A 227803-nucleotide genomic window follows, 5' to 3' on the forward strand; every position below is an offset into this window, starting at 1 on the left:
ATGTATGCAGAGTTGATGCTTGATCATCAGCTTGCCAAACACATTATCGAAAAAAAAGTTATAAAGCCCTGTCAAAAACGAGAGCTGGCAGGAATCTATGATAAGAACAATCCATTAGTGTTGGCAGGGCTTGCAGAGTAATTCATTTGCAACGCTCTCTTTGGTATTATCGAAGTGGTAAGGATGATAGGCGCCATTATCGATAAGCTTAGTTCTTTGGCGGATCGTTTTCCAACACGAGGTTTTGATAAGTACTATGCGATCATCCGCATTGAAGGGAAACAAATGGGCCAGAAGCCGTGCTACGTGTATCGTGAGATGAACCTGTGCAGGCGCAGAAGGCATAAGAAAAGGCTTCCTCACGAATCAAAGAACCGCTTCAAAAGCAATTACTGCCCAACCAAAGTTACAGTATGGACTTCATGTCTGATAGCCTGGTGAGCGGTAGAAAATTGCGCATATTTAAGGTGGTGGATGACTGTACGAGAGAGTCACTTGCAGTATGGTACGATTATTCTATCACCGGTCAGAAGTAACTGAGGATACTGGAGCAGATCACTGCAGAAGAGAAAGCCTCTTCAAGTAAGAGTAGACAATGGGCCAGAGTTCACCGGAAAAGCTTTTTAGTGAATGGTGCAGTGATCGATCAATAATTATTAAATACATACAACCCGGCAAGCCGATGCAAAATACTATATAGAAAGATTAAACAGAACATACAGAAGATGTGCTAGATGCGTATTTGTTTGAATCATTAGAGGAACTCAGAATACTCAACGATGAGTGGCAGCATGGCTAACCACCTAATGCCGCATCAATCGTTAAACAATCAAACGCCGGCAAAGGCCCATCAGTCGGCCCTGCCGGCACTTCATTTAAAACATATGACTGAACGGCAACAGCAGAACCCTGATCAACCATTTGCTCCAACAATCATATATTTTAAATGAACAATCACCAATTTGTCTAACTTAGACCTGTCTAAAAATGATAAGGCTTCAAGGGCACCTGGCCGTTATGTAGGGAAGTAAGTCTGCACTGCGGATCGCTGCATCATATACTAACAAAATTAGCATTTAAATTTGATGTGCCTCATTGATTCAAAAAGCGGGTACCAGGGGCAGCGGCGAGGAGGCGGCAGTACTTTTATTTTTATTTTTTCTTTGAGGGCGTACCCCCGGTATGGGCCGATGGGGCAAAAGTGCAGCAAGGTACACCTTATAGCCTTCGCGAATGTAATAAAGCGCTGCTCCCAAACCCCATACCGGGGCCGGGCTATCCGCTTGTAGTCCTCGCCCCGGCTAAGGGCCATGGCTATGGGCTACGCGCTGCTATCCCTCACGCGGGAAACATTATCACACACACAAGTTTAGCAGAAAAAAACATACTAAAAGTTACTTTTGTAGAATTAACTTGTGAACCAGGATGGCAGACGTACATGATAAAGCAACGCGAAGTTATAATATGAGCCAGGTTAAGGGCAAAGATACCAAACCTGAAATGTTGGTTCGCAAATTCCTTTTCGCACAAGGCTTCCGTTATAGATTACATGATAAAAAATTGCCCGGAAAGCCGGATATTGTTTTGCCTAAATATAAAACTGTAATCTTCGTTCACGGTTGTTTTTGGCATGGACATGAAGATTGTAAATATGCTGCGCTTCCTCAGACTAAAACAGAATGGTGGTTTAATAAAATTAACGGCAATATTAGCAACGATTGTAAAGCGATAAATACCCTTGAAGCAAGAGGGTGGAAAGTGTTAGTTATTTGGGGTTGTAGCCTTAAAAAGGCAAAATTGCAAGAGACGCTTCAGGACATTGTATTTCAGCTTAGAAGTTAAAAATTTTGTAATAGTTAGTACTTGATCGTACAGTCAGGGGGCTAATTTTTAAATTTTCAAAAGGGATACAGATTAAATTAATTAGGCTGCTGGACTCACTTGATCCAGCAGTTTTTGTTTGGCTAAGGTAAGCGATTCTTTAAAAGTTTGCAGTGGAGTTTTACCAAAGCAAAATCTGCCACTGTGAGGTCGCTCATTGTTGTAATGGTCCAGCCACTCGTCCAGATCATTTTGTAAAGTTTGAAGATCCTGGTAGAGCTTTCTTCGGAAGGCGATTGCATAGAACTCATCCTGCATGGTACGGTGTAAGCGTTCGCAAATTCCATTACTTTGGGGATGGCGCACTTTCGTTTTGCTGTGATCTATACCTTCAATCTGTAGATATAATTCATACTCATGATTTTCGGGTCTTCCGTTAAACTCAGTTCCTCTATCAGTAAGTATTCTGAGCATTGGTATTTCATGTTCGTCAAAGAATGGAAGAACTTTATCATTGAGAATATCTGCCGATGTAATAGCATGTTTGCTTGTATAAAAAGCTTAGCAAAAGCTACCCGGCTATAGGTGTCAATGAAGGTTTGTTGATAAATCCTACCTACACCTTTAATTGTGCCAACATAATAGGTGTCCTGGGAACCTAGATAACCAGGATGCTCCGTTTCAATTTCCCCATGGGCTTCTTGCTTTTCTTTTTTCCGTTCCATCGCTATAACCTGGGCTTCCGTAAGGATCAAACCGTCCTGAGCTACGCGAGCCTCCAGAGCCTTGAGACGTTTTTCAAAAATCTCCAGATCATGCCGTTGCCACACACAACGAACGCCAGCTGCTGAAATAAAAATACCCTGCTTGCGAAGTTCATTGGAAGCTCTGGATTGGCCATAGGCTGGAAAATCGAATGCCATTTTAACAACAGCATTCTCAACTGCTGGGTCTACACGATTTTTGGGAATGGGTTTACGGCGACTTATTTCTCTGAGAGCCTCTTCTCCTCCAGTCTCATAGAGTTGTTTAAGACGGTAAAAACTGTCACGGCTAGTACCCATTAATTTACAGGCACGAGTCACATTGTTCAATTGTTCGGCTAAATTGAGTAAGCCAACTCTGGATTTGATTAACTTAGTTGCAGAATTCATAATCTGACTTTTGGGGGTTATTAATTTAGTTTGTCGTTACTCTAAATTAACCCCAACTGTCAGATTAAGTCTTAACTTCTACAAGTTATTCTTCTTTCCTCTACAATTCCCTTCAATTCCTCAATACTAAATATGGGTTTTCTTTTGTGGATTATGGAATGACAATTAGGACAGACTGGAATTAAATCTTGCTCGGGATTAAATACATATTCCTTTCCAATAGAAGATATAGGAATTATATGATGTACATGAATATATCCTTTCCCAATATCGCCATATATTAAATAGAAGTCGAATTGGCAAACCTTACACAATGCACCATGATATGCTATACACATTCTTCTTGCCAGCGGATTACGCTCATACTTATTTACTGAAATTTTCGAAGTGGTACCTTCTCGCAAATGTGTATTTTTGGACAGCCCAGAGTAAGTAGGTTCTTCTAATAAATTATATGGATAATTTTCAAATTTCCAAACAACTTTAACCGGCGTTGTATTTTGGTATTCTTTTGCAACTACATTTCCTTCAAATACAAAGGGTGCCTTATCTTCTGTACGTGTAAACAAGAATATTTTCTGCTCTTCGGCAGGATGAAGCATTGCATCTATTTGGGGTTGTTTTAAATGGGATGTTGTAGCACCTTCCCATACAAACAAGTCTCCATCCCAATAGTTATTGTAGTCATGGCCCGTTCTACCAGGAATGCCTACATTGGAGAAAATGAAATAATTTCCTTCATATTCTCTGTACCCTTTATCCCAGGCACCTCTTTGTCTTTCTGGAGGTACATCAAGAATCTTGTAGATATCCCGTTTGGTATATTTATTACCTATTTCAAACATGACTAAATCTTCACAAAATCAACGCCTACTCTTGAAGGGTGACCGAATGCATGGTTCGCTATCCTTTGAGCATAATCATTGCGTAATGTAGTTATATACTTAACATCAAAATAATTAAGATTTTGATCAATTTGTTCTTTAGTAAACTTATTAGTTATATCCCAAATTCTGATTTTGTTATCTATAAGCTTGTTTCTTTCGACGTTGTAAACTTTAGGTTTAATATAAAAGGGTTTATAAAGAAAAGACTTGTAAGCTCTTAATTCTGCCTCTAGCTTTCTATTATAAAATTGCTCATCTGTTTCTCCGTCCTGTTTTTTAATTTTCCCCTTCTTTACAATCTCTGCATCCCCCATTGTACTACTTTATTGTTAGGCAGAAAACTCAGAAATGCAGTGTCGCCTAATCGCAATGCAGTTTCCACATCCGGAAACTCTTTACCTTTTGCAAAGTAAAAATTTGATTCAATTTTGTTTGGGTAATAACAATCACACAAAGCTGTTATGCATAGATAATAGTCTTCTCCTGAGCCTTGAAAAACATCTCCGAAATTTAAATTTGGTATATCTTCCGAATTTAAACTTTTTACAGAAACAGCATTGTAAAAGACGTTCAACTGAAATAAGTCTTCAACTGTCGGTGCTTTTTTTCTAATTCTACACTTTTAAAGTTTAAAAAGTCTTCTTTCAATAATTCTAGTTTTGCCGTTCTTAATTTTAGAGTTGCTTGCTCTAACAAAAGTTTCTTGACAATAATTCCAAATGTTTTATCATCCTTAATATGATTTCTGAATTGAAAAAGTGCTTCTGTGGAAGATTTTAAAATTGTTTCATCAATAAAGCGTTCATTTTTGTTAAATACGGATTGCATTTCCAGTCCTAGCAATTGAAAAAAACTGCTTTTATTCTTTATTACCTGATCTGATATCCTTCTAATTAAATGACTATAGTCGGAATCGCCTTCTTCCTTTTTTATAGCCAGAACAAAAGTATTATTTATAATAAAAGAATCTTCTCCTGAATAAATTACTTCGTGGTTAATATAATTTTCTTTTTGAAAAAGTACTTTTCGTAGTCAAGAGAAATGTTAATTAGATCAAGTACTATGTTTTTCGACTTATCTCTAAACCTTTCAATAGGAAATTCATCTAAGACTATCTGATTATCTTCAAAAAATGAATCAATACTATTGCTAGGGTTTCTCTGAAATTCTGCAATTTCTTCTATTGTTACATGAGCATAGGTATTCTTTATATTTTCAATTTCGTCTTTTTGCAAACCAGAAAAGTATGCTGTTAAATAGAGAGGTATCTTATCAAAATTTGCCGCCCTTGAGTAAATGCAGCAAAAATTAATGTATGGCGCTTCTATGGATTTCGCAAGTAGTTCTAATGAATATTGTTGTCCATCATTGTCATTCAGCTCCCAATCTAATAGTATCAAATCTTTTCCTGTAAACAAATAATTTATCAAAGAATTATCTGTTATCTGCTCTTTTTGAAACTTATGAACTAGCAGGCTTTTTCCATTCTCTTTGAATGTTTTAAACAATGCCCCCGATAATTTTTCTTCTACTACACCTGTGTCAATCGGGGTTCCGGAATAAAAATCTTTAGCTTTATCATCAATAAAAACAGCAGAATTTATAGATGAATTTAATATGGCAAATGCTTTATCACTATACATTTCCTTCAATAGTTTGGTTTATCACGAAGCATGCTCCGTTTAAAGAGTTATAGGTTTTATCATTAGTTGCATAAATATCCAGGCCGGCTTCGTTTAAACTTTGTTTCGATAAATAAAGTCCGATACCTCTGCCGTTAGGACGCTGAGAATAGAAAAGGTCACATATTTTATCAAGTCTATAATCGGGTATCTTTTCTCCCGAATTAGCAATAACGATTTCCTTACTATCAGGCAAATAATCAAGCTTAATGATGCGTTGTTCTTTATTGCGCATCCAATAAATTGCGTTATTGATAATGTTTATAAATACGGTGTGAATTACAGGTTCTTTAATACTGATAGAATGGTTTTTGAAATCGTCAGATACTTCAAATTGTATATCGTATTCTTTTATTTGATTTTCAAAAAATCAAGTAAGTAATTATAAATAGTGTTTCCCGCAATATCTTTTACCAATGCGCCGGATATCCGATATAAAGGTGATAATAGTGCATATTTATCTTCTAATTGTTTAAAATTTCTTTCTAAAAAATTAAACTCTGAAATCGAATTGACCTCATTATTTTCACGTAACACGCCTAATTGATTATTTATTTTTGCGTACAGCTGGTTAAACTCATGGTCAATAATTTCAACAGCAATACCCAATTGAGCTGTATCTCTTGTTTGTTCCCATTGATATTTCATTTGCTCATACTGTGCTTTATAAGCACCTTGAACTTGCTCTTCATCAATATCAAAGGATAATCGCTTAATATGTTCTACCAGCGGAAACAATGTTTTTTCCGCTTCTGCTAGTAGTGTGCTGTACAGGTTTTCTACCTCATTGGTGAATTGGCCCACCTGCTCTTTAGAGACTATAGTATTAAGCGTTTTTTCTTTATTTTCAGAAAGTGAGTTACTTAGACGTTTTGCCCGTTCTCTGTAATCCTTCATTAAAGAATCAGATTTTTCATCTAGCTGTTGCCGGTATTCATTAAGTGATTTTTCCAGGGCTGAAATATACCCGTTATATTTTTTGGTAAAATCGATCTTTAAATCCCTGATCTCCAGTTTGTCCTGCGCCTTTTTATTTAATGCTTCTCTTCGGGGGTTACCAATTCAATATAATTATTAAGGCGGCTTTCAAATTTATACAATCGTTCTTTTTGGGTCTCCGTAGGTTTATATCGCTTAGGAACTTTCGGGACCAAACCTTTAAACTCTAAATCTAGTTTTTGAATTTCGTCCAAAATATCTTCAACCTCCGAGTAGGTGATATTAATGTTATTCAGTTTTTCATCCAGTGTAGTCAGCAGGTGTTCATATTTTGTTTGATGTTCTTCTAACCTTTGCGGATAACTGGTCAATGATTTGGTAAATGCAATTTTTTCCGCCTTTTCTCTGGCTTTATCGGCTTGTAAAGCCTCATTTTGAGCGTTAATTTGTTTCTTCTTATCCAGAAAAAGTGATTCTTTGGCTTCAGTAGCAAAATAGTCTTGCGCTAGTGTTACAAAAAAACCAATAACATCATTTACGAAAGATTGATACTGGGTATTGGCAATTAAACCTTCGCGACTTGATTTATCTATTAGCTTTGGATTTTTATCTCTTTCGAGTCCAAGGTAGCCAAACATTCTTCTGTAGGAAAAATAATAAGTTCCCGCCCTTTTGGATCGCCTCTCTTCAAAATTTAGAAAATCTGCATTGTACCTCCCATAAGGCAGCACTCTAAATTCATCTCTATAAATATATAATCCACCATATAAAGTGGCTTTTGCTTTTAACCCTGCGAACTGTTGCTCTGTAAGAAGTGATGATTTTTCTTCACCTTGAGAGTAGCCTAATTCAATAGGAATTTCACCGTAGAAGGACGATGATTTTCTTTGCCTCGGGTTCAAATAATCGTAATCTATGATTTGGTCATAAATTCTTATTTGTCCTTTAAACCCTCCCTTGCCATCAAATTTCCCATTTATAAAAACATCTGCTAAGTCAAAATCGCTTCTCGTGAAAAAATTGCCAGATGAAGTAAGTAAATCATATTGTTCAGATTCAGTGTGAATATTTATAATAGTAGAAATGTGTATTGTTTTCTCTTTAAACGGATTTGTAAAGCCTGATAAACTGGTGAGCACAAACATTTTTTCATCTCTATTATCATCATCTTTTTCTGAAAGCTCTATGATTTGATTAATAGGGTCAAAAATCAAGAACATAGTTCCGTGTGCGTCATCTGAGTGAAAAAAGAAGATATATGGTTTAAAACAGGTTCTTCTAATATTGTATTTTTCGTCTCTGAAATAATAACCGATTTTAAATCTATTTGTTTGTCTTCCCAAATCGGGTTACCATCTGCGTCAGACTCTTTATCAAAGTTTGACAAAAACATCCGCTTCAATTTAGAAAATGCTGTTTCTAATAACTCGATATTTTCGACAGATTGAATAGGAATAACAATGTCGTCCAGAAATAAATTATAATTTTCTAACAACCTCCAATCAAAATATACTGCTTGCAAAGGATAGCCCATTTTCTTAGTCAGCATCAGCATAGGGTTGCCTAAATAGGCTACAGACAAGCGTCCTATACCTTTTTCGCCTGCTTTAATACGGGGCTTTTTCCACAGCGTATCTTCAGACTCCTGCTCCAGTTCCGCCCTGGACTTTGAGTCTGTTCCCAGCACCAGCCATTTATCTAAGATATCCGTGTCGGACATTCCTTTACCGTCATCAGAAATGGCGAAGTAAGTTTTTGAAAGTCCTTTGTAACCTTCTTTGTATAAATCAGCTCTCAGGCTATCGGCATAAGCATCATAACCGTTTTTCCATAATTCTGTAATGGCAGTAGGTAAATCGGCAATTTGTCCTTTTCCCAATAAATCAACAGCCCGGGCTTTCGTTCTAAATTGCATTTGCATGTTTTTTTATAGCCATACCTATATGTCTGGCATATTCGGGTGGAACGGCATTACCAATAAGGCGTGCTATAGAAGCAATGCTGGGACCATAAAATTTATATGTTTTAGGAAAGGATTGCAAAGTGGCACCTTCTCTCAATGATAACGGTCTGTCTTCTTCCGGGTGTATAAATCTGCCATTGGAAATACTGAAAAACTTGGTTGTAATCGTAGGTGATGGTCTGTTCCACCAAAGTCTGCCGTAAGTATCTTTAAAAGAATCGTCTCTGCCTATAAAACACTTTAATTGCAAGTGCTCTATATTGGCGAAGCCAAATCTGGTACCCCGTCTTTTTTATATATTGTAATCTTTCAGCATTAATACTACTTATCTTTTGTACCGTATGTATAAAAGGAGTAGTATCTTTATGACCGTGCGAAATCTTCGGAAAACCATTTTGCTCACCGAGTACATCAGACACCGTTATCGGTTTCGAATTTAGTTTAGCAGGAAAAATAGCTTCGTCGATAACCCGGTTGGCAACCAGTGTAAATCTTTTTCTGCTTTGAGGTACACCGTAATCGCAAACATTGTGAACATCAAAATGCACTTTTATAGCCTTCTGTTTCGAGCCAATGTATAAATCCTGCCAGTCCGCTTTCTTCTTTTTGCCGCAATACACCAGGTACATTTTCTACCACAACAAAGCCTGGTCTGAAATATTCTACAAACCTTCTGAATTCGATCAATAAGTTTTTAGATTCACTTGATTTTTTCTTGTCAGTGTTTATGATACTCCAAAACTGGCAGGGGCTACAACCGATGAGTATCAACTCATCGTCGTTTCTTTTAGTCCTAGTTTTTTTGAAGTTGCTGCTCTTTCAACTCAAAAACATTGGCCAGAATAAACTGAGCACCATCTATATTTGATTCATATGTTTCTCTACACTGTTCTTCGTAATCTATACCGGCCAGAACATTAATTCCGGCCATCTTCATACCATAACTCATGCCGCCACCGCCGCAGAAAAAATCTACTGCTTTAAGCCCGCTGAGCGGAAGATTATTGCCGTTTTTAGTCGTTTTTTCATTCGGTCCAAATGTATTACTAAATTTAACTATTTTATACACAATAGTTTGCAAATTTCAGTAATTTTATTATTCTTTTACTACAGTATTTTTCTTAACAATACAAAAATACTTTTCATTTTTCGTTAAAAACCGGGGTTTTCCCCGTTTTTTGTTACTGTTTTTTACTTATGAGCTGTTGTAGTAACAGCTTTTGATCCTGAGCCACAAAGCTAATTCAACCTCACAAACAAATCAATACTGGAAAACCCTACTTTTTAATAGAGCAATCTGCAATAGTTATTATTGACAAGAAGCATTCTTCTATTTCTGATTGCAAAATATACTTAGATGATACCGAATTTAGCGGCATTTACAATATGTAATTAAAACCAGCTTTCATAAAGTTCAGATGTTACGATGCTTCTTGCCCCTTTACTTGTATTACAACTGTCACAAAGTAATTGAATATTTGCTACATCATTTAAGCCGCCCTGCGCAAGGGGCATAATATGATCGTAATGGTTTTTATTATTCATAGAGACGATCCCTGATAGGTCTTTGTGACATAAGCAGCACCTGCCGCGATCCCTGAAATAAACAGCTTTCTTGCACCATTCCGGTATATGCACCCGTTTAAGGATACCTGCTTTTGTAAAATACTTTGCAGCTTGTTCATATTCTTCTTCGTCAAAATCTACTAAGTTTATACGATCCATGCGCTGTGCTATCATATCATTAAATAATAACAATATTTTGCGGTTATTAAACATCAGGTAGAAAATTTCGTCTGCAATTTTTTCGTATAAATCCCATAATATGCCAGTCAAATAAAGTTCTTCATGATACTTTTCAACATCATCATAGGTCTTGAACTCTTCTCCATCCAGGTAGTTTTCCATATTATAATCGTCTAACGCATGTACCGCGTAGGGAGTGAACTTATCACGGGCGTGTAATTGACAATACTTAAAATCACGTTCATCGTGCTCGTGCATATCATTGTCAAAAAATTCACCTACAATATGCTGAATGAATACATGAAATGCACTTTTTTTTTGAAACGGTTCTGCCAGTTTATATAATATGCCTTCATCGGCGAAAAAGTTACTTATGAAGCCCAGGAGCTCAGCGTCGCCGGACAAAACATTATTGACAATATTGGCATAATAATAAGTATTAAAATATGTATGCCTGAAAAAGCCCTTTGTTTTCATTATTGTTAACTTAAGATATTGGATTACTATTGGAGAATATTACATCCGCGTGAGGGATACGGCGGGCGGCGACTGCAAGGAGCCGGTGCAAAGCACGGAAGCGCAGCGCACCCCACAGTAGCCCGACCCTGCCCACTAAAATATCAACAACAAATAGGGCAGGGGCACGCCCAAAATAAAAACTACCTGTTATTTATCAACTGCTCATATCTGGCAATCATTTCATCTTGTGCTTTTATCATTCTTTCATAAAGAGCCATTTTCTCCTCATGTAGCTTCATTAGTTCATCAATGGGATTGTTATTGATTGTAGCAACTACTGATGTTCCAATCATAGCCTCTTTATTAAAAGTATTCGCGATTACATTCACCGCCTGCTCTTCATCAAAATTCTGGATCGCCTCTACAGGTATTTTCAATAGGGCAGATATTTTTGAAGTAGGGGAGTATCAATCGTTTCCTTCTGCTCAAGCAGGGATACGGCCTGCTGGCTCATGTTGAGGTCAAAAGCCAGGGCATCTTGTTTTATACCCAGCATCTCGCGGAAACGTTTAATGTTGCGGCCTTCGTGTACTTTATGGTTCGGCATAGCAGTATGTGTTGTCATAGGAGCAAATTTAGTTTTTTCAAATTAGATTATGCAAGCCTAAAGGTACATAAAATACAGGCTTTTTGGTGTAAAACACAGCGGATTTATGTAGGAAACAATTGCCCCGGAAAGCAGCGCAGGTTCATAAAACCCTGCTCCAGTTCTTTAAGGAGTTAAGAAAACTTGGCGCTGAGTTTGGCTATAGAAGCGCTACAGAAATGTTGCATTTATTGTATCAACTCGGCACCATTAATAGCGCGCTCACTTTAAATGAGCAATTAGACATAGCTATTATGCAAAAACTACTGCCCAAGCTACACGGCTCGCGCCGCAAGCTTTGTCCTGTGCTGATTGCTTTAGGTAAGCTGTGCGTTGAAAATTCTAAAAATGTCGATAAAATTAGCCATATCGAAAAGGATATATTTGAGTTGGAAGACTACAATTATAACCAGAAGCAGGTGTTATATCCTTTATCGCTCGAAAAAATAGTACGTATGTATAAAGGAGCTATAGATAACGGATTTGCCAGTTTTGCAGAAGCTTAAATATGAAAAGTGTATCCTCCATAGCCATTTCATTCGATCATATAGAAGCTGAGCTGCAGCTATATGTGGATGCGCGCCAGCCCAACACATTGTTTGATGCTGAGGGCAGCGCTGTGGCGTATAATGAAGCACGTTTTCAATTAGTAGAAGGCTGCTTTTATGATTTTACCTGGAGCCATCCGGCCTATCGCTTAGGCGATATTGGAGCAAACATCATCACGCCACATAAGCGAAACCTAATATGGGAACTATTGCCCCCAATATTTTTGTAGGCACTTTAAATATCCCTATTTACCATCAACAGCAGACAGCTGCTGTTAGCCAGGTAGCCTTAGAGGTACAATCTATAAAATCTAGCTACCGTGATGATTATCGCGATATGCTGGCATTTATTACCGAAAAATGTACTGATTTATTGCTGCAATCCAATGCACCGGCGGTCCATTATTTTGAGGTAGATTATAGTAAAGACAGCCAAACGCTATACCAGAAATTTGCCTTTATACAGTCGGTTATTGATACAGATGAATTTGCAGCAGCTATTAATAAAATCGTTACCGAACCCGTTACGCGCTGGGTAGACGCTTTAGCCACAAAAGACGTAAGACAAATACGGCGGCTCTCTCATGCACAGGTAAAAGAGCTGTTGAAGGGAAGTAACCGCGTACCACTTGCTGATGAGTATACGTTCAAAAGTGCCGGACTGCATACCATACCCCAACAGATTAAAGCTGTACGCAAAATAGATTCAGTGGACACTCCAGAGAATCGTTTTGTAAAACATGTATTAGAAACATTACTTCAATTTTGCACCGATATTCATTATGCGGCGGCTCATCAAACCAAGCTGTATCAGGAATCTTTGTTGCTGATGCGCAAGCTAGAATCCTTTTTGCATCACGGTTTTTTTACCAATATTTCCAAACCTCATACCTTAAAACTCAATAGCCCCATTTTACAACGCAAAGAGGGTTATAGAGAAGTATTGCGCACTTGGTTGATGTTTAACCTTGCTGCCAAACTAGTATGGCAGGGTGGGGAAGATGTGTACCAAGGTGGCAAAAAGATGTAGCCACACTTTATGAATACTGGCTATTCTTTAAGCTGCTTACCCTGTTTCAAGAAGCGTTTCAGCTAAGCCCCACTGATGTAGGACAATTGATAGAGCCAACCGATGAAGGCCTTAACCTGCGCCTAAAACAAGGCAAACACTATCCCATAAAAGGCATCTATAATGCCGGTGGCAGAAAACTGGCGATCCGTTTTAGTTACAATCGATCATTTAGGGGTCACAAAGATTATCCCGACGCGGGTAGCTGGACTATGACTATGCGGCCCGATTATACCCTTTCCTTTTGGCCGGCAGGCATTACAGAGCAGGAAGCAGAAGCGCAAGAACTGATTGTGCATATTCACTTCGATGCTAAGTATAAAGTAGATAGCTTCAATGGATATGCGGCAACCTTAGATGAAGCGGTATTAATGCAAGAGAAGAACGAGCAGCGCAAAGGCCTCTATAAAAATGCAGATTTATTAAAAATGCATGCCTATAAAGATGCCATCCGGCGCACAGGAGGTGCTTATATATTATATCCAGGTAGCGAAGCGTTGACCAGGCAGGGCTTTCATGAAATCATACCCGGTTTAGGAGCTTTCCCGGTGCGCCCCTCTAAAACCAACGACGGTACCGGTGCGCTCAAAGCCTTCATTTTAGCGGTGATCGATCATTTTATCAATCGTACATCGCAACGCGAAAAACTGGCTTATCATACCTTTGATATTTTTAAAGAAAAGCCAAAGGCAAAGCATGTTTTAAAAGATGCATTGCCCGAAGCCTATGGTGCCAACCGCGATTTATTGCACGACGATAGCTTTGTATTGATTGGGTATTACAAGTCTGCAGCACAACTAGCTTGGATAGAGCAAAACCATTTGTACAACTTTAGAACCGGCAATGGCCCTGGCGCCTTAGTGTTGAGCAAAGAAACCGTAAGCGCCAGATACCTATTGTTACACACCAAAGGGCAACAACACTCTGGCCAGCTTTGGAAAATTGTGGGTAAAGGTCCCCGGCTTTTTTCAAAGCAAGATCTATTAGCCAAAAATTATCCTGATCCTAGCCAGGATCATTATCTGGTGTTGCAACTGGCTCCTGTACAAGATCCAGAATTTATCCATCTGCAATGAAACTTTAAACAGTTGCGCCATTATGTGCGAGGCCGGGCAGCTGCCTTTCCTTTTACTGCAAGCCTGGCAGAATTGATGCGAGTGGTAAAGACAGATTTGTAACTGGTAAAGTCTATGAAATATGTGCAGCCGATTGACGAAAGGGCAAGGTGGTGGGTGAGCGTTGTGTTAGCGGTGAAGCCATCCATAGATAGTCTTTTTACTTTGTATAGCTAGAAATTGACAGCAATTATTCCTTCAGTCTGCTTTTCAAATCCATTCTTGAATGAAGAATTCTCACTATTTCAACTTCTTCGGGTTTAATTATCCTGTAAAAAATGATGTGCTTACCTACTTTAAACCCCAATATCTTTTTCGATATCTTTTCATAGCTTTTGCCCAAATCTGGGTTTTCTGCTATTTCCTCAAATGTCGAAATGATCAGCTCATAATACTTATCTGCCTGGTTTTCCGACCACACTTCATAAGTATAATCCCAAATCCGGGTAAGGTCTTCAACTGCCTTATTCGTTAAAACATATTTAGCCATTCTTTCTCTTCGCAGATTTTAAGTGGGCCAAATGTTTTTTTGCATCAAAATTTTTAGCAACGCCGCTATTAATGCCTTCTTCAATGGCTTTTTTAAGCGCCTGTACCTTGTTTTCTTCTTCTTCCAGCAATCGCAGCCCCGCCCTTATAACTTCACTGGCATTGCTATACCTGCCTGCTGCTATACTGTGTTCAACAAAATCTTCAAAGTAATCACCCAATGATACTGATGTGTTACGTCCCATAACGTTTTCTTTTTTATGTAAAGTTACCAAATTTTGGTAACTTTTTCAAGTTCGCCATAATGTTGAATTTACGGCGTATTACAGTAGACCGATTTTAATTTTTGAGTGTTAACTAAATGCGTGAGGCCCGCCAATACACAATAAACAAGTGGAGCAAGGGGCACACCCAGGGTATAGTACAGACCCATAATAGCGCTAATACGGTCTTGCATCATCCATCTTTATGCAACAGATCCGGCTTAAACGCTACTGCTTTTACCGGTACTTTTCTTTTTCCATCCAACGCTGCAAAAGAGAAAGACGCTTAATGGAATTATTGGCCAGGTATTGCAAGAAATCTTTTTCTTTCAGAAGGTACGCAACCCGGTCGAGGCTTATTGTACGTGTCCGTTCACCCACCTCCAGGTTATTCTTTAAAATGGTATACCCGATATGTACAGCCTGGTTGTAGTCCAGCAATATAGTATTTGCCTGCACCAGTCACCCGTCTTTTAATTCTACAATATCGTTCTGCTGTATTAGTAAATTGTTTAAAAAGACTGCTTGCTGCTGGTGTAGTATTTCGTTTTTTTGATCTATTAAAAAATGATCATACAGGTAAGCTATTAACCTGCGGATCACCGCTTCATCAAGGTATCGGTAACCTGTGGTCGCCAACTCCTGCTTTAGGGCTTCAGCAAGTTTAGCGGTATGTACATGCACTTCATCAATTGTATGCAAACCATTAATGTGTATGGGTACATCATACTTTAGTAACAGGGAGTGTATATCCGTTAAGGTTATGGCCGACAACTGTTGTAGCAGAGTGTCCGTTAGCTTAAAGCGGGTTCTTTCGGCTATATATATTTTTCGCGTCTGCCGGGCCAGCCGGTGCAGCCTGGCCCATTGCCATGTATCGGTTTCAAAACGATCCAACTTAAAGCCATTGCCCCTGTCCTGTAAAGCAGCACGTATATCTTTAGCCGCATAATTTGCGTGTGGCCATTTACTAATGTCCTGTACTTTTATGGCTGTACCAGGGTCCAATGCATCTTCCAATTGTAGTATGGCATTGGCTGTAAGACTTTCATAAATACTCCGAAACTCCAGCAGCAATAATAATTTTGATCCTCTTTTATATTCGTACCTGCTGGTGTTGGTAGATAAAGTGAAGGTATAATTGGGGCTGCCTTCAAACATAAACTCCCGCTCATTTAAAGAGGGTATTGCCCAATAAGCATCATTTACTTTTACATCGTAAGTAACGCTTATGTATTCATTCCCATAATTTTCCTCATAACTATATCCTATACTAACGCATTTGATATATTGCTTTTGTGCTATAGTTTGCTTTATGCGTACATATAGAAAATGTGCCAGGGATAACGAATCGTTCATTTAGCTTATTGATTGCCATATAAATATATAAATTTGTTTTTTCTGATACAAACAGTCTGTAGAATTTTTAACTAAATTTACATTTATTCAATTGATTATCAATATTTTATTGTCTTTACAATAATTAATTGACCTGGAATTACATCGGACTATATACCTAAAGATTAAAATTTAAAACGATAAAGTATTGATTAACAGACTTAAATGATAGAATGTGCGGTAGGTTAGGTTCGAGTCCTGTTTTATTGGAAAAATGCTTATTTTTTAGAAATTGTACCAGTAAATCATAAACAGAACTGGAGAGGAGGCTAAGCAGGAACCCTGCAATTAATTCTATAGCATTTTCCATAGCTGCAAAGATAATGATAAATAAAAAACGCATACGTACCTTATTACGAAAGACAGCAGATAAATTTATTTCGGTGCGCAGCATAATGCCGCTGCTAAAATGGAAGCAAAAAGAAACCGCCCAACTGCTGGATTATCTCGAAGCCCAGGGCTATATAGAGCCATCGGCTATAGGGCAAGGTTACTGGCAGATCTCGATGCGGGGCAGGGTATTAGCTCATAGCGTATTGGTTAGGGAATTTAAAGCTGATACCATAAACCGGCACCTGGATGCATTGCTTGCCCGTGCCCGGGAGGTAAACGAATCTACCCGGTTTCCCGATCGTATTACCTGCATCAAGGTTATAAGTCCATATCCTGTAGCGCAGCGCAGTACCGGTATAAAGATCGCATATTGCTTAAGCCGTAAAGATATTACAGAAGAAGCTTACGAGTCGGCTGCCCATGAGCTTAGGGCCGCCTATAAAGGCAATTTTGGCAATATACTCAGTTATTATACTTATCCCGCAAAGGCTATTGCACGCTTTTTACAATCGGGCAGTAAAGTGCTGAAGCTGCATGAATATAATGCCCAAGACCTCATACAACTGCAGGGTCATATTGTATTGGATACTTTAACACTTCGGCAGTAATTCGTTATAAACCAGTCTTTCATATATACCTTAAAGTGTAATATTTACAATCAATCTAGTTATGTGTGGAAGGTTTTGAGAAAACCACATTGGTAATCCGGTCGGCAACTGGAATTGAGGAAAAAGGCATTTCGTTTCTTAATTCAACAAGACCAATATGTTCTATGCCCGATGTATCTACAATAGTGACGGAATCAAACATAAGGTAATACTTATCCAGCTTTTTCTAAATTGCCATAAAAATTATTTGAAATAAAAGCCTGGAAAGTCATCTATACGCAGCGCATCACACTAATAGGCTCCATATATGCTGGCTCCGCCGCCCCAGTAGCGCGTTTTAAGGTGTTCATATACCAGGTTTGTTTTCAGGTCGATATCGTCGGTTTGGTAAGTGGGATAGGGTAGGGCCTCAAACAGGGTTTTGTTTACGGTATTAAATACTGCGGCGGCCGTCACCGATTTTTCGGCCCACTGCTCTATTTTCAGCTTTTCTTGTTTAAGATCTTCCAAAAGATCTATGGCTATTTTCTTAATCGCCTTCTTATCTTTTTCTTCCAATTGTTTACCGTGGCGCAGGATGTCGAATATAGCCTTCTGCTCATCAGTAAGCCCTTCTCGCTTGGTTTCGGCCTCTTCATGTGTATAAGCATTTACCAGCTCTACCAGTTTGCGAAAGGTTTCCCTGATCACGGCTTCGTCTTTACCGAGGTTATATGCGTCTATAATTTGCTGGTAGCGCTGGTAGTAATCAATCGTAAGCGGATTACGGTCGATCATTTGTTTCAGCCGATGCTCTACTTTGTCTTTTAACGATTGAACCGCCATATTTTTATGTTGTAGTTTGTTGAAATATTGTTCCAGCAACTCAAAGTTCAACCCGCTGAGGTCTATTATTTTTCCTTCATCTTCATCCGGCTCCGATACAATGTTCTCAATCGATTCATCTACCACTGCCTGTATCTTTTTCATAATTTCAGCTACATCGGCGCTCTCCACATTATCGTCAATGGCGGTGTAGATCACGTTGATGGCATCCCTGCGGGGACGAAATGCATTCAGTAACTTATGCGGCTGCAGGGCTTTGTACTTGCGAAAAACTTCGCGGGCCAGTACCTGGAACTTGCGCTTGGTTTCATCGTTGGTATATACTGCATTTAATGCCCGCTCTATGGCGACAAGTTTCAATAAACCGTCGGTAGTGTTGATCAGCTCATACAAGTCGTAATTTACTTCATCAAGCAGAAAGGCTTCGGTGACAGACAGAGCTTCTTCCAACAGCAGCAGCAACTCACTATTAGGCTCCAGTGGTGGTCTTTCTTTTTCTTCATTGCCCTTACCCGATGCCTGATCGCCAGTACCATATATAGCCAGGGCATCCAGCAGGGCAGTATAGGTTTCGATATAATCTACAATAAGGCCGTTGTTCTTACCCTCGTTGATGCGGTTGGCACGGGCAATGGCCTGCATCAGGGTATGCGATTTGAGGGGCTTATCAAGATAAAGAGTGGACAGGCTGGGCACGTCAAAGCCGGTAATCCACATGGCGCACACAATCACCAGGCGAAAGGGATCATTTTCTTCCTTGAACCGGGTTTCCAGGTCCTGGGTATTCATCTTTTCGCGGTGTGGTTCTATATCAAGATCCCATTGCCGGAATTTCTGAATTTCGTTCTGCTCCGGGCTTACTACTACGCATATTTCGGTTTCTTTGATCCATTGCAGCTCCCGGCTTTTTTCCAGCAGCTCCTGGTCGCCGTATTTGCCTTTGGCTATATCTTTTCCAGTGTGGCTATATACTGGTTCCAGTGTGCTGTAATAAGGTCGTGCATTTTTACCGCCGTCAGTTTATCCAGCGCTATAAACATACCTTTGCCTTTGTAGCCCCGGTTGCAAAAATGCCATACCACATCTTTGGCAATCGCATCCAGCCGCTTATGTGCGGTGAGTATGGGATACTCCCGGGCAAATAGCTGCTCTACGCGGCTACGCTGGTCGCTGTCCAGGTCTTCGCTTTCGGCATCTATTATGGCCCGTATCTGTTCGTTAATAACGGGATTTTTCAGGCCCAGGTATTCACCCCGGTTTTCATAATACAAGGGTACGGTGGCGCCATCGTCCACACTGCGTTTAAAATCGTAGCGCGATACATAGTCGCCGAAAATGCGACGGGTAATCTCATCGTCTTTAAACAAAGGAGTACCGGTAAAGCCTATGAATGAGGCATTGGGTAAGGCATTGCGCAGGTTAAGTGCCAGGTTGCCGCCCTGACTGCGGTGTGCCTCGTCGGATAGCACAATAATATTATCCCGCTGGGTGATTTCCTCTCGGAAATTGAATTTGTGGATGAGTGTAAACAGGTAGCGATGCTCTGAGCGGAGCAGTTGCTGCAAGTGATGGCCGCTATTGGCTTTGAGGCTGTCTTTAGCGCCCGCTTTTATCTGTGGTACGGCTCCTACACCGCTAAAAGTGCCATATATTTGAGTGTCGAGCTCATTGCGGTCGGTAACAATAAGAAAGGTATAGCTACCGGTGAACTTATGGTGTATTTTCTGGGCAAAAATACCATGGAATAGGATTTGCCGCTGCCCTGGGTATGCCAGAACACGCCCAGCTTTTGCTTTTCTTCCAGGCTGATGAGTCCCTGCTTATACTGCTCGTTTTTATGCAGAATGTTGGCTATTGCCTTGTTGACACCAATAAACTGGTGGTTACGGGCAATGAGCTTTACCATTTTGCCCATGGAGTTATCGAAGAGAATAAAGTTTTCAAACAGATCGAGAAAACGTTGTTTTTCGCATACGCCTATGATAATTCGGTCAAGCGCCACAATACCATCTTCTTCTTCGGTAATGCGCTTCCATTCATGAAAGTGCTGGTAGCGGCCGGTTATGCTGCCTATGCGGCTTTCAATACCGTTGCTCAATATTACAAAGGCATTGTAGTAAAACAAGCCGGGTATTACATCTTTATAATCAGTAAAGTTATCATTGTATGCATTTTCCAGCTTGCGGTGTGCCGCCTTCAACTCAATAAACAGCAAGGGTATGCCATTTACAAAACCGATGATATCAGGGCGGCGTTCACGGCCGCTTTTGCCTTGCAGCCACAGCTGCCGCACGGCCAGGAAGTTGTTTTCGTCCGGTGCTTCAAAGTCGATCACCTTCAGTGTTTTGTTTTTTACCGGCTCCCCCTTTTCGTCGATATAATCTACCTGTATGCCATTACGGATCAGCTGATGTTTTTCAAAATTGATCTCGTGCAGCGATTTGGTGCTGCTTTCTTCGGTAAGCTTTTCCCAGGCGTGTGCATATGCTTGCTCGGGCAGGTTGGGGTTAAAGGTTTTCAATTTTTCCAGGAAGATGCGCTTCAGCACTACCTCTTTACGGTTGAGGCGGCCCAGAGTGCTGCCTTCGCCATAGGTTTCTTTATTATAGGCTACCTGTGTATCCCAGTGCAGCTGATTAAAAAACAGGTCGATGGCGGTTTGCTCTATCAATTTATCTTCAGAATATTCGTGGGCCATAGTTTATACTTGGTTTATGGTCTCATCCAGCCAGGCGGTCAATTGCTGCTGAATCTGTTGTTGCCAGTGATGAATACTGCTCTTTTTTATATCGGATTCTCCCGGTATAGCAATGATGAGGATGCTGCATTCCTTATTCATTGCCGGGTAAGCGGCTGTGGGATGAAACAGGCCGCTATTGTGCTGTGTCACAGCCCCCGGATACACCAAAGCTACTTTTTTAGCGCCAAAAAATTCATGATAGGCATACATCTGCCGCAGATCCTCCGGCGAGGGGCGACGGCCACCCAGGTTTTTCCATTTAGTGTCCAGTACTATGCAGCCGGTTTCATGCCCCTTATTAATCACAATGTCCGGACGCATCTTCTGGGAGTGTCCTCCGTGCGGTTTCCAGAAGGAGGCAGACACTTGCTCGGCTACGGTAATGCCTTCCGGTTTATACCTGCGGAGGCTGCTGTACACAAATTTCTCCCAGAGTGTGTTCATGTCAAACATCAGGGCCAGCACATGATTACGACCCCGGCTTACATCGGGGTGGTATTGCAGCAGTATATGTTTGGCAATGTTGATAACTTTCTGGTATGATTGGTTTTTACGGTTAAAAACCAGCTTTTCAAACATAGCCGGGTTCACTTTTATATCAGGCATTTCGGGAAAATGCAGCAGCAAAGCGCCAATGCGGCTATGCAGCCCGGCATGGGTATTGATCTGTTGCAGCAAGCATATAGCCTTATACAAGATACAGTGCATCAGGTGCTGCACATCGTAGGTACTGTGCCGTACATAAAAGCGCTCCTGGTGGGTAAGGTTGTGCTGTATGTGCCTGCCAAACAAAAGGCTGCCCTTAAGCGCTATTACATTCCCTTCTTTGCGGCGATATTGCTTAATAAGACCCTGGTGCAGCAGGTATTCCAGCTCGTTGATGAACAGCTCGAAATACAGATCGAGTATAGTGTTGGGCTTTATTTTTAAGTTGCTGTTGCTGGTAGACTGTATATCGAATGCGTCTACAGCTTTGAGCATGCCTATGAGCAGGTTCCGCCATTTAGTTTTTGAATCATCGGCTCTATTGGCCTTAGGCAATACTTCTATAAGCGTATTGCCTACCTGTATTACGCCTACCTGCTCATTAAAGCGTACGCCATTATGCAGGAGTGTAAAATAGGGTACGCCTTGCTCCCCATAATAGCGTTGCAGGGCTTTGAGCATGGACGCGTCAAAGCTCACCCCGTTTACCTGCTGGCCGAGACGTAAGGTGTCGTGCTCAAATACGGTGATATGTGTGCCGCGCTTAGCCAATATCCTGTTTCATTAAACGCCTGATAGCTTTTGCAAAAGTCATATCAATATCCTGCTTGTTTAGGTTCAACCGATGACCATGACCGGCTTTACGGTAGTCGATAATCTCATATACAGGCCGGTCTTCAAAGTCTGCAGCGCTTTCGCTGTCAAAGTCGGCAAAGATACCTGATTCCACACTTTTCAACCTTACAAAGCTATCTCCCAGTACCAGGCCTATTTTATCGTAGCTGCCAAAGAAGTACTCCTGCAGCAAGGGAATGATCTTATTGTAAAAGCGGTTTGCAGCTTATCCATACTATCTACCGACATAAAATAGCTATGGCCTACCTGGTGGTCTTTGTCCAGCAGCTTTTCTATACGTTGATTAATGGTGGTAAGCAGCGAGGGCAGTTTGATGCCTTCTATTTCAACCGGCTCATTATCTCTAATAATAGCATGCGGCTGCGGCGGCATTTCTTCAAAGCTGAAGCGGCGGCGCAAGGCGGCATCCAGGGCTTCTACACTACGGTCGGCCGTGTTCATAGTGCCGATGATATACAGATTAGGCGGTACGCCAAATTTTTCTTTACTGTAAGGTAGGGTAAGCTCCAAGGCTTCGGGTTGGCCCAGGCGTTTATCATCTTCTATCAGGGTAATGAGCTCGCCGAAGATCTGCGACACATTGCCCCGGTTGATTTCGTCGATGATAAGCACATAGTTTTTCTCTTCTTTTATAACTGTTGTTGAAGATTGATAAGATTCTAACTTTTCTAAAATAGCGGGATAATAGATTCCAACTCCTGTTTGTCTTACTTCACGGCGCTTATAGAAATAGTCGCTAAGGGTAGCAATACTTAATGTATGACCTGTACCGCCGCTGGCTTTTTCAAATTTTATAGAGGTTTTGGTAAAACCAAGAATCTTATAATCGTAGCCTGGTGTTTTTAATGGAAATTTCATTTCAGGGTCTATGTCCCATTCTTCCTTAAGCCTGGTAAAGGCGTCTTCAAAGGATAGTTGCTCTTTTGTGCCCTTAGTGGCATCAAGCCAATTGTCACGGGCTATTGATGCCATTCGTTTAAATATGCCCGGTTCTATATCGTAAATCACTTCGTCATTCTCGTTCACATCCGGTTTAATACCTTCAATAAAATCTTCGTAACTCATACTTTGATGAAAAGTGATAAAGCCTATTTGCCCATTGGGATTATCCCAATCGTCAATTAATAATTCATCAAAGCGTTTTTTTATTTCTTTACGCGTCTTTCCTTCAATATTTTCTCCTACTATTTCCAGCGCTTTATTAATGGTATTATATGTTTTACCAGTACCAGGCGGGCCATAGAGTATTTGGTTGAGTGCTTGTGGAGAAGACATAGCTTGTTGGCTGTTTTTATTGTGATTTACATGGATAACGCCTTTCCTATTAAGGTACTCGTCCAGGTAGTTTAATGCTGTTTTTACTTCTGGAGTTATTTTTGAAATAAGATCATCCCAATTGCCCGGAAATGACTGATCGAAGGGAATAGACCAGGTGGTTTCGTCTATGAGCTCATCCCTGTCATCAGTATACGGATTATTGGAGTCTTTGAAATTTACATCGATTTCGATAGAAAAAGTTGCTGTGCTATTTGTGAAGTTGGCAAGGGTAAGCTTAATAAAAATATCTCTACCCAGCAGTTGCTGGTACTTTAAAGGAATAAAGCCTGCAAGTATATATTCCTTTAACACAAAGCCCATTCCCTGCCCGGCCTGCTTATTGGGCCTTTCATTATAATTCACAAAAACTGGTTCTTGCAAAACTTCATTTAACCGGGTAACGATGTGCTGCAATTTGCTACGCGTATCAAAATACCATTGTGTTGCCGGACTATCGGAATCGTATGTGGCACCGATATCATTGGCATAGACAGATATATTAGTAAGGTCGAAATATTCCATTGGCTAAAAGCAGTATTTGGTGCTATATGGTTTTTGCATTTGCTATTTTATTTTGTACGGAATCAAGATTTTTGATCCAGTTAATGAGCTCTGGATCTATCCACGTTAAAATATCAATTATAGCCTGATAAACATCTTCAACGTAAGTAAAGTCTATAACATTGACATTAAAACAAAGAGGTTCGTTATGATTAACCCTATTGCGAAATTGACGAATGGTGTTAAGCCTGTCGCACACTTCTCTTCGGCCATGTCCAGATGGGAGATTACCGAATACCTGTATGGGGCGGCCTAATAGCAATCGATAATGGTGAACTTCAAATAGGTCGGTCCAAAATCCTAATACCTGATCGGCTATTATTTTACCAGTGGTGATGGGGATGCGCAAACGCCTGAACCTCCTTTCTGATTTTTCTACTGAAGATTTCAAAAAATCATTAACAATTCTTCGTCCTGTTCTCCGGTCAATATGCGTCAATGAAGCATCAACCATAAACCCGGTTTTTTGATTAATAATCCAGTCGGGATCGGTAAAGTGTGCAGATAATATAGTATTTAAGCGATTCCTTAAAGTGACTTCTAAAACTCCTAATAACGGATGAAAAGCCTGCGCAATTTTTAAATTAGCTTTGTACAACCGGACTGCTTTTGTCTGTTTGTTCCCGGTTGCAATAAGGTATCTATCAATTCGTGGTGCCGATAAGTATAACCTGACTTGTTGAAACTTCATTTATCCCATTTTTTGCAAAATTGATTATTTAGTCTTATCTTTGTACTATGATGCTTGGTAAAGCCTCTTGCTATAAAGCAACGTAACTAAGTTTAAGAGTTTAAAGGGTCGCAATACGGCCCTTTATTTTTTACACCAATGCCAGTTCAACTTTCTTCATTTTAGGGTTATCCAATTGTTTCAACACTATTTTAATTCGGGCGCTGTCTTTGTTTGATAAAAAACAGGAACCAATTTATTTATATCAATGTCAAACAGGAGGCTTATAGTAACCAGGTCCTTATGAGTAAATGGCTTTATGCCATTTATGAGTTCCGACATGTGCGTTTTGCTTGTATGCCCCAGTAGCAAAGCCAGATTTTGTTGCGTTAAGTTTCGTTGTTTCAGGCTTTTTTTATTACAGCTTTTCTTTTTCTATAAATACGCGTTCTTTTTCTGCTATTTTTTCAGCACGGTCGCTTTCATTTAGCTTGCGGGTGGTAATAGTATTAGCATCGCTCCATTCCTTACTTTCGTAGTCTTTTATCAAACTTCTTAATCTGCTGCGCAAAGTTTTAAAATGCTCATTATCTTTTGCCAGCAACCGCAATTTGCGATCGGCTACCATTGCACGTTCGTAATCCAGTTCGTTGGTAATAGCTCCGGCTTCAATAAATTGTTCTATATCAAAATGCGTTTTCATTATTCAATGTATCCTTTACTTCTCAGCCATTTTTCAATGGTTGATTTGTTGTTTTTAAAGGTTCTTTCATACTCATCGTGCGATCCTGCCCATATAATAGTAGCCTCGCCATCCTCATCAAGATCTACGAGAATAAATACACGATGCACGGCTATATCAAAGAAATAGAAACCATCGCTGTGCGCACAATCGGCATCCTTACGCACATCTGCAAGGGACGTTTGTAGCGGATCGAACGCTTCCAGATCGTACAGCAATTTGTCGATGGCTTTGCCCAACTTTTGATTGTCCCCGTTTTTTGCTTTTAGCTTGGTGAGTATTTTCTTACCAGTTATTTCCACTATAAAGGTAATAAAAAAGTTCGGTTTTTTTCCGAACAATTAGTTAATATTCTCTTACACTCTTTATGCCGCCTACTTCATCTTATCCAGCACCTCTTTCATAAGCGCTACTTTTTCCCGCTCGCTGGTGAGCAGGCGTTCATAAAGGTTTTTATTTTCTTCCAGCACTTCCATTAATTTATCCAGGGGATTAAAAGTACAATGAAAGTTTGCTTGAGCGCCTTCTGTAAAAGTATTTGCCACAGCACTATCATGAAATGTATTAGCAATAATGTTTATAGCATTTTCCTCATCAAAATTCTGGATCGCCTCCACCGGTATTTTCAATAAGGCAGAAATCTGCTGGAGTAGGGGAGTATCAATCGTTTCTTTCTGCTCCAGCAAGGATACGGCTTGCTGGCTCATGTTGAGGTCAAAAGCCAGGGCATCTTGTTTTATACCCAGCATTTCTCTAAAGCGTTTTATGTTGCGGCCTTCGTGTATTTTTTTAGTTTCCATAGTTTTAGTATATGTTATGTGCTCAAATTTAATTCTTTTCTTTGGGTAATGCAATATTAGACGTTTATTTCACCATTCATCAGCCGGGGCAGTAATAGGTCGCGGACCTGACGGAGGCGGGTGTTTTGTTTTTGGAGATTCCAGATTAAGTCAAAAATTGGGGCTGAGGTTCTTTCAAAGTCAAGCATTTCTGTTTCTGAAATAATTGGGATTTTGATTTCGTCTCCTAATTTTTTCGCTGATAATTCCGTCTGGTTTGTAGAACCTTCACCCATTGCCTCAATGATACGCTCTTGAGAAAAGAGGGCCTGACTAAGAAAGATTGGTGTAACGTTCTCATTTGCCCTAACAATAGTGACATGAGAGTCTACAGTACTTGGAAAATCATCCTGAATGTTTATAGCCAATCTACCCAAAGTGCCAGTACCAGTTGAATTAATGAGCGTATCAAACTTTCGAAGCATTCTTTCTTCAGACGGTCTTTTTCAGAATCAGTAAGACGTGCTACTTCAAAGCTTACAATGTGGTTCCTAATACATTTTTGATTTAGTACTATTATTCCATCTTCCGCAACATATTTAGGAGAAATGCCTCTTTTTAAAGTTTGAGTGACCTCATTTAATTTTATTTTTCTTAAAACCTTACTGGATGAGATTATTTCCTGATAAGTCAAAAATGCCTTCTCTTGTAACAACTTTATCCGTTTCCCGTTATTTTCAATTAGGTCATCGTAAGCCGATAAGATCGAAGCGATTTTGCGTTGAGTAGCTATAGGAGGTACCAGGACTTCTATATCCTTTATCTTATACAAGCCTAGTTTCCCTTGTGCTGAACCAGCTGCTACTTGTTCTAACTGTTTTTTCTTCCCTGGCAAGAGAAAAAGTAAAGTAAGTACTTGAAATAACAATTTTCTCTGAATGAAGTTAATTTAACTGCATTTTCTGTTAGGTTTGCGCCATCTAATTCTTGTGGGATCAATCCGACATCACCTATGTTTGCTCCAACTATTGTGAGCACAATGTCATTGCTATTGACAATATATCTTGAGATAAGATTGTGAGTGCTTTCTTGCAGATACATTGGTCTACTAAAATCAATAACACCCATACCTATATCTCTAGCTCGTATGTAAGGATGATTTGTTTGTTGCTCAATTAATTCATGATTTTTGGGCAGCCTTTTTCCACCTTTTATTTCACATAAATTACCTATTGTTATCTTCTCCCACTTCATATCGCCAGCTCCTTGTAATTATCCATAATGGTTTGTGCCAGGGCAATGGCCTCTTCGTTAAGGCCGGCCAGCTCCCGGTGTATCTGGGCCAGGCGCTCTTCGTAGTCTTCCTCTTCATCGGTAGCCGTATCTACACCCACATAGCGGCCGGGGCTCAGGCTCCAGTCTTTGGCGGTTATCTCGGCCCGGCTTACTATTTTGCAAAGGCCTTCTACATCGGCATACACGCCTTTAGGGAAGCGGCTTTGCAGCCAGTGGGCCTGCTTCCAGTAGTACTCGGTATCGTGCAGCAGGCCGGGCTCTTCCTCTGCCGGGTCGCCACTGAGCAATAGCTGCAGCCGCTTTAGCTCGTCCAGCTCGCTTTTTATATCAAGGGCTTTCCAGTCTTTGTTTTTGGTGAGCTGGTATTCTTTTGTGCGGCGGCAATAGCATCGGCCAGCTGCTTTACCAGCTTATCCTGCGGCTTGCGCAGGGCCTTGCACTGCTGGGCTATGGCTTCCAGCTTGTTTAAGTCGGGCTTTGCTTTGGCTGCGGCAGCTACCAGTTGGTTTTGCAATTGGTATACTTCGGCAGCTTCGTCCAGTTGCAGGGCTTCTGTAAAGGTTTTTGCTGCTTTATTTTCCTTTGCGTACTGCCGGGCAAAGTCGCTCACGGTTTTGTGCAGGCTCAGCAATTGGGTGTGCAGCAGGGTAGTGGTAGCGGCGGTCTCGCGGGCCTGGTCGGCTGCGGTTTGCAAATAGTCGTTGATAGTTTCCTGCAGTCGCCCGGTATTGCCCCGGTACAGGTTTACAATGCATACCAGGTTGCGCAATTGCTCGGCGCTAAAGTCGTTTACCTTACTGGTCACCTTGCGAAAGATCTTGCGGGCATCGAGCATGAGCACAGTATCGGCCGAGCGCAGGCTGCCCTTTGCGCCGGTATGGCTTCCTTGGCCCGGTCGTAAAACCAAAGGGTGCAGGGCAGGGAGCGGGTATAGAAAAAGTTGTTGCCTATGGCCATCATTACATCTACCGCGCCGGTCTGCACCAGCTTCTGCCGTATCTCCTTCTCGCTGTGCCCTGCATCGCTGGCCGATGAGGCCATTACAAAACCGCACGGCCCGTGGGCTTCAGGTAATTATAAAAGTATTGTATCCAAAGGTAGTTGGCATTGTCGTTTTTGGGTAATTGCACTTTACCCTCCAGCATCAGGCGGCGGTCTTTCTTTACCACTTCTTTGCCTTTGTCCACCCCGTCTACATTAAAAGGCGGGTTGGCCATTACAAAGTCGGCGCCGCTAAGCAGGTTGTGCTTGTCTTCGTAAAAAGTATTACCCTCCTGTATATTGCCTTCAAGGCCATGCACAGCCATATTCATTTTGGCCAGCTTGGTATTGAGCTCTGCTTTTTCCTGCCCGCGAAAGGTTACTTTTTCGGCAGGCTTCAGCCCTTCGTTTTCGATAAAATGCCCCGTTTGCACAAACATACCGGCGCTACCGCAGGCGGGGTCGAACACGATGCCGAAATCGGGCTCTATAATGTTCACAATAGTTTGCACCAGGCTCATGGGCGTAAAGAACTCGCCGCCTTCCTGCGCGCCCGTCATGGCAAACTTGTTAAGGAAGTATTCGTAGATCTTGCCAAAGAGGTCGCCCTCGGCTTTTTGCAGCACTTCTTTATTAAAAATGCGCAGCAGCTCGCGCAGCAGGTCTTTGCTGAAGATGGAGAAATTTTTAGGCAGCACGCCTTTAAGGCTGTCGTACTCATCTTCAATCAACTTCATGGCATTGTCTATCGCCTCACCGATGTCTTTATTTTCGGGCAGGTTTACCAGGTATTCAAACTGCGCCGTTTCGGGCAGGTAAAGGGCATTCTTTTCTTCAAAATCTTTACGGTTGAGCACCCGCCGCCCCGCTGGGGGTGTACGGGCAGGTTTTTTCTACGGCAGCCTTTACCTTTTGAAAACGGTTGTAGGCATGGCGCAGAAAGATGAGGCCCAATACGGGCATAGAGTACTCAGATGCGGTTAGCTTGCTATTGGCTCTGAGCTGGTCTGCAGCCCGCCATAGTTCGGCTTCCAGTTTACGGAGTTGTTTTCCTTGCATTAAATCAACTATAAAAAATGTGGGGGTAAAAGTATTAAAAATATGATTAGCGTAGCTTATCAAAAAACATGGTTAGTGTTACTTGTCAAGCTGTTTTTGAGCGGTTTCTTCAATTTTTTTGCCATGTCTCTGGGCGTATACACCTGCAATGCCAGCAATGCGATAATAAGAACAGCTATTCCGGTCAAGATTGTGAGCACTACATTCTTGTAATTATAATGTAGAACAATAATAATGGAAAGTCCGGAAAAGAAAGTAGACAAGATGGCGACTTTTGTCCATACATCGTTTAAAATACCAGTGAAAACGAAACAACCTGCAATGAAAAACAGTATTAATAAAATCAGGATATATATTCCTGCAACTTTCCCACGCTGTGGCTCTGCTCCGATATAGCTTGGCAGGTCGCAGCCTCCCTGTTTAAATAGGGCATACACATCGGCGGCTTGGCCTTCTATGTCTTTTATCTTAAGCTTTGCCATGATGCCGTCATTGAATAGGGTTTGCTAATAATGTTTTCATTTTTTCCTGTACTACGGCCAGTTTTTGCTCTAATTGCAGGCATTGGTCGTATAACACGGATGAAGGCTCGCGGGAGATATGCCAATGGCTGTCCCCGCTGTGCAACATTCGGTACAGGTTGTATTCATGGGCCTCTATATCGGCCGGTTTTGCAGCAGTAATCTCTTTAATCTCCTCGCTATTCCCGGCTTTTATCTGCCCGAGCCATTGCAGCAGGGTTTGCAGGTTAAGCCTGGATTGCCGGCCTTGCTTTTGCGCCTGGGCCGTAGCATCTAACAGCCATACGGGCTGATCTGCATTTCTCGTTTTACTGAGACAAAGCAGCACCGGGGCAATACCGGTGTGGGTAAACAAACCGTGTGGCAGCTCTACTACCATATCCAGCACATTTTGCGCCAACAGTTCGGCAATGACTGCTTTGCCCAGGCTATTGCCCGATATAAAAATAGCTGGCAGCAGCACGGCAGCCTGCCCTTGTGCAGATAGTGAATCTAGTATATGCCCCAAAAACAATACATCCAGGCGCCGGGTTCTTTGTGCCAGGGTATCCAATGATTCAGCGTGCATTTTGTGCAGTGCATCGTCGCTTGCCTTGGCCCCAAAAGGTGGGTTGGAAAGAATGAGGTCAAATTGGCGCGGAGCCTGATCCGGAATATCCAGGTCGCCGGAGAGCACAATCTCAGTATCGGCACCAGCGTTACAAAGCAGGCGCAAAGTGGCCAGCTTCAGCTCCAGGCCCGATGTATAGCTACCCTGTACCTGCTTTAAGGTATACCATTTTTGAAGGGCCCCTGCCAGCAAATCACCGTTGCGGGCAAAAGGGTCGTATACACTAACCGGATTTTTACCGCCACGAGATACTGAGGCCGCCATCATTTCAACAAGCTCCCGGGGAGTACTGATCATACCCGGGCAATGCTCTCCTGCTCTTCTATAACTTCCAGGAGCGAAATGAAAGAATCAGGAGCCTGTTTAGAAGTATCTCCAAAATAATCGGCCCACATGCTTAAGAGGTCGCTTAGCAGCGGGTGGGGTATATTGAGGATAGTATGGGGATCGAGGCTCAGCAAGCCGGGCGTAGCAGTTATACGCTCTTGCTGCTGCAATACTCCGTCCCAATAGAGTAATGCTTTTTCCAGGAGGCTGGTATCTTTTGTTTGTATAATACGCTGTATAACGATGTGCAAAGAATAGGCTGCATCTTTCCCGGCTATTGTATTGTCTTGCTCCAATATTTGCCAGGCTATAATGGACAGTGTAAAATCATAAAAGTTGCTACGGCTGGGATCTTTACCGGAGGAGCGGTATATCGACCAGGTTTCTGTTATTATATCTTTCGGTTTCCAGCTCATTTTACGTGTTTATTAATTTGTTCCCATAAAAAGCTATCGGTAAATGCCTGCTTTTGTAGCAGTAGCTGGTTGGTAAGGGCTTGCTCTTCCTGTGCAGCTTTGGCTACCCGGACTATATATTCCTGCACCGATAAGGGAACAACCGGTACGGGCAATTGCTCTAATACGGCTTTGGAGATACCCGATATGGTAGTGCCGCGGGCATTTAAAGCAAAATAGTTTTTGGCTTCCTGTTGACCGAGATACCAGTTTAGAAAACCCGGAAGGAGGTTATGGTTGGTTGTAATAATGTAAAAAGCAGTGGTTGCTACTGCCTGCCCGGGATTACCCCGGTACAGGAAATGGTTGAGGCGGATACCTTTGTTTACCATCATGATATCTCCTTCTTTCAGCAGGTGCTTGTCCAGTGCGGGTATTTCATCCGCACTGATTTTAATCATATGTGCTGTATCCAGCTGTTCATCTGCAATATCGCGGGGCAGGAATACAGCAATATCACCAGGAGGGTATTGATCCCAGGCCCGTTTAAACGTTTGCCCTGTCCTGATGCTGCTCAAAGCTCCTAAAGGGGTATAAGTTTCTCCATTTTTCATATAGAATACAAAATTAAAATCTTTTCTTTAATTTTCCAAAATCTATATTTCACATGGAGAATTTTTCCTAAATATGCAATTTGCGAGTTGGCTTTACAGGTATTATGCAAGATTTTCCTGAAAGCCGGTTTAGATAAGGGTTTAAACAAGTTCGGGCAGGGATAGCAGCGGCATCCTTTTGGGGCTGGGTTTGGATGTATTTACAGAAAATAATTTTGTTCTTTCTATCTGTTTTTTTAAATGATGCGCTAACCAGCACCAAAAGATACAGCATAACCGAGTAGCGAAGCAACTAAATGTTGCTTTGACATAAAGGTTACCAGCGCAGCTGCCGACCCCTGCCCGCTAAAATATCTAACAACAAACAGGGCAGGGGGCACTCCCTCATTAACAACAATATGACTGAAATTGCGTTTTGTATTTTGGTAATTTTATATATTAAATTTTAGTTCAATTTTTCAATTCCTACAACTTTCCATTTGCCACCTGCATAAATAGCTCTTGCATTTACTTTACAATTAGTAACTATGTTGTGTTTTTCTAAAAGGTATTTTGGCACATAATAATCGCCAATAAATGCAAAGTCGGGAATATCTTCGTCATAATTGTGATCTTTGTACTTTACTTCCAATAATCCTGTAATGTCTTTTCGTAAATTGGCATTTGTTTCTTCTGTAGATTCAATATTCACAACTATCACTCTCAGCTTTTTGTCCTTATCTATTTTTGTAACATATGAAAGTTGGATAAAATCACCCTCAGCTGGTCTAAGGCTTGTTTCTGAATACTTAATAATTCCTTGCAATTTTTGATTGAGAACGAAATGGAATAATTGCTTTTGTGCATTCACTCCGTCAACAAGAGCAATTTGAGTTTGAAATTTTGAGATAACAGAATCTTTGTCAATTTTCCGAATGTCTTTCAATTCGGTTCTGCTTTCCTCTTTTACTTTTTTAGTGTAGCTTTTTGCCGTTATAAAATCCCCAATTTGCAATGCACTCATAATTTGCGGGAAAAAAACTTCTTTATTGTCTGTTGTAATTGCGTGAATAATATTTTTCTCTTTGTTAAAGTAGTCAACAACGGCAAATGCATCATCCAGAATCGCCCAATTTCTCTTTGCTGACGCTTCTGCGACTAAAGGAATGTACTTGTATGCTGTAACAATCTTTTTACCCATCCGGGAGTGCGTGTGTTCAACTTCCTTCTTAATTACCTGTTTATGGAGTTTAAATTTAACAATCTGGCCTAATTCAGATTGTTTACAAACTTCAAAGCGGTTTTTTCCTATTACAAACTCTACCGATTTTCCATTAGTAAAAGCCAGTCGCTCTTTTCCAATGTCGTCTTTCCATCTATCCACTAATACTACTTCTGTCCAATCAAAATCAGCATAAGCAAAGTTTTCTGCAAAAGGAATATATTGCTTGTATAACTCCCTGTTGTCCTTTAAACGCTGTTTAACCACACTCACTTTTTGAGATAGCTCTTCAAAAGTTGAAGATAGTTTCCATCCTTTGTTTTCTCTGTGTTTTTATACGCCTCAAGTTCTACAAGTGCATTTTCCAACAAGTTTTCGCTGATCAGCACTTTTGCCAGGTCTAAATGAATGTCGCCTAAAAAATCTTCGTTTCTTTCTAAACTCAAAGCCTTTGACAACATCCCGATTTTTAATGAACTGTCGGAAATAATACAGCTTGAAAACTCTTGCCATATGTAATATTTGTTCGCAAGTTCCAAAGCAAGCTGCTTGTAAATATCAATTGCCCATTCGAGCTCATTGTTTTTGAGATGTAGCAATGCTTTTTCTCTCAATAACCATTCATCATCGGGAAATAATTTAATTGCTGTATCATAGGGCTGAATAAGCCAAAACAAATCTTGTTCATATGTTTGGCTTTTCAGAACTTCAAATGCTTTCTTAATTGCTTTTGTTGCTAATGGCTTATACGTATTTTCATCTTTCTTTGTTTCTTTCCAATCGTCATTTCTTAAATGCTCCGGATTCCAGTTTTTAAAAAAGTTAAGAAAACGCCATTCATCATTTTCTTCCATAAACCTTTCGGCAAGATTTAAAATTTCGGAATGCCATTTTGATGAACCGTGTTTGGAATAATTTTTACTATACTGCTCAAATAAATGCCATAAATCGGCAAACCGGCTTTCTTTGTGGGCATTGAAAATGTTCCAAAAAACAGCTTCTCTGAAAAAGTCTACAACAGTTGCCTCGCTAAGGTCTATTTTGCTTAAAAATTCCTCAATATTAAATTCTGTATTTGTGTTTACAAATTCTCTGCAAATTCTCGAAATGAGTGAAGGAATTTTGTCTCCGTTTTGATTTGTTCCATCGTGTAAATCCTCATAACGCAAGTTTACCGGATTCCACAAAAGAAAAAATTTGTAAAACCTAAAGTCGCGGTGTGTTTTTGAATAGTTTAAAGCAAAATTTAAAATCATAGAATGAAGCATTGACGGTCTTTCATTCTTTAAGTTCATATAATCTCTAAAAAACGTTCTTACATCAACCGATGAAAGATTGCTCTCTTCTGCTTTTATGTATCGGTAAATTACCCAGCCGTAATTTTCGTGATGTAGTTCTGTAAGTCTGTTTTGAGCAATCAGATTTTTAAAAATGGCTAATGCTTCTTCATTATTTCCGTTTTTGCTTAGTTCTTCTGCTTTTTGGATTTCGGAATAATTTGCATCAATTTTGGGGTGAAGAATTTTCTTTTGATTTTCTATTATTTGATCTTCATAACCTTGAAAATTTATTGCATTCAATTTTTTAAAACAAACTCCTGCCTGGTTTAAGTTTTTGTCTGTAATATAGTATTTACACAAATCAATAAGCGCCCAGGCAAATGCCTTTGATTCCATCCATCATACGGCTCTTCCGAATACAAGTTGCTTGCAATCCCTAACGCCTCGTTCAGCTTATTCAGTCTGGCAATTCCTGATAAATTTTTAGCTTCATTACGTAATTCAAAAACGGTTTTAGCGTCCATAAACCAAATCCTTTACTTTTTCTAAAATTGTTTCCGAAGATTTTTCCAAAACTTCAATTTTTGAGAAAAATCCTTTTGTGCGGCTCTGTTCGCCGGCACCATACCAAGCTCTAAAAGTTAAACTGTCTTGCTCACAAGTGGCACGAAAGATATCCTGGTTATTATGGCTTTGTATGATTTTTAGCGCAATATTTTTATGCTCACAGCTTTCAATCCAGGCAGCATAAATCTCTTGTCTAAAGTCTGACGATAATTCTGGTTTATCACCTGCTATTGAACCGGTACTTTTCTTTTGAGTTAAACAATCTTCAATATAATTCCTTACAATGTTTTCATCCGCCCCATTAAGCTTATCAACACGAATATTACTAACGGAAAAATTATCTTTCGGACCTTTGTTGTCAATAATCAGAATCAATTGCCGGTTTTCGCTTTGAGGAATAGAATAAAACGCTTTTGTCAAGTAGTCAGAAAACTTTTTTGTGCTTTCGAGCAAGTATCCATTTTGTTGTAATAGATTTGAGATTTCACAAATTGTACCAACTACATTTTTATTTTCAAGTGATTTTACTTTGCCTATCAATTTTGCTTCAACTTCGTAGTTTTCAAAAATGAGGGACTCTTTTGATTTTGTGGAAACGCCTCTTGATGAATTGTCTTCAAAAACACAATTCATCAAAGGATGTATTGTTTCTGGTGAAGTGATATGAACGGTTTTTCCAGCTGTAACACCACTATACAGCCAACGAAAATAGCTATCGTTTGTAATGCCGTCATTTTCTTTACGATGTCCTTTTAAGATAACTTCGTTGTAGTTTGAGCCGATCGCTTTATGAACAGTAATTGCCCAGCCGTATTTTACAAATACTGCATTTACAAATGGATTGGTATCTTTTACTTGAAAAAACAAATTCTTTGAATATTTCTGGTAGTAAGTTGAAAGTAAATTTCTTGCATTTCTGCTTGTTTCAACTTTTTCTTTCTTCTCTTTTGGTAAAGCGTAGTTCCTGACAAGGGTTTTTATCGCTTCTTTTTCTTCATTTGAAAGGTCTTTATATTGCTTGTCTTGTACTAATTGCTGATGTTCCTGACTGTCTTCAAATTTTTGTTTCCTCTTTTCATCATTAATTTTTCCATTTACAAAAGCTCGGAAAGCAATTTGCTCATCTTTCGTCAAATCCTCTTCGCTATTAAAATAATTGTCCAAAATCCAGATATCAGTTTCAGGTGAACCTGATAAGCTCAAACATTTGACATAGATTTTTGTAAATGATAATACTATTGGATTTTGTGATTGATGAATTTTTATTGATTCTTGTATGGTTTCTTTAACGGTTAGCACAGTAAAAAACATTCCATTTACAATTCGTCTTGAAACTGAAAACCGCTTTCATCGGGGATAGAAACATTGTTATTTACAATGAGCAAATCATCTGTTGCCAAATTGTCTCCATTTTTCAGGCATTGTTTTTTAATCCACTTGTTTGTTTTCAAACAATCTTTTTTGAGTAGAATAAAACCGCATTATCAGGTTCATTTGAAAATGGTTTGGCAAACCAGGAATGTAGATTTTGGCTTCTTTGGTTATCGTCTTTTAAATCAATTAAAGCAGTTTGGTCAAAACTATAATTCAAATTATTAAAAAGCGAACTTTCAATACTGTTTGCTAGATCAGTTCTCAATTTCTCTTTTCCATCGGAGTAATCATTATCTATCGGTTTGCGATAGTGCCTTATTTTTTCTTTACCGTATAATTCAGATAGGGTTTCCTGGTTCAATGCAGTATCTTCATCTTTTCCAAAGGTTAAAGAATATGGGTCGCCAATAAATACAATCTTGCGCTTGCTTTCAGGATTAAGAAATTTGACAATATCTTCTAATAACCGACCAGAACCAAAACGCAATAATTCTGATTGACTTAAACTACGACTTACTAAATGAGCTTCGGCAATAATAACCAATGCTTTTTCATCAATATCCTTACTTGATTTCAAAGGAATAACTTCTTGCAATTCTTCTTCTTGTTCCTCTTTTTCTGCATCTTCATTTTGTCCTTCAATATCAGAGCCTCCATAGATAACACTATAAATTCCTTCTGTTTCTATGTTGCTCCTTTTTTGGATTTTTTTACTGATCCGTGCAGAGTGCGACCATTTTTCGATCTGTGGAATATTATGATTTACGGCTTCGTTAGCTATAAATCGTAACCAGGCATCTCTGTCCTCTACATTCATAGATTCTAAAACAAGAATGCTACCTCCTTCTTCTTCCTTAAGAAATTCAACAATGCTTTTCTCTACATCATTGTCAATTTCTGTAATCTGTTTTTCAATGATTGGCTCAGGTATAGAAATCTCTATGTTTTTAATCCATTTCCCAGCAGGAAAAATGCTTTTCAAAACTTTTGCAATATCTTCTTTATAGGTATTTTCACTCGCAAAATCATAAAGAAAATTAGTTAAATCAGATTCCTCTATAAGTTTGTAATAGGGTAGATTCCCGGGATTTCATTATGAATTTTAATCGGTCCCGAAAAAATATTTGCAATACAAACTCTTGCCGGATTTATTCCATTCAGGTATTTGTTATTCTCAACCAACTCTCTAAAGGCATTGCGATACGCAACTAATTGCCTAAATGGGTTAATAAAATTTGCGCCTGCTTTTATTTCCAGCCTGCTTCTATCTCGCAGGATTTCATTATACCACTTTGTTGAATAAAAATCATTTTCATTTTGAGGCAATTCGATTATTCCTTTGTAGTTTTTGAAATCAATAATTATAAGGCCATTATTGTAATATAAAATAGCATCGGCACGCAAACGGGAATATAACTCATTGAAAGGATTTCCAATGAGCAAGCCGCTATACCCTAATTTGTCAAAAGTGGCTTCAATGATATCAACAACTCTACGAAACTGTTCATTTTCGTGGGTATGTTCTGTCCTGTTATTTAATATTTCTAAACTCATTTATTCCAGGGGATTTCATAGTTCCTAATCTTATTGCTATCCCAAAGATAAAAAATTAAATGCTATAATCATGATTATGAATAAGTTAGAAGATGAATATGCAGATTAGCCACGCGATTTATCATTTATAACAAATTATTTCATGCTTTAGGTAGTTGTACTTTTACAGCAGGACCCGGGCCAGCTGTGAGCTTACGTACCACATCTACCTGGTGATAGTCATGGCCCGTTCTACCCTGAATACCCACGTTTGAGAAAATGAAATAATTGCCTTCATATTCTCGGTATCCTTATCCCAAGCACCTCTTTGTCTTTCGGAGGATATAGAGGTACATCAAGAATTTTATAGATATCTCATTTAGTGTATTTATTACCTATTTCAAACATCATTAAATCTTCACAAAATCAACGCCAACTCTAACCGGATGACCGAAAGCATGATTTGCTATTCGCTGTGTATAATCACTTCTCAACGTTGTCACATAGACAACATCAAAGAAATTCAAATTTTGATCAAATTCTTCATTTGTTGTTTTATTTGTTATATCCCAAATTCTAATTTTATTGTGTTCAATATATAGGCTCCAGTACAACAGCAGAATAACCACCTCATTCCCGGCATTGCGGCTGGCCGGAAAATGGCTCCAAAATAGCGGTTTTAAGCCCGGCCATGTGGTAGATATCGCCTGCGAAAAAGGCCGGCTCACCATCACCATTGCAAAAGAGCAAAAATATGAAGCCTTGCAAGAGCGGTTTCAAAGGGAAAAGATAGAGATTGTGTAAGGTTTACATTATGTTAAGTAGATAATCCAGAGCCATTACAAACTGGGTGCCGTTATTGAGCTGTAAAGGCGTATTCGGGACCGGCCTTGAAAAAATGGCGTGAAGAAAATGGTGCAGGAAGCCGTCCGTGCCTTGGCACGGAAAAGCCGCCGCTGTTTGAGCCTGCAGTATTTGTTTAATTAGGACGCAACCTTGCGGCGAGTTTCGGCGGGTTTAGGCTTCCAGCGCCATTTTTAGCCGATTTTTTCACAGCCTTGATTTTTTGGTTCTTTTGCATCAAGGCAAAAGAACGATAAACAAAACCGCGAGCGCCCGACTGGAAAAATGTAATTCAGACCTACAGGCATATTGCATTTTTACAGGCCAGCGAGCGACCATAAAAAAGAGAAAAAGAAGCGTTGGCAAAAAGGCAAAAATTTTAAAGACGCTACAAACACGGCGTGAACATGGGTGCAGTAAAAACTTCCTGTGTAAGTTTTCAGTTCGACACAGGAATTTTTACCAGCCCATGGAGCGCCTGCCATTACGGCTATTTACCCGCAAGGGCAAGGGCTGCGACAAAGCGCTTATTCAAAACGAAATTTTCAATGTTGTGTGAGCTAGTCTGCGGGCTGCAAACCTGATTTGCAGCCCGCAGACATAACGACTAATTATAGGACAAACCGCAAGAGCCTGTACCAATCGAAAACCTGTAATGCCAATACGGAGCCGAAATGTTGATTGAATACTTAACATAATATTGTTATAGGACAAACGGCACGGGTGCAATATTTGTCCTATAATTTCGCGTTATGTTACAATAGCCGATCCTCTAAAATTTTGCCTTCTGTGCGTGGGTTAAATGCGTGATGGGATAGAAGCGACATCCTTTTGGGGCTGGCTTTTTAGCCGCTAAAAGGGGAAATTATTCTTTGTTTTCCTTCTCTTATTTTTTAGAAAGATGCTCGTTATCCAGCACCAAAAGATACAGCATAACCGAGTAACGAAGCAACTAAATGTTGCTTTGATGCGAAGGTTACCAGCGCAGCTGCCCGACCCTTGCCCGCTAAAACTTCAATAACAAATAGGGCAGGTGTAGCCTTCCGTGTTTTTGAAGCCTTATCATTTTTAGGACAGGTCTAAGTTAGACAAATTGGTGATTGTTCATTTAAAATATATGATTGTTGGTTAAATGGTTGATCAGGGTTCTGCTGTTGCCGTTCAGTCATATGTTTTAAATGAAGTGCCCCCGGCAGGCCGACTGATGGGCCTTTGCCGGCGTTTGATTGTTTAACGATTGATGCGGCATTAGGTGGTTGTAGCCATGCTGCCACTCATCGCTGAGTATTCTGAGTTCCTCTAATGATTCAAACAAATACGCATCTAGCACATCTTCTCTGTATGTTCTGTTTAATCTTTCTATATAGGCATTTTGCATCGGCTTGCCGGGTTGTATGTATTTAATAATTATTGATCGATCACTGCACCATTCACTAAAAGCTTTTCCGGTGAACTCTGGCCCATTGTCTACTCTTACTTGAAGAGGCTTTCCTCTTTCTGCAGTGATCTGCTCCAGTATCTCAGTTACTTTCTGACCGGTGATAGAATAATCGCACCATACTGCAAGTGACTCTCTCGTACAGTCATCCACCACCTTAAATATGCGCAATTTTCTACCGCTCACCAGGCTATCAGACATGAAGTCCATACTGTAACTTTGGTTGGGCAGTAATTGCTTTTGAAGCGGTTCTTTGATTCGTGAGGGAAGCCTTTTCTTATGCCTTCTGCGCCTGCACAGGTTCATCTCACGATACACACGTAGCACACGGCTTCTGGCCCATTTGTTTCCTTCAATGCGGATGATCGCATAGTACTTATCAAAACCTCGTGTTGGAAAACGATCCGCCAAAGAACTAAGCTTATCGATAATGGCGCTATCATCCTTACCACTTCGATAATACCAAAGAGAGCGTTGCAAATGAATTACTCTGCAAGCCCTGCCAACACTAATGGATTGTTCTTTAATTACAGATTCCGCCAGCTCTCGTTTTTGACAGGGCTTTATAACTTTTTTCGATAATGTGTTTGGCAAGCTGATGATCAAGCATCAACTCTGCATACATTTGTTTAAGGCGGCGGTTCTCGTCCTGAAGAGCCTTGAGCTCTCTGATATGGCTGGAATCCATGCCGGCATACTTCTTACGCCAGTTATACAATGTTGCTTTGCTTATGCCATGCTCCCGACACAGCTCCAGGGCCTCGCGGCCACCTTCGTACTGCTTTAAAATCGACGCTATTTGCGTCTCGCTAAATCTTTGCTTTTTCATATCTGACAGTTTAAAATTAACTTATTCAAGTCTAATCTTCAACTGTCCTAAAAACACGGAAGGCTACAAAAATGATAAGGCTTCAAGGATATAGACTGAAATAATCCTTGACGTAAGATTCCGGCATTAGAAATTCAACAGGGCAGCCCTCACTTAATGTTTGATAAAAACCATCTACTTTTGAATTCTCATTCGTATTTGAAAAGTTTTCAAATGGTGAGATAAATAAGAGCAAATCAATATTTTTACGAGTTGAAACAATATGAGGGATTTTTTCTAAGGCTTGGGTATAATTAAGATTCGTCTTATAATCCTTACACTCAGAGTAGATTATATAATTTCTAAACTTATCATCAACAATCTCAACGAGATTATCAAACCCATCTTGTGTTCCAGAATCCTGAGTTCTTTCACGGACAACGGTATAGCCTAATTCGTCAAATATTTTTACTAAGAATTCATTTGCTACTTTTTCAAAAGCACCACCTTTTTTGGACATAGATCTATTTTATCTTAAATTTTGGTGTATCAAATTTTGGTGTGGTTGTAGGTAAATCTACTTTGACAGAAATGGGCATAGGGAAATCAACTCCCATAATAATAGCTTCTCCTGAACCTAAAGAAGGCAAAAATGAAAGTGTCTCCTTATTAGCAGTTGAGCAAGCACTTGCTACTGCTTCTTTATCTTGATAATTTATAAGCCTATGTGTAATAAAGGTTCCCATTTGACTGAGTGTACCAACTGGAATATCTCTTGGCATCTGTGTAGATAAACAAAGGAACAAACCATACTTTCGACTTTCTTTAGCAATATTATCAAAAGCATTTAATTCAGTACTTTCAAAATATTCGTCTTTTACTTTTTTGTTTAAAAATTGATGTGCTTCATCAACAAAGAGAATTAGTGGATTTTCTCTAAAAGCATTAGTTCGAGCTTTGTTTAGTAAATATCTACCTAAGGAATTTGCTAAAATTTCTCTTACCTGAAAATTGTAAGGTACATTTTCAAAACCAACTCTTAAAATGTTTAAGTCGGGATTATTTAAAAAGTCATTTACTTTAGTTATTAGGTTACTTGTAGTTGGGGAATTGAAGCCAAACATACCTGAATAATCATTGTCTGATATTACATTATTAACACGCATTATCAAACTGGTAGAATTACCATAATTTCTTTCATCTCTACTGTTTGCCCAACGGTCATTGAATATTTGATAACATTCATTTGCTATTTGCTTATGCAATATGGAAATGTCAAAATGATTATGGGAAAAATCTTCTATAATAGATTTATATATAAAGTAAGCATTGTTATATGGTGCAGTAAAGTTATTTTGTTTTATAATAAGCCCATTTTGCACGACAACTTGTTGAGTGCGAAACGTAAAAATATCTTGTGTTCCGTTATTGCTATGTCCATTTGCAGGTATATTGCCCATTAAGCAATTAGCAACTTTTAAAGATTTTATAGCTTCTAAAAGAACAGGTTGCTGTACCTGCCCTGAAGGTCGAAATAAAACGAATAAATCATTAATGGTTAAATTCTGATAAGGAAAATAACTATCTGTAATAACAGTAGAATGGTCTACTTTTGAATGCGTATCGAATGTTGAGTATTCTCCGGTAGGGTCTAAGATGATAGCTTTCGCTCCGGCTTCTATAACTCCCTCAATAAATTTACTAATTGTGTAGCTCTTTCCTCCCCTGTCGTACCTACTACCGCACAATGGCGGCTAAATATTGCCTGCAATGAAATATCTACCGGAACATTTTTATCATATATTAAATTTCCCATTCTAAATGTAGGGGAATGTTCGATATTTTCAGGTTTTATTCCAAAAGTTTTAAAATGAGTTGATAAAAACTCAGCTGAACAGATAAATACTTTTGAGCCTATAAGCGGTAAGCTGTTTATTCCCTTTTCTATTTTACTGGGATCAAATAAATCAAATGACAAAAGAATCTCAATTCTTCCCACAGGATGAAAAGCTTTTGTAGAAAAAGTTCTTTCACTTAATTCTAACCGCTCTTTCTCAGGCAAAGATATTTCCAGCATTTTACCAAGAAATCCTTTCTCTTCTCCTTCAATAACAATATAATTACCAACAAGCCCCCTCGCAAGACCTCAGCATGATGTACAAATGTCTTCATCAATACTGACGAAGGAAAATGCACTTTCACAAACGCAGGAGAAACAAAGTTGACATACCCCAGAAAATGACTGTGATTAAAGGGACTATTGCTCATACTAAGAGTTTGGTATATTAATTACAATTTGACGGGTGTCGTCCTGATTATAAGATTTTAGATCAGGATAGCTTTTCGCAAAATCTTCAAAGGTTTCTGACACAATAGATATATTGGAATACTTTTTTGCAGCGTCTATAAATGGTTTTAAATTTTCATTGGTTTCATCAATACCTCTATTAATTATCATCAGTTGAAAGCTAGGATTTTGCTCTAAAGCTTCTATAATGGCTGTTACAATATGTTTGTCTCCAAAACTAAATCCAACAGTTATCAGAAAAACGTTTTCCTTTCGCAGATTTGTTTGAAATCTTGACATCATCTCAAAATAAGGCTGTTCATAGGAACTTTCATATTTTGATTGATGTGGGTAGATCATTAATGGATTTATGGGGTTTCCTTTTTGGATGATTTTATCATCTATCTTTTCCCAATTGACAGAGCCATGTAATTTATATAAATGAAAAACTTTCTGGATAAAGTTGTCTTCTTCCTTTACTCTACTTTGATTTCTTGAAACGATATCATAATCGTAATTACGACCACTAAAAGTTCGAGGATGAGAAAAAGAAAATCCATCAACAATCACAAAATTGCTTTCACAAGCTGCTTGCTCGAACATTAAATCATAATTCAAAGTAAATAGCTTAAATCGAGGGAGCGTAACTTTCCTTTTTGTGATTTTATTCAACAACAAAACGTGTGGCGAATTAGAAGGTAAATCTAATTGACACGCATTTTTTATGAAGTCTTTTATCTTGTTTACACAATCTTCAATATCAATTTCCGCTTTGGTAACATAAGGTATTGCTGGTGTTGCCATTGATAATACCTTTTCCAAATTTTTTATTATAGTGCCATCATTCCATGTTTCCTCATATTTGATGGCAGAAAGTAATTTATCAAATACAACTTTTGTCAAAAGAGTTTCAGTATCATCCCATAAATCAGCCATTGATTTTCCAACTTTCCCTGCAGTTCCCCATCCAATAGAGGAACCTGCTCCAGTTAATAGAATTAAGTTTTCGAATTGATTATTTAGTGTTTGAGCATATTTATTTCGTTTCGTTGCTGTAGCATAATCTATGCGATTGTCTTTACTTTCTTTAAAGTCGTGTAGTTTGCCATCAATAAAAACTTTGATATCATCCACGTCACTATCATCATAGGCAACAGAACTATTATTGTTGAATAGTAAATGCTTCATATTATATACGAATAAGTTGTATTTAAATATATTTTAACCTTCAATCTTTTTCGATTTCAACTTTAATTAATACCTCATTTAAGTAAACATCGTCTATCAATTTGTCATTTAGTTTTAATAAATTTCGTTCTTCATTATATTCAAAATTTTCAATACCAATTTTACACTCTATGAATTGATATGCTAAAAACTCTCAATATTTGTTCTTTGCCCATCGATTTCAGTTTGGGCATAATATTCCTGTTCCGAACAAGTAAAAATAAAATTCCCCTTGCAAGCTACTTTATCCATCTTCTCTTTTTGCGACGCTAGACCAGAGCTATTTCCTTCTTTCTTTGCTTGAAATAATAAAGACTTAATAGTTCTTTTATTATTTATTTTATCAACAATTTCAAAAGTTATAATTGCGTCAGCTCCTATTTTGGATTCGTAAGCATTTCTACCTCTTCCCCTCATTTTATGATAGAGAATTTCCCATTCATAATCAATACCAAGGCTATTGAATAATTGCCTATCAGTTCTTAAGTTCCCTAAAAAATCGCCTAATAAAGCGTCTTCATCATTTTTTGAAAATCTCCATCCTTTTTCTCTCCCAATTTGGATTTTTTCAAGACCTCCTCTTGTATATTTTCTTTCAGTTGTTTTGGGATTTTTATCATGCGAAGTATTTTGGCAAAGATTACAGCGAATTTATAAACACATGTCGAGTTATATATAAACACCAGTTTGTTTGTATAAATATTTACAGAACAAATTTAATTTACTACAGTAAGCAAAGCAATACTGGAAAACCCTACTTTTTAAGGGGACAAAGTACAAAAATGGTTAAATAAAAAAACGGGTTTTCCCCGTTTTTAATTGCTGAATATTTTGTATGTCGCTGGAAACTGTTGTGAAGCCGATATGCGTGAGGCCAGCCTGAACAGTGCATTTGCGTAAGAGATAAGAGCGAATACCTCGCTGAATCCTTGTGCGGCAGGTCCCGATAGCTATCGGGATGGCGGAGTAGCAGCGGATAGCCTGACCCTGACCTTGCCATGAAGTATAGCCAATGTGCAAAGGCGGCAGGGCAGGGGCATGCCCTAAATAAAAAATTATCTACTATTAATCAATTGCTCCAACCGCGCCATCATCTCATCCTTTTCCTTCAACATCCTTTCATACAAGGCTATCTTTTCTTCGTGAAGTTGGATTAGTTTGTCTACAGGATTATTTACAAACGTTGGACTATAATTTATCAAGCCTTGTGTATCGTGAAAAGTGTTTGATATAATGTTGATTGCTTGCTGCTCATCAAAATTTTGGATCGCCTCCACCGGTATTTTCAATAAGGCAGAAATCTGCTGGAGTAGGGGAGTATCAATCTTTTCTTTTTGTTCAAGCAGAGATACGGCCTGCTGGCTCATGTTAAGGTCAAAAGCCAAGGCATCTTGTTTTATACCTAGCATCTCGCGAAAACGTTTAATGTTGCGGCCTTCATGTACTTTGTGGTTCGGCATAGCAGTATGTGTCATAGGAGCAAATTTAGTTTTTTCAAATTAGATTATGCAAGCCTAAAGATACATAAAATACAAGCTTTTCTGTTGTAACATACAATCAATTTTTGTAGGAAACAAAACCCGTCGACCGTTGCTTTGTACCAACAAAAAAGCTACGCTATGCAAACAGTAAAAACACACCGTATTACAAAACCCATCCGGCGCATGACGGTATGCCGCTATGCGTTCAGGGGTATCAACAGCAGAACAACCACATCATTCCCGGCATTGCGGCTGGCCGGTAAATGGCTCCAAGATAGTGGTTTTAAACCCGGCCATGTGGTAGATATCGCCTGTGAAAAAGGGCGGCTCACCATTACCATTGCTAAAGAGCAAAAATATGAAGCCTTACAAGAACGGTTCCAAAAAGAAAAGATTGAGATTGTGTAGGTGGCTTACATTATGTTAAGTAGAGCATCTGCGTCCGCCAGGCAATTATATTCCACAGTTGATTTGCCAAGCACACCGCTCAATAGATATTCCCTCCGGAAATCGCCCCGGCAACCGATTTCCGGGGTCTTTTGCTCCACTTTTTGGACAAGCAAAAAGTGGAAAATAAACAACTCCGCGAGCGCCAGACTGGAAAAATGTAATTCAGACCTACAGGAATATTGCATTTTTACAGGCCAGCGAGCGACCATAAAAAAGAAGCGTTGGCAAAAAAAGGCAAAAATTTTAAAGACGCTACAAACGCGGCGTGAACATGGGTGCAGTAAAAACTTCCTGTGTAAGTTTTCAGTTCGACACAGGAATTTTTACCAGCCCATGGAGCGCCTGCCTTTACGGCTATTTACCCAACGGGCAAGGGGTGCGCTAGAGCATTTATTAAAAACTAAATTCCAAATGTTGTGTGAGTTCGTCTGCGGGCTGCAAACCTGATTTGCAGCCCGCAGACATAACGACTAATTATAGGACAAACCAAAAGAGCCGAACTGATCGAAAACCTGTAATGCCAATACGGAGCCGGAATGTTGATATATTATTTAACATAATATTGTTATAGGACAAACGGCACGGGTGCAAGATTTGTCCTATAATTTATATTATGTTAAGTAAATATTTTGACTACTTTCTATCCTTAACATTATTGGAATAGTTCTTGTCTATAACGTATAGAACCTTTTTGTAAACCCTTAAATCCTACGATTATGCTTAGATGGTCTATTATCTTTTTAATTGTGGCAATCGTTGCTGCTGTGTTTGGTTTTGGAGGCATTGCTTCCACTGCAGCCGGTATTGCTAAAGTTTTATTCTTTGTGTTTTTGGTGCTGTTTGTACTGTCTTTAATTTTCGGTAGACGCGGCGCCTGATTCCGAAATCGGCATTTATATTTGGGTGCATACACCCGTTGATGTAATCAGTAAATGAGGCTGCGTTTTGTTGCCTCATTTTATTTTTTCTAAGCTAAGCCTTTTAAACAAATTGGTCATCTGAACAAATTTCACTGGCGTGGGCGTTCAATTTTTAAAGTTTAAAATTCGCGATTAGATCAACAATTTTCCTTTGGCCTTGTCTTATATTAGTTGTGCGATATTTCCGGGTATTCAATCAATCAACGTATTTATAAATTAAATGATGAAAAATTATCCTGCGCGTTTATTAGCATTGCTGTTGTCTATATTGTTAATTTCCTGCGGTGGCAATGCCGATAAAGCCGATACAACTGGTAACGCAATTTTATTAGAACATGTACGGCTGATTGATGGTAATGGCGGCGCTCCTGTTGAAGATACACGGTTGCTGATCAAAGATGGTAAAATAGCGGCCATTGGTTTAGATATTACTGACCAGGATGCCACAGTGATCAACCTGGAAGGTAAAACGATTATGCCGGCCTTGATCTCCGCGCATTCACATATGGGTACATTGAAAGGCACCAGCACCAAACCTGAAAACTACACCGAAGAAAATATACTGGCCCAGTTAAAAAGATATGAAAGCTACGGCGTGCTGCATATTATGGCGATGGGTACGGATCGCCCCTTGCTATTTGAAACGGGTTTGCGCGATCGTTCTCTCAGTGGAGAAATTCCCGGCGCCCGGATTCATTCTGCCGGTTATGGCTTTGGTACACCTAATGGTGCGCCGCCGCTGGATTTTGCTATGGATAAAGTTTTTCGTCCGGTAACAGCCGCACAGGTTGCTACTGAAATGGATAGCCTGGCGAAGCTAAAACCGGATATGGTAAAGATTTGGGTGGATGATTTTAACGGGCAATACCCGGCTAAAATGCAGCCGGAAATTTATAAAGCGATTATACGGGAAGCACACAAAGAGAGCTGCGTGTGGCCGCCCATGTTTATTATTTGAGCGACCTGAAACAGCTGGTGGCTGACAGTGTAGATATTATTGCCCATAGTGTGCGCAGCGATACGATTGACGAAGCTACAATAGCCCGTATGAAAGCACAGCAGGTGATTTATATCCCTACTTTGTCGCTCGACGAGTACGCGTATATCTACGGACAAAAACCTGACTGGATCAACAATGAATTTTTTAGGAAATCTTTGGAGCCGGGCGTTTATGAAATGATCACATTGGAGAAATACCAAAATGATCTGAAAAATGCGCCGAACTATACTTTAAATAAAATAGCTTTTGAAACGGCTAAACAGAATATGCTTCGCTTATTTAAAGCAGGTGTTTTAATAGCTATGGGTACGGACAGCGGCGCTACACCTATTCGTGCACAGGGTTTCTCCGAACACCTGGAGCTACAGTTGATGACCGAGGCTGGTTTAACAGCTTTAGAAGCCATTACCGTAGCGACAAAAAATGCGGCCACGGCTTTAAGGATTCAACAATATTACGGCACGCTGGAGCCGGGTAAGGTTGCTGACTTGATAATACTAAATGAAGACCCAACGAAGGATATAAAAAATACCCGGGAGATTTTTGCGATATATAAAGATGGAAAAGAAGTGAGTAAAGGACCACTCCCCTAAGCCAATGGTTTTTTAATGCCCCTAATTCAATACCGATATGAATTATTTCAAAACTACTTTTTTCTTTCTGCGTTTGCCGGTGGCTATTTCATTATTGGGGCATGGACTGGTGCGCCTGCCTAAGCTGACTGGCTTTAGTAATTGGATGGTTAGCACTATGGAGAAATCGGTAATTCCTCCTGCCCTGATTGCACCGTTCAGTTATTTTCTTCCCATTGCGGAAGCCTTGCTGGGACTGGCTTTGCTGGTGGGGTTTAAAGTTCGCTATACCTTATTTGCCTCTATAACGTTGATGAGCTTATTAATATTGGGTAGCTGCTCTATTGAAAACTGGAGCGCTATTGAAGCACAGCTGTTACACGCTTTTTATTTAATGGCCCTGTATTGGTACTGGGAAAGGCACCAGTCTGGAAGTTCAACGTAAAGCCACTATGGTGCGGCTATTATTTTATAAAAGCTCCTCTCCTGGCTGAATTATATTTCTTCCTAACCTTCTCGATGTTCTTACAATAAACTTAAAGAACTCTATCCATAACTATATTGGCATTGGATTAAAGAGACATACTATTTTTATGAGGTAACCACTATTGTTTCCATATTCAGCAAAATGCCCAGCTTTATAATTTTTGATTTTATATGTCCTATACCTACTGCACAGTGATGTGCCGGCCCATGCCTGTTCCACTCGCTTACAAACTGACGGGCACCTATATTAAACTTGTAGCGGCTATTGGTATTACCGATCTCTAAAACAGGACCGGCTACAGATTCGCCTTCGGCAACCAGAAAAGCCAACTGGTTGTCAGGCTGTTCTATCACCGACAATAAGGTTACAGGTCCGTTTTTAACACTCATTTCTACCGAAAGCCCGGCACCTACTTTTCCGTGATACACCTGGAGGGGTTTCACCTTGGTCTTGCCTTCCGCTATAGCAATATGCCCCGGACCATCATGCCCCATCAATACTACATCGTCATTATAATCCATGGCATAGTATTCGGTAAACGATCCACCGGCGCCAAAGCCGTCCATTATCTTCATGGCCTGAGCATTCTTTATTTCATATTCTCCGGCTACAGGAACACCTCTTGCCGTTAGCATAGAGGTACCCAGAATAATAGAAGCAATAGCCGTTTCATTTTCCGTATTTCCCGTTCCTTTATAATAGTAAGCCATAGACCCCAGCTGGTGAAGGGCTACTAACTTGTCCAAAGCCACAGCTGTTATCGCTGCCTTTTTTATTTCTACCGGATCACAATCAGGCTGCATATCGAATACTTCCTGAAAACGCGCGATACGATCATTGACTTCCGCTTCAGAAACCTGCTTTCGCAATACTGCTAATTCTTCCACTTCAAGCAACTCTATATGACCGCCAAAATATTTGTATTGCAGGGTGAGGTCTGTATAAATGTCCAGCATGCCACTATAATAATGTCCCATACATCCCAAGCGGTTATAAGACATGGTGTGTGCTACTTTCGCTGCTTCTATCCACTCCTTTATCTCGGTCCAGCATTCATCGTTTTCATTCAAAAGGCCGGTTACCTGTTGAAATCGTATGCCTGCGCGCTGAAAAACATTGACAATTTCAGGAACGGGGCAGGCAGAACAATAAGCGAGCCACTCCCCTGTCATAGCAACCCGGTCTTGGAGTGCATTGAATCGTTGATAGTCGATAGCCGCACCGGGCGATAGGTTAAGAATGATAACCGGTACTTTTGCTTTCTGTACTACAGGCAGGACTGTTGCTGATAAAGCGTAAGTGGTTACATACAAAAAGATAAGATCTACTTCCTCTCTTCTGAAAAAGCTGCCTGCTTCAAATGCCTTATCAATATTATCTACTAATCCGGCGCTAACAACAGATGTGTTGTGCTGCGACAACCTGTTATAAACTGTATTGAGATGGTCATTTAACCTGGCTTCGAGTCCTTCAAACTGGGGCCAGTAAGTATCGAGCCCGATACCGAAAAGACCAATCTTTAATTTTGGAGGCATATCAATGGATTTGAATAAATGAAATTTATCAGAAGGTAGAAATGGTTACCGGTCCTATTAAACCTGATGGCATTAATTCAGCATCCTTTTTAAAGGCAATATTAGTATTGGTAATGCGCTGTTGCTCGGGCAAAGCTGCATCGCCAATCAGCCGGTTGGGCCAAAGGTTAATCACTTCAATTTGCAGGATATTCTTACCAGTTTTCAGCCTGCCTGTCAAGTTTACCTCCCAGGGTGCCGTCCAAATAATACCTAAATCCTTCCCATTCAAACTCACTCTGCAAATGCTTTTCACCTCTCCCAAATCTAATACAACTATTGGTTTATTGCTAACTGAAGATTTTATATCCAATACTTTTTCATATACAGCTTTACCTGAATAGAATTTGATACGCGGATCATCGTGCTGCGTCCAGTCTGCCAGTTTTTCAAATACTGTTTTACCGGGACCGCCCCTATCGGTATCAAAAATAACAGTCCAGCTGCCCTCCAATACCTGTTGATCTTTAGACCTGAGAGCCGATTGAAAATTATTAAAACCAGTGCGGGCGATGCTGGTTGCTGATTTCGGAAATACTACAAAAACAGACTGAAATACATCAAAGCTTAAATGGATGGTTGTTCGGTTGCCGTTGGTATGGTATTGGGGAAGCAGTATGCTGCCATTCACCGCATCCCATAGTTCAGGTACTTTTCCCGATACCCGGAACTTGCAGTTGGTGGTAACTTTACTATTTTTCCGGTTGGTTAAAAAATAGATTTCTGCTTCGTTGGTGCTTCGATGGATGTAATCGATCCATGCTTCGGAGTTGTCATATTCAAAATCAGGCTCCACGCCTTTTGATTGCAATACCTGTCTGATCTCAGATGTGTTGAGCACTTTACCAGGTGTGGCCACCCCAGGCTTTTCCCATAATGTGTTTTTAATCGATTTTATTTCGTTATCGCATTGCGGGTAGTTTTTAAGACCTGAATCTGTTTCGGGAGGGCTGCCTATAACCGTTGCCCCATCCGCTACGAGCTCCCGGATCTTTTTAAGGGAAGCCAGTGACATTCGACGCGATGCGGGTAATACCAGCAAACGGTAGCTCATACCATCGGGTAAAATCAAACGTCCATCTTTTACCAAAAGCCTGTTAAGCAATACCTCTTCATTACAAACATCATAATCATATCCCTTTCCAATTCTCGGATCGATATGTTTCTGAGCAACCAGGTTGGGCGCTGTATCTCCATTATAAAATAATACATCTGCTACAAACATGCCTGCTCTTAACAAGTGTTGACAGCGGGCGATATAAGTGAGAAAACCTGAGGACAATTCCCACCAGGTTATGTTAGGATTAAAGTGGGTTCCCGCACCGTATTCATATCCGGGTAAACCGTCTTCCGGCCGTGTTGAAGTTGTAGAGTGTATTACGATCCGGTTTACACCCTCACAAAAGGCCCTGTCCAGTGACTGTTTTAAAGAAGCAGGACTATCCTGCCAATGACGCATGGTGGTGAATGCCTCTGCTGATACGGTTTTGCGGCCATAGATATGGGCTGCCGAAGCTACCATTTTGGTTACTTTATTTTGTCCGAAATCCAGCCTCGAAACGCCATAAGATTTATCATCTGTAAGCATTTCGGGATTTTCATGGTTGGGACCCAGCCAAAACTCCCCTGCCGGCATATCGCTTCTGCCAAGGTTTTTAGTCCGTCGAGGCAAATAGTTCCGGAGCGACTTGGCCCGGCGGCTTCGTTTTGTACCGATATGCCCTGCTCATGGCATAGTTCGGCAAAACGACTGTAATGCTCATCAGCCATACAGTCGGCTATCGTTTTGCGGTAATCGTTCAAAAAGCGATCAGAGATATCGGCGCTGCCTATAATAAATCCGCTTAAAACCGGTAGATAGGGTGTTGCATCATAACCGCGATAATGCTTAAATTTCTCCAGGATCCTGCCCGTCCAGTTGGGGAAACCGTCCTCAAAACTATCGTCGCAGAAATAAGCAGGCTTGGTGCCTACTTTGGCCGCTTCCTCCAGCAACACTTTACCAAAATGTTCAAACTGCAATTCTACTCCCCGCTTGTCAAACCAATCAATTGATAAACCATCGGCTTCGGGTTGCGCAATCATCAGCCTCGAGCCTGTCATACGATGCCCGGTGCGTACAATGATCCAGTTTCCTTCTGGTACCTCCCAGTTCAGTACGCCTTCCTTTAGCAGGGGTGTCAGGTCAATTATTTTGTCTACCGGTATGGGTGTATCATTATTTTCATTGATCCAGGGCTTTACTACAGGATCCATAATTTCAAAAGACTTGGCAAAATTACTGGCATCGCGGCGATTGGTTTTAGCATCCAGGTTTCCCAGCCGCTCTCCGGCAATCCTGAAGTTGCCATTGGTTTGAATAGGAATAGCCACCACGGAAGTATCCCTGTAATCCAGTTTTTCTAATGGTAGCCCGATGTAATCTTTGTAACCAGGTGGGTTAAACACCTTATCGTACCCTGCCCTGCCGTTGGGTAAAGGTAGTGGCGCATTAAATTGCAAAGGACCTTTTAGTTCTAACGTGCTCTGTAAATACCATCTACCCGAGTCCTGGGGTTGTATCCACGGACCTCCCATGCACCAGCCCGAACTCATGTTTATACCTACTTCAATTCCCAACCGTTTAGCCTCCTTCATTGCAAAACGATATAACTCCTTCCACTCTTCCGAGAACAGCTTTACGCCCTGCGGTATCCTGGCACCGCCCAAACCATCAGCGCTGTTGACCAGCAAAACACCACCAATTCCTTTACTTTTAAACTCGGTTAAATCGCGTAAAATTCCTTTTTTGTTGACAAGACCGTTAAACCACCACCAGTAACAGGCGGCGCGTGTATGCTCTGGCGGATTCATAAATTTCCGCGCTAATTCGCCTCCAACGTTCTCTTCGGCCAGCGACAGCGATTCTCCCGGTTTCAAGAAGGTAGTACTTAGGCCAGTAAGCCCACTGATCTTGATAAAATTTCTGCGGTTGAGGCTCATTTGTTTTGTTTATAAATTCAATGAGAATAAAATGACCGACAAGTCTTTCATAATAAAAATAAACAAAACGAAATATATTAAAACAAGATTTGAAATATTATTTAACATTATTAACGGAAAAATAATGTGGAGGGGCAGGTGGAAATACGGCAGGGTTCCGTTTCACTTCGGTTTGAAAATCGGCAATTAGGCTACATGTGGAGTTGGCTCTGAGCTGCTTTTTCAGGGTACGAAAATATAGCTGATCATTTTCATAGGAGGAAAAATGCTGATACACTGGTTGATTTCAATAGAAAATCAACCAGAGAGGAAAACAGATCGCGAACCGAAAACAGGTTTACATTACCGCTATTTCTTCCTTATTTTTTATTTTATGCTGAAGCTCTTTAATGGTCATATTATACATTACACTGTGACGATTATTGACCCTTTGAACCAGGTGAATATGGGCAATATAATCCTGCACAATCTGTATCTTATCGCTCGGTGTTACCACCAGTAATTGCAGGTGTAATTGTTTGCACAGTTCCATCAGGTAAGTAGCCTTATCCTCGTCCTGGTTACTGAAGCTTTCATCTACTGCAATAAAACGCAGGCTGCGGCTGTTCTTTCCCTCGCGGGTAATACCAAACTGGTAGGCGATAGCGCTACAGAGAATGGTATACGTTAATTGTGCCTTCTCACCTCCTGATAGCTGCCCCATCTGGCGATAGGTTTTCTTAAGCTCGTTGGTATTGCGATATTTCTCGTCTGCCCAAAACTCAAACCAGTTTCGTACATCCATAACGCGCGCGATAGCTCTCACTTTCATCCAGGCTATCGATCAGCGGCTGTACTTTCTGGCGAAAATGCAAGGCCTTATCTTCAAACTTACTTTGCTGCCAGTTGGCCGCCTGAGGTAAAGCATCCAGCAAGGCATTTCTAAATGCTTTGATGGTGGCATCCGGCACCGGGCGTTTACCTAGTTGTATATAAGTGTCCGGAAGGCGGTTAAAATTGATAACACCTAAGGACTGGTTGAGTTTATTAACGCTATTATTGATCTCCCGCTCCCATTTCTCCATCTCTTCGTTCAACCCGCCAATTTTGTAGGTGATGGTATCGTTGATGAAGTTTTCAAAATCGCGCCTGTATTTGGGAAGGTTTTCTGTTTCCAGCTTGTCCAGCCATTCTTTAAACTCCTCTGCATACGCTGCCTCATCCGGCAAAAACTGTACATCGCTGTACCAGTCCGGAAAGCGCTGTAGCAGGTTGGGTGAAGGATTTTTGATCTGGCTGATACTACGGTTTAAATGCGTTTCTGCTTTATGCAGCTGTTGCTGTATATTGGTTGCTTCCGCATCCAGTTTTTCCTTAAAAAGCCGGTAAGTTTCTTCAATAGTATCCAACACTACACCACCCAGTTCAATCGCATGCTGCTGCTGAAACTGTATTAGTTCATCTTTGTTCTCCGTAGTAATATGCTGCAATAATAGCTGTAAAGAAGCTCTTAGCTGCCTTCTCCCGTTCATACGGTTTTGTAGTGTGGCAACTTCGCCATTGGCGGACAGCCATTTTTTTCGGCCTCCGTACGCTGTGCTATTATTTCGTCCAGCTGCGACGTTAAAGCCTGTAACTGATTGTTACTTTTACTCAACTCGCTGATCTGCTCTTCGGTTTTATGCAACAGGCGCTGAAAGCCCGCAACGTCTACCAACGCAAACCCTCCATGCTCCTGTACACGGCTCAGGGCATAAAACTGCTTCTGCAGGCGTCCTGCCCTGTTTCTGCAACGTTCTATAATTTCAGCCGTATTGGCCAGTTCATCTGTTAGTTTATTCCTGTGCGTAATGAGCGCCTCTTTTTACGCTCATTGTTCCAACCCATTACATAGCGGCCGGCATCATTGCCTCCCTGCCGGTCGTCTTTTTCATGGCGATTGCGGTTTTTAACCAGCCCGTTGATGGTGATGGCTTTATCATATCGTTCCAGCGTTTTTTCATCGTTAAGGCATACATAGGAAAACTGTTGTATTACCTGTTGCTGCACCCACCCGGATAAAGGATGATCGGGGTGAAAGTCCAGCTTATAAAAACCGTATGGTCTTCTGGGAGAATTTGAATAGCGTCCTTTACATGATAGTAAACCAGCCGCGCTCCAATATTGGTTTGGTTAATATAGCGGGTAACTTTTTTATAATGCTTATCAGGTACCAGCAAACGCAGCGAAAAGCCATGTAATAATTTTTCCAGAGCTGGTTGCCAATGTAAATCCTCTGATTTTACCTGTACCAGCTCGCCTGCAAAAGGCAGGTCAGAAGTTTCCAGCCTTAATGCATTGCACAATTCTTTTCGCACGTTTACCAGGTGGGCGGGTATATTGCTTTTGCTGTGGAGCAAAATATTCAGCTCTCTTTCCAGCTGCTCCCTTTCGTCGTTAGCCTTGCGGTGCTGATTTTTAGCATCAAAATCGTCATCTTCATTCAGCCGGTTTTCCCGGTCTAACCTTAACGCAGCCTTGGAGACTTCTTTCTGTATCCGCTTATAGCTTTCTTCGTCAGAGGCGGTTTTATCTTCCAGGTGCAGCGTGGTACACCATTCGGTAAAAGGGTCAGGTTGGCTTCGGCCTCTTTTTCTTTACCTGCTGATCTTTCAGGTCCTGCTCCAGCTGCTTTAAACGCTGGCCGGCTTTATTCTGTTCGATCTGGTTACGGGTGGTTCGTTCTTCCTCGTGCAAGCGGTCTATGGCTTCTTTCAGATCTGTTGCCTGCTGCTCCAGGTTTTTGATGCCTGAAGCATCTTCTTCCAAAGCCTCCTGCAGCAAAACATCCTGGGTATAGCTTTTCCAGATACTGGCTGTTTGAACCGACTGCTGTATGGATTTTTGCTGATCCTGCAGATTTCTAAAACCGGTATAATGTTCGTGCACCGGCTGCAGTAAACGTATCTGCTCTTCCGCCTTTTCAATATTACGCTGCGCATCCAGCAAGGTGGCCAGGTGCTTTTTCAGCTCCTGGAAGGAAGATTCCATATCCCTTGGCTCCAGCATGTGGATGCGTATAAAATCATCCAGGTTGCCGAGCACTTTAATACCCACTGTTTGGTTGAATAAAGTAAGCGCCTGAATACTTTGCATACCCAGTACATCTACCATACGGTTGGCATATTTGCTGGCCGCATCGAACCACTCTACCTGTTTGCGGCTGCCTTTATTATACTGCTGATCAATTCTGCGCTTCCAGGCATTGCCCAGGTCGAAGGGCTTAAAATCAGTTTCAATACGCAGGCTTTTATGGGCAATACCAAAGCGCTTCTGCATATCGCCGTTATTAAAATAACGTACCTGGAACAAGGTTACTTCCTGCTCCGCCTCATTTGTAAAATTTGCCAGTAGTATGCTGTAAGCTTCGTCGCGGTTCTCACGCAGATAAAGCGTTTTGGTAACACCTGTATCGGAGTTAATGGTACCATACCCACCCATCACGTAAGTATCTTCCGTTCTGTCACCCTTCTTTTCACTACCACTACTCTGGTTGTAAAAGCGATATCTTTTTCAGGAACAATCAGGGTAAGCAGTGCATCCACAAAAGTGGTTTTACCACTACCGTTGGCGCCAGTCAACAGGCTGGTTTCGCCGTTGGGCGTTATCGTATGTATCTGCTCATCAAAAGTTCCCCAGTTAAATACCTCCATGTATTGTAACCGGAAACCACTCTTTTCATTATCCGTGCTGAATACGCTTAGCTGCATGTGCTGTCAGTTGCTGTTTAAAGTCTTCTAATATTTCACCGTCTACCCGGGCCTTAATGATCTTTTTAATACGGAATTTCTGCTCATCTGCCACATCATGATTTTCCGATCGTTCCAAAAACCCATTTTCCTCTGCCCGGTCTATCAGCCGGTCAATGTCTTTCAACATTTTTACCCGGCTGGCATTTTCTTTAAAAAACAGCTCTGCATACTCTTTTATTTCCCGTCTTTTTTGATCAGCTCGCGGTGGGTGGCCTCTCCTACCTCAAACTCCGCCATCATATCGCGCAGCAATACCAACATCACGCTTTCATCGTAGGTAAGGCTGCGGCGTTGTGCCCAGCTTACGCCGGTGGTATCTTCTTCGGTAATACTATGTTTAATATAAGCATACCCATCCTGTTCATCCAGTACCAGGGTTAAGCCCAGTTGTTGTAAAAATCCGGTCAGCTCCGCCCGGTATTGCACCAGTTTTTCCCAGGTGCTTTTCTCCAGGTATTCTACCGGACCTTTCAGTAATTTTATAAAAACGGGGTAAATGCGTGTATTTTATCCGCCATCTGTTCTTCTTATTTGCTAAATAATAAATAGGGTACTTCTACAAACTTGGTAGCCTCCTTATTCAACGGTATCAACTCCACAGCGGTCCCAATAATCTGCACCCTTTTTGATTTCTCTTTTAAAAAGCTATAGTAACCGATCACTTCTGCCAGGCCATTGTCTAGTGAAGTCGCTTCTACAATCTCCTTTAAAGTAGCGGTTTGCTTTTCCTTTAAAACCTGCTCTACCTTACTCCATAATATCTTTTTATCAATAAAAGTAGTGTTCAATAACCGGTTAAACCGCTCTATATCGGCGATCTTTTCTACAGCCGCCACGGGCTGTTTTAAGGTAGCGGCAGACTTCTTTTCTTCCAGGGCCAGTTTACGGTCCATCACTATCTTTATCTCGGCGGGTTCTTCAACCTGCAGGCCGGCATCAATTTGCTCCTCCTCCATCAGGTCAAAAACCAACTCCTTAATACTGCTGATCTGCTGCCTCAACCGGCGATGACGGGCAATTTCCTTTTCGGTAATAATACGGCTCAGCTTTTCCGCCATTTTATCGTTGGCATCATATACCGACTTGCCCTGCTCTAACAGGAAGGATTTGATATTTTGCAGGAAACCCGTATCCGCTTCCAGCTCCCGGTCTTCCAGCAATAGCAGCAGCTGCTCTGTAAGATTGCGCCATTCTTCCTGTCCATTGCGGGAGATCAGGAAATCCCAAAAAGCATAAAAGCTTTTACCCTGGTTGCTACTGCGTAAAGCATCGTAAGACTCAAAAGCAAACCCAACAATAGTGCCTTTATGCTGCTCAGCCTTGGTGTGCTGCTCTACAATATTGCGGTGTATTTGCTTAAAATTGTCTTCTACTTCCCGAAAATCGCCGATCAGCTCATAGCATAGTTTGATGAAAAGGTCGAGGCGCTCTTGCACCTGGGCATTATTGTACCGTTGCGGGGCCACACCCAGTTCCAGTGCTTTTATCTCTTTATCAATTTCGGCCCTGCGATCTTTGAGTATCTGTAATTTCTTCTCTTTGTCATCCTCTGTATTTTCTACCATATCGCGTAAAGAGCCAAACAGCATTTTAAAACGGCTTTCTGTTCCCACATGGTTTTGTCCCAGCTGCAGGTTCTGCATCCATTGAAACACTTTTTCAGTGTAAGCGCTCAGTTGGTAATTGGTATTGCCCCCGGTATCCGGGTAATCCTGTAATATGCGTTTTTGCACCCAGTTTACCAGGTATTTGCGACTTCGGCTTTCCTCATCTTCCCCAAACTCAATTCTCGCTTCCTCCAGGTCTTCGGTACCATCATCATGTTGACCAAGGGTTTCGGCCAGCAGGGGCACCAGCTGCTCTTCCTTTACCACCATCCGGCGGTTTTCTTTGAATACGGTGTATAGAAAAGGCAATACCCAGCCCGCATTGCGCAATCGCAGCATCTGCAAAGCCGGTGAAGATTGTATTAAAAAATGTATGTTTTCGCTTGTCATGCCCTTTTGCTCACTTTATAGGGGCGCGCAAAATAAGCTATTATCAGTATTATAAGCAGATAAGCTATTCACATATTAACCACGACTGAGGGAAGTATTAGTTGACAGTTTACAGATAATAGTAACATTTGACAATAACTATTTTATTAACAAAATGCATTCATTTTATATTTATATAAAGATATCAAAACATTGATTAATAAATATTTACTCACTATACTTAACATTAAATATCATATTATATTAGATCAACTAAGTAAAAAAGATCGATGTTCTTTGCATTTGGTATCTTTAACGTAACAACTATGTGTATTAAACTAAAACTGCTTTTTTGCTGCCTGTTAATATCTATAACCGGAAAATGTCATGTCGATATTATATGGAAAAATAAAATAGATAATGTAACTGCGCAGATTACCATTAGGATGGCTAGCGAAGAAAAAAGTAAAACCTTTATGTTAGGCTCTTATGCTGCCAGGCTGGCGCGAAGACTAAATTATAGACGCTCCATTTTTATTGATTATCGCTGCGCTTATACGCGAACTATACCACCTGCCTATTTTTTGTCATTTGGCAAGGGGTCTTACACCGCGAAAGGCGGTTTGGCTACCGATAACCAGGGCAAAACCGATACAGCCAGATTATCGGGAAATTTAATGGCTGATAATGGGTTAGTAGTTATCGTTTACGCCTCAACGCTCGACTTTAAAGATGTGCTTAAGCTGTTAGAATATGGCATTCGAAACGAACAATCGATCAGATCTTCTCAAAAAACACTAGATACAAGGTACAACTTCACGTATTGGCAGCACAGTTTTGAGTCTATAGCAACGAACAAAATAACCGAAGTCATCTCTCAATCGTCAAAAAATGTCACCAGCATTTTGTCGGAGCCCTGTTTCAGATTTGAACAGGATCCTAAAGAATATCGGTTCGTGGAAATGAAAGCCAACCGTCGCTCGTTTTCGTATTATTACAAAGACGACCGATTTTTTAGTATCCTACCCTCCCATTCAAAAACAGATACCATTGTATTGCAAACTTCCGATATTGCGCATTGGTATTCGCCTGACCTGGAAACAGCTTTGGTATTTGATAGTGATACCAGCTTCTACTATCTGTCGGTGAAAGGAAATAAGTCAGTAATATCTCGCAGGCAAACCGTTCTTAATCGTAATGCCCGGTATTACACGCCCCGCGTATTTGGTGTAACCAACGATAAAGTATTCATCAGTTTTACAGACTGGTATGAAAGGCAGGTCAAATCGAAAAATTACGATCTCGTGCAAAAGTTTACAAAAGAGAGAGTATTGCTATTTTATCCCGAAGACAGTCAGCTCATACAGGATATAGACCTGGCATTACCTCCCAGGAAATAACTGGCTTTCTAATCATTCCAGCCATAGCTTCTCCAGTTTTGTAAATGGGATTCATATTTCTCGGTTACCGTAAATCCCCGTGAATAGGAAACTGTGAAATCCTGGGTATGCGCCAATTTTGTATACTTTATACCAAAAGAAGTTGCCAGGTTTTCCGGCACTTTACCAGTTTCAGTTTTCAACGTCTGTACTTGGCCGATAATGAATTCACTTCGCTTTTTCTGAATGATGTTAACGACAAAAGCAGACAAGAATTGCGAGACAATAAATAATGGAAACAGTGAAAAGGAGAAAAAGATTGATCGCTTATCGCCCTTCTTACTTATTAAAGCCGTTAGCGCAATCACTAAGGATGTAATAAATGCAATAAGAAAGGAATGAGCAAGTAAAATGCCAGAATCACTACCCAATAGCTTATAAAAGGTGCAATTACCCCTAATACTATTACAGCGGTCGGCAATATTTTTTGGCACAGCTTCAAATCAATTAATAAGCTATTAGTCATTGCAATCATCTGGACAGCCAATTTATACCTTCTGAAACGCCCCTGTATACTCGATCCCCAAACCAGGCAATCCATTATACAACACTTTCCCATTATCGTAAGCAACACCCGTTGCCACATCTTCTGCCAATAATAAGGGGCCGTCCATATCCAGGTAATCAACCAGCGGGGCTAAATGTGCCATTGCCGCCGAGCCTACCGTGCTTTCGTTCATACAACCCAGCATTACATTTAAATTTCGTTTACGGGCATCAGGTATCATTCTCAGCGCGGGGTAATGCCGCTGCATTTGGTTAGTTTAATATTCACCCCGTGAAAATGCCCCTCACATTTGGCCACATCTGCCTCACTAACACAGCTTTCATCGGCCATTAAGGGCAAAGAAGATTGTTCGTACAGTATTTTCATGCCCTCCCAGTTATCTTTTGCCAGCGGTTGCTCTACCAGCTCCACGCCCAGTTCTTTTAGCTGGGGTATCAGCTGCAGGGCTGTATCCAGGTCCCAGCCGGCATTGGCATCTACCCTTAGTACGGCATCGGTTTGCGCACGCAATGCTTTTACAATAGCCATATCGTCAGCCGTACCCACTTTTATTTTATAAATGGGCCAGGGTTTTTCTTTTAACTTCTCCGTCATTTTTTCAATGCTGTCGATACCAATGGTATAATCGGTCAACGGTGTTTTGGTGGTATCGCCCCTCCACATTTTGTACAGGGGTTTGCCGGTCATTTTACCAAACAGGTCCCAGGCCGCCATGTCCAGCGCACAAACCAAAAACGGGTTTTTGGGCAACAAGTGATGCAGGTAATGCCAATAGCGGTCGGTTTCGGTAAAGGCAAACTTCTCGATCATGGCCCGCTTGGCTTCCAGGTCGGCAACCATTTGTTCTACCGTAATATTATAATAAGCTATGGCAGGCGCTTCCCCATAGCCGTAATACCAAAATGCTCCAATGCAACAATCAGCGTGGGCTGATGGGTTTTGGTTCCCTTAGATATGGTAAACGGATGCCTGAACTTTAAATGATGGGTATAGTACTCCAGCTTCACTTTATAATATTTGCTGCAAAAAAACAACTCCTTTCGCAAAAAACGAAAAGGATTTCTAATATAGGAGCTTGTAAGTACGAGAATAGCCTCTATAAAATCTAAATCTGAACTGGCCAATGGCGCAAAAAAGTTGCCCCAATACGTATGGGGGAATCTAAAGTTTTGATTTTATGTTGATATGACGGCACATTATTTGAGCCATTATTTACAGTCGGCCACTTGTTAAATAAAAATGCTTCCCAACTATGAGGCCTTTCCCTGGTTCTTCATTGAAAGCAAAACCAATGAGGGCTGCTAAAAGCACTATAAATTCAATGTATGCATACCGAAAATAAATTCAATGAGTCTACTCCGCAACGGCCGGAGGGAGAAAGGGTATTAAACGCACCCCTGGTTGAAATGAACCTGAACCGATTTATTGAACAGGTAAAAAACGAGTCAACATGGCTGGAGAGCGATCATAACTCCATTACAATTTTTAAATCCAACAGCCTTAGAATTGTATTGATGGGGTTGCATGAAAATGCGGAGTTGAAACCTCATAAAGCCAATGGCGTCATCAGCGTGCAGGTGTTGGAGGGGAAATTGCGTTTTAGTACAGAACAGGAAACCCATATAATGGAGAAAGGCCAAATGGTCGCCCTCCGGGAAAATATCACCCATAGTGTTAAGGCGTTGGCTGAAAGTTTTTTCCTGCTCACATTATCTATGAACCATCATTAACTCAATGCACAACGCCGGTATTAAGAGTATAAGCTACATTCTCCGGCTACTGTTTTAATTGGTAATAAGTACATCAAAATCTACCATTTCTATTCACACTGCACTCAACCTTCTCATGGATCAAGCCCAATAACGTGAGTATCCTATTCATTGTACATTAATATTTACTATAGGGGATTATAATTAGTTTGCTTTTTTGTAACGGACATCATTCTTAAAATTCAATTATATGCATAAAACTATAGTAGCAAACCTGGTAATTGAAATAGGCCCGCCCTGGAAAGAGCGGCCTTTGCTAACCTATGAAAAACACTAATAGTTAAACCTTCAACTATCAAGATACTTGTGGTATCTCTATCAATGCCTTACACCGCGCATCCGAAACTCTGAAAGCTGGTTCCCAAATCAACCGGATAATAATTGTGATCCAGAATCGTATTGATAATCACTGCGTTTCTATAGGCTCCCAATCCAAGATCCGGGGCATTAAACCCATGTGTATGCAGCTCTGCGTTCTGTATAAAAATACGATTGGCATTGTCCAGCGAGTAGTTACGCAGAATGTGCAGGGAGCCATCGGCATTTCGCTGGAACATGTGCTCCAATGAGCCCAGGAAATCCGGAACACGGCTGGTATAACCCGTCGCCAGTATAATACAATCGGCATCGGTTGTAAATTTCTTATGCAGGGCATTGTGATAAAATTCCAGCTCGTAGCAATCATCCGCTCCCCTGCTCACAGCACTTAATTCAGCATGTGCCTGTATCTTAATATGCTTGTCATGGCCTTCGGTAAACAAGCTATATAACCTGTCATAAATGGCATTAATCAGCTGATGATTGATACCTTTATACAATGTTGCCTGACTTTTTAATAACCGACTCTTTTCATCTTTTTCAAGTCCGTAAAAGAAATCAATATAATCGGGCGAGGTCATTTCATAATTCAGCTTGCTATGTTCCATTGCATAGAAGCGATCAGACCTGGTATACCAGTGTAAAGGCGTTTCAATAGTATCCAGCTGATACAATAGGTCATGAAATATTTCTGCAGCACTTTGACCTGAACCAATTAAAACTACTTTTTTGATTGGATTATTTCTCCACGCCGATACATATAGTCTGCGGCGTGTAATACTTTTTCATTTAGAAATTGCCGGGTGTTACAAGGCAGGCAGGGCTGTGAACCTATACCCACCACCAGCTTCCGTGTTCTAATAATTTGTCTTGAATCGGTACTTTTATCGTAGCATGATACTATAAAAATCTCCAGCTCCCGATTGTAATCGACACTTTCCACTGTAAAACCGAATAGCAGGTTAGTTAGCTGTCCACACACCCACCGGCAGTAGCGGTTATACTCGCTCCTGGTTATGTAGCCTTGCTCATGTACACCAAATTGAATGAGCCGGTTATGCGAACGGAGAAAATTGAGATAAGAAAACTTACTGGAAGGATCAGCGAGGGTTACCAGGTCTGCGAGGTAAGAAACCTGCAATGTGCTTCCGGGATCAGCATCCCTTCATGCCAGTTAAACTCCGATTTTTGCTCGATAAAAATGGTATTTAAATTATTTACAGGTGCTGTAAGTGCGGCGAGGCCAAGATTGAAGGGACCAATACCGATTCCGGCAATATCATAGATTTTTGTCTCGGGTTTCATAACTGTGTTTTTTAATGAAGGTTTTTTTGTCAGCAACCGGGCAATACTGAAACTTAATGTGCTGGTTACAAAAACGGCAAAAAGAGAAGGTAATATGGGAAGTTGATTATAGCCGAAGATCAGGAACATCCACATGATAATGACCCATTGCACTACGTAAATAATAGTAATGTGTTTACTAACGAACTCCAGCAGCTTGAAAAATAGGTTGGAGGTTTTCAGGTGGGCAAATCCTATAAATAAAGAGGTCCATAAAAGCGCAATACCACTATGCAATAAAGTACCGCCCCTTCCCTGCCTGTAAAAATTATCATTCCACTCAACAGGTTCGTACAACATCAAAAACTTACCCAAAATGATAACTAATACACCGGCTGATATCATTGTACTTAAAAATGTGCGGGAAGTATTTAATTGTAACAAGCGTCCAAACACAAGGCCCAACATGGGAAAAAATATCCACGGGAATACCGGGAAAAATGCTTTAGGGGGAGGCCCGTGAGCAATTGGACAAATTCCGCATTTGAGGATTTGTTTATGTTCCAGGTATAAGGCGATATCCACCATACTATAATCGCAACTATGAGAATTATAATAATGGCCGGACAATACTTGTGAAGCAAGGCGCAAAAAAGATAAGCCAGTGCAGCAAATTGTAGTATATCTCCAATCATCAATAACTGCCATCCAACAGGCGCATCCGGACCTATTGCAAGTGTCACAAGATAATCTTCCGGTAAAAGATGTAAATAATAAGGAATTACAAGGCGTAGCAGATTGAGCAGATAACCCAGCCCTCCTATCTGTAAGCTTCTAACTACAATTTGCCGGTTAGTTTTAGTACGCCCCAGCACAATAAATATGCCCATGAGGAGCATGAAGAGCTGTGCACCCGGACCTTCAGCTAAAAATCCTAATACAATACCCAGCCACCCTTGTTTCACTTCATCCGAACTATATAACATCACACTGTGTACTGCGGGCATAATAAAGACAATAAATCCCCTGGCAAGGGAAAATCCCCTGCTTTGCGTTGGTGTAAGCATGCTACTTATTTTAAATTATGGTTCTTACTTTGATTACATCACCATCTTTTTAAGAATTCAGTTTTTTCTAAAAAATAAAGGTTAGCAGTTTTGTAGGAGAGTGTAATGGGTTTTACAAACTGGAATCCAACTCGTTTAACCAATTCATTTGCATTGATGTTACTGGCATCTGGCTCTCCTATAATTCTTTTGGCCCCTGATATGAACAGATACGATATACCACATAGCATTACATGGGTTGTAAGCCCTTGCACAGGATTTATGGGTGGCCCCATTAAAAGATGCACGCCGATATCATCTTCCTGCACCTCATACTTATCTCCTACTTCGTCCAGTTTTGGATTATAAAAATCCATTTGTGCAACAGGCATGGGATTTCCCTGGTAAAAGAACATCAAAGAGTCTCCAAGGCCGCTTGCCAAAAATTGTTCATAATGATGATAGAGCTTTTTGTAAGATCCATCCATTTGCCAGAATGTTTTAGCGTACTCCATATTTACCCATTTATGCAGAACAGGAATATCTCTTGTTAAACTAAGCGGACGGACTTCAAGTGTATAATTTGGAAACTGCTGCACATGCAGAACAATTTTTCGTTTTAACTCATCCATTGGTGCAATTGGTCGCATAATCAAAAGATTTAATATTTTATTATAATTTTGCCTAACAATCAGATTACTATCGTTAATCGAACAGTCTGACTTTAAAAGCTATAAAACACCAACAAAACAGGTCCATTTTTATGAGTGACATGTTTAAAATAATAACAAGTATCAATGAGGCCGTCGAGCTCTTTCCTATCATTGATAACCCTTTTGCCCCTTCACCTTTTATAGAGCAATTTGGCAACATGGGTAACTACGGTAGTATGCGTTTCAAGAAAATATCCTTAACCGACATTACCCTTTGGATCAGTGAGTATAACATGACTTATGAAACCGTATTTCACGCAGCAGTTGATCAACCCATTCTGGAAGCCCATATCACGCTCAATAACCGCATGGTTCAGTCTCTCGGTAAAAGGAAGAGTTCTATTTTTGACGACCGGGAATTCAATGTTACCTATGCACCATATATGGAAAACAAAGTTTTATTCCCCGCAGGCGGCGCTTATACAACCTTTGACATCCATCCCTCTGAAAAATTGCTGGAAAGATTTTCTGTAGACTTTCCTTTTCTCAACCAGTTTCTGAATAAAAAGATTCAACAAAAAGAAAACGTACTTCAATTAATGGGTCATCGTAGTTTTTTAAACTTCGAAATGGAGAACATGGTTAGAAAGTTGCTCGACTACATATCTGATCCGTTCCCGAGTAAAACATTAATCACGATCTGGGCTATGGAACTCCTTACTTCGTTTCTTTTAAGATCTCAGAATAATATCTATCCACAGTACAGGCATCATAATCGTCATATAGAGGCACTTCTGCACGCTAAAGAAATTGTAGAATGGGAAGCCAGAACGTTTGAAGATGATAACCTTTTCTCTTCAGAGATTGGCCTTGCCGAAAAAGTGGGGTTAAGCATCTTTCAACTACGTACCGGTTTTCAAAGAACATTTGGACTACCTATTAACCAGTTAAGGCTCGAAATACGCCTTCAAAAAGCCAGGCTACTACTGTCCGACGGTAAATTCTCGGTGCTTGAAGTAGCCTTAAGAACGGGTTACCAGTCAAGAGAAGGCTTTGCCAAAGCTTTTAAAAGATATTATGGCATCACTCCCGGGTCTGTGAAATAGCCACTTCCCTATTTTCAAAAGAATCCTTATTCTACATTTCTGGTCACACAGGCCGGCTTCTCCAGCAACCATCTTTGTATCAACAAAGGCTGGTGGTCTTTACTGGGATAATGAAGTATTCAGAACTTATTATCCGCTGCGAGCTTCACCAGTTGTCACTCAAACAATGAAGCCACATGTGGGATATAACACTACATAAACATTATGGGCCGCGGCTCTCCTTGAAAGACCCCTTCCACACCGGGCTATCAGGATTTATACCGCGAATGGGTATGCCGGTGCAGTGAAGCAATTGGTATACCCTTGCAGCCAACAAAAGCTTACCAGCTTTTATATCATAAAAAATATACATAACAATAAAAAACAATAGTATCATGAGAATTAATAATTTAAAATGGGCATTCCCCATCGCTTTTGTAGCAATTTGTGTGGCCTTCCTGGCATTTAAACCAGCACCTGCCAAACTCGCTGAAACCACTTTGTACTTTAAGTACCAACCCACTTCAGATTTCACTTCAACCTCGGTAACTTCCAACAGCAACTGGGAACTGGTGAGTCCTTCGGAAACCTGTGAGCATGAAGAGAATGATGTGGCCTGCTCTTTCAGTATTACAGTTTCAGAGGCTGACGAGGCAAGCTATCTGACCGGTTCGAATCCATCTTCCAGGGTGCAAATTCAGGCCAACGGAACTGGTCCTAATTATCATGTAGATGATGTGCTGGATATTACTAGCCCTAGCAACAATCTTCAACCTGATATAGCAAATATTGAAAGACCTTAATTATCCCAAGAAAGGTGATCCACCGTCGGATCGCCTTTCTTTTATCAATTTTGCGGTATGCCCGTAACCTCAATAATATCAATAGGAATGGGCAACGCGTAATAGGAAGCATTAGCCTCCAGCGTGTAAAGATTACCATCCAGGAAACGCCTCATTACAATATTCTTTCCTTCCTTGTTTAAGCGTTTAACTTCCATCCATCGAAGCCCCCTAAATAACAATTCCTTTCTTCGCTCCAGCAAAATCCTGTCAAGCGCCGCTTCCCTTGTATTTGCTGTCACGGGTATAAAGTCTGCAGTTCTGTATCGTTTAGACAGCAGATTGTTTAAGTCTTCTAACGCTTTCTGTAAATTACCTGAGCCATTAGTCGTACTCCTCACCAAACACTCCGCCCTGATTAGCAAGAGTTCCGCGGTGCTGATTCCGGTAAAATTTCTACTGGTTTGTGTGTAGCTGCCTTTAAACTGGTAATAGTTGCCAGACTTTGTGAAATAGGCGGTTCTCCTTAAATCATTCGTTTCATAGTTGTTCATCAACATTGAATCGATGCGGGCTCGCGATGCTAATATTAAAGAAGACGTACCTGTAGTATTCATTTCGGAATAGAACAAGGTTTCCTTGTTAAATCTTTTAAAAGGGTAATTGATAGTCAGTGTGCCTAAGTCCGGGTCGCCGTTATAGTTGATCAGGTCGCTTTTGATAGCTATCGCCTGGTCAGCATAATAGTAAGCGCTATCATACATACGCATGGAGAGATAGGCACGTGCCAGCAGACCGAAAGCTGCTGCTTTGGAAGGCCTGTAGCTATGCATAGGTAGATTGGGCAATAAACTCGCTGAGCGCTGCGCATCCTGTATAATCTGTTTGTAAGTTTCGGCAACGCTGCTTCTTACAGATGGATCATTATAGTTAGACGTTAATCTTAAAACTATCCCTTTGTCTGAAGAAGCAGTTGCCTCATCATATGCAAGCGCATAGGTCCATGCTAATTGAAGGAAATAGTAGGCTCTGAAAAAATATGCGGAACCATTTACATGATCCCATTCAGATGCATTGCCAGAAGTTCGTTCTATATCTTTCGACATATCCAGACAGAAATTGGAAATGTATATCGGGTAGTAACAAATGGCCCAGTCGTTAGGATACCTGTAGTCGTACGGTTTCCAGATATAAGCCTGCTTGGGCCAGTCATCGAGGGCCGCATAGCGTTCCGGCAGGCAAAAATAATCATCTGACGAGGTTTCCACTAAGGACGGCGTACGGTTCTCATTCATAGTGGCCGCATCATCCATTAGTCCCTGCAGGTCGCTGAGATAAGTAGGTATGCGTACGTTATTGGTAAAGGGATAGTCGAGGTATTTTTTGCAACCGCTGAGGCATAAAATGATACAGCCACCGGTTAGCCATAATATCAGGAAATATGCCCATTTATTAATAGTATTCATTTTTAAATATTGATGTGTTTAATAAAGTTGTGAGGTTAAAAACTGCATCTGAACCCGATAGTTGCCTGCCTGGGAGGTGCATAAGTATTGGGATAGTCAGGGTCGAGATGCTCCTTATTCGAACGCCAGATAATGCCCAGGTTGGCCAGGTTGCCATATACCTGTCCGCTTTGTAAAAAGCGCTTGGTTTTTCTGGACGCTAAATCGAAGGCAATATTCAGATAATGAAATCGTATATGATCGCCTTTTAGAGCATGCACAGACGCATATCGGTAAAACCCATCCCTGCCGGTGTATTGCGGGTAATCAGCATATACATAAGCTGGTATGTTGGTGCTAAATTCATCTCCCGGCTGTTGCCAACGCTTGTAATAGTCGGGATGACCGATCCCTGAACCATTTAATTCACTCAGTGTAAAAGCAGTCTTTCTGAAGTAATATCCAAGTTTATACATCAGGTTAAAGGAAAATGACAACCGTTTCCACCTCAGCTCATTAATGATTGAACCAAAATGTGCAGGTACCGAAGTGCCTATGAAAACGAGGCTGCCGCCATCAATACCATCTACAGTTATAGAATTACCTATTGCATTATAGTCTGTGCTTAACTGTCCATTTACATATCCTTGTGGATCTCCCTGATTGTTAAGGCCACCCCATCTGTACGACGTTATGCTGTATAAGGGCTCTCCCACTATCGGTGTAATAATGCTCCCATCCAGCAACATATTAAATTCTTTGGCATCGTCCGACAGGTAACGGGTGGTTTTGCTGGTATTATAGTTATAAATAAAGTTTGTTTGCCAGTTAAACTCACCGCGACTTATATTGATACTCCTCAGGTTTATATCAATACCCTGGCCCTTCATGTTGGAAGTATTGGTTACTACAGTCCCCTTATTTCCCCAGGTTGTATAGTCGTACAATGTATTTCCGTAGAGATCGGTGCCTTTTTTCTCATAGTATTCAATGCTGCCGCTGATATGTTTTCCCTTACTGGAAAAATCCATACCGATATTCAACTGTCTTGATTTTTCCCAGCGCAGATCGGGATTGTTTAAGTCATTAATACGCTGCATGGGAAAATTAGTAATACTATTGGTGAACGATGTACTGGTAGCTAATGGAGTTTTCCGCAAATCGATATTACCACTGTAGCCTAAACTAACCTAAGCTTTAGAAAAGAAACTGCCTGCCACCTGTAAAATTTTTCTTTTGAAATATCCCATCCACCTCCCACAGACCAAAGCGGATTCCACTTATCATTGGTATTAGCTCCAAAAACATTTGAAGCATCCCTCCGCCAGCTACCACTGATATGATACCGGCTTTTATAACTATACTGCGCATTTGAAAGCAGGCTAACAAACCGTCTGGTTAAGCGGTTACCAATACCAGGTGTGCCAGGTATTCTTGCTACAGTGCCTCCTATTAGCGTGCGGTAATTGGTTGCGTGGTTTACCGAAGCCATTGACAATGGCTCTTCAATGTAACCATACACCGTGAAATTACCCGCGTTAATTGTTTCAACCTCCCGCATTTCTGCGCCGGTTATTACGGATACATAATGATTACCGAAAGTCTTTTTATAATCCAACTGACCCCGCAGATTATATGAAATAAGATTAGAAATACTTTGAGTACGGATGGCACCTTTGGGTATATTATATACATCAGGTGTAGTGCCTGTGCCCAGTGTGGTAAAACGGTTGATGAGGTCACGGGTATTATAGCTTTCCTCGCTTGCCCATCGCTCGCTACTTGTCCACTGTTTTTGATACTGGTACATAGCTGTTGCGTTTAAGCCATCAAAAGGCGACCAGTTGATGTTGGCTCTTCCAATAAGCTCCTGTAAATGCTGTTTGGTATAATCCTGCTTAAAATCGTCAGCCGGGTAGTATAACCAGTCTAACAATCTGCCACTTCCTATGGTATCGAGAAATTCTTTCCGGTACCGGGGAATACCAATAGGGCTGCCATCCTGGTTGGTAAATAATTGGTAAGGAACATACCTGCTAGCCTGCATCGTAAGCGAAGTATATTCAGGCGCACCGGTTTTCGAGGTGCTATTGGTATAAAATCCTGCTAAACTTAAGCTGAGGTTTTTAAGGATTTTCAACGTGTTTTCAAAACGTGCATTGCTTCTGGCGGATGTGGAGAGATCGGTGTTGGTTGCCTGGTTATGATTGCCGGATATTAACCAGCTCATGTAGCTGCTTCCACCCGTAAGGCTGAGTGCGTATTGCTGGGTTACGCCTGTTTGCCGGAACAGATCATTAAATTGTTGAATACCGTTTTGTGTTTTCAATTGTTCTATTTGCCTGTTACCTTCCGCTTCTGAAAGCTTCCCCGTTTTAACTTGCTGCAGTATGGAAATCACAGGTGTTAAGGCCGGCATACTGGTGATATTATCTATAGTCGTATTAAAAAGCCCTTACTGAAGAGCAATCTTTCTATTTCGATATAGTCAGAAGTTGACATCTGGGTGCGGAGTAAAGAATGGGGATCTTGCTTCTCCGTTACGAGTACGTTGCTATTAAAACTAACTTTTAAAGGTTGGTTTAGCTTTCCCTTCTTCGTGGTAATTACAATTACGCCATTACCTGCGCGGGCGCCCCAGATACTGGCCGCCGCCGCATCTTTAAGAATACTGATGCTTTCTACTTCATCGGGGTTGATATTGTTTATATCTCCTTCATAAGGAAAGTCATCCAAAATAATAAGTGGGTTTACCGGACCATCAATAGTACTGAGCCCCCTGATGGAAATATCGTTGGGAAGAGCGCCACCGCACTGCTGCCTCTTTTACCAATATTAAAAATCAAACCGTTGGTAACGCCATTTAATCGCTGCAGGATATTCGTCCCGGTTTGTTGGTTGAGCATTTTATTATCTATCACCGTAACGGATCCGTTGATTTCATTAGGCTTTATTTTTTGGTATCCCGTATTTACCAACACTTCCTCCAGCTCACTTTCGCGCTGCGCCAACTCAAAATTGTAATAGGTCTGACTGCCATTAACCTGTGTTTTATAGCTCATAAAGCCAACATGAGTTATATAAAGTGTATCCGGAAATTTTGAAATATTGATGGCGAACTGACCTTCTTTATTCGTTTGCACGGTTACACCAGAGGCAGATCGTAAACTTACTCCGCTAATGGGTCGTTTTGTTGCCCCGTCTGTCACCACCCCGCTGATAGTGGTCTGTGCCATTAGGGCGCCGCTGAGCAACAGGTATGCGATGCCTGTAAAAATGTATTTTATCATATGGTTAGCATTTAGCGTTGAGTTGAATTGTTTCGTTTTAGATAACCTCTGCGTTCAACCTCGTACTCCATTTTTTCGAGGAAAGCGCTTAGGATTTCGGGGGTCACAAATGAGGAAGAAGTTTGCGCTATCAGCACATTATCAGGTGCGATCCAGGCGTAATGCGGATTATATTGTTTGTGTATGTACTGCTGCAAAATGGTATCGCCGGTGATAATAGGAATCTTTAGTTTTTGATTATTTGCTTTTTCCCAGCGTTCGATCGTAAGCTTTACGGTATTGCTATCTTCAGGGGTTATCAATAATATCTGTAGTTGGTCTTTAAAAACCGCCTGTATTGAATCCAGCTTTTTAAATGCTTTGATGCAGGGTATACAGGCGGTGTGCCAAAAGTCAAGCAATATCATTTTTTGATTATCCTGTTGAAAAAGGACAGGCTCGCTTTATTGTCAGTATGATTGAGCACCTCTGTGAATAATATATCGGGGAGGCGGTCTCCCGTATAAAGCGGTTTAATAGATTTTGACTGGGCTGTTGAGTATAGGCAAAGGAGTGCCATTACAGCGCATAGCGTTGTTTTTTTCATATTGAATTAAGTAGTTAAAGAATAGAAATCAGGTTAGACTTTCATCATTTTTTTGGTTTTGATGTTGGCATTAAACATTGAAACAGGTTTTTTATTTCTTGTTCAGTTAGAGGTAATAAAGAAACAGATAGGCACGATTTTCTTTACGACTACTAAACTGTTCATTAGTTTGAATGTGTATTGATGGTGTTATATTCTTGCCTAAAAATAAAATGGCCGGGTTAGGCATACCGCACCATGAGAAAGTTGCGGTCGCCGCCCGGCCATTTTACTTTCTATACCGGCATTTTAGGTTTGCAGGCATACAATAGCTTAAATGCAATAGCATGGGAGAAAATGTTTTGATATGGTGCTTTAATACTCATCTCTTAGGTTTTGATGAGTCGTTGGTAAGTGAGTTCACAAGCAGGCATAAGAAAGGCGTGGAACTCAACTTACCGCATTAGAGGTACTGGTATACCCACACACAGATAAGAGAGCCCACGCCGTAACGTGGGCATTCTACCTATCATCTCGTGTGTTTAAAAATTACCAGTTTTCTAATGCGAGACTCAAAGCAAATGCTTAAAATTCTTTCATAACAAAGTTAATGTTTCTATAGACATTTTATTGTTTATGCTCGAATTAAAGATAAAGAGAATATTTAAATACGGTTATATATAACCGTGAATATTTTTCAAATAATGAACACCTTGTTTGGCCAAAAATTACAAGGTGAAATGGATAAAGAAGAAATTAAAAAACTAAATCAGGCTTTTGGTGAAAATCTTCGAAAAATTCGGGATTCTAAAAAATTTCGCTGCTCCAATTGTCTTACAATTGCTCCATTGATGAAAGCAAGATTTCCAAGATAGAGCACGGCCGGTTTAACATCAAGCTATCCTCTTTGTTCGAGCTAGCCAAAGGTTTAAATGTAAGTCCGGAGACGCTACTGAACTTTCAGTTTGAGCAGGAAGAATGATATAGTGTATTGAGGTCCTCCCATATTTAGTAGCAGCCTAAACTAGAAAATTGGCGCTATTTTCCTGAGATATTGTGCCTGCGTGCGGAATGATGTGTGGTTGCTTTTTTACTTTTTTTCTTAACTCAATCCACACATCATTCCGAACGTAGGAGCCGCCGGCAGGCATAAGAAAAGTCTTTTTTATTGCTGTTGTTGAACCCATTTAATAAATTCTGCCGGGGTCATATCATTTAAAGAACTATGCGGCCTAAATTCGTTATACTCAATTCGCCAAGCTTCAATCTTTTCACTTGCGTCTTGTAAAGATAAGAACCAGTGGGCATTTAAGCACTCATCCCTTAAACTGCCATTGAAAGATTCTATGAACGGGTTGTCTGTTGGTTTACCTGGCCTGGAATAGTCCAGAGTTACTTTATTTTCATAAGCCCAACGATCAACTTCTTTTGAGATAAACTCACTTCCATTATCTGTTTGTATCCGTTTCGGAACCAAGCCTCTCTTAGATTTAATCTGTTGCAACGCTGTGACCACATCGCTGCCTTTTAATGACTGCCCCGCTATAATGGCCAAACATTCCCGACTAAAATTATCCACTATAGTTAATGCCCTGAATTTTCTGCCGTCAAAGAGCGCATCGCTCACAAAATCCATCGACCAAAACTGGTGCAATTCAGTATTCACCAGTCTTTCAAGCCTTTGTGCCGCAGCCCTGCATCGCCGCGGCTTTTTGCTTCTTAAGTTTAATCCTTCTTCTTTATACACCCGGTACACTCGTTTATGATTATCCCTCCAGCCTTCCCGCCTCAGCAGTATATATATCCGCCAAAGGCCATATCGCACACGTGTAACAGCAATCTCACGGATCCTGCTTCGTAGGGGTGCATCTTGCCTTCGATGGTGTTTGTAATAGTATACCGAATGATAAACCATCATTAACCTGCACGATCTTCGTGTTGATACCTGGTATTGCTGCCTCAGATATATCGCTAATTCCTTTTTCTGTGCAGGCTTCAGAGCTTTTTTTTTATTACATCCTGTAGCATTTGCCTGTCAAGACTCAAATCGGCTACAATCTGTTTTAAACGGGCGTTTTCCTCTTTTAGCATTCTTAATTCCCGAAGTTCGGATACGCCCAATCCTCCATATTTTTTCTTCCAGTTGTAAAAAGTAGCTTCCGAAATCCCCAGCTTCCGGCAGATCTCTTCCACCTTTACTCCCTGTTCTGATTGACGAATCGAAAACACAATCTGTGCCTCCGTAAACTTTGACTTCTTCATACGCAATATTTAATTTTTAAGTTATCGATATTGCGCCAATTTTCTACTTTTAATCGCTACGTTTTTTAGGGAGGAGGTCAGTATCATGCTTCTTAAACGAGTGCAATACTAGTCTGTGAAGCCTTATTAGGATGTTAGAGCGATATAGATTTCAATGGGAGGCGTTACACAGTACTGGATTATATCATACATGTAAGTAACAATGTGGACAGACAGCCTGCTGGCGAATGCGATACCTATTTACTAATGATCGATCGAATAATCATCAAGGCAATAATTCAAAAAAAGCCAGGGTAGACACCTAGCCGTTGCTAACCTATGAAAAACAGTATGAAGATACAATCTTCTGAATAACTTTTGAAATTTTTTTTAACTTTTTTTATTTTCTACTCAGGTTATCGTTCCTTGGGTCCAAACCTTTTAATATATCTTCTATGTGATACAATCTTGATGCTCTGGCTACAAATTTGTTGCAGGAATGTTATTAGCACGCTCCCCGGAGTTAAGACTTAGAAATACTGCAAAAAAGCATTGTCGATTGGGGAATTGAAAGGGTAATCTTTTCAGGTTCCCCGAGAAAATACATTCATGGCAATGATAAGTGGCATGAGAAACTTACGTATATTAAAGGCTCAAAAGGTGTAAAAGCTTTTTATTTACATGATTGCTGTCATATTTTTCTTTAGCTATTTTGTTACTTTCTACGCCCATAGTAATAATATAATCTGGATTTTCAATAAAAATCGTCATAGCCTCAACTAATTTTTCTATATCCCACTTAGGTATTAAAAATCCGTTTTTCCCACTAAGTACAGTTTCTCGGCACCCCGGAACATTAGTAGTTATAATGGGCCTCCCTAACGCCATTGCTTCCTGAGTGCTCCTGGGGAAGCCTTCTCTATACGATGGCAACACAAAGACGCCGGCATTTTTGACCCATTTAGTAACATCTTTAACATGCCCTGGGTATTCAATAATATTATTTGTTATATAGTAATTTAATTCGTTTCCAGTAAGGCTTCCCGGGTTTTCTGCATCCAAGCCACCAATTACATAAAAAACAACTTTAGAATGCTTTTGCTTTATAATCTCAACCGCTTTTAAATAATCATGAATTCCTTTTTCCTTCAACAGGCGCCCCACAAAAATAAAACTTACAGGATCTGGTTTAGGTTCAGTATAACTAAATTCTTTTAGGGATAATCCTATGGGCCCTAAAATATCGTAACTTTTTACTTTGATCTTGTGCGCTAGTAAAAGATCCCTATGATCATCGTTGTTCAAAAAAATAACTTTATCTGCTAATGGCAAGGACAAACGGTAAAGTGAAACCTGAATACTTTTGATGATCTTAGTTTTAAACGCAGGGCCTTGGGGTTGATCTGTGAAAAAATATCCTAATCCTTCAAGCATGGCCACGGTCTTCTTAACTCCAGCTAACCTTGCGGCTATTGTGCCAAAAATAACAGGCTTTGCAAATGTTGAAAGCACAACATCTGGATTTATTTTTTTATGATTCTAACAAGGCTAAAAACGTTTGCCAGGTCGGATAGTGGATTTAGGCCACCACGGGAAAGCTGGTAACCAACAGGTATTGCTCCAAGTAACTTTAAATTTTCCTCGCTATTCTGATCAAAATCAGTTGCTAGCGCATAAACTACTATGTCCAGCTCCTGAAAATATAAAATAAGTTCTTTTCTGAAATTTAGAAGTGCGTTTGCAGTATTACTTATAATTGCAATGGTCATAATATGGACATTTTAAGACTAACCATTAATGACCAGCCTTATCAAACTTTTAAAAATTCATTTAGCGATTCCTTGATTTATTTTAAAAACCGATTTATATACATCATGCATTTGGTCAACCATAAAAGAGATATCAAAATTATTAGCCCTCTTCTTTCCTAATTGAACCAGCTTATCTTTCTGTTCTTTGTTTTCAAAAAGATATTTGATTTTTTCACCAAATCCTTTTCATTTCCTTTCTCAAAAGTCAGTCCTCCGTCGGCTACCACTTGAGACAAGCCAGAAACATTAGAGGCAATCAATGGAACTCCACAAGCCATCGCCTCAACAGCGGATAAGCCGAACCCTTCCCAATGAGAACTCAGTATTGCTAGATCGCACATCTTTATCAACTGATATACATCTCCACGTTGACCCAAAAAATAACACGGTCTTTTAATTTCATTTCTTTGGCAAGCTTTTCAATCTTTTGGCGCCCCAACCCATCACCTACCAAAATAAGCTTGAATTTTTCGGGCAAATAAGCTAAAGCCCGCACCACGCTTTCATGATCCTTTTCTTTCCTAAATGCAGCAACCATTATCAGCAGATTATCCGAAGTGTACAACCCCAAAGCTGATCTATCATAGGCTTCAGCTTGTTCTATAGTTGCTATATTTACACCATTATGAACAACAGCCAATTTCTTTTTGAAATCCCATAAACTCTATTCAATTCAAATGCGACCTCTTTTGTTATACAAATAATTTTCTTATAATAACTGTAAAATATCTTATCGAGGAACCGAAAAAACATTATTTCTCTTCTACGATTATGAGTGCTATGCTCTGAAAAAATTAAGGCAGTTTTTGATGCACTAAACAACTTTGCAATTACGACTAAATATTGAGCTGGAAATAGATGTACATGAATAATATCATATTGGCAAATCAGCTTCATCAGTTTAGAAATAACAAAAGGTGAAAAGTATGATCCTTTTCCTAAAGGGATTATTGTTACATTGTTTATTTTACTTAGCAAAATTTGAAATGGAGATTCTACTTGATTTATAACTGCAATGTTAACTATAGGATATTGTTCTTTTTGTATTGGAACAATGTCAACAAGCAATTTTTCAGCGCCTCCCATTTCGAGACTATTTATAACATGTAAGATTTTCATTTTTTCAAGTTGTCTTTTAAACATGCTACAAATATTATCGGTAGAAGCAAAATAGATAACATGATGTTAACCCTTCTAGCTTTGTAAAGCAAAGTATCACTCAAAAAGCGGGCAAATCTCCAATAATTGATAATTGCTTTGCATTTTATTTCAAAAGGAATTAAAGATTTTGAAAGTTCTTCATAAAACAAGGCCGAGCCTTGAGGAGCTTTTTTCCTCACCTCGTATATTCTTGCGCTAAGTCCACCCTCTAAATATTCCGCGTTGTAATAAATATCTGATGTCCAAAGCATTTCAAAATTGCGCGCAATACGATTAAAAACCAAAGCCTCGGGGCAAAACTTTTCGTCTTGAAATTTAGGAAAAGGAAATTTTTTAAATATATCGGTTTTAAAAACTTCAGCCATATCACCTTTTAATTTAAAGCGGTAACGAAAGTCAAAAGAGTTTGCAACGAAATCTTTGTAATAAAAATCAGACCCAATTAATTGGCTGTTAAAATGCGCCTTTCTACCAACAATACCAGCTATTTTATCATTGAACCTTACTTGGGGATATTTTGATAAAATAAGTTGAATACAATTTGGCGGCAATTTATCGTCACTATCAACTATGAAGAAAAGTTCATATGTAGCTATGCTTAAACCGGTGTTGATAGCTATATGCTTCCCCTGATTTTTCTGCTGATAGAAGTGAATATGGAAATCTGTCTCTTTGGAAACCATTTCTGACACAACCCGGACAGTATCATCACTAGAGCCATCATCTACTATAACCCATTCCAATCGCTTGTCTGTTTGAGCTTTTAAACTATACCATAATTGTTTTAATAAGTGGGCTCTATTGTAGGACGGTGTAAAAACTGTAATCACTTTTTAGCGCTATTTTATGAATTTATTCAATGTCCGATCAATTGTATCTCCATTTACATTTAACGATTTTTCAACAGCAAATACGTTATTCTTTATTACGCTTTTTGATATTTTTTTACTAGAACTACCTGTTGCCTTGTCTTTAAATAGAAAAGCTCCAAATTTACTTACAAATTTATTGTTTTGGACTGTGAGAGCTTCAGCGTCTGAAGTAATAAACTCTAGGCATTGCAATTGGTTACCTGAAAATTCAATATTGGTAACAATTTCATTACTACTTTTTCCTTGACCAATAAAGGCTCTTAACGATTGAGAACTGTCTACAAAAATGTTGTTCAGTAGCTTTACATTACTGCTTGTGATTGACAAAAGTTGTTTAGGCATGTAGCTATTACGTTCGATTTTAGTTACGGTAATAATGTTATTTTCAATAATACTCCCATTATTTGAATTGTATCCAATCAAAAGGATCGGAGCACTAGTGTATAAAATAGGATTAACCTTCGAAGTAAGGTTTTTATTTGAGATCTTGTTACTTCTGATTATTTGTGGCTGGCCATAATTATTCCATAAAACTATTCCTGACACACATCCCTCAATTATATTACTCAATACCTGAGATGTGCCAGTAATTAGTTCTACGTGTACACCCCTATCATACCCGCTGATAGTGTTTTTTCAACAGTACCATTCTTAGATTTTTCGTACTCAATACAGATACCAATACGTCCCAATCTTCTTGTAGTCACATCGTTTAGTACACTATTTCCTTTAATAAGGTATTTACTTGTCCAACCAATATAAATGCCATCTCCGTGATTGTCCATCAGATCTCCTGAATTGCCAGTTACGTTTTTTAATTTGCAGTTAATTACAGATACAAAATCATTGTGATAAGATGCAACGCCAGCAGAAGCAAAAAGATTTTCAATTTCAAGATTTTGTACACTCATACTCTTCAAATACTCTCCCACAAACGCCCATTTTTCCGGATTTCCCTTTCCCTTGCTTTTAATATCCCGTCCCAAAACCTTTCCTCCGTTAATAATAAGAGAAAGTTTGGTAATGGTCTTAGCATTGGGATCTGTTAATGATCGAAATCTAAAGCCCTGGAAATTATTTTCAAATAATAGTATAGCGTCCTTTTCCATGCGCCATTCCAAGCTATTAAGCATTAAAAAAATATACCCATTTCCGTTTACACCACTACGTCGCCTTGTCAGGCCATTTAATCTATAATTTCCATTTGGAACAAATAATACTCCTCCTCGTTCACATACCATCTCAACTGACCTGTCAAAAGCCCTTGTGTCATCGGTAACGCCATCGCCCTTCGCACCCTGATCTTTTACATTCACTGTGATTGCATATGCGTATGCGATATTAAAAATAACTAACAGTATAGTAAATAACATTTTCATCAAAACACAATTTAACTGAAAAGAAAACTGCTATAAGGTAAATACCCTGAGCCATCGTCGAATGTCAATAACTCCCTGAGATAAACAGCCAAAATGTAAATCACAATTCCTAAAAATAATCCTAATCCTATTTTTTTATTTTGAGGTATATCTACCAGCCCCGCCAATACACCTATATAGCCTAACAGATAATACCCCTTTAGACGTGAGACTATGGAGAAATCTGCAAATGAAATAGTAAGAACAAAATAAACAATGTAAAAATTAAATAATAAATGAAAGTTGGGGATTGTTTGCGATAACTTGTCTTTATATATCAGTATAACGATAGTTAGAGGAACCAATTCGAAAAAATTCAATATGTTGACTCCAGTTTCTCCTTCGAGATACATATTTAATTTTTCTGAACCAAATGGAAGTAGTGAAGCAATAGCTGTACCTGTATAGCGCCCTAAATGCAATAATCCAGCTATAGCCGCTAGTAAAAAGCATATGATAGTTACTTTTTTATTTAAATTCAATTTATAAATCCAGTAAGCAGGAAGAAAAATAATTGCACTTGTATGAAAAAAACTAGCAATTATTATCATTATTAAAAAAAACAAGAACTTTCGTCTTAGGATAAAACCAATCGCTAAAAAGCAAATCACCATTGCAATTATCTGTCGTTGTGCTGTAAAAAATAATACAGATATCCCTTACCCATAAAGATCACGATAGATAAATAGAGATATTTTTCATATTTTAAAAAGGACGCAAGTAATAAAAAACTACACACAACGCCGAGAAACAGGAAAAAAGCATTAAAATCTAAACCAAGGGACTTGAAAACAGTCATTATATATATATAGCCTGGTTCACAACTGATTGTCAAAAACGGCTCTACATCGCCTGATAGGTACTGCCCTGGGTTTTCAGGTGCCATACCAAAAAATACTCATACATGCGATAGTCAAAGCCTCCAATATCTTGTCTTGTTCCTGAAAAGATGCCAATAATAAGCGCAGAAAATGATAAAGAAAGCCAACGAATATCTTTAGTTATTATAACGCTATTACTTTTGCTAACAAACTGAATAATTGCTAAGGCAAAAAAAGTATATATATAACGAGATAGAGTGTCAAATCTTACTATTTAATTCCGGATAACCGAATCGAGTACATTCAAAAATTTGGAGAATACAATACTAGATTGATAATGGGTCAAAAATATATGCCTTGAGTAAGCATTAAAACGAGGCTTAAAATTTAGTGTTGCATTATTTATGTATTGAATATATTCTTTGTCACTATTTAATCTGGCGCGGCTTCTGTTATGTCAACTTCATCATATCCCTCCAATGCTTCGTCAGAGGCCAAGAGATTTTTCCCATACATTAAAGCCTCTGCTGTTTTAGTTTTCATACCACTACCAGAAAAAATGGGGGATATTACGAAATCAGCATCTTCATAATAAGGTGTTAAGTCGTCCACTTTTCCAATTATATTTACCGCAGAATGCCTGATCTTTGGAACATAGTTTTCAAAACCTTTACCAATAACGTTAAATGAAAAAGGAATTTTTAAATAGGGTATTACCCGCTCAATAAAAAAATTAACAGCCTGCTCGTTAGGATAAAACCTTGATCCTACAAACACCAAATTCAACCTATTTGTGTCGGATAGTTTCCCTGTTTCTCGATCTAATTGCGGAGTGTATGTATCAGGGAGAGAAGTTGGTAAAACTTCATTCGCATGCCGTCCATAAATATCTTTCAAACGGTATGAATCTCTTCTATTTAACGTGATTATCACATCACTGTGCATTACAGCCGAATGTTCAATTCTTTTTACTACTCCCAAGGTTACCCGGTGACGTAATTTCTTTTCAATTTTAATAAGTTGCTGAAAATAATCATATTCGACATTATGAAAGAATGTAATAATCTTTAAACTGGGAATGCGAGACCGAAGCATCTCTGCCAAATTTCCCAACAGTGATAAATCAATGTATATCAAATCTATTTCTTTCGTCGTTATAAATTCTGAAAGTTCTTTTAGCTTATGAGAGGATACATTGTAAAAACCTCCCTAATCAGATTTATGAAAAAAGATAATCCCGTCTGAGTTTCAAAATTATTATAAACAAAAGTATTGGTATCACCAAAATACATTTTACAAAAGCTCAGATTTCGATCCATTATCATTTTGCCTCCAGCCATCTCCCGTCTGGTAGTTATAAATAAACATTTTCTAATTTTAACGGTATCCATTAACGATTATGTGGAATTAGCGGTTAACGAAATTAACTTTTACTACATAAATTGACCAACTATAATCTCACCAAATGCGGCGTTGAGTCTTCTAGTATATGCTTGTAAACCATATTTTGTTCCGTAATAACTGTGCAGAAATTCTCTCTGATTATTATTTTGTTCATGTAACCTCTTTATTTGAGCCAGAAAATCCTCATTTATAAGTTCCACACCGGGGTCGTTGTTTTTAACGAATTCTCCAACAGCGCCTACTTGTCTACCCAATACAGGAATACCAGCACAGAGGGCTTCTAAAGTAACCATTTCAAATCCCTCGTACATGGAAGGAAAAAACATTACGTTTCCCGAATTATAAAATTTGTTTAGAGCTTCGGATCCTTCCAGGCCGATGGAAACTGATGTTCGGGTAAAATGGCTAAATAGATGAGTATTGTGGGCATTGTTACATGCAATTTTGAAATAAAATTCATTTGACCCCTCGATTGCATCCGCCAGCTCTAAAAGCTTATCAACCCCTTTGCCATAGTCCAGCCTACCACAATATAACACGGTGATATATTTCTCTACGTCATTTTTTTTTTTAGGAAAAAAGCTGTGGGATCAACACCGTTATTAACAACAGTGAAGTTCAGATCCCTTTTTGTATAAAACTTTTTTATTTCCTCTATAGCATTTTGTGACACCGACAAAATTTTCTGAGCATTAATACATGCTTTCTTTTCAAGCCAGAATAAAATCTTGGCGGACCGCCCTACAACAGAACCTACCGCAGTTGCATAACCTTTCATCGTACCATGTACAAAAAGATAATCCGTCCGGAAAAAAGGTGCATTAAAGCCATGTGCTATTTTAATATCGCCGTTTTTCCTTTTGTTAGCAACAAATAAAGAAGCAAGGAAAGAAAAGGATACAATGTGTAATTTTTTGAAGATTTGAAGATATACCTGTCCTAAAAACGAGCGCTCAATTAAACCCTTATCTACTATCACCACTTCAAATCCTTTTTGTATCATAATTTGCTGAAGATAATAACACACTTTTTCTACTCCACCTGCATTCTTCACTCCGTTATAGGAAACCAGATAACATTTTAATTTTTCAGCCATCTTCGTGTAAGGTTTTTAAATCCGGACAAAAGTAGATTTTTTAAAAATATGGCTTCCACAATAATTCTGCTCTTGGCTTCACCATTAATAGCTCTGATCTTCGCCCAGTTTTTGGTCAGGAAATAATGATTATTGACGAAGCTGTAATAATACCATTTGTACTTTCTAGCAGAATGAGAGCCTCCGGTAGCAATTCCACGGGGAAGATTTACCTGCACAGCCTTGGAATCATAAAAAACTACTGCTCCCTTAATCGAACATCTTACGAAAAAATCTGTTTCCTCCCTGTAGCAATTTCCTACAAATCTTTCATCAAATCGCACCTCCTTGGCTATAGTAGTTTTGACTAGTGCCGAAGCATGGGTAAAAAGTACAGGTCGGGGATCTGTTACATCGTAATGAAAATATGTCTTTAATTCATTAATGTCCACCAAAGGTGCTCGCGGAGGAAGCAACAACGTATTATTTTTTACAAAGGAGGTTATATCTTCATCATGAGTCATGTACATGGCTTTTGCCCCACATATATCAGCCTTGTATTGTTCGCAGGTTGCCAGCAGCGCTGGGATCGATCCAGGTAAAAGCACGCTATCATCGTCTCCGAAATAGATCCACTCGGTACGTGTGTGATCAATGCCTGTATTCTTAGCTACTGTTTGCTTGGAATTCTTAGCAAGTTTAATGTATTCAATTTCCTTAATTTCTTTGGCCAGGGATTGAACGACCTGCTCTGTATTGTCGGTAGATGCGTCATCCACAATAATTATCTTGCTGACACCTTGCTGCAAATAAGTAGGCACAGTACGTCTCAATAAGTGCGCTCTATTGAAGGATGGTATTATTACGGTTACCATAAAATATGCTGCTTTAACCTTTTTGTTTTAAGAATACTTTACTTAAAAACGCTTGTGCTTTGATGACTAGGGGTGGACTTTGAAGCTTGATTAAGTTGGCGAGCAATTTATTTCGAAAGTCATAATTTTGATACCATGTACCCAGCTCTTGCCGGCACTCCGGATTAGATATATAAGCGCCCCTGACACGCGGGTCTATATAGCGCCTGCAATCTAAACGACTCGAACAGTATTTTTTCAATATTTCTAATTCGGCTTCGATGGAACGAAAATTCCGCCTTTTGCTGATATTTTCACCATGGGTACGATAGTATGCTAAAACTTCTGGAATGTAGAGAACATCATATTTTGTAGCGGTTCTCAGCCAATACTCCCAATCTTCTATCCATATATTTTCATCAAAAAAGCCTAGTTCATCAAATACCTGTTTTTTTAATATTACCGATAACGCAGGTATAAAATTTTGCTGTAAAAGATCTGAAAAGATATTTCCTTCAGGAACTTTATTCGGATTGGGATGAAGTAACCCTCCAATAGCGGTACCCGTTTCGTCAATATAACCCGCGTTAGTGAAAGCCCACTTGTAATCTTTCTCATTCATTGTATGGATACAGGATGACAAGTAGCGGCTATCCAATATATCATCAGCAGCAATTAGTTTGATAAAATTACCCTTACAAAAACGTAGACAGGCATTTAATACAAATACCAGCCCCTTATTTTTTTCATTATAAACTTTGGCAACAGGTTCAATATTATTTTTTCCAACCATTTATCAAATGTCTCCCTGGAGTTGTCAGGTGAAGCATCATCCGCAACGATCAGTTCCCAATTTGAATAAGTTTGAGATAGTATGCTATCCAAGCATTGTGGTATATATTGAGAATGATTGTAGCTAACAACAATTATCGAAACAGGCATATTTGGGTTTGAAATCATCATTAAATATTGTAATATCTGAACGAAGCTATTATACTTTTTGATTTTTTATTTTCATGTATTAGGACATCAGATACTCATTAAGAAAATCTTTGCCTTGCCATTTTAATAATTGGTACTCTTTTATTAAGCTCACGTCCACAATATACAACGGTGATTATTGCTATTAAAGCAAGTATAAAATATCGCAGTAAAATTAAATTACAAAAAACGGACACTATTAAGCCCAGAAGTCCTAATATTAAAACTCTAAAAATATCATAATTGAGGTATTTTGGAAAACGAAACCATACCTTTTTTTTGCAACTATAGTAATTATAATAAAATATAGCGTATAAATTAAAATAAATGAATAACCTAAACCTTGCAATCCGAAAAGATTGTAAAAAAGTATGTTAATCAACAATTGAAGACCATTTCCTAAAACACCTTCTAACCAGAAAAACAATCTTTTATCTCCTTTAGCAAAAGAAATGTAGCCCAGTGGGTAAGAAGCAGCCTTCAGTAAAACTCCAAAAGCCATTGCTATGACAATCGGAACAACCGCTATGAAGGTCTTACTTAGAAGAAGTTGAACAACAAATGGTGCTAAAGCTATCATACAAGATGCTATAGGAGCAACAATTAAAATTACAATTTCAAACTGGCTGTTAATAAAAGAATTTCTGGTTGGAACATCATTAACAACTGCAGACAATTTTGGAAAATAGTCTGCAGCCATGGCTGTAAACACTAGGCCTAAGTATTGATTAGTAATACTATTGGCCCCTTGAAAAAAAGCCGACATCATCTAACCCTCCGTTTTTGGTGATGTAAATATTTAAAACATAAGAAACAAGGTTACCTAATATCGTTGCTATCATCAGGATTGCGCCAAGTGCCATCATACGTTTGCTATTGGCTAGGAACTTTGAATTTTTTAACTCTGTATAATTGTAATTTAAATTATCCCTACTAAGCCAAAGATTTATGGATAATGTTGCAGCTGCAACCAAAATCATTGCCGGAACTATACCTTGTAACCCCCAAAAGTAATACAAAGGAACGCCGATAAGAAGACTTAATATAGAACCTGAGATACCACTGATTGCTATTTTTTTAACTGACCTGTACCTTGAAGAATTGACTGTTCTCCATTTAATAATGTTGTAAAAAGGATAAATATTGAAAGTAAAATGAAATCTGATGTATGTGTAGTATCGCTAAACGTAAAAATACTAAATTGCCGAGAAAAGGTTAAACAAGCTAGCGCCCCTATTGAACCTAAAAAAAGATAAGGAATCGTACGTTTAATATAGTTTTTCTCAAATTTTCAGAATTCCTACTTGCTTCAGCCTGAGCTATATCTTTAACAGCCGTTAGATTGACCCCACTAGAACTAAATTGCTGGATGATATTGGTGGTATTTGCTAACAATGATGCTAAGCCCATGCCGGCAGGCCCCAGTAATATCGCTATTACTTTTGCCCTAACTAAGCTTATTAAAATAGAAACAACCTGTGATCCTCCGAATATAGCAGATCCTTTAAGAATTGATTTATATATACTACCTTTTTCTGTAGACATGAAAATTATATAATGTTATTATACCTTTCACTACAAGTCCAATATATAAAATATTGACTTTTTTAAAGTTTTCTTAAAATGTCTTTAAGATATAATAGCTCTTTTGTAAGATCAATCTGGTGGTTCCCTACAAAAAAGCCATTTTTATCAAGATATTCTGCGTTACTTACTTTTCCATGAATTTCATAATCGAAGTATTTAAGCACTTCATTTTTAGTAAAATCCCCGGTTACAATGGGCCGGCAATCAATTCTTGCTTCCTGAAGCAGGGTAATTATATCCTTACGCAATAAAGTCGAATCCGGATGTACGATAAGACTGAAACCGAACCAGCTGCTTTCGGAAAGTTCCCTTTGGATAATAAACCTGCTGTCATTTTGAAATAACTGCCGGAAAAGAACTGCATTCTTTTTTCTTTGCTCAATAAAGCCTGGAAGTTTTTAAGTTGTTCAATGCCGATGGCGCCACTCATTTCTACAGGTCTCACATTGTAACCCGGCAATAAAAACTTGAATGATTCTTCGAAGGGATCATCACTTTTGGTGGCAATACTATTATCTTTTGGTAACTGGCGGGTCCATCCATGTGCCCGCAAACAAACCAATATATGATAAAGCTCCTGATCATCTGTAACAATTAAACCACCCTCCATCGTGGCCATATGATGCGAAAAAAAGTGGAATAAGTTCCCATAAGCCCAAAAGTGCCCGTCTGCTGCCCCTTATAGGTAGCGCCTAAAGATTCACAATTATCTTCGAGAAGTAAAATGTCGCGGCTTCCGATAATGTCCTTTATTTTATCGAAGTCGTTTGGATTTCCCAGCAGATTTACCGCAAAAATCATTTTGGTTGAAGGTGTTATCGCCGCAGCCAGTTGTTCAAGATCGAAATTTAACGTATGAAGATCTACATCTACAAACTTCAATTTTAAACCATATTGATATAATGGGTAATAGGTAGTGGCCCAGGATACAGCTGGAACGATTACTTCATCCCCTCTTTTCAACCTTGGAATTTTGGTGTAAAACAAGGCGGCAATTGCAAGCAAGTTTGCCGACGATCCTGAATTAACCATTACCGCATGTTTTGCACCTACATACTCAGCAAAGCGTTCTTCGAATTCTTTAACCTTAGGTCCCATAGTATACTGGTCTCTCTCAATTACAGAGTGTATGGCCGTTAACTCTTTATCATCCCAGGTAGATGATGCTAGCGGAAATTTAATCATTGAACGTAGCTTTTATAATATGAATATGTTTTTTCAAGTCCTTCTTTAAGACTGTATCTATGCTTCCAGCCAAACTCACTGAGCAATGTATCATCGATAAGCTTCTGCTTCATACCAACCGGTTTAGATAGATCGCGTTCAAAAAATCCTTTATAACCACAAACCTCACCAACCATTTCATAATATTCATTAATGGTATAATCTTCGCCTAGCCCAACGTTTAAAACGCCTGGCATGCGCCCAAAGTTATTTAAAGCATATATGATGAAATCTGCAAGATCGCCGGCATACATAAATTCTCTTCTGGCAGTACCGTCTCCCCATATTTCAACCTTTTCCTGGTTTCTTTTTACCGCATCATCGATTTTTTTATAACTGCCGGTATCATATGAGAATGCCTGGGATCAAATTTATCATATGGCCCATATAAATTGCAGGGAATAGCCGTTTTATATAAAAAATCGGGATGCTGCTGGTTTATATACTGGCAAAACTTTGCAACAACTATTTTAGCAATCGCATAACCTTCATTAGTAGGTTCAAGACTTCCTTTTAATATGTACTCTTCTTTAAGAGGATTGGTTGCATCCGCGGGTACATGCAGGAACTGCCTAAATTAAGTAAGTTCTTAATTCCAGCTTCTTTTGATGCCATCACTATATTCCGTCCTATATCCAGGTTACTGGAAAGAAAACCCAGTGGGTCGCGCATATTTGCCTGTATACCCCCTACCAAACCAGCAGCATGAATAATAAAATCTGGCTTATTTTCCTTTATGAATGCAAGCACTTTCTCGTAATTTCTAAGGTCCAGCTCATTGCTCGAGGGGGTTAAAAATATATAAGAAGAGGCTGAGGGGTGCTTTGTCAGATTTTTTCCAACCATTCCACCACCTCCTGTGAGAAATATTTTCATGACTAATAATTGCTATTAAAATTCTTTACATGTTTAAGATCACTTTCCATCATAATTTTAACCAACTGTTCAAAAGATGTTTTCAATGGATCCCACTTCAACAGCGCTTTTGCTTTTGCAGGATCCCCAAGAAGTGTCTCTACCTCAGCCGGTCTGAAGTACTTAGGGTCCACTTCTACGAGAACTTTGCCTGTCTGCTCGCAAATACCTTTCTCCTTAACTCCCTTGCCCTGCCAGATAATATTAATGCCGGCTTCTTTGAACGCCAGCGTACAAAATTCTCTAACCGAACGTTGTTGCCCGGTAGCGATTACAAAATCCTCCGGCTGATCATGCTGAAGCATTAACCACATACATTCAACATAGTCCTTAGCATAGCCCCAGTCCCGCAAAGAATCTAAGTTCCCCAGATATAATTTATCCTGTTTGTCAAGCGCAATTCTAGCAACAGCCAATGTAATTTTTCGGGTAACGAACGTTTCTCCCCGACGCTCACTTTCGTGGTTAAATAAAATACCATTTACGGCAAACATTCCGTAAGATTCACGGTAATTTTTGGTAATCCAGAAGGCATACAGTTTGGCAACACCGTAAGGACTTCTTGGGTAAAAGGGAGTGGTCTCTTTTTGCGGTATTTCCTGAACCAAACCATAGAGCTCAGAGGTTGAAGCTTGGTAAACTTTTGTTTTCTTTTCCATGCCCAAAATTCTGATAGCCTCCAGCAATCTTAACGTACCTACGGCATCGCTTTCTGCTGTATATTCCGGTACATCAAAACTTACTTTTACATGGCTCTGTGCTGCTAGATTATATATTTCGTCAGGTTGAGTTAACTGTATAATTCTGATCAGTGAACTGGAGTCGGTCATATCTCCATAATGCAATTCCAGCTTTCTTTTATTGTGCATATCCCTAACTAACTCGTCAAAGTATAGGTGTTCAATTCTGCCGGTGTTAAATGTAGAAGATCTCCTGATAATGCCATGTACTTCATACCCTTTTTCAACTAAGAATTCTGCTAAAAATGATCCATCCTGACCTGTAACACCTGTTATTAATGCTATTTTCTTCATAAAATATAATAATTATAGTTTTACACTCCCACGCATATTGTATCTGAATATAAAATCCTCAACCTAGTATTAGATAACTATTGGTTCGCCCTTTAATTAATATTATCTAAAGATTATCCATTGGAGCGGGTTATAAACTCATAATCTGCTAATTGAGAAGTCGTCATTGGCAGATTATAAAATTTACGAAAATCGATCTGTAAGCCCTGTTTCCATTTTTTTAAAAGCTCTTCAATGCTAAAATTACCGAGAGCTGGGTTAATGTATTCTGTTTGAGTTAAATTAGCATGCACACATACCGCAATGGCATTCTGGGTGCAAAGTCCTTGTCTTTTTTCGAAAAGAGGTAAATATACCTGTAATGCAGATTCCAAAGAGTTAGGGGCTTTAAAGTTTACGACTTTAAGGATGGATAACAGCTCAACTCTTGAGAACAGGTAAGCTGTAACGCCTAATGGGTAGTTCCAGTCTGAAACTTCCTTGATCTCACTCCAATCGAAACCATACAAACCTTGTTCGGTTTGCGCAAAACTAGGCAGTCTTAGCTTCTTTAATAATACTGCACTATAGGTCAAGTCTAAACCTCTAGATAAACTAAAAACTGTGCTAAATGGATTAATATTCTTGAACGTATGATAGTCAAATGTGTGCGTTATAATTATATCATCAACATAGGTTATTAAAAGCCCTGAATTATCTTTTTCAATAATATCAATCAGTTGTTTTCTAAAATTTGTTTCCTCAATAAATACGATTTTTTTGAAGAAAAAATATGCTGAAGATCAATGTAAGATTGTTGATGGTCAACTGTACTGGCCTTGTACAATACAACCAGTTTCCCGAAATTGCGGACTTGCTCAAGGTAACTCATAATAAAAGCATGCAACTGCATGGCACGATCCTTCGAAAACACAATTGATAATACTTCATCATTTGAAGGAGAGAGAGAGAGTCTTAGCTCGTTATAAAACTTCGCATCCTCATTATTATTATTAGCCAAATAGTTTTTGCTTACAATCCTATATCAAAAAAATTAATAACTTTTTGAACTATTCTTTTTATCATTTTCACTGATTATTTATAATATCGATTATTTTATCTACCTCACGATCTGTAAGCACGGGACTTATGGGCAAGCTCAATACCTCTTTATGAATTTTTTCTGTAATAGGATATGAGTAATTATTCAAGTCTTTGTAACATTCCTGTTTGTGTGGCGGAATGGGATAATGAATCAAGGTTTGGATACCCTGATCAGAAAGGTGGCCCTGCAATTGCTCCCTGTTTGAAGTTCTTATAACAAAAAGATGCCAGGAATGCTCATCCTCATTTTCAGGATTGCCAGGTAATATCAGGTTGGAGTTTGTAATTTCAGCAATGTATCGTTTAGCTATATGCCTGCGGAGTAAGTTATCGGCATCTAAGTAGTTTAGTTTCACATCCAGCACAGCGGCCTGAATTTCATCTAAACGGGAATTTAATCCCTGGTAAATATTTTTATATTTTTGATGAGACCCATAATTTGCCAAAGCCCTGATTACGTCGGCTAACTGTCTATCACTTGTGGTTACAGCGCCACCATCTCCTAAAGCGCCCAGGTTTTTTCCAGGATAAAAACTAAAACCCGCTGCATCGCCAAGGTTACCCGTTTTTATACCTTTGTAGGACGCCCCAATAGCCTGCGCATTATCTTCAATGATTTTAAGATTGTATTTTTTGCGAGTTCTTCTAATTCAGAAGACCAAACAGCACGACCATATAGATGAACAATCATAATTGCCTTGGTCTTACTGGTAATTGCACTTTCAATCCGAGTAATATCGATATTATAGGTTGCTATATAGGGTTCAACTAAAACTGGTTTCAAATTACAATCGGTAACTGCCAGTATTGACGCAATATACGTATGGGCAGGTACGATCACTTCATCGCCGTGATCGATAACTCCTAAAGTTATATATCCTTTCAATATCAAGCGTAAGGCGTCCAACCCGTTTGCCACTCCGATTGCATTTGGAGTGCCAAGGTACCGGGCTAAATGCTCCTCAAAATTTCTTACTTCATTCCCCAAAAGATACCAACCACTGCGAAAAGTACTCAATATCTTTTCTTCTATTTCCTGTTGATAAGCCAGGTTTATTTTTTGAAGATCTAAAAATTTAATCATAAACTTCTTTGTTTTTTGCAGGATTTCCAAGCCAGACTTCGTTTGGTGGAACATCTTTAGTCACTACACTTCCTGCTCCGATAAGCGCATTTTCCCCAATGACAATACCCGGTAAAATAGTAGCGTTGGCACCGATTGAAGCTCCCTTTTTCACTAACGTTCGATTTAGCCTGAACTCGCTATTTTTTGAACGCGGCATTAAATCGTTGGTAAATGTTACATTGGGGCCAATAAAAACATTGTCCTCCAAGCTAACTCCATCCCAAATTTGCACGCCAGGCTTTATGGTTACATTATCCCCGATTAGAACATCATTCTCAATAAAAACCTGGCAGTTGATATTGCAGTTTTTGCCTATCACTGCTCCTTTTAAAATAACACAAAATTGCCAGACCATTGAGCCTTCTCCAATTTTGGATGATTGTACGTCCGCGAGAGGATGTATTTTAAGCATTTCTAAAATTTAAAAAATGTTCATACTCCCTGATATAATCCTTTTCATCATATTCATGCGATGCCAATACCAGACACACACTCCCACTTGAAAAGCCGTTCATCTCCCGCCAGATACCTGGTTTTATATGCAAAGCTTTATTAGGATGGTTCAGAAAAATGGTTCTCTTGTTCATTCCGTCATCCAATATAAAATTAAAAGACCCACTGGCAGCAATAACGTATTGCTGTAACTCATAATGGGCATGGCCTCCTCTTTCAGCATCCATCGGTACATCATATAGATAGTAGATCCTTTTAATTCCAAAAGGTATATTAACATTGTTTTCTAAAACAGAAATACTACCTGAATCATTATGAACTACGTCAATGTTCACTATTTTACAATCATCCACCTTATATTTCATTTCGAGTGGTTTTAAACTGATTAAAATCCCTGATATAATCATCCGCATTATACTTCTTATCCGATACAATCAAAGCAAGGGAATTAGTCGAAAAATTCTCCATATGTCTCCAATACATATTGGGTACATACAGGCCGTAGTATGACCTGTTCAAAGAATATATTGTTGGCGTTATTCCATTGTGAAGCACAACGTCAAAGCTACCTGAAAGTGCAACTATAAACTCATTTTGCTCTTTGAACGCATGCCCTCCCTAATTTCTCCGCCAGGTACATCGTATATCCAATAAGTTCGTTCGATAGTAAAAGGTAACTGTTGCGGTGATTGGAAAAAGGATAAATTGCCCCGCTTGTCTAGTATTTTTGGCAATTGAATTATTTCAGGCTTTTTCAAACTTTTAAAGGGTTTATAAGTATGATATAGAAAACTAATCAGCTTCTTAACGCATCTTTTATTATCTTTCTTAAAATCAGTACCAAAACGATTAAAATACCGCCAATAAATGTCCCTATTATAATGCCTTTCAGCTTTCCAAACCTGGTTGTATCCAAAGGTAATATAGGTTCATCCACAATCTGTATTAACGGAGTTTCCTTTAACAAGGATATCTTGCTCAATTCCAGATTTTGTAAAAGTGATGCGAAAACTCCCTGACTTACTTCTGCGCTTACTTTTGCGTTTTCAATGGGCGCAATTCTTTGTGCCATCCGCGTAGGGTTTTGATTGGGTGTAGCGTCTGCTATAACGGCAGCCCGGTTAATTGAGCCTCGCATTAAGTCCCTCACCGAATCGGTTTTAGCTTGCAAAATTGCTACATTTTCTAAAGATTTTTGCGTTTTTGTATCCAGATAAAATTTGTTTACTGTAGACACAATAACTTCATTGAAGGCTTTTGCAAATAGTTCATCATTATTTTTTACAGTAATTGCCATCAAACTCATTTTCTTATCCTGTTTCCTAACTTCAAGGTTTTGCGCGGTTAACTGCTTAACAATCTGCCCTAAAATGCTGTCGTGAATTATCTGCTGTTTAGCATTGATATATTTATTGTCTGTATTAAATTTAATATTATGTAAATCGGGACGTTTAGCCCAGCCTTCTCTTGTTTTACTTGTCTCCAGATATCGGTCAATTAATAGCTGTGAAACGCCGTTAAAACTGTATGGTGTTAGTAATGCTTTAGTGATCATAGCACGTGATTTGTACAATTCAAGTATATTTTCGCCCTGGAAAAGCCCACCACCACCTCCAATATCTATGCCTATCATAGACGCAACACCAGCATACTGCCCCAAACCTCCTTTGGCACCACCGTTCTCCAAAACAAAAGTGGTTGTAGCCGTAAAAATAGGTAACTTGCTTGACGCATAAAACAGACCCAACACTGCACCAACCAGTGCAAAGGCGATTATCAGGTACCATTTTTTCAGCAAATACCTAAGCCATCGTCCTACTCCTAAAATAATTTCTTTTAATGAAATCTGGTCCACGGAAGACGGATTATCTGTTGAATTCACTTGTCCCTGCATACTATGTTGTTATACTATAATAAAGAATTATGGTCTTAATATTGCAAAAATAAGTGCCGCCAATGAAGCAACCCCCGTTCCTATACCTATCCAAGCCTGAGCAGACATCCGATCCTTTATCGGTTTTTGCGGTACCAATATTTCCGCACCGGGCTTTATCCCCGGGTATTTATTAAAGAACACTGCTTTACGGGTGCCCTCTACCGAACCGTTGGCATGACTGATGAAAGCGCCTCTTTTTAAAGCCTGGCTGGTAAACCCGCCGGCGCTATTAACATAGTATTTAAATGGACGGCCGGGCACATATACTACATTAATAGGGCGTAAAACCTCACCAGAGACCTTTACCGTTTGCAACATCGTTGGTATTTTTATTACATCACCTTCTTCCAAAATAAGATCAAAACGTGACTGTGGATTACTCAGGATCTGCTCGAGCTTTATACCTACCAGGTCGGAACTAAGACTAACGCCGGCAGCTGCATCAGCGCTGGTATTGCGATTTAACCTTTTTAGATTCAGGCTTTGCAAACTATCTTCAATGGGTTCATCGTTTACATTCAAAGTATTGCTGGTGGATGGGCGTTTTAATGAGGCTCCTTCAGTATACGCAAAAGCAGTCAATCCGCCTGCACGTTTAATAACATCAGATATACGCTCATTCTTTGATTGTATGGTATAAATACCCGGACGTAAAACCTCACCTAGTATTTGCACTTGTTTAGGTGTAGAATAACCTTCGGCCGCTCTCACTGAAACCATATCATAAGGCTGTAAGGCAAAAGAAGCTTCCTGTAAAGAAAGGCTATCGCTAACCTGCACTGTGAATACCTGGGCTACCTGGGCTGTTTTCTGAGTAAGATCGGTAGTTTTCACACGGCGCGATACTTCGATATTGACGGGACTACCACCTTCCTTAAAACCGCCTGCCATTTGAATGATCGTCTCTACCGTTAAATTATCAGCATAGCTAAAAGTCCCGGGATTCCTTACCTCACCCGCGATGCTTACCGTTTGCTCATCCCTCAGGTCAAAAATGGAAGAAATCTGTATCACATCGTCTTTCTTTAAAACAATATCCGATCCGCCCCCTCTCATGGCCTGCGCCACATCAAAAGAAACCACGGAAGTGGTGTTATCGGCGTTCATGCGAATAATGTAGCCACGGTTCATAAAAACGTCTGGCGTTAAGCCATCCGCCTGCTGTATTAACTGTGTAAGCGTAAGACCTGGTTTATATTCGTACATGCCGGCACGGCCTACTGCTCCTACAATCTGGATGCTGTTTTCAAAACGCTCAAAAATAGGATCCACAAATACCTTATCACCATTTTTAGGTGAATAGTTGGGGAACTCTGTTAAAGGCTGCACAATGATCTTTTGGGCATTGGCTGTGTTCTGGATAATCTTTACCCTCGCTTTATAAGCTTTGTCTGAAAAACCTCCCGCATATTTCAATACGTCCACCAGCGACTCATCGGGACGTATTTCATAAATAGCCGACCGCTTTACTTCTCCCAATACATCTACCCTTACCTGGTAAACGGGTACACGTATCACATCCTGGTCCTGCAGCCTTACATTTCCATTTTGAACACCGTTGATTAAAAAGTCGTATAAATCTATATTGGCTACCACCCTGTTACCCCTGATCAGCTCAATATTACGGAATGAACCATTTTGGCTGGGCCCACCCGAGGCATATAAAGCGTTAAATACACTGGCAACTGAAGGCAATGTATAAGTGCCCGGCTTGGTTACCTCACCGGTAATAATTACTTTAATACTGCGAATATTGCCTAGGTTTAAAGCTAGTTGGGTACGTCCTGAGTTTAAACCAGGATAAGTGCCCGACATTTGGCTTCTTAATTTGCTTTTGGCCTGCTCAATAGTTAAACCACCTACTGATATTCGCCCCACGTATTCCAACGAAATAGATCCTTCGGGGGAAACAGGCAATTTATAACTGGCTTCATTGTCGCCTGTAAGGTCGAGCAATAATACATCATCGGGGCCGATTACATAGTTAGCGGGCGTGGCAATACGTAAATTAGGCTCAAAAGACGTAAAACCTGAGCTAAATAGCTCTGAACCAAATATTCTCGATCTTCTTGCGACATTATTTACGGGTTGCGTAGTATCATTTTCGGCTACCTGGCGTGTTCTGTCTTGAGATTCCTTATTATTATTGCTACCACTTAATTTAGACATCCGGTCTTTCAGTTTCTGAATTTCCATGGCGTCCATTCCCCTGGCTGTAGCAGCCTGCTCTAGCTGAGCTTCCGACAAACCAGATCCACCTATACGTTGCATCATTTGCTGTACCTGGGCATCAGACATATTATCTACTTTAATATTGCCTAAGTCGCCGGGTACCTGCGAGGAAGTCTTCGTATCTTTTGAAGTTGACGTCGTGGGAGTTTGTCCTTTGGGATCAGACTGGGCATTTGCACAGAAGCCGCTCATTAATCCACTCAAAACCAGTAGTAGTGTAAAAATCCACTAATGTTCATCCTAAAGCTTCGTTTTTGAAAACTAAAGCCCCAAAAAGATTTGTTATAATGTTTCCCTTCGGGGAGAAAAGATTCTTCTCTACATTTCATATTTGTCATAAGATTATGGACGGCTGTGTTATACACAAATTGCGTGCAAATTTAGTGTTCTGGCCTCTTATTGCCCTGGTTTTTTTACACATAAAAAAATCTGCCAGCCCGGGGCTAGCAGATTTCGTATTATTAAATATACACTTTTTATTTATTCATTGCAAAATTCTTGGCTTCCACAATCATATCGTCCATTACCTGGCCGGCCTGGTTTAAATAAATATCTTCGCTTAAGATCTTGATCCACTGTTTTAAGCGATCCTGCTTGTTCTTATCTTCTTTATATTTATCCAGTTCCAAAGGCAATAATGAAACGCTTAAGTTCTTTTTGAGCTTTTGGGCAGCGATGATCTGATCTGCTTTGGCCTTCACCTGTTTCTTCTCCGCTTTGTACTGGTCGATGTTTAAAGAATAGCTTCTTTCGTTTTCATCAGCTAGCCAAGCTGCATTTCTCTTAATGATCTGGAAGGAACTATCATTCTGTAAACGACTGTTGCTTAATTGTTTAAGCGTATTCATGTCATATTCAGAGGCCCATGGCGTAAAATTAGACTGGTTGATCTCATCGTACTTTAAAGCAAACTCATTGTCTTTTTCTCTCAGCTTTAAGGTTTCGATCTGGCTGGGTAGTACAATGTCAGACTCTACACCTTTTAATTGTGTTGATCCGCCGCTTATACGGTAAAACTTCCGTAATGTCAACTTCACCGCACCCAGGTCTCCGCCACCATCTCTTTTAAACCCTGAATGATCGAGGCCGATATTTTGCTGAACAGTACCCTTTCCATAAGTTGAAGTGCTACCGATAATCACGCCTCTTTTATAATCCTGGATGGCCGCTGCAAAAATTTCAGACGCAGAAGCGCTAAACTCATCCACCATTACCGCTAACGGACCAGTATATAAAACCGATTTATCCTCATCCTTCAGTACCTGTGCACCATTGCCCCTGTCTTTTACCTGTACTATCGGACCATCTTTGATAAATAAGCCTACCATCTGTACCACATCATATAAGGATCCGCCGCCATTTCTACGCAGGTCCATAATAATACCATCCACTTTTTCATCCTTCAATTTCTGCACTTCGCGGGCAACATCGGTAAAGCTTCTTCTGCCGTTAGGATCGTTGAATGGTACATAGAATTCGGGTAAATAGATAATACCTACTTTGGTATTCTTCACACTATCTCTTAAAATTGCACTACGTGCGTAGGTATCTATATCATTTTCAATCTTTTCTCTTACCAGCGACACTTCCTTTACTGTTCCATCGGGCTTTTTGATCGTCAATCTCACGGTGGTGCCTTCTTTACCCCTGATGAGTTTAACCGCATCCGATACATCATAACCCAGCATATCTACCGGCTGGCCATCCTTTCCCTGGGCCACTTTGGTGATCAGATCTCCCTGGGCTAATTGACCTGATTTAGCTGCCGGGCTGCCTACATTAATGCTGATGATCTTTATCAACCCATCCGAATACTGCAAACCAGCCCCAATACCAAAGAAGCTACCGCTTAATTCTTCATCGAAATAGCTTTTATCTGCCGGCGGGAAGAACTCCGTATGCGGATCCATGGCCGTAGTAATATTATCTACAAACAGGTTGAATTTATCTTCTTCGGTAAATTTCACTTTATAGCGATCGAACATGCGCGTCATCATCGTATCGATCTTTTCGCGTGATTCTTTCTCTAATTGGGTATCAGACTTGGCTGATTTGGAAGAGGTTTTGCCCTCCTGCAGATCAACAAAACGCTCCAAAGCATAATATTTCAGCATTTTTCTCCAGCGATCTTTACGTTCTTCCACGCTACCGGGGTATTGGAGTTTTTTGCCATTCAACTCGGCATTTTCATCCAATTTAAAATCAAATGGCTGAGATAGTAATTGGTTTTTCCACTGGGCAGACTCTGCAATTCTCTGGTCAAATACTTTCGAAATGCCAATAAAACTCTCTACCGGCGCGCCGTTCATTTCATCATCGATCCTGTCAGCATACAAGGCTGCCAAAGAATCTATATCCCGTTTCAGAAATATGTTTTTCTTAGGGTCCAGGTCTTCCAGGTATTTATTGAATACCTTTTTAGAAAAATCGTCATTAATAGCTTTCGGATCATAATGTCCCTGAGAAAGTAATTTGGACACCATGGTCATGATCAACTCATATTTACCAACATCATCCTTGTTCGGAATTATTTTGTTTTTGAAAGCGAAAAAGATCCTGCCACTATCACCAACAATATCAAAAACGGAAGCCTCTTCATATTAAATATGTATTTAAAAAATTTTACCACACTCAAAATTAACGTTTAAAACTCATCTTATTTATCTATTTAAGAAAAGATTTGGAAATAACTGGGGGCAACAAAAGCCGGTTATTTAATGGTCACCCCACCATCATTTGTCGACAACAATGCCGTTAATATGGACGATACACTCCCATACTTTCCACAAGCTGTTAAAAATTCGTGCCAATAAAGTTGTGGAGTCCATCTTGCTCTTTCACTGGTAGTAGCATCGTCTATTTAGAAATAGAGGAATTCGTGTAATCTGTCCGGGAAAAATACCAAACAGGGCGCAGCTTTTTTCAGGATAGAATAATCTGTGCCATTTTTTTGTCACAAAACCAATTGCCTGAAAAATAGGACGCACCCGTAAGGCAAGCAGTTCAGCCAGGTTTTATGGAAGCCTGATAGCATTAATATGATAATTTCTCTTGTCTTACTATGGATCGGGTGTATTTCAAATTTTCACTAAAGTCATGACGTCCGAAGTGGAGCGTCTGGGAAATAGTAGAGATTTTCTCGGGCGGATGCATGAATCATTAATATGTCGCTGCGATGCAGCTCTACCCCTTTGTGATTATTGTTTTATTAGTATATCGCAGCTATGCTGCTTTTATTGTTTTGATCATTGCCGCACAGCGGCATCGTATTAATAGCTGCCATAATAATTCGTCAGTTATCTGAGCTGCGTAGCAGTGATATATTCTGTTTCAAACAAGAGGAATTGATGCGATCGCCCTGAAGATTTCCCGACAGGCTCAAAGGGATTTACAAAAGGAACTATAGCATAAGCGAAAATTTGAATTGCACCCCTATGCATCCATGGTGTATAAGTAAAAGGATAAATGCAGACTTTTTAATAAGCCTATCCTAAACTGGAAGAAGTCAGTAAAATCGAAGTGCTATTTTGCATTAATATTAACAATTACTGTTGTCTAGCCAGGATTTGACGGTCTGACGATTCTGGTCAAAACATCAGATGAGCGCACTGAAGATCGTCGAAGCAATGAAGTAAAAAGAAAATCTTTTAAAAAGACAGCAAAAAATTTCACCGCAATTGATTTTTTACCTACATTTGCTGCCCTTAAACGGTGGTTGTAGCTCAGTTGGTTAGAGCATCTGATTGTGGTTCAGAAGGTCGCCGGTTCGAGACCGGTCATCCACCCCAAACCCTGAATATTTTGTTCAGGGTTTTTTATAACTTTTCTCTATGAATCCCTGGCTTTATTCGATCCCCCTGGTTTCTGCACTCATTGGTTGGATTTTCAACAGTATCATCTACAACAAATTTATTAGCAGCTACCTGCCTGGCAGGAAAAAGGCGATTGCAACTTTAATTGCAGAAAAAGCGGAGCAATTGCTGCCTTTTTCTAAAATAGAGGAAAAGATTGGAGATCCGGCATTAGTGGAAAAAGCTATGCCTATGATTGAGTCGCATATTGACGAATTTCTTACTGTAAAACTGCCCCAGGAAATACCCATGCTGGCCATGTTTGTGGGTAATAAAACCACGGATAAGATCAAAGAAGTATTTATAACCCAGCTGAGAGCTTTGTTTCCCAAGGTAATGGGTACTATCGTAAATGATTTTAAAGGATCGCTGAATCTAAAACAGGCAGTAGCAACGGAGATTGACAAAATAGATATTGCGGCTTTATTGAAAGAAAAACTATCCGGACCAGCTAAAAAATTTGCCCTGGCCGGAATGCTGCTGGGCCTTTTAACGGGCATACTCAACCTGTTGCTATTCTATATACTCGCTTAACTATCTCATAGCGTGTTTTTTCCATTCATACACGAATGGGCACGCTTATAATTAAAAACTATGATCCGTACAAGTTACAGGGGTTTTTCGCGTCAAACCCTAAATTTTTTGACAATGCGTTATTTTTTGATGGCCCTGGGCCTGCTTTTTACTGTTAATATTATAGCACAGGGAGGCGGACAAATGCCCGGAGGCTCTATTTATGGTAAAGTAGTAGACTCCCTAACTGGTAAGGGTATGGAAGCAGCATCTATACAGATATACCAGACTAAAGTTCCCGCCCCTTCCGGTTCGCCCGCCCGTGCCGGTACGGTCGGGGGCGGGGACTCAGCGACCAAAACACCTAAAGATATATTGGTAACCGGTATGCTTACGGCCTCCAATGGCGATTTTCGGCTGGAGAATATCCCGGCCATGGGCCAGTACAAACTGGTAGTTTCGGGCGTTGGGCATAAAACACATACCCGTAATTTTTCCTTTATTGATCCTAAAATGATGGCAGGCGGTAAGCCGGATATGCAGGCGATTATGAGTGGGCTGGATAAGGACTGGGCAATATTAAATTGGCTACCGATGTGGAAGTACTGTCGGGCGTAACGGTGACGGCTTCCAAACCAGCTGTACAGCTGGGTATCGACAGGAAGATCTATAATGTGGAAAACAACCTGACCTCTGCAGGAGGTACGGCCACCGATGTATTAAAAAATGTACCTTCTGTAAACGTGGATATTGATGGTAATATCAGCGTGCGCAATGCCAGTCCGCAGATATTTGTAGATGGCCGGCCTACTACCCTTACTTTAGACCAGATACCTGCCGACCAGATAGCCAGTGTGGAAGTGATCACCAACCCTTCTGCCAAATATGATGCATCTGGCGGTACGGCGGGCATTTTAAATATTGTATTGAAAAAAACACGTACGGTTGGGTACAATGGATCGCTGCGTGCAGGTATCGATCAGCGCGGACGTTACAATTTCGGAGGGAACCTGAATGTACGCCAGGAAAATTTAATGTGTTTGCCAATATTGGATACAACCAGCGCAAAACCATTTCTGATGGGATAACGGAAAGAAACACATTTTCAAACGACACCACCACCCGCCTTTACCAAACAGACCGTGCTATTGGAGATGGCCGCTTTTTGTTTGCAAGGGCTGGTTTTGACTATTTTCTTGATAACAGAAATACTATCACCTTATCAGGTATGACAGTTGATGGAAAATTTGACAATACAACCAACAGCGATATCGTTACTACTACAACTGCCCCCGGTAGCAATGCCGAGTCGCGTATTTTAAGGACTTCGGACGCCAATTTTGGTTTTAATATGAAAGGTGGCGCTTTAGGTTTTGTGCATAATTTTCCCAAAAGCGGGCACCAATTAACCGTTGACGGCCAGTATAATAAAAGTAAAAACAACAGTAAGAACCTGCTGAATAACAACATATTCGATGTTAACGGTGGACCGCAGACAGGAAATTTCAGGCAAATGCAGAGTGGTGCCGGTAATAACGAACGCATCAATGCCCAGATGGATTACACCAATCCTCTTAGCGATAAATCGAAACTCGAAGCGGGCGTTCGCTTTAATCAAACCCAAACATTTAGCGAAAATGTATTATCACGTTATCAAAACGGTGATTTCGTAAGAAGCGATGACGCATCAGCTAAATTTAATTTCACTGACCGTGTTTATGCAGCGTATGGCAATTTTTCGAGCAAAATCGGTGAAAAATTTGGCTACCAGTTGGGCTTGAGGTTAGAAAGCTCTGAGTACAACGGGCAGTTTTTCTCAGGAGCAGGTTATAGCAAAATGGATCAATTTAAGATAGCTTACCCTGCCAGTCTTTTCCCCAGCGTGTTCCTTTCTTACCAATTGTCCCAGTCGCAACAGCTGCAACTTAATTACAGCCGCCGTATTAACAGGCCGGGCTTCTTCCAGCTGTTCCCTTTCATTACCGACTATTCGGATACGCTTAACCTGAGCCTGGGTAATGCCAACCTTCGACCAGAATTTACCAGCTCATTTGAATTATCTTACTCTAAAACCTTCGATAAATCGAATAATCTTATCGTATCTACTTATTATAAACATACTGATGACCTGATCACCCGCTATCAAACTAACGGCATACACCCTCTTACCGGGGATAATGTGATACTGAATACGTTTTTGAACGCCAATTCGAGCTTTGTAGGCGGACTTGAAATAGTATCGAAGAATGCGCCAACCAAATGGTGGGATGTTACCAGCAACGCGAATATTTATACATCGAAAATTAATGTAAACGACCCGCTGGTACCTACTGCCGACCAGATCTATAGCTGGTTTGCCAAGATCAATAATACGTTTAAACTTCCTAAAAACTTCACGGTGCAGGTTTCCGGAGATTATAACTCCAAAACCGTTCTGGCCCGGGCGGGTCGGGTAACAGCGGCGGCGGCGGAGGTCGTGGCGGATTTGGCGGAACAGTAAGCGGGAATGCGCAGGGTTATAGTATGCCTACCTATGGTGTGGATGTTGCCTTAAAATATGAGTTCCTGAAGGGCAAGGCTGCTTCTGTTACATTAAGTGGCAGCGATATCTTCAAAACACGTGTAAGTGATATTTATACCAATGCGGGCTTCTTTAACCAGCACCAGTACCGTGTACGTGATCAGCAGTTCTTTAGTATCAACTTCGCCTATCGATTTGGTAAATTTGACGCTTCGCTGCTAAAACGTAAAAACCTGAAAGCAGAGCAGGAAGGTATGCAGGGTGGTATGCAGGGAATGCCCCAATAAAATTATCTTATTTTCTTTTGTAAAATGTGGTAGATTCTCTGGATCTGCCACATTTTTTTGCGTGTTGGAGCTATTAGCGGTTTTGAGTTTGTCTGAAAAGTAGTCCCGTTTTTTGTAAAATCCGGTAAAAATCAACAGCAGACACCATAGCCATTAACTAAAGCCACTGATGTTCAGGTGCAAATAATATTTGGATCGGGCACTAAATAATAGTATATTTATATATCTACAACCTTGAAAATAAACAGCTATGAATACGAACAACATCAACCAGCTTTCCGATATAGGCATGTGCGATGATTTTATGAAAAAGCTTCAGTCTGCAATTCTAAAATTGAAATGCAAGCATGCTACACTAGAGAAAAGAATTGACGTTCATTTGAGTATCGTGAAAAATTCACAGGAGGAGTTACTTTCCAGACAAGTGGAACTTCAAGTGCTCAAAAATTACCATGCTACAGCGGTTGAAGAACGAAAAATTATGATGTATGATTATAACATATCAAAAGTTGAATGTCGTATTAAATTGATGAAATTGAAGCTATGCGATTACAATAGTGTTCAACTTGAGTGGAAAAAGTTTCGGCTTCAACAGATTGAAACAGCACTAACAGACGCAGAATTGTTACTACAAAAAGTAACTGAGCGCCGAAGCGACCTCGCTAAAGCAAGCATACCAGAAGTAGCTGTTGCAACCATTCAACCTGTGCTTCGACCCGAACAGCCACTTACGATAGCAAAAACGCCCGGATTAAGACAGCTGCGCATTATTCAGCAACGATACCGTTGTATGAAAAATCAATTATTCATCTGCCATTCGTCAAATCGGCCGTCCCACTGCCATATATATATACTTAGTGCGACTGAAGAATTACGTTCAAATGTATTTAGCGCACTATTGTATTCACTGTTAAAATACCTTTTATCTGAATTGACAAATACTATCTGTCAGCGTTTATTACAGTATATTTATAGTTTTTGACCTAATAACCGCAAACAGGTGAACAATTTTATGCCGAAGCTTGTTTAATAACAGCAATTGAAAACGTGTTCTTAGTCGGTAATTGTTTTAGTATATTTTTAGATTTGGATAAATATTTACATATTGTATGCCTGGATGTGCCCTGCCCCGCTAATTGCGGCGGGTCCATTGACATGATGAATCGCATTAAATCGTTCCACAAAAAGGGCATTAAAATACACTTGCACTATTTTCGCTTTGATGAAAAATGTCATAATGCCGAGCTGGGCAGGTATTGCGAAACAGTGCAGTCTTACGCTAAAAAGGATGCTTTTGATTGTATCTCTTTGAGCACACCGGCATTTGTAAATGCCCGTTGTAACCAATCGTTGATAGAAAATCTTAATAAAGATAGGTATCCTGTATTACTGGAGGGTTTGCACACAACTGGTATCATTAACGAGATAAAAAAGAAGGAAGAAAAATCTGCGTGCGCATGCACAATGAAGAATCGGTGCATTACAGGGAGCTGGCGCGCAGCACCATCAACCCTGCTAAAAAAACCTTCTACCTGGCCGAGAGCCTGCTTACCAAAAAGTATACTTCTACCCTGCCGGCCGACTGTATGTATGCCTGCGTGTGTAAAGAGGATCAAAATAGTTTTGAAGAACAGGGATTTGGAGATGTACAATTGGTTCCGGCATTTCCCAGCTGGCAAGAGGTCAATTGTCCTACCGGTATGGGCAGTCTCTGCCTTTTTCATGGAAATCTATCTGTACCTGAAAACGAAAAAGCGGCCTTGTGGTTGCTGAGTAATGTTTTTAATAAAGTGCGGATTCCTTTTATCATAGCGGGTAAAAATCCGCCTAAAACGGTGCAAAAGGCTGCGGGACTTTGCCAGAATACCTGCCTCGTGAGCAACCCCAGCGAATCGGAGATGGAAGACCTGGTGCAGAAAGCGCATATCAATATACTACCCGGTTTTCACAAAAATATCACGGGTAGCCGTTTGAAGCTGGTTCACGCTTTATATAGAGGAAGGCACTGCATTACCACCCCGGCGGTTGTAGAAGGTACCGGACTGGAAGAAGCCTGTCACATAGGAACTACAGCCAGTGCAATGGCGTCTATCATATCCCAGCTCTATTACCTGCCTTTTGAAGAAGAAGAAATATTGTTAAGAAAAAGATTGCTGGCGAACCGTTACGATAACAACAAAAACATCCAGCGCTTTATAGATTATCTATGGTAGCATTGTCTATCACCCGTCCCCCTTCTGTTTTTATTAATCTTGTAGGATATTTTTTACCACAGCATAGTCATGCGTGGCCATTACAATAGCGGCATTGCTTTCTTTAGCAATAGATAATAGCAGGGTCATGATTTCATCAGTAGTTACCGGGTCCAGGTTACCTGTTGGCTCATCAGCCAGTATTAGTTTCGGACTATTTAATAAAGCCCGCGCAATATCCACCCTTTGTTGTTCGCCACCACTCATCTCATAGGGCATTTTATTAGCTTTATGTTGCAAACCAACCTGCTCTAAAACTTCATTTACTTTATCATCTATCAGCTTCTTTTCCGTCCAGCCGGTTGCCTTTAAAACAAAGCGCAGGTTATTAGCCACATTCCGGTCGGTAAGCAGTCTGAAATCCTGGAAAACCACACCCAGCTTTCGTCTCAGGTAAGGCACTTGTTTCCAGTGCATATTTTTAAGCTGATAATCGGCTACCACAGCATCGCCTTCAGTAAGCAGCAGATCTCCATAAAGGGTTTTTAAAAGGCTCGATTTCCCCGTACCGGTTCTACCCACCAGGTATACGAACTCACCTTCTCTAATGGTGAGATTCACCTCTTTTAATACCAAATTATCTCCCTGGTAAATATTAGCGTTCTTTATTTCTATGATCGGCTGCTGCATAATATCCTTAAAAATTGATAGTGTGCAAAATAAGCTAAAATGCCCAATACAGGGGAAGATTATATAGCCGGCTATCAAAAAGGTCGCCCTGATCCTCAACGCCTTTAAGTCAAAAACAAACGGTTTACTTCAACTGAATCATTTTTTGTTTATTACCACGGCTTTACTCGCGCTCCGACTGCCATCTTTATCTATTTGCACAACGCGTACGTATATAGTCTCTTTGTTATTGGGCGTCACAGCGTCTTGTTTAGAGCAACCCATCCAAAAAATGGCGGCTGCAAAAATCGAAAAGCCGAGCAATAGACTGCGCCTTTTTTACCAGCTGCCGCAATTCCCAACAATGATAAAATACCCCAACCAGCTAATGTAATCCCACCGCCAATGTCGATAGACAGGTTATAGTTAATTAAAGTATCAGAATTGCCATTGGCAGCTTTGGACGCTACAGAAGCTACTGTTTTAAAAGACTCGCCATTTGTTGAGGCCTGTATCTCAAAATGATCATTGTTGGTTTCTGAAAGGGTTTGCCAGGAAACCTGGTAATTGTTGCCTGCAGCAACAGCATTTATGGCTCCGAAGGTGACAGGCAAAGCGCCCTGCGCCCAGTTAAAATTATCAATAGCAAAATAATCGAAGTTGGAGCTAAGCTCAATTTCGAGCTGGTCTATCGAAACGTTAGCATTATTGGCGTTACCCTCTGTGGCAAAATTGATCAATGCAAACCCTTTTTGGGGAGCTGCATCTGATGTAGCAAAACCACTGCTTTTAATAACAGTAAATTGTGTAACACCTCCCAGTTTGCCTCTGAATATTACGGAACCCGGGCCTGTATTGGGGTTAGGAGCGCCAGGAGATTGCGTTGCGTTGCCGGTTACATAAAACCAGAAGCTATTGATCTTAAAAGTGCCGGTCGCCACTGAAATAGAAGAGACAGAGCCATAAGAATCATTCAGGTGAATAAAATAGTTGGAAGGGCCATAGCCCAATCCGGTAAAATTGGCGATAAAAAAGAAGGGGCATTAGTGCTGAGGTTAAAGGTTCTTCCATTATTTGTAAATGAGGTAGCCCCTGCCGTAAGGCCCTCAAAAGTTTCCGTTCCCTGCGCAAAAGTCGGACGGTACGAGGTAATTACTAAAAGAAGACTACATAGCAATTGAAAGGTTCGTTTCATTATATTTTGGTTTAGAGGTAACCAAAGAAAACACTTTTGCCACTGCTTGCCAAATGAAATTATCAGCAACATTTCTATAACTAAAAAATAGTTGTTAAACTAAAAAATTAGTTTTAATTTGCTGTCAGATTAAATATCCATCATGAAACAACTTACAAAAGCCGAAGAACAGATCATGCATATTTTATGGGACAACGGGCCCCAGTTTCTCAGGGAGCTGCTGGATAATATACCCGTTCCCAAACCCCATCAGAATACCGTGGCTACTATTTTAAAAATACTAACAGAGAAAGAGTTTGTAACGGTAAATGTTTTTGGCAGGCAACATCAATATACAGCAGCCATAACAAAGGAAGATTATTCTAAAAAAACCATGAAGCAAATGGTGAAAGGATATTTCGAAGGCTCTTTTAGTAATGTGGTATCCTTTATGGTAAAGGAGAATAATTTAAGCATCGAAGAGCTGGAAGCCTTACTGCAGCAAATTAAAAACCAACAAAAAAAATAGCCGTATGCTTACCTATATCATTCAAATGATTACCTGCTCAGGAATATTGTACGGCTATTATCACTTTTTCCTGCGCAATGAAAAATTTCACCAATACAACCGGTTTTATCTGTTACTGGCTATGCTCTTAAGCCTGGTATTGCCATTGATTAAAATCTCCGTGTATCTGACGCCTGATAATAGCGCCTCTTCCCTCATCTATGCATTTGCTGGTACCGAAGAAAATGTAACCGTTGCCGGCACCGGAAGCAACGCTTACCTGGATTGGGTTTGGTTGGTTTATCTCATCCCCCTGCTCCTGCTATTGGCCCGGTTTGCATTAAGCATCCGGCATATTGCTTTGATCCGTAAAGCATCCGTTGTTGAACCATTTGACACCGTAAAGTTGGTTAACACGGATCATACTGATGCGCCGTTTTCTTTTTTAACTGGCTGTTCTGGAACAGCAGCACCGATAGGCAATCGGTTGAAGGCAGGCATATCCTGCAACATGAGCTATACCATATTCGCAGCAAACATAGCTGGGACCTGGTTTTTCTTGAACTGGTATTGGCTATGTGCTGGTTTAATCCATTCTTCTACCTGTACCGCAAAGAAATCAAAACATTGCAGGAGTTCCTGGCCGACCGGTATGCTACCGCTAACAGCAATACGCTGGTTTATGCTGAATTGTTATTACTACGAGCCATGGGCGTAAAGCACCAGCGCCTGGTTAATCCGTTTTTTCATCACCAAATTAAAAGAAGAATTTTTATGCTTACCTCATCTAAAAAAACAGCCCACCAATGGCTGCGTAAATTGGTTCCCCTTCCGCTACTTTTTGTAACTGCCACCACTGTAATCATCAGTTGTAATGTTTCCGAGGAAAAAAGGATCCGGTTTCATCAATGGACAGCGCTACCATCAACGGGAAAAATGATCCGGTTACCGGGGTAACTATTAATCCTGTACCTGGGTCAAAAGATATCAGTTCGCCTGCTCCGGAAACAACAACAGCAACTGTTGATGATCAGCCTCAAAACAGGAACGAGAATATTCCGGAAGTATTTACCAATGTAGAAGTCGATGCCAAGTATCCGGGTAACTGGCGCAGCTTCCTCGAGAAGAAACTCAACGGACAGGTTGCTGTTGATAACGGTGCTTCACCTGGTAATCACACCACCGTTATTCAATTTATTGTTGATACAAAAGGCAATGTTTCAGATGTAAAAGCATTGACGAATGTTGGATATGGTTTAGAGGAAGAAGCCATCAGGGTTATTAAACAATCCGGCAAATGGAAGCCTGCTATCATGCACGGCAAGCCGGTAAAAGCTTACCGCAAACAACCGATCACCTTCCAGGTTACTGAGGTTTAATTATTAAATCAGTTATATGATTACTTACCTGATACAAATGACTGCCTGCTCTGCTGTACTGTATGCCTATTATTATTGCTTCCTGCGCAATGAAAAATTTCACCAGTACAACCGGTTCTATCTGTTATTTGCCATGGCGCTAAGCCTTTTGTTGCCGTTGCTTAAAATACCTGTGATTGTAAATGACACGAATAGCAACCCTATTTACAAGTTTGTTAGTACAGGAGAAATGGTTGTTGTTACGGCGGCCTCCAAAGAGTTTGACTATACCGCGCTCCTGTATATTTTTTATGGATGCGTAGTGCTTTGGATGTTTTTCAGGTTGCTGAAAGCGATCTCCCATATTATCCATATCAAAAGGGCCGCAACCAGTGAAATCATTGAAGACATCCGGTTTATAAAAACCTCTTACCCGGATGCACCTTTCTCCTTTTTCAAATGGTTATTCTGGCATCAGGATACCCGGCTGGAATCAAAAGAAGGTATGCACATGTTTAAACATGAAATGTACCATATACGCAGCAAACATAGCATGGACCTGCTTTTCATGGAAATTGTCTTAAGTATTTGCTGGTTCAACCCCTTCTTTTATTTGTACCGTAAAGAAGTAAAAACCATCCAGGAGTTTTTGGCTGATCAGTATGCAGCAGGCAACAGCAATGCTGCTTCCTATGCAGAGTTACTGCTGGTAAGAGCCATAGGCGCCAGGCAGCAACAGTTAATCAATCCATTTTTTCATAATCAATTAAAAAGAAGAATTACTATGCTAACATCATCTAAAAAGCCACAGTACCAGTGGCTGAGAAAACTATTGGTATTGCCCGTAGCTGCAACTGCCATTGCATTATTTGCTTTTAGCTATGAAAAAGAGATCAAGCGTATGGTGCCCGAAGTATTGAGTATGGACACCGATAATCCGGTAGCCGTCACCGATCCCATTGCAGTGATCAATGAGCGCCCTTTTGTAATAAGCAAAGACACGGTACCTGCAAAAACTCAAAAGGCAATAACAGAAAGAAACCCAAGGGAGGTTAGTGCCGAATATGTTACAGGTAACGGGAGGTATCGTAAATTAAATACTATTTGGGTTACGGGGTCGCTGGAAAAGATATTCCCAAAGAGTTTTAAAAGATGGTGAAATAAAAGTGGATGTAGACGCTGCATTTAAAGGTAGCTGGAACAATTTTATAGAAAGAAATCTGGACGGCCAGGTGCCAACCGATAAAGGTGCTCCAGCTGGGAATTATGAAGTCTTAATTAAGTTTATTGTTAACGAAAACGGAACCGTTTCAAACATTGAACCCATTACTAATGAGGGCTATGGCATGGAGGAGGAAGTGGTACGAATTTTAAAAAAGTCCCTGAGTGGAACCCTGCTATCAATAACAACAACAAAGAAGGGATAAGTAAGCCAGTTAAGTCCTTTAGGATACAACCAGTCAATTTCCTGGTAGTACGAGACGCAAAAAAAAGGGCTGAAAATAGCCAGCAAAACATAGGTCTAGCAACCCCTACTGTCTCTTCAGCCAGCTCGCAGAAAGAGCCAGAAATTTTTACAAAAGTTGAAATAGACGCAACCTACCCTGGTAACTGGAATGCTTTTATCAAAAGGAATTTGGACGGACAGGTTGGTGTGAAGAACAATGCGCCCACAGGCTCCTACAATACAACTGTACAATTTATTATTGATAAAGAGGGTAACGTAACCGATGTGAAAACAATTGGTAAGAAAGCAGGCTATGGCATGGACGAGGAAGCGGTTCGTGTGATAAAGAAATCAGGAAAATGGAAACCAGCCATTCAAAATGGCAGAGAAGTGGTGGCTTATCTCAGAGTGCGGTTGCGTTCAGTGTAGCAGATCACGACTCTAAATCCAGTCCGCAATCGCCGGAATAGCTAGGGAACTGACATACCCCAAGCAGGTTACCCCGACAACGGTATGGTTCTCAAAGACTCGCAAACAACCTCAGAAAGAAAAGGGCTGGCATTACCACCATTTTTTATAATATCACGAACAATTGTAGAAGCTACCGAAGTGTATTTAGGTTCACCGGTGAGAAACACGGTTTCGATCTCTTTATCTAGCGCACGGTTAGCATCTGCAATTGTTTTTTCATATTCGAAATCGCTTACATAACGGATACCTCTTAATATAAACTTCGCGCCTATTTTTTTACAAAAGTTAACAGTCAGGCCTTCGTAGACGGCCCCCTGTACCCTGTCTGCATTCCCGTAAATATCCCTGATCCACTGTAGTCGCTGAGAAGTAGAGAACATGGGCTTTTTAGAAGTATTGTAACCTATGCCAACAATTATTTTATCGAATAAAGGCAGGGCGCGATTAATTATATCTTCATGACCCAATGTAATGGGATCAAAGGTTCCGGGAAATAAACAGATTCTTTCGGACATTATGCAGACATTAGATGTTAGAGACTAGATGGTTGATATTGGATATTGGATGCTCGACGTTTGATACTTTTTATATTGGATTCTGGATTCCGGATAACAGAGACCATATTAGATATTTTTTCAACTTAAATCAATTCACTGTCATCCATCCCCCATTCGCTACTCACTACTTCCTATTCACTACTCACCACTCACTATTAATTATTCTTATTCGAGAGCAAATACAAAACAGCCATTCTAACCGCTACCCCATTTTCTACCTGCTGCAAAATAATCGACTGCCCACTGTCCGCTACATCGCTATCCAGCTCCACCCCACGGTTAATAGGCCCCGGGTGCATAATCACCACATCTTTCTTTAAGCCTTCCAGCAATTTACGACTGATACCATAACTCAGGTTGTATTCTCTCAAAGAAGAAAACAATACCTGGTTTTGTCTCTCCAGCTGTATATGCAATACATTCGCCACATCGCACCAGTTCAGGGTCTCCTCCAGGTTATAGCTCACATTTACCCCAAAAGCCTCCCGCGCATATTTGGGAATTAAGGTAGGAGGACCGCATAAAGTTACCTCGGCACCCATTTTCTTTAACAGGTACATATTGCTCATGGCCACACGACTATGGGTGATGTCGCCAATAATAGCCACTTTGGTGCCCGCCAGTTTGCCTACTTTCTCCCTTATAGAAAAAGCATCCAGCAAACCCTGCGTAGGATGCTCATTCACCCCATCGCCGGCATTTACAATAGCTGCAGGAATATGTTGTGATAAAAAGTGGGGCGCACCGCTGGCGCTATGCCGCATTACCACCATATCCACTTTCATCGATAAAATATTGTTTACCGTGTCGAGCAAGGTTTCGCCTTTGGAAACCGAAGAGCCCGAGGCGGTAAAATTGATGGTATCTGCCGATAATCTTTTCTCTGCCAGCTCAAAAGAAATACGGGTACGCGTAGAGTTTTCGTAAAACAGGTTTACAATAGTAACATCCCTTAAGGAAGGCACTTTTTTAACGGGCCTTTGTAAAACTTCTTTAAACTGGGTGGCTGTATCTAAAAAAGAGTAATATCCTCCTTCGTGAGGTCTTTAATGCCGAGCAAGTGTTGCGTTGAAAGCTTCATTAAAAATCAAAGATAAAGGATGAAAACTAAATGGCATACAAGAAAATGATTTTATGTTATACTACAGAAGTTTATGCTTGGTATGGCGCCTGATTTCATAATTAAATTGAAGCACTTTCCGGTTCCAGAGCGTTAAGGTTTGCTCCGCAGAAATGAGTTTTTCGCGGGAGCCGATAACCAACCGGTCGCGGAACGAACGGATGAATTGAGCATGGTATTTCCCTCTGGCATCTTTTAATAAAAAATAGAATCCGGCGTCGCCAAATTTGTTCCCGGAAGAATCTAAAATCAATTCCCCGTTTTCGCCCACAGCCGGGTTCATAATAACCGTAGCATTACCATTGGGCAAAGGAAATACCGCTTTCACGCAGGTTTTACCCGATGGTAGCTGGCAAATACCATAAACACCCGAATAAATAACCTGTCCGGTTGACTCAAGGGCTCTGAACCAAAAAGTATGCTTTATTTGATTGGTTTGAGGATCTACCAGATTGATGATCTCGCTCTTGATCGACTCAGCATCGGGGATGCTTTCGGTGGGGATATTTAGCTGGTTGAGCCTTTTGCTGAATAAGCGGTTCAGCAGCAATCCGAAAAACTTAAAAAAGGAATTCCATTGTACCGAGAAATCAAGATCGTAGCTATTTGTGCTTTCATAAAACCCGATAACTTCCCGGGAGAGACGGGACATTTCTTCATCTGGCAGGTTTAGGCTGGCCATGGAAGGAATAATACCTTTTACCGGCGCATCTTTTTCAATCACCAGGTTTTCTTTTTCCGCAAAGCGATGGATAAAGTCGCCGCCGACGGCATCGAGGTTTCCAAACGGGCCTATCAGCCAGGGATAGTGCGCTGGTTCAATTTTTCTGCCCCTGAAAATTACCCATTGTTGGGTAATCCAGTCCTGTAGTTTTTGCATCGGATAAGCAAAGCCCATATTACGAATCCTTTTTAAAGCCCGGAATAATATGGCTGCTGCCATTCCATTCTCCGAACTCCGCGACTGGCTTAAACCGTAGCGTGGTGAATTCAAAATGAAAATCTTTTCTATCTCTTTCTTTCATGGCTTTAATATGTCTTTCCGGCCGTGGAACAGCACTATGTCCCTGTACCATATCGGTCATTTCTTTTGGGTTTTCCATATAGAGAAAGTAGACACTGTATTAGGAAGCCGGATAGAAGCTAATGACAAAGTGGTTCCCGGATGATCACGCACGAGCTTTTCTACAGGCCGGCCCCATTGAATGAATCGGGGAATTTCCGGAAATTTCATCCGGGCTATGGTTACTGCAACAACCGGGGCCTCGGGTGTATCGGCGTCAATTGTCGGAGCCGGTATTCTAAACCCTTTTATACTGCCCCATTGTCGCATAAAAACCAGGCGGGTATGCCAACCACCTGCCAATACCCTACCCCATTTGTTCTCTTCTAAAAAATGATCTATAGCTGCTTCATTTTCCCATTGAGCAAATACCGCCAACTGCCTGATCAATATGCGTGAAGGATCAAAAACCGGCGCGCCTAAGGTCATCGCGTTCATCCACTCCGCATAAATTAATCCTGGAACCTGCTTTGACCCGGGTGACAGTAACATAGCTTGAAGAGCAGATGTATAGGATGTTTTTACTAGATGATAGGAGAATACACTCATGCGCTGCTATAAATGATGGTTTTCTTTTACAGTTGTCAAAAGTACATACAAGCACTGAATAGTCATTAAGCCCTGTTGTTTTTCTACACTGCACCCTAAGCCACTGCAAAAACAGGCGCGTGCTTTAAGTATTGTCAAAATGTTCCGCTGGCTATGATAAACATCTGTTCATTTCCTTAATTTTATAATAATCAACAAGATTGTCTATGAAATTTTTACAAGAGCTGGGCTTGTCAGCTGTCAATAATGGAACCAGCACAGGAAGCCTTTGGCTATCATCCGGTGATAATGAGATTACATCCCTCTCTCCTGTTGATACCGTCCTTATAGGATCGGTACAGGCAACCAGCCGTGCTGATTATGAACAGGTAATCGGGACGGCTCAGCAGGCTTTTAAAGAATGGAGGCTGTGGCGGCTCCGAAACGTGGTGAGATCGTTCGGCTGATTGGTGAGGAGCTGCGCAAAAACAAAGAAAACCTGGGGAAGCTGGTTTCTTATGAAATGGGTAAAAGCCTGCAGGAGGGCCTCGGCGAAGTTCAGGAGATGATCGACATCTGTGATTTCGCGGTAGGCTTGAGTCGCCAGCTGCACGGCTTAACCATGCATAGCGAAAGACCGGGGCATAGAATGTACGAGCAGTACCACCCCCTGGGTTTGGTGGGCATCATCTCTGCTTTCAATTTCCCGGTGGCAGTATGGAGCTGGAACGCTATGCTAGCCTGGGTTTGCGGTGATGTTTGCATCTGGAAACCTTCAGAAAAGACACCACTCTGTGCCATAGCCTGCCAAAATATAATAGCAAAGGTTTTCGAGGAGCACCAGGTGCCGGAAGGCGTTTCCTGCCTGATTAATGGTACTGCTGAAGCGGGTGAATGGCTGGCCGGAGACGACCGCATTCAGTTGATCTCAGCTACCGGGTCTACTCGTATGGGCAAGGCCGTATCCACTAAGGTAGCCCAGCGTTTAGGTCGCTCTTTATTGGAGCTGGGTGGTAATAATGCGATCATTATTTCGAAAGATGCTGACCTCAATATTGCTATTCCGGCTGCTGTTTTTGGTGCTGTAGGTACGGCAGGACAAAGATGTACCACTACCCGGCGCTTAATTATTCATGAAGATATTTATGAGGCATTTAAAGAGAAGTTGGTAAAAGCTTATCAGCAATTAAAGATCGGCAACCCGCTTGATACAGCCAATCATGTTGGTCCGCTGATCGATAAAGCAGCCGTAAGCGCCTATAATAATGCAATTGCAGATTGTGTGGAGCAGGGAGGTCATTTTTTGATTAAAGGAGGCATATTGAACGGCGAAAACTTTGAGAGTGGTTGTTATGTACAACCTTGCATTGCCGAAGTGACCCATGATCTGCCCATCGTACATACCGAAACTTTTGCCCCGATTCTTTACCTTATCCGGTATAAAGAACTGGAAGAAGCGATTGTTATTCAAAATAGTGTACCTCAAGGACTATCTTCTGCTATAATGACGAATAATCTTCGGGAAGCCGAACACTTCCTGGCCCATAATGGGAGCGATTGCGGTATTGCCAACGTAAATATCGGCACATCCGGAGCAGAAATAGGCGGGGCATTTGGCGGTGAAAAGGAAACAGGTGGCGGCCGCGAAAGTGGTAGCGATGCCTGGAAGAACTATATGCGCCGGCAAACCAACACCATCAATTACAGCGCACAATTGCCTTTGGCACAGGGTATTAAATTCGAACTGGGGTAGATTGCGGTATTTACAGGGCATATATAGAGTTGGCTGCATAATTGCAACTGTCTGAATGGTTATTTTTTAACCATTAAAATGCCTCATGGTCCGTTTATCATTTTATGATATTCTTTAAGCTATGTGCACTATTTTTGTAGATTGTTTTATTTAAATTATTGTTTTGCATGAAGAGAGTATTTAGTGCGTTAGGCATTTTTTTGATTGCTGGTAGCCTTTCTTTTGATGTAGCTGCCCAGGATTCAGCTCCTGATAAAAAAGATAATATTCCTCAGGGTTGGCATTTAAAAGACCTCCAGAAAGATGGATTGTACGGGATAAGCCTGGATCAGGCTTACGACTTTCTAAAATCGAAAGGACTGAAAAGTACCCCGGTTATCGTGGGTATAGTAGATTCGGGCATTGACACTACACACGAGGACCTTAAACCGGTTTTATGGATCAATACCAAAGAGATACCCGGTAACGGCATTGATGATGACAAAAATGGTTATGTGGATGATATCAACGGCTGGAACTTTTTAGGAAGTAAAGACGGTAAGCAGAATGTAACCAAAGATAGCTATGAGGGCACCCGTGTTTACTGGAAATTTAAAAAACAGTTTGAAGGAAAATCAGAAAAAGAAATACCTGCCACGGAGAAAGGAAATTACCAATTGTGGCTGAGAGCTAAAAAAGATATTGATAAAAACCAGATGGAGCCTAAAGAGTTTGAGTATATGACCCTGTTGGTGGAGGTATTGAAAGAGGGCGACTCTATTATCAAGAAAGAACTTAAAAAAGAACTCTACACTTGTAACGATCTGGTTAATTATACACCATTAAATGCAGCCGCCCACCAGCTAAAGCAGGTGATGATGGGGACCTGTAAATTGAATAACACCCAGGAGATCACCAATAACGAGCTGATAGAACTATCCTCCCGTGACCTGGTTAAAGCGGCTGCGGGCCAAACTCCTCCTACCAATTACCGATCAGATATCGTACAAGACAATTACGATGATATCAATGACAAGTATTATGGTAATGGCAATGTGTATGTAGATAACGAATCTGCCAAGCATGGTACGCACGTTGCAGGAATTGTTGGTGCAGCGCGTAACAACGGCTTGGGTATGGACGGAGTTGCAGATAACGTGAAGTTAATGAGTATCAGGGCTGTTCCCGACGGAGATGAACATGATAAAGATATTGCATTAGGTATACGATATGCGGTAGACAACGGCGCCCGTGTTATCAACATGAGTTTTGGCAAAGGTTTTTCTCCTGAAAAAAATGGGTAGACGAGGCTGTTAAATATGCTGAAAGTAAAAATGTATTATTGGTTCATGCAGCAGGTAACGATGCAGCCAATGTAGATACAGCTTACAACTTCCCTTCGACTAAATTTGCTGATGGTCAAAGACCTCAAAGCTGGATCACTATTGGCGCCAGTGGTGATAAAAAATCGGGAGGGCTAACTGCCAGCTTCTCTAACTACGGTAAAAAAGAAGTGGATGTATTCTCGCCTGGTGTTAAGATCTACTCTACTGTACCGGGAGGCAATACCTATGCAGACCTGCAGGGAACCAGTATGGCAGCTCCGGTAGTATCGGGCGTGGCAGCATTGATCATGAGCTACTATCCAAACCTTTCAGCAGTACAGGTAAAAAGCATTATTGAAAAAAGCGTTAGTAAGCCTTCTGAAAGAGTAAAAAATCCGGGAGGTGGACCTGATGTGATGCTGTCGGACATATCTGTATACGGCGGTATTATTAATGCCTATAAGGCAGTTAAGCTGGCTGATGAAGAAAGTAAGTTAACCAAAGCGGCTCCCGTAAAGAAAGCGGCTGTAACAAAGAAAAAGAAATAAGCATTTTTGTTTTTCAGATAATTAAAAGCTACCTTGATGGTAGCTTTTTTATAAATAGAGCTGGCTCAATGAAGCAAGCCATTCAATAACATTCACGACAGTATTCAGTGGCTGATTATTCAAAGTTATAAAGCCCAAAAATCAATCATTCTTGACTAAGGAAACAAAGCAAATACTCCTCTTTGGAGCTGGCAAATCGGCTACCGTCCTGATCAATTACCTGCTTGAACAATCAGAGATATATAACTGGAAACTGGTGGTAGTAGATGCCGATCTTTCATTAGCATTGTCAAAGATAAAAGGGCATGTTAACGGCAGTGCGATGTCCTTTAATATTAATGATGCTACCGGGAGAGAGAAGGTGATTGGCCAAAGCGATATTGTTATATCGATGCTCCCGCCTGCATTACATTATATTGTAGCACAGGATTGTGTTGCGCACAGCAAAAACTTACTGACAGCTTCGTACCTGGACGAGGCTATGCGAAAGCTCGAAAATGAAATCAATCGAAAGGGGCTGTTCTTTCTCTGTGAAATGGGCCTTGACCCCGGCATTGACCACATGAGCGCTATGCAGTTAATACATAGCATCAAAAATGAAGGGGGCGCTATTAAAAGTTTTATATCGCATTGCGGCGGATTGATTGCTCCGGAAAGTGACAACAATCCATGGCATTATAAAATAACCTGGAACCCCGCTAATATAGTGAACGCAGGCAAAACCGGCGCCGTATATAAACTCAGCGGCCAGGTTATTGAGAAAAGCTACCGGGACATTTTTAAAGATAATCCAACTGTAGAGATAGCTCCTCTCGGAGCTTACGCTTATTATCCTAACCGGGACTCGCTTTCTTATGCAGCATTGTATGGATTGGAATCGGCTCATACTTTTATGAGAACAACTTTGCGCCATCCGGATTTTTGTAAAGGCTGGCAGCACATCATTGATGCAGGATTAACGGATGCGGCTCCTTTTAAAGAAAAAGAGCATTACAATAGTATTAAAGACTGGGTTAACCAATCTATCCAACAGCATTCTTCATCAACAACTTTAGACGGATATATCGACGCCACTGTTGCTGAGGCGGACAGGGAACTGGTAAGAAAGCAGTTGATATACCTGGGCCTGGCCGGCGATGATACGATACCTGAACAAGCTGCCGCTTCTGCTGATATACTTCGCCACTTATTAGAAACTCGGTTAAAAATAGAGCAGGATGACAAGGATATGATCATTATGCTTCATGAAATTGAGTATGAAAAAACAATCAGCTATATTCAACAAAAAGTTGTATGATTGTAAAAGGCGATGATGCTTTAAACACAGCAATGGCAAAAACGGTGGGGCTTCCACTAGGCATTGCTACAGAACTTATACTGGAGAAAAAATAAATATAACCGGCCTCAGAATTCCTTTGACCAGGGAAATTTATGAGCCGGTTTTAAAGAAATTAAAAGAAAAGAAAATTAAGTTTGAAGATTTGTAAAATACATCTATTATTACAGAAGTAAATAAAACGAAACCGGTTATTTGCCTGTATCGAAATAAACCATAACATTTTAATCAGTTCCCCTATATTTGTGGGTCTTGCCAAATCGAAAGGATATATAATTATATGCAACACATCATCTATCTCGTACCAGTGATGGCCATCATTGGCTTATTGTACACGTATGTTAAGTTTAAGTGGGTAGCCAGGCAGGATGCCGGTACTCCCCGAATGAAGGAAATAAGTAACTACATTAGTGTAGGAGCCATGGCTTTTTTGAAGGCCGAGTGGAAGATATTGGGCTACTTTGTAGTAGTGGTAGGTATTTTACTGGCTGTGCTTGCACAAACCAATCCGCATTCGCATTGGATGATATCGGTAGCTTTTGTGATTGGCGCTGTTTTAAGTGCCCTTGCCGGGTATATAGGTATGCGTTCTGCTACATTATCTAATGTACGTACAGCACATGCCGCAAGAACCAGCCTTAAGAAGGCATTAAATGTATCGTTTGGTGGCGGTGCTGTAATGGGTGTAGGAGTAGCCGGCATGGCCGTTTTAGGTTTAGGCGGATTATACATTTTGCTAAAAGCCTACTTCGCTCCTGATGCAGCGCTTAATTCGCATGAAATGATCCAGACCATCGAGGTTTTAACCGGTTTTTCTTTGGGTGCAGAATCGATAGCCCTGTTTGCTCGCGTAGGTGGTGGTATTTATACCAAGGCTGCCGATGTAGGCGCCGACCTGGTGGGAAAAGTAGAAGCAGGTATACCAGAAGATGATCCGCGTAACCCGGCCACTATCGCAGATAATGTAGGTGACAATGTAGGTGATGTAGCGGGTATGGGTGCTGACCTTTTTGGTTCTTATGTGGCTACCGTGCTGGCTACCATTGTGCTCGGACAGCAAATTAATGTGATAGGTTCTCCTGATGCTTTGGGAGGCTTCTCCCCATTATATTACCTATGCTTATAGCGGGTATTGGCATTCTGCTTTCTATTATCGGAACCCTGTTTGTAAGGATCAGTGAAACGGCCAGTATCAGTACAGAGACGGTTCAAAGAGCATTGAATATGGGTAACTGGGGTTCCATGATCTTAACAGCCATTGCATCTGCTGGTTTGGTAATATGGCTGCTTCCTCAACAAATGGAACTGCGTGGCTTTGTATTTACCAAATACGGTGTATTGGGAGCGATTGGAGTAGGCCTGGTTGTTGGAGCACTGATGAGTGTTATTACCGAATACTATACCGCCATGGGCAAACGCCCGGTGAATATGATCATTAAGAAATCATCAACAGGGCATGCGACTAACGTTATTGGTGGGCTGGCAATCGGTATGGAATCTACCTTCCTGCCTATTATTGTTCTGGCTGGGGGTATCTGGGGATCTTACGAATGCGCAGGCCTTTATGGCGTAGCTATTGCAGCGGCAGCTATGATGGCTACTACTGCCATGCAACTCGCTATTGATGCTTTCGGCCCCATTGCCGATAATGCAGGCGGTATTGCTGAAATGAGCGAACTCCCTAAAGAAGTAAGAGAGAAAACCGATGTATTGGATGCCGTAGGTAACACTACAGCGGCTACCGGTAAAGGCTTTGCCATTGCATCAGCAGCTTTAACGGCACTGGCATTATTTGCAGCTTTTGTAGGTGTAGCCCAAATTGACGGCATCGATATATACAAGGCAAATGTACTGGCCAGCCTCTTTGTAGGCGCCATGATACCATTCCTGTTTTCATCACTCGCTATCAGGGCAGTGGGTGAAGCAGCTATGGCAATGGTGGCAGAAGTACGCCGCCAGTTTCATACCATACCAGGTATTATGGAAGGTACTGCCACACCCGAATATGATAAATGCGTAGAGATATCGACCGAAGCATCTATCAAAAAAATGATCGTTCCCGGAACCATCGCTATTATATCTCCCTTGGTGATCGGCTTTATGCCAGGCCTGGGAGCTGAAGCGCTGGGCGGATTTTTAGCGGGAGCAACAGTTAGCGGGGTTTTATTGGGTATGTTTCAAAACAACGCAGGCGGTGCCTGGGATAATGCCAAGAAAGCTTTTGAAAAAGGTGTGGAGATCAATGGCGAAATGTATTACAAGAAATCAGAACCGCATAAGGCATCTGTTACGGGTGATACCGTGGGCGATCCTTTAAAAGACACTTCAGGGCCGTCCATGAACATTCTTATTAAACTGATGTCCATTGTTTCACTGGTAATAGCGCCTACCCTGGCACAACTGGAGCATCCGGCTACCGCCGCTCAACCGGTTCATGCACCTTCGTCAAAAATAAAAACGATCACAGAAGTAGTTAAAACCAAGGATGGTCCGAAAGAAGTCACCTTCCAGGTGATGGATACCATCACACTGTAATACATCATATTTTTCAATGAAAAAGGTTACCAACAGGTAGCCTTTTTGTTGCTCCTTATTTCGGGGTATGGGCATAAAAAAACTTCCGCTGATGCGGAAGTTTTTAATAGATAAGAATATTGCTTATAAAGTAAGCGTCCAGCCATCGCTGTATTGTCTTCTAACAAACTGGTTGGCTATATCAAAATTCGTAATCTTCATATTCTCGGCATCCCATAATAATTTCTTGCGGCCCGTATACTTGGTCTTACCCCATCCGGATACAGTAGGATCGATATACATCGCGCTCCTGATAGCCAGGTTACCCATTAACAGGCTCTCTGTAAATGGTCCGGCATATTCAAACGGAGAGCTCGTTTCACCTTTACCATGGCCGGCGATACAGGCGTTCACCCACTGCAGGTAATGCCCTTCAGCACCGCCTGGTACACGTTTGATGGTTTGTTTAGGCAGTGTTTTTTCTTTCATTAATTTGGTAGGCAATAAGCGTGGGTTAGCTCCATAGCAGTCCATCAGGATTTTTCCTTTGGTACCTACAAAAAGACAACCACCATCCCAGTTACCTAATGATTCTTCAGGTAATAACTCATCCGGACGCTGTGGTAATAAACCACCATCATACCATGATACTTTTATTTTTCCTTTCTTATCCGTTCTGGGGTAAGTAAGGTGAATGATAGAAGACATAGGGCAGCTATCTGTAAAGTTCGCTTCCTGGTTCATGCCCGTCCACTGATCAGAAATGCTACACTCTGCCGACTCTGGGTAAAGTATGGGTAGAATGCGATAGATGGGATCCATTATATGACAAGCCATATCTCCCAAAGCGCCTGTTCCAAAGGCCCAGAAACCACGCCAGTTAAAAGGTACATAAGCCGGGTTGAAATCTTCATGTTTAGCTGTACCCAGCCAAAGTTTCCAATCCAGCTCTTTGGGAACCTCATGGTTACCTTTTGGTTTAGGTACACCCTGTGGCCAGATAGGTCGATTAGTCCATGCGTGCACTTCATATACATCGCCGATTATTCCTGATTGATACAGTTCTTTTGTTCTTCTAACGCCATCGCCGGAAGCACCCTGGTTGCCCATTTGCGTTACTACTTTATATTTTTAGCAGCCTGGGTTAAAATACGGGCTTCGTAAATATCGTGCGTTAGCGGCTTTTGGGTATATACGTGTTTTCCCAATTGCATAGCCGCCAGTGTTGCAACCGCATGGGTATGGTCAGGCGTACTGATGCTGCAGGCATCTATATTATTTTTTTCTTTCTCCAGCATCTCCCTGAAGTCCTTATAATAACTGGCTTTGGGGAATCTTTCCCGCGAACCTTTAGCTTCTCTGTCATCCACATCACAAAGAGCCACAATATTCACTTGGGGACTTTTAGCAAAAGAGGCAAGATCGCTGGCGCCTTTACCACCGGCCCCTATGCCGGCTATATTTAATTTATCACTGGGCGCTACAAAACCGCGACCTAATACATTCCGGGGTACAATAGTTACCCCTGCGCCAACAATGGCTGCATTCCTGATAAAACTCCTACGAGAACCGGAAAGATTTCTTTTCATATTGCATGTAATGTTTGTAAGTATTAATTATTTATTTAGAGATTCATGTTCCAATTTTTACTGCCTGGCCTCTTCCGTTATCTTACTTCTTAACTCATTGCTAAAAGTTACTTCCACCTCAAAATTCAGCGGCGCATAATAATCCTTAATAATTTTCCGGATCTTTTCCTTCGACTGCTCCTGGTAACCGGTATTACCCTCCAGCTGTGCCTTTGACTGTGTATATAGTTTTTGTATCAGCTTATTATAAGCTTCTTCATCGTTACTTTCAAATAGTCCCTTTTTTGATGCAGCATTCGTCTTGTCAAGTCTCAGCTCATAGCTCAACAATTTGGGATTGGGCAATACAATTAAAACCTGCTTATTCTTTTCCTCAATATTAATTCGTTGGTTGTCGAGGTTTATTCCGTATTTGGCCACGTAAGGTACGGAAATATTGAATGTTCGCTCCAGAAACAATTTTTTAAAATTATCGGTAATGCTGCCATCATTTGCTATATTGCTGCTCTTAATGCTTGCATTGCCTTGAACTTCAAGCGCAGAAAGTTCTGCGATCTGCCTGATCAGGACATCATTCATTACCACATTGTCAACGGTTTTAGACGCGCTTTTTCTTCCAAGAAAATATGCCAGGAAGCCGATGATAATAATCAATAAGAAAATGAAAAAAGACGAAAACCGATTGCGCATTAAATTCGATTGTTGCCCAAAGTTTAATGAATAAAGTCAGTTTGCCAAATTTTGCAAAATAGATTTTGCAGATTTTTGATCATATTTGTATATTGTAATTTTTTCTCGCTAAACATATTTGCTATATGTCGGATTTACAAATTAAGAAACAACCCAAAAAATATGATGTTGTTATTGTAGGGTCTGGAGCCGGAGGTGGTATGGCCGCCTATACATTGGCCAATGCGGCTTAAGTGTGTGCATGTTAGAGGCCGGTCCCATGTACAACCCTCAAAAAGAAATTTTCCAGTTAAAGAACCCCTGGGAATCTTCGCGCCGTGGCCGCGCTACCAAGTACCGGCCTTTTGGAGATCTGGATGCCTGTTATGGCGGCTGGGAAATAGAAGGCGAGCCTTATACGCGTGCCAGCGGTACCGAGTGGGAATGGTTTAGAGCGCGCATGCTCGGTGGCCGAACCAATCACTGGGGACGTATATCCCTTCGTTTTGGTCCCAAAGACTTTAAAGGTTACAGTAATGATGGTGTGGGCGCCGACTGGCCCATTACCTATGATGATATAAAGCCGTATTACGATAAGGTAGATAAGTTAATCGGCATATTTGGGAGTGTAGAGAACATTCCTAATGAGCCGGATGGTATATTCCTGCCCCCACCGAAACCCCGTTTGCACGAACTATTTATTAAGAAAGGTGCCGAAAAAGCGAATATCCCGGTTATTCCTTCCAGGCTTTCTATCCTTACAAAGACTATTAATGAAGACAGGGGCGCTTGTTTCTTCTGCGCACAATGCGGCAGAAACTGTAGTATGGCCAAAGCCGATTTCTCTTCTTCGAACGTGTTAATATACCCTGCTTTAAAAACCGGCAAACTGGATGTTATTGCCAATGCTATGGCAAGGGAAGTATTAACTAATACCGAGGGTAAAGCAACCGGCGTTTCTTATGTGAACAAGGAAGACATGCTGGAGTACCAGGTAGACGGACGTGTGGTGATATTGGCTGCAAGCGCCTGCGAAACAGCACGCTTGTTATTAAACTCCAAGTCGCAGCGGCATCCCAATGGCCTGGCCAACAGCAGCAATGTTGTAGGAAAATACCTGCAGGATAGTAATGGCGCCGCTATGGGCGGTTACCTGCCTCAATTATTTGGACGCAAACGTTACAATGAAGACGGTGTGGGTGGTATGCACGTTTATACCCCTGGTGGGGCGATAACAAGAAACTGGATTTCCCACGCGGTTATCATATTGAATACTGGGGAGGTTTCGGCCAGCCGTCTTACGGATTTGGTATGGGCCTGGAAGGTATGAATGGCAAACACGAGGTAAATGGCAAAAGAAAGAGGCCGGCGGATATGGCGCCTCCCTGAAAGAAGATGCAAGATATTTTTATGGAGCAACCGTAGGTATGGGTGGTCGCGGAGAAGCTGTTGCCTTTGAGCATAACTACTGCGAAATCGATCCGAATACCGTTGACAAATTTGGCATTCCTGTACTACGCTTTAATGTAACGCAAAGCGATTACGAAATAAAGCAGGCCAAGCACATGAAGGAAACTTTCAAAGAGATTATGCACAACATGGGCGCTGTAATTACCTGGGGTGATGATGGACCAGAGAATAATTATGGTCTGGATAAGCCGGGCTACATTATTCATGAAGCGGGCACCGCGCGTATGGGTGATAATGCTAAAACTTCAGCTTTAAACAAGTGGAGCCAGGCACATGACTGTAATAACCTGTTTTGTGTGGATGGCAGCCAGTTTACGTCACAGGCTGATAAAAATATTACCTGGACCATTTTAGCGCTAAGCATGAGGGCCAGTGAATATATTATTGATGAAATGAAAAAGCAAAACTTATAGTTGAAAGTTGTTGGATGACAGTTGACAGATCTGATAACTGTCAGCTGTAAACGATCATCTGTCATTCTTAAAATAAAGATATGAAACGTCGCGATTCTCTTAAATATATAGCCGCTTCTGCACTGGCATCCGCTGCTATTGCAACAGGCTGTGCCCCTGCTGATAAAAAAGAAGAAGTAAAAGCCACTGATGCAGCAAAGCCCGGCATTCACCGTTATGAAGATGAGCAGGTGAACGAAGATGCGGTGAACCGGATGCCTAAATTCTTTAATGAGCATGAACTGGCTACCTTAACGATCCTGGGGGATATTATTATTCCAAAAGATGAAGTGAGCGGTAGCGCAAGCGATGCGAAGGTTACTGACTTTATTGAGTTTACCGTAAAAGATCAACCAGCAATGCAGGTTCCTATGCGCGGTGGTTTACGCTGGCTGGATATGTATAGTCTGAAGAAATTCGAAAAACTTTTAAAGATATAACCGCGCAACAGCGAATTGAAATAGTAGATCTGATCGCCTATCCTCAGAAGGCCAAAGATAAAAAGAACTTGCCCCTGGTGTAGCTTTCTTTTCCAGGATGCGCGATCTGACCGTTACGGGTTTTTACACCTCAGAGATCGGTGTAAAAGACCTGGGCTATGCCGGCAACCGACCTAATCAATGGAATGGTGTACCAGATGAAGTGTTGAAACAGTACGGTGTTTCTTATACTGAAAAGGAATTAAAAGAGTGTTTAAGTTTTGACACTCCTACTCCTCTTGCGAGCTAAGCAGTAGCTCATTTTATTGCACTTACTTCGATAATATAATCAACTTTTTCTTTTTTGGCAGCTTCCGGCACGGTAAGCTGCCATTTATTTTGCACTCTTTTTAAGTCAATTTTACTGCCATCGCTTAAAGAAATGGCCTTCAATTTTTTGTCGGTAAAAGGCAGGTCAATAATTGTTAAACTATCCGTATTTAACAAATGAATGTAATAGACATGCTCTTTAGCCGTTACAACGCCCCATTTTTGAGGAGCCATTGCATTTCCCCTGGTACTATAAATGGTATGTCCATATTTGCTCATCCAGTTCCCCACGGCTTGTAAAGTATCTTTAAACTCTCGTTGTATATCTCCGTTCGGCATCGGGCCGATATTTAATAGCAGGTTAGCATTGCGCCCTGCAGCGCCCACCAGGTAACGGATCACCGTTGCCGCACTTTTGTAGCTTTTATCACCCAGGTTAAAACCCCAGGAATTATTCATGGTTTCGCAGGTCTCCAAGGGCAGCGCGTCGGAGGCTTTCTGATAGCTCAATCCCGATGTGTTTTCACCAGGCAGGTCTCTTTCAAACATCTGGAAATCCTCACCTGGAAAAGGGGTTTGGTGGTGATTGTTGCCGATCATGCACTGAGGCTGCAACTGGTGTATAAGACTGTATATTTCATCATACTTCCAGTCAATCCTGGATGCAAGATCAGTATGGCCTTCCGGGTTGGTCTGATCCCAGTGCCCATCAAACCATATAGCGCCGATTTCTCCATAATTCGTAAGCAATTCGGTAAGCTGGGCTTTCATGAATTTTAAATAGCCAGCATAATCGCCATTGCTGGTTCTACCGCTGTGTTGCCCTGTGCGCCCGGTTTTCCAGGGATAGTCTTCGCGGGTCCAGTCGAGCAAAGAATAGTACAGGCAAAGCTTTATGCCCTGCACTTTACATTCATCCGCCAGCATTCTTAGTACATCTTTCTGGTATGGCGTATTCGTTATCTTCCAATCAGATTGTTTGGTATCCCAATTACTAAAGCCATCATGATGCCTTGACACAAAGGTGATATACTTCATGCCCGCCGCTTTGGCCATGGCTACCCATTGTTTGGGGTTGTAAGCAGAAGGATTATAAAAGTCCTTAAGATTCGAATACTCATGTATACGTAGCTTACGGGTATTCATTACCCATTCTCCATCGCCCGGTATGCTAAAAACACCCCAATGAATAAAAAGGCCAAACTTCATGTCCTGGAACTGCCTGCGTGCATCGATGATCCGGACTGAGGGAATATAGCTGTTTTGCGCCGGGGCGATAGCTACAACGGCCAAAAAGTTTAAAACGAATAGAATCCTCTTCATAATGGCATGCTTTAAGTGTAACGAATATAATTATTGTTGATCATCGAAAAGAAGGTCGTTATCTGTCATTCTTTTTACTCCAGGGCCCAAGATGCCAGGCTGGCTAATAAGTAACAATACCCTTGCGCTTGCCCAACCCCTGGTAAACCAATTATATGAAATTAAAAAGGTAATGCTTTTCCTGAGCGCGCAAACGTTTGTACAACTTCTATCTGGCAATTAATTGCACATTTGCTATTAAAAACTTATTTTGCTGCTAAACTTTCCATATGCGTTATGTATCAGCAGGTATTCTTGTATTAGTTACGCTCCTCCTCGCCTGCTCTCCCAAAACTACCAAAGTAAAACCCTCGGCTGATGAGTGGACCACACTCTTCAACGGTAAAGATCTAAAAGACTGGTTTGTTAAAATACACCATTTTGAAGTGGGTGACAATTACGCGCAAACCTTCAGAGTAGAAGACGGTATCATCAAAGTGCGATATGACAAATATGATGGGTTCAATGAAAGATATGGCCACCTCTATTATAAAACTCCTTTCTCCAGGTATCATTTAAAAATGGAATACCGGTTTGTAGACGGCTGGATGAAGGGCGCTCCGTCGTATACTATTTTAAACAGTGGAGTGATGTATCACTCGCAGGATCCGCGAACCATGCCTAAAGAACAGGATTGGCCGATTTCGGTTGAAATGCAGTTTCTTGCAGGCCTCCCCGATGGAAAACCGCGCCCTACCGGTAATATGTGCTCACCTGGAACTGAAATAGTTTACCAGGGTCGCAAATACGATGGGCACTGCCTGAATTCCAATTCTAAAACCTATCCCCCGGCGAATGGGTAACAGCTGAATTAATTGTATTAGGCGACTCCTGATCACTCACCTGATCAACGGGGATACTGTGTTACAATATTCCAAACCCAGCATTGGCGGTGGTGTTGCCAACCGCTACGATCCCAAACAAAAAATTGAAGGACAGCCCCTAACCTCTGGTTTTATAGCTTTGCAAAGTGAGGGACAGCCTATTGACTTCAGGAATATACAGTTGAAAAAATTAGATTAATTACATCTATCTGTTGCGTCCTTTTCTTTTATGACGTTTGTCATAAAAAAGGCCGCCATGAAAAAAACAACTGCCACACTTATCCTGCTGATAACTTTTATACTGGCCAATTCTCAAAATGATAGAAGAGCAGACAGAAAGTTGCGTCTGCCTAAAAACTATATGGCCATAAGGTTAGCCTTTCCCCTGGTGAATAACTTCAACTACTATAATTACCGTACCGGGAAAAGTTTAAGCAGTACCAATTTATTAGGGTTTGGTATCGGGGTGTTCTACAAAGGCAATAGAGGAGATTTTTCTTTAGCTGGTGGCGTCAATCCGTCGATCAGAACACCGATCAATGATAACTTTAACAAAGCCTGGGTAACGGGCGAACATTCTATAAGCAGTTTTTTTATTGACGCTTTACACCATCGGAAAGTGACTAAAAAAATAAGCCTCCTGGGTGGCGTAAATGTTCAGCGTTTTAAGTACAACTTAAAAGGCGATGGAAAATCGATCAGGCATCAGGACGACGGAATCGGTCTCACTTTAGGGGGTGAATTTAACATGAGCCCTATGTTTGCACCTGCAATTTTATACCGACCGGTCATCATACCACTAGGTACTGCCAAATATTACCACACGGTCTCACTGGCTGTTAATCTTAACGCGCCGCTTGTAAATCCTTTCAAAGCTCATGGTTTTAGATAAATAGCCCGCTATTCCTTAATTTCGCCTCCGTGATTTCGCAACAGACGATACAGGAGATTCTTTCGCGCATAGACATTATTGATGTAGTGGGCGAGTTTGTAAAATTGAAAAAAGGGGCGCTAACTATTTAGGTAACTGCCCTTTCCATAACGAGAAAACCCCCTCATTTACCGTTTCCCCCTCTAAAGAAATTTATAAATGTTTTGGATGCGGTAAAAGCGGCAACACCATCAGCTTCGTAATGGAGCATGAGAAATACAGCTATGTAGAGGCATTAAAATGGCTGGCCAATAAATATGGAATAGAAGTAGAGGAATCGTTTGTAAGCGAGGAGCAGAAAGAACAGTATCAAACCGCAGACAGCCTTTTCATCATTAACAGCTTTGCCGAAAAATTCTTTATCGACCAACTGTTCAAAACCGAAGAAGGCAGGGACATCGGCCTGAGCTATTTTAAAGAACGTGGATTTAGGGAGGGTGTTATTGAAAAGTTCAGGTTGGGGTATTCACCTGAGTCAAGAACTGCGTTTACAGATGAAGCATTGTCTCAGCAATATAACAGGGACCTTCTGCTTAAAACCGGCTTGATAGCAGAGCGTAATGGCAACCTGCAGGATAATTATCGCGGGCGCGTTATATTTCCCATTCATAATAATAGTGGTAAAGTAATTGGTTTTGGAGCCAGGATATTAAAGACGAACGATAAGGCGCCCAAATACATCAATACACCCGAGAATGAGCTTTATGTAAAAAGCAAGATCTTATACGGCTCTTATTTTGCCCGCGCGGCTATTGATAAGGCTGATGAATGTTTGTTGGTAGAGGGATATACCGATGTGGTATCACTCCACCAGGCAGGTATTGAAAATGTTGTGGCTTCGGGAGGTACCTCGCTTACCATTGACCAGCTAAGGCTGGTAAGAAAGTACACCAACAACCTTACGATTATTTACGACGGTGACAGCGCCGGTGTAAAAGCAGCTTTGCGTGGTCTGGACCTGGCGCTAGAGGAAGGGCTCAATGTAAAGCTGGTGCTGATCCCCGATGGGGAAGATCCGGACAGCTATGTAAATAAGGTTGGGGCTTCAGCATTTGTTGAGTTTGTGAACCAGCATAAAAAGATTTTATCCTGTTCCAGCTGGAGCTGTCTTTAAAAGATGTGGGGAATGATCCGGCTAAAAAGTCGGAACTGGTTAACAAGATCGCCGAGTCTATATCGCGGGTGAATAAAACGGAAGACTTTACGCGGCAACAGGATTATATTAAGCAATCCTCTACTATCTTAAATATTGATGAAGCCGGCCTCAACGCCCTCGTCAACAAATATATCAGGGATCGCATTAACACACAGGAACGAAAATCGGCTTTCCCCGGAGCTGATAAAGTAGCTGTAGCCCAGGCAGAAGCCACCAATTTTGATGATGCCACTTTTGATATGCTGTTCAAAGACCAGCTTCAGGAAAAAGAGTTGGCAAGAATTTTATTGGAATACGGTAACCGCTATTGGGACGATAATATACTAATTGCCGACTATGTTTTTGGTGAGATTGATGAACTGGATATTGAGGACAAAGACGTTTATACACTGGTACATGCGATAAAAGAATTGGTTCAGCGCAACCCTAAACTCTTTAATGATAAATACTTTATTTACCATGAGGACAAGCAGCTCAGCAGTTTTGTAATTTCACTTTTAAACCACCCCTATGAAGAAAGTAAAAAGTGGATTCAGAAGGCGGGGCAAAACATGGGCTATCAGCGTACACTGTTTAAACAGGAGTATGAAGCTTTTTTAAGAACAGTTTCTGATGGAAATGAGGATGAGCTCAACCGGTTCAAGCTCATATCAGAAGACCGTACGAAGGATATTGTTATTTCTGCTATCAGATACCTGAAGCTAAAAAAATAAAGCGCATGTTATTGCAGAACCAACAGGATATGGAGCAGGATAAAGCTTATGAAAAATTCAAAGAACTTCATTTTATTCATCGCTCTTTAAAAGACATGGAGCGGGAGATCACCGATCAGCTGGGTACTGTAATATTACACTAAGCCCATGTTAATTGCGTTTTGTTTCTTAGATTAGTGGTTCTTATCTGTCCGCTCATTAAAAAACCCTCTGTTGCCAATGGTAAAATACTTACTGCTTATAATTGTATTGGTGGTGCCCCGTATAACCAACGCACAAAAGCAGTCCGTATCCTTTAACAAAACGCTACAAAAAATTTACCTGACTACCGATAAAGTTATTTATACACCCAATGAGCAACTTTGGTTTGCAGCTTATTTGTTCGAAAATCAATCACAGATAAGGGATACTTCGGATATATTAACGATCGGACTGTATGATCCCATATCAGATCGTATGACCACGTTAAAAAAATTCCCTCTTCGAAACCGCATTGCTACCGGAAACATTCTTTTACCGGATTCATTAATAGCCGGCAGTTATAACCTGGTAGCCTATACCAATATTCTCAACAAACAGCATGTACCCATTGGCACCGGATTTAAGCCACTAAGAATTTATGCCAAAACAGGTGATAAAGCGTTTACCACCTCTTTAAAAATTTCAGATTCGCTTTCTACTCCCGATAAAATAGCCATACAGCACGAAATAATTCCCGAGTCTTACCAGGTTACTTTTAAGGATGCCCGTGCCAGGTATCAATTTGCGGGCGAAAGATCCCGAACGCTGGAATTGGATAAGTATGGCAACGATATGGTTTATATTAATCCGAAAGATATTAAAACAACGAATAGATCCCTATCCGTCACCACCATTTACGAAGGAGATACGGTGAAGAACAGGATCAGGATACCCGAGAACATGGCTTCCTCCTCAGACTTGTCTGCATCATTTTATCCAGAGGCCGGGTTCCTTGCACCAGGATACCCCAACAGGGTGTTTTGGGAAGTAACCAACAACAACACGGCCAGCTCCTCACCTGCCTTATTACTGGAAGACGACCGGGTAATAGATACGATTGAAACTACAGCCAATGGAGCCAGTGCATTTTATGTAAATGCAAAACCGGGCAAACAATATGCAGTTAATTTGGGATTGAAAAACAATCATAGTCAAAAGTTCCTGTTACCGTCGGTGGCGACTGATGGACTTAGATTTGAGATACCAGATGTTGTGGTAAATGATTCTCTTAACATCGAACTCTGGTCAAAAGAAAAAAACCATTCAATTAGTGGTGGTAGATGTAACTGGCTGCCTTCAGTTCATAAACTCGATATCAGCTCCTACAAAAAGCTAACCGTAATACTGGATGATTTTGCCAGGGGGCTATGTAAAGTTTTTATAACAGACGAACAGAATAGAATATTAGCCAGATCTTACTTTTTTGCCCATTATGATAAACGTAATCACCTGGTGTTGCGAACTGATAAGGAAGTATACAAAACGAGGGACAGCATCTTACTCAATATGGCTATTAGTAACAGTGCCGGTACTTCGTTGAATGCTATTGCCACAGTAAACTGTGTGCTGTTAAGCAGGGTAGATTTTAACATGGCAAAAAACCTGGAGTCCGATCATGACTTACACGCTATCGTTTATAACGAGCCGGTATTCGTAAAAAGAAAAAATATCCTGGACAGTAGCCTCTTGCTCGAACATATTATCAGGATGAAAACCATGGATGATACTGATACCATTTTGACCAATGGTAACAGCCTGGCAGAAGGATTTTTAAAACCCGGTGTGCAACTAAAGCTCGCCCGGTTTGGAAAACGGGAAAAAAGTCAATGGATCTTGTGCTGTTCAGAGAGGCCAATTTCTCCTTTCTAAAAACGAATGAGGAAGGCATATTGCCTCTATCGACCGACGAGCTGCTTGTCAACGATGGCAGAAAACTATTCGTAAAAGGCATGGGCAAAAAAATGGAGACTATTATGTTCAGACAGAAGACTCGTTGGCCATAGCCTATTCGAATATAACGGTACCGGTTTACAAACCTGTTTACCGGGAGCAACCGCCCGACCTGCAGGCACTATTGAAAACCGACAAAACGGAAAAGTTTTCCAGTACCATGGAAACCGTTGTTGTAAGGTCGAAAAGAGATTACGGTTCGATGGGGAGAGCCAATCCTTGCGGAGATTATGTATGCCAGAACAATATTCTCAATTGCCCTAATCATACAGTGCCCTACAAATGGCCCGTTAAGGGACAGCGCTATCGCACTTTCAGCGGGGAATTGATTTACCAGGGTTGCGACTATGAAAACAATATGTACCTGTCAGCTACCAGCCTGGTTTACCTGCCCCGTACTTTCCTGGGTATGGACACTACATTATTAAAACAGGAGTTTCCGGAGTACCTAAGCACGCTATGGTGGCAGCCTTTTCGAAGACTGAAAAAGACGAAGATAATCAGCTGATGTTTCACAGCAGCGATCAAAAAGGCATATACCTGATCACTGTACAAGGGTTTGCAGAGAACGGTCAGCCTTTTTATGGAGAGAAAACAATACGGATAGAAGACTAAGTCAGGACACCACAACATGACTTAGGAAATTTACTAAAGATTTTTGATCGGTTTTTCCCAGTTGTTTTAAAAACGAACGAGACAGAACATTATCCGTGGAATCAATCCAGCCTGGTAAAGCTCAGGTACTGCACAAATCTCGGTTTGTTAGATGTATTAACGCTGGCCGCATGAGGTAGGGTTTGCAGCCACACCACAATATCTCCCTGCCTGCCAGGAACGGGAGTAGCACCCGCTTCTCGTGTAATGGCATCTTGTGCGGCAACCGGATCCCCGAATTGTTGCTGGTATTGAAGATACCGGTGATGAAAGCCAGGGATAAGGCGCAACGGCCCCCGGTCTTCGGGTGTATCATCCAAATAAATAAGTCCCTGTATATAATAGTCAGGTGGTCGGCTATGATCAATATCCCAGTGCAATTGATGGTGACGGAATTGCCAATGCTCTGTTTCGGGCGGATTGTAGCTCACCTTATCTGTATTAGCAGCTATCCGCGGCGTTTGGTAGAGCTCGGCAAACAGTTGCTTTACCGCGGGATGCCGGCGGATGGCTTCCATATCGGGTTGCTGGTATACCTGCAGCATCAGGCCATGCCAATCCTGGTGATTCGGGTACCAGGTAGCAGAGTCGTTGAGGCTGATGCCCTGGTAGTCGCAGATGAATTGTTTTACCCGCTCACAGTGTTCAGCAGGAACCAGTCCGCCGATTTTAAGATAGCCCTGCTCCTGCCAGTGCTGCCACTGTTCGGCATTAAGAATGGGTGAAGAATCAGGTTCCCCTTCGTCGATTTCCGATCCGCCAAACAGGCGACCTGCCTCAGCTATGGTATCCGCACCACGGGTATTGAGTAGCCATTGGTGGAAATCATCAACCGAACGGCATTCACTATACAGATAGCGAAATACCTCCAACTTACCTAACCCGTGCAGGGCCAGCCAGCGGTTTTCCACATGTCCAAAATCCGATGCCTGCTGCGGGCGTGGTTTTCCTGCTTTCAATTCCAGGTGGCCTGTTACAAAATGATGGATAAATTCATTGCTGGTCATGGTAACACGAATATAATGGTTTAAGTGCGGGACATCAGGACCCCTACGATAAGGTTATAACGATTAACGTGCTTCCTGATCAACCAATACGGTAATTTTATTCGATACATGCTTTTCTTCCCGCCTGCGTATGAATTGGTTGGTATTTATATAATGCTCTTTCTCCTTCTCTATCAGCTTATACCAGGCAATAGCCGGAATGGCATTATTGGAATGCAACTCCAGCCGGATGAGGATATTTTCCCCGGGAGACCGGTGATCATTGATCAACTGACTTAGCTCAGTTTCATCAATATTAATTTCTTGTGCAAATACCTTTCTCTTTTTATTGAGCAATTGCACATATTGTTTTAGGAAATAACTGAATTTAAACTCGGGGTTAAACGCTTCGCTATTAAGGTATTCTTCCAGCCTGAACCTGAGCTGCAGTATATCGGATACCAGTTGCTCCTCGTGGGATGCATTTGCCTGTACTTTTGCTCTGGCCGCGTTTAGCTGGACAGCAGCTTCCTTCATTTGAGCCTTTGTTAACCGGGATGAATATACATAGGCTCCGGCCAGCTCTTCAGAAGTATATTTCGGTCTTTTTTTGTGCTCATAATAAATACTTTAAAATCATATCATTCAATACGCTCCCTTCTAAAAAAAGTTGCCAGCCTGCATCCACCATACCATATTGATTTATATAATGCTGCTTTAAACGGGTTTTTGGTACCAGCGATACACAGGCATTTCTTCCATACTGCATATTTGCCAGCCGACAAGCGTAAGCAATAAGGGAACGGCTACACCTTCATACATCTTTTTACACCCACATTCTCTACTGAGCAGGCCAGCAAATTAATCTCAATCCGACTCTCATCAACAAAGTTGCCCAGAGCCATTACACCCAATATATCATCATCGTTAATTAGCTGCAACTTGTATACCTTAATGTCTGCCTGGGTCTTGAATAGCTTCCATGAAAAATAAAATCTCTTTTTAGTTAATTGCTTATAATCCTCCTCTTCAACAAGAGCAATTCTTATTTTCTTTTTCTTTCTGGTCTTTATTTCTATTAAAGCCATAACCAAATATACTCAAAAAAGTTTACATTTTTTGTAAACTTTTAGAGGAGGCTCCTACTTAGAACAATTTCTATCTCATCAATTGACTTTGTTCACATTGCCGCCGTTAACACTTTATTTGTTATCAGTATGAGTGTTAATAGTTTTAAATGAAGCCGGAGGATATTGTGTACATTTATAGTAATGAGCCATTCACCTGTTCACTAAAAATAATCACTAATGACCTCATCTATCAAAATACCAGCTGGCTCAAGAGAGAAAATGCTGTTCCTTTTTCTACCTGTGGTATTATTGCTCGTCAGCGCCAATATAGCATCCGATTATTTATACACGCTGTTTCAGCAAACGGCATTTTACCTTTCGGAGTCGGCGCTTTTTAGCTCTTACTGGCTCTTATTCCTGCCCCTGCTGCTATTGCAACGCCGCTGCATGAGCCCTACACAAAGTTGGCACTGGCAATTCATCGTCACCCTGCTGGTTATAGCTGTGCACCTGCTCACCTACCCGGCACTGATCGGCCTGCTATCTGCTTTGTTTTACGATCACACTTTTGCCTATGGACAGAGCTTTCAATTTGGCCTGTCGGCTTACCTGGTACAATCACTGGTTATATATGGATACGGAGTTGCCGCGATTTTCATGCAAAAGAAGATTGCACCGCCACCTGCAAACGCGGATATCATTAAAATAAATACCATTGCTGAACCATCTGCTTCCCTTCAAAATGTGCTGGTTGTAGAAGGCTCCAACACCCAAACCTTAGTGGCTGTAAATGATATCCATTACTTTTCGGCAAGTCCACCCTATGTCACTATTCACCTTTCTCACAAAAAATACCTGTATACCGCTACACTAAAATCATTGGAGGCCGAACTGGATGGGGATGTTTTTGTACGGGTTCACCGATCCTGCCTCCTTAATATTAATAAAGTGTCGTCCATACGATCCCGCAAAAACGGGGACTATGATGTTACCTTGATTAACGAAACGGTATTGCGGGTAAGCCGCAACTATGCTCAACCTTTCAAGCAGCTATGGTTAATGCGGACTCCGCTTGCAGTAAAATAAACTCATCTTACCCTATCTGACTTGTTGTACGACCGGTTTACCACCCATATTTGCTTTAAAAAACAGGAGCAATGAAAAAATGGATATCAGGATTAACTATATTGTATGCCTTGCTTACAGGTTGTGGTTCACCGGTCAGCCCTTCAAACCCAAAAAAGAAGGTCTCGTAGGTGGCGGCTGTGATGGTTGCGAGCTGATGTACATCAACATGCCGCAACAAATAGCTTCGGTCGATAGCAGTCCGGCATGGAACGGCAAAGGACAACCCTTACAAATCTCGGGCACCGTACTGAAAGCAGATGGTAAAACACCCGCCCCCAATGTGATCATCTACTACTGGCAAACGAATAACGAGGGTTATTATGCGAACCGGGAGGGATTGGATGCCCGGGCCAGGCGACACGGCTACATACGGGGCTGGATAAAAACAGATCCTGAAGGGCGATATGCCTTTTATACAATCAGACCAGCACCCTACCCTACCGATTCTTTACCCGCACATATTCATTTATCGATAAAGGAACCCGGTCTGCCCAATGAATATTACACCGATGAGATCAATTTTGAAGATGATCCCTTACTGAAACCCTATTTTGAAAAACATCCCCCTGAAAACAGGGGCGGTAGTGGCGTAGTGTACGTATCCCTACGAGATAATATACAGTTGGCAGAACACAATATAGTGCTGGGACTAAATATACCGGGCTATCCGAAACAATAAGTTTGAATTACCTTACTTTCTCCCTGATAAGCACAAAAAGCCCCGGCAAAATGCCGAAGCTTAGAGGGGGTGTCTCGAAGGCTATTGATTATCTATTTTAGTTTCCAGGGTGTTCTGAATAGTTACAGGCAAGGCCGATAATAAGTCGTATCCGGTTGCCTGTTCAATCTGGTCTACCGATACCCGGTACTGCTTCCAATCGGCATTGATTGTATTGTTATTAGGCGTATTAATTGCGATGACGCGCGTATTTTCTGTGACGCGACCCAGGTCATTGTTGCCAACGCTGAGTAATACCACCACTTTCCACACCTGGGAAGGTACAACAATATTTCCATTAGCAATGGTTCCTGAGTTTCCGTAGCTACCCATAATTACGTACGCTTCCTGCCCGGCGCTCACCTGTGTTCTTACGTACTGTTCAAAATTGTTCCAGGTTTGCTGGTTGTTTTGGGCCGCCTGCGGTATCATATTGGTCATGAGAAAGGTAGCAGAGTTGGCATTGATGCTGGAAGTTCTGTCGGCGCTGGGCACATTATGTCCGCGGTCGTAACCCGAACCCATATAACTACTGGATTGTACTACAAACCAGCCATTTTGCATTCCCGCCCATGCGGCAAAATCATCCTGCCTGTCTGCGGCGCCGGTAATATTCGAAGCGTCAATATGCCAGGCCACCCAGTTAGGTGTAGCGCGTGTTTTAGAATAAGACTGTATGTAATAATGTTGATTGATCAGGAAGTTCTCTGCCATGGACAATACTGAATCCGCGTTAGAGGGATTGCCAAAAAGCAGGTTCGAGTTATCCCCCGTAGCTGGCGGCGCATCTGGCCCAACCGTTACATAACGGCCATTTGCCGGCGGATTAACAATGGTGGTATCACCGCCATTGCCAGTCGTATCTGTAATACCAGGATTATTGGAGGCTCCCTTGAAAATGATATTATCGATATTAATACGGGTACTGCCGGTTTTTACAATCCTGATCTGCACCGGTACGGTGGAGGTAATATCAAAGCTGTCGAGCCGGAACACTTTGCTGTTTACTATTACCGGCTGGCCTACCAGGGAAAATGTTTGCCCATCGGTGCTGGTTTGTAACTGCCAGGTAGAGCTGCCATCATTACCGTAAGTAGCTGTTGAAACAAAAATTTTCTTGAGGCCGTTGATCCTAAAATTGGTGGTGATATTACCATTTCTTAAACGCACCGACCAGAGACTATCTTTGGTATCGGCGGCCGTATTCCCGATCAGGGCGTCATCGAAAGACCAGCTGCCTGTTTTAAGATCCAGGTTGGCAATAGCGTAGGCTGCCTTTTTGCCCTGCTCGAAGTTTTCAAATACCAGGTAGCTGCTATCTTTAGGAGGCTCCGGGTTTTCAGGAAGGCCGACATCTATATTTTTTTACAGGAAGCTAATACCAGCAAAAAAGAGAAGGTGATCGTTGTAAGTTTTAAAAGGTAGGGGCGCATAACGTATGGATTTAATTTATGTTTCAATGCTGGTAGAGCTGACTCCCACACAAAACCCGCCATGCAAAAAACCTAAAATATAAACAGGAACAGATACACTGGTTTCCACCCGATACACGGTTAAATCCCCCAAATGTTGCTGCAGGAACTCCAGGAGCTTCCTGATCTTTGGGTATTGGCCACAATAATAGCATCTGAACCCGCGCTGGCTTTTTCGATCTTAGAAAGGAAGTCTTCGGGCGCTATTGTTTTTATCTTCTGCACATCGGCCTGGTGTTTTTGAGCCAGTAATGCAGGCAGGCCGCCTGAATTAGAAGCACTGAATTGTGTGTAACTAAAGGGGTGTTCTGATTCGCTGATCAGCCATACTTCATCGGTAAGGCCGATTACGAGGGTTTCGAAGGTAGAAAGCTCCATTACTCAAATATAGCACGGACCGTGCAGGTATGTCGTATTGGTATGTAGCCTTAATAAAATAATAATACAAATGAGGGATGCTCATAATCCTGCTCCATTTCAAGACATAACTAATCTTAATTCTGTATTAAAATTTTATATAAAAATTTTAATTATATTGATAATAATCAAATTACAACACTTAACTAAATAAAATAAATAGATAGTCTTTTCGTAATTAACCTCAGAATAAATAAATATTCGACGTACTCATACTGGCATAACTATTGACCTCTCTTCAAAAAAGAAAACCATGCAAAAATTATCCCACACCTCTGGTTCGATAAACAGGCCCTGGAAGCAGCCGATTTCTATACTTCCGTTTTCCCGGAGTCACAGATCACGCACACTTCAACGATCCGGGATACACCTTCCGGCGATTGCGATATTGCTTACTTTACCATTTGGAATAAGGAATTTATGGCCATCAGCGCGGGGCCCCTTTTTCAGTTCAATCCTTCCATATCTTTTATGGTGAATTATGATACGCTTTTTTCAAAGGCACTCCTGAAGAACAGGAAGCCGCGGCAAGGCAAAGCCTGGAAAAAACTGGCAACAATTAATGGATGGCGGCAAGGCATTAATGCCCCTGGGAGAATATCCTTTTAGCCAGCTGTATGGTTGGGTACAGGATAAATATGGGCTGAGCTGGCAACTGATGCTCACCGATCCATCCGGCGATCCTCGCCCTGCCATTTTACCCGCACTTATGTTTACCGGTAAAATTCTGGGCAGAGCAGAAGAGGCTATTCATTTTTACAATTCCACGTTCCCCGGTTCAGAACAGGGTACGCATGTTTACTATCCTGAAGGAATGGACCCCGATAAAGCCGGTACCATCATGTTTGCTGATTTTAAGCTCGAAGACACCTGGCTGATGGCTATGGATAGCGCTCATCAGCATGGCTTTGAGTTCAACGAATCGGTTTCGTTGATGGTTACCTGTAATAACCAGGCGGAGATTGATCACTACTGGAATCAATTATCCGCGGTACCCGAATCTGAACAGTGCGGCTGGTTAAAGGATAAATTCGGCTTTAGCTGGCAAATTACATCAACGGAAATGGAAACAATGATGAAAGAAGGCAGCCAGGACCAGGTGGACCGCATAACCAGGGCTTTTTTACAAATGAAAAAAATAGATATTGCCGCTATTAAAGCTGCGGCTGCCGGATAAATCGCAATGATCTGTTTTATTTTTTCTTTACAGTTGGACTAATGGCCGTGGCAACTTCTACCGGAAAATCTGATTCGAGGATATCTGCTCCTGATTGAAATATCTCCCGGTAAGCCTGGGCTCTTTGCTCAATAGTAGCCAGCTTATCGTAAACCGGTGCCGCCGATATCATGCATTTTACCTTTCGCTGGTGTAAGAGATCCAGCATTATTTTATTTTCCGGCTTATTTTCCGACCCGATATAGGCGATCATATTTTTCCAGGGAATGCCCGCCGCTTCGTATTCCTTTAGCGCTTTTTCCGTTTTAACAAATGCCGACATCATCCGGTTGGGATCTTTTTCAAAGTAAAACCTGGCCTGTTCGGCATTGTGCACCGTTACCATTACAAAAGCCCCTGCATTATGCTTTTTAATAATCCTGTCGGTCATTTCAGCGGGCACATCTTTTTATCCAGGTTTAAGATTGTCTTGCCTCTCCCCATTCGATTACCTGCGCCAGGGTTGGGATCCGGTAAGGGGTTAATTTGCCAAACCTGTCTTTTAGCCTTAACTGCTGAACTTCAGCCCAGGTATAATCCGATAGTTTTCCGTTACCATTAGTAGTCCGGTCCAAAGTTGCGTCGTGCATTAAAACAATAACGCTGTCTTTTGTCATTCGCGGATCGATCTCAAAGAAAGCGGGCGTATGCTGTAAAACATACTCGAAGGCTTCGATAGAATTTTCGGGATAATCTGCGATATCGCAACCGCGGTGCCCGCTGATAACCGGTGCATTACTTTTTGTATGTTTAAAAAAGGCCTGTAGCTGTTGCGGAGTTTTCAGGTCCAGTCGATGCAGTTGTTTCTGAGAAAAGCCGCTCAGCGCTGTTAGTGTATAGGCTGCCAGCAGCCCTATATTTTTTAATGAAATCATTTTACTTAAGTTTTGTATTCAGGTATTCTAATGTAAAGAGGCCTTCTGCGTTTAAGGTAAAAAAGGTAATAGCTGAATTATGCTGCACAAGTTGACGGTAATTACGCAGTGGCATGCCTAATTTATAAGCCATATACAGGCGGTTCACCCCATTATGAGCCGCAACCAGTATCGTTTGACCTGCATGGCGTTGGTAGGCCTCCTTAAAAAGTCATCTACCCTGGCTACTATTTCATTGGCAGTCTCCCCGGTGACGCCCGCTTTTACGTGAGTAGGATCTTTATCCCAGCGCTCCCAGGAAGTGGGATTTTCCGCTATAAATTCTTCCCGGGTTTTATATTCCCATTGTCCGAAATCCACTTCAATCAGCCGCTGGTCGGCAACAGGCTCTAAACCTGTAGCAATATGAGCTGTTTTACTGGCCCGCTGTAAAGGAGAAGTGTAAACAGCATCCAGCTTAATCCCCTGCAGCTGATCACGCACCGCGGTAGCCTGTGCCAATCCTTTTTCTGTAAGGGGAATATCAGTTCTGCCACAGTATCTGTTATTATCTGCGTTCCACGCAGTTTGACCATGTCTTAATAAATACACTTTAAGCAATGCGCTCTCACTCATTGATATATTTTTTTCTTTTAGAAGTTGGATAAAATCGCGATAGCGGCTTTCATAGGCCGCCACCATTGGTTCCCGCGGCGTTACTATTTTATCGGGATGCACCATTTGCGCCGCAGCAGCGCTGATATTCGAAAACCAGGTACCCGACGCAGCTGTAATAGCAGCGCCTGCCGCCCCGGTAACATTTCTTGTTTTGTGTATGGGGATGTTTAACACATCGCTTCTTATTTGCAGCCAGGTATCACTATTACTGGCGCCGCCTGCCGAAAAAACCTGGGTAACCGGTTCACCCGATAATTTCCTGATCCTCTCAAAAGCATAACGCTCTATATAGGCTACTCCTTCCATATAAGCTATAAATAAAGCAACATCAGAAAGGCCTCCAGGCGCAAACCCTACCGCGTCAGGTGCGATAAATGGAAAACGTTCCCCTTTTTGCATCAGAGGCCAGGCCAGGTGCTGGCCGGGAACCAGTGTTGCTGCTTCATCCGCCAGGGCAGACAGATCAGCCCCGGCAAAGCGGCTGCTTACCCAGTCTGCACCCGTATTGCTGGCACCACCCGGCATCCAGAAACCTTCGGGGTGCCGGTGGCAATAAATGGCCCCTGCAGGATCTTCTATCTCTTCCTTTGTAACTCCCTTAATTACTAAGGTAGTGCCAATGGTCGTATTCCAATCTCCCAGGTTTACCGCTCCGGAGGCGATTTGAGAAGCACAGCCATCCGTAATACCTGCAGTAACCACTACCGACCCAGACAATCCCAAATCCTTCGCCCAATCATTTTTTAAATGACCGATGGGTGTGCCAGAGGGTACTACCTCCTGCAACCATTCCTTTCTAATACCTGAGGAAGCAGTAATATAATCAGGCCAGCGAAGCCGGTGCAAATCGTAACCCGATTTTAATACATTGGTATAATCGGTAACCGAAAAGTTACCGCTCAGCATTCCGGTAATAAAATCGGATGCATGAATAAAACGCTTTAGGCGGGTAATTTTATCAGGATAATTGCGTAAAAACCAGAGCATTTTTGGCAAGCCACTTGAAGCATTAAATGCAATATACCCCTCAGCGCCCGAACTTATAGCTGCCTCTTTACAGGCAATAGCTTCTTCCGCCGACCGACCGTCGCTGTACATAATCGCCGGGTACAGTGGTCGATCATCATATCCCATTGGAATAATGGTTCCGGATGTTGAGGTAACGCCTACCGATCGAATATTGGTAAGATCGATTGTTGCCGACAGTTCTTTACAAACTTGCTGGAGAGAGCGATGACAGGAATTCCACCACAAACGGGGATCCTGCTCCTGCCTGGAATTTGCCGAGAGCTCAAACACTTCATCATGAGCCGCCAGCTGAGATCCCTGCCTGTCAAAAACCGCTACCCTCGCACCCTGTGTGCCTACATCTATTCCTATAAAATAAGCGGTTGTCATTGTGTGGCGGCTGTCAATGTTTTAAAATAGTCGCGGGTTTGCTTCCACTGATCCCGGTGCTGCAAAAACGATTCCTTCAGGTGATCCTGTGGAGCTACCGATTCGATCTCGCTATCAATACTTTCACTGCCAACACCCAGCGCCTGGTTGCAGATCAAAGCCCCACCTATGGCAGAAGCCTGCTCAAAGCCTTTGCGAACCTGCACTTTTTACCCAGAATATTGGCGATAAGCTGACGCAGGGTTTTACTTTGTAAACCACCCCCACAAGCCCATACATAATCTTTGTCATGCCCCGATACTTCTTTCAAAACCTCATAGTTCCCTGCTATTGAAAAAGCAATATCCATTAAAGTAGCCCATACAAAAGAACTGCGGGACAGTTCGTGGGACACCGGAACCGGGAACACAAAACCACCAGCCAGTACCGGTTTTTGTTCTGTTGCTATTAAGGAACCCAGGGAAGCGGTACAATGCCTATGGGGATTGGCTTCCAGTTCACGTTCTATTACCTCGTAACCCTCGTTGGGATAAAACACTTCTTTCAAACGTTGATAGTTCAAACCCGTTACGCCTGCGTTGGCTTCAAATACAAAGCGTCCGGGCTCTATATCCCGGCTGGTCCAGGTTCTTTCCTGCTGATCGATAATATAGTGATCGGTTATTTTTACAATGGGTGTTGTTGTGCCGGATACAATGACAATATCATCCACCAGTGGTTGTGTACTTTTCATAGCCAATTGTGTATCGCCCCCGCCTGTCACTACCACTGCATGGGCATCTAAACGCCATGTATCCGCTATGCCGGGAAGTATTGTACCTAGCTTGTCGCCAGAGGTAGTTGTTGCCGGGCAATACGCCTCCTCCATATTAAATATAGCGGCCAGTTCTTTACTCCAGCTCCCGGCAGCTACATCGTATAATAGAGTTTCTGAAGCCTGTGAATGTTCGTAAGCGGCAACGCCTGACAATTGGTACGCTGCCCAGTCGCTGATACTCAAAAAATACCCGCATTCCTGCCAGATTTCTTTACGTCTCTGGCGAATGCCTTCCAATTTATAGGCTGAAAACAAGGATGTAGGATACCGGCCTGACAACTGGTATACCCGGCTTTTATCTGAAAGTCCGTCTTCCCACTCCCTGCCCCGGTGATCAATATTAGGCAAACCTATTAAAGAACGTCCCTGCGAAGTCATTAATACAATTCCTTCCCGCTGGCTGGTAGTAGTTAATGCTTTGATGTTTACTTCACCTGCCTGTAACAAAGCCTCTTTACCCAGTTGGGTGATCTGTTGCCATAGCTGATCAGGCTCAAAATAAATGGATTCAGGATACAGTTCATCCCGCTTATAATGAATATCGCCCCGGCCTACGCCCAGCACTTTCCCATCCGGCGTTACTACAGCTACCCTTACATTGCCGGTGCCAATATCAATAATTATATATGCATCTTGTTTCATGTACCTTGTATTTAGATAACAGAAGCTACAACTTCTTTATTATAAATTTTATCAGCGGTCTGTATGCCGTTTATAAACCAGTCTATAAGGACCTTATTCATGATTCGTACATGATGGTCTTCTACCTCGAAAGTAGCGCCTGCAATATGTGGCGTGGCCATTACATTGGGCAGGTCGATTATTTTATAATCCAGCTCATCCGGCGGCTCATTATCAAACACATCTAAAATAGCGCCTTTTATGCTGCCTGAAGCCAATACTTCATACAAATCATTTCGATTAACCACTGAAGCCCTGGCGGTGTTCACAAATAGAGCATTACGATGCATGAGCTTCAGCACCGAATGATTGATTAATTGTTGTGTTTCTTTAGTTACCGGCAGATGAATGGATACAATATCACTGCTGCTGAACAGCTCTTCGAGACCAGTTTTTTGTAGCCGGGAAAGGAGGCTGCATCTACATAAGGATCATAATATTGAATAGTGCAAGGATAAGAGGCTACCATACCGGCAATCAGCTGACCGATGGCCCCAAAACCCACCAGGCCAATGGTTTTGCCCGCCAGTTCTGCTCCTTTAAATTGCAGGTAAGAAGTGTGCGCACCCGCTTCCCATTTTCGATCTTTCAACCATTGAATGCCCGGCAATACCTGCCGCAAAAAGCAAATAGTATTGGCTATAAATAATTCAGCCACGGCCTGTGCATTACGCGCCGGTGTATAAAAAACAGGCATCTTTAATGCTGTAGCTACTGTTAAGGCCACGTTAGACGGAGTGCCCCGGCAAACACCTATGAACTGAAGGTGTTGATGGGCTTCTAACACTTTTACGGTTACATGATCATGCTCTGTAATCAGTGCTTCTGCTTTTGTTTCATTAAGCAACTGAATTAATTCGTCTTCATTAAAAGCACGATCGTTTTCTTTCCAGGGTTTATAGATCACTTCTCCAAAATTCGACTTCAACTCTAATAAACCTTGTTCATGATAAGGTGCGGTTACTAATATTCTCATTTTCTATTCTTTTATGTTTAAACCGATGATAACTTTCCATTATCATGCATTATTATATTGTTTCCAGCGTCTGTGGTTCAGCCTTTAAAACGGTGGCCCGGGGTTTTATAAAAAGGTTAATATGGCGCTGATAAAATACAGGCCAGCCAGGATCCATATCACACCCTCGTTGCCCAGCGGTGCTATAAATAAGCCCACAATCGCCGGTCCGGCAAAAACGGCTAACCCTGCGCCAAGGTTTAAAATAGCCATTGCGGCTCCTTTATCTTTGCTAACCAACGAAGGTGTTAAAGCAGATAAGGGCACATAACCGGCAAGACATGCGCCCCATAAAATACCGGCCAACATCACCACCCAGTAACTGCCGGGGCTGTATTGAGGAATATAGTACAGTAACAAAGTAGTGACGCCACAACCCACACCTCCAAACCAGATAATGGTTTGCCGCCACCCAAAGCGATCGCCCACAAAACCGAATATCAGGTTAAAGGCAATATTGCTTGTAAAGATGGTGCCCCATATATACAACCATTCGGTGGTATCGAAACCGTGAGCAGCCATATAAGTAGGCAGAAATACCGGGAAGGCAAATTGAGCTGTAGTATTGATGACCCTTACAATACCGGCAAGCAGTACTTTGGGTTCCTCTTTTACAATGGTAAGGCCTTTGCTCAACTCTGCCAGCTTACCGGCCGTGTTGCTGGAAGGAAATGTTGCTTTATTCCATACGAGGGCGAATAACGCGCCCAACAATACCCAAAACACAGCACTCCATAATGCATTGATATGTCCCAGTTCGCGAATTGCCCAGCTGGAATAGAATGCGCCCAGCACATTTAATCCGCCGGTAAATACAAACCAAAACCAACCTACTGCACGTCCCAGCATTTTTTGAGGCGTCAGGTACGATATCCATACCAGGAAAGAGTAAGCAAATAAGGGATAGCCGAATCCACGCAGGGCATAAGTGATCAACATGGTGGTAAAATCCAGCGACTCCATACCCATACCGATAAACCCTACCGTTCCCAGCAAGTAAATAATTAAACCAATGAGCATGGATTTTTTGGGTGTGAGACTTTCGGCCAGCACCCCGAAAACCAGGAAGCTATTGCAATAGTTACACCGTAGGCTGTAAATAAAGATGCCGTTTGCTGTATGCTCATTCCTTTTTCTATGAGGTAGGGACTTAACCAACCCTGTTCCATCCCGTCCCCCATCATAAATAACATAATGCCCAGGTAACCCGACAATAAAGGGCGTGGTATACCCAGCTGGTTGCTAATTGTTGTTTCTTGTTTCATGATGGCGTAATCGTTATGCCTGTGACAGCAGGCGTTTTATAAAAATCGTTGATTCGTTAAGAAAGTATCTTAGTCGAATTTTATCTGGTACTCATTGCGGGCGTCTTTTTTATAAGCCAGGTGCCGGGTAGAAGGCGAAGCGCCAAAAAACGGAGAAAAAGTTTTTACCTTAACCGTTTTCCCATCCGGTAAAAACTCTAATATCCTCAACCACCCGTCACCACCATTACCATCGCGGTGCCCGCCACCCATCGATTGGGCGTCAAACAACATCTGGTGCACAGTTTTGCCTGATGCGTTTTTATCGGCACGATAACCTTCTCCGGATATATGCCCGCACAATACTAATTCTATATTGGAGGCAGGCTGAACCAGCTTTTGCCAGATCTGTACTCCATTATTAGCAAAAGGCATTTTTACATGTGGCGCCTTCTGTATCATATTATTAATATTGTAAGGCTCCCAGAATAACCATTTGATCTCTCCTGCAGTATGCTGATCTTTTTGAGATAAGTAATTATGGGTGGCCAGTACAAGGCGATGGTTTTTGTACTGTTGTAAAGCGGCTACTTTTTTAGCCCATGTAAGCACGGAGTCGCGCGGACCATATTCTACCGTCATAAATAAATAGTCTTTCCCGTTCAGGTTTTTCAATTCGTAAGCCGAATTTTCCAAAGTAGGCTGCCCTTGTTCATTACGACTGTTCTGTACCAGGAATTTGTGGTTTAAGAAGTTTTTATTGGCAGGAAAGAACTCGTTATAGCGGGAATTTCTGTTGCCTTCGCGATCAATACTGTAATCATGATTACCAGTAGCAGCTATATAAGGTACTTTTCCATCCAGTTTACCAAAGGCTCCGGCGGCAGCTTCCCACTGTTTTTGTGTGGTTTGATTGCCATCGTAATCGGTAGTAATCTTTTCATTATTCTCCACCAGGTCACCAACGCCAACGACCATCTTAATATTAAGACTGTCAATATTGTCTTCAATCCAGGCCATCATCAGGTCGAGAATGGGCTGATTCCTGCTCCATTTTACATAATTCTGTATGTCGGGTACCATTATTACCGACCAGGACTTTTTTGTTCTAAAGCCGGCTTCTGGTATTTATCCTGGGCAAAGGCTAGCTGGGCGATAAGCGCTAATGTGAGCACCCAGGTTGTTTTTAGCTTTAACATGTTTTTTATTTTGTTTTGAGGGTTTATGGTTTCTCTGTGAGAGATGATTCAAAATCTGTTAATAGAAAAAAATGATCGCTTGGAAATTTGCCTTTTACTGCATCTTTTACAATTTTACTTTGTACCGGCTTGATATTACCTCTATACCATATATAATCGATACGCCCTTTTGATGCGGCTTTGGTATAAGCCGTTCCTTCAAATTCGTGCCCGGTATGGCCTGCCTCATTTTGTCCGTGCAGGGTTTCGTAGCTTTCCTTCCAGCCGGCTGCTCTTACCGCATTAAATACCCGACTATCGAAACGGCTGTTAAAGTCACCTGTCAGTATTTGTGTAAAATCTGCCGGGTACTGTTCGCTTTCAGCCACCACCATTTTAGCCTGTTGCAGCTTTGCTTCTTCTGATATATGATCCAGGTGCAGGTTAATTACCCGCAGTTCTTTACCGGTTTTATGTTCTTTTAGACGCACCCAATTGGCATGACGTGCTCTGGCGGTGTCCCAGGACTTGCTGCCTGCCACCAGCGGCGTTTCTGATAACCAATAAGTACCCCCGGTTAATAACTCATATCGCTCTTTATTAAATAGTATCGGATTTTTAGCAATGCCATGATAGCCGGTTGGATGGGCATCCATCTCGGGACCCTCAAAACCGAACAAGCTAAAACGGGGAATGCTTTGCGTATATCTTCAGCCTGTACTTTTAATACTTCCTGGAAACCAACTATATCAGGCTGCTGATTTTTGATCACCTCTATACATATATCTTTCCGTTGCGGCCACCCCTCCCCTTTGGCCTCGTCTTCGGGCAAAGCCACCCTTATATTACAGGATAGCACCCGGTGAAAGCCTTGCTTCAACCGGATTGATGTTGCCGGGCTGCTATAAGGCAGTAAGGATGCGGATACCGTTGCTGCTCCTAATTGTTGTATAAATTTTCTTCTTGTATGAGACATGATGTATTAGTTTGTGGCTAAGGTTTCCTTCTGTATGCGGAGGTGAGCGCCCTTTTCCAGCAACTCTTTTTGTAGTGCTTTAACATTGATGTCTGCTGGCTGAATACCTTCTTTTACAGCCATTTTTGCTGCGCGGCCCGCCGCCTCGCCCATCGCCATACAAGGCGCCATTACTCTTATGGCCGACATGGCTTCGTGCGTAGTGGAAATGGCCCGGCCTGCTACCAGCAGGTTTTTTACCTGCTGTGGTACCAGTGACCGGTAAGGTATATCATAGCAATCGCCACACCATTCAAGGGTACACCCGCCGCCTACGGGGTGATGAATATCCAGCGGGTAGCTACGGCAATCGCATCTTCAAAATGACGGCAACTCATGATATCATCCCGATCCATCGTATACTGTCCTTTAATACGGCGGGTTTCGCGGATGCCCAGGAACGGAGCTGTTTTCAGGAAATAAGCATTTTCAAAGCCCGGCACATACTCCACCAGGTAACGTTGAATATCCTCGATCTGCTTGCGGCCTTCTATTTCTCCACGGGTAAGACTAGCGGGATCAGTACCATCTACCCCATTTACACGGGTCATGTTTACCCATATTTCTCCTTTACGTAACCCGGTTATAAGGATCGTTCTTTCTGTAGGCAGTGCCAAACCATCTTCTTTAGCCTGGTTGATCAGGTTACGCATGCCTACCAATACAAACTGGTTATTTTGCCCGAAATATTCTGCAGGAATAAAGTCCGTGAGATAAGTACGGGGTTCCTCTGCAATGCTTAGGCGAAGTTTTTCCGTATCCACACCGCCCAGGCAGAACATTAGCGTTGGCGGCTGCACCACCCTGTTCGTTGCCAAATTCGCAGGGCACGCCTGCTTTAAAAGCTACGTCAGCATCACCGCTGCAGTCGATAATCACTTTTGCCAGGATCACTTCTCTTCCCGCTTTACTTTCTATGATCACGCCTTTTAAATCATCACCCTCCTTCACCACTCCTGCGCAAAAAGCATAAAATAAAATGTTCACATTTGCCTCAACCAACATTTGCAACGCTACGGTCTTTACCGCTTCCGGCTCTACCAGGGTAAGGCTCATATGTAAGGGACAGGGCCTGTGCTCGCTGGAGGCCTCTATAGCTTTCAACCGGTCGATATATTGTTGAGGAAGACCTTTTATGATCTGGTTACCCTTTGCCCCAGAAACCCAAGAATAGGTAAACCGATGGTCATATTTCCACCTACGAAACTGCGGCTCTCCACCAGTAATACATTAGCTCCGTCTTCAGCTGCAGCCAGAGCGGCCATAATACCTGACGGTCCGCCACCGATCACTAAAACATCTACTGATGCTCTAACCGGTAATTCCCTGGCTGGTTCTATAATATTATTGATCATTTGAGTTATTTTATTTTTAAGTAATTGAATGGGTTTTAGGTTGTTCCTTTTTTATCATGGTCCATAACAGCAGTACAGCAACAGGATGCAGAACGGCCATTGCCAGGAATATTTTTCCCGCACCAACGGTTCCCATCAGTGATCCTACAAAACTGTTGAAGAGAACAGCTCCCAGGGCTCCAAATCCACCGGCGATGCCCAGTACACTCGCTACATTTTTCACCGGGAATGCTTCTGCAACTACTACGCTGATAGTAAACAACCAACTGAGACAGGCAACTGCTACAATACTAAACACAATAAGGGTGCTGGCGGCCCCGGGCAGGTAGGGAGCCAAAGCACATAGAGGTGCGAAACAGGCGGTAGCCGTAAGCATTATTTTCCGGGCGCGCAAAGGATCATAGCCTTTTTTAACCAACCTGTCCGACCAGGCAGAAGTTCCAATAGCGCCAAGGTCGGCTACCAAAAAAGGTATCCAGCCAAACATGCCTACCTGTGCCAGGAAAGCCCGGATTGCTCCTGCAAATATCCCGGCAACCAGAAAAGACAAAAGTACCATACCGGGTCACTAACAAACCTTATGAGCAAAACGCCCCATAAGCTTTTGGTATTCCAAAGCTGTTTCCAGGTAAAGCCACTGGTCGCTGCGGCAGATTGCTCCAATGTTTCGCTCAGTACTTGTGGCGGCGGATCGCGGTACACCAGTTTCCATAAAAAGCAATGATCAGGCCCACTGCTCCCAACACGATAAAAGCTGTCTGCCAATTATATCGTATAGCCAGCCATGCTATCAGCGGAGGTGCTATGATCGCTCCTACTGAGCTGCCCGCAACACATAAACTATTAGCCGTAGCTCTTAGTTTACCAGGGAACCAAACCGTAACTACTTTGAGCTGCGAAGGAAAATTTGTTGGCTCTGCTGCTCCCAACATTCCTCTGAAAAATGCCAGCTGTCCTACGCTGCGGGCAAATCCACCACCGATACAGGCAACCGACCAGGTTAATACGCCATAAAACATAACTATTTTTGCTCCAAAACGATCGACCATCCAACCCGTTACCGGATACATCAAAGCATAACAAATGGTAAATACATTAATGATTATGGCATAACCACTGTCGTCCAGCTGAAACTCGTCTTTTAAAACCGGCTTAAGAATAGATACTACCTGCCGGTCTACATAATTAAAGACAATTGCAATAAAGATCACAGCGATGATCCACCATCTCCTGCTTTCGGGTCGAAACAATTTTGTCATTCGTTTTTGTTTAATAGATCATTTGCTATTAACCACTCACCATTCACTATATTCATTTAATATCCGGGTTCTGTATCAGCTTATTGCTGGCATCTATTTCCGATTTTGGAACAGGCCATAACTCATCCTTATTTACCCTGAACACCACTTCCTGCGTCGTAAAATATTTAGCCGCTTCCGTGTGATTATAAATGGGCGTATAATTATCGTCAAAACCGGTAACTACAGCACTGGTCCAGGCTTTGGCATCACGGTTGAGGTACAATACCCCGTTCATTACTGTTTTGGCAATATCCCAGCGGCGCAGGTCGTACCAACGTAAACCGTCATTGGCCAGCTCTACTTTACGCTCGTATCTTAAAGCTTTACGTAGCTGTGCCTGAGAAAGACTGCCAGGCAATGAAGGCATTTTTGCACGTGTACGTATACGGTTAATAGCTGTATACACCGTAGCGTCAATATCATTGGCTTCAATCTTTGCTTCGGCATAAATCAACAGTAGTTCTGCCAGTCTGAAGATACCAACGTCCAGGTCACAAACACCACTTACGGAGGTGGAATTGAAATCAGCCAGGTCGGTATGTTTGCGCCAGAGATAGCCGCTGAAAGATCTGAATGCATTGGTGGCATCTGTGTTAGTTACCGACGATGGCGTAGCAGCCTGACCATTGATTACCGGCCAGTAATTGGCTACCGTTTTGAAACTGGTATTAGGATCGAACTGGTAACCCATATACCGTGACCCGGGACGAACACAGTACATATCTAACCTTGCATCCCGGTTCTCATAAGGCTTTGCCGGATTGTATAAAGGAGACTCTGTTATAGGTAAACCATCGGTTGCCTGGAAGGTATTGATAAAATCCTGGGTGGGGCCCCAATAGCAAACCCCTTTCCCTAATCTTGAAGCAATATAGTATTGCTGGTTATGCGTGTTGCCCACAATTGCCTTATTGTATTCTGCCACCCATATCCATTCTTTACTGCTCAGGTAACCCTCATGACCGAAAATGTTTGCGGTGCTGGGTTCGCCTGTGCTATGGTCCTTACCTACTGTGTTGACCGTAACATTAAATGGAGTTAAGTCATTTACACCAGCCGAAAGATCTAAAGCCTTCTTGCTGGCTTCTACCGCCTGTGGATATTTTTTAGCATATAGAGCAATACGAGCCTTCAACATATAAGCGGCAATGCGGGAAGCCCTTACATTGCCAAAAGTTGATTGGGAAACAGGCAGTCTTTCAGCTATTTCTGTCAGCTCATCCAGCAGAAACTGCTCAATGGTAGCTTTGGGCGTTCTTTCTACATTGGAATTACCCAGTCCAACCGCCTGTTTAATCAGAGGTACAGCTCCGTATAACTCGATGAGCTGAGAATAAGCGTAAGCCCGAACAAAACGCAGCTCCGCATCTAACTGGTTATAAGTTGCTTCAGCCATAGAGGCTTTAATGCCGGGTAACTTATCCAATACGGCATGACAACGGGCTATGGTGCGGTAATGAAACTGCCAGGGTTTTATGGCCAGGGCATTATCTGTTGTTAAGGCACTGGTTATAGGCGATGTGTAGTTATTGCCCGGGCGCGCAAAGCCAATGTCGGTGATGTTATCCATTACGTGCCAGATAGGTGTGCTGGAAGCATCCAGCTGGCTGATAGATTGATAGGCAGCCAGCAATCCCATTTGTGCTTCTTTATCAGAAGCTGGGAATGTTTCGGTTGAGGGGCCGTTGAGTGGGAAACGATCGAGGTTACAAGAGCTCAATGCGAGGCTAAAGACCAGCACACCAGCTAAAATTTTTTGTACTTTATTATAATGTTGCATGGTTTAAAATTTAATATCTACACCAAAAGTGAATGTCTTAACCTGGGGATAGTAATTGCCATCTCCAAGCGATACCCCGTCAGATACGGCGGCATTGTAATTGATCTCCGGATCGTAACCTTCATAAAACCTGGTCTTGGTTAAGAGATTCTGACCATTCACATAGATGAATACATCCTTTAGTTTAATACTGTTTACCAGCTGTCTTGGCAATTGATACCCCAGTTGTATATTTTTTAAACGCAGGTAGGACGCGCTTCTCATCCACAAGGTAGAGTTCTGTGTATTGTTGGTGGAGGTAATGGATACTCTTGGTAGTGCAGCATCCGTATTATCTGGTTTCCAATAATCCAGTTGCCAGGTTTAATAGCGCTGGAATTTGCGGCGGGAATCACGTAATGCGCATTCAAATAACCATCAGCTTTACCAACCCCTTGTATAAAGGCACTAAAACTGATACCTTTCCAGCTCAGGTCGAGGTTGCCACCATAGGTATAGCGGGGAATGGTGCTGCCGATGATCACTTTATCCAGGTCGGTTATTTTGCCGTCGGGGATCGCATTGCCGCTCTCATCAAAAGCACCGGCAATATCTTTATACCGTACATCACCTGGCTTTAATGTGCCAAACTGTACAGGACCTTTGTCGATCTCTTCCTGCGACTGGTAAAGTCCTTCGGCGATATAGCCATAGATGGAATTGATCGCATATCCCTCCTGCTGTCTTAGTAAAGCACCTGAGGTTTGTCCCTTCATGTCGGTAATCTTATTTTTTACATCCGAAAGGTTGAAGCCAATACCTAATTTAAAATCTCCAAACTGGTCGTCGTACCGGGTAGAAAATTCCCAGCCTTTGTTAGAAACCACGGCGGCGTTCTGGTAAGGGGCAGACAACCCGGTAAGTTGAGAAGTATTTAATTTCAACAAAATACCATCTGTTACCTTATCGTACCATTCGTAGGTAAACGACCACTTATTGAAAAGTGTTGCGTCTAAGGCAATGCCTTTCATGGTAGTTTCCTCCCAGCGCAGGTCGGGGTTGGACATATTGGTTTGCGATATCATCTGGTAGATCTGGTTACCCATAGATATGCTACCCAGGTTCAATGTTTCGGAGAAAGGATAGTAGGAACTGCCAATATTCTGGTTGCCCAACTTACCCCAGGAGCCTCTTAGCTTTAAAAGGCTTACTACTGGTCGCAGATCCTGCATAAAAGATTCTTTGCTCAGCACCCATCCTGCAGAAAAAGAAGGAAAAGCCGCCCAGCGATTGGCTTTAATAAATCTCGATGTACCATCGTAGCGCATATTGGCTTCAAACAGGTACTTGCCTTTAAAGTCATAGTTGAAACGGCCAAAGGAGGAAACCAGCAACCATTGGTCGCGCGAGCCGTTGTTGTCCTTAGTGGCATTATCTGCGCCAGCGCCGATCACTTCGTAATCATCATAAGTAAAATCACGGCGATAGGCCATCAGGTATTTCTCATCGTATGTTTCCCGCGATGCACCCGCCATCAGGTTCAGGTTATGATTCTTTATGCTTTTTTGCGCATTGGCAAAGAACTGGTAAGTACCATACAAATAACGGTAAGAAGTTTCGGTAAGATCCGTAAACGTGTTAGCTGCACCGGATGCAGAGCCATCTTCAATATACGTCATCACACTTTTGGTGAAATTGTGCACGTTGGTGGTAACATAACGGGGCGCTACCATACCGGTTAACGAGAGCCAGGGCGCAGGTTTATAATTCAGGCTCAGGTTACCATATAAATCCAGGTTATTCGTACCCCGGTTGCCACCCTCATCGATATAGGCTACCGGGTTGATCTTTACCCATCCATCCGACCACAGGTCGCCGTACCTGATGGGTATATTGGTTGGCATGCGGCCCAGGTAATTCCAGATGGTTCCTTCAGAAGCTACCTGCCTGCGGTTCTTATTGGTTACAGCAATATCGAATTTGATATTGAATTTTTCACTTGGAGTGATGTCCATATTATTACGAAACACATATCTTTTAAAATTCGTGTTTTTGATAATACCATTCTGATCGGCATAGCTCAGAGATGGATTCACTCTTACGATGCCGCTATTGGCCATTAAAGAAATAAAATGATTGTGTGTAAAACCATTGCCTTGCAGAATGGCATCCTGCCAGTCGTAGTTAGATGGATTCTCCGCATATTTCTTTTTGAACGCTTCGATATCGGCATCACTATAAACTTTAATCCCATTATCATTCATGCTGGCATCATTAAATACCTGCATATAAGTCAGGCCATCTGTTACTTTAGGAATGGAAGTAGGTCTTTGCTGACCAATATAGCCACGGTACAATACCGACATTTTATCTTTTGCCCGTTTGGTGGTGATCAGTATCACACCATTGGCAGCCCTTGAACCATATATAGCAGCAGAAGCAGCATCTTTCAATATTGAGATCGATTCAATAAGATTGGCGTCTACATCGTCCATGGAGCCTGCTACCCCATCAATGATCACGAGCGGCGCACTATTAGAACCTCCAAAAGAATTGATCCCTCTTATCCGGATCTGCCCGGCATCACCGCCGGGAGAACCGGTTTGCTGGGTTACTGTTACACCAGGGGCAAGGCCTTGCAGGGCGGCTGAAGTGGAGAGATTAGGTCTTCTTTCGAGCTGCTCGCTGCCTATCTGTGATACGGATCCGGTTACGTTTACTTTTTTGCGTGCCGTAACCAACCACTACCACTTCGCTCAGGTTAGCTATATCGGGTTCCAGGCTAATGTCAATAACAGAACGATCGCCGATGGATACATATCGGGGCAGGTAGCCAACACCCGTAAAGCCCAGGCTGGCATCCGTTTTATTAAAGCTAATGGTGTAAGCGCCTTGTGCATTTGTGGTAGCACCAACGCCCGAGCTGTCGATGGTTACCGATATGCCGGCCAAGGGCTGACCCTTGTCATCAGTTACTTTACCACTGATGGTACGGCTTTGGGCAAAAACCGATACCGGCATCACCAGCAGTAGTCCTAAAAAAAGCCCGTTATAGTAGCAATTAGTTTCCGGGATGATAGCTTTCTCATAAATATATTATTGGAAGTAATCAATAGTAGATGGTTGTCAGAAATCCGGTCTCGTGGTGGTGGCAGATTTCTTTTCTGAGGCATGATCATTTGTAAAGGCATTGGTTGTTCAATTAAATTTTATTTCAAATAATGTTTCAAAATGTTTTAAAAAACAAAACAATGAAACATATTTAAACAAATTGTTACCGATTTGTCAACAAATTATTAGGGCAAAGCTGAAAAAACAAAGCAATCGTTTCAATATATCTTATTATTAGTGCCAGATAAAGCTTTATTTCAACAAGCAATCGAAATCAAATGTAATATAATTTAACTAAATTAAACAAAATAAAACATAAAAAAGTTTTTAAAACTAATTTCCGGCTATTTTCAAGCGCCCAATATTAATTTTAAGGGAAGTTTGTTAAAGACTTTGAAGTTTTGAGTATTTCTATACATTTTTGCAACAATTGAAAAATAACTGAAAGAGGATTTACATGAATCCTTTGAACACTATCAATCCAACCCATATTATGAAGTCAATTACAGAGCGTCACCAACTGATATTACAGAAGCTGCAGGAAAACGGGAAGCTGAGCATACCCCAGTTGATAGAGGAAATGAATGTTAGCGGCGTAACCGTACGTAAAGACCTCAAATTATTAGAAGACAAAAAACTATTGTTCCGCACCCGTGGTGGCGCGTCGATGCAGAACCCCTATGCCATTGAACGCCCCATCAATGAAAAGGAGTTTATTAAATCGGACGAGAAAAACGCATTGCTAAAACGGCCCTGGGTCTTATAGGTCCTAATGATTCCATCATGATTGGATCAGGTACAACTGTTTACGAACTGGCAAGGGCACTGCATCCTGAAAAAAGTTATCGTGATTACGCCAGCCTTAAAAGTTGCATTAGAACTTTGTAACCGTCCCAATATAGAAGTATTGCAACTAGGCGGACTCGTGCACCAAAGCTCCTCTTCTACCGCCGGCTCTTTTGCCGAGAAAATACTGGAAGAGCTGTCCTGCGGTGTATTGTTCCTGGGAGTGGATGGCATCGACCTCGATCATGGCCTTACCATCACTAATATTATGGAAGCCAGCCTGAACCAGAAAATGATTGCACTGGCACAAACGATTGTGGTGCTGGCAGACAGCAGCAAGTTTGATCGCCGCGGCCTGGGTAAAATATGCAACCTGGAGCAGATCGATTATATTATTACTGATAGCCAGGTGAACCGTTCGACTGTATCGCAGATCGAAAAAATGGGCGTGAAAGTGATTGTGGCAGATTAGAGGACAGATGAGAGAAGATGACAGGTGACGGATGTTAGATATTAGATACTGGATATTAGATGGCAGATTTAGCTGAGAAAGGCGAGCTTGCCCCTTGCGTTGTATATTGACACTACCGCTTTCCAGCGGTGCAGGCACAATCATTTAATTTCGAACATATAGCTGCCATTATTATTAATTGAGCTGCCTGTGAATGAGTGCCATCCCTGGCGAATAACGTTTTTACCCTCACATAAATTAAACATTGCTGGAAATTACAGATATCCGGGAATGGATTGTTTTAGCCAGCGGAATCTACTTTAACTCACAAACTGGTGATTTTTATTTTATTATTGAATTTTCACACCCTATCCTACATAGGCTGACACTACATTATCGTCAATTTCAAAAAATATAATTCACTTTTTAGTGATATAAATATTTTTATTCTAACTTCGTGCGGCTGTTTATGAGAGAGACCGGCCATTCTTTCTGTTGCAGCAACTCATCTCTAAATCATCATCATGAAAAAATGTTTTCTTTTAGCTCTTGGCGGCTTATTGGCTGCTACGCTTTCTTTTGCCCAAACCAGCACTGAACAATTTACCAATGAAACAGATTTAAGTAAAAGCTTTACTGATAACGGTGTTATTTTCAATATTATTAGCCACCGAGGAGGATTTAGTATCCAGGGAACCTACCCGGGCACAGGTTGGACAGGGACTGCCAACGACGATACTTATATAGATAATTCTGGAACGACTAATGGTGTCGACAATACTTTGTTAAACTCTTCCTTTAGCATCAAAACCACTTCTAATCTTTTTAAGATTAACCGCTTCTGGGTGTATTTGGGCGACGTATTTGCAAGGCTGGGGACGGTGACAGGCACGCTCAATGTTATAGGAAAATTAAGCGGCGTAACTAAATTTGCCCAAACCAAAACTACCGGATTTGCTACGGCACTGGGCACCACTAACGGCTACACACTTATAGACATGACTAATTTGAATGGACAGAATTACAGCAATATGTAATTGATGAACTCCAGCTAACTCTTGGAGGAAATTACCAATACATGGGTGTCGATGCTTTCACGTGGGTAAAGGATGCTGGATTGGTATTACCCGTGACATTTAGAGCAGTAACCGCATCCGTGAAAAACAATCAATTGAATGTAAGCTGGACTACCGAAAAAGAAACCGCCAACAGCCATTTCGAAATAGAAGCTTCGACCGATGGTCAGCAATTTACAAAAATTGCAACGGTTGCCTCTAAAACTACCAACGGTAATAGCGACGAGACTCTACACTACCAGTGGACTTCCGATGCTGCTTTACCTATTGCAGCCTGGTCATTGATCGGTCTAGCGTTGATCCCCTTTTCTAATTTAGGCCGCAAGAAAGCCTGGATGTTGGGATTAGCGGTACTTGGTACTGTTGGACTTACCATAACCGGCTGTAGTAAATCGGGTGATGCTGTTAGCAATAATCAATCTTACTACATCCGTGTAGCGCAGGTAGATAAGGATGGTAGCAAATCCTACTCTAAAATTGTGCAGGTACAACAGAATCAATAAACCGAAATTATATCCATTTTGAAGGCTGCTCCAACGGGCGGCCTTTTTAGCTTGAGCCTCATGCAGCTTGTCATCTATACTGTTTGCGACGCGAGCTGATAGTTTGTTTTAACCGCCAGGAAGCTAAGTCGCTAGGAAACTATTAGTAAGAGAAAAACATCTGTGCTATCTGTGGCAATTACTCAATGCCGGAATTGCGAAGCGTGTCGTTACTGAGAACATAGTTACCTCAATTCATTTATATAACCTGCAATATCTCTTTCTACCCCCTGATTGCTTTGCTGTAATTGTGCTACGATTCTTTGCCGTTCTACACTGGTTTTATTCTGGCTGAGTTTTTTCTGTCCCTGAAGTTCCGTTACTTCTATTTCAAAAGCTACTATGCCTTTCAGCATTCCTGATTTAAATTTATCCGTAAGGCTATTCCATTGTTCCTGGTAACCGGGTTCGTAAAAGCCGATCATCTGCTCCAACAATTGCATCTTTTCCTGCTCCTCTTCTATGATCTTTGCAGTACCATAAGCATGAACGGCTACATAATCCCAGGTGGGAACACTTTCTTTCTTATCATAATGAGCCGGTGATATATAGGCATGGGGTTCCGAAAAAAAAAATAACCAGGGAAGTTTGATCCCCGATATATTGGGCCTGTTCATTGGCCCTTGCAAAATGCGAACTTAATAGCAAGCGATCTCCGCTATCAGTTATCACAAAGGGTAACTGAGTAGCTACCGGTTTGTTATTCATATTAGTAACCATGGTTGCAAAGCTGTAACGTTTCATAAACGTTACCATTTCTTGCTGGTTATTAAAAGTATAGTTGTTGGGAGTATACATAACGGAAGGATTAGTTTTATGATGGATCGGCTTTTAAGATCTTCTTCATCATAATATCTGTTTGTTCCTCATCGCCCAGTTTAAAAATATGCTGATCAAATGCAATGAAACCGTTCTTCGTATAAAAACTGATTGCCTTTTTGTTCTCTTCCCAAACACCCAACCATACATAATCTACATCTAGATGTAATGCTATTTCCATGGCTTTTGAGTATAATACCTGTCCTACTTTCTTTCCCTGAAATTCCTGCAGCACATAGATCCGTTCAATTTCCAAACTGCTGCTATCCTGCATTTCTGTTTGAGACAGGCCGAGATTCAGTTTTAAGTATCCGATCACCCGGTGATTTAGCAAAGCGAGATAAAACTGTGAATCTTCATTATTGAGTTCCTTTCTTAATTTCTCCTCCGAAAAGCCGTCCTTCAAATATTTTTCCATATTCTCTGGCGTATTGCTTGACGCAAACGTCTCATAAAAGGTTTTTCGACCTATTTCCTGCAGTACAACCCAATCATCTGTTGTAGCGCTGCAGATTATTATATTTTCCATATCTGATAACATTGATAAAAAGAAAAATGCCCGGTAGCATTGTACAACCGGGCATCAAAACTACTTATTAAAAAAGACTTAAGCATTCATTTCCGAATACTCTTTCTTCCAGTATTGTATTTCTTTATTGTATAAAGCCTGGTTAGCCAGATGCACACATATTGCGGTGCGGGCTCCGGTATAAACATTGGAATCCGGTAATGTGCCCGACCTGACAGCTTTATGAAAATCTATCAGCGCATACCAGGTACCGTCTTTGGTGGGCTCTGGTAAAATAGGTGCGCCACCGTCTTTATTCCAGGCAATTTTTGATGCACCTGTTACACCATCGACAATTTCCTTTTTAGGTCCGGCAATTTTCTCCGGGTAAAAAACACCTTTATCTGTTAACAGAGAGATAGAACCTTTAGTTCCTTTTATTTTAAATAGATAACCATCATACGCATTACCACAGGTAGAGCCGAAATTACCAATAATGCCTGCTTCGGGGTAACGGAACATGACCTGCACATTGTCGTAGGTTTCGCGTCCATCTTTAAAAATATCTATACCGCCGGTTGCATGAAATTCGGTGGGATGTGTATCAAAAGCCCAATTGATAAAATCAATCTGGTGGGATAGCAATTCGGCAACCAATCCGCCTGAATACTCTTTATACATTCTCCAGTTAATCTGACGCTCCAGCGAAGGTTCAGGCACGGGTCTGCGCCAGGTGCCATTCCTGTCCCAGCGGCAATCTATCTGGTTTACTTTTCCTAATACATCATTCGCTATCATATCTTTCACTTTATAATAAAGCGGTGAATAGCGATACTGGTGGCCTATTTGTACAACCTGTTTGGGGCGTTCTTTGGACATCTGCACGAGCTTCATTGCCTGTGGAATATCGAAGGTCATTGTTTTTTCGAGATACAGATGTTTGTTGGACTGCAAAACAGCTTCAGCTACAGGGAAATGCATATTCAATGGTACTGCAACAATTACAGCATCCACGTCTTTATCATTCATTAACTGGTGATAATCTTTATAAGATGCTACAGTACCTGTTTTAACAATCTTACGGGCTTCCGTAAGGCGAAAGTCAAGTACATCACAAATGGCGGTAATGCGAAACTTATCTTTCAATGATTCCGCCACATGCATCATACCCTTGCCCCTATCACCACATCCAACAACACCCAGTTTAATAACCGATTGCTGGTTGGCAGCAAAAGATTCCAGATCCGTAACCAGGGCAGCCCCTGCCAATAATCCTGCATTCTTTATAAATGATCTTCTTTCCATATTGATTTCTTTGTCTTATCGCCTCATCAGCTTTCATTCATTGATGATAACAAAACTGATGGATACCGGTCAAAAAATATTGCTATCGTTTTGTAAGTTCTATACTAAAAATATTATGATCCTTTTACCTGGCGTGATGGTAAATGTATACAATCCGTCTAATACTTTAGTCAAATGAAGCTCTTTCCCGTTGCAAATAGCTGCATATTCATAATTATCATTCAAACAGACCAACATCGAGAATGATTGGTTATTGGATCCGTTAAATAATTTAAATACCCCTTTAAAGCCAGACTGATCGGTACCAAATGACTGCGACACAGGCCAGATATCGAACCCGTGCGTAATAGTTCCGGGTTTATACAAAGAGCTAAACCAATTCAATACAGGCGAAGATAATGCGCCAAACTGGTGCCAGCCTCCACCGTTGCCTGTCTCCACGCTAAAATTCTCCCAGCAATTATACGAATCGTCTGTCTCCCTTTTCCAAACATTCAGGGCTGTTTGAGCTACCTGTATCGCCTTTTGCGGTTCTGCCACATCCAGCAAAGCCTTCCATATAAACCATTGGTGTGGCATCCATACCCTCCCGTTCCAATAGCCATCTTTGTTATAGTAGGGTGCCGACTGGTCAATAGCCGTAATACCCTGGTCCGTCCAAAGATGTTCTTTTGAAAAGACATTGTCTAAGATGCGTCTTGTCTGGTCCTGGTTGCATATACCAGCAATTAAAGGAGAAATGCCATCCAGTCCCATATTAAAATTTGCACCCGATGCGTGTTTTAATATACCAGCAGCCTTGCCCTCTTTATCATGTGTTACATAACCAAAGTAGCCCGAAGCCTCATTCCATGAATACTTTTGTAAGGCAGCACTATAGTCTTTTATATTTGCTTCGTACTGTTTAATATCGTTCCTGTAGCCTAATTCGGAAGCCGCCATCATTAGCAACTTGGCAAACCTGATCTGATGTGAGGTGTTGACGGTGGGCGCTGTCGATTTTGCGAGTTTGTTCGCGTGCATAAAAACCTGCGGACTGTAATCATCCCATCCGCCGGAATTGTAAAAAATATCCCAGGTTTGGACCAGGTTAGACTGTAGCTTGCGGGTAGGTGAATGCTCTAAACCGTTTAGGAAATTATAATATCGTTTAAGGCGCGGATAGAAGTATTGCAGCATCTCTTTGTTCTGGGTCTGGTTCCATAGTTCGTTATACAAATATGCCTGTACCGGTAACGGTGTTCCATGTTCCAAAAAAGCAGATTGCTCAGAGCTATCCATCGTATAAGCATTCAGGCTTTCCAAAGCCCGCCCTAAATTTAATGTAGCATAGCCCAGGCCAATGAAGCCCGCATCCCAGGTATAGAAGGCGCTCCAGCGCTTGCCGGGTGTAGTATGTTTCAGGTATTGATTTCCAGCAAAAGTGGGATAATTAACATTGGTTAAAGTAGTAGCTGCCATAAGCTGCTGACTGAAAAGGTAAGGCGTTCCCGCTTTGTTAACCGACCATTGATTTGCGATTTGTTTTTGTTGTTCTATTATACTATCCGCTTCCTTCCATCGCGACTTAAATGCTTTTACTTTATCCAGTACTTCTTTCTGATCTTTCCCGTAGCTTATATAAAAGTACTGTCTCCTTTTTTGTTGAGGTTGTACTAGAATTGGTCCAGAAAATAGGTTTTCAAAATGTCCCTTGTTGTTTCCGTTGATTCTTGATTTGGCTGATGACCTATGTTCCTTTTTTACCAGGTGGTCAAAATAAGCCAGGACTCTATCAGGATTATCATCGACTATTACCCTTCTGTCTGCCAATGAATCATCCCAAACTAAGCCGTAATAACCGTTGATATCGTCGAATTTAAAAACGGCCGTGTTTGAAACCTCCGTTTTTATTTCCCGGGGAACGTAACTAATGACGTCTTCCTTAAAACCAATGGATGGCAGGTCTTTATCGTTGGCCAGAACTAAAGCATCTAAAGCAAGTTTTGCCTTGTTTAAGGTTTTAATGCGCATGCCTAAAGTTCCTTCAGGTATATTTTTTATGGCTACAGTAGCAAGCGTATAATCTTTGGCAACCTTCAGTTCTGTAGGTTGCAGTAATTGATCACCTACCTGTATTTGTAGCCTGGCTGTTGTTGCATCGATGGATCGGTAACGAAGCAGCATCACTCCATTGCGAATAGCTTTGCTACTCTTTAAGCTATAGTGTAATTTTTCTCCAGGATTTTTGCCTATTACTACGGCTGTTGTGCTCACAGCATTCTCGTCTTTTATCTGACCACGTAGCTGTCCATCATATACCAGGTTGTATTTGGAGTCGGTAATTGAATCCGTGAAGCTGGTATAATCTGCTGCACTGAGTAAGGAGACATGCGCCGGTGCTTCCATTTTTATTCTTTTACTGTATGGATACATGATGCTGGTAAACAGGTTTAAGGCCATACTCCGGGTAGTGTTGGTATTATTTACAAAATCTACACTGATCAGCCTGGTATTTTCATCCACCTTGCTAAATGCAACATCGCTATAAACGCGGTCTTTCCACTCCAGCTCAAAGCGATAAGAAAAATAAGAAAGATCCGCACTGGCTTGCCAGGGGTGATATCCGTCTCTCTTTGTGTACTTCCTAACGGTGTAACATTTCTAAAGTAAAGCGATGGTTGAACGATTACGTCAAATCGTAACCCTGTATTTTCAGCAGGTACATGCGATATCCCGTTAAAACGAGTTGAATAAGGTCCCCATGCCGGCAAAGCCATGTCATGCGTTTTATGCAAGGTTTTTGTAAACCCTGGTTGCCAGCTGGAATAAATAGCTGATGAAGGTTGTCCTGCCACTTTAGCTGCGGTAATGAGCACTAACGCTGCGAGTAGTTTATGTTTATGAAGAGGCTTCTTATTATAGCTCATATTGAAATTGTAAAAATACTATACCCGGAACATCACTTTAAAAAAGTATGATGTTCCGGGTAAATTGATGAAGCGTAGTCTTCACTCCTACTGCTTTTTACTAAATTGTTTACTTACCATTCAATAGCCTGGTCTTCGTCTGGTATCAGGGTATTGATCAACCTCGCCATGGTCATTGAACCATCAGCCCTGTACCTGGTTTTCTTACCGGGAACTGTACTGATATCATCATATTTATATTTCAGATTCACTGTGCAGTAACGGGTTACCAGGTATTTTTTTGTAGGGTCTACTACTTCACGTATCTGGTAAGTTGCCGGAGCTGTCAACTCAAAATTAATATCACTGTTAGGGGCGTATACATTCAAAGTACCCGTTTTGGTGCCGTCGGCCTGTGTAACCGGAGTAGAAAAATCCATCACAATTTTGTAGGCTCCACGCGCTTCAGATTTCTCTTCGAATACACCGGCATAGAAAAATACGGATCTCTCATCTACCACCCATGCTGTTCTTGTACTGGACACTAACGGAAAAGTAGTTTGTCCATCCAGGTATACATTCATAGAGGTTGCAGAGTAATTACCCGAAAAATCGTTAAATGGCCTTATGTACAATAGCGCTTTTCTCCAGCCTTTACGGGTATTGGAAATATAAGAAGGGTCGTCTTTTATGGTCAGCGGCAATACATACCTTTCAACCAGGTCGAGGTCGTCAAACCTAAACTTAATAGGGTAGTTTTCAGTATGGGACCCCTGCGGAATAAAACAGGTAGGCGACGATAACTGGTAAAACTGCTCAGGTAGTTGTTTAAAATACAAATCTGTCCGGTATTGAAATTTTTCCCTGTTATAAATACTTAGCGTATCGGGGTCCACTTCTATTTTCACATACAGGTCCTGGTGATTGCTTGTTGATCCGCTTACAATTACAGGCAGGTTGTAGGTTACTTCTCCATTTTTGTTATACCGCAGGTACACTTCTGAAACCCCTTCTGAGGTAAGTCGGGCTTTAAACGATACCATCTGTGTGTACAATTCATCCTTCCATTCGTCATTGCAGGCGCCAAGACCTAAAGCCAACGCTGCTATTGCGAAATATATACCTATTTTTTTCATCAGAATGTTATTTATGTTTTGCCAGTTTATGTTAACTACCTGATGGTAGATTTACGGCTAATACTTTATTTAATTAATCAAAAGAGGGCCAACCCGGCGCCTGAGTCATGCGCTTGTTTTTCTGTAATTCATCCCAGTCAATAGGCCAGAAATACATTTTCTTTGAAAAAGTTGTTTGCAACAATGGTACCCGTATAGGCGTATAGAAATCTGCGGCCCTGTCCTTGGTCATCAATACATTGTAACCATATATCTGCTCTGCCTCATCCACCGGTGCATCCTTCCAGCGCCTTAAATCAAAATAGCGTTGGTTTTCGCCCAGTAACTCTATCTGGCGCTCACGTTTAATTTTCTTACGTAATTCTTCCTTACTTCCATATACTGACATGTCATGATCGGGAACCCCTGCACGGATACGTACCTGGGATATAGCCTTCTTCATCTCTGTTATATTTCTCGTTATTGCATGAGACCCGGCGCCATCCCATGTAGGTATATTGTAGCTACCGCCCAGTTCATTGAGTGCTTCAGCATACATGAGCAGTATATCAGCGTAGCGAATGGTGATTTCTACTTTAGGGAAAATTTTACCGCCGTTGCCGGTGGCGTTATCCTTTGGATTTACGTATTTCATCATACCAATACCAGTGGGCAACCAGCGATCTCCGTTGATCATACCTTCGTTTTCACCACGGTAATAAAAACCTGTTGGTTGGTAACTACCGCTGCATTGTTAATAGCACTCGACATGGTCCAAAGAGCACCGCTATATGCAACGGATGCATAGAACCGTGGTTCTCTGTTGGCAAATTCTTTCCAAACATTAGCCAGCAAAGGTTTGAAGTTGTTCACTTCGCTTGCCTGCACAAACATATTATTGCCATATTTTTGAAGAATTGCCTGACGGTTAAAAGGTGTGCCATCGTTCATGGCGTAAGCATCACATTGTTTCAGCGTGATACCATGGCAATTGTAACCACCACCTACTTGCGGCATCTGGTGACGTGCCAGGGATATTACTCCAAAATCTTCACTGGTTTGATTTTCTCCCCTGGTAAAAATCATCTCGGGGTTTTCACCAGCATAAAGATCACCGTTAAATAATGCACGGTATGATTCAAACGCATCTACATTGGCCCATCCTTCAGGAAAATCTCTATGTGAATATTCAGCATGTTCTGGCGGGAAAATAGTGGGCGGATAATCCGTAGTGCCCTTAAATTTCGGCGCAGCGATATACAGCCTGTAGTGATTCAGTGCAATTACATCTTTAGCGGCGGCTGCAGCCTTAGCCCATTTTTCTTCGTTATATTGCTGGCTGATCAGTATCCGGCCGGCATCGTCTGTAAAATCAGCCATCTCGGCATTTCCATTGGCCAACGGGCTGGCGGCAAATAACAATGCTTTAGCCCGGGTAGCCAACGCTGCTCCCGCGTAGGACGTGCAATGTTGCGATTATCCCTTTTCATAGGAAGATCTTTTGCGGCAGCTGCCATTTCTTCGGAGATAAAAGTAGCTACCTCATCATAAGAATTACGGGGATGAGACAGTTGATCATATGGCGCATCATAGTTTACTCCCTTATCAGGCATAATGGGCACCGGGCCATACTTGCGAAGCATTAACCAATAAAGGTACGCCCGTATAAATCTGGCCTGGGCCTTATAGTCTTTAACTTCACTTTCGGTAAAAGCACCACCCTCGCTCATTGCGTGTAGCATTACAGATGCCTGCCGTATGCCATCATAGGCCTGAGCCCAGGACCATCTAAGCCAGGTGTAGTCGTACTCCCCAAATTTAAACTGCCTGTATTGCTGGCCGTTGGCACCACCCGACTCATTAAAAAACATGTCATCGGAGTAGTTCGTAAGGGTATAGTTTCTATGACCTATTTCGAGATTATAGTTAAGCAGCCTGTTATAACAGGTACCCAGCCATTGTTCTGTATAGTCGCGGCTTTTAAAAATACGTTCCTCGCTTTGCCGGTCATCAAAGTAATGCTGTACATCGAGATATTTTCTGCAAGAACCTAAAAATGACACTACTGCTACGAGCAATATACCTAAGGTTATTTGTTTTTTCGTCATAACTTTTATATTACAGGTTTAAGTTTAAACCCATGGTGATTGTTTTAGACAGCGGATATTGCTGACCGTTAGTACTGTTCATTTCCGGATCCCATAGCTTAAAGCTGGAGAAGGTAAGCAGGTTGGTACCCATGAGGTATAAGCGCATGGTTTTAATTCCCATTCTATTGGTAAACACTTTAGGGAAGGTGTAACCGGCATCGACTGTTTTCAATCTCATATAGGAGCTTTCACGCAGCCAATAGCTCGAAGCACGATAGTTATTAGCGCTACCGTTATAGCTTAACCTTGGATACATTGCATTCACATCTTCGTTTTCTCCCAATATCCAGCGATTCGATTCCACTACATCGGTTAGTATATTACCCCAGTCTCCTGAGCTAAATGGATACACTGTATATCCGTTGATAAAGAAAGATGATTTACCTGCACCCTGGAATAGCACACTGGCATCGAAACCTTTCCAATTGGCTGACAACCCAAACCCATAGGTCAAATTAGGAAAACGGGTAGCTCCAACAGGAACGATGTCATTATCATCGATGGCACCATCGCCATTGATATCTTTATATTTAATATCACCAGGAGCCACCCTTCCAAAGCTTTGAACCGGGCTGTTACGGATATCCTCATAATCTTTAAAAAGACCGAGAGCCACCAGACCTTTATTTTGATTTACCCTGAAACCAGCGCGCCTTACGTACGGATAGTTGCTATACTGCTCATCTGCTTCCAGTATTTCGTTACGACTGTATACCATGGTACCTCGTACGGTGAGATTGACTTTATTTATTTGTTGAGAAAACTTCAACTGACCATCAAATCCCTTATTTAAAGTAGAACCTACGTTGGCGCGTGGAGCAGCGGCTGGCAAAATACCCACACTTGGCGGCATAAAATCCCGCGTCATGTAAATCCCGTCGCGTTGTTCATGAAAGTAATCCAGCGCACCACCAAACTTGTCTCCAAAAAGTGAGAAGTCCAGACCCATATTATGCTTGGTAGCTACCTCCCATGTTATAGAGTTAGAAGCTATGATACTGTAAGCAAGGCTTGAAAAAGAATTATTGCTTTCAATGTCACCCCAATTATAGCCTCTGGCTGGATCGGTAGTAAAAGAAGCCAGGTAAGGAAAACGAATCGGCATATAATCATTCCCTACTTTACCGTAGGAGTAGCGGAACTTAAACATATCCATCCATTTCAGGTTATCCTGAATAAACTTTTCTTCCGCCAGGTTCCATGCACCGGATACAGCAGGAAATAAACCAAACTGATGACCGGACGCGAAGTTTTCAGAACCATTGTACCCGATGTTTACATCAAACATATATCGAGACTGATAGCTATAGGTAAAACGACCTGCAAGGCGTTGGTTGCGACGCTCGATCCCCTGCATAATATCTTCGCCATAAGAGCGGTGTTTACCTTTTTCTCCTGAGTATATTGCAATATCCCACCTAAATTATGGCTCTTAATATTTTTGGTATAATGTAACTCTCCCTGTAAGGTCTCCATCCGGTCGCTGCTGGCATCAGACCGTTGAGTGAGCAATTGCTCGGTAATGGTACGGCGAAGGCGCAGCTCTCCGTTAGATTCTCTTTGACGCTCTGCGATCCAACCCTCCGGCCATTTCATACGTCGAATAAAATTTCTATTGCCGTTGTCATACCCAAAGCGACCTACGAAACGTAACCCTTTAGTAATGAATTTAAGATTCTGTTCAAGGGTAACGTTGGTTTGCACTTTATTCTCCCAGTTCTCTATATATCCTTGTTGAGTAATCAGTACCCAGGGGTTTTGCCTGTCGGCGCCGCCTCTGGATGCCACTTGTCCTGTTGAGTATTTGATAGGAATTGAGATAGGGTTTTGTCCCATGAGCGAGGCCCAGATCTCACTATAATTACCACCCGGCAGGTTTTGTTTTCCTAACGATCCGCTTACACCCACACGCACCAATGTGGTTTTAGTGAGATTCATATCTACATTCGCACGATAGTTCCACCTTTTGTAGTTGGCATTTGTGTTGTAGCTTTTCAGATTTTCATCGGTTTCGTACATACCGCCTTCATTAATATAACTACCGGATACAAAATAACGGGCCAATGCACCTCCACCATCAAAATTAAGTGTGGCACGTTGTGTAGCTGCACCCGGCTTCAGGAACATATTCATCCAATTGATATCCGGGAATAAATCAGGATCGAGCTGGTTACGAATCAGGTTAAGATCTTCGACACTGTAAAATGCTTCTTCGTTACGTGTAGTACGTGCTTCGTTCATCAGACTGGCATATGTATAGCCATCCACAAATTCGGGAGTAAATGTTCGGGTGCTGTAAGATCCTTCGTATTTACCATTGATGGATACCTTATCCGCCTTACCCTTTTTGGTGGTAATCAACACTACACCATTGGCGCCACGCGAACCATAAATAGCTGTAGTGGAAGCATCTTTCAATATCGAGAACGTTTCAATATCTTCTATATTTATTTCGGTAAGCGACCGTTCAAAACCGTCCACCATTACTAACGCACCAGTACCAGCGCCAAAAGTAGAGATACCCCTGATCCAGAATTCTGATGCATTACTACCTGGCTGGCCACTCCCCTGCATAGCCAATACACCGGCAACATTACCAGCCAAAGCATTGGTAATACTGGATGTAGGTGTTTTAATAGTAGAAAGATCTACCGTAGTGATCGCACCGGTTACTGTGGCTTTTTTCTGACTGCCTAATGCAGTAACTACAATTTCATCCATTGCCTTTTGCTCGGCTGCTTTCAATGTTACATCCAGCGTGAGCTGATCCTTGATCAGAATTTCCATTTGCTCGTAGCCAATGGATGAGAAAACCAACCACTGGTATTTGTTTGCTTTGATAACATACGCTCCCTGGGTGTTGGTAGGAACGCCCAGCCCAGGTTGGTCTTTTACGGTAACTGTAACGCCAGCCAATGGCTCCTTCTGCTCGTTAAAAACCGTTCCGTTAACCGTCACCGCTACTTGTGCCGTATCCTGCGCATAAGTACAGGCAACAGCTCCTATAATCGCAATCAGTATAAAAAGAATTTTTTTCATCCGTAATTTTTTAATTTGTCCCGTTCTCAGCGGAACGATTATTTTGGTCTGTTGGAACCTCGTTTATCTTCCCTTTTTAAGAGACAGAATGTTTGGCCCATGATTCATTGATGGATAGTTGTGCAGCTACTCTATTAACCTCACAGTAGAAATTGCCCTGCCTGTCTTAATAAAATACGACTGGTTAATAAAGTATTGAAATAATGAATTATTTATTGTTCAACTGCTATGGTACGTATACGCTTATTGACGCGTTCTGCTATGTAGAAAATTTTACGTTCGACATCATAATCTATACCGGTAGGCTCTGCAAACCTGGCTTCCAACCTGGGGTCGCCGTCTATATAACCACTCTTGCTTCCGTCGGGGGTAGGACTTCCCTTACCAGCAAATGTGGTAACCATACCGTTAGGTGCTAATATGCGCACACTATGATTATTTTGGTCGCAGAAATAAAAATCATATTCATCTTCCTGTCCGGCATAGGCTGGGTTTTTTACAAATATGCCCTGGTAAGCTCTGCTGATTCTGGCGGAAGTACCAATGGCATCAACATCACCTGCAACGCCACCGGCAAAAATAATGGCTGGCTCTAGTTCCTGTTTATCCCAATTGTACATACTTTTATAGATGCGGCTGTGTGCCATTATATAAGCATAATTTCCGGATGGGTGAAAGAAAATTAAGGTGCTCAGGTTGCCGCCTATTCGATATAATTCTTTTGGAACCAATTCACCTGTTACCGGATCTGGTACTGCTTTCTTAATAGGCGTTCCGTTAGTTACTGTGTAAAAGAGACCGCCATGCATAGGATGCGGTGCTACCCCGTACGCACCCACATCCCAAAGAGCCGGATGTACGCGTCTATAATTTTCAGAACGCAGCGTGTAAGCTATTGCAACTTTATTAGGTGTACTTCTGTTGCCGTTATCATCCACCAGGTATAAGGTATCCGTATCGGTGCTTAAAGTAGTCGTTTGCAGTTTAGCAAAGCTAGCCTGCCCGTTAGTTATAAGGGTTGATACCGTTCTGGCAGCCAGATCAATTTTTCTTACAGCACGATCAATTTCGGTTACAAATACGCTGTTACTACCAGGCTCATAAGTAATCCAACCGGGATACGTAAATCCAGCTTCTTCAAAGCTGCCGTCTATAATTCCGGAGTTCCCGTTTTGATCTACATTGCCTACCAAAGTACCTACACTTGTGCTCTTGAGGTAATTAAACTGATCAGAAAAAGTGTGCTCCACGGGACTGCCCGAATCACCATTAATTACAACGCGTACCTGTCCTGTAGTGGTTTGGCCTGGTACCCAACAGTAGATTTGTTTACCGTTGGCGCCTACCACTTTCAATTCCCGTTCGCCAATGTACACCTGTATTTTTGATACATCGGATCCAAAATTGTCCCCGCTAATATAAAGGCGTGTGCGTATGGCACCTTGTTTTGGAGAAAAATCAGAAAAAACGGTAGGCTTGCCCGGATCGCGTTCTCCTCCAATAATATCCTTATCCTTACAGGAAGAAAGGAAACCTATGCCCAATAAGAACAGAGCAATAAAGCAAGCATTTTTTTGTACAAATTTCATACTGGCGTTGTCTTTGTGTTTATAAATAACTAAATCGTTTTAGCAAAAATGGCATGGGTATCCCCATCTATCATAATCAACCTATCGCCAATTAAATGATACCTGGCAACTTTAATCAACTGATATAACTTGTAACTTACAGGCGCAGTTTCGAATGTATTTCTATTCCATCCGGGCAATTCGTCATTTTCTCTAATCTGCAGTACAACATTTCACTCAGCAAACAATATTTTAATCCTTAAAAAGCAATAATTTATTGTTAAAACGAAGAAACTAAATACCGCGGAACTATACTGTTCATTGTTTTGTCGTTTTGTACCAAGGGTGATGGTTAATTAGGACAACAGCGAGTGGTGAGTTGGAAAGAGTGCAATCGGCTGTTTGTAAATGCTCCCCAAGACATAGTGACAATCTTAGCGTCTATCATGAATAAATTCTCTATTATTTTTTACAATAACTTAAACCAACTCTTTTAAAACCTTTACAGCTAGCCAAGGTTTTGATTCTGCAATCCCCTATCTTGCACGCCAGTTTATCCGTAACCGTACCACTGTCGTAAAATATTGTTGAAATGAGCAATGAGCAGTCTGCTATAAAAACAACCTACTTCAGCATCGCAGGAAATACCCTCCTGGCGCTGATAAAGGGCGTCGCGGGCTTTTTTGGCAATTCTTATGCGTTGATAGCGGATGCTATTGAATCTACAACCGATATATTTTCATCGGTATTGGTTTTACTTGGACTGAAGTACGCCAAAAGACCGGCTGATGAAAACCACCCGTACGGGCACGGACGAATCGAGCCGCTTATTACTTTTCTTGTGGTGGCTTTTTTAGTAGTTTCGGCTACTATTATCGCTTATGAAAGTATTCAGAATATTAATACCCCGCATGAACTACCGGAGCCCTGGACCTTATTTGTATTAGGGGGCATTATTTTCTGGAAGGAGATCTCTTACCAGATCGTTATCAGGAAAAGCAGGCAAACCAATAGTTCCTCTTTAAGGGCGGATGCCTGGCATCATCGAAGCGATGCGATCACCTCTATTACCGCATTTGTTGGTATATCTATCTCGCTGGTAATGGGTAACGGTTATGAAACAGCCGATGACTGGGCGGCCCTTGCAGCGTCGGCATTTATTTTATACAATTGTTATAAAATATTCAGACCCGCATTGGGGGAGATCATGGACGAACATGTTTATGACGACCTGGTGGAAGAAATAAGACAAACATCGCTACAAGTAACCGGCGTAATGGCTACTGAAAAATGTTTTGTTCGCAAGTCTGGTATGCGATATCATGTAGACCTGCATGCAATAGTGAACGGGGAAATTTCTGTTCGCGAAGGACATGACATCGCTCACCAGTTAAAAGACTACCTTAAAAAACAACTGCCCAATTTGGGTAACGTACTCGTACATGTGGAGCCCAGCCGTATTAACTAATCCTGGACACATTAAGTATCCCGTTTATATTTAAAATCCAACTTAATCAACACCGGTTTTTAGTAAGCCAATGCAGGCATTTTCTGTATTATTATGTACTTTAAGCCTTTATATACCTATTTTTGTTAACAGATTCAAGACTAAAACAAATAGCCCGGCGATAATAATTGCAATATACGGGCGAAGCTTTTTCAAATTCCAGGTATATGGCATTCTTCTTTACTAATATCCGCTTTAGCGTTATAAGAATTGAGTAGCCGGACGATAATTATCATCTCTACACTCATTTTCAATAACTGCCCCTCAAAGATGTTTAAGTACTCTTTCTTAGTTTTTATTATACTTCTTACTTTTTGTTACAGACAGCCTGTCTTGGGGCAGTCGTCAAATAGTTATGCAGACTCCAGTAAAGTAGCTGCTGCCAATAAACAGGCGGAAGCGTATTTTTATACAAATCCGGATACCGCGATACTTCTATGTAGCCAGGCCCTGGTAATTGCAGCCGCATCGGGTGTAGCAACAGAAATAGCGAAGGCACATAATAACCTGGCTAAAGCTTATTATATCAAGGGATCTTTTTCGAGTCGCTTATTCATACCGACTCATCGCTGGCTGTCATAAAACAGATCAGCTACCCTACCGGACTGGCCAATGCAGTGAATATGCGGGGATTGGTTTACCTCGGGCAAGACCGGTTTGAGGATGCGATTGAGGAGTTTAAAAAGGCTTTGGTCATTAATAGGCAAGCTAAAGATAGTTTACGTATGGCCGCCAACTATTTTAATATCGGGCTTTGCCAGGGTGAGCTTAAAAAGTTTGATAGTGCTTTTCTAAACCTGAACAAAGCATTGCTGCAGGCCAGGAAAAACAAAAGCGGACATCTTACCCAAATGTCTCTGAACAGGATCGGCGAGCTGAATTATGTATCTGAAAATTATTCCCAGGCATTAATATTTTTTGATTCTGCGTTATATTTTAAAGATTACCAGGATGACTGGGAGAAGAGTTTTGCGTACTCAGGCAAAGCTCAAACACTTTATCAGCTCAAACAGTACGCATCTGCATTAATTAACGCAGAACAAAGTTTTACGATAGCCCGGAAGCTAAACGTTAAGTGGGATATTGAACGGGCCGCAAATATCCTATCAAAATGTTACGCAGCTTTAGGTAATTATGAGGAAGGTTACCATTACCAGGCCATAGCCCGAAACTACCGGGACAGCCTGCTGAATGAGAAAAAGACAATAACATCAACTACCTGCATTTACAGGAGAAAAAAGTGAAAATGCAGAACTGGAAACAGAAAACGAAGTCAGTAAACAGGTGATAAAAAGAACCGGCTGGTGATTATTTTAAGCTCGCTGTTTTCGATGGTATTGGTAGCATTGTTACTACTGCTCAAGCGTAATGTATCTCAGAAAAACACACTTAACCAGGCACTACAGCTGCGTAACGAAGAAATTTTGCAACAGAAAAAAGAGGTGCTGGATCAGAAAGAAAAGCTGGTTGCTATTAACCAGGTTAAAGACCGAATCTTATCTGTGATCGGCCATGACTTACGAAGCCCATTTACCTCGGTTATACAGGCAATGGAGCTGATCAAATCGGGTGTGCTGGACGAAGAAGATAAGGAGTTTGTTTTTGAAAACTTTCACCGGCAGGTCGTTTCACTTTCTGAGCTGATCAATAACCTTTTGGTTTGGGCTGTTAGTTTACAAACAGGCGCCCCGGCTCAAAAAACAAGATTGACCTGACGCAAACGACAGAAAAAGTTTTTTCACTTTATAGGGCTACGGCGCAACAAAAAGAGCTACAACTGATCCATCAATACAAAAAACCTGCATTTATTGATGCTGACGGAACCCATGTACAAATCATTTTACAGAATATTATCAGTAATGCTATCAAATTTACCCCCGGCAAAGGAATGATTGAGGTCTATTACAGTTTCGAGGAAAATTATACGATCATTCATATTCGAGATACAGGCAGAGGTATGGACGAGAAAAAGCTGCAACGGCTTTTTAATACCTCCGGCAGGTTGATTACCGAAAATGGAACCAATGAAGAATTAGGTACAGGTCTTGGACTGCTGCTGATTAAACAATTTGTAGAAGAGAACGGAGGGCGTATTGCTGTGAAAAGTGAGCCTGGAAAAGGCAGTGAATTTATTGTTTATTTCAAACCTCACCATGAGCCGGAGGAGCCTGTTTTATGAAAGGATGATTTAGCTCCGTCAAAACAATTTTAACTGCGTTTTATCCTCATCGTTTTTTCCCGTTTCAAAGTTAGAAATACCCAAACCCAATAATCTTATTTTTTTATCTTCGACAGGCGCAGTTTGTAGAATAATGATGGCCGCCTGCTGCAGGTCGCTTGTTTCATTAACAAAAACGGGAAGTGAGAGGCTTCGGGTAATCAAAGTAAAATCGTGGAATTTAAACTTAACGGTTACGGTTTTTCCTTTCAAACCAGAACGCTGTAATCGTATGGCCAGTCTTTCAGCGAGGATTTTTAATTCCGGCTCCATAGCTTCCCTGGTAAGCAAATCTTCCTGGTAAGTATCTTCTACACTTACAGATTTGGTTTCCCGGTGCGGCTGCACTTCCCGCCGATCAATGCCTCTAACGATCTGGTAATAAAATTTACCGGGCTTGCCAAAATATTGTATCATTTCAGCCTCCGACAGCTTTTTCAGGTCTGCACCTGTGTGAAGTCCCATAGCTTTCATACGGGTGGCAGTTACTTTACCCACGCCATAAAATTTTTCTACAGCCAGGCCTTCCATAAATGTTTCTATTCGCGAAGGGCCAATAAATGTTAAGCCATCCGGCTTATTCATATCGGAGGCGATCTTTGCAACAAATTTATTGATGGAAACTCCGGCCGATGCCGTGAGTTGCAGTTCTTCTTTAATGGCTTGTTTGATCAGTTTAGCTATATCTAAGGCTGAACCTATATTTTGTTTATCAGTCGTAACATCCAAATAGGCTTCGTCCAGGGAGAGTGGTTCAATAATGTCGGTGTAGCGACTGAAGATCTCCCTTATCTGGCGGGAAACTGCTTTGTAGGCATCGAACCTCGGGAATACAAAAATGGCTTGCGGGCAAAGACGTTGCGCCGTTTTGGAAGGCATAGCGGATCTTATACCGAACTTCCTGGCTTCATAGCTGGCGGTAGCTACTACTCCCCCTCTGCCTTCGGGAAGACCACCCACCACTAAAGGCTTACCTCTATATTCAGGAAAATCTCTTTGCTCTACAGATGCATAGAACGCATCCATATCGATATGAATAATTTTACGATGAGATTTTGCAGCATCCATTTGGTAGCACTTTTCGTTAGGTTGGGGATGGCAATATGAAGTAGCAGAAATACTTTATCAGATCTATTTCCGACACAAGTACCGGTTATTAAGCTGCACGACGTTCAAGCGCCTCAATAATCCGGGTGAGCAGTTCCGCATCTACACCATTCTCATAATGTTCTTCGGTAGAAACCACCCTGAAATTATGCTCATCGTCCCTTTCAAAAACCAATTCTTTCCCATCCACAACGATGTAGAATTTGTAACTATATGCAAAAGTTGCCAGGCGTCCCTTCAATATTCGTTCTTCTCCCCTGTAATTTAGGGACAATTCAAAGTAATGTTCCATTATGCGGCTGCAAAAATAAGCTAAAAAATTAAGTAAAAGGCTTAAAAAGAACGAAGTATCGATAATTTAAAACTTAAGTAACAATTTGATTTGCGTTTCTTTTAAAATTCCAAACATCTGACAAATAACGAGTTGCAGTTACTACCTTTTATTTTATATAAATGATATGAAGTTGTGTATTACCTGGGAGCGCACGAATTAACATCTATATGATCGTATAAGCGTCAATTGGTAACTATAGTTTGATGTAAAACAATCTGATCAAACAGTATATTCGTGTATCCAAAAATATTGATTATGGAAAGACGGGATGCCTTAAAATCGCTGGCAATGGTTGCTGGTGGATTAACTTTCGGAAGCAGTAATTTACATGCATTTGAACCTGCCGGTAAGTCAAAAAAGTACTGACAGTGGCTCATATAACAGATGTACATATTCGCCCGGACTATGATGCACCAAACCGTTTTAAAAACAGCCTGAAGCAGATCGTAAAAAATCACCAACCTGACTTTTTCTCAATGGCGGCGATTCTATTTATGATGCATCCTACAACAGTGTAGTTCGCGACAGGGTGCATGAGCTCTGGAATATCTGGGACGACTGCTGGAAAAGCCTCGATAAAAAATACGAAATATACTCTTGTATTGGTAACCACGATCCATGGTGGAAGGCTCCCAGCCAGGAGGATGAAATGTATGGCAAGCCCTATGTTGCCAAGAGATTACAAATGCCTCATAGATACTTCAGAGCGCAAAAGGGCAACTGGCACTTTATTATATTGGATGGTAATAATAAAGGAATTATGCTGGATGAAGAACAACTGCAATGGCTGGAGAAAGAGCTGGAACTCCTACCAGCTAATCAATATGTAGCACTGATGTCTCATTACCCGGTACTAAGCGCTACCATTCAGTTACAGGGCGGCGGTCATAGCGATTTTCGTAAACTAAAAGATCTTTTTACAAGCATACGGATAAAGTCCGCGTATTCCTGAGCGGACATAATCACCTGCTGGACGAAACCGTTTATAATAAGGTTACTTATTGTAGTACAGGCGCTGTAAGCGGTCATTGGTGGGAAGAAGGAAACCAGGAATCTGCCGGCCCCGGTTGGTTCAAACAAACTCCACCCGGGTATACAATACTAAAGCTGCATAGCGATGGCCGGGTAGAGCACAGCTATTATGCACATGGATTCTAACTGTTGTTATAGCGTTACAGCGTTATTCTTTTATTGACTCTTTCATAATGAGGAGCCAGGTGCTCTTTCATTCCTTTGCGAAAATCTTCCGGTTTTCCTTTTTGATCAGCTCCAGGAGATCCCGATGCGTTACTTTTCCTACTTTAGCTTTACCGGTTAACTGCTGCTCTTCTTTAACAACATATTCAAATACGGGTAATAATATATTTTGAAAACGACGGAAAGTGTCGTTTCCTGTCATTTGGTAAAGCTTGCTATGAAAATCTATTTCAAACTTTAGCCGGAAGGGTTGTTGTATTTTGTTTACTTCTTTTTCTACTATTTTTTCCAGTTCCGCAATTCCTTTATCGGTGATACGGGCGAAAAGGAGGTCGGCTAATCCCATTTCTAAAACCAGCCTTAACTCAAACAGATCCTGCAGGGTTCTCTGATCTAAAAGCAGCGGATCCATTACGCGCTCGAAACCATTCATAATATCAGGCTCTACCAAAATAGTCCCCCGCTTTTTTCTCGACTCAATCATTCCTAGCATGCGCAACCGGCTTAAAGCTTCCCGCACCACATTGCGGCTTACATCAAGTGCTTCAGCCAGTTCCAGTTCTTTGGGAAGTGCATCACCGGGTTTAAAAGCTTTCTTTTTAAAAATTCTCTTAATCGTAGTTCCACCATGTCGGCCATAGTTGCCGACTCTATTCTTTGAATGTCATTACTGAGGTTTCCATTAGCCATACGAAATATTGAAAATTTTTATTAAAACGAAAGTAGAATTATTTATGAATATGTAGGACAAAAAGAAACAAGATGCTATATTCTTTGTCACTTTCTATTTACTACATGCTCTTTAATCCAGTCGCTGGTCAACCTAAGCATCACCACTTCTTTTGGCGTGCCCTTGCCATATAGAACTAACGCAGAGCCATCTTTCAGCACAGCTATATCAGAATAATTTACCTTACCTTCTGCAATTAGTTTTGGCTGAAGCCAATTCTTTCCTCGATCTCCGCTAGCCTGTACAACCAGGTTTTGTCTGCCCGGCCCCGAGGGATAACTTGAAAGCAAATAGCTGGCAGCACCATACCTGAAGATATTCAATCCGGCATCTACCGTTGTAAAAGCTTCTTTAGTACTTTCCTTAAATGGGCTCCAGGTTTTACCCCGTCTCTACTTAAAGATGTTAGCCTCTTTTGTTGCTTAGCAGTACCACTGGGCCTCGCATCCATCAAAACCGTTCCATTACCAAGTTCAGCCAGGCGGCTTTCATTTCCCTGTAAACTATCCGACATGGGCACATAAGCGCCGTTTTTCCAGCTTCCTCCCTGGTCGTCGCTATACAGGGTTGATACACCATACTTTCTTTGAAGCTGTGAGTAGCTAATACTATGCCGGTGCCATACCTGTACCAGTAAACGACCATTTTTTAACAGGATACCATGGCCCGGACCAGGAAGATGAAAGCTTCTTTGATACGGATCATCTGCAAACAAATGTGTTAATACCGAAGCCGCCGACCAGCTTCTTCCATTATCTGTACTACTTACACAATACAGCGCTGAAGAGTCATTATGAAAATTCTGTGCATAAAATAGGTGAATGGTTCCTTTTTTGTCTACAACAGGCGTTGGGTTGGCATAACAACTGGTTCCATCACTTTTTACAATGACCTGGGATGCCAGCCATGTTTTGCCACTATCCTGGCTTCGTTTTAATACAATATGATGGGGACTTGCATCTCCCGGGCGCAACCTGCCCTCAGAAAATGCCAGCACCGTACCATCAGCAGCTACTGCTAATCCATATACAAAATGTTCCCTTATTGCATCGCCAGGTGCCGCCTGCGGCCAAACTACAGATTCAACCGGTATCTGCGCGAATGCAGATATTTTAAAAAATAGAAGTATTGAAACAAGTAAACGGTGCATGATTAATAAAAATTGCAGGGCCTGATTTTATATTATATATCGCTCGCTTGCAGCATAGATCCCGCAGTAAATATGGTTTCAGCGGGAAAGGAAATAAAGATCATTTTTTCGTATGATTTTTTCTTACCTGCTTCGATAAAAAGACCTACCCTGCCGTTGGGCAACTTGGTTAAGCTGGAGTAACCGCAGGGGCCGGCATACACCAGCTTGCTGTTAGACCAGCTCTGGCAATTATCAAAACTGGTTTTCAAAGTCATATGGGTTCTACCCGTTGATACAGCTGGATTCAGAAACAGGTATGCAGGTTTTCCCTGTACTTGTCCAAAGTTGAGAATGCTTGCCTGGCAGATGGATTCGGTAAGCTGGTAATCATGACTAATGGGGCTCCAGGTAGCTCCTCCATCTTTACTGGTACTGATCGCTCTTGAAAACTTTTCATTATAAGAACGCATGTTCATCATCAACGTTCCATCAGCGAGCTCGGTTACCTGGCTTTCGTTACATCCAGGTTTGATCGATTCCCCTTTTTCCAGGTTTTACCATGATCATCTGAATACAGCACATGTGCGCCATACCCGTAAGGGCCTTTCCTGATCTTACCCGCAGGATCGTCATAGCTATGATTGGCGGGTATCACCAATCTTCCTTTATAGGCTCCGTTTTTTACCTGTATGCCTATACCAGGGCCTGTGGCATACCATCCCCACGATGTATCCCTTGTTGCGTCTCCCATGCTGACAGGTTTTGACCAGGTCAATCCGTCATCATCAGAATAACATATAAAGGTAAACGCGGAGATCTCGATGTTTTATTAACTATCGCAGTTTCCCCATCTTTACCATCGTTCCATGAGGTAACCATCCAGATACGACCGGTTTCCATATCTACCACCGGACAGGGATTGCCACAGGTATTTTGCTCATCGTTCCACACCAGCAATTCTTCGCTCCATGTTTTACCATTGTCCTTTGAACGTTTAACTAAAAGGTCGATATCACCGGTGTCGCCAGCTTCCCTGGCTTCGCAAAAGGCCAGTACGGTTCCCTTTTTCGTTACTACTACGGCCGGTATCCTATAGTTCTTATACTTGCCTTTGCCCTGTTCCCAAAGTACCGACTTTTGAATATTTGCATTAGAGAGTTTCGATTGCGCGGTGCCGATCATTGGCATCATGAATACAACAGCAATCATCGTTAAAATACCTGATCTCATCATTTTTAATATTTAATAGATCTGAAAATAATTGTTACGGGTGTTGTTTATAGGCATCCAGCATTTTTGCCAGTTTGTTTTCCACCTGGCGATGCTTCTTTTGCCCGGCAAGGTTTTCGGTTTCAACCTCCGACTTTCTCATATCATATAATTCTCTTGCTTCAACCTGGTTAGTACTTAAATTATACCAGGCTGTATACCTGAAGCCTTTATCGCGAACGGTGTAACCCATATCTGTGGGATGTTGTGCCGTAATGGCTTTATAGGGTCTGCAAAACTGGCTGTAGGCTACATGGTCCCATTTCATACCCGGATTGGATATCAATGATTTTAAACTTTTGCCACTTAATCTGGTACCGGGCTGAACACCGCATAAATCTGCCAGTGTGGGATAAATATCTACCGCTTCAACAATAGCATTTGTCATCCCGTTTTTTCGGGCAACAGCCGGGGCCGATATGATCAGGGGAATACGCGTATCCATTTCAAAATTGGTAGACTTGCACCAGAGATCCTGCTCTCCCAAATGATATCCATGATCACCCCATAGCACAACTATAGTGTTCTCTCTCAATCCTAAACGATCCAGTTCCTTCATGATTTTCCCTATCTGCACATCTACATAACTGATGCAGGCATAGTAAGCACGTATCAGGTCTTGTTCCTTTTGTGCATCGAGCGCTCCTTGGTTTGGAATGTCGGTATAACCTCTGAGTTCCTGCCACTGATGAAAGGCAATAGGTGGAGCTCCTGCGGGTTTTTCTTTATTAGTTATCCCAGAAAAATCAGTATGCTGATATAAATCCCAATACTTCTGCGGCGCGCAAAAAGGTAGATGGGGTTTTTTAAATCCGGTAGCCAGGAAAAAGGGTTCTCCGGAGTCTTTGAACTTATTTAATAGTTTGATTGTTTCCCGCGCAATCTGACCGTCAGGATATTTTTCGTCTTCCCCTTCGGTAAATTCAAAGGCATCCGCTTTTCCTCCTTTTTTATTTCGTTCCAGGAAGTACTCATTATTGCTAACCGAAACATTTGCCATTTGAGGCATTGACCAGGAGATAGCATCCAGTGTTTTTTGGTATTATGAAAAATTTTGCCCACGCTGACAGTGGTATAACCTCCGTTTTTAAACGCCTGTGGCAAGGTAATAGCATCGGGAACTTTTTCCCTGAAATGCGTGACCAGGTCGGTAACCCCATTCTGATCCGGACGAAGTCCTGTTAAAACAGAGGCCCTGGATGGGTTGCAAACGGCCTGCTGACAATAGGCATTATTGAATACAACACTGTTAGCTGCCAGTTGATCTATATGGGGAGTAATTACTTTTCTATTTCCATAACAGCCTAAATCCGGCCTCAAATCATCGGCTACAATAAAAAGAACATTGGGTTTGCTTTTTGTTTGTCCATAACCCGTTGCGGTAAGAACTACCAGTAACAGGGAAAAAAGTATTTATCAAAAAGACGAAATATCATTAGCTGCTTCATGCGTTTACTTTATTCTTTGATCCAGTCTATAGTGAACTTATGGAAATCTATCGAAAACCTTCTTTGAGCTACCGGTACTTTTACTACATTATGATTGACTTCCGTCATTGCGGCTACGGCATCATCTGCTGTTTGCATCAGGCTGGAATAGCCGCCCAATCCGCCCCTGCACAAACTGTCTTTATCCAGGCCGGGGTAAAGCAGCTTTGCATATTTCCAGGTGGCGCCATCGTCCTCGCTTAAACGAATAGTCATTATGCAACGGTTGGCAGCCCCATCTTTATCATTTTGTACGGGATTAAGGAATAACAAAATGTTGGGTGAAAACGAGTATCTTAATATGGATGCCTGGCAACGGGGATCGGGTAAGTGATCATCTTTTGTAAAAACAGAAAAGCCGTTTTCAATAGTTCCTGTAGCAATGAATCGTGTATGACTGTTAGACCATTTAGCTCCAACGCCCCTATCGTTACGCATCAGCGAATTGTCAGACAACTCTACAATGGTGCCTTCAAATGTTCCGGCGGGTATGGGTGCGTATTTCCAGGAAGCGCCATGATCATCACTGTAGATGTTGCGACGGCCAGCCGGAATGATCAGTCTTCCTTTATGGGCACCATTGGCTACCTGTATGCCAATACCTGGTCCAACCGCGTCCCAACTATAATTGGAAGGCAAGAGACTATTGGTATAATCAACCGGCTTAACCCAGGATTGTCCGTTGTCATCGCTATAAGTAGCAAAAATCTTTCGTTGGCCCCATTCTTTAATGGCAGTGTAGGTTTTGCCGTTAAAGGATCCGCCGTGCTGGCTATGTGTTCCATCATTCCAGGAAAGGAAAAGCCAGATACGCCCCGTTTCCTGATCTGTAACAGCAGTAGGGTTTCCCCAGGTACCATCACCTTCGGCTACTACAACTTTTAACTTTGACCAGGTGCCACCATTGTTGGTTGATATTTTGTACACCAGGTCTATATCACCATAGTCGAGTATGGACTGTTTCCTGCCTTCTGCAAAAGCGATTAAGTTACCATTCTTTGCCTTTGCCAAACAAGGAATACGAAAAGAATTATAGCCGTCGCTGCTGTGAGAGAAAACACGTGTGGTGGTTACGCCAGCTTTTTTACCTACTGTTCCTTTAACCGTGCTATCACCTAAAACAAAGCTATTATGCCTCAACCCAGTTACAGAGAGAGCCATCTCAATACTCCCGAAAATCAGGCACAGTAAGTATCCAAGTTTTAAAAAAGATATCGGTAAATATTGTTTCATAATCAAGTTGGTAATTATCTCCTGTAAACTACAATCCCTTCCTGCGGACTTTCTACACCGCCTTCTCCTGCTACTATCATTTTTCCATCATTGGCAAAAACAGCATCCATATTGCCAATGGGCGATGCATAGCCTCTGTAAGCGGTCTTTTTAAACAAAGCTCCCGCCTGCACGAATGATGTTCCATTATTGCTGCTTTCAAATACCATTGGCGTAATGCCATAGTTAGGGCCATTAAATACCTGTGCATCTTTTTCCCTTCCTACCGGGTTAACCAGGTAAATTTTCCCACTATTATCTTTTAATGTAATACCGCTGTACATGTGTCCAAAGGTTGAAGTAGCAACACCTGACCCAATAGCTGCCGGCGTTGTCCAGTTGTCGCCACCATCGCTGCTATAGCATACCAGCTTGCTTTGTGGTGCTGTATTACTATGAGACAATGTCAGCATCAATCGGTTGTCTGCCAGTTCTACCACCGAACCCGATACGATATTGGTGCCCCCTATATTCTGGCTTTTTCTCCAGGTAACACCATTGTCATCGGATATGGCTACTTTAATGGAGGTTCCGCCATAGATCAACGGCATTACTAACCTGTTATTGTAAGTAGCAGATTGTAATTGAATGCCATGACCCGGACTGCCTTTTACAAAACCGCGACTGATATCTCTCAAAGGCGCTGTTATATCAACGGGTTGAGACCAGCTTGCTCCGTTATCCGTAGATACCACCTGGTACATTGTTTGTTCTGCCGGATAACTAAACATGCCGTTGGCCGCTACAGTAGTTGTAAGCTTATTATAATGCAAAATAATTTTACCATCTGCAGTTGAAACCACCTGGGGAAAACCATACGTATCATCCGAACCTTCACCCGCGATTACTGAAATATTGTCTTCCCAGGTTTCACCGTTATTGGCAGATCTGCGCATGATGATGTCTGTATTTCCTACCGGCATTGTATTTTGAGCAACCCTTTCAAATGCAGTCCGTGGAGCGCCTCTACCCTCTGCAAAAAGTAAGAGATTACCATTGCCGGCTTTAGTAAGGGCCGGAGCCTGTATGCGTGCATATCCCTTTTCGTTTTCATGCATGGCATAATCGACGGTGTACATATCCGTACTTTCCATGTAAAAATCATGTACCGTAATAAAATTGCGCCATGGCCGGATTGTTGGCGTAAAGTAGTAAAGGTTTTCGCGCGACAATTTGAAAAGGAAGCATAGCGTGCCATTGATCTTCATATAAAACAGGTTGTCATGGATCACGACTTCCATTTCAGCCGGAACACCTGGTACGATTACTTCGTTGGCGGTAGGCCACCCCAGATCGGGGTTAACAGAGGCGCCCAGTTTACCATACAAATCGACGAAAAAGTAGGTGCTACGTTACTGTTGCCATCAAACCCAAATATAAAACTCCCCCTGTTTCCCAGCTGCGACCTAAATCCAGGCCCGCCGCTGTACCGCTAAAAGTACCCACTGTAACTTTCGCGTACATGTAAAAGCTTTTGCCATCACCTACCGGTACAAAGTATTTAGACATCGCCCAGTTGTAAGTATAGCTGTTGGGGTCACCACCCAAATGGTCTGCATTGGTGAGCGGGTAATAATTGCGGTGCGGAATTAATCGCATACCATAGTTTTCCTTAACCCAGGATACCGTATCATTCATAGCTTTATAATCGGTAAACCCTTTAAAAAGAATTTTACCATTATCTGCCAGACCATCCTTCATTAACCAAACGCCTGCCTGCCTTTCTTTATCAAATGGAAACGGGAGCGAATCGGTGGTGTTGGCGCGGCTCGAGTCAGGGTAAGGTCCCGGAAAATCGAAATGCTGTTCTTTATAACATCCGCTTGTTAGTATCATCAGCAATGAGAAGCAGATGGGAACGATGAATAAGATAAGCTTTTTCATATTTTATAGTTGATCCTTGAGTGCTTATTATTTTTAGTTGTTAATAGTACCCCTTACCACAGTAGCGGATCGATAGGTATATACCAATTGTCCTGATTTTGTAATTGTGCTTTTATTGTTTCACTTTGCGGCGAATTGTATTTGGCGGCAACTGCATCTGCCAGCTGGTTCTTGCCAGACAGCCTCGACCACAACATAAGGTCGTACCAGCGTTTACCTTCAAAAGCATCCTCCCTGGCTTTTTCTTTGAAGATCAACCCCAGCATATATTCTTTGTCGCGGTAGTTGGTTTGCAAAGGATCCAGCTCCTTTAAGCCCCTTGCTACCCGAAGCATATTCACAAAATTGAATGCCGTAGAATAGTCATTTAACATCAGGTCGGCCATGGCTTTGATCAGGTAAGCATCCGCACTCCTGTAAAAATTCCAGCTGGCATCGCTTTGAAAAGCGGGACGCATGGAAGCCACGTTATCTGAACCAATGTATTTCCAGATAACCGTATCACCATTCACTACTTTGTAGCTGAAAGTAGTGCGTATATCACCGCCCTCATAAGAAAAGATATTTTTATTACCTGGGAAGCCGGTTTAAGATAGTACCTGCCGCCATCTTTGGCAACTGAAGAAGTAAACTCCTGCAGCCTGTTACCTTCGAAAGCATTGTTGTACATATATCCCAGTAAAAACATAGAATGCAGCGAAGCAAAGGAACCTGTAAACTGGTTGATCCAGGTTCCTGAAGTTCCTAATGTATGATTATTGTTTCGTACCGGGGAATTGGCAAAGGCAGAAGCAGCCTGGTAATCACCTAACCAAAGCGCCAGCTCGGATGCGAAAGTAGCTGCCATGGCCTGCGATACCCGGCCATACCTTTCCTGGGCCGGAAGCGTATTACGATTCCACAGGTAGTTGATGGGCAAAATACCTAAAACCGTTAAAGCATCGTTATAGATCATGCGAAGAATATCTTCCCGGTTATTCATATAGTAAAAACCATTCCTGATCTCTGCATTGGTCATGGACTGAGCTTTTCTAACTACCGTATCACCCGATTCGTTTACATACCTGAAATTTTCAGCCAGATCTGAAAGGATGATAGGAAACTGCTTAAAATTCTTAACCAGTAGAAAATAAGAATAAGCTCTCAGCAACAAGGCTTCTGCATAAAATGCGCCGGCATCCCTGTCCAGTATCTTATCATCCAGCTTTGCTACCTCATACACTTTCTCCAGCTGCCTGTTACAACGTGCTATTGTTTTATAAATGCCGGCATAATTGGTATAAGGGTTTTGTACGCTTACGGCATTTAATACAAACTCATTAATATAAGGGTCGGGCTCTTTTTGACCGGTTGTAACCATATCTGCACGCGCATCTCCCCACAATAAAAACTTATGTACTTCCTGCGAAAGTGGCTGGTACATACCCATAGCAGCAGCATTCAGATCATCCCTGTTTCTATTAAAATCCTCATCCTTTACTACCGAATAAGGATTAACGTCGTAGAAGCCTGAGCAACCTGCTATAGAAATGCAGAGAATCAGCAATGAGAATCCCAGTGCTAATGGACTCACCCTGTTATTAGAAAAATATGTTTTGTTCATGTCCCAATTTTTTATTCTTATAAAGAAACTTTTACACCGAGTATGATGGATTTAGGTAGCGGTGATGCACCAAAATCAATCCCTCGCGACAAGGGGTCTGAGGAAGAAATAACTTCCGGATCCAAACCGCTGTAAGAAGTTAAAGTGAACAGGTTTTCCCCTGTAACATTTACTTTTATTCCTTTAATAAATGTCCACTTGGTTTTAATCGGTAGTTCATATCCCAAAGTCAGGTATTTCAGGCGGGTATAGCTACCATCTTCTATCCAAAGATCGGAAGCCACGCCATTAAAAGAAGGATCGCCGTATGCCGCGCGGCTCAGGCCGTTGCCCTCATCGGTAGCCGATTTCCATCTACCGGCTACATCGGGCGACTGGTTGGAATAGTCACCCATCCAATTCATTTGTTGTTTAAAACTGTTATAGATATCCTGGCCATAGGCAAAAGAAAAGCCCGCATCTAAAGAAATACTTTTATAACGAAAACCTGTTCCAAAGCCACCAAATAAATCGGGTAATGGTTTTCCAATTACCTGCCTGTCCAGCTCATTGATCTTGCCATCACCATTCAGATCTTCTACCATATAATCACCGGGTTTGTAGGCGGTTCCATCGGCTTTTTTAAGATTCACATCAGCCTCTGACTGGAAAACGCCTTTTATACGATATCCGTAAAAAGAACCGATGGTTTCCGATTCACGGGCAATACCGCTGATATTGGCAACTGTCCTGATGATGTCTCCGTTATTTAATTGCTCTACGTTGTTCTTCAATGTTGAAAGACTACCATATACATTCCATGTCATCTCCTTTTTATCAATGATGCGACCATTAACGGATAATTCTATCCCACTGGCCGAAACAGTTCCGCTGTTTTCAAATTGAGGATCAATACCCAACTCAATAGGATAGTTACGGAAGCTGATCAGGTTTTTGGTATTATGGTGATAATATCCTGCATCGATATCCAGTCTCCGGTTGAATAAGCTTAACCTGATACCCGCATCGATGGCATCCGTTATTTCCGGCTTTATGAGTTCGTTGGCAACATTGCCGAGGTACACGCCACCGTATCCAAAATAGCTGATGGCATAGTACAGATTATCCTGGTAATATCCACGCACATCATAGTTACCCGTTCGTCCGGCTCCTGCACGCAATGCCAGCTGATTGGGTTTTGAACGATCCAGCAGATCCAGCAATACATCGGCGCCACCATAAAAGTTCCAGCGGCCTTTAGGTCCGAAATTAGAGGAGCCTTCGGCGTTTACATTTGCCGACAATGATAAACGACTGAAGAAATCAAGATTACCCGTAAAATAGAACCTGTTTAAATTAGACCTGAACCGGGTATTGGAAGCACTGTCCACAATACCCTGCTTTAAAGTCTCGTAATCATCAGTACCGGCATTGATCTTACGGGCAAAAAGCGCTTTATCCTCGTAAGTCTCTGCCCAGGCACCTAACTGGCCCTGGTATTTTATGCGCTCCGACCACTTACCGGTTTTAAGCAAATAGGTATTCCAGATAAAAGTAAATTCACTTGAATTGCGATTGGCATTTTGCCTGATCCTGTTCCTGTCTGATACTATGCCTAGCGCAGGCCTGTACTGACTTTCGCGCATATTATAGTAGCTAACGGACAATGAAGTATTGAGGGATAAATCTTTATCAATATGCCAAAGGCCCGATATGATACCATCCACCCGGTTTTCTTCATTGGTATTTTTCATATTCTGAACCAGTGCAAGGGGATTACTTTTGCCCAGTACGTCTACATCGGCCAATAATTTGGTTTGCACGCCTTCATCATTATACGAATAACCGTTCATAAAAGGTGCTTTAGTTGCAGCCGCAAAAACGGGTGTACACCCCGGTTGTATCCCTCTTCGGAGTATCTTGATCCTGTATTGGAATAACTCAGGTTATTGGATATTTCAAATTTGGGTGACAGCTTGTAATCGAGGTTAAACCTCATGGTGGTTCGGTTGAACTTTGATTCTTCAATAGTACCGGTTCGCCCCATATGGCCAACGCTGAACATATAATTCGCATCGCCCGAACCTCCTTTCAATTTAACATGATAGTCGTTATAACGGCCTGGACGTGTTACCATATCTACCCAATCGGTATTATTGTTATACTGAGCTGATGAAGGATTAAAAATAGGATTAGCTGCAATATCTCCGTCCGAAGCGCCGTTCTCTTTCAGGTAAGAGGAAAGATAGGTCTTAAACTGGTCTGCTCCCATCCTGTTCGCTTCGTAATTGGCGCGTAGAAAACCGGTGTTGGCCGTAAATTCTATCTTGGTACCACCAAACTCCCCTCTGTCTGTAGATAAGAAGATCGCCCCGTTAGACCCACGTCCACCTAATGCCGAAAGGTCTTTGGCATCTTTTAAAATATTAACGGATCTAATGTCATTTATATTCAAAAAGCCAAAGCGGGTAGGTTCATAGTTAGACAAGAAAGGCGACAGTTCTCTCGAATACTTTATGGGGATACCATCTACATAAATGGTAGGACCTGTTCTAAGATTAATGGTATTAATCCCTCTGATCATTAGTAAGGGAGCAGCGCCAATCACCCCGGTTTCGGTTACCTGAACACCAGCTGTTCCCGGCAATAATTCAGCGAATGAAACGGCGTCGCTTTGCTTTGGGATCTTTAGCGGAGTAACCGGCTTTAAAATTCCAATTTTGTCCATCCGTATTACGTTCAAAGAGTCTTCAGTACTTTGAGCACGAGCCTCTCCCAGCCAGCTACTCAACATGACTAAGCCGCTCCAGGTAAGCATTCTAAAATATTTCGAACTGTATTTCATTTCTGCTATTTAAATGTTAGTTTACGGGTATCAGGTCTACCATGTCCATCAGCATATCGCAGCAGTAAGAAGGACTATTATTGCTGCCAAATCCGGCAAATGCGAAATAGAGCGTAACATCTGACCTTTCCGTTACATTAATTTCTCCGCAATTATTATATACCAGGTAATTCCATTCTTCGAATGTGCCATTGCTAACCGCCATATTAATATTTTCCGCTACCAGTATATCTTTATAAATCACCAGGAACTTCCCTCTTGTAGCTGCGCCCCGGTGTAACATCCTGATCCGGTATTTGCCCACAGGCACATCAGGCACCGTAAACCAAAAATAATCGCCTACCTGCATGGCATTGAACGCAACAATTTTAGGTTCTTTATTCTGGTGGTAACTTTGAGTTCCGGTATTTAGCACTATAGAAGCAGGTGCTTCAGTAAACACGTTTTGTGCGCCATAGGGGCTTCCCGGAGGGTACATGTTAAAACGTATAGTTGCCGGCTTAGCCTCCACGATCTGCAATACCGTATCTAATGTGTGATAAATACCATTGCTGCACACTTTATCAATGCCTAAAGCCTTGGTTTGATTAAATGGAAAGGTTTCGTTGATAAAATATTTACCGAAAGCATCTACCTTAAAGCTCTGAGCTTCTTTTGTGTATAGCGAATAAAAGCGTTTGCCACTTAGAATATTCAGAAAATAACTGGAATCAGGAAGAATATGGTACTTCACCCAATCTTCTATGTTAGGGATGCTGCCTTTATTGAAATTAGCTCTTGTTAGTGCTTCATCGCTTTCAACAAATAAAGTGATCGTACTGTCTTTTAAGTAACGACCATAGCCCGTTTCCTCAAATATATTGAGCATCGTATTATACTTGCCGCTTTGCTTCAGTGTTTCGTATACCGAGGTTACAGGTGGATTCAACACATTGTTTACCACGTTTACATAGCCATTGGTAAATTCAATATTGCTTTCTACAATGGTAGCGGCATTATTTAAATTAATAGCGTTGTAAGATTCGCTGATATCGGCAATCAGGTATTTGTTATTGAACACTGTTGGAGCGGGTAAGGGACCAAACTCAAATTCATTAGCGTTGATCTTCTCATTCAGTAAATGATACCTGAAGTAATTGATCCAGAATTCGGGGCTTCTATCCTTTATGGATGTTACCGTTTGCCCGGTTTCGGACAAAGTTCTGAACAGTTGCTCAAAAGCTGCATTATTCGGAATGAATACCGTATAAGAGCCAGCTGTCTTTAACAGATTGCGTTGCTTTACATAATCCGTAAGCTCCTTAAAAATGCTCAGGTCCGGGCGCGTGTCTATATAATCCATGATCTGCATTTCATCATTCGAATCGTAGCGCGCACCCGACATTTCCCTTTTGCAGGAATTGGTGGTGAACAGTATAACAGATACAATAAGTATAACAGAGAGACGTTTCATACTATTGATTTTTTAACTGATCGGTTCTATTTATTTTTATAGTAATCTTTTTGCTGAAGCTTAGGATTATTCTCAATCTCCGTCCGGTGATAGGGTAAAAACCAGCTTTCCGGGTTTAGCAGTCTGGCTCGTGTAACCTGGTAGGAGTATCCCATTGAGTTATTGGTTGCCGACTTGGTAAGCAATACGTTTTGCATGCCTGCTCTCTTGGCTACTCTTACAGCTGCAAACCATTCTTTACCTTCAAAACCCAGTTCGGCTTCTCTTTCCATTAATAACCGGCTGAAGAACTCTTCTCCTTCCCCACCTTCCCCGGGTTCAGCAAGGGAATATTGCAATGCTCTCTGATCAGGTTGATCATTTCTTCAGCTTCGGCATACCGATTCAGCATAGCAAGGGCCTCAGCTTTCATGAACAAAATTTCGCGATAACGGTAAAGAATATAATTTACCGTTCTTCTGTCATTGTTAGGCCTGTAAGAAAGTTGATACGCCTGTTGTCCGAGGAATTTATATACTTCAACGCCGTTGCCATAGCCATTGGCAATGCTGCTTCCCAAACGATAACTGGAAAACTCCTTAAACCTGATCGTATCTGAACTAATATAGCCGGGCAAAGCAGTAGGGTATAATACCTCTGAGTTAGCTAATGACAGGTTAACAGGGTTTGCCAGATAGGCCGGCCCGGTGGTAGCAGTTGTAGAAAAGTTCGCAAACCAATTGTATACCGGAGATGCAGGACCCGTTTGTACGTGTTGCAGCTCCAATATGCTTTCTGCTGAATTACCCGGATTAAAAATGCTATACCATTCCAAAGGGGCCAGCAGCCTCGATTGGTATTGTTGGTCTAAAGGTGCGCACATGGTTAACACGCCCTGGTAGTCATTCTTCCAAAGCTTTACATCGGCCCATAAAGCTCTCACCGCATTTTTGGTGATCCTTCCATAACGGTAAGTAACCTCCTCAAATGTTTCGGGAGCCTGTGCCAAAGCTATTGTAAGATCGGCTTCTATCAGGTCCAATACTGCAGACTCCGGCGATGCAATCGTATTTACCTGCTGATTGTCTGACTCGTAGGGCTCAGTAATAAGCGGCACTTCTTTAAAGGCTCTCACGAGGTAAAAATAATTGAGGGCCCTTAGTCCGTGAGCTTCTCCCATCATCGTTTTCAGCTCCTCCTCTTTAAAAGTGGGATCGTTCGTTAAACCCTTGGGCGCATTCTTAATAAAAGAATTGATCCATCCGATAGATTTATAAACCGTGCTCCATGATAGCAGGCTATTGTCGGGATAGATATCATGTGACAAAAACTGCGCATGGTTGGTAGTGAATGCTTCTGCGGGTCCGGGCTCATATAAGCTGGAACGTATATCGCCCCATATCTGGTAAGAATTCAAATTACCCTGTACAGAAGTGTATAGCCCGATTAATGATGCAAAAACCTGGTTACGGTTTTGCCAGAATTCGTTGTGCACCAGGTTATCCGGCACGTCCACTTCCAGTAGTTTATTGCAAGAGAAAGACAAGGTAATTGTCACGATCAGTATGCAGTATTTTATTCTTGCTGTCATCTGTTTATTTTTTATCGCTTTAGCCAGCGGTGATACTCAATTTTTTGTTTACCTAAAAACCAATATTCAATCCAAGTGTATATTGCCTTGGCGGCGCTGTGGTGGCATTGTCAATACCAAACAGATACACACTACCGGTAATTGGTACTTCAGGGTCCAGCCCCAGGTAATGCGTCCAGGTATACAAATTATATCCTGTAACAAAGAAGCTGAGCTGGCGCACACCCAATCCGATTTTTCTAACAAACTCCTTACCCGCGGTATAAGTTAAAGACACGGTTTTCAAACGCAGGTAAGACCCGTCTTCTACCCAACGGGTTGATGCAGCCGAGTTCCAGGAATTATCCGGTTGTGCTCTGGGCATATCGGTAACATCTCCCTGGCGTCTCCAGCGGGCCAGTACCGACTGAGACTGGTTGTGCGAAACCGTCATTCTTTCCATGTACTGGCGAGTGGCATTGATAATGTCGTTGCCTGTCTGGTATTGCAGGTTCAGTGTCACGATCCAGTTCCGATAGTTGAAAGTATTGTTCCATCCACCAAAAAACTGCGGGCTGGCGTCGCCTATTTGTACGCGATCTAATTCATTAATTACCCCGTCTCCATTTACATCGGAATAAATCATATCGCCGCCCCTGAACTGGCGCCCCGTAGCAGAACCGTAACGCATATACTTAGGTGTAACTCCATCCGCCTCATAAATGGTATTGCCTTCTGCATCTTTCAAAATAGCATCGTCATCCCGGGAGTAAACACCTAAAGCTTTATACCCATAAAAGGCACCTACCACATCGCCTTCCTGTAACTTGGAAGTAAACCCGGACTGGCTGACTGTAAAAGCATTGGCATCAAAAAGTTCCGGTAGTTTTATCAACCTGTTTCGGTTCGTAGCTATATTAAAAAATGACTTCCAGCGTAATTTGGTATCGCTGCCTTTTAATATAATGCCGGTTATACCCAGCTCCCAACCTGAGTTGCGCACGGTTCCAAAATTGATGTACTGCGATGCATAACCTAAGGTAGATGAAAGGCGTTCCTGTAATAATAAGTTATTGGTGGTTCTTGAATAGAAGTCCAGTTGACCCGTAAGCCTGTCTTTGAAAAAACTCCAGTCTATACCAAAGTTGTACTCAGTAGTGCGTTCTTCCCTTATATTATCATTGGCAAATTTGGATGGGTAAGTATAGGTTTGGCCAAGGTAGCCGGTTCCTGTGCCATAAGCGATATCGTAAAGGTTATTTAACCTCGGTAAGTTACCCGTAACGCCATAGGCAAACCTTGGTTTGATGAAAGTAATCCATTCTGCGTCTGCTAAAAAGACTCTTTGCTGATTTCCCAGGCTCCGCCAATAGCTGGAAAAATTGAGTAAGGATTATCAGCACCGTATCTTGAATCGCCCTCAGTTTTTCCGGTAACTGTAATAAAATAGCGATCCTTCATAGCGTAATGCCCCTGTACAAACATGCCCAGGTATTTGGATGTTCCATAGTTGCCCGTAGCGCCCGAGATGATTGCTGCGGCATCCGCTGACTTTAGCTGCGGTGAAGCACTGTTATAATATTGTACTTCGGTCGAGTTGTTGCGGTCTATATTGTAGGTTAATACACCTGTAAACGTAAGGCGGTGATCCTTCTTCTTAATGGCCGACCAGGTCAGGCGATTATTACTGTTGATCATCAGCTGGTAACCTTCTGTTTGCAACCCCGCATTGTACAATACTTCTCCCGGTAAGGCGTCAGTGGCATAGCCCGGGAGGAAATACTCATCAGCAGATTCCCGGAAATCAGTTGCAACCTGTGCCCTGAAATCGATATTGCTTCGAATCTTAAAGTCTACCGAAGTAGATGCCATAAAACGATTGGCCCTTGTAAAATAAGTAGAGTAATCGATGAGCGCAAGCGGGTTGTACCTGGAATGCGAAGAGATAGTTATATTACGATCAAGGAAATAATTTAAACCGTTGCGTGAATACACCGGGAAATAAGCAGGTATCTGCCGTGCCAGCAATAGCGGATTGAGTTCCTGGCTGCCATTGGTGATCGGATGCTCCTGCCCTCTTTTGTCAGTTAATGAATTGGTATAGTTAAGGTCTGCTGTAACTTTAAAACGGTCAGACACTTTATAGTTTAAGTTAAACCTGGTATTAAAACGGTCATAACCTGTTCCTTTTGTTGTTCCGTATTGATTGGCGTAACCGAGACCCCAATAGTAATTGATCCGGTCACCACCACCACTTAAAGCAGTATTATATTGCTGAAATATACCTTTCCTGGTAATGGCATCTGTCCAGTTAGTATTGTTGTTGAATATCCACGCGTCGGAGCGGGTTAAATCACCTCTGAGTTCCAGGAAGGAAGTACCGTTATCCAACCCGCCTGTGGTCTTTTCAATGTAATAAATTCTTTGTTCATCACCCGATAACATAGGTATCGTACGTGGCACTTCGGTTAAAGTAAATTTTGTATTTACCTGTAACTGCGCTTTTCCTTTTTTCCTCTTTTGGTTTGAATAACGATTACCCCATTGGCTCCCCTTGATCCATACAGTGCTGTTGCAGAAGCATCTTTCAAAATGTCTATTGAAGCGATGTCCGAAGGGTCCAGGTCACCAATTGGACTGAAGCCGAAATCGGTGATGCTCGCTACCTGGTAGTTATTACCGATGATCTCCGCACCATCTACAATCCATAAAGGATCGTTCATGCCCGAAATACTGGAAATACCCCTGATACGGATACTGGCTGCAGCGCCAGGATCTCCACTGGCCGATACCACCTGCAATCCCGGCGCCATACCTTGCAGTAACTGTTCTACGTTTACCACGGGCATCTTTTCTGTATTCTCCAGATCAACCGATGCTACTGCACTCGATAACTCTCTTTTATCAATAGTCAAAAAACCCAGATCCGCTTTCTTTTGAACGGTTGATACCACTTTTACAATCTCCATGGAGCTACTATCTTCTGTAAGATAGATGGTGAAAAAGTTTTATCTCCGATCTCTTTTTCCTGGGTTTGGTAGCCCATATTGGAAAATGCGATCTTACTGCCGCCTTTTGAATTGACAATTTCAAACTTACCTTCCTCATTGGTTTTGTTACCATTTAATGCCAGGTTATTGGCATTAACGATCATCACAGACACATCGGATAAAGGTTTACCTCCATTCTTATCGTAAACGACTCCCCTAAGCACCGTTCCGTCCTGGGCTACGGAAACCAGGCCCGTCATCAGGAAACTAAGAACGAGTATACCTTTATGGAAAAAGTTTTTGTTCATGATTTTGAAAAGCATTTAGTTTTTTAGAATACACTATTGATTTTGTGGATCACGCCATTACTTCCCTGCGTATTCGATACAACGGGTCTTACTGTTTTTCCTGCCGTATTGGTAACTCCAAAGGTTTCCCACTGACCTCCAATGGTTAGCAGCTCACCATTTTTGTTGGCAATTTGTCCGCTAAAATCGCCATCTGTAAATATGTAGCGATTGGGTATGATATAAGACTGTACAAAGTTTCTCAGGTCTGTCGCATTTAATGTAGCTACATTAATACCCGCCGTTGTAATGGCCGCGTTTCTCGGAGCTATCACCGAATAAGTAAAAATCCGGTGAGTTGTAACTGCGAAGCAATACCAGAGCGATCCAGTGCAGATACATACAAAGAAAGCTCGGGATCTCTTTTCATCAGGTTATACACCGTTATGGTATCATTCAGTTTATCCAATGGTTTCAGGAATCCATCGATACCATAAATAGCTCCATTGGAAGCTTCCCACTCGGGCGTAGCCGAAACCAGGTTAACCGAGTTCCCGGTATAGTCGTAAAACTTTCCGTTATCATAAAGGATATATCCAAAATTGGTAGGGTAGAATTTTTTCCTGAATCCACCGTCGGCCCTTACATCAATGTTAAAGATACCAGCCTTGCATTGCTGCACCCGGTACAAGCGGTCTACATCCAGCATATCCTCCGCGAGAGGAAATCCCCATACATCATCAGATTGTATCAATACTGTTTTAGGGCTATGCTGGTAATACTGCCAATCAAATAAACCATCGCTCAGGCCTGCACTTAAGAACATCCAGTACCATTGGCTGAACTTTTTATATTTCAAATAGACGCCTCCTGCTACACTACTCATTTCAGGAGATTCTACCAGCTTATTTACTTTATAGATAAAGCTGTTGCTCGCGCGAACCGAACCCGATATGACTGAAGGAACATCAACGATCATACGCGAATACCCTGAAATAGATTTCCAATCCGGGTTCAGTCTCTTCAGATCGCTTTTATACCAGAGGTTTTCAACAATAGCCGAACGGATAAGCGTATACATCACTCTTCGGGGTACCGAATCAATCGTATTGTCGATATACTGCAGATAGGGTTGGAAGTATTTCCGGATCGCTTCGTCAGTTGGTGCTAATATGGTAGACAGCACTGCTTCATTAGCCAGGTTCCTGCCAAACGAAAAGGATTTATATAAAGTAGTATCCACCCAGCCAAATTCATCCTTCTCTCCCAACTCAAATTGAACATGCTTCTCTATCCAGGAACTGAAAATGGATGTTTCAGGGTCTGAAGCCAATGCTTCATCAGTGCGTGGCGCAATATCGAGGGGAGCGCCAAGCACATGTATTACCCCATTGCTGGCATCTTTATCAGGCTCTGCAATAACAATCCCTTCAATCAGGAATTTTTTGTCACCAACCGGTGATCCGTAAAGCGTACTATAATCTTCCAGCTGGGTTTGCAAAAAGGAGCCTGAAAAAATCCTGATACGTTTACCAGGGTTGTTTCCTTCTGTTCGGGTAGTAAAATTGGTTGCTCGCGACTTATTGATTAACGAAGTAGCGCTGTTATATAATTTATTAATATCATACTCATAGTACATCCCGTTGATGAAATGATAGTTTACATATCTTCTTAGCATGGCATCCGGAGCGGTTTCAACAGAACTATAACCCTGTTTAGTAAGATAAGCATTCACCTGTAGATCATCAGGTGCCAGGCAGGTATACATGGCCGATGATCCCAATGTTTTTCTCAGGCCTGCTTTATCGATCATTTTCACAAACAATGCGAAGCGTCCATCAGCTTCCAATACTTCTACTATATTCTTGTTTAACGATCCTGTAGGATTATAATACTGGTTGAGCTCCTTGGCACAGGATACCAATAAAATGCTACATGAGAGGCACACATATAAAATGACGTGCAGTTTTCGAACCATTTCCATATGTAAAATATTATGCTTTATACAATTCAGGCGACTAACAAAAAACTACAGGTGGTTGTCCGTATCGGAGAGCAGCGGAATTTTGTATTAATGTTCTACAAAAGTAAAGTCCGCTTCACTGTCCTCCAAAAATCACCCCTTACAGAATTATCATTATGTAAACTTTATGCAGTGGCAGTGGCAGCTGCAGCAATCATTTCTTTCTTCTACTTCTCTCAATTTCTAATCCATCTGCTCCTGCACCTTTGGCTTTAAAACGGCCAGTTGAATGATCAAGACCAGCAGCACTACTCCAGACATTAAGGCAAAGTCACGCCCGAGGTGGCCTTCATCTGATGACTTACCCAGCATACTGGTTATAAAAGCACCAAAAAATACACCCGTCATATTCATCAGCCCGTAAGCGGTAGCCCGGTATCTCGCAGGCACAAACTGGCATAGTATCGGCATATTATTCGCATCGAACATACCGAAGCCTACACCGAAAAGTACAGCGGCCAGTATCAATACAAAAGTGGTAGTACCAAAGCCTAAAATCAGTATGGCAGGGATAGTTAAAAAAACGCCTATTGCACTGGTATAAACCCGGGCTTTGATGTTCCTCTGTACCCATTTATCAGAAACGATACCTCCCATAATTACTCCAAGAAAGGAAGAAGAGGCAATAGTAATAGTAGCAATAGGACCGGCTACAGCCATGTCAATTCCAAGGCTATCAGAAAACAAAGTGGGAAGCCAGTTTTTCGTAGCCCAACCAGGCAGGCTTGGCATTGCAAAATAGAACAATATGACCCAAAAAGACAGGTTGCTGAAAAGCCATCCCACACCTTTTAAAATATTGGCTTTTGGTAGCTCTGGTATTGTCTGACTTCGAACAGCCTTTACTCTTTTTCTCTTAACAAAACAGCCAGTACAATGGCATAGATAATCCCGACCAAACCAAAAAGATAGAAGGTTTGATGCCAGGAGTACTCTTTAGCAAAAGTAGCTCCGAATCCGCCCAGCGCCTGGCCGAAATACAAACCGGTCATGTGAATGCCAATTGCCAGCGACCGGGTTTTGGAAGAGTGAAAATCTGCAATCAGGGACAGAGCGGCAGGTATATAAACTGCTTCGCTTAAGCCCATAATGCCACGTAACCATTTCAGTTCGGTAAACGAATCTGCAAAACCCATCATGCAGGTAACAGCAGACCAAACAAAGAGGCTGAATACAATCAGCCATTTACGGTTAACCCTGTCAGCTATAACTCCCGATACCGGGCTCATGAACCCGTAGATCCATAAAAAGATGGACATTAATATACCAAAGGTTTCTGCGCTTTGGAGTTCGGCAATGTCTATCTGCATGGCCGGCCGCATGGTTGAGAGCATTTGCCGGTCAAGGTAATTGAGCAGCCCCACGAACCAGAGCAGGCCTACTACCGTCCATTTGTATTTGGGATTCTCCATATTCATATGCAATATCGTTATTTGGTCAGGCTATATCGTTATTTATCCAGCTAGGCAACGAGGGCCGCCTCAACCTTTAGCTTCCTGGCCTGATCCAGGGTTTCAAAGAATGATATTTCTTCCAGGTAAGACTTCAGATCGTCACATTGGGCATCATCCAGCGCTACCAACGGCAGCCGGCAACCACCCAGGTCTAAACCTGTTAATTTTAAAATTTGTTTTTGAGTCGGAATAGGCGCATACTTCCCAAGAGCCCTGATCATTTTAATGCATTCGAATTGTGCAGCAGCAGCCTCTTCAATTTTTTTCTGGTTAAATAGTTCAATTACTCTCTGGTACATGGGAGCGGCAAAACTGTAAGTACTTCCAATAGCCGCTTTTGCACCAATTGCCAGAGCAGGCAGTAGCAGCTCATCGTATCCAAATAAGATATCGTATTTCCCGTTCTTGTAATTCAGGCAATCCTGGTATTCATGTAATGTATTCGCTGTGTATTTTACGCCCGCCAGGTTGGGGATTTTTGCTTCTGCATGTTTCAGAAAATCGATCACGCCTACCGTTAATCCTGTCACCGATGGAATATGATAATAATAAAACGGAAGATCCGGAGCGGCCGCAGCAATCTGTGCAATACAATTGGCCAGGTTTTCTGCTGTCTGTGGTTTAAAATAGAATGCAGAAACCGCGGAAATAGCATCTGCACCGGCTTCCTGGGCATGTGCTGCCAGTTTACGGGCCTCCTTAATGGAGCTATGGCCCACATGGGTAAATATCAGTATCCGTTTATTGGCTGCCTGTACATAAGCTTCAGTAATGGCCATACGCTCTTCTGTAGAAAGACTTAAGCCCTCTCCGTTGGTACCGCCTACAAAAATGCCTTTTACACCGTCTGCAATCAGCTTCTCCACCACCTGCGGAACAAGATCCAGTTTCAACTCTTTGTTTTCATCAAATGTACTAAACGTTGCCGCAAGCAGTCCTTCAAGTTTATTTATTTTCATCCTGATTTTTTTAATGTTTTATTGGTTGGATCAAACAGCTTCCGTTATCCGGGCTGCCTTTATCTTATTGAATAATTTCGCTGATTTTTATTTTTTCAAAAATGAGATGGGCCTGGCTTCCTTCATATATAATGCCGATGGTTTCATTATCTACCGATGTAATGCAGGAGTAACCACTGCCACTGAATTCATCCAGTAAAACAAATCTTTCAGTTGGCCAGGTCTTGCCATCATCCAGGCTTACTTTTAATGTTAGCTGATTACGTTTGGATGTTGAATTGGGGTTAAAAAATAACAGTACATTTTTTTGCTGCCATCTTTGGCTTTGTATACATGTTTATACAAACTGGCCATACAAACCGGCTCCGGCAGCGCATTACGTGAGCTAGGATGTTCAGTCCAGGTTTGTCCCATGTCCCTGGTAATCGCCACAGCCCTCCCGTTACCTGGCCCAGGCAGGTCTTTGTTGGCATTGGTTCGCATATTAAGCATGATGGATCCATCCGACAATTGAGCTGCCATGCATTCGGTTGTGGATAGTTGATACCCCGGATTACCGGTTACCCAGGTTTTACCACCATCTTTACTATAAGTGATAGTTGAAAAAGCTTTACTGGTTTTGTCCCTTCCCTGAGTTGGAAATACCAATGTACCGTCATCCATGGTAAAGCCACTTCCGGGGCAGGCGCCCAAAGCCACCATTCCTCTTTCTTGCACATTTTGGTCAGGTTCACAGGCTTTGACCAGGTCTTTCCATTATCGGTACTTTTAACTATTAAGAACTGAGCGGTTTGACTGACATCAAAGCCAGGCTGCGAGCCCTTATTCCGCCACTGATGATTCCAATTACTACTGGTGTCAGTAAGTCCCTCGGTCCATTTGCCCTTATCATCCAAAACACCATGCATCCACAGACCTGCTACAAAAATGTTCCCTGTTTTTTTATCCACCAATATTGCGGGGTCGGACACTCCATTAAATTTTTCGGGCAAGCCATTAAAAGTTCCCATATCGATGATCTTTTGTATAGGTAGCCAGGTATTCCCTTTGTCGGTACTGCGGCTTAAAGCAATATCAATATCTCCCTGCAGATCCCTGCGGGAATCATAACGGGCATCATAAACCGCCAGAAGATCACCATTGAGCGCTGTGGCCAGTCCTGGTATCCTGGAGGTATGCACATTGTCCTGCTGGGATTGACGAACAGCACTGGCAATACGATAGCTGAAAGCAAGAGGTAAACCATTTTTCACAATCATATTATCGATTGTTATACTGGCTATCCCGATTTTTATTCTATTCCCTACCATCGCAGCCTCTTTAACATCGACACCAATCCATATATAATTTTTCGTACCGGATAGCCGGAAGTTACCATTCAATGTCAGGGTATTTCCCGAAAACAGCGATGTAGTATTATTAAAAAGAGGCGCTTTTAATGCCGCGTCTTCTGACAGGTAGTTGCTGTCGGTATTGCAATAAACTTTGACGCTACTTATATCTTTTAGATCTGTAGTCCCCTCCAGGTTTAACACAAGCTGTTTAAGATATTGTGCCCCGGGCTTTGTTTGTGCACTGATTGCAGTTCTGGATAAGATGATTACACCACGCTCCTTAATAAGCGGTATTGTATAATTCCGCTGGCTCAACGGTACCTCCTGGCCTGTGGATGAATGACCAACAGCGATCGTTAATACCAGTAAAAATAATTTTATAACACGTGTAGGGCTCATAAACAAATCATATATATAATTCACACATTGTATAATTGAGAATACTGGGTGCCAGCCTCATTTAAGCAGGCCGGGTATAAAATGTTTTGATCTTGTCTGATACTCCTTTGCGGAAGCAAGTCCGTCCCTATTGTTAATATCCTTTCTTATCTATAAATGATCTGTCGGCAATTTGGTCTGCAAGCTTCATTTAGTACTTATGTTCTACATAACAAATGTAAGCTTTATTTTTAAACGGTGCTATTTTTGACAATAATTTTTAAAAAATGAGGGTACTAAATAGGATCGAAGAACCACCCCGGTAAATATTGATGGGCTTCCCTGCGAACATCCGGAACATCCTTCTCAGGTATCCAGGCATAAGGCCATCTAAGGCGGGTACCTACAGGCGCCCACTCCCCACAGCGGCCAGCAGTTTATCCAGGGCCGGGTTGCTGAATCCTCTTTTTGCATAAGGCACTATATGGGCATCAAAGAATGCCTGAATCGCTTCTTGTACCTTTAATGCTTCTCCAATATCATTCTGCATCATCTGCCACCACCGCTGAGCTGCCTTTGGATTGATGCAGGCTACATTGGAATAAGCACCTGCTGCTACACCCCTCTCTACTCCCGTAGCTAAATGATGACCAGGTACAAAGAAAGCTGCACGGTCTGCCAGGGGGCGCATTTGATCATACCAATGCTGGTCGCCATCCAGCAACTTCACGCTTATTATCTGTGGAACAGCATGTAATAAACGATCAAAGGCTTTGGGCGATAATACTTTTTAGCATGAGGCGGATTATACAAAACCAGGGGTATAGTATCGGCTGCCGCGGCTATCCTGATGAAAAAATGTTCCGCTTCCTGTTCACTTAGCGCTACCCAATCGGGTAATATAACCTGGTAGGCAGATGGTTTCAGAGATTGACATCGCCGTACCCGATCGAGCATGATAGCCGGTATAGGATGGGATACGCCGATCTGGAAGGGCATATTTGCTACGTTGCATTTATCCGCCAGCAACTGGCTGATCTGATCAAACTCTGTTTCCGTTTGAGTGTGAAATTCACCAGCCGTTCCGTTGGAATAAATGCCATCGACGCCTGCAGCAATTAACATATCTATTTCAATAGATAGCCTCGAAAAGTCAATTGTATCATCTGGCTCAATAGGCAATAAAAGGGTACCCCAGTTACCCCTGCATGTATCTTTAGTTAGTGGCTGCATATTATTTGAATAGCTTTTGCTGTAAGTTTGATTAGATATGTTACTGAGGGCTGGCTACCAAAACCCTGTTGGTTCTTACCCCCGGCCTGGCTTCTCCCTGGGGAAGAATAATTTTACCGTCCCACACAATCAACGGAGTGGTTACCGGCGCCCAGGTACTGGCTCCGGGATTGTTCTCGGATCGGGTTGCTGATCGGTATACACTTTGCCTGGCACCGTCCACTCATTTTTTGTACATCGTACATCAGCACTTCTGTACGAAAACCGGGATGCTTATCTTTAAGAATAGCATTCTGTTCGGCGCGACTTCCATCATCACCCCCAGGATAAATAATTGCTGATTTCCGTTTGTATACGCAGGTGTAGGTGCTGCGGCTACGGGATGCGGCAGTTCTTTTATTTTTCGCCATCCTTTAGCGGGATTGAAAATAAACCCATTCTTCAGATACTGCCTGTGCACTGCTGAATCATCCTTGGGAACCATTAAACTGGTACCACTCAGCAGGTAAAATTCGCCATTGATCTGGCCGGCCACACCCAACATTCTTGCTTCGCCAGGCCAGGATGACAGTGTTTTCCAGCTTTGCTTCTCTTTTGGCTGGCTTAAGTCAAGTGCCCAGAAAATATGTTCAGCCGATGATGCGGCAGGAGATGAAAGACCTCCGGCTATATACACCGTATTATTAATAATTGCTCCACAAGAATTGGCCAACGGACCAGGTAAGGAAGCCAATGTATCAATAAGTAACTGTTCGTTCTGATAGGTCAGGAAGTATACATTTTGAAAATGCTGTGTTTGATTAGCACCTCCGATTAATAAAAATCCATCCTTCCAGTTAAGGGACACGCCATAACCCATCGGACGTGGGAGTTTGCCTATTTCCTTCCAGTCTTTTCCGTTTTTCTCTAAAGCCAGTATTTTATCGTTCCATGATTTAACCCCTCCTGACCATGGCCGGGTACCTTCAGGAAACTGCGAGCCACCGGCTATAATTAAATGATCATTGCTAACGCCGCCGAAGGAGCCTGCAAACCCTACTTTATCGGGTACCGGAATTAACTGGGACCATTTGAAAGCGGGGCTTATTTTTTCTGCTGTATCGCAGGATGAAATAATCATTGTAATAGTTATTGTAATAAAAAACAGGAATCGATTCATGACAAAACGTTTATATGCTTCAGCATAGTTATTAGGGTTGTAGCCAACTATTAGCCTGCATCCAGTTGATACATCTTTGAAACCAATCGTCCTTATTGGTTTTATTATGTAAACCATAGCCATGGCCCCCGGTACTGTAGATGTGCATCTCTGCTTTTACACCCGCTTTTATCAGAGCCTGGTAGTAAGCAATGCTATTTCCAACCGGTACTATCTTATCATCTGAGCTATGCAACAGAAAGGTTGGAGGTGTGCCCGGGGTGATCTGCTGCTCATTGGAGTAAAGCGTAATTGCAGTCTTACTCGCCGTATCCTTTCCCAGTAATGCTCTCCTGGAGCCCTTATGGCTCAGGCTATCCTCAAAACTAATAACCGGGTATACCAGTATCGAAAAATCAGGTCGCAAGCTGGTTTCTTTTTCGTTAACTATCACACTGGTATTAAAATGAGTGGAAGCTGTTGAAGCCAGGTGCCCCCGGCTGAAAACCCGATAATCCCGATCCGGTTAGGATTTACATTCCATTCGCCAGCCCTTTCTCTTACCAGCTTCATAGCCTGTTGCGCATCCTGCAGCGGCCCGATCGTTTTATTACCCATTATTTTTTCGTTAGGCAGGCGGTATTTCAATACAAAAGCTGCCACGCCGTTCCGGGCAAAGGCCTCAGCTACTTCACTGCCTTCCCGGTTCATCACCAGGTAAGAGTATCCGCCGCCCGGGCAAATAATTACGGCTGTACCATTGGCTTTATCCCTTGCGGGTAAATAGACTGTCAGGGAGGGATCCGTTACGCTCCTCACCAAAATCCGGCCATTGGAAGCCGTATCCCATTTTTCAAGAACTTCTGTCGAAGCAATAGCATTAGGAACCACCTTATATAAGTGGATGATCTGTTGAGCGGAACTATTGAGCGTACACAGGCAAAAGATCCAGCTAATAGCTGGTACGAGTAAATTCGGAGCGAAAAGCGAAATCCTTTTCATAACAAGCGTAATTGAAGAGGATAAAAATACGTATTTATGTTCTACATAATAAAATATTTTTCTGTTTTCCGCTAAATTAAAATACCCTGGTATTAGAGCGGTTATTAAATATCTACTTATGAATGCTTTAAAGTGCCTTTTTGATAATGTATTGTGTACGCCTGGATGTACTTTCCTTTTCCCAGCGTTGGCATATTTGTTTTACAAAATCAGGTTTAGATTTGCAATATTATTTACTTCTATTTTAGTTAAATGCTGATGAAATTTATCGAGCCCTACAACCCCGATTGGCCCGTCAAGTTTGAACAGATCAGTCAGCTGCTCCAAACAGAACTGGAAGGTGTTCCCATAGATATTCAACATGTAGGTAGCACTTCTATTCCCGGAATGTTGGCTAAGCCTATTCTGGATATTGATATTATCATTGCCAACAAAAGCTCGCTGGATGATATAATAGACAAACTGGAAAGGATTGGCTATCACTACAGGGGTGAGCAGGGCATAAATGGGCGTTTCGCATTCAGGCAAACATCTGCCTACACCCCGGTTTCTGAAGAAGATCATAAATGGATGGAACACCATTTATATGTATGTTACTCCGATAGCCTGGCATTAAAAAACCATTTATTATTCAGAAACAAGCTAAGGGAAGAAAGCAGGCTATTTAATGCCTATTATGCGCTCAAGAAATCCCTGGCTCTTCAAACGGGTATTACCCGGGAGACCTACAATACCGGGAAAACAGATTTCATTATCTCAGTATTAGCCACAGCCGGCTTGACGGAGCAGGAGCTTTCAAAGATTAAAAGTGTTAATTAAACGGATTTAATCTCTTGAAGCAACCTGCTTGCAAATTTCATAATCATTTCATATTTCTTTATCTGAATTTGTGGCAGCTTTCGTATCTTAGTGTAGCCCCCAAACCACCATGACGAAAGAACTGACTTACGAACATGTACTGCATCTGTTGGGAAAATCACAGTGTGATACGTTTATTCAACAGGTAACTATCCTGCTGACCTTAGTGCACGAAGTAATGCAGGAAAAATCATTGAACAAGTCTGACTTCACATTTACACAATATGATGAGGGGCATATCCTCATTGCGGGCATTAAGGGCGACATCTGACATTCAATTAAAGACTATCTCATCATACCCCTGTTTAAGTAGATGATTTACAGCAATTATCAAACTTTACATTATGAATGAGCCTATTACAGCTTAATATTTTTATTTATAAACGAATTAAAGCAAAAGCTTACTCATTGCTAATTTAAAGGCATGGAAATTGTTGCAAAACAATTAATAAGTGTTTAAAATCAGTTCATGGTTTTAAAAAAGACCTCCTGTAGAAACAGGAGGTATAAGCCCTCCCCAGCTTTATAGCTGGGGTTTCGTATTAGCCCTACTAACACGCTCTTAAATATCTTTTACACATTGTTTCAATAAGATTATTGCAGTTACTGAAAGTATTAAGCATCCTGTTTAGAAATTGCTATTTACTGAATCAATAGCGTTAATTTATGTTGATATGATATAATATAAAATACCGTGCCACAGTTTTTAAAATTTGTTAACGCAAAATGAAAACGGGCTGAAAGCCTTAGCAGCATTGATTTACGCTTACAAAAAAATAATCAAGAAAGGTAGCGTGGCATTTTTAAAACAGGACTAATTGGCAGAGATTAATAAAGCAAAAAGCAAAGCATATTTGCCTTTAGTATAAGCTGATTGGGTACGCTTGTGTCAGGCTATCAAGAAAGCCGAATAGTTTGTTATTCATGTTCATAAAGTCATAGGAAACCAATTGGTCCGGCTCCAGTATAAAGCTAAATTGTCGGTTATGACTGAACAAAGCACCATCGGCCTCAACAAGCATTTCGACCAGCTCTTTGGTAAATTCGATATGACATTGGAGTCCATATACCAGGTTTGCAAACGAAATAATTTGTCTGGGACAACCCAGGCTGGTAGCTAGCACTTTACTACCCGCAGGCAGGCCAGGCATATCATTATGCCAGTGCCCCACTGGTAAAAAAGCACCCAAGTGTTTTACCTTTTCATCCAACATACCTGCCTCAGTGAGTGCTATAGGAAACACACCTATTTCTTTCTCGGGGCTGGGAAGGTGACTCGCACCTAAGGCGGCGGCGATCAATTGAGCCCCGAGGCACACACCAACAACCGCTTTTCCGGCTGTTATGGCTTTTCTGATCAGTTTCATTTCTGCAATGGCGTCAAAGTAGGGACAGTCTTCAAGCAAAGTATCAGGGCTTTGAGGGCCTCCCAAAATAATCAGTAAATCAATGGCCGCTATTGATGACGGTAAGGCCTCATATTCAAAAACCTTTGAAAAACCAATAGTGTAACCGCGGCTCAATGCCCAATCCTGATAAACGCCGGGTGCCTCAAAAACTTCGTGTTGTATAAAATGGATATGCATGCTCTGGTTAGAAATCTATGATACAGGTGCTGACTCGTCCCAGTAATAGCTATCAGGATAGCTTCGTTTTCCAAAGATCGCTGTCCCAACTCTTATGATAGTAGCCCCCTCTTCAATGGCTATTTCCAGGTCGCCACTCATACCCATTGACAATTCTTTCATGTCCACATGGGGGATATGGAGCAGGTTAATCTCCTGCTGTAAACCTTTTAACCGCCTGAAACAATATTATTTTGTCCTGGTTGTTACTAAATAGTCCTATGGTCATAAGCCCCTTAATATGCAGGCTGCTCAGGTTACTGATTTGTTGTACCAATGCGACCGCTTGTTCCGGAGCTACTCCAAATTTACTTGCTTCGCCCGAAGTATTTACCTGTACTAATATTTCCATGGATTTATTTTCAGCCAACAATCGCTGGTGTAATTTCAAAGCCAGGTCAAACCGGTCGACGGATTGGATACAGCTGACATTATATTTCAAAAGCTCTTTTATTTTGTTGGTTTGCAGGTGGCCTATAAAATGTTGAACAGGTTTAAGATCCTGCAGGTATTCAAATTTTTGTTTGATTTCCTGCACCTTGTTTTCACCAATCAGTTGGTACCCGGCAAGTATAGCCTCTCTGATACGATCTGCCGTTACCGTTTTTGTGGCGAGTAAAATCTGTATTTCCCGCGTGTCCCGCCCTGCTTTTTTACAGGCAGCGGCAACTCTCTGCCGGATGACTTCTATATTTTCTATAATCATAGCAGGGTCTTTTCCGTACACTCCTGTTCGAGTTGGTAAATAAGCATTGTCTTTACCTGCGTGAAGGCGCTATCTCTCGCTTCTGCATAAGATGTATGATAGATACGGGTTATAGCTCTCAAAGGAGCGGGAAGATGTTGGATAAGCTGGTTATAATAAGTATCTAATTCTGCGTCTGAAGGCATTTCGAAAGAAATGGTCACCTGAAATCTTCTGAGTAGTGCATGATCGATGATGTCTTTATGATTAGTAGCAGCTATCAACAGAGAACTGACGGGGTAATAATCTATCAGCTGGATCAGGGTATTCACCAACCGGCGCATCTCCCTACCTCCCGGTCGTCGCTGCCCCGCGCCTTTCCGATCTGATCAAATTCGTCCAGAAAAAGTACTGCCCGTTCGCGTGCTGCTTTATCAAATACCTGTTTCAGATGCTGGGCCGTTTCGCCTATCCGGGCGCTAACAACACTACTGAGGTTTAATATCAGCAGGGGACGTCCCAACGCATTCGCAATAGCCTTAGCCGTTGTAGTTTTACCGCAACCGGAAGCGCCGTGAAGCAGGAGTTTGTTGTTAACGGGCAACCCGAATTGCTGAAGATTTTTGAGATAATAATGTTCTTTTATTAATTGGCTGACAGCGGCTCTGCCGGGCACCGTTAAAAAATGTCGTCAAGCGTCACTTGCTCCCTGTCGTAGATAATCAGATCAGAAGGGTTCATTCTTATACCTGTAATTTTTAAAAATTGTCTTATAAAATACTCCCGGCCAATAACTAGCCGAAAATAGATGTGGTGAAATTGAATGGTTCCATTACACGAATAAAATTAAATGGTTTTAGGACTATGCAACTGATGCAGAATTGATAAAAACAGGTAGTCCAGAAGAAATAGGCTAAATATGACTTGTAATTGGCAGAACCTACCCGGGTACAAAGCCATGTACGCATAAGCAATAGTAGATTGCTACAGAATAATTAAGGGACAACGCTAGCGGGTTCGCCTCGTGAATCAAACCTGGTGATGCTGAGTTTTGCTGTTAAGCCAACCCCATTTATTAAAATAAGTAACCGCACTACGCAGGTGATGCCAGGTTAGTTTTAAATTGGTATAAGACCCCTTCGTGTAGTGATGGTAAACATGAACATCAGGAAAATAGACCGTTCGTGATCGTTGCAACATACGCCTGGTTAAATCAGCATCTTCCATGTAGAGGAAAAAATGTTCATCAAACCCGCCTATTTCTTTTAAAATATCCGTTCTCAAAAACATAAAACATCCTGATAGAAATGGGACATTATAAATGGGTTGGAGATAGTCATGGTCTTTATATTCATACTTCCCCATTTTTTTGGCTAATAAATCCCGCACAAACCTGGGAAAAAATCTACGGGAGAATAAGTTGGAAAAAGTCGGGTTTTTTCTGCACAGGTATTGAAGACTACCATTGGGATATAATACCCGGGGCATCACTTGCCCGGTATCGCGGTGCTCCTCCATATAATAATAGAGTTGCTCTAATGTGTCAGGCTCAAAATAAACATCCGGGTTTAACACTAAATGATAGCCGGCATTGAACCGGCTGCCATGCGATAAAGCAATATTATGAGCAGTTCCGAAACCAGGATTACCATTATTGAATACATAATGAATTCTTGACGGATCAATGGATGCCAGCTTTTCCAGTTCACGCCCCGGTGAGTTATCTACCAGGAACAGGAATACATTTAAACCCGTAGAAAGAAAACTTTTAACGGCAGCCTCAACTATCGCAAAGTCATTCCTGTATAAAACGATCGATCCTGTTATTTGTACCTCTTTCATTATGCAGTAAGCCGCGATAAAAATATTGTATTGTGTCCATATATATAACAGAAAATCAAGAATTTCCGTTGAGGGCGTTGTATATGGATTACATGCGGCGTTCCAAGGCAAGGTATATCATTATTCGTACGGTTTATAAAAAGTTTTTAACGAATTGTAAATGTCATCGCCGGATGACCTATTTTACTGTACTTTGATGCCTGAAATCCGAAAAGAATTGATTTGTAACAAAATGAAACAAACGATCTTCTTAATTACCCTATTGTTCGTTACATTGAAAAGTTCTGCACAGCATACGAATAGCAACATCGACCGTTACCGGCAATATTCAGGCAGATACGGTGGAAATTCTGGCATCTGTTTATTTGAAGATGGTGGTTTTATGTTGTACGGATATGCGACAGCTGTATTTGGCCACTATAATTTTGAGAAAGACTACCTGCTTTTTTTTCCTGATCAGCCTGAATTGTTTGAGGTATATGCCTGCTACAATAAGGAACTGGGCGACAGTACCAGGATTTATTTCGCGGGTTTTGAGGAAGGTAACACATTTGTAACATTCAACTCGGGAAAGCGGCAACGGGTTTTTAATGAAGATGCCAATTGCTTTGATGCGCCGTTTGTGTACCAGGCTGCTCAGAAGCTAACCGGCTTCACGCTCTCATTTAAACGGGAAAATGTATGGTGGGAGCTGGGCAAACCAAACCCCTCCTGGCAATATGAGCCGACAGGTACATACAACGATTTTATGTGGATGTTTAATGAGCCCAAAAGGGAGTATGAGAATTTTGAAGCCAGGTTAACAGCTGTTGCGGGAAAAAAGTATTGCAACTTTCCAATTACGGTAGTGAAGAAGGCTTTATTAAACAGATACCCGATAAAGAAGAACAAAAACAATGGCAGGAAATACTGGAGTGGAAGAACCAGTATGATCGATCAAAAAGCGCGGGCTCGGCAGCTATCTTTGCCAATAAACACTATCGGTTATTTCCGGAGCCCGACTCATTAAATTATATATGGGATCAGACCTCCAATCAATATATCAGCAGGGAGGCTGATGCCAATGAAGCGTATTTTCGCAGTAATCAATACCAGGATGACCGGTTCTTAAAAAATATATTAAGCTAACGGCTCAAACGAAGGACACCGGAAATTTCGCAGGAGGCGATATCGCTGCCAATAGCATCTTTTACACCGTTTGCGGGGAAGGTACCCGCCCTTCTTACCATTATGAAGGATTTGTGATATACGAAAAAGAAGAAGACAAAGAAAGAACACCTCTTATTGCCACAATACCGGCGCCTCCTCTTTACACCAATCCCAATAAGATCGCCGACCAGGAGTTTATACAAGACTCTATAAAAAATAGCAACTTAGATGAAATAGTGACGCTCGTGAAACCCTTTCCAGTCAATCGTACGGATGGCTTTTATGCCATTGAAAAGAAAAGCAGCGCGGACTACACTCAAACAATACTGGCCGCAAAGCTTCGCTATCGTTAAAAGATTTTGATAGTGTACAGCATACAACCGGCGTCGATAACGAATCTATCATCTTAATCCGGTTCAATAAAGCTGGTGCTGCTAAACTGGAAAAATTCAGCGTTGGCCAGCAAGGGAAACAGGTTGCTTTGGTAGTGGATCAGCAGGTAGTTGCAATGCCATTTATAGCAGCGCCTATCTCTAATGGAAGTATCCATATTAACTGGGGATCCTCATCGAACGAAGTAAAAACAATTGTTGAAAAACTACAAAACCGCAAATAGGTAGCAGCAACATATTTATGATCAACAAAGTTCATATTTGCCTTCTTGTCTCGCTGCTGAGCGCTGTTCAGGTCGCTTATGGACAAGCCATCGATTCACTTAGCTTAAGCAAAATTGGCCGTCAACTCATAAAGAATGAACTTAAAACCAGGGAAGGTATTGTCAAACCCGGCGATGATTGCTTGCGGGATAAAGAAGGATACTTTTTATCCTGCTTATCAGCTGAGTCTTCTGTAAAATGGGTTACCGATTTTAATAAGGATGGCTGGTCCGATGCAGTTTTTCTTTTTACGGATGAAGGTCTTGGCGGTGGCGGGAATGCCTATGGTTTCGATTACCGGGTGTTACTGCTTAACGATAAACGGCAGATCATTAGCCAGTATACAGTATTCGGAGGTGGAAAATTCTCTTACGGTCACCTGCAGATAGACCAGGTAAAAAATGGTCGTATATATGCAACCTACAACGAAAACCCCATGTCCCGGGCGTATGGCGAAGGGGGAAAAACCTAAAGGAAATACCATTGATATTTTCTTTCCGGGATAACAAGATCATAGAAGACAGCTATTCTTCATGCCCGCTTGTATTTATGAAGAAACAGATCTTTAAAAGGGACAATGGATTGAAAATAGATAGCACATTAGAAATGGACGACCAGTTTAATGAAGCATATACTGAGGTAGTATCGCTGAACGATGGTTCTCAAATGATCGCTTCATTAAGCGGATGCGAAGACTTGGATCTCTATTTCAGCAGGACCATACCCTATAAAGCTGCATTGAAAACCAATCAAATTGCCATAAAAGAAGAGCTATTGAAAAATCTGCAGTATCTAAAAAATAATACCCTGTTTAAAACTATTATTCAACATGGCATTTCTCAATTAAGCGTGCTGGAAACAAACCGGGTAACAATCGATAAAAATGGGGGACTGCATTACATTTAACACTACCCGATGGCTGGAAGACTCACCTGTTTATTTCAGGTAATCCCGAACAAGGTTGTTTTATAACCATCCGTTTTGAGAAACCTAAAAGTAATGCCGACATGATGGGTTTCTGGGAAAGTATGGAAAGTAAAAAATTACTGCACCAATGAAAGTCTGGATTATGCAACAATGGACCGTACTCTTTTTTATAGTATTGTTATGCTCCTGTAAGTATGATGCGTCCCCGGCAAAAGCTGTATCTGAGGCAGATAGTATTCCGGCTAAACTTCCAACAGGAAGAGATACTATACCACCGGCACGCTATAGCAGCCAGCTAAGTCCTGGTAAGGTACCACTGCAGCAAACAATAAAAGATACGGTAACATTTGTCGAACGGAACGATAATGGAGACTATTATCTCTGTTATGTACGAAAAGGAAAACACCTCGTATCACTAATTTATGATGAACCGCTTGCACAAAAGTTGAATTTTTTAAGGGGAGACACGCTGGAAATACAGTGGAAAATGGATAGCAGCTGGATTGCAGGGGACGGCGACCGGCTTGAATTTAAAGAGTGGATGCTCAATGCCAGGAAAATCAAAGACGGGAAAGTGGCTACCTTTAGAAAAAACTACACCAAGCCCATTAAGTATTGGTATGCAAAGGATACAGATTATTCCGATGAGCTGAAAGATTACCTGTATCTGCTGGTTGAGTACTATATAGCATACTCGAAACAACCGCTTGTTTTATTGCATCTTGAAAAACCGGAGGAATCAGATTTTGTTTATTCCATAGATGATAGAGATGAGAAAGGCCGGCATTATATCGTTCTTGGCCTCTCGAATGACCAGGGCACGCATTCTAATATTATACAATGGCTGTATCTTGATTCTGAAACGCATGCTTTTTATGAATACGATCTGGCCAATGATAAACTCATACCATTCCCCTAATCATCATGAAACCAATATTTGTTACCATACTGTTATCGATTATATTATTGGGAGGCTGTATTAACAATGACAAAAGTACCCGGCAGCGTTCAACAGGAGCAATCGTTACCGATACTGTATCACTGCAAAAAGATACAGACATTCTCCGGCTTACCGACAGCCTGGATTTATTGGCATTAACACGAAAACTCTTGCAGTGGTCGGAAGAGGAAAGCAAGCAGGCTGACTTCGAGCCTCGCCTGGCAAACACTACCGATACGGTGTACGCCGGAATTGATTTCAACGCTCATCACCAAAGATTAAAAGAGCTGGCACAAACAGGCATTTTTACCCACAGTTTCAAAGTAAACTACAATAAGATTGCTTTGGCAATTGATAAAGAAGTAAAAAACAGGGCGCTTATTTGGGAAACAGGCGCGCTGCCTCCGTTCGGCAATGGCGCCAATCCCTGGTGTAACTGCCAGGATACACCTGACAACTATCCTGCTAAAATATGGATCATGCATTTATCTTTTAAGAATGATACGGCTTCTTATAACTGGAGCTGGGGCGATGGATTAGTGTATCACATGAAAGCGCTGCGGGAAGATGGTAAATGGAAAATCGATTATATGGAGGGCTTTGATTATGATGGTTACATTCGATCGTTTGTTTACGTAAATCAGATCAAAGGCAGCTGGGAAAATGACCTGGTACGTGTTGATATTGGCGATGAAACCCTGACCTTGTGGTATCACGGGCAGTGTGTTTACTTTTATCCTATTCGTACAATAGATAGCCAGACTGTGGAAATGATATGGGCACGGGATATGGACTGTAAATTTGATAACGGTACCAATCAGAAATTTGGGTTGAAGCAAGTGCCTGTTCAAGGCCAACCATTTGCTAAATTCACTCTAAGGGACAATATACTTTATGCTCACTACTATTACGATGAATGGGTGCGGCAGTACTCGAAGCAGGTTCAATCTGAAGTATTTACACCCAGCTATTCCAGGAGATTAGAGCATTATTAACTGTATCCGATTCAAACATCAACCTCGAATTATAAAATAGCTGTACGAATTGTAAATAAACTAACTGTGGTTATACAAAATGCTGCTATTTTAACCAGGTTTAGGTAGCAACGTATTTAACACCCAAATTACCTGCAAATAATAATTTATATGAAAACTTTTCAATTCAAACAACATAATACTGCAAAAGCAATTATAGTTGCCATTGTTTATCTCCTCATTGTGTTTGCTGTAGCCTATATCTGGCTGGGAGGAGTCAATGGCATGGCAGAGAAAGTAAACAGCATAGGGAGCGCGAAAGGTGCGGCTTTATTATCGGGATTATAGTATTGGTTCCTCTTTTTGTCTTGCTTAGGTTTTTTCAGCCGGATGTGATCGTAGATATTGACGTGCAGAAGATCACCATTCGTCAAAAGGGCAAACAGGACCTGATGATCCATTTTAATGCCATTAGCCGTATGGAACTTCATACTAAAAAATCAATAGATTGGATATTTACGATAAGGAAAACAACCTGCTTAGCAATTTGCATCCAACCAGTAAACCCGAAATTTTACAGCCTGTTATTAAAGAGATCGTGACCGCCAGCGGTTTTAGAACCCATAAAAAACCAATAAAAATGATGGGTAGGAATATGGAGGCATTTATTTACGACAACAATATTTTATAACGCGAAAACAATCCGGAAATGCTGGTTGAAATAAAAGTACTAATGAAATGAGTTGAAAAAAATAAAGCTATTTTTAGAGATGGTTCGAATAATGATCTTATGGGTTGCGGTGACCTGCTTTTTAAGTTGCAGTTCGGAGACTGACAGAAAAGCTGATCATGCAGAAAATGAGTTTGCCCACAGTCCCTTAAAAGACAGTTTGCCCGAAAACCCTACGGAAATGAGTAAGGCCGGGGCAGACACCACGAAGTATTTGTTTGAAATAGAAGGCTTGTATAAATTAACAGATACCATTGGTGATTGTAAAATGGAGCTGCGTATTTTCAGGAATAAAAAGCAATTTAACTATCAGTTAAAAACAGCAACCAGGCAATGGCAGGGAGATGTATTACTATCCTTTAACGAAAAGAAAGATGGTTATTATATCACTTTGAAAGGTATTGAATGGAGTGAATATGAAGGGGTGGTCGATCCGGACGAACAGGACGAACAACCGGAGGAAGAAAAGGCTTTACCGCAAGAGGTGCAGGGTGTACTTTATAATAACGAAATAACCATTCAAAATACTGGTAATTCCATGAACTATTATGTAAAATTTGGTGATTGTGATCTTAAATATATTCATCTTATTAAAAGGGCCCGATAAGTTGGGTGCGTGAAAATGGATACTGTGATTTTTAGTCTGGTCATACTTATTATAGGAACCTTGATTGGATTGGGACTTTTAAAGAAACGGGTTCCTGCCATCACCTGGGGAGCTATTGCCATAACACTATTATACCTATTTCTTTCTTTTGTATTTGCATGGGGTATGATCATTCATGATGCTCCCTATAACCAGGCTATTGATCCTATAGATCGTTGTTATGCTCCGTTTGCTGACCGGCATACCATAAGTTTGCTGGTTTATTTTGTGCTATACCATGTTGCTATGATCCTCGTATGGATCAGGGGAAGAACTTTGCCTCCGTTGACCCTGGTTTTATTGCTGATATTTTTATTTATAGGTTGTATTCTTAATGTTGTAATAATTTTTCAGGTAGCAGTACATCAAACCGGAACCATTGATGGGTATAAAGGTAATGACGGTACCGCTTTCCTTTTACCAGCTCCCCTACTCAGTCTTATCCTGGGACTATACTTAATTATAAGACTTATTAGAGAAGAAGCCAGGACATCCGTTGAACGAAGTTTTAAGAATACTTTTCTCCAACATTGCAATCAGTTACTCGCCGGCCGCTATCATGAATCGGTTTGGGCCCTGTTGTTATTGCTACCCGTATGGTTGATTATAACCCTCATCCTTATTTTATTGGGGCAGGATTATAACTCGTTGGTAAAGGTTTTTACGGATACCACTACCTGGGCCTTATCTCAAAAAATACACCCACCTCCTCTGGATCACCAGGGCCATTATTTATGTACAGTGGCCGCCCGGGGAAACCCGCGTTTGGTAAAACCGCTAAGAATAGGTTATCGTCATGGCAAACCAGCCATTGTAAACCGCCAGCTATTGATCGCTAATGCTTTTGAAGAATGGATTCAGAATATAGCGCCTCATACTCATCAACACATCCGATGTTTTTATGATCGGTATGGCTATAATCTTTCGAAAAAATAAACTCTATAACGTTATCCAATTTGACCTACAGGTTAATGAAGCCGCTGGAGTGGACCTTTTACTGGCACTTTATCTTTTTGTACCTGTCCTGAAGCAAGGATTCAAAGACAATATCGTTGATCTGTACTATGAAGTTTATTAAAGGGATCAATATTATACTAATTACGGTATTGCTTTTGCTGTTAGCATTCGACCTGTTACTGGTATTGCCGGAATATTGTGCATGTCGTAATGCATCGGAAGGCATTACTGTAACAACAATCTGGCGCTATGAGCTTGATTGCATCGGAGACACGGCTGAGTTTTCCTGGTATTTTTTCAGCTGATTGGATTTGTTGCCTTATTACTATCCATCATTATTTTAATATTACATGGTATATACCGCAGAAAAGCAAAGAAACTTAAAAACAGCAATTGATGAATAAAGCTATAACTGTATTATTACTTATTTTAGGTAGCGGTTTTACGCAGATATCTGCTCAACCGTTTCTTTTAAAGGCTTCCCAAACAAAACCGTCTTTTAGTCTTAAAATATACTATGGCTCTAAAGGCAAAGGGGCATTTGTGCAGTACACAGGGCAAAAGGGAATAATCCCCTTCAACTTAAAAGCTATAACCTGGATAGTATGGATCGCGAGTATGGCCAACCTGATGGGCAGGTATATGTTTGGAACGAAATCGTTAATGGGAAAATTTCAGGCTCGTATAGCCTGACGGAAGGTTTAAGATATATAACAGACGCATGGTACCTGCGCGGTAACGATAACAGGAAGTTTGATCTGGAAGAGCAGAAAGAGAGGGAGAAATATGATGGTATAGCTAAGTACCTGCTGCACGGAACTCTTATTGAGTTTAACCATTATTATAATGATACACTCATTTTCAGGTATCCCAATAAAACAGTAAGCGTGCTTATATTACCCGAAATTATACAGCCCGGTGGCGCCAGGCAAAGTCATATAGCAGATTACAATTTTGACGGCTATGACGATGTGGCATTTTCTGTTGCCGATGCAGGAATGGGCGTTTATCAGCAATTCACGATCTATTTGTATAATCCGAAGTATCAGCAGTTTTACTTGCTTCAGGAGCCTGAACAAAACGAAAACGCTCAATGCAGCTGCCTTTGCAATGTAACAGCAGACGAAAATAAAAAGGAACTAAGCACTTCCTGCAGAGGCGGCGCACGCTGGTGGCAGGATGTGTGGCGCTTTAAGAATAACAAACTGGTATGGGTACGGTCTGAACAACTTTCTGAAATTGCTCAGTAAAAGACATATAGACACCCGGGTAAGAGATGCTTAAAAATAATAATCGGTACTCCCCGCGCTCTTGATATATTTACACCCTATTTATAAAAGAATGATCACAATAGCTATTATAGAAGACGAACCCGCTGTACGCAAAGAAATCACTTACCTGATACAGCAGGAAGATCGCACGGAGCTTGTTGGCTGGAGCGATAGTGTAAAGGCCTCGCTCACACTGATTAAAGAAAAGCAACCCGATGTTATCCTGATGGACATCCAGCTTCGGGACGGAACGGCTTTCGATATTTTAAAACAACTTAATCCCATACCTGAGAATATCATTTTCATTACGGCCTACAACCAGTTTGCTATTCGGGCCATAAAATATGGGGCACTGGATTATCTTCTAAAACCAATTGATCAAACCGAGTTGAAAGAAGCGCTGGAACGATACCGCCGCCGCCGGGACAATAATTCTCAATGGATGCAACAGCTTTCGCTGGCACAGGAGCTGCTGAAAAATGAAGTAATATTACCTGAAAGTATTGCCCTGCATTCGCTCAATCATGTTCGTATTATTAATGTACAGGATATTGTGTATTGCAAAGGCGATGGTCCTTATACTTTCTTTTTCCTCAGCAATGGTGAAAAGGAACTGGTATCCAAACCTCTTAAATTTTATGAAGAGTTATTAAAAGCTCCTCATTTTTTGCGATCGCACCAGTCTTACCTGGTTAATAAAAACCATATCTCGGGTGTTAACCGGTCCGAATATATTGTACTAAAGAATAAGGAAGAAATTCCTATTTCACTGCGCAGAAAAAATTTTATACTCAATCAACTATTTCCTGCTGAATGACATCACGATACGTTTACCTACTGTTCATCCTGCTTGTTTCTTTATTATTTTCCTGCAAACACAGCGACAATGATACCGCAGCTCATCAATCTTTAGCAAAAAAGATAAAAGCACTTGAAGAAGTTAAAACATCACCGGCAAATAGCGATTCGGTGTTGAAAAACTGGGGTTTGTTAAGCAATTTACCATCACTACAGGAGGACACCGTTCTATATGCTACCGTTCAGTATAATATGGGCCGGTTATATGCGATGAGGGGTAACGATTCGGCAGAAGGATATATAACAAAGGGGCTGGAACTAATTGAGCCTACAACTGGAAATCTAGAATTGAAAGCCCGTATGTACAATGGAATGGGTAATATAAAAAGCGAGGATACCAAAGAGCACCAGGCGAATTATTACTACAATAAGGCTGCAACAATTGTATTAGCTGATAGCTCGCTGAACCTCTCTCCTCTTACCCGTTCTATCATGTTGATATCAGCCGCTCAAAGTAACTCTATTCTCTTTCAATATGAGTTAGCTCAGCAAATGAACAAGGCAGTATTGGCATTATCACCCCAGCTTCCTCCCGATCATATCAACCGGCAAAGGGTATTCGTACAAATTATTCAAACCTTAAACGCACAACATAAACCGGGTGATAGTATAATCGTTTACTTAAAGAAACTCGAAATGCTTCATCAACAATATCCCGACACATACGATGAAAGCTATTTATACGAGTGTAAGGTCAAATACTTTGAGGCTACTAATCAGAATGATTCGATCCTGCATTACCAGTTGCTAAAAAGTGAAATAGATCAGTTGAAATATAAAGCCATGCCTACGTCCGGTTCTGCAATCAATAATCTCTTTGTTGATTATGTTAATATAGGCGGGGTTTATACAGCCATGAAGAATACGAAGGCAGCATCTGTTAGCCTGGATAAGGCAGCCGCATTTCTGAAGCAACATCCCGATGAGGTTTCTTTAGGCAACCAGATCATTTACAAGACCAACCTGGCTTCTTTACTGGAACTCAGAGGGGAAAAGCAGGAAGCTTTAAACCTTATGAGTAAAGCCTATACACTGCAGCGGGAAAATTACGAAACAGAAAATACCCAGGCCATTGTTGAAATGAACGCACTCTATCAGCTACAGGCTAAAGATCGTTCTATTAAATCCCTTAATGAAAATATCAAGATCAATGAGTTGCAACTTGAGCAAAACAGGCTTTGGCTGATTATTGTTATTCTTGTACTGGTAGTGCTGGCCATTGGGTTTCTTTTCTTTTATAACAGTTACCGTCAACGCCGTGCTGCGCAGAAGAAAGAGCAAGCGCTGCTCCAGCAGCAATTGCTGCGTACGCAAATGGAACCGCATTTTATATTTAATACCCTGGCAGCTGTGCAAAGCTTTGTAAGGCTGGATAAAAAAGAAGCAGCTATCAAATATTTAAATCGTTTCAGTCGCCTGCTGCGGAGCAGTTTAGAACTCAGCCGTGAGCAACTGGTTCCCTTATGTGAAGAGATGGAAACCCTGGAAAACTATCTGAATCTTCAGCAAATGCGGTTTGAAAATGCATTTGAATATAGTATTACCCGTGAGCAAACATTAGACTGGGATGCAGTGATGATACCCCCCATGCTGATACAGCCTTTTGTAGAGAATGCCATCTTGCATGGCATAGACCTGGATACTGGTGAGGGTCGGATTGATGTTGACTTTTCAATTACGAATGAGATATTGAAAGTATCTGTTACCGATAGCGGTAAGAAAACAGTCGATACGGCAGAACCTGCTCACCGTTCACTGTCTGGCACAATCAGCCGGGAACGTATCAGTTTATTAGGAAAAATGCGAGTATCGCTACTCAATCAAATGGTATTGGCACCCAAGTAATTATTTGTGTACCTGTTACCGTATAATATTTTGCCCAAACAATTGTAAAGGAAATAAAGCTTAATAATACCTGCCAATCCCCCTGTAATCCAGCAATTCTACATCTGTTGAATAGTATCCCGCTTTAACAGGTTCATCTTTCATCAGGTCGGTGCTCAGGTACTTTTTATTGCTATCGCTGAATACGGTTACCACCACAGCCTCGTCACCCAATTCCTCCTGTAACTGAATGGCCCCGATCATATTAGCGCCTGAAGAGATACCCACCGCCAGTCCGAGTTTGCGGGACAATTGCTGTGCCATAATAATGGAATCACCATCTGACGCCTTTACTACCCTGCCCAGCTGGTCCAGCTTTACAATTGCAGGTATAAACTCGTCAGAAATACCCTGAATACGATGAGATCCTACTTTGTATCCGGTAGATAAAGTGGGGGATTCTGCTGGTTCCAGCGGATGAATATGGATGGCAGGGTTACGGCTTTTTAAGTAATAACCCACTCCCATGATGGTTCCACCGGTGCCCACACCAGCAACAAAAGCATCAGGTGTTTTATCAATAGCCTGTAGCTGCATCCATATTTCTTTACCGGTTGTTTTTTCGTGAGCTTCACAATTATAGAGGTTTTCGAACTGGCGCGGTAAGAAAACCGAGGGATCTGACTGGGCCATTTCTTCTGACAATTGTATACTGCCCAGGAAACCACCCTGCTCTTTGCTGATCAATACTACTTCTGCTCCCAGGCTGCGTATAATATCTATCCGCTCTTTACTCAACCAGTTCGGCATAATGATCTTTACATCATGCCCCAGGGCTCTGCCAATGGCGCTAAATGCAATCCCCGTATTACCACTTGTTGCTTCCACGATAGTATCACCCGGTTGTATCAACTTCTCTTCGTATGCTTTTTGCAGAATGTAAAGCGCCATGCGGTCTTTAATACTACCGGTTAAGTTGTAGTGCTCACATTTCACATATACCTTCCTGCATCTGCCTTTATAACGGTAAGAAATTTCGAGCAGTGGTGTATTACCGACCATGTGCCAGAGATGAGCCAGTTTGTTGCTAAGCTTTTCTTCTGCGCTGGTTGAAGCATTATTGTAACAACCGCAGTCGTCTGTATTATTTACGGTTTCGCCTGTTATCGTATTCATATCTAAGCTTTTTATGTTGACCGTTACTGGTGTGCTGTACTTCTTTTGCTGTAAACTTCCTTTACGGTATCTAGTAATTTAATAAACTTATTTACATCAGGATCGTACCCATAGCCATCATGCGCCAGGCGCTGTTCTTTATCATCCAGAAAGAAATAATAAGGCTGCGTATTAGCACCAAATTTTTCTACCTGCATATCTGCATTGAAGTCCCCCAGTGTTTCTACCCGCCTGTCCAGTGTTTTCGAAAAATACTGTTCCTGCTGGGGAATGTAAACATTGTGTACATCTACATAAAGTGATACAATAACAAAATCGTCTTTAAGT

The 227803-nt window shown here is 41.6% G+C and carries 270 protein-coding genes, 1 tRNA gene and 18 pseudogenes (1 of these 289 cut by a window edge); 84 read left to right on the forward strand and 205 right to left on the reverse strand.

All coding sequences use genetic code 11. From position 1 onward, the window contains the following. The first annotated feature begins 413 nt into the window (after positions 1-413). Positions 414-536, forward strand: a complete 123-nt coding sequence (locus MKP07_RS39850; protein ID WP_262919978.1) for a hypothetical protein — start codon at positions 414-416, stop codon at positions 534-536. An 889-nt stretch (positions 537-1425) separates the two neighbouring features. Then, positions 1426-1842 carry a very short patch repair endonuclease gene (locus tag MKP07_RS28355; RefSeq protein ID WP_262919524.1) on the forward strand — a complete coding sequence of 139 codons (417 nt, stop codon included), beginning with the start codon at positions 1426-1428 and terminating at the stop codon, positions 1840-1842. Positions 1843-1923: 81 nt separating this feature from the next. Here MKP07_RS28355 and MKP07_RS28360 read toward each other — a convergent pair. The 16 genes and pseudogenes from MKP07_RS28360 to MKP07_RS28425 all read right to left on the reverse strand — a co-directional run bounded on the left by MKP07_RS28360 (position 1924) and on the right by MKP07_RS28425 (position 11276). Then, a pseudogene (locus tag MKP07_RS28360) lies at positions 1924-2975 on the reverse strand (IS481 family transposase). A gap of 71 nt (positions 2976-3046) precedes the next feature. Further along, on the reverse strand, positions 3047-3820 hold the full coding sequence (locus tag MKP07_RS28365; protein WP_240850578.1) for an HNH endonuclease: 774 nt from the start codon (positions 3818-3820) through the stop codon (positions 3047-3049). Between the two features lie 2 nt (positions 3821-3822). After that, on the reverse strand, positions 3823-4176 hold the full coding sequence (locus MKP07_RS28370; RefSeq protein ID WP_240850579.1) for a hypothetical protein: 354 nt from the start codon (positions 4174-4176) through the stop codon (positions 3823-3825). 256 nt (positions 4177-4432) lie between these two features. Further along, positions 4433-4705 carry a hypothetical protein gene (locus MKP07_RS28375; RefSeq protein ID WP_240851157.1) on the reverse strand — a complete coding sequence of 91 codons (273 nt, stop codon included), beginning with the start codon at positions 4703-4705 and terminating at the stop codon, positions 4433-4435. A gap of 140 nt (positions 4706-4845) precedes the next feature. Beyond that, complete coding sequence (locus MKP07_RS28380) at positions 4846-5505, reverse strand: response regulator receiver domain (protein WP_240851112.1); 660 nt, start codon at positions 5503-5505, stop codon at positions 4846-4848. Continuing rightward, positions 5498-5899: an ATP-binding protein gene (locus MKP07_RS28385; protein ID WP_317236121.1), complete on the reverse strand. Its 402-nt coding sequence runs from the start codon at positions 5897-5899 to the stop codon at positions 5498-5500. Before MKP07_RS28385 ends, MKP07_RS28380 begins: the two co-directional genes overlap by 8 nt. Then, positions 5896-6441 (reverse strand): hypothetical protein, encoded by a 546-nt coding sequence (locus MKP07_RS28390; protein WP_240851159.1) that lies wholly within the window; start codon positions 6439-6441, stop codon positions 5896-5898. Before MKP07_RS28390 ends, MKP07_RS28385 begins: the two co-directional genes overlap by 4 nt. Positions 6442-6578: 137 nt before the next feature. Beyond that, positions 6579-7703 carry a hypothetical protein gene (locus MKP07_RS28395; protein ID WP_240850584.1) on the reverse strand — a complete coding sequence of 375 codons (1125 nt, stop codon included), beginning with the start codon at positions 7701-7703 and terminating at the stop codon, positions 6579-6581. After that, on the reverse strand, positions 7694-8398 hold the full coding sequence (locus MKP07_RS28400) for an ATP-binding protein (protein ID WP_240851160.1): 705 nt from the start codon (positions 8396-8398) through the stop codon (positions 7694-7696). Before MKP07_RS28400 ends, MKP07_RS28395 begins: the two co-directional genes overlap by 10 nt. Then, positions 8388-8696, reverse strand: a complete 309-nt coding sequence (locus tag MKP07_RS39855; RefSeq protein ID WP_262919979.1) for a DNA cytosine methyltransferase — start codon at positions 8694-8696, stop codon at positions 8388-8390. Before MKP07_RS39855 ends, MKP07_RS28400 begins: the two co-directional genes overlap by 11 nt. Continuing rightward, entirely contained in the window at positions 8656-9075 is a 420-nt protein-coding gene (locus tag MKP07_RS43085; RefSeq protein WP_394803712.1) for a DNA cytosine methyltransferase, read from the reverse strand. The genes MKP07_RS39855 and MKP07_RS43085 overlap by 41 nt, the downstream gene beginning before the upstream one ends. Continuing rightward, positions 8984-9217 carry a DNA cytosine methyltransferase gene (locus MKP07_RS39860; RefSeq protein WP_262919980.1) on the reverse strand — a complete coding sequence of 78 codons (234 nt, stop codon included), beginning with the start codon at positions 9215-9217 and terminating at the stop codon, positions 8984-8986. The genes MKP07_RS43085 and MKP07_RS39860 overlap by 92 nt, the downstream gene beginning before the upstream one ends. Positions 9218-9239: 22 nt before the next feature. Beyond that, positions 9240-9527 (reverse strand): DNA cytosine methyltransferase, encoded by a 288-nt coding sequence (locus MKP07_RS39865; RefSeq protein WP_262919981.1) that lies wholly within the window; start codon positions 9525-9527, stop codon positions 9240-9242. Positions 9528-9838: 311 nt separating this feature from the next. Further along, positions 9839-10669, reverse strand: coding sequence for an HNH endonuclease (locus MKP07_RS28415; RefSeq protein ID WP_240851163.1), 831 nt, complete (start codon positions 10667-10669; stop codon positions 9839-9841). A gap of 182 nt (positions 10670-10851) precedes the next feature. Continuing rightward, complete coding sequence (locus tag MKP07_RS28420; RefSeq protein WP_240850588.1) at positions 10852-11088, reverse strand: hypothetical protein; 237 nt, start codon at positions 11086-11088, stop codon at positions 10852-10854. After that, on the reverse strand, positions 11085-11276 hold the full coding sequence (locus tag MKP07_RS28425; protein WP_240851164.1) for a helix-turn-helix domain-containing protein: 192 nt from the start codon (positions 11274-11276) through the stop codon (positions 11085-11087). The genes MKP07_RS28420 and MKP07_RS28425 overlap by 4 nt, the downstream gene beginning before the upstream one ends. A 101-nt stretch (positions 11277-11377) precedes the next feature. On the opposite strand from MKP07_RS28425, the gene MKP07_RS28430 reads away from it, so the two are divergent. From MKP07_RS28430 to MKP07_RS28445, 4 genes are read left to right on the forward strand one after another with little or no spacing between them, the layout of a single operon-like run. Continuing rightward, positions 11378-11803, forward strand: a complete 426-nt coding sequence (locus tag MKP07_RS28430; RefSeq protein ID WP_240851167.1) for a hypothetical protein — start codon at positions 11378-11380, stop codon at positions 11801-11803. 2 nt (positions 11804-11805) lie between these two features. Beyond that, a complete protein-coding gene (locus MKP07_RS28435) occupies positions 11806-12075 on the forward strand; it encodes a hypothetical protein (RefSeq protein WP_240851168.1) in 270 nt (89 codons plus the stop codon). Then, the gene (locus MKP07_RS28440) at positions 12045-12875 is read left to right on the forward strand and encodes a DUF2357 domain-containing protein (RefSeq protein WP_240851169.1); all 831 of its coding nucleotides are present in this window, start codon (positions 12045-12047) and stop codon (positions 12873-12875) included. The genes MKP07_RS28435 and MKP07_RS28440 overlap by 31 nt, the downstream gene beginning before the upstream one ends. Continuing rightward, positions 12830-13990, forward strand: coding sequence for a nuclease domain-containing protein (locus MKP07_RS28445; protein WP_240851170.1), 1161 nt, complete (start codon positions 12830-12832; stop codon positions 13988-13990). Before MKP07_RS28440 ends, MKP07_RS28445 begins: the two co-directional genes overlap by 46 nt. Before the next feature lie 229 nt (positions 13991-14219). On the opposite strand, the gene MKP07_RS28450 is transcribed toward MKP07_RS28445, so the two are convergent. The 4 genes from MKP07_RS28450 to MKP07_RS28465 all read right to left on the reverse strand — a co-directional run bounded on the left by MKP07_RS28450 (position 14220) and on the right by MKP07_RS28465 (position 16140). Beyond that, a complete protein-coding gene (locus tag MKP07_RS28450; RefSeq protein ID WP_240851171.1) occupies positions 14220-14519 on the reverse strand; it encodes a type II toxin-antitoxin system RelE/ParE family toxin in 300 nt (99 codons plus the stop codon). Beyond that, on the reverse strand, positions 14512-14763 hold the full coding sequence (locus tag MKP07_RS28455) for a type II toxin-antitoxin system ParD family antitoxin (RefSeq protein ID WP_240851172.1): 252 nt from the start codon (positions 14761-14763) through the stop codon (positions 14512-14514). Before MKP07_RS28455 ends, MKP07_RS28450 begins: the two co-directional genes overlap by 8 nt. A 255-nt stretch (positions 14764-15018) precedes the next feature. Beyond that, positions 15019-15240 carry a hypothetical protein gene (locus tag MKP07_RS28460; RefSeq protein ID WP_240851174.1) on the reverse strand — a complete coding sequence of 74 codons (222 nt, stop codon included), beginning with the start codon at positions 15238-15240 and terminating at the stop codon, positions 15019-15021. 3 nt (positions 15241-15243) lie between these two features. Continuing rightward, on the reverse strand, positions 15244-16140 hold the full coding sequence (locus MKP07_RS28465) for a hypothetical protein (RefSeq protein WP_240851176.1): 897 nt from the start codon (positions 16138-16140) through the stop codon (positions 15244-15246). 422 nt (positions 16141-16562) lie between these two features. On the opposite strand from MKP07_RS28465, the gene MKP07_RS28470 reads away from it, so the two are divergent. Then, positions 16563-17120: a hypothetical protein gene (locus tag MKP07_RS28470; RefSeq protein WP_240851178.1), complete on the forward strand. Its 558-nt coding sequence runs from the start codon at positions 16563-16565 to the stop codon at positions 17118-17120. Positions 17121-17411: 291 nt separating this feature from the next. Here MKP07_RS28470 and MKP07_RS28475 read toward each other — a convergent pair whose 3' ends face one another. From MKP07_RS28475 to MKP07_RS28600, 26 genes and pseudogenes are all read right to left on the reverse strand, one after another. Further along, positions 17412-18734 carry a type I restriction enzyme subunit R domain-containing protein gene (locus tag MKP07_RS28475; protein ID WP_240851180.1) on the reverse strand — a complete coding sequence of 441 codons (1323 nt, stop codon included), beginning with the start codon at positions 18732-18734 and terminating at the stop codon, positions 17412-17414. 155 nt (positions 18735-18889) lie between these two features. Further along, positions 18890-20643: pseudogene (locus MKP07_RS43090) on the reverse strand (type I restriction endonuclease subunit R). A gap of 3 nt (positions 20644-20646) precedes the next feature. Next, complete coding sequence (locus tag MKP07_RS28490) at positions 20647-21942, reverse strand: McrC family protein (protein WP_240851187.1); 1296 nt, start codon at positions 21940-21942, stop codon at positions 20647-20649. Further along, positions 21935-22198 carry a hypothetical protein gene (locus MKP07_RS28495; RefSeq protein WP_240851188.1) on the reverse strand — a complete coding sequence of 88 codons (264 nt, stop codon included), beginning with the start codon at positions 22196-22198 and terminating at the stop codon, positions 21935-21937. Before MKP07_RS28495 ends, MKP07_RS28490 begins: the two co-directional genes overlap by 8 nt. Continuing rightward, entirely contained in the window at positions 22159-23865 is a 1707-nt protein-coding gene (locus MKP07_RS28500) for an AAA family ATPase (RefSeq protein WP_240851190.1), read from the reverse strand. Before MKP07_RS28500 ends, MKP07_RS28495 begins: the two co-directional genes overlap by 40 nt. A 22-nt stretch (positions 23866-23887) precedes the next feature. Beyond that, a complete protein-coding gene (locus MKP07_RS28505) occupies positions 23888-24595 on the reverse strand; it encodes an Abi family protein (protein ID WP_240851191.1) in 708 nt (235 codons plus the stop codon). A gap of 397 nt (positions 24596-24992) precedes the next feature. Further along, the gene (locus MKP07_RS28510) at positions 24993-25277 is read right to left on the reverse strand and encodes a hypothetical protein (RefSeq protein ID WP_240851193.1); all 285 of its coding nucleotides are present in this window, start codon (positions 25275-25277) and stop codon (positions 24993-24995) included. Beyond that, a complete protein-coding gene (locus MKP07_RS28515; RefSeq protein ID WP_240851195.1) occupies positions 25277-25618 on the reverse strand; it encodes a hypothetical protein in 342 nt (113 codons plus the stop codon). Before MKP07_RS28515 ends, MKP07_RS28510 begins: the two co-directional genes overlap by 1 nt. A gap of 72 nt (positions 25619-25690) precedes the next feature. Continuing rightward, entirely contained in the window at positions 25691-26116 is a 426-nt protein-coding gene (locus MKP07_RS28520; RefSeq protein WP_240851197.1) for a helix-turn-helix domain-containing protein, read from the reverse strand. Between the two features lie 56 nt (positions 26117-26172). After that, positions 26173-26523, reverse strand: coding sequence for a restriction endonuclease subunit S domain-containing protein (locus MKP07_RS28525; protein ID WP_240851198.1), 351 nt, complete (start codon positions 26521-26523; stop codon positions 26173-26175). Then, positions 26514-27023 (reverse strand): restriction endonuclease subunit S, encoded by a 510-nt coding sequence (locus MKP07_RS28530; RefSeq protein WP_240851200.1) that lies wholly within the window; start codon positions 27021-27023, stop codon positions 26514-26516. Before MKP07_RS28530 ends, MKP07_RS28525 begins: the two co-directional genes overlap by 10 nt. Next, positions 26966-27349, reverse strand: a complete 384-nt coding sequence (locus MKP07_RS28535; RefSeq protein WP_240851202.1) for a restriction endonuclease subunit S — start codon at positions 27347-27349, stop codon at positions 26966-26968. Before MKP07_RS28535 ends, MKP07_RS28530 begins: the two co-directional genes overlap by 58 nt. Continuing rightward, a complete protein-coding gene (locus MKP07_RS28540) occupies positions 27346-27678 on the reverse strand; it encodes a hypothetical protein (protein WP_240851204.1) in 333 nt (110 codons plus the stop codon). Before MKP07_RS28540 ends, MKP07_RS28535 begins: the two co-directional genes overlap by 4 nt. A gap of 35 nt (positions 27679-27713) precedes the next feature. Further along, positions 27714-28226 carry a hypothetical protein gene (locus MKP07_RS28545; RefSeq protein WP_394803713.1) on the reverse strand — a complete coding sequence of 171 codons (513 nt, stop codon included), beginning with the start codon at positions 28224-28226 and terminating at the stop codon, positions 27714-27716. After that, positions 28193-29229, reverse strand: a pseudogene (locus tag MKP07_RS28550) (N-6 DNA methylase). The gene MKP07_RS28545 and the pseudogene MKP07_RS28550 overlap by 34 nt, the downstream one beginning before the upstream one ends. Beyond that, positions 29216-29431 (reverse strand): type I restriction-modification system subunit M N-terminal domain-containing protein, encoded by a 216-nt coding sequence (locus MKP07_RS39870; protein WP_262919982.1) that lies wholly within the window; start codon positions 29429-29431, stop codon positions 29216-29218. The pseudogene MKP07_RS28550 and the gene MKP07_RS39870 overlap by 14 nt, the downstream one beginning before the upstream one ends. A 59-nt stretch (positions 29432-29490) precedes the next feature. Further along, the gene (locus MKP07_RS28560) at positions 29491-29913 is read right to left on the reverse strand and encodes a hypothetical protein (protein WP_240851207.1); all 423 of its coding nucleotides are present in this window, start codon (positions 29911-29913) and stop codon (positions 29491-29493) included. Between the two features lie 7 nt (positions 29914-29920). After that, positions 29921-30859: an HsdM family class I SAM-dependent methyltransferase gene (locus MKP07_RS28565; protein WP_240851209.1), complete on the reverse strand. Its 939-nt coding sequence runs from the start codon at positions 30857-30859 to the stop codon at positions 29921-29923. Then, entirely contained in the window at positions 30856-31305 is a 450-nt protein-coding gene (locus tag MKP07_RS28570) for a hypothetical protein (RefSeq protein WP_240851210.1), read from the reverse strand. The genes MKP07_RS28565 and MKP07_RS28570 overlap by 4 nt, the downstream gene beginning before the upstream one ends. Beyond that, complete coding sequence (locus MKP07_RS28575) at positions 31302-31898, reverse strand: restriction endonuclease subunit S (RefSeq protein WP_240851212.1); 597 nt, start codon at positions 31896-31898, stop codon at positions 31302-31304. Before MKP07_RS28575 ends, MKP07_RS28570 begins: the two co-directional genes overlap by 4 nt. A 445-nt stretch (positions 31899-32343) precedes the next feature. Beyond that, a complete protein-coding gene (locus MKP07_RS28580; protein WP_240851214.1) occupies positions 32344-33372 on the reverse strand; it encodes a hypothetical protein in 1029 nt (342 codons plus the stop codon). After that, on the reverse strand, positions 33369-34775 hold the full coding sequence (locus tag MKP07_RS28585) for a DUF7017 domain-containing protein (RefSeq protein ID WP_240851217.1): 1407 nt from the start codon (positions 34773-34775) through the stop codon (positions 33369-33371). Before MKP07_RS28585 ends, MKP07_RS28580 begins: the two co-directional genes overlap by 4 nt. 117 nt (positions 34776-34892) lie before the next feature. Then, on the reverse strand, positions 34893-36149 hold the full coding sequence (locus tag MKP07_RS28590; RefSeq protein WP_240851219.1) for a P-loop NTPase family protein: 1257 nt from the start codon (positions 36147-36149) through the stop codon (positions 34893-34895). Positions 36150-36262: 113 nt separating this feature from the next. Continuing rightward, positions 36263-36397 (reverse strand): hypothetical protein, encoded by a 135-nt coding sequence (locus MKP07_RS39875; RefSeq protein WP_262919983.1) that lies wholly within the window; start codon positions 36395-36397, stop codon positions 36263-36265. Further along, entirely contained in the window at positions 36394-37302 is a 909-nt protein-coding gene (locus MKP07_RS28595) for a hypothetical protein (protein WP_240851220.1), read from the reverse strand. The genes MKP07_RS39875 and MKP07_RS28595 overlap by 4 nt, the downstream gene beginning before the upstream one ends. Positions 37303-37376: 74 nt before the next feature. After that, positions 37377-37874, reverse strand: coding sequence for an NERD domain-containing protein (locus MKP07_RS28600; protein ID WP_240851222.1), 498 nt, complete (start codon positions 37872-37874; stop codon positions 37377-37379). A 564-nt stretch (positions 37875-38438) separates the two neighbouring features. Between MKP07_RS28600 and MKP07_RS28605 the strand changes: the two genes are divergently transcribed. Then, complete coding sequence (locus MKP07_RS28605) at positions 38439-38657, forward strand: type I toxin-antitoxin system SymE family toxin (RefSeq protein WP_262919984.1); 219 nt, start codon at positions 38439-38441, stop codon at positions 38655-38657. Positions 38658-39870: 1213 nt separating this feature from the next. Here MKP07_RS28605 and MKP07_RS28610 read toward each other — a convergent pair. The 7 genes from MKP07_RS28610 to MKP07_RS28640 form a co-directional block, all read right to left on the reverse strand. Then, a protein-coding gene (locus MKP07_RS28610) for an IS3 family transposase (RefSeq protein ID WP_240851226.1) occupies positions 39871-40963 on the reverse strand; the annotation gives its coding sequence in 2 pieces (ribosomal slippage) (positions 39871-40714 and positions 40713-40963; 1095 coding nt in all). An 82-nt stretch (positions 40964-41045) separates the two neighbouring features. Further along, the gene (locus MKP07_RS28615) at positions 41046-41462 is read right to left on the reverse strand and encodes a hypothetical protein (protein ID WP_240851228.1); all 417 of its coding nucleotides are present in this window, start codon (positions 41460-41462) and stop codon (positions 41046-41048) included. A 4-nt stretch (positions 41463-41466) separates the two neighbouring features. Next, positions 41467-42690 carry an ATP-binding protein gene (locus MKP07_RS28620; RefSeq protein ID WP_240851229.1) on the reverse strand — a complete coding sequence of 408 codons (1224 nt, stop codon included), beginning with the start codon at positions 42688-42690 and terminating at the stop codon, positions 41467-41469. Continuing rightward, positions 42621-43019 carry a helicase HerA domain-containing protein gene (locus MKP07_RS28625; protein ID WP_240851232.1) on the reverse strand — a complete coding sequence of 133 codons (399 nt, stop codon included), beginning with the start codon at positions 43017-43019 and terminating at the stop codon, positions 42621-42623. The genes MKP07_RS28620 and MKP07_RS28625 overlap by 70 nt, the downstream gene beginning before the upstream one ends. 192 nt (positions 43020-43211) lie before the next feature. After that, entirely contained in the window at positions 43212-44417 is a 1206-nt protein-coding gene (locus MKP07_RS28630; protein ID WP_240851234.1) for an SIR2 family protein, read from the reverse strand. A gap of 183 nt (positions 44418-44600) precedes the next feature. Further along, entirely contained in the window at positions 44601-44873 is a 273-nt protein-coding gene (locus MKP07_RS28635) for a hypothetical protein (protein ID WP_240851236.1), read from the reverse strand. Positions 44874-45511: 638 nt separating this feature from the next. Next, positions 45512-45931 (reverse strand): helix-turn-helix transcriptional regulator, encoded by a 420-nt coding sequence (locus MKP07_RS28640; RefSeq protein WP_240851238.1) that lies wholly within the window; start codon positions 45929-45931, stop codon positions 45512-45514. A gap of 144 nt (positions 45932-46075) precedes the next feature. Here MKP07_RS28640 and MKP07_RS28645 point away from each other — a divergent pair, with 144 nt between their 5' ends. The 5 genes from MKP07_RS28645 to MKP07_RS28665 all read left to right on the forward strand — a co-directional run bounded on the left by MKP07_RS28645 (position 46076) and on the right by MKP07_RS28665 (position 49324). Further along, positions 46076-46345, forward strand: a complete 270-nt coding sequence (locus tag MKP07_RS28645; protein WP_240851240.1) for a SymE family type I addiction module toxin — start codon at positions 46076-46078, stop codon at positions 46343-46345. Between the two features lie 758 nt (positions 46346-47103). Then, positions 47104-47265: a DUF1328 domain-containing protein gene (locus MKP07_RS28650; protein ID WP_240851241.1), complete on the forward strand. Its 162-nt coding sequence runs from the start codon at positions 47104-47106 to the stop codon at positions 47263-47265. Positions 47266-47527: 262 nt separating this feature from the next. Continuing rightward, positions 47528-48265, forward strand: a complete 738-nt coding sequence (locus MKP07_RS28655; RefSeq protein WP_240851242.1) for an amidohydrolase family protein — start codon at positions 47528-47530, stop codon at positions 48263-48265. Further along, positions 48241-48900: an amidohydrolase family protein gene (locus tag MKP07_RS28660; RefSeq protein WP_240851244.1), complete on the forward strand. Its 660-nt coding sequence runs from the start codon at positions 48241-48243 to the stop codon at positions 48898-48900. Before MKP07_RS28655 ends, MKP07_RS28660 begins: the two co-directional genes overlap by 25 nt. Before the next feature lie 37 nt (positions 48901-48937). Beyond that, positions 48938-49324: a MauE/DoxX family redox-associated membrane protein gene (locus MKP07_RS28665; protein ID WP_240851246.1), complete on the forward strand. Its 387-nt coding sequence runs from the start codon at positions 48938-48940 to the stop codon at positions 49322-49324. 146 nt (positions 49325-49470) lie between these two features. On the opposite strand, the gene MKP07_RS28670 is transcribed toward MKP07_RS28665, so the two are convergent. The 13 genes from MKP07_RS28670 to MKP07_RS28720 form a co-directional block, all read right to left on the reverse strand. Further along, on the reverse strand, positions 49471-50901 hold the full coding sequence (locus tag MKP07_RS28670; RefSeq protein WP_240851253.1) for an arabinose isomerase: 1431 nt from the start codon (positions 50899-50901) through the stop codon (positions 49471-49473). A 28-nt stretch (positions 50902-50929) separates the two neighbouring features. Then, entirely contained in the window at positions 50930-52576 is a 1647-nt protein-coding gene (locus tag MKP07_RS39880) for a glycosyl hydrolase (protein ID WP_262919985.1), read from the reverse strand. Beyond that, positions 52468-53922 carry a glycosyl hydrolase gene (locus tag MKP07_RS39885; protein WP_262919986.1) on the reverse strand — a complete coding sequence of 485 codons (1455 nt, stop codon included), beginning with the start codon at positions 53920-53922 and terminating at the stop codon, positions 52468-52470. Before MKP07_RS39885 ends, MKP07_RS39880 begins: the two co-directional genes overlap by 109 nt. A gap of 337 nt (positions 53923-54259) precedes the next feature. Next, on the reverse strand, positions 54260-54706 hold the full coding sequence (locus tag MKP07_RS28680; protein ID WP_240851254.1) for an SbcC/MukB-like Walker B domain-containing protein: 447 nt from the start codon (positions 54704-54706) through the stop codon (positions 54260-54262). Then, on the reverse strand, positions 54684-55433 hold the full coding sequence (locus MKP07_RS28685; RefSeq protein ID WP_240851257.1) for a hypothetical protein: 750 nt from the start codon (positions 55431-55433) through the stop codon (positions 54684-54686). The genes MKP07_RS28680 and MKP07_RS28685 overlap by 23 nt, the downstream gene beginning before the upstream one ends. Continuing rightward, entirely contained in the window at positions 55430-55618 is a 189-nt protein-coding gene (locus tag MKP07_RS28690; RefSeq protein ID WP_240851259.1) for a hypothetical protein, read from the reverse strand. The genes MKP07_RS28685 and MKP07_RS28690 overlap by 4 nt, the downstream gene beginning before the upstream one ends. Before the next feature lie 113 nt (positions 55619-55731). Beyond that, positions 55732-55950, reverse strand: coding sequence for a hypothetical protein (locus MKP07_RS28695; protein WP_240851261.1), 219 nt, complete (start codon positions 55948-55950; stop codon positions 55732-55734). Beyond that, positions 55935-56300 (reverse strand): hypothetical protein, encoded by a 366-nt coding sequence (locus MKP07_RS28700; protein WP_240851262.1) that lies wholly within the window; start codon positions 56298-56300, stop codon positions 55935-55937. Before MKP07_RS28700 ends, MKP07_RS28695 begins: the two co-directional genes overlap by 16 nt. A 211-nt stretch (positions 56301-56511) precedes the next feature. Next, positions 56512-57381: a hypothetical protein gene (locus MKP07_RS28705; RefSeq protein WP_240851264.1), complete on the reverse strand. Its 870-nt coding sequence runs from the start codon at positions 57379-57381 to the stop codon at positions 56512-56514. Continuing rightward, positions 57381-57650: an ATP-binding protein gene (locus MKP07_RS28710; protein ID WP_240851267.1), complete on the reverse strand. Its 270-nt coding sequence runs from the start codon at positions 57648-57650 to the stop codon at positions 57381-57383. Before MKP07_RS28710 ends, MKP07_RS28705 begins: the two co-directional genes overlap by 1 nt. Further along, positions 57622-57819: a DUF4194 domain-containing protein gene (locus MKP07_RS39890; protein ID WP_262919987.1), complete on the reverse strand. Its 198-nt coding sequence runs from the start codon at positions 57817-57819 to the stop codon at positions 57622-57624. Before MKP07_RS39890 ends, MKP07_RS28710 begins: the two co-directional genes overlap by 29 nt. A 47-nt stretch (positions 57820-57866) precedes the next feature. Next, a complete protein-coding gene (locus MKP07_RS39895) occupies positions 57867-58118 on the reverse strand; it encodes a DUF4194 domain-containing protein (protein ID WP_317236127.1) in 252 nt (83 codons plus the stop codon). Between the two features lie 101 nt (positions 58119-58219). Next, entirely contained in the window at positions 58220-59689 is a 1470-nt protein-coding gene (locus MKP07_RS28720; RefSeq protein WP_240851268.1) for a DUF3375 domain-containing protein, read from the reverse strand. Between the two features lie 269 nt (positions 59690-59958). On the opposite strand from MKP07_RS28720, the gene MKP07_RS28725 reads away from it, so the two are divergent. After that, entirely contained in the window at positions 59959-61068 is a 1110-nt protein-coding gene (locus MKP07_RS28725; protein WP_240851272.1) for a hypothetical protein, read from the forward strand. Between the two features lie 8 nt (positions 61069-61076). Here the strand turns inward: MKP07_RS28725 and MKP07_RS28730 are convergent, their stop codons facing one another. The 4 genes from MKP07_RS28730 to MKP07_RS28745 all read right to left on the reverse strand — a co-directional run bounded on the left by MKP07_RS28730 (position 61077) and on the right by MKP07_RS28745 (position 62622). Continuing rightward, positions 61077-61250 carry a hypothetical protein gene (locus MKP07_RS28730; RefSeq protein ID WP_240851274.1) on the reverse strand — a complete coding sequence of 58 codons (174 nt, stop codon included), beginning with the start codon at positions 61248-61250 and terminating at the stop codon, positions 61077-61079. A gap of 345 nt (positions 61251-61595) precedes the next feature. Beyond that, entirely contained in the window at positions 61596-61862 is a 267-nt protein-coding gene (locus tag MKP07_RS28735) for a hypothetical protein (protein WP_240851275.1), read from the reverse strand. Next, positions 61838-62455: an enolase C-terminal domain-like protein gene (locus MKP07_RS28740; RefSeq protein ID WP_240851278.1), complete on the reverse strand. Its 618-nt coding sequence runs from the start codon at positions 62453-62455 to the stop codon at positions 61838-61840. Before MKP07_RS28740 ends, MKP07_RS28735 begins: the two co-directional genes overlap by 25 nt. Positions 62456-62481: 26 nt before the next feature. Continuing rightward, the gene (locus MKP07_RS28745) at positions 62482-62622 is read right to left on the reverse strand and encodes a hypothetical protein (protein WP_240851279.1); all 141 of its coding nucleotides are present in this window, start codon (positions 62620-62622) and stop codon (positions 62482-62484) included. A gap of 318 nt (positions 62623-62940) precedes the next feature. Between MKP07_RS28745 and MKP07_RS28750 the strand changes: the two genes are divergently transcribed. Further along, positions 62941-63345, forward strand: a complete 405-nt coding sequence (locus MKP07_RS28750) for a cupin domain-containing protein (RefSeq protein ID WP_240851281.1) — start codon at positions 62941-62943, stop codon at positions 63343-63345. Positions 63346-63710: 365 nt separating this feature from the next. On the opposite strand, the pseudogene MKP07_RS43095 reads toward MKP07_RS28750, so the two are convergent. From MKP07_RS43095 to MKP07_RS28770, 3 genes and pseudogenes are all read right to left on the reverse strand, one after another. After that, positions 63711-65454: pseudogene (locus MKP07_RS43095) on the reverse strand (lysine N(6)-hydroxylase/L-ornithine N(5)-oxygenase family protein). Then, entirely contained in the window at positions 65418-66053 is a 636-nt protein-coding gene (locus tag MKP07_RS28765; protein ID WP_240851286.1) for a heparan-alpha-glucosaminide N-acetyltransferase domain-containing protein, read from the reverse strand. Before MKP07_RS28765 ends, MKP07_RS43095 begins: the two are co-directional and overlap by 37 nt. Positions 66054-66091: 38 nt before the next feature. Further along, positions 66092-66682: a GNAT family N-acetyltransferase gene (locus MKP07_RS28770; protein ID WP_240851287.1), complete on the reverse strand. Its 591-nt coding sequence runs from the start codon at positions 66680-66682 to the stop codon at positions 66092-66094. 113 nt (positions 66683-66795) lie between these two features. On the opposite strand from MKP07_RS28770, the gene MKP07_RS41490 reads away from it, so the two are divergent. Continuing rightward, positions 66796-67791, forward strand: a complete 996-nt coding sequence (locus MKP07_RS41490) for a helix-turn-helix transcriptional regulator (RefSeq protein WP_317236129.1) — start codon at positions 66796-66798, stop codon at positions 67789-67791. A 374-nt stretch (positions 67792-68165) separates the two neighbouring features. Then, positions 68166-68573 (forward strand): hypothetical protein, encoded by a 408-nt coding sequence (locus MKP07_RS28780; protein WP_240851289.1) that lies wholly within the window; start codon positions 68166-68168, stop codon positions 68571-68573. Positions 68574-68617: 44 nt separating this feature from the next. Here the strand turns inward: MKP07_RS28780 and MKP07_RS28785 are convergent, their stop codons facing one another. Genes MKP07_RS28785 through MKP07_RS28810 form a run of 6 tightly spaced genes read right to left on the reverse strand, consistent with a single transcriptional unit; the run spans position 68618 to position 73688 of the window. Then, on the reverse strand, positions 68618-70018 hold the full coding sequence (locus tag MKP07_RS28785; protein ID WP_240851291.1) for a RagB/SusD family nutrient uptake outer membrane protein: 1401 nt from the start codon (positions 70016-70018) through the stop codon (positions 68618-68620). Between the two features lie 35 nt (positions 70019-70053). After that, a complete protein-coding gene (locus MKP07_RS28790; protein ID WP_240851293.1) occupies positions 70054-71157 on the reverse strand; it encodes a SusC/RagA family TonB-linked outer membrane protein in 1104 nt (367 codons plus the stop codon). A gap of 20 nt (positions 71158-71177) precedes the next feature. Then, positions 71178-72416: a SusC/RagA family TonB-linked outer membrane protein gene (locus tag MKP07_RS28795; RefSeq protein WP_240851295.1), complete on the reverse strand. Its 1239-nt coding sequence runs from the start codon at positions 72414-72416 to the stop codon at positions 71178-71180. A 14-nt stretch (positions 72417-72430) separates the two neighbouring features. Beyond that, positions 72431-72787: a TonB-dependent receptor plug domain-containing protein gene (locus tag MKP07_RS28800; protein ID WP_317236151.1), complete on the reverse strand. Its 357-nt coding sequence runs from the start codon at positions 72785-72787 to the stop codon at positions 72431-72433. Then, the gene (locus tag MKP07_RS28805) at positions 72748-73287 is read right to left on the reverse strand and encodes a carboxypeptidase-like regulatory domain-containing protein (RefSeq protein ID WP_240851297.1); all 540 of its coding nucleotides are present in this window, start codon (positions 73285-73287) and stop codon (positions 72748-72750) included. The genes MKP07_RS28800 and MKP07_RS28805 overlap by 40 nt, the downstream gene beginning before the upstream one ends. Before the next feature lie 11 nt (positions 73288-73298). After that, complete coding sequence (locus MKP07_RS28810; RefSeq protein ID WP_240851299.1) at positions 73299-73688, reverse strand: TlpA family protein disulfide reductase; 390 nt, start codon at positions 73686-73688, stop codon at positions 73299-73301. Positions 73689-74556: 868 nt separating this feature from the next. On the opposite strand from MKP07_RS28810, the gene MKP07_RS28815 reads away from it, so the two are divergent. Continuing rightward, complete coding sequence (locus MKP07_RS28815; protein ID WP_240851301.1) at positions 74557-74727, forward strand: hypothetical protein; 171 nt, start codon at positions 74557-74559, stop codon at positions 74725-74727. Further along, positions 74682-74834 (forward strand): helix-turn-helix domain-containing protein, encoded by a 153-nt coding sequence (locus MKP07_RS43100; RefSeq protein ID WP_394803714.1) that lies wholly within the window; start codon positions 74682-74684, stop codon positions 74832-74834. The genes MKP07_RS28815 and MKP07_RS43100 overlap by 46 nt, the downstream gene beginning before the upstream one ends. 183 nt (positions 74835-75017) lie before the next feature. Here MKP07_RS43100 and MKP07_RS28820 read toward each other — a convergent pair. The 33 genes and pseudogenes from MKP07_RS28820 to MKP07_RS28985 all read right to left on the reverse strand — a co-directional run bounded on the left by MKP07_RS28820 (position 75018) and on the right by MKP07_RS28985 (position 100569). Continuing rightward, a protein-coding gene (locus MKP07_RS28820) for an IS3 family transposase (RefSeq protein ID WP_240851303.1) occupies positions 75018-76114 on the reverse strand; the annotation gives its coding sequence in 2 pieces (ribosomal slippage) (positions 75018-75859 and positions 75859-76114; 1098 coding nt in all). A gap of 624 nt (positions 76115-76738) precedes the next feature. Then, a complete protein-coding gene (locus tag MKP07_RS28825; RefSeq protein WP_240851305.1) occupies positions 76739-77605 on the reverse strand; it encodes a glycosyltransferase family 4 protein in 867 nt (288 codons plus the stop codon). 11 nt (positions 77606-77616) lie between these two features. After that, positions 77617-77862, reverse strand: a complete 246-nt coding sequence (locus tag MKP07_RS28830; RefSeq protein ID WP_240851307.1) for a glycosyltransferase family protein — start codon at positions 77860-77862, stop codon at positions 77617-77619. 158 nt (positions 77863-78020) lie between these two features. Further along, positions 78021-78442: pseudogene (locus tag MKP07_RS43105) on the reverse strand (glycosyltransferase). A 77-nt stretch (positions 78443-78519) separates the two neighbouring features. Next, positions 78520-78990: a glycosyltransferase gene (locus tag MKP07_RS28845; RefSeq protein ID WP_240851312.1), complete on the reverse strand. Its 471-nt coding sequence runs from the start codon at positions 78988-78990 to the stop codon at positions 78520-78522. 29 nt (positions 78991-79019) lie between these two features. Beyond that, a complete protein-coding gene (locus MKP07_RS28850) occupies positions 79020-79895 on the reverse strand; it encodes a glycosyltransferase family 2 protein (RefSeq protein ID WP_240851315.1) in 876 nt (291 codons plus the stop codon). A 9-nt stretch (positions 79896-79904) separates the two neighbouring features. Further along, a complete protein-coding gene (locus MKP07_RS28855) occupies positions 79905-80507 on the reverse strand; it encodes a hypothetical protein (protein ID WP_240851316.1) in 603 nt (200 codons plus the stop codon). A gap of 26 nt (positions 80508-80533) precedes the next feature. After that, entirely contained in the window at positions 80534-81253 is a 720-nt protein-coding gene (locus MKP07_RS28860; RefSeq protein ID WP_240851318.1) for a glycoside hydrolase family 55 protein, read from the reverse strand. A gap of 74 nt (positions 81254-81327) precedes the next feature. Then, positions 81328-82241: pseudogene (locus tag MKP07_RS28865) on the reverse strand (EpsG family protein). 367 nt (positions 82242-82608) lie between these two features. Beyond that, positions 82609-83289 (reverse strand): glycosyltransferase, encoded by a 681-nt coding sequence (locus tag MKP07_RS28870; RefSeq protein WP_240851322.1) that lies wholly within the window; start codon positions 83287-83289, stop codon positions 82609-82611. Positions 83290-83609: 320 nt separating this feature from the next. Then, positions 83610-84119, reverse strand: a complete 510-nt coding sequence (locus MKP07_RS28875) for a glycosyltransferase (protein WP_240851324.1) — start codon at positions 84117-84119, stop codon at positions 83610-83612. Between the two features lie 14 nt (positions 84120-84133). Then, positions 84134-84676 (reverse strand): glycosyltransferase, encoded by a 543-nt coding sequence (locus tag MKP07_RS28880; protein WP_240851325.1) that lies wholly within the window; start codon positions 84674-84676, stop codon positions 84134-84136. After that, positions 84661-85530, reverse strand: a complete 870-nt coding sequence (locus tag MKP07_RS28885; RefSeq protein WP_240851327.1) for a glycosyltransferase family 2 protein — start codon at positions 85528-85530, stop codon at positions 84661-84663. Before MKP07_RS28885 ends, MKP07_RS28880 begins: the two co-directional genes overlap by 16 nt. Before the next feature lie 13 nt (positions 85531-85543). Then, entirely contained in the window at positions 85544-86302 is a 759-nt protein-coding gene (locus tag MKP07_RS28890) for a glycosyltransferase family protein (protein ID WP_240851329.1), read from the reverse strand. Next, a complete protein-coding gene (locus MKP07_RS43110) occupies positions 86227-86472 on the reverse strand; it encodes a glycosyltransferase family 2 protein (RefSeq protein ID WP_394803715.1) in 246 nt (81 codons plus the stop codon). The genes MKP07_RS28890 and MKP07_RS43110 overlap by 76 nt, the downstream gene beginning before the upstream one ends. Positions 86473-86710: 238 nt before the next feature. Beyond that, the gene (locus MKP07_RS28895) at positions 86711-87259 is read right to left on the reverse strand and encodes an MATE family efflux transporter (RefSeq protein ID WP_240851332.1); all 549 of its coding nucleotides are present in this window, start codon (positions 87257-87259) and stop codon (positions 86711-86713) included. Continuing rightward, positions 87228-87509 carry an MATE family efflux transporter gene (locus tag MKP07_RS28900; protein ID WP_240851333.1) on the reverse strand — a complete coding sequence of 94 codons (282 nt, stop codon included), beginning with the start codon at positions 87507-87509 and terminating at the stop codon, positions 87228-87230. Before MKP07_RS28900 ends, MKP07_RS28895 begins: the two co-directional genes overlap by 32 nt. Before the next feature lie 223 nt (positions 87510-87732). Then, a complete protein-coding gene (locus MKP07_RS28905; protein WP_240851334.1) occupies positions 87733-88035 on the reverse strand; it encodes an oligosaccharide flippase family protein in 303 nt (100 codons plus the stop codon). Positions 88036-88097: 62 nt separating this feature from the next. Continuing rightward, positions 88098-88325, reverse strand: a complete 228-nt coding sequence (locus MKP07_RS43115; protein WP_394803716.1) for a hypothetical protein — start codon at positions 88323-88325, stop codon at positions 88098-88100. Then, entirely contained in the window at positions 88310-88687 is a 378-nt protein-coding gene (locus MKP07_RS43120; protein ID WP_262919988.1) for a DegT/DnrJ/EryC1/StrS family aminotransferase, read from the reverse strand. The genes MKP07_RS43115 and MKP07_RS43120 overlap by 16 nt, the downstream gene beginning before the upstream one ends. After that, positions 88672-89262, reverse strand: a complete 591-nt coding sequence (locus tag MKP07_RS28920) for a DegT/DnrJ/EryC1/StrS family aminotransferase (RefSeq protein WP_240851336.1) — start codon at positions 89260-89262, stop codon at positions 88672-88674. The genes MKP07_RS43120 and MKP07_RS28920 overlap by 16 nt, the downstream gene beginning before the upstream one ends. After that, positions 89259-89627, reverse strand: a complete 369-nt coding sequence (locus MKP07_RS39910) for an NAD-dependent epimerase/dehydratase family protein (RefSeq protein WP_317236153.1) — start codon at positions 89625-89627, stop codon at positions 89259-89261. Before MKP07_RS39910 ends, MKP07_RS28920 begins: the two co-directional genes overlap by 4 nt. Next, positions 89612-90177, reverse strand: a pseudogene (locus MKP07_RS43125) (NAD-dependent epimerase/dehydratase family protein). The gene MKP07_RS39910 and the pseudogene MKP07_RS43125 overlap by 16 nt, the downstream one beginning before the upstream one ends. Before the next feature lie 2 nt (positions 90178-90179). Continuing rightward, positions 90180-91250 (reverse strand): GDP-mannose 4,6-dehydratase, encoded by a 1071-nt coding sequence (gene gmd / locus MKP07_RS28935; protein WP_240851340.1) that lies wholly within the window; start codon positions 91248-91250, stop codon positions 90180-90182. Positions 91251-91363: 113 nt separating this feature from the next. Then, positions 91364-91825: a hypothetical protein gene (locus tag MKP07_RS28940; RefSeq protein ID WP_240851342.1), complete on the reverse strand. Its 462-nt coding sequence runs from the start codon at positions 91823-91825 to the stop codon at positions 91364-91366. 140 nt (positions 91826-91965) lie between these two features. Beyond that, positions 91966-92250 carry a hypothetical protein gene (locus tag MKP07_RS28945; RefSeq protein WP_240851344.1) on the reverse strand — a complete coding sequence of 95 codons (285 nt, stop codon included), beginning with the start codon at positions 92248-92250 and terminating at the stop codon, positions 91966-91968. 67 nt (positions 92251-92317) lie between these two features. Beyond that, positions 92318-93471 (reverse strand): annotated as a pseudogene (locus MKP07_RS43130) (DegT/DnrJ/EryC1/StrS family aminotransferase). Beyond that, entirely contained in the window at positions 93410-93871 is a 462-nt protein-coding gene (locus MKP07_RS28960) for an acyltransferase (RefSeq protein ID WP_240851348.1), read from the reverse strand. Before MKP07_RS28960 ends, MKP07_RS43130 begins: the two are co-directional and overlap by 62 nt. Beyond that, positions 93864-94277, reverse strand: coding sequence for a sugar 3,4-ketoisomerase (locus MKP07_RS28965; RefSeq protein WP_240851350.1), 414 nt, complete (start codon positions 94275-94277; stop codon positions 93864-93866). Before MKP07_RS28965 ends, MKP07_RS28960 begins: the two co-directional genes overlap by 8 nt. Beyond that, a pseudogene (locus tag MKP07_RS41500) lies at positions 94267-94670 on the reverse strand (sugar 3,4-ketoisomerase). Before MKP07_RS41500 ends, MKP07_RS28965 begins: the two are co-directional and overlap by 11 nt. 38 nt (positions 94671-94708) lie before the next feature. Further along, positions 94709-95806 (reverse strand): GumC domain-containing protein, encoded by a 1098-nt coding sequence (locus tag MKP07_RS28975; protein WP_240851352.1) that lies wholly within the window; start codon positions 95804-95806, stop codon positions 94709-94711. 27 nt (positions 95807-95833) lie between these two features. Continuing rightward, a complete protein-coding gene (locus tag MKP07_RS28980) occupies positions 95834-98272 on the reverse strand; it encodes an SLBB domain-containing protein (protein ID WP_240851354.1) in 2439 nt (812 codons plus the stop codon). Positions 98273-98556: 284 nt separating this feature from the next. Further along, positions 98557-100569 carry a carboxy terminal-processing peptidase gene (locus tag MKP07_RS28985; RefSeq protein WP_240851356.1) on the reverse strand — a complete coding sequence of 671 codons (2013 nt, stop codon included), beginning with the start codon at positions 100567-100569 and terminating at the stop codon, positions 98557-98559. A 1222-nt stretch (positions 100570-101791) separates the two neighbouring features. On the opposite strand from MKP07_RS28985, the gene MKP07_RS28990 reads away from it, so the two are divergent. From MKP07_RS28990 to MKP07_RS29020, 8 genes and pseudogenes are all read left to right on the forward strand, one after another. Next, positions 101792-101868 (forward strand) — tRNA-His (locus MKP07_RS28990). 42 nt (positions 101869-101910) lie between these two features. Beyond that, on the forward strand, positions 101911-102465 hold the full coding sequence (locus MKP07_RS28995; protein WP_240851358.1) for a hypothetical protein: 555 nt from the start codon (positions 101911-101913) through the stop codon (positions 102463-102465). Positions 102466-102579: 114 nt separating this feature from the next. Further along, positions 102580-103062, forward strand: a complete 483-nt coding sequence (locus MKP07_RS29000) for a carboxypeptidase regulatory-like domain-containing protein (protein ID WP_240851360.1) — start codon at positions 102580-102582, stop codon at positions 103060-103062. After that, entirely contained in the window at positions 103041-103532 is a 492-nt protein-coding gene (locus tag MKP07_RS29005) for a TonB-dependent receptor plug domain-containing protein (protein WP_240851362.1), read from the forward strand. Before MKP07_RS29000 ends, MKP07_RS29005 begins: the two co-directional genes overlap by 22 nt. Beyond that, the gene (locus MKP07_RS29010) at positions 103481-104944 is read left to right on the forward strand and encodes an outer membrane beta-barrel family protein (protein ID WP_317236130.1); all 1464 of its coding nucleotides are present in this window, start codon (positions 103481-103483) and stop codon (positions 104942-104944) included. Before MKP07_RS29005 ends, MKP07_RS29010 begins: the two co-directional genes overlap by 52 nt. Positions 104945-104955: 11 nt before the next feature. Next, positions 104956-105252, forward strand: a pseudogene (locus MKP07_RS39920) (outer membrane beta-barrel protein); the annotation flags it as partial. 250 nt (positions 105253-105502) lie between these two features. Then, the gene (locus tag MKP07_RS29015) at positions 105503-106234 is read left to right on the forward strand and encodes a hypothetical protein (protein WP_240851364.1); all 732 of its coding nucleotides are present in this window, start codon (positions 105503-105505) and stop codon (positions 106232-106234) included. Between the two features lie 475 nt (positions 106235-106709). Then, positions 106710-107465: a glycosyltransferase gene (locus MKP07_RS29020; protein WP_240851366.1), complete on the forward strand. Its 756-nt coding sequence runs from the start codon at positions 106710-106712 to the stop codon at positions 107463-107465. 33 nt (positions 107466-107498) lie between these two features. Here MKP07_RS29020 and MKP07_RS29025 read toward each other — a convergent pair whose 3' ends face one another. Both MKP07_RS29025 and MKP07_RS29030 read right to left on the reverse strand, forming a co-directional pair. After that, entirely contained in the window at positions 107499-108134 is a 636-nt protein-coding gene (locus MKP07_RS29025) for a cell division ATP-binding protein FtsE (RefSeq protein ID WP_240851368.1), read from the reverse strand. A 236-nt stretch (positions 108135-108370) separates the two neighbouring features. Further along, entirely contained in the window at positions 108371-109123 is a 753-nt protein-coding gene (locus MKP07_RS29030) for a hypothetical protein (protein ID WP_240851370.1), read from the reverse strand. Between the two features lie 327 nt (positions 109124-109450). On the opposite strand from MKP07_RS29030, the gene MKP07_RS29035 reads away from it, so the two are divergent. The 6 genes from MKP07_RS29035 to MKP07_RS29060 all read left to right on the forward strand — a co-directional run bounded on the left by MKP07_RS29035 (position 109451) and on the right by MKP07_RS29060 (position 113029). Next, positions 109451-109816 carry a BlaI/MecI/CopY family transcriptional regulator gene (locus MKP07_RS29035; protein ID WP_240851372.1) on the forward strand — a complete coding sequence of 122 codons (366 nt, stop codon included), beginning with the start codon at positions 109451-109453 and terminating at the stop codon, positions 109814-109816. A 504-nt stretch (positions 109817-110320) separates the two neighbouring features. After that, positions 110321-110752, forward strand: a complete 432-nt coding sequence (locus tag MKP07_RS43135) for a hypothetical protein (RefSeq protein WP_394803728.1) — start codon at positions 110321-110323, stop codon at positions 110750-110752. Further along, positions 110704-111174 (forward strand): energy transducer TonB, encoded by a 471-nt coding sequence (locus MKP07_RS29045; RefSeq protein ID WP_240851376.1) that lies wholly within the window; start codon positions 110704-110706, stop codon positions 111172-111174. The genes MKP07_RS43135 and MKP07_RS29045 overlap by 49 nt, the downstream gene beginning before the upstream one ends. Positions 111175-111190: 16 nt before the next feature. Beyond that, positions 111191-112312, forward strand: a complete 1122-nt coding sequence (locus MKP07_RS29050) for a M56 family metallopeptidase (protein WP_240851378.1) — start codon at positions 111191-111193, stop codon at positions 112310-112312. A gap of 7 nt (positions 112313-112319) precedes the next feature. After that, positions 112320-112580, forward strand: a complete 261-nt coding sequence (locus MKP07_RS29055) for an energy transducer TonB (RefSeq protein ID WP_240851381.1) — start codon at positions 112320-112322, stop codon at positions 112578-112580. Positions 112581-112789: 209 nt separating this feature from the next. Then, positions 112790-113029 (forward strand): energy transducer TonB, encoded by a 240-nt coding sequence (locus MKP07_RS29060; protein ID WP_240851383.1) that lies wholly within the window; start codon positions 112790-112792, stop codon positions 113027-113029. A gap of 68 nt (positions 113030-113097) precedes the next feature. Here the strand turns inward: MKP07_RS29060 and coaD are convergent, their stop codons facing one another. The 5 genes from coaD to MKP07_RS29085 form a co-directional block, all read right to left on the reverse strand. Further along, positions 113098-113586 (reverse strand): pantetheine-phosphate adenylyltransferase, encoded by a 489-nt coding sequence (gene coaD, locus MKP07_RS29065; RefSeq protein WP_240851385.1) that lies wholly within the window; start codon positions 113584-113586, stop codon positions 113098-113100. A gap of 197 nt (positions 113587-113783) precedes the next feature. After that, positions 113784-114593, reverse strand: a complete 810-nt coding sequence (locus tag MKP07_RS29070) for an aspartate carbamoyltransferase catalytic subunit (RefSeq protein WP_240851387.1) — start codon at positions 114591-114593, stop codon at positions 113784-113786. Between the two features lie 177 nt (positions 114594-114770). Next, positions 114771-115646 carry a hypothetical protein gene (locus tag MKP07_RS29075; RefSeq protein ID WP_240851389.1) on the reverse strand — a complete coding sequence of 292 codons (876 nt, stop codon included), beginning with the start codon at positions 115644-115646 and terminating at the stop codon, positions 114771-114773. Position 115647: 1 nt separating this feature from the next. Beyond that, positions 115648-115833: a hypothetical protein gene (locus MKP07_RS29080; RefSeq protein ID WP_240851391.1), complete on the reverse strand. Its 186-nt coding sequence runs from the start codon at positions 115831-115833 to the stop codon at positions 115648-115650. Next, positions 115830-116303, reverse strand: a complete 474-nt coding sequence (locus MKP07_RS29085; protein ID WP_240851392.1) for a hypothetical protein — start codon at positions 116301-116303, stop codon at positions 115830-115832. Before MKP07_RS29085 ends, MKP07_RS29080 begins: the two co-directional genes overlap by 4 nt. A gap of 263 nt (positions 116304-116566) precedes the next feature. On the opposite strand from MKP07_RS29085, the pseudogene amaB reads away from it, so the two are divergent. The 6 genes and pseudogenes from amaB (at position 116567) to MKP07_RS39935 (ending at position 123815) form a co-directional block, all read left to right on the forward strand. Next, positions 116567-118092, forward strand: a pseudogene (gene amaB, locus MKP07_RS29090) (L-piperidine-6-carboxylate dehydrogenase). Between the two features lie 167 nt (positions 118093-118259). Beyond that, positions 118260-119375: a S8 family serine peptidase gene (locus tag MKP07_RS29095; RefSeq protein ID WP_262919990.1), complete on the forward strand. Its 1116-nt coding sequence runs from the start codon at positions 118260-118262 to the stop codon at positions 119373-119375. Positions 119376-119413: 38 nt separating this feature from the next. Then, positions 119414-119944: a S8 family serine peptidase gene (locus MKP07_RS39925; protein ID WP_262919991.1), complete on the forward strand. Its 531-nt coding sequence runs from the start codon at positions 119414-119416 to the stop codon at positions 119942-119944. 151 nt (positions 119945-120095) lie between these two features. Further along, entirely contained in the window at positions 120096-121241 is a 1146-nt protein-coding gene (locus MKP07_RS29100) for a saccharopine dehydrogenase C-terminal domain-containing protein (protein ID WP_240851394.1), read from the forward strand. A 319-nt stretch (positions 121242-121560) separates the two neighbouring features. Beyond that, positions 121561-122406 carry a sodium/proton-translocating pyrophosphatase gene (locus tag MKP07_RS39930; protein ID WP_262919992.1) on the forward strand — a complete coding sequence of 282 codons (846 nt, stop codon included), beginning with the start codon at positions 121561-121563 and terminating at the stop codon, positions 122404-122406. Continuing rightward, positions 122397-123815 (forward strand): proton/sodium-translocating pyrophosphatase, encoded by a 1419-nt coding sequence (locus tag MKP07_RS39935; RefSeq protein WP_262919993.1) that lies wholly within the window; start codon positions 122397-122399, stop codon positions 123813-123815. The genes MKP07_RS39930 and MKP07_RS39935 overlap by 10 nt, the downstream gene beginning before the upstream one ends. 123 nt (positions 123816-123938) lie before the next feature. Here MKP07_RS39935 and MKP07_RS29110 read toward each other — a convergent pair whose 3' ends face one another. The 3 genes from MKP07_RS29110 to MKP07_RS29115 are packed head-to-tail and all read right to left on the reverse strand — an operon-like array spanning position 123939 to position 126073. Continuing rightward, positions 123939-124904: a Gfo/Idh/MocA family oxidoreductase gene (locus MKP07_RS29110; protein WP_317236131.1), complete on the reverse strand. Its 966-nt coding sequence runs from the start codon at positions 124902-124904 to the stop codon at positions 123939-123941. An 8-nt stretch (positions 124905-124912) separates the two neighbouring features. Continuing rightward, a complete protein-coding gene (locus MKP07_RS41505) occupies positions 124913-125383 on the reverse strand; it encodes a Gfo/Idh/MocA family protein (protein ID WP_317236132.1) in 471 nt (156 codons plus the stop codon). A 57-nt stretch (positions 125384-125440) separates the two neighbouring features. Continuing rightward, complete coding sequence (locus tag MKP07_RS29115) at positions 125441-126073, reverse strand: DUF4230 domain-containing protein (protein WP_240851396.1); 633 nt, start codon at positions 126071-126073, stop codon at positions 125441-125443. A 241-nt stretch (positions 126074-126314) separates the two neighbouring features. Here MKP07_RS29115 and MKP07_RS29120 point away from each other — a divergent pair, with 241 nt between their 5' ends. The 4 genes from MKP07_RS29120 to MKP07_RS39945 all read left to right on the forward strand — a co-directional run bounded on the left by MKP07_RS29120 (position 126315) and on the right by MKP07_RS39945 (position 128703). Further along, positions 126315-127382 (forward strand): GMC family oxidoreductase N-terminal domain-containing protein, encoded by a 1068-nt coding sequence (locus tag MKP07_RS29120; protein WP_240851397.1) that lies wholly within the window; start codon positions 126315-126317, stop codon positions 127380-127382. A 97-nt stretch (positions 127383-127479) separates the two neighbouring features. After that, complete coding sequence (locus tag MKP07_RS29125) at positions 127480-127935, forward strand: GMC family oxidoreductase (RefSeq protein ID WP_240851399.1); 456 nt, start codon at positions 127480-127482, stop codon at positions 127933-127935. Positions 127936-128015: 80 nt separating this feature from the next. Beyond that, entirely contained in the window at positions 128016-128414 is a 399-nt protein-coding gene (locus MKP07_RS39940) for a gluconate 2-dehydrogenase subunit 3 family protein (RefSeq protein ID WP_262919994.1), read from the forward strand. Positions 128415-128511: 97 nt separating this feature from the next. Next, positions 128512-128703, forward strand: a complete 192-nt coding sequence (locus tag MKP07_RS39945) for a gluconate 2-dehydrogenase subunit 3 family protein (RefSeq protein ID WP_262919995.1) — start codon at positions 128512-128514, stop codon at positions 128701-128703. An 8-nt stretch (positions 128704-128711) separates the two neighbouring features. Here the strand turns inward: MKP07_RS39945 and MKP07_RS29135 are convergent, their stop codons facing one another. Continuing rightward, on the reverse strand, positions 128712-130046 hold the full coding sequence (locus MKP07_RS29135) for an alpha-L-fucosidase (protein ID WP_240851400.1): 1335 nt from the start codon (positions 130044-130046) through the stop codon (positions 128712-128714). A gap of 269 nt (positions 130047-130315) precedes the next feature. On the opposite strand from MKP07_RS29135, the gene MKP07_RS29140 reads away from it, so the two are divergent. From MKP07_RS29140 to MKP07_RS29170, 8 genes are all read left to right on the forward strand, one after another. Next, complete coding sequence (locus tag MKP07_RS29140) at positions 130316-130888, forward strand: 3-keto-disaccharide hydrolase (protein WP_262919996.1); 573 nt, start codon at positions 130316-130318, stop codon at positions 130886-130888. Between the two features lie 58 nt (positions 130889-130946). Beyond that, complete coding sequence (locus MKP07_RS39950) at positions 130947-131108, forward strand: hypothetical protein (RefSeq protein WP_317236133.1); 162 nt, start codon at positions 130947-130949, stop codon at positions 131106-131108. 57 nt (positions 131109-131165) lie between these two features. Then, a complete protein-coding gene (locus MKP07_RS29145) occupies positions 131166-131801 on the forward strand; it encodes a hypothetical protein (protein WP_240851402.1) in 636 nt (211 codons plus the stop codon). Between the two features lie 103 nt (positions 131802-131904). After that, positions 131905-132954 carry a DNA primase gene (gene dnaG / locus MKP07_RS29150; protein ID WP_240851961.1) on the forward strand — a complete coding sequence of 350 codons (1050 nt, stop codon included), beginning with the start codon at positions 131905-131907 and terminating at the stop codon, positions 132952-132954. Positions 132955-132959: 5 nt separating this feature from the next. Further along, positions 132960-133709, forward strand: a complete 750-nt coding sequence (locus tag MKP07_RS29155; RefSeq protein WP_240851404.1) for a hypothetical protein — start codon at positions 132960-132962, stop codon at positions 133707-133709. Positions 133710-133714: 5 nt separating this feature from the next. Further along, complete coding sequence (locus tag MKP07_RS29160) at positions 133715-133852, forward strand: TAXI family TRAP transporter solute-binding subunit (protein ID WP_240851406.1); 138 nt, start codon at positions 133715-133717, stop codon at positions 133850-133852. Between the two features lie 76 nt (positions 133853-133928). Next, a complete protein-coding gene (locus tag MKP07_RS29165; RefSeq protein ID WP_240851408.1) occupies positions 133929-135599 on the forward strand; it encodes a hypothetical protein in 1671 nt (556 codons plus the stop codon). A 124-nt stretch (positions 135600-135723) separates the two neighbouring features. Then, on the forward strand, positions 135724-136188 hold the full coding sequence (locus MKP07_RS29170; RefSeq protein WP_240851410.1) for a hypothetical protein: 465 nt from the start codon (positions 135724-135726) through the stop codon (positions 136186-136188). A gap of 208 nt (positions 136189-136396) precedes the next feature. On the opposite strand, the gene MKP07_RS29175 is transcribed toward MKP07_RS29170, so the two are convergent. The 3 genes from MKP07_RS29175 to MKP07_RS29185 form a co-directional block, all read right to left on the reverse strand. After that, positions 136397-137341 carry a phytanoyl-CoA dioxygenase family protein gene (locus MKP07_RS29175; RefSeq protein ID WP_240851412.1) on the reverse strand — a complete coding sequence of 315 codons (945 nt, stop codon included), beginning with the start codon at positions 137339-137341 and terminating at the stop codon, positions 136397-136399. Positions 137342-137404: 63 nt separating this feature from the next. Continuing rightward, positions 137405-137857, reverse strand: coding sequence for a hypothetical protein (locus MKP07_RS29180; protein WP_240851414.1), 453 nt, complete (start codon positions 137855-137857; stop codon positions 137405-137407). A gap of 269 nt (positions 137858-138126) precedes the next feature. Then, on the reverse strand, positions 138127-138414 hold the full coding sequence (locus tag MKP07_RS29185) for a hypothetical protein (protein WP_240851416.1): 288 nt from the start codon (positions 138412-138414) through the stop codon (positions 138127-138129). A 213-nt stretch (positions 138415-138627) separates the two neighbouring features. Here MKP07_RS29185 and MKP07_RS29190 point away from each other — a divergent pair, with 213 nt between their 5' ends. Both MKP07_RS29190 and MKP07_RS29195 read left to right on the forward strand, forming a co-directional pair. Then, entirely contained in the window at positions 138628-139476 is an 849-nt protein-coding gene (locus MKP07_RS29190; protein WP_240851418.1) for a LytTR family DNA-binding domain-containing protein, read from the forward strand. A gap of 79 nt (positions 139477-139555) precedes the next feature. Continuing rightward, positions 139556-140197: a dioxygenase family protein gene (locus tag MKP07_RS29195; RefSeq protein WP_240851420.1), complete on the forward strand. Its 642-nt coding sequence runs from the start codon at positions 139556-139558 to the stop codon at positions 140195-140197. An 81-nt stretch (positions 140198-140278) separates the two neighbouring features. On the opposite strand, the gene MKP07_RS41510 is transcribed toward MKP07_RS29195, so the two are convergent. Further along, positions 140279-141406 (reverse strand): DNA/RNA non-specific endonuclease, encoded by a 1128-nt coding sequence (locus MKP07_RS41510; RefSeq protein WP_240851422.1) that lies wholly within the window; start codon positions 141404-141406, stop codon positions 140279-140281. Positions 141407-141685: 279 nt separating this feature from the next. Beyond that, positions 141686-142086 (reverse strand): annotated as a pseudogene (locus MKP07_RS29205) (nuclease A inhibitor family protein). Positions 142087-142419: 333 nt separating this feature from the next. On the opposite strand from MKP07_RS29205, the gene MKP07_RS43140 reads away from it, so the two are divergent. Next, positions 142420-142734 carry a VOC family protein gene (locus MKP07_RS43140; RefSeq protein ID WP_394803729.1) on the forward strand — a complete coding sequence of 105 codons (315 nt, stop codon included), beginning with the start codon at positions 142420-142422 and terminating at the stop codon, positions 142732-142734. Then, the gene (locus MKP07_RS29215; RefSeq protein WP_262919997.1) at positions 142688-143302 is read left to right on the forward strand and encodes a VOC family protein; all 615 of its coding nucleotides are present in this window, start codon (positions 142688-142690) and stop codon (positions 143300-143302) included. The genes MKP07_RS43140 and MKP07_RS29215 overlap by 47 nt, the downstream gene beginning before the upstream one ends. 16 nt (positions 143303-143318) lie before the next feature. Here MKP07_RS29215 and MKP07_RS29220 read toward each other — a convergent pair whose 3' ends face one another. From MKP07_RS29220 to MKP07_RS29310, 20 genes and pseudogenes are all read right to left on the reverse strand, one after another. Continuing rightward, complete coding sequence (locus MKP07_RS29220) at positions 143319-143732, reverse strand: hypothetical protein (RefSeq protein WP_240851426.1); 414 nt, start codon at positions 143730-143732, stop codon at positions 143319-143321. A gap of 28 nt (positions 143733-143760) precedes the next feature. Beyond that, on the reverse strand, positions 143761-144216 hold the full coding sequence (locus MKP07_RS29225; protein WP_240851428.1) for a glycerophosphodiester phosphodiesterase family protein: 456 nt from the start codon (positions 144214-144216) through the stop codon (positions 143761-143763). Between the two features lies 1 nt (position 144217). Further along, positions 144218-146271: pseudogene (locus MKP07_RS29235) on the reverse strand (histidine phosphatase family protein). Beyond that, entirely contained in the window at positions 146268-146477 is a 210-nt protein-coding gene (locus MKP07_RS29240) for a hypothetical protein (RefSeq protein WP_240851433.1), read from the reverse strand. Before MKP07_RS29240 ends, MKP07_RS29235 begins: the two are co-directional and overlap by 4 nt. Continuing rightward, positions 146438-147730 (reverse strand): FGGY-family carbohydrate kinase, encoded by a 1293-nt coding sequence (locus MKP07_RS29245; RefSeq protein ID WP_240851435.1) that lies wholly within the window; start codon positions 147728-147730, stop codon positions 146438-146440. The genes MKP07_RS29240 and MKP07_RS29245 overlap by 40 nt, the downstream gene beginning before the upstream one ends. A gap of 11 nt (positions 147731-147741) precedes the next feature. Next, positions 147742-148146, reverse strand: coding sequence for an NAD(P)-dependent oxidoreductase (locus tag MKP07_RS39960; protein ID WP_317236155.1), 405 nt, complete (start codon positions 148144-148146; stop codon positions 147742-147744). Further along, positions 148104-148745, reverse strand: a complete 642-nt coding sequence (locus MKP07_RS39965; RefSeq protein ID WP_262919998.1) for an NAD(P)-dependent oxidoreductase — start codon at positions 148743-148745, stop codon at positions 148104-148106. Before MKP07_RS39965 ends, MKP07_RS39960 begins: the two co-directional genes overlap by 43 nt. Before the next feature lie 105 nt (positions 148746-148850). Then, complete coding sequence (locus MKP07_RS29255) at positions 148851-149804, reverse strand: MFS transporter (RefSeq protein WP_240851436.1); 954 nt, start codon at positions 149802-149804, stop codon at positions 148851-148853. Further along, positions 149789-150049 carry a hypothetical protein gene (locus MKP07_RS29260; RefSeq protein ID WP_240851438.1) on the reverse strand — a complete coding sequence of 87 codons (261 nt, stop codon included), beginning with the start codon at positions 150047-150049 and terminating at the stop codon, positions 149789-149791. The genes MKP07_RS29255 and MKP07_RS29260 overlap by 16 nt, the downstream gene beginning before the upstream one ends. A 69-nt stretch (positions 150050-150118) precedes the next feature. Further along, entirely contained in the window at positions 150119-151111 is a 993-nt protein-coding gene (locus tag MKP07_RS29265; RefSeq protein WP_240851440.1) for a metallophosphoesterase, read from the reverse strand. A 139-nt stretch (positions 151112-151250) separates the two neighbouring features. Further along, positions 151251-151862, reverse strand: coding sequence for an endonuclease/exonuclease/phosphatase family protein (locus MKP07_RS29270; protein ID WP_240851442.1), 612 nt, complete (start codon positions 151860-151862; stop codon positions 151251-151253). Then, a complete protein-coding gene (locus tag MKP07_RS29275; RefSeq protein WP_240851444.1) occupies positions 151784-152182 on the reverse strand; it encodes an endonuclease/exonuclease/phosphatase family protein in 399 nt (132 codons plus the stop codon). Before MKP07_RS29275 ends, MKP07_RS29270 begins: the two co-directional genes overlap by 79 nt. A 6-nt stretch (positions 152183-152188) precedes the next feature. Then, positions 152189-153325: pseudogene (locus MKP07_RS29280) on the reverse strand (FAD-dependent oxidoreductase). A 29-nt stretch (positions 153326-153354) separates the two neighbouring features. Then, positions 153355-153576, reverse strand: coding sequence for an FAD-dependent oxidoreductase (locus MKP07_RS39970; protein ID WP_317236134.1), 222 nt, complete (start codon positions 153574-153576; stop codon positions 153355-153357). 16 nt (positions 153577-153592) lie between these two features. Then, positions 153593-154135, reverse strand: a complete 543-nt coding sequence (locus tag MKP07_RS29285) for a hypothetical protein (RefSeq protein WP_240851446.1) — start codon at positions 154133-154135, stop codon at positions 153593-153595. Between the two features lie 112 nt (positions 154136-154247). Continuing rightward, entirely contained in the window at positions 154248-154835 is a 588-nt protein-coding gene (locus MKP07_RS29290; RefSeq protein ID WP_240851448.1) for an MFS transporter, read from the reverse strand. A gap of 52 nt (positions 154836-154887) precedes the next feature. After that, positions 154888-156657: a RagB/SusD family nutrient uptake outer membrane protein gene (locus MKP07_RS29295; protein ID WP_240851450.1), complete on the reverse strand. Its 1770-nt coding sequence runs from the start codon at positions 156655-156657 to the stop codon at positions 154888-154890. Positions 156658-156660: 3 nt separating this feature from the next. Beyond that, a complete protein-coding gene (locus tag MKP07_RS29300; protein WP_240851452.1) occupies positions 156661-156921 on the reverse strand; it encodes a TonB-dependent receptor in 261 nt (86 codons plus the stop codon). Then, entirely contained in the window at positions 156918-159377 is a 2460-nt protein-coding gene (locus MKP07_RS29305) for a SusC/RagA family TonB-linked outer membrane protein (RefSeq protein WP_240851454.1), read from the reverse strand. Before MKP07_RS29305 ends, MKP07_RS29300 begins: the two co-directional genes overlap by 4 nt. Further along, positions 159298-159657: a carboxypeptidase-like regulatory domain-containing protein gene (locus MKP07_RS29310; protein ID WP_240851456.1), complete on the reverse strand. Its 360-nt coding sequence runs from the start codon at positions 159655-159657 to the stop codon at positions 159298-159300. The genes MKP07_RS29305 and MKP07_RS29310 overlap by 80 nt, the downstream gene beginning before the upstream one ends. Before the next feature lie 547 nt (positions 159658-160204). Here MKP07_RS29310 and MKP07_RS41515 point away from each other — a divergent pair. The 4 genes and pseudogenes from MKP07_RS41515 to MKP07_RS29325 all read left to right on the forward strand — a co-directional run bounded on the left by MKP07_RS41515 (position 160205) and on the right by MKP07_RS29325 (position 162563). Next, positions 160205-160513 (forward strand): DeoR family transcriptional regulator, encoded by a 309-nt coding sequence (locus tag MKP07_RS41515; protein ID WP_317236135.1) that lies wholly within the window; start codon positions 160205-160207, stop codon positions 160511-160513. A 17-nt stretch (positions 160514-160530) separates the two neighbouring features. Then, a pseudogene (locus MKP07_RS41520) lies at positions 160531-161005 on the forward strand (DeoR/GlpR family DNA-binding transcription regulator). Positions 161006-161508: 503 nt separating this feature from the next. After that, on the forward strand, positions 161509-162021 hold the full coding sequence (locus tag MKP07_RS29320; RefSeq protein WP_240851458.1) for a hypothetical protein: 513 nt from the start codon (positions 161509-161511) through the stop codon (positions 162019-162021). An 80-nt stretch (positions 162022-162101) separates the two neighbouring features. Continuing rightward, the gene (locus MKP07_RS29325) at positions 162102-162563 is read left to right on the forward strand and encodes a hypothetical protein (protein ID WP_240851460.1); all 462 of its coding nucleotides are present in this window, start codon (positions 162102-162104) and stop codon (positions 162561-162563) included. A gap of 224 nt (positions 162564-162787) precedes the next feature. Here the strand turns inward: MKP07_RS29325 and MKP07_RS29330 are convergent. The 12 genes and pseudogenes from MKP07_RS29330 to MKP07_RS29375 all read right to left on the reverse strand — a co-directional run bounded on the left by MKP07_RS29330 (position 162788) and on the right by MKP07_RS29375 (position 176015). Beyond that, positions 162788-163400 (reverse strand): annotated as a pseudogene (locus MKP07_RS29330) (FMN-binding negative transcriptional regulator). A 16-nt stretch (positions 163401-163416) separates the two neighbouring features. Continuing rightward, on the reverse strand, positions 163417-163950 hold the full coding sequence (locus MKP07_RS29335) for a GNAT family N-acetyltransferase (protein ID WP_240851463.1): 534 nt from the start codon (positions 163948-163950) through the stop codon (positions 163417-163419). Positions 163951-164028: 78 nt separating this feature from the next. Beyond that, entirely contained in the window at positions 164029-165234 is a 1206-nt protein-coding gene (locus MKP07_RS29340; RefSeq protein ID WP_240851465.1) for a Gfo/Idh/MocA family protein, read from the reverse strand. Between the two features lie 99 nt (positions 165235-165333). Continuing rightward, on the reverse strand, positions 165334-167739 hold the full coding sequence (locus tag MKP07_RS41525) for an MGH1-like glycoside hydrolase domain-containing protein (RefSeq protein ID WP_240851467.1): 2406 nt from the start codon (positions 167737-167739) through the stop codon (positions 165334-165336). Continuing rightward, on the reverse strand, positions 167718-168143 hold the full coding sequence (locus MKP07_RS29350) for a hypothetical protein (protein ID WP_240851469.1): 426 nt from the start codon (positions 168141-168143) through the stop codon (positions 167718-167720). The genes MKP07_RS41525 and MKP07_RS29350 overlap by 22 nt, the downstream gene beginning before the upstream one ends. A gap of 113 nt (positions 168144-168256) precedes the next feature. After that, the gene (locus MKP07_RS29355) at positions 168257-169258 is read right to left on the reverse strand and encodes a DUF4973 domain-containing protein (RefSeq protein WP_240851470.1); all 1002 of its coding nucleotides are present in this window, start codon (positions 169256-169258) and stop codon (positions 168257-168259) included. 73 nt (positions 169259-169331) lie between these two features. After that, positions 169332-169934, reverse strand: coding sequence for a RagB/SusD family nutrient uptake outer membrane protein (locus MKP07_RS39980; RefSeq protein WP_262919999.1), 603 nt, complete (start codon positions 169932-169934; stop codon positions 169332-169334). Continuing rightward, positions 169931-170617 carry a RagB/SusD family nutrient uptake outer membrane protein gene (locus MKP07_RS39985; protein ID WP_262920000.1) on the reverse strand — a complete coding sequence of 229 codons (687 nt, stop codon included), beginning with the start codon at positions 170615-170617 and terminating at the stop codon, positions 169931-169933. Before MKP07_RS39985 ends, MKP07_RS39980 begins: the two co-directional genes overlap by 4 nt. Continuing rightward, positions 170581-171345 (reverse strand): RagB/SusD family nutrient uptake outer membrane protein, encoded by a 765-nt coding sequence (locus MKP07_RS29365; RefSeq protein ID WP_240851472.1) that lies wholly within the window; start codon positions 171343-171345, stop codon positions 170581-170583. Before MKP07_RS29365 ends, MKP07_RS39985 begins: the two co-directional genes overlap by 37 nt. Before the next feature lie 10 nt (positions 171346-171355). Next, the gene (locus MKP07_RS39990) at positions 171356-172744 is read right to left on the reverse strand and encodes a SusC/RagA family TonB-linked outer membrane protein (RefSeq protein ID WP_262920001.1); all 1389 of its coding nucleotides are present in this window, start codon (positions 172742-172744) and stop codon (positions 171356-171358) included. After that, complete coding sequence (locus MKP07_RS39995; protein ID WP_262920002.1) at positions 172663-174426, reverse strand: SusC/RagA family TonB-linked outer membrane protein; 1764 nt, start codon at positions 174424-174426, stop codon at positions 172663-172665. The genes MKP07_RS39990 and MKP07_RS39995 overlap by 82 nt, the downstream gene beginning before the upstream one ends. Positions 174427-174638: 212 nt before the next feature. Next, the gene (locus tag MKP07_RS29375; protein ID WP_240851474.1) at positions 174639-176015 is read right to left on the reverse strand and encodes an IPT/TIG domain-containing protein; all 1377 of its coding nucleotides are present in this window, start codon (positions 176013-176015) and stop codon (positions 174639-174641) included. A 571-nt stretch (positions 176016-176586) separates the two neighbouring features. Here MKP07_RS29375 and MKP07_RS29380 point away from each other — a divergent pair. The 5 genes from MKP07_RS29380 (at position 176587) to MKP07_RS29400 (ending at position 179680) form a co-directional block, all read left to right on the forward strand. Beyond that, on the forward strand, positions 176587-177462 hold the full coding sequence (locus MKP07_RS29380; RefSeq protein ID WP_240851476.1) for a cation diffusion facilitator family transporter: 876 nt from the start codon (positions 176587-176589) through the stop codon (positions 177460-177462). A 372-nt stretch (positions 177463-177834) separates the two neighbouring features. After that, positions 177835-178083 carry a hypothetical protein gene (locus MKP07_RS29385; RefSeq protein WP_240851479.1) on the forward strand — a complete coding sequence of 83 codons (249 nt, stop codon included), beginning with the start codon at positions 177835-177837 and terminating at the stop codon, positions 178081-178083. 41 nt (positions 178084-178124) lie between these two features. Further along, positions 178125-178745, forward strand: coding sequence for a tetratricopeptide repeat protein (locus tag MKP07_RS29390; RefSeq protein ID WP_240851481.1), 621 nt, complete (start codon positions 178125-178127; stop codon positions 178743-178745). 60 nt (positions 178746-178805) lie between these two features. Then, a complete protein-coding gene (locus tag MKP07_RS29395) occupies positions 178806-179216 on the forward strand; it encodes a histidine kinase dimerization/phospho-acceptor domain-containing protein (protein ID WP_240851483.1) in 411 nt (136 codons plus the stop codon). 92 nt (positions 179217-179308) lie between these two features. Beyond that, positions 179309-179680 (forward strand): sensor histidine kinase, encoded by a 372-nt coding sequence (locus tag MKP07_RS29400; protein WP_317236156.1) that lies wholly within the window; start codon positions 179309-179311, stop codon positions 179678-179680. A gap of 18 nt (positions 179681-179698) precedes the next feature. On the opposite strand, the gene dinB is transcribed toward MKP07_RS29400, so the two are convergent. Beyond that, positions 179699-180787 (reverse strand): DNA polymerase IV, encoded by a 1089-nt coding sequence (gene dinB, locus MKP07_RS29405; protein ID WP_240851485.1) that lies wholly within the window; start codon positions 180785-180787, stop codon positions 179699-179701. 88 nt (positions 180788-180875) lie between these two features. Continuing rightward, positions 180876-181118 (reverse strand): hypothetical protein, encoded by a 243-nt coding sequence (locus tag MKP07_RS29410; protein WP_240851487.1) that lies wholly within the window; start codon positions 181116-181118, stop codon positions 180876-180878. Between the two features lie 297 nt (positions 181119-181415). Between MKP07_RS29410 and MKP07_RS29415 the strand changes: the two genes are divergently transcribed. Genes MKP07_RS29415 through MKP07_RS29425 form a run of 3 tightly spaced genes read left to right on the forward strand, consistent with a single transcriptional unit; the run spans position 181416 to position 182112 of the window. Then, positions 181416-181526 (forward strand): twin-arginine translocation signal domain-containing protein, encoded by a 111-nt coding sequence (locus tag MKP07_RS29415; RefSeq protein WP_240851489.1) that lies wholly within the window; start codon positions 181416-181418, stop codon positions 181524-181526. A 2-nt stretch (positions 181527-181528) separates the two neighbouring features. After that, complete coding sequence (locus MKP07_RS29420; protein ID WP_240851491.1) at positions 181529-181678, forward strand: hypothetical protein; 150 nt, start codon at positions 181529-181531, stop codon at positions 181676-181678. Next, positions 181651-182112 carry a metallophosphoesterase family protein gene (locus MKP07_RS29425; protein ID WP_394803730.1) on the forward strand — a complete coding sequence of 154 codons (462 nt, stop codon included), beginning with the start codon at positions 181651-181653 and terminating at the stop codon, positions 182110-182112. The genes MKP07_RS29420 and MKP07_RS29425 overlap by 28 nt, the downstream gene beginning before the upstream one ends. 273 nt (positions 182113-182385) lie before the next feature. Here the strand turns inward: MKP07_RS29425 and MKP07_RS29430 are convergent, their stop codons facing one another. From MKP07_RS29430 to MKP07_RS29590, 35 genes and pseudogenes are all read right to left on the reverse strand, one after another. After that, the gene (locus MKP07_RS29430; RefSeq protein ID WP_317236157.1) at positions 182386-182964 is read right to left on the reverse strand and encodes a FadR/GntR family transcriptional regulator; all 579 of its coding nucleotides are present in this window, start codon (positions 182962-182964) and stop codon (positions 182386-182388) included. Beyond that, complete coding sequence (locus MKP07_RS29435; protein WP_240851495.1) at positions 182889-183047, reverse strand: hypothetical protein; 159 nt, start codon at positions 183045-183047, stop codon at positions 182889-182891. The genes MKP07_RS29430 and MKP07_RS29435 overlap by 76 nt, the downstream gene beginning before the upstream one ends. A gap of 87 nt (positions 183048-183134) precedes the next feature. Beyond that, positions 183135-183410: a glycoside hydrolase gene (locus MKP07_RS29440; protein ID WP_240851497.1), complete on the reverse strand. Its 276-nt coding sequence runs from the start codon at positions 183408-183410 to the stop codon at positions 183135-183137. An 8-nt stretch (positions 183411-183418) separates the two neighbouring features. Next, complete coding sequence (locus tag MKP07_RS29445; protein ID WP_240851499.1) at positions 183419-184237, reverse strand: exo-alpha-sialidase; 819 nt, start codon at positions 184235-184237, stop codon at positions 183419-183421. A 32-nt stretch (positions 184238-184269) separates the two neighbouring features. Beyond that, positions 184270-184698, reverse strand: coding sequence for an exo-alpha-sialidase (locus MKP07_RS29450; RefSeq protein WP_240851501.1), 429 nt, complete (start codon positions 184696-184698; stop codon positions 184270-184272). Positions 184699-184721: 23 nt separating this feature from the next. After that, positions 184722-185042, reverse strand: a complete 321-nt coding sequence (locus tag MKP07_RS40000) for an exo-alpha-sialidase (RefSeq protein ID WP_394803731.1) — start codon at positions 185040-185042, stop codon at positions 184722-184724. Continuing rightward, complete coding sequence (locus MKP07_RS40005) at positions 184991-185452, reverse strand: exo-alpha-sialidase (RefSeq protein ID WP_262920004.1); 462 nt, start codon at positions 185450-185452, stop codon at positions 184991-184993. The genes MKP07_RS40000 and MKP07_RS40005 overlap by 52 nt, the downstream gene beginning before the upstream one ends. Positions 185453-185483: 31 nt before the next feature. Continuing rightward, positions 185484-186488, reverse strand: coding sequence for a sulfatase (locus MKP07_RS40010; protein WP_262920005.1), 1005 nt, complete (start codon positions 186486-186488; stop codon positions 185484-185486). Between the two features lie 110 nt (positions 186489-186598). After that, positions 186599-186808 (reverse strand): annotated as a pseudogene (locus MKP07_RS43145) (sulfatase-like hydrolase/transferase); the annotation flags it as partial. A gap of 137 nt (positions 186809-186945) precedes the next feature. After that, the gene (locus tag MKP07_RS29470) at positions 186946-188208 is read right to left on the reverse strand and encodes a sialidase family protein (protein ID WP_240851502.1); all 1263 of its coding nucleotides are present in this window, start codon (positions 188206-188208) and stop codon (positions 186946-186948) included. A 14-nt stretch (positions 188209-188222) separates the two neighbouring features. Next, a complete protein-coding gene (locus tag MKP07_RS29475; RefSeq protein WP_240851504.1) occupies positions 188223-189575 on the reverse strand; it encodes an exo-alpha-sialidase in 1353 nt (450 codons plus the stop codon). 19 nt (positions 189576-189594) lie between these two features. Beyond that, a complete protein-coding gene (locus MKP07_RS29480; RefSeq protein ID WP_240851506.1) occupies positions 189595-190131 on the reverse strand; it encodes a hypothetical protein in 537 nt (178 codons plus the stop codon). Between the two features lie 53 nt (positions 190132-190184). Continuing rightward, positions 190185-190643 carry a RagB/SusD family nutrient uptake outer membrane protein gene (locus tag MKP07_RS29485; protein WP_240851508.1) on the reverse strand — a complete coding sequence of 153 codons (459 nt, stop codon included), beginning with the start codon at positions 190641-190643 and terminating at the stop codon, positions 190185-190187. Then, entirely contained in the window at positions 190643-191734 is a 1092-nt protein-coding gene (locus MKP07_RS29490; protein ID WP_240851509.1) for a RagB/SusD family nutrient uptake outer membrane protein, read from the reverse strand. The genes MKP07_RS29485 and MKP07_RS29490 overlap by 1 nt, the downstream gene beginning before the upstream one ends. 17 nt (positions 191735-191751) lie before the next feature. Further along, entirely contained in the window at positions 191752-193566 is a 1815-nt protein-coding gene (locus tag MKP07_RS29495) for a SusC/RagA family TonB-linked outer membrane protein (protein WP_240851511.1), read from the reverse strand. Next, positions 193563-194558 (reverse strand): TonB-dependent receptor plug domain-containing protein, encoded by a 996-nt coding sequence (locus MKP07_RS29500; RefSeq protein ID WP_240851513.1) that lies wholly within the window; start codon positions 194556-194558, stop codon positions 193563-193565. Before MKP07_RS29500 ends, MKP07_RS29495 begins: the two co-directional genes overlap by 4 nt. 16 nt (positions 194559-194574) lie before the next feature. After that, a complete protein-coding gene (locus MKP07_RS29505; RefSeq protein ID WP_240851514.1) occupies positions 194575-196011 on the reverse strand; it encodes a fasciclin domain-containing protein in 1437 nt (478 codons plus the stop codon). A gap of 26 nt (positions 196012-196037) precedes the next feature. After that, a complete protein-coding gene (locus MKP07_RS43150; RefSeq protein WP_394803718.1) occupies positions 196038-196283 on the reverse strand; it encodes a RagB/SusD family nutrient uptake outer membrane protein in 246 nt (81 codons plus the stop codon). Beyond that, positions 196283-197581 carry a RagB/SusD family nutrient uptake outer membrane protein gene (locus tag MKP07_RS29510; RefSeq protein ID WP_394803719.1) on the reverse strand — a complete coding sequence of 433 codons (1299 nt, stop codon included), beginning with the start codon at positions 197579-197581 and terminating at the stop codon, positions 196283-196285. The genes MKP07_RS43150 and MKP07_RS29510 overlap by 1 nt, the downstream gene beginning before the upstream one ends. Before the next feature lie 52 nt (positions 197582-197633). Next, entirely contained in the window at positions 197634-198563 is a 930-nt protein-coding gene (locus MKP07_RS29515) for a SusC/RagA family TonB-linked outer membrane protein (RefSeq protein WP_394803720.1), read from the reverse strand. A 329-nt stretch (positions 198564-198892) separates the two neighbouring features. Then, on the reverse strand, positions 198893-200023 hold the full coding sequence (locus MKP07_RS29520; RefSeq protein WP_240851516.1) for a SusC/RagA family TonB-linked outer membrane protein: 1131 nt from the start codon (positions 200021-200023) through the stop codon (positions 198893-198895). 23 nt (positions 200024-200046) lie between these two features. Continuing rightward, on the reverse strand, positions 200047-200529 hold the full coding sequence (locus MKP07_RS29525; protein WP_240851518.1) for a TonB-dependent receptor plug domain-containing protein: 483 nt from the start codon (positions 200527-200529) through the stop codon (positions 200047-200049). Further along, entirely contained in the window at positions 200517-200858 is a 342-nt protein-coding gene (locus MKP07_RS29530) for a carboxypeptidase-like regulatory domain-containing protein (RefSeq protein ID WP_240851520.1), read from the reverse strand. Before MKP07_RS29530 ends, MKP07_RS29525 begins: the two co-directional genes overlap by 13 nt. Positions 200859-200881: 23 nt before the next feature. Further along, positions 200882-201172: a fasciclin domain-containing protein gene (locus tag MKP07_RS29535; protein ID WP_240851522.1), complete on the reverse strand. Its 291-nt coding sequence runs from the start codon at positions 201170-201172 to the stop codon at positions 200882-200884. Then, positions 201169-202815: a fasciclin domain-containing protein gene (locus tag MKP07_RS29540; protein ID WP_240851523.1), complete on the reverse strand. Its 1647-nt coding sequence runs from the start codon at positions 202813-202815 to the stop codon at positions 201169-201171. The genes MKP07_RS29535 and MKP07_RS29540 overlap by 4 nt, the downstream gene beginning before the upstream one ends. A gap of 228 nt (positions 202816-203043) precedes the next feature. After that, positions 203044-203646 (reverse strand): MFS transporter, encoded by a 603-nt coding sequence (locus MKP07_RS29545; protein WP_394803721.1) that lies wholly within the window; start codon positions 203644-203646, stop codon positions 203044-203046. 56 nt (positions 203647-203702) lie between these two features. Then, a complete protein-coding gene (locus tag MKP07_RS29550; RefSeq protein ID WP_240851526.1) occupies positions 203703-204278 on the reverse strand; it encodes an MFS transporter in 576 nt (191 codons plus the stop codon). Between the two features lie 44 nt (positions 204279-204322). After that, positions 204323-205273, reverse strand: coding sequence for a dihydrodipicolinate synthase family protein (locus MKP07_RS29555; RefSeq protein WP_240851527.1), 951 nt, complete (start codon positions 205271-205273; stop codon positions 204323-204325). A gap of 287 nt (positions 205274-205560) precedes the next feature. Then, a pseudogene (locus MKP07_RS29560) lies at positions 205561-207006 on the reverse strand (exo-alpha-sialidase); the annotation flags it as partial. 382 nt (positions 207007-207388) lie between these two features. Next, the gene (locus MKP07_RS29565) at positions 207389-207709 is read right to left on the reverse strand and encodes a hypothetical protein (protein ID WP_240851530.1); all 321 of its coding nucleotides are present in this window, start codon (positions 207707-207709) and stop codon (positions 207389-207391) included. 11 nt (positions 207710-207720) lie between these two features. Further along, entirely contained in the window at positions 207721-208218 is a 498-nt protein-coding gene (locus tag MKP07_RS29570; RefSeq protein ID WP_240851531.1) for a dihydrodipicolinate synthase family protein, read from the reverse strand. Between the two features lie 40 nt (positions 208219-208258). Further along, on the reverse strand, positions 208259-208441 hold the full coding sequence (locus tag MKP07_RS29575; protein ID WP_240851533.1) for a hypothetical protein: 183 nt from the start codon (positions 208439-208441) through the stop codon (positions 208259-208261). Between the two features lie 21 nt (positions 208442-208462). Further along, on the reverse strand, positions 208463-209338 hold the full coding sequence (locus MKP07_RS29580; protein WP_240851534.1) for a galactose oxidase: 876 nt from the start codon (positions 209336-209338) through the stop codon (positions 208463-208465). 70 nt (positions 209339-209408) lie between these two features. After that, positions 209409-209810: an alpha/beta hydrolase gene (locus MKP07_RS41530; protein WP_240851536.1), complete on the reverse strand. Its 402-nt coding sequence runs from the start codon at positions 209808-209810 to the stop codon at positions 209409-209411. Further along, the gene (locus MKP07_RS29590; protein ID WP_240851538.1) at positions 209807-210358 is read right to left on the reverse strand and encodes an alpha/beta hydrolase; all 552 of its coding nucleotides are present in this window, start codon (positions 210356-210358) and stop codon (positions 209807-209809) included. Before MKP07_RS29590 ends, MKP07_RS41530 begins: the two co-directional genes overlap by 4 nt. 258 nt (positions 210359-210616) lie before the next feature. Here MKP07_RS29590 and MKP07_RS29595 point away from each other — a divergent pair, with 258 nt between their 5' ends. After that, positions 210617-211177 (forward strand): GrpB family protein, encoded by a 561-nt coding sequence (locus MKP07_RS29595; RefSeq protein WP_240851540.1) that lies wholly within the window; start codon positions 210617-210619, stop codon positions 211175-211177. Between the two features lie 109 nt (positions 211178-211286). Continuing rightward, entirely contained in the window at positions 211287-211487 is a 201-nt protein-coding gene (locus MKP07_RS29600) for a hypothetical protein (protein WP_240851541.1), read from the forward strand. Between the two features lie 589 nt (positions 211488-212076). Here the strand turns inward: MKP07_RS29600 and MKP07_RS29605 are convergent. From MKP07_RS29605 to MKP07_RS29630, 6 genes are all read right to left on the reverse strand, one after another. Continuing rightward, on the reverse strand, positions 212077-212802 hold the full coding sequence (locus MKP07_RS29605) for a glutamine amidotransferase-related protein (RefSeq protein WP_240851543.1): 726 nt from the start codon (positions 212800-212802) through the stop codon (positions 212077-212079). A gap of 15 nt (positions 212803-212817) precedes the next feature. Then, positions 212818-212964: a hypothetical protein gene (locus MKP07_RS29610; RefSeq protein ID WP_240851545.1), complete on the reverse strand. Its 147-nt coding sequence runs from the start codon at positions 212962-212964 to the stop codon at positions 212818-212820. A gap of 25 nt (positions 212965-212989) precedes the next feature. Next, positions 212990-213547 carry a YggS family pyridoxal phosphate-dependent enzyme gene (locus MKP07_RS29615; protein WP_240851546.1) on the reverse strand — a complete coding sequence of 186 codons (558 nt, stop codon included), beginning with the start codon at positions 213545-213547 and terminating at the stop codon, positions 212990-212992. Further along, positions 213544-213858 carry a hypothetical protein gene (locus MKP07_RS29620; RefSeq protein WP_240851549.1) on the reverse strand — a complete coding sequence of 105 codons (315 nt, stop codon included), beginning with the start codon at positions 213856-213858 and terminating at the stop codon, positions 213544-213546. Before MKP07_RS29620 ends, MKP07_RS29615 begins: the two co-directional genes overlap by 4 nt. After that, positions 213855-214202 carry an AAA family ATPase gene (locus tag MKP07_RS29625; protein WP_240851550.1) on the reverse strand — a complete coding sequence of 116 codons (348 nt, stop codon included), beginning with the start codon at positions 214200-214202 and terminating at the stop codon, positions 213855-213857. The genes MKP07_RS29620 and MKP07_RS29625 overlap by 4 nt, the downstream gene beginning before the upstream one ends. Before the next feature lie 353 nt (positions 214203-214555). Beyond that, positions 214556-215368: a glycosyltransferase gene (locus MKP07_RS29630; protein ID WP_240851552.1), complete on the reverse strand. Its 813-nt coding sequence runs from the start codon at positions 215366-215368 to the stop codon at positions 214556-214558. 232 nt (positions 215369-215600) lie between these two features. Between MKP07_RS29630 and MKP07_RS29635 the strand changes: the two genes are divergently transcribed. From MKP07_RS29635 to MKP07_RS29705, 15 genes are all read left to right on the forward strand, one after another. Further along, positions 215601-216377 carry a hypothetical protein gene (locus tag MKP07_RS29635; RefSeq protein WP_240851554.1) on the forward strand — a complete coding sequence of 259 codons (777 nt, stop codon included), beginning with the start codon at positions 215601-215603 and terminating at the stop codon, positions 216375-216377. Between the two features lie 232 nt (positions 216378-216609). Further along, on the forward strand, positions 216610-216870 hold the full coding sequence (locus tag MKP07_RS29640; RefSeq protein WP_240851555.1) for a hypothetical protein: 261 nt from the start codon (positions 216610-216612) through the stop codon (positions 216868-216870). A 47-nt stretch (positions 216871-216917) separates the two neighbouring features. Further along, positions 216918-217133, forward strand: a complete 216-nt coding sequence (locus MKP07_RS43155) for a SecDF P1 head subdomain-containing protein (RefSeq protein WP_394803732.1) — start codon at positions 216918-216920, stop codon at positions 217131-217133. 17 nt (positions 217134-217150) lie between these two features. Continuing rightward, complete coding sequence (locus MKP07_RS29650) at positions 217151-217645, forward strand: hypothetical protein (protein WP_240851560.1); 495 nt, start codon at positions 217151-217153, stop codon at positions 217643-217645. Between the two features lie 11 nt (positions 217646-217656). Next, positions 217657-218079: a hypothetical protein gene (locus tag MKP07_RS29655; RefSeq protein WP_240851562.1), complete on the forward strand. Its 423-nt coding sequence runs from the start codon at positions 217657-217659 to the stop codon at positions 218077-218079. Positions 218080-218227: 148 nt separating this feature from the next. Beyond that, positions 218228-219019 (forward strand): hypothetical protein, encoded by a 792-nt coding sequence (locus MKP07_RS29660; RefSeq protein ID WP_240851564.1) that lies wholly within the window; start codon positions 218228-218230, stop codon positions 219017-219019. Positions 219020-219024: 5 nt separating this feature from the next. Further along, entirely contained in the window at positions 219025-220035 is a 1011-nt protein-coding gene (locus MKP07_RS29665) for a hypothetical protein (protein ID WP_240851566.1), read from the forward strand. Between the two features lie 150 nt (positions 220036-220185). Beyond that, positions 220186-220362 (forward strand): hypothetical protein, encoded by a 177-nt coding sequence (locus MKP07_RS29670; RefSeq protein WP_240851568.1) that lies wholly within the window; start codon positions 220186-220188, stop codon positions 220360-220362. Positions 220363-220522: 160 nt separating this feature from the next. Next, positions 220523-220705, forward strand: coding sequence for a hypothetical protein (locus tag MKP07_RS29675; RefSeq protein WP_240851570.1), 183 nt, complete (start codon positions 220523-220525; stop codon positions 220703-220705). Positions 220706-220796: 91 nt separating this feature from the next. Beyond that, positions 220797-221351 (forward strand): hypothetical protein, encoded by a 555-nt coding sequence (locus tag MKP07_RS29680; RefSeq protein ID WP_240851572.1) that lies wholly within the window; start codon positions 220797-220799, stop codon positions 221349-221351. A gap of 24 nt (positions 221352-221375) precedes the next feature. Continuing rightward, on the forward strand, positions 221376-222326 hold the full coding sequence (locus MKP07_RS29685; protein WP_240851573.1) for a DUF6688 domain-containing protein: 951 nt from the start codon (positions 221376-221378) through the stop codon (positions 222324-222326). Positions 222327-222454: 128 nt separating this feature from the next. Continuing rightward, positions 222455-222652, forward strand: a complete 198-nt coding sequence (locus MKP07_RS29690; RefSeq protein ID WP_240851575.1) for a hypothetical protein — start codon at positions 222455-222457, stop codon at positions 222650-222652. A 300-nt stretch (positions 222653-222952) separates the two neighbouring features. Next, positions 222953-223597, forward strand: a complete 645-nt coding sequence (locus MKP07_RS29695) for an XAC2610-related protein (protein WP_240851577.1) — start codon at positions 222953-222955, stop codon at positions 223595-223597. Between the two features lie 91 nt (positions 223598-223688). Continuing rightward, a complete protein-coding gene (locus MKP07_RS29700) occupies positions 223689-224435 on the forward strand; it encodes a LytR/AlgR family response regulator transcription factor (protein ID WP_240851580.1) in 747 nt (248 codons plus the stop codon). Then, positions 224432-226321, forward strand: coding sequence for a sensor histidine kinase (locus MKP07_RS29705; RefSeq protein ID WP_240851581.1), 1890 nt, complete (start codon positions 224432-224434; stop codon positions 226319-226321). Before MKP07_RS29700 ends, MKP07_RS29705 begins: the two co-directional genes overlap by 4 nt. Before the next feature lie 60 nt (positions 226322-226381). On the opposite strand, the gene MKP07_RS29710 is transcribed toward MKP07_RS29705, so the two are convergent. Both MKP07_RS29710 and MKP07_RS29715 read right to left on the reverse strand, forming a co-directional pair. Continuing rightward, a complete protein-coding gene (locus MKP07_RS29710; protein ID WP_240851583.1) occupies positions 226382-227476 on the reverse strand; it encodes a PLP-dependent cysteine synthase family protein in 1095 nt (364 codons plus the stop codon). 23 nt (positions 227477-227499) lie between these two features. Beyond that, on the reverse strand, positions 227500-227803 hold the end of the coding sequence (locus MKP07_RS29715) for a protein-disulfide reductase DsbD family protein (RefSeq protein ID WP_449589536.1). The gene runs 1190 nt beyond the window's last position; the window shows 304 of its 1494 coding nt (coding positions 1191-1494); the start codon falls outside the window, past its right edge; it ends in the stop codon at positions 227500-227502.

The sequence above is a fragment of the Paraniabella hibiscisoli genome, assembly GCF_022512515.1.
Lineage (GTDB): Bacteria > Bacteroidota > Bacteroidia > Chitinophagales > Chitinophagaceae > Niabella > Niabella hibiscisoli.

What these genes read in the sequence shown, in the direction of transcription:
- MKP07_RS39850 (WP_262919978.1), top strand. Translation starts at nt 414, where the DNA reads ATGGACTTCATGTCTGATAGCCTGGTGAGCGGTAGAAAATTGCGCATA.
- MKP07_RS28355 (WP_262919524.1), top strand. Translation starts at nt 1,426, where the DNA reads ATGGCAGACGTACATGATAAAGCAACGCGAAGTTATAATATGAGCCAG.
- MKP07_RS28365 (WP_240850578.1), bottom strand. Translation starts at nt 3,820, where the DNA reads ATGTTTGAAATAGGTAATAAATATACCAAACGGGATATCTACAAGATT.
- MKP07_RS28370 (WP_240850579.1), bottom strand. Translation starts at nt 4,176, where the DNA reads ATGGGGGATGCAGAGATTGTAAAGAAGGGGAAAATTAAAAAACAGGAC.
- MKP07_RS28380 (WP_240851112.1), bottom strand. Translation starts at nt 5,505, where the DNA reads ATGTATAGTGATAAAGCATTTGCCATATTAAATTCATCTATAAATTCT.
- MKP07_RS28390 (WP_240851159.1), bottom strand. Translation starts at nt 6,441, where the DNA reads ATGAAGGATTACAGAGAACGGGCAAAACGTCTAAGTAACTCACTTTCT.
- MKP07_RS28395 (WP_240850584.1), bottom strand. Translation starts at nt 7,703, where the DNA reads ATGTTCTTGATTTTTGACCCTATTAATCAAATCATAGAGCTTTCAGAA.
- MKP07_RS28400 (WP_240851160.1), bottom strand. Translation starts at nt 8,398, where the DNA reads ATGCAATTTAGAACGAAAGCCCGGGCTGTTGATTTATTGGGAAAAGGA.
- MKP07_RS43085 (WP_394803712.1), bottom strand. Translation starts at nt 9,075, where the DNA reads ATGTACCTGGTGTATTGCGGCAAAAAGAAGAAAGCGGACTGGCAGGAT.
- MKP07_RS28415 (WP_240851163.1), bottom strand. Translation starts at nt 10,669, where the DNA reads ATGAAAACAAAGGGCTTTTTCAGGCATACATATTTTAATACTTATTAT.
- MKP07_RS28425 (WP_240851164.1), bottom strand. Translation starts at nt 11,276, where the DNA reads ATGACAACACATACTGCTATGCCGAACCATAAAGTACACGAAGGCCGC.
- MKP07_RS28435 (WP_240851168.1), top strand. Translation starts at nt 11,806, where the DNA reads ATGAAAAGTGTATCCTCCATAGCCATTTCATTCGATCATATAGAAGCT.
- MKP07_RS28440 (WP_240851169.1), top strand. Translation starts at nt 12,045, where the DNA reads ATGGGAACTATTGCCCCCAATATTTTTGTAGGCACTTTAAATATCCCT.
- MKP07_RS28445 (WP_240851170.1), top strand. Translation starts at nt 12,830, where the DNA reads ATGGCAGGGTGGGGAAGATGTGTACCAAGGTGGCAAAAAGATGTAGCC.
- MKP07_RS28450 (WP_240851171.1), bottom strand. Translation starts at nt 14,519, where the DNA reads ATGGCTAAATATGTTTTAACGAATAAGGCAGTTGAAGACCTTACCCGG.
- MKP07_RS28455 (WP_240851172.1), bottom strand. Translation starts at nt 14,763, where the DNA reads ATGGGACGTAACACATCAGTATCATTGGGTGATTACTTTGAAGATTTT.
- MKP07_RS28465 (WP_240851176.1), bottom strand. Translation starts at nt 16,140, where the DNA reads ATGAACGATTCGTTATCCCTGGCACATTTTCTATATGTACGCATAAAG.
- MKP07_RS28475 (WP_240851180.1), bottom strand. Translation starts at nt 18,734, where the DNA reads ATGAATACCCAGGACCTGGAAACCCGGTTCAAGGAAGAAAATGATCCC.
- MKP07_RS28500 (WP_240851190.1), bottom strand. Translation starts at nt 23,865, where the DNA reads ATGGAATATTTCGACCTTACTAATATATCTGTCTATGCCAATGATATC.
- MKP07_RS28505 (WP_240851191.1), bottom strand. Translation starts at nt 24,595, where the DNA reads ATGAAGTTTCAACAAGTCAGGTTATACTTATCGGCACCACGAATTGAT.
- MKP07_RS28510 (WP_240851193.1), bottom strand. Translation starts at nt 25,277, where the DNA reads ATGAAAACGCATTTTGATATAGAACAATTTATTGAAGCCGGAGCTATT.
- MKP07_RS28520 (WP_240851197.1), bottom strand. Translation starts at nt 26,116, where the DNA reads ATGGAAACTAAAAAAATACACGAAGGCCGCAACATAAAACGCTTTAGA.
- MKP07_RS28535 (WP_240851202.1), bottom strand. Translation starts at nt 27,349, where the DNA reads ATGAAGTGGGAGAAGATAACAATAGGTAATTTATGTGAAATAAAAGGT.
- MKP07_RS28545 (WP_394803713.1), bottom strand. Translation starts at nt 28,226, where the DNA reads ATGCTCGATGCCCGCAAGATCTTTCGCAAGGTGACCAGTAAGGTAAAC.
- MKP07_RS39870 (WP_262919982.1), bottom strand. Translation starts at nt 29,431, where the DNA reads ATGCAAGGAAAACAACTCCGTAAACTGGAAGCCGAACTATGGCGGGCT.
- MKP07_RS28560 (WP_240851207.1), bottom strand. Translation starts at nt 29,913, where the DNA reads ATGGCAAAGCTTAAGATAAAAGACATAGAAGGCCAAGCCGCCGATGTG.
- MKP07_RS28565 (WP_240851209.1), bottom strand. Translation starts at nt 30,859, where the DNA reads ATGATCAGTACTCCCCGGGAGCTTGTTGAAATGATGGCGGCCTCAGTA.
- MKP07_RS28570 (WP_240851210.1), bottom strand. Translation starts at nt 31,305, where the DNA reads ATGAGCTGGAAACCGAAAGATATAATAACAGAAACCTGGTCGATATAC.
- MKP07_RS28575 (WP_240851212.1), bottom strand. Translation starts at nt 31,898, where the DNA reads ATGAAAAATGGAGAAACTTATACCCCTTTAGGAGCTTTGAGCAGCATC.
- MKP07_RS28585 (WP_240851217.1), bottom strand. Translation starts at nt 34,775, where the DNA reads ATGGAATCAAAGGCATTTGCCTGGGCGCTTATTGATTTGTGTAAATAC.
- MKP07_RS28600 (WP_240851222.1), bottom strand. Translation starts at nt 37,874, where the DNA reads ATGAGTTTAGAAATATTAAATAACAGGACAGAACATACCCACGAAAAT.
- MKP07_RS28615 (WP_240851228.1), bottom strand. Translation starts at nt 41,462, where the DNA reads ATGTCCAAAAAAGGTGGTGCTTTTGAAAAAGTAGCAAATGAATTCTTA.
- MKP07_RS28625 (WP_240851232.1), bottom strand. Translation starts at nt 43,019, where the DNA reads ATGCTGGAAATATCTTTGCCTGAGAAAGAGCGGTTAGAATTAAGTGAA.
- MKP07_RS28630 (WP_240851234.1), bottom strand. Translation starts at nt 44,417, where the DNA reads ATGAAGCATTTACTATTCAACAATAATAGTTCTGTTGCCTATGATGAT.
- MKP07_RS28635 (WP_240851236.1), bottom strand. Translation starts at nt 44,873, where the DNA reads ATGAGGGGAAGAGGTAGAAATGCTTACGAATCCAAAATAGGAGCTGAC.
- MKP07_RS28640 (WP_240851238.1), bottom strand. Translation starts at nt 45,931, where the DNA reads ATGACACATACTGCTATGCCGAACCACAAAGTACATGAAGGCCGCAAC.
- MKP07_RS28645 (WP_240851240.1), top strand. Translation starts at nt 46,076, where the DNA reads ATGCAAACAGTAAAAACACACCGTATTACAAAACCCATCCGGCGCATG.
- MKP07_RS28650 (WP_240851241.1), top strand. Translation starts at nt 47,104, where the DNA reads ATGCTTAGATGGTCTATTATCTTTTTAATTGTGGCAATCGTTGCTGCT.
- MKP07_RS28655 (WP_240851242.1), top strand. Translation starts at nt 47,528, where the DNA reads ATGATGAAAAATTATCCTGCGCGTTTATTAGCATTGCTGTTGTCTATA.
- MKP07_RS28665 (WP_240851246.1), top strand. Translation starts at nt 48,938, where the DNA reads ATGAATTATTTCAAAACTACTTTTTTCTTTCTGCGTTTGCCGGTGGCT.
- MKP07_RS28670 (WP_240851253.1), bottom strand. Translation starts at nt 50,901, where the DNA reads ATGCCTCCAAAATTAAAGATTGGTCTTTTCGGTATCGGGCTCGATACT.
- MKP07_RS39880 (WP_262919985.1), bottom strand. Translation starts at nt 52,576, where the DNA reads ATGCCGGCAGGGGAGTTTTGGCTGGGTCCCAACCATGAAAATCCCGAA.
- MKP07_RS39885 (WP_262919986.1), bottom strand. Translation starts at nt 53,922, where the DNA reads ATGAGCCTCAACCGCAGAAATTTTATCAAGATCAGTGGGCTTACTGGC.
- MKP07_RS28680 (WP_240851254.1), bottom strand. Translation starts at nt 54,706, where the DNA reads ATGGATGTACGAAACTGGTTTGAGTTTTGGGCAGACGAGAAATATCGC.
- MKP07_RS28685 (WP_240851257.1), bottom strand. Translation starts at nt 55,433, where the DNA reads ATGAACGGGAGAAGGCAGCTAAGAGCTTCTTTACAGCTATTATTGCAG.
- MKP07_RS28705 (WP_240851264.1), bottom strand. Translation starts at nt 57,381, where the DNA reads ATGGGTGGGTATGGTACCATTAACTCCGATACAGGTGTTACCAAAACG.
- MKP07_RS28710 (WP_240851267.1), bottom strand. Translation starts at nt 57,650, where the DNA reads ATGCAGCTAAGCGTATTCAGCACGGATAATGAAAAGAGTGGTTTCCGG.
- MKP07_RS39890 (WP_262919987.1), bottom strand. Translation starts at nt 57,819, where the DNA reads ATGTTGAAAGACATTGACCGGCTGATAGACCGGGCAGAGGAAAATGGG.
- MKP07_RS28720 (WP_240851268.1), bottom strand. Translation starts at nt 59,689, where the DNA reads ATGACAAGCGAAAACATACATTTTTTAATACAATCTTCACCGGCTTTG.
- MKP07_RS28725 (WP_240851272.1), top strand. Translation starts at nt 59,959, where the DNA reads ATGTTCTTTGCATTTGGTATCTTTAACGTAACAACTATGTGTATTAAA.
- MKP07_RS28735 (WP_240851275.1), bottom strand. Translation starts at nt 61,862, where the DNA reads ATGCAGCGGCATTACCCCGCGCTGAGAATGATACCTGATGCCCGTAAA.
- MKP07_RS28740 (WP_240851278.1), bottom strand. Translation starts at nt 62,455, where the DNA reads ATGGTTGCCGACCTGGAAGCCAAGCGGGCCATGATCGAGAAGTTTGCC.
- MKP07_RS28750 (WP_240851281.1), top strand. Translation starts at nt 62,941, where the DNA reads ATGCATACCGAAAATAAATTCAATGAGTCTACTCCGCAACGGCCGGAG.
- MKP07_RS28765 (WP_240851286.1), bottom strand. Translation starts at nt 66,053, where the DNA reads ATGCTTACACCAACGCAAAGCAGGGGATTTTCCCTTGCCAGGGGATTT.
- MKP07_RS28770 (WP_240851287.1), bottom strand. Translation starts at nt 66,682, where the DNA reads ATGCGACCAATTGCACCAATGGATGAGTTAAAACGAAAAATTGTTCTG.
- MKP07_RS41490 (WP_317236129.1), top strand. Translation starts at nt 66,796, where the DNA reads ATGAGTGACATGTTTAAAATAATAACAAGTATCAATGAGGCCGTCGAG.
- MKP07_RS28780 (WP_240851289.1), top strand. Translation starts at nt 68,166, where the DNA reads ATGAGAATTAATAATTTAAAATGGGCATTCCCCATCGCTTTTGTAGCA.
- MKP07_RS28785 (WP_240851291.1), bottom strand. Translation starts at nt 70,018, where the DNA reads ATGAATACTATTAATAAATGGGCATATTTCCTGATATTATGGCTAACC.
- MKP07_RS28795 (WP_240851295.1), bottom strand. Translation starts at nt 72,416, where the DNA reads ATGCCGGCCTTAACACCTGTGATTTCCATACTGCAGCAAGTTAAAACG.
- MKP07_RS28805 (WP_240851297.1), bottom strand. Translation starts at nt 73,287, where the DNA reads ATGATAAAATACATTTTTACAGGCATCGCATACCTGTTGCTCAGCGGC.
- MKP07_RS28815 (WP_240851301.1), top strand. Translation starts at nt 74,557, where the DNA reads ATGAACACCTTGTTTGGCCAAAAATTACAAGGTGAAATGGATAAAGAA.
- MKP07_RS28830 (WP_240851307.1), bottom strand. Translation starts at nt 77,862, where the DNA reads ATGACCATTGCAATTATAAGTAATACTGCAAACGCACTTCTAAATTTC.
- MKP07_RS28845 (WP_240851312.1), bottom strand. Translation starts at nt 78,990, where the DNA reads ATGGGAGGCGCTGAAAAATTGCTTGTTGACATTGTTCCAATACAAAAA.
- MKP07_RS28880 (WP_240851325.1), bottom strand. Translation starts at nt 84,676, where the DNA reads ATGGCTGAAAAATTAAAATGTTATCTGGTTTCCTATAACGGAGTGAAG.
- MKP07_RS28885 (WP_240851327.1), bottom strand. Translation starts at nt 85,530, where the DNA reads ATGGTAACCGTAATAATACCATCCTTCAATAGAGCGCACTTATTGAGA.
- MKP07_RS28890 (WP_240851329.1), bottom strand. Translation starts at nt 86,302, where the DNA reads ATGGTTGGAAAAAATAATATTGAACCTGTTGCCAAAGTTTATAATGAA.
- MKP07_RS43110 (WP_394803715.1), bottom strand. Translation starts at nt 86,472, where the DNA reads ATGATGATTTCAAACCCAAATATGCCTGTTTCGATAATTGTTGTTAGC.
- MKP07_RS28895 (WP_240851332.1), bottom strand. Translation starts at nt 87,259, where the DNA reads ATGATGTCGGCTTTTTTTCAAGGGGCCAATAGTATTACTAATCAATAC.
- MKP07_RS28905 (WP_240851334.1), bottom strand. Translation starts at nt 88,035, where the DNA reads ATGTCTACAGAAAAAGGTAGTATATATAAATCAATTCTTAAAGGATCT.
- MKP07_RS43120 (WP_262919988.1), bottom strand. Translation starts at nt 88,687, where the DNA reads ATGGAGGGTGGTTTAATTGTTACAGATGATCAGGAGCTTTATCATATA.
- MKP07_RS28920 (WP_240851336.1), bottom strand. Translation starts at nt 89,262, where the DNA reads ATGATTAAATTTCCGCTAGCATCATCTACCTGGGATGATAAAGAGTTA.
- gmd (WP_240851340.1), bottom strand. Translation starts at nt 91,250, where the DNA reads ATGAAGAAAATAGCATTAATAACAGGTGTTACAGGTCAGGATGGATCA.
- MKP07_RS28960 (WP_240851348.1), bottom strand. Translation starts at nt 93,871, where the DNA reads ATGCTTAAAATACATCCTCTCGCGGACGTACAATCATCCAAAATTGGA.
- MKP07_RS28965 (WP_240851350.1), bottom strand. Translation starts at nt 94,277, where the DNA reads ATGAAATATAAGGTGGATGATTGTAAAATAGTGAACATTGACGTAGTT.
- MKP07_RS28975 (WP_240851352.1), bottom strand. Translation starts at nt 95,806, where the DNA reads ATGCAGGGACAAGTGAATTCAACAGATAATCCGTCTTCCGTGGACCAG.
- MKP07_RS28980 (WP_240851354.1), bottom strand. Translation starts at nt 98,272, where the DNA reads ATGAGCGGCTTCTGTGCAAATGCCCAGTCTGATCCCAAAGGACAAACT.
- MKP07_RS28985 (WP_240851356.1), bottom strand. Translation starts at nt 100,569, where the DNA reads ATGACCATGGTGTCCAAATTACTTTCTCAGGGACATTATGATCCGAAA.
- MKP07_RS28995 (WP_240851358.1), top strand. Translation starts at nt 101,911, where the DNA reads ATGAATCCCTGGCTTTATTCGATCCCCCTGGTTTCTGCACTCATTGGT.
- MKP07_RS29000 (WP_240851360.1), top strand. Translation starts at nt 102,580, where the DNA reads ATGCGTTATTTTTTGATGGCCCTGGGCCTGCTTTTTACTGTTAATATT.
- MKP07_RS29015 (WP_240851364.1), top strand. Translation starts at nt 105,503, where the DNA reads ATGAATACGAACAACATCAACCAGCTTTCCGATATAGGCATGTGCGAT.
- MKP07_RS29020 (WP_240851366.1), top strand. Translation starts at nt 106,710, where the DNA reads ATGCACAATGAAGAATCGGTGCATTACAGGGAGCTGGCGCGCAGCACC.
- MKP07_RS29025 (WP_240851368.1), bottom strand. Translation starts at nt 108,134, where the DNA reads ATGCAGCAGCCGATCATAGAAATAAAGAACGCTAATATTTACCAGGGA.
- MKP07_RS29035 (WP_240851372.1), top strand. Translation starts at nt 109,451, where the DNA reads ATGAAACAACTTACAAAAGCCGAAGAACAGATCATGCATATTTTATGG.
- MKP07_RS29045 (WP_240851376.1), top strand. Translation starts at nt 110,704, where the DNA reads ATGGACAGCGCTACCATCAACGGGAAAAATGATCCGGTTACCGGGGTA.
- MKP07_RS29050 (WP_240851378.1), top strand. Translation starts at nt 111,191, where the DNA reads ATGATTACTTACCTGATACAAATGACTGCCTGCTCTGCTGTACTGTAT.
- coaD (WP_240851385.1), bottom strand. Translation starts at nt 113,586, where the DNA reads ATGTCCGAAAGAATCTGTTTATTTCCCGGAACCTTTGATCCCATTACA.
- MKP07_RS29075 (WP_240851389.1), bottom strand. Translation starts at nt 115,646, where the DNA reads ATGGGCTTTGCTTATCCGATGCAAAAACTACAGGACTGGATTACCCAA.
- MKP07_RS29080 (WP_240851391.1), bottom strand. Translation starts at nt 115,833, where the DNA reads ATGACCGATATGGTACAGGGACATAGTGCTGTTCCACGGCCGGAAAGA.
- MKP07_RS29085 (WP_240851392.1), bottom strand. Translation starts at nt 116,303, where the DNA reads ATGTTACTGTCACCCGGGTCAAAGCAGGTTCCAGGATTAATTTATGCG.
- MKP07_RS29095 (WP_262919990.1), top strand. Translation starts at nt 118,260, where the DNA reads ATGAAGAGAGTATTTAGTGCGTTAGGCATTTTTTTGATTGCTGGTAGC.
- MKP07_RS39930 (WP_262919992.1), top strand. Translation starts at nt 121,561, where the DNA reads ATGCAACACATCATCTATCTCGTACCAGTGATGGCCATCATTGGCTTA.
- MKP07_RS39935 (WP_262919993.1), top strand. Translation starts at nt 122,397, where the DNA reads ATGCTTATAGCGGGTATTGGCATTCTGCTTTCTATTATCGGAACCCTG.
- MKP07_RS29110 (WP_317236131.1), bottom strand. Translation starts at nt 124,904, where the DNA reads ATGGGCAACCAGGGTGCTTCCGGCGATGGCGTTAGAAGAACAAAAGAA.
- MKP07_RS41505 (WP_317236132.1), bottom strand. Translation starts at nt 125,383, where the DNA reads ATGAAAAGAAATCTTTCCGGTTCTCGTAGGAGTTTTATCAGGAATGCA.
- MKP07_RS29115 (WP_240851396.1), bottom strand. Translation starts at nt 126,073, where the DNA reads ATGCGCAATCGGTTTTCGTCTTTTTTCATTTTCTTATTGATTATTATC.
- MKP07_RS29120 (WP_240851397.1), top strand. Translation starts at nt 126,315, where the DNA reads ATGTTAGAGGCCGGTCCCATGTACAACCCTCAAAAAGAAATTTTCCAG.
- MKP07_RS29125 (WP_240851399.1), top strand. Translation starts at nt 127,480, where the DNA reads ATGGGTGGTCGCGGAGAAGCTGTTGCCTTTGAGCATAACTACTGCGAA.
- MKP07_RS39940 (WP_262919994.1), top strand. Translation starts at nt 128,016, where the DNA reads ATGAAACGTCGCGATTCTCTTAAATATATAGCCGCTTCTGCACTGGCA.
- MKP07_RS39945 (WP_262919995.1), top strand. Translation starts at nt 128,512, where the DNA reads ATGCGCGATCTGACCGTTACGGGTTTTTACACCTCAGAGATCGGTGTA.
- MKP07_RS29135 (WP_240851400.1), bottom strand. Translation starts at nt 130,046, where the DNA reads ATGAAGAGGATTCTATTCGTTTTAAACTTTTTGGCCGTTGTAGCTATC.
- MKP07_RS29140 (WP_262919996.1), top strand. Translation starts at nt 130,316, where the DNA reads ATGCGTTATGTATCAGCAGGTATTCTTGTATTAGTTACGCTCCTCCTC.
- MKP07_RS29145 (WP_240851402.1), top strand. Translation starts at nt 131,166, where the DNA reads ATGAAAAAAACAACTGCCACACTTATCCTGCTGATAACTTTTATACTG.
- MKP07_RS29160 (WP_240851406.1), top strand. Translation starts at nt 133,715, where the DNA reads ATGTTATTGCAGAACCAACAGGATATGGAGCAGGATAAAGCTTATGAA.
- MKP07_RS29165 (WP_240851408.1), top strand. Translation starts at nt 133,929, where the DNA reads ATGGTAAAATACTTACTGCTTATAATTGTATTGGTGGTGCCCCGTATA.
- MKP07_RS29175 (WP_240851412.1), bottom strand. Translation starts at nt 137,341, where the DNA reads ATGACCAGCAATGAATTTATCCATCATTTTGTAACAGGCCACCTGGAA.
- MKP07_RS29180 (WP_240851414.1), bottom strand. Translation starts at nt 137,857, where the DNA reads ATGAAGGAAGCTGCTGTCCAGCTAAACGCGGCCAGAGCAAAAGTACAG.
- MKP07_RS29190 (WP_240851418.1), top strand. Translation starts at nt 138,628, where the DNA reads ATGACCTCATCTATCAAAATACCAGCTGGCTCAAGAGAGAAAATGCTG.
- MKP07_RS29195 (WP_240851420.1), top strand. Translation starts at nt 139,556, where the DNA reads ATGGATATCAGGATTAACTATATTGTATGCCTTGCTTACAGGTTGTGG.
- MKP07_RS29215 (WP_262919997.1), top strand. Translation starts at nt 142,688, where the DNA reads ATGGATGGCGGCAAGGCATTAATGCCCCTGGGAGAATATCCTTTTAGC.
- MKP07_RS29220 (WP_240851426.1), bottom strand. Translation starts at nt 143,732, where the DNA reads ATGACCGACAGGATTATTAAAAAGCATAATGCAGGGGCTTTTGTAATG.
- MKP07_RS29225 (WP_240851428.1), bottom strand. Translation starts at nt 144,216, where the DNA reads ATGATTTCATTAAAAAATATAGGGCTGCTGGCAGCCTATACACTAACA.
- MKP07_RS29245 (WP_240851435.1), bottom strand. Translation starts at nt 147,730, where the DNA reads ATGAAACAAGATGCATATATAATTATTGATATTGGCACCGGCAATGTA.
- MKP07_RS39965 (WP_262919998.1), bottom strand. Translation starts at nt 148,745, where the DNA reads ATGAGAATATTAGTAACCGCACCTTATCATGAACAAGGTTTATTAGAG.
- MKP07_RS29255 (WP_240851436.1), bottom strand. Translation starts at nt 149,804, where the DNA reads ATGCTCATTGGTTTAATTATTTACTTGCTGGGAACGGTAGGGTTTATC.
- MKP07_RS29260 (WP_240851438.1), bottom strand. Translation starts at nt 150,049, where the DNA reads ATGAAACAAGAAACAACAATTAGCAACCAGCTGGGTATACCACGCCCT.
- MKP07_RS29265 (WP_240851440.1), bottom strand. Translation starts at nt 151,111, where the DNA reads ATGGTACCCGACATACAGAATTATGTAAAATGGAGCAGGAATCAGCCC.
- MKP07_RS29270 (WP_240851442.1), bottom strand. Translation starts at nt 151,862, where the DNA reads ATGGATGCCCATCCAACCGGCTATCATGGCATTGCTAAAAATCCGATA.
- MKP07_RS29275 (WP_240851444.1), bottom strand. Translation starts at nt 152,182, where the DNA reads ATGTCTCATACAAGAAGAAAATTTATACAACAATTAGGAGCAGCAACG.
- MKP07_RS39970 (WP_317236134.1), bottom strand. Translation starts at nt 153,576, where the DNA reads ATGATCAATAATATTATAGAACCAGCCAGGGAATTACCGGTTAGAGCA.
- MKP07_RS29285 (WP_240851446.1), bottom strand. Translation starts at nt 154,135, where the DNA reads ATGGTACTTTTGTCTTTTCTGGTTGCCGGGATATTTGCAGGAGCAATC.
- MKP07_RS29290 (WP_240851448.1), bottom strand. Translation starts at nt 154,835, where the DNA reads ATGACAAAATTGTTTCGACCCGAAAGCAGGAGATGGTGGATCATCGCT.
- MKP07_RS29295 (WP_240851450.1), bottom strand. Translation starts at nt 156,657, where the DNA reads ATGCAACATTATAATAAAGTACAAAAAATTTTAGCTGGTGTGCTGGTC.
- MKP07_RS29300 (WP_240851452.1), bottom strand. Translation starts at nt 156,921, where the DNA reads ATGAGAAGCGCGTCCTACCTGCGTTTAAAAAATATACAACTGGGGTAT.
- MKP07_RS29310 (WP_240851456.1), bottom strand. Translation starts at nt 159,657, where the DNA reads ATGCCGGTATCGGTTTTTGCCCAAAGCCGTACCATCAGTGGTAAAGTA.
- MKP07_RS41515 (WP_317236135.1), top strand. Translation starts at nt 160,205, where the DNA reads ATGAATCCTTTGAACACTATCAATCCAACCCATATTATGAAGTCAATT.
- MKP07_RS29320 (WP_240851458.1), top strand. Translation starts at nt 161,509, where the DNA reads ATGAAAAAATGTTTTCTTTTAGCTCTTGGCGGCTTATTGGCTGCTACG.
- MKP07_RS29335 (WP_240851463.1), bottom strand. Translation starts at nt 163,950, where the DNA reads ATGGAAAATATAATAATCTGCAGCGCTACAACAGATGATTGGGTTGTA.
- MKP07_RS29340 (WP_240851465.1), bottom strand. Translation starts at nt 165,234, where the DNA reads ATGGAAAGAAGATCATTTATAAAGAATGCAGGATTATTGGCAGGGGCT.
- MKP07_RS29350 (WP_240851469.1), bottom strand. Translation starts at nt 168,143, where the DNA reads ATGAGCTATAATAAGAAGCCTCTTCATAAACATAAACTACTCGCAGCG.
- MKP07_RS29355 (WP_240851470.1), bottom strand. Translation starts at nt 169,258, where the DNA reads ATGAAAAAAATAGGTATATATTTCGCAATAGCAGCGTTGGCTTTAGGT.
- MKP07_RS39980 (WP_262919999.1), bottom strand. Translation starts at nt 169,934, where the DNA reads ATGATCAACGGAGATCGCTGGTTGCCCACTGGTATTGGTATGATGAAA.
- MKP07_RS39985 (WP_262920000.1), bottom strand. Translation starts at nt 170,617, where the DNA reads ATGGCTGATTTTACAGACGATGCCGGCCGGATACTGATCAGCCAGCAA.
- MKP07_RS29365 (WP_240851472.1), bottom strand. Translation starts at nt 171,345, where the DNA reads ATGACGAAAAAACAAATAACCTTAGGTATATTGCTCGTAGCAGTAGTG.
- MKP07_RS39990 (WP_262920001.1), bottom strand. Translation starts at nt 172,744, where the DNA reads ATGCAGGGGATCGAGCGTCGCAACCAACGCCTTGCAGGTCGTTTTACC.
- MKP07_RS39995 (WP_262920002.1), bottom strand. Translation starts at nt 174,426, where the DNA reads ATGAAAAAAATTCTTTTTATACTGATTGCGATTATAGGAGCTGTTGCC.
- MKP07_RS29375 (WP_240851474.1), bottom strand. Translation starts at nt 176,015, where the DNA reads ATGAAATTTGTACAAAAAAATGCTTGCTTTATTGCTCTGTTCTTATTG.
- MKP07_RS29380 (WP_240851476.1), top strand. Translation starts at nt 176,587, where the DNA reads ATGAGCAATGAGCAGTCTGCTATAAAAACAACCTACTTCAGCATCGCA.
- MKP07_RS29390 (WP_240851481.1), top strand. Translation starts at nt 178,125, where the DNA reads ATGCGGGGATTGGTTTACCTCGGGCAAGACCGGTTTGAGGATGCGATT.
- dinB (WP_240851485.1), bottom strand. Translation starts at nt 180,787, where the DNA reads ATGGATGCTGCAAAATCTCATCGTAAAATTATTCATATCGATATGGAT.
- MKP07_RS29410 (WP_240851487.1), bottom strand. Translation starts at nt 181,118, where the DNA reads ATGGAACATTACTTTGAATTGTCCCTAAATTACAGGGGAGAAGAACGA.
- MKP07_RS29415 (WP_240851489.1), top strand. Translation starts at nt 181,416, where the DNA reads ATGGAAAGACGGGATGCCTTAAAATCGCTGGCAATGGTTGCTGGTGGA.
- MKP07_RS29435 (WP_240851495.1), bottom strand. Translation starts at nt 183,047, where the DNA reads ATGGCTAATGGAAACCTCAGTAATGACATTCAAAGAATAGAGTCGGCA.
- MKP07_RS29445 (WP_240851499.1), bottom strand. Translation starts at nt 184,237, where the DNA reads ATGCACCGTTTACTTGTTTCAATACTTCTATTTTTTAAAATATCTGCA.
- MKP07_RS29450 (WP_240851501.1), bottom strand. Translation starts at nt 184,698, where the DNA reads ATGATGAACATGCGTTCTTATAATGAAAAGTTTTCAAGAGCGATCAGT.
- MKP07_RS40005 (WP_262920004.1), bottom strand. Translation starts at nt 185,452, where the DNA reads ATGATGAGATCAGGTATTTTAACGATGATTGCTGTTGTATTCATGATG.
- MKP07_RS40010 (WP_262920005.1), bottom strand. Translation starts at nt 186,488, where the DNA reads ATGGCAAATGTTTCGGTTAGCAATAATGAGTACTTCCTGGAACGAAAT.
- MKP07_RS29470 (WP_240851502.1), bottom strand. Translation starts at nt 188,208, where the DNA reads ATGAAACAATATTTACCGATATCTTTTTTAAAACTTGGATACTTACTG.
- MKP07_RS29480 (WP_240851506.1), bottom strand. Translation starts at nt 190,131, where the DNA reads ATGAAAAAGCTTATCTTATTCATCGTTCCCATCTGCTTCTCATTGCTG.
- MKP07_RS29490 (WP_240851509.1), bottom strand. Translation starts at nt 191,734, where the DNA reads ATGAACAAAACATATTTTTCTAATAACAGGGTGAGTCCATTAGCACTG.
- MKP07_RS29495 (WP_240851511.1), bottom strand. Translation starts at nt 193,566, where the DNA reads ATGAACGGTTATTCGTATAATGATGAAGGCGTGCAAACCAAATTATTG.
- MKP07_RS29500 (WP_240851513.1), bottom strand. Translation starts at nt 194,558, where the DNA reads ATGAAATACAGTTCGAAATATTTTAGAATGCTTACCTGGAGCGGCTTA.
- MKP07_RS29505 (WP_240851514.1), bottom strand. Translation starts at nt 196,011, where the DNA reads ATGAAACGTCTCTCTGTTATACTTATTGTATCTGTTATACTGTTCACC.
- MKP07_RS43150 (WP_394803718.1), bottom strand. Translation starts at nt 196,283, where the DNA reads ATGGAAAGAGAAGCCGAACTGGGTTTTGAAGGTAAAGAATGGTTTGCA.
- MKP07_RS29510 (WP_394803719.1), bottom strand. Translation starts at nt 197,581, where the DNA reads ATGACAGCAAGAATAAAATACTGCATACTGATCGTGACAATTACCTTG.
- MKP07_RS29525 (WP_240851518.1), bottom strand. Translation starts at nt 200,529, where the DNA reads ATGGAGATTGTAAAAGTGGTATCAACCGTTCAAAAGAAAGCGGATCTG.
- MKP07_RS29530 (WP_240851520.1), bottom strand. Translation starts at nt 200,858, where the DNA reads ATGAACAAAAACTTTTTCCATAAAGGTATACTCGTTCTTAGTTTCCTG.
- MKP07_RS29540 (WP_240851523.1), bottom strand. Translation starts at nt 202,815, where the DNA reads ATGGTTCGAAAACTGCACGTCATTTTATATGTGTGCCTCTCATGTAGC.
- MKP07_RS29550 (WP_240851526.1), bottom strand. Translation starts at nt 204,278, where the DNA reads ATGAATATGGAGAATCCCAAATACAAATGGACGGTAGTAGGCCTGCTC.
- MKP07_RS29555 (WP_240851527.1), bottom strand. Translation starts at nt 205,273, where the DNA reads ATGAAAATAAATAAACTTGAAGGACTGCTTGCGGCAACGTTTAGTACA.
- MKP07_RS29570 (WP_240851531.1), bottom strand. Translation starts at nt 208,218, where the DNA reads ATGCAGCCACTAACTAAAGATACATGCAGGGGTAACTGGGGTACCCTT.
- MKP07_RS29580 (WP_240851534.1), bottom strand. Translation starts at nt 209,338, where the DNA reads ATGATTATTTCATCCTGCGATACAGCAGAAAAAATAAGCCCCGCTTTC.
- MKP07_RS29590 (WP_240851538.1), bottom strand. Translation starts at nt 210,358, where the DNA reads ATGAAAAGGATTTCGCTTTTCGCTCCGAATTTACTCGTACCAGCTATT.
- MKP07_RS29595 (WP_240851540.1), top strand. Translation starts at nt 210,617, where the DNA reads ATGAAATTTATCGAGCCCTACAACCCCGATTGGCCCGTCAAGTTTGAA.
- MKP07_RS29600 (WP_240851541.1), top strand. Translation starts at nt 211,287, where the DNA reads ATGACGAAAGAACTGACTTACGAACATGTACTGCATCTGTTGGGAAAA.
- MKP07_RS29605 (WP_240851543.1), bottom strand. Translation starts at nt 212,802, where the DNA reads ATGCATATCCATTTTATACAACACGAAGTTTTTGAGGCACCCGGCGTT.
- MKP07_RS29610 (WP_240851545.1), bottom strand. Translation starts at nt 212,964, where the DNA reads ATGAAAGAATTGTCAATGGGTATGAGTGGCGACCTGGAAATAGCCATT.
- MKP07_RS29615 (WP_240851546.1), bottom strand. Translation starts at nt 213,547, where the DNA reads ATGATTATAGAAAATATAGAAGTCATCCGGCAGAGAGTTGCCGCTGCC.
- MKP07_RS29630 (WP_240851552.1), bottom strand. Translation starts at nt 215,368, where the DNA reads ATGAAAGAGGTACAAATAACAGGATCGATCGTTTTATACAGGAATGAC.
- MKP07_RS29635 (WP_240851554.1), top strand. Translation starts at nt 215,601, where the DNA reads ATGAAACAAACGATCTTCTTAATTACCCTATTGTTCGTTACATTGAAA.
- MKP07_RS29650 (WP_240851560.1), top strand. Translation starts at nt 217,151, where the DNA reads ATGATCAACAAAGTTCATATTTGCCTTCTTGTCTCGCTGCTGAGCGCT.
- MKP07_RS29660 (WP_240851564.1), top strand. Translation starts at nt 218,228, where the DNA reads ATGAAAGTCTGGATTATGCAACAATGGACCGTACTCTTTTTTATAGTA.
- MKP07_RS29665 (WP_240851566.1), top strand. Translation starts at nt 219,025, where the DNA reads ATGAAACCAATATTTGTTACCATACTGTTATCGATTATATTATTGGGA.
- MKP07_RS29670 (WP_240851568.1), top strand. Translation starts at nt 220,186, where the DNA reads ATGAAAACTTTTCAATTCAAACAACATAATACTGCAAAAGCAATTATA.
- MKP07_RS29680 (WP_240851572.1), top strand. Translation starts at nt 220,797, where the DNA reads ATGATCTTATGGGTTGCGGTGACCTGCTTTTTAAGTTGCAGTTCGGAG.
- MKP07_RS29690 (WP_240851575.1), top strand. Translation starts at nt 222,455, where the DNA reads ATGAAGTTTATTAAAGGGATCAATATTATACTAATTACGGTATTGCTT.
- MKP07_RS29695 (WP_240851577.1), top strand. Translation starts at nt 222,953, where the DNA reads ATGGATCGCGAGTATGGCCAACCTGATGGGCAGGTATATGTTTGGAAC.
- MKP07_RS29700 (WP_240851580.1), top strand. Translation starts at nt 223,689, where the DNA reads ATGATCACAATAGCTATTATAGAAGACGAACCCGCTGTACGCAAAGAA.
- MKP07_RS29705 (WP_240851581.1), top strand. Translation starts at nt 224,432, where the DNA reads ATGACATCACGATACGTTTACCTACTGTTCATCCTGCTTGTTTCTTTA.
- MKP07_RS29710 (WP_240851583.1), bottom strand. Translation starts at nt 227,476, where the DNA reads ATGAATACGATAACAGGCGAAACCGTAAATAATACAGACGACTGCGGT.